The sequence below is a fragment of the Pseudomonas sp. SLBN-26 genome, assembly GCF_006715895.1.
Classification (GTDB): domain Bacteria; phylum Pseudomonadota; class Gammaproteobacteria; order Pseudomonadales; family Pseudomonadaceae; genus Metapseudomonas; species Metapseudomonas otitidis.
In genome coordinates, this window is sequence record NZ_VFOB01000001.1 from 56,803 (window position 1) to 281,599 (window position 224,797).

Annotated in this window: 220 protein-coding genes, 3 tRNA genes and 1 pseudogene (2 of these 224 running past the window's edge); 156 read left to right on the plus strand and 68 right to left on the minus strand. The window is 66.3% G+C overall.

Annotated elements, in window-relative coordinates; all coding sequences use genetic code 11:
* Nucleotides 1-997: the 5' portion of a PLP-dependent aminotransferase family protein gene (locus tag FBY21_RS00275; protein WP_044408520.1), read on the minus strand. 428 nt of this gene lie to the left of the window's left edge; the window shows 997 of its 1,425 coding nt (coding positions 1-997); its start codon is at nt 995-997; its stop codon lies beyond the left edge, outside the window.
* A 98-nt stretch (nt 998-1,095) separates the two neighbouring features.
* Between FBY21_RS00275 and FBY21_RS00280 the strand changes: the two genes are divergently transcribed.
* From FBY21_RS00280 to FBY21_RS00300, 6 genes are read left to right on the plus strand one after another with little or no spacing between them, the layout of a single operon-like run.
* Nucleotides 1,096-2,034, plus strand: coding sequence for a DMT family transporter (locus tag FBY21_RS00280; protein WP_142016183.1), 939 nt, complete (start codon nt 1,096-1,098; stop codon nt 2,032-2,034).
* 3 nt (nt 2,035-2,037) lie between these two features.
* Nucleotides 2,038-2,490, plus strand: a complete 453-nt coding sequence (locus FBY21_RS30105) for a Mov34/MPN/PAD-1 family protein (protein ID WP_044408514.1) — start codon at nt 2,038-2,040, stop codon at nt 2,488-2,490.
* Nucleotides 2,491-2,516: 26 nt separating this feature from the next.
* Complete coding sequence (moeB, locus tag FBY21_RS00285; protein WP_409563783.1) at nt 2,517-3,932, plus strand: molybdopterin-synthase adenylyltransferase MoeB; 1,416 nt, start codon at nt 2,517-2,519, stop codon at nt 3,930-3,932.
* 9 nt (nt 3,933-3,941) lie between these two features.
* Nucleotides 3,942-4,856: a PLP-dependent cysteine synthase family protein gene (locus tag FBY21_RS00290; RefSeq protein ID WP_142007894.1), complete on the plus strand. Its 915-nt coding sequence runs from the start codon at nt 3,942-3,944 to the stop codon at nt 4,854-4,856.
* Nucleotides 4,857-4,879: 23 nt separating this feature from the next.
* Entirely contained in the window at nt 4,880-5,866 is a 987-nt protein-coding gene (locus FBY21_RS00295; RefSeq protein WP_142007895.1) for a serine O-acetyltransferase, read from the plus strand.
* 4 nt (nt 5,867-5,870) lie between these two features.
* Nucleotides 5,871-6,599, plus strand: a complete 729-nt coding sequence (locus FBY21_RS00300) for an alanyl-tRNA editing protein (RefSeq protein WP_142007896.1) — start codon at nt 5,871-5,873, stop codon at nt 6,597-6,599.
* Between the two features lie 39 nt (nt 6,600-6,638).
* Here FBY21_RS00300 and FBY21_RS00305 read toward each other — a convergent pair whose 3' ends face one another.
* Entirely contained in the window at nt 6,639-7,310 is a 672-nt protein-coding gene (locus FBY21_RS00305; protein ID WP_142007897.1) for a TIGR04211 family SH3 domain-containing protein, read from the minus strand.
* Between the two features lie 210 nt (nt 7,311-7,520).
* Nucleotides 7,521-8,042, minus strand: a complete 522-nt coding sequence (locus FBY21_RS00310; protein WP_142007898.1) for a GNAT family N-acetyltransferase — start codon at nt 8,040-8,042, stop codon at nt 7,521-7,523.
* Nucleotides 8,043-8,350: 308 nt separating this feature from the next.
* On the opposite strand from FBY21_RS00310, the gene FBY21_RS00315 reads away from it, so the two are divergent.
* Nucleotides 8,351-9,436 carry a polyamine ABC transporter substrate-binding protein gene (locus FBY21_RS00315; protein WP_044408495.1) on the plus strand — a complete coding sequence of 362 codons (1,086 nt, stop codon included), beginning with the start codon at nt 8,351-8,353 and terminating at the stop codon, nt 9,434-9,436.
* A gap of 66 nt (nt 9,437-9,502) precedes the next feature.
* On the opposite strand, the gene FBY21_RS00320 is transcribed toward FBY21_RS00315, so the two are convergent.
* Nucleotides 9,503-11,245 carry an amidohydrolase gene (locus tag FBY21_RS00320; RefSeq protein WP_142007899.1) on the minus strand — a complete coding sequence of 581 codons (1,743 nt, stop codon included), beginning with the start codon at nt 11,243-11,245 and terminating at the stop codon, nt 9,503-9,505.
* Nucleotides 11,246-11,352: 107 nt separating this feature from the next.
* Here FBY21_RS00320 and FBY21_RS00325 point away from each other — a divergent pair, with 107 nt between their 5' ends.
* Nucleotides 11,353-12,267 carry a LysR family transcriptional regulator gene (locus tag FBY21_RS00325; protein WP_074968388.1) on the plus strand — a complete coding sequence of 305 codons (915 nt, stop codon included), beginning with the start codon at nt 11,353-11,355 and terminating at the stop codon, nt 12,265-12,267.
* A 301-nt stretch (nt 12,268-12,568) separates the two neighbouring features.
* On the opposite strand, the gene FBY21_RS00330 is transcribed toward FBY21_RS00325, so the two are convergent.
* Together FBY21_RS00330 and FBY21_RS00335 are read right to left on the minus strand one after the other, a co-directional pair.
* Entirely contained in the window at nt 12,569-13,312 is a 744-nt protein-coding gene (locus tag FBY21_RS00330; RefSeq protein WP_142007900.1) for a TorF family putative porin, read from the minus strand.
* 101 nt (nt 13,313-13,413) lie between these two features.
* The gene (locus tag FBY21_RS00335) at nt 13,414-15,156 is read right to left on the minus strand and encodes an amidohydrolase (RefSeq protein ID WP_142007901.1); all 1,743 of its coding nucleotides are present in this window, start codon (nt 15,154-15,156) and stop codon (nt 13,414-13,416) included.
* 106 nt (nt 15,157-15,262) lie between these two features.
* On the opposite strand from FBY21_RS00335, the gene FBY21_RS00340 reads away from it, so the two are divergent.
* Nucleotides 15,263-16,177, plus strand: coding sequence for a LysR family transcriptional regulator (locus tag FBY21_RS00340; RefSeq protein ID WP_142007902.1), 915 nt, complete (start codon nt 15,263-15,265; stop codon nt 16,175-16,177).
* A 113-nt stretch (nt 16,178-16,290) separates the two neighbouring features.
* Nucleotides 16,291-18,021, plus strand: a complete 1,731-nt coding sequence (aceK, locus tag FBY21_RS00345) for a bifunctional isocitrate dehydrogenase kinase/phosphatase (protein ID WP_142007903.1) — start codon at nt 16,291-16,293, stop codon at nt 18,019-18,021.
* A gap of 427 nt (nt 18,022-18,448) precedes the next feature.
* Here the strand turns inward: aceK and sohB are convergent, their stop codons facing one another.
* Nucleotides 18,449-19,474, minus strand: a complete 1,026-nt coding sequence (sohB, locus tag FBY21_RS00350) for a protease SohB (RefSeq protein ID WP_074968377.1) — start codon at nt 19,472-19,474, stop codon at nt 18,449-18,451.
* A gap of 210 nt (nt 19,475-19,684) precedes the next feature.
* On the opposite strand from sohB, the gene FBY21_RS00355 reads away from it, so the two are divergent.
* The 9 genes from FBY21_RS00355 (at nt 19,685) to map (ending at nt 27,981) form a co-directional block, all read left to right on the plus strand.
* The gene (locus FBY21_RS00355; protein WP_142007904.1) at nt 19,685-20,395 is read left to right on the plus strand and encodes a histidine phosphatase family protein; all 711 of its coding nucleotides are present in this window, start codon (nt 19,685-19,687) and stop codon (nt 20,393-20,395) included.
* 56 nt (nt 20,396-20,451) lie between these two features.
* The gene (locus FBY21_RS00360) at nt 20,452-20,766 is read left to right on the plus strand and encodes an SCP2 sterol-binding domain-containing protein (protein WP_021221784.1); all 315 of its coding nucleotides are present in this window, start codon (nt 20,452-20,454) and stop codon (nt 20,764-20,766) included.
* 209 nt (nt 20,767-20,975) lie between these two features.
* Entirely contained in the window at nt 20,976-22,046 is a 1,071-nt protein-coding gene (locus tag FBY21_RS00365; protein WP_044408457.1) for a phosphotransferase family protein, read from the plus strand.
* A 24-nt stretch (nt 22,047-22,070) separates the two neighbouring features.
* Complete coding sequence (locus FBY21_RS00370) at nt 22,071-22,838, plus strand: SDR family oxidoreductase (protein ID WP_044408455.1); 768 nt, start codon at nt 22,071-22,073, stop codon at nt 22,836-22,838.
* Nucleotides 22,839-22,991: 153 nt separating this feature from the next.
* On the plus strand, nt 22,992-24,011 hold the full coding sequence (locus FBY21_RS00375; RefSeq protein ID WP_044408452.1) for an AraC family transcriptional regulator: 1,020 nt from the start codon (nt 22,992-22,994) through the stop codon (nt 24,009-24,011).
* Between the two features lie 603 nt (nt 24,012-24,614).
* The gene (locus tag FBY21_RS00380; protein WP_142016185.1) at nt 24,615-25,655 is read left to right on the plus strand and encodes a histone deacetylase family protein; all 1,041 of its coding nucleotides are present in this window, start codon (nt 24,615-24,617) and stop codon (nt 25,653-25,655) included.
* The gene (locus tag FBY21_RS00385; RefSeq protein WP_142007905.1) at nt 25,652-26,740 is read left to right on the plus strand and encodes an extracellular solute-binding protein; all 1,089 of its coding nucleotides are present in this window, start codon (nt 25,652-25,654) and stop codon (nt 26,738-26,740) included. Before FBY21_RS00380 ends, FBY21_RS00385 begins: the two co-directional genes overlap by 4 nt.
* Nucleotides 26,741-26,962: 222 nt before the next feature.
* Nucleotides 26,963-27,181, plus strand: coding sequence for a ParD-like family protein (locus FBY21_RS00390; RefSeq protein WP_107329892.1), 219 nt, complete (start codon nt 26,963-26,965; stop codon nt 27,179-27,181).
* Entirely contained in the window at nt 27,178-27,981 is an 804-nt protein-coding gene (gene map, locus FBY21_RS00395; protein ID WP_142007906.1) for a type I methionyl aminopeptidase, read from the plus strand. The genes FBY21_RS00390 and map overlap by 4 nt, the downstream gene beginning before the upstream one ends.
* Before the next feature lie 47 nt (nt 27,982-28,028).
* Here map and FBY21_RS00400 read toward each other — a convergent pair whose 3' ends face one another.
* Nucleotides 28,029-29,198, minus strand: a complete 1,170-nt coding sequence (locus tag FBY21_RS00400; RefSeq protein WP_142007907.1) for a YbfB/YjiJ family MFS transporter — start codon at nt 29,196-29,198, stop codon at nt 28,029-28,031.
* A gap of 105 nt (nt 29,199-29,303) precedes the next feature.
* Here FBY21_RS00400 and ptrR point away from each other — a divergent pair, with 105 nt between their 5' ends.
* Entirely contained in the window at nt 29,304-30,176 is an 873-nt protein-coding gene (ptrR, locus tag FBY21_RS00405; RefSeq protein ID WP_044408434.1) for a putrescine utilization regulator PtrR, read from the plus strand.
* A 39-nt stretch (nt 30,177-30,215) separates the two neighbouring features.
* Here ptrR and FBY21_RS00410 read toward each other — a convergent pair whose 3' ends face one another.
* On the minus strand, nt 30,216-31,172 hold the full coding sequence (locus FBY21_RS00410; protein ID WP_142007908.1) for a GlxA family transcriptional regulator: 957 nt from the start codon (nt 31,170-31,172) through the stop codon (nt 30,216-30,218).
* A 121-nt stretch (nt 31,173-31,293) separates the two neighbouring features.
* Between FBY21_RS00410 and FBY21_RS00415 the strand changes: the two genes are divergently transcribed.
* Both FBY21_RS00415 and FBY21_RS29505 read left to right on the plus strand, forming a co-directional pair.
* Complete coding sequence (locus tag FBY21_RS00415) at nt 31,294-31,926, plus strand: cysteine hydrolase family protein (protein WP_253543956.1); 633 nt, start codon at nt 31,294-31,296, stop codon at nt 31,924-31,926.
* A gap of 565 nt (nt 31,927-32,491) precedes the next feature.
* Nucleotides 32,492-32,632, plus strand: coding sequence for a PA1414 family protein (locus tag FBY21_RS29505; protein WP_164707369.1), 141 nt, complete (start codon nt 32,492-32,494; stop codon nt 32,630-32,632).
* 29 nt (nt 32,633-32,661) lie between these two features.
* Here FBY21_RS29505 and FBY21_RS00425 read toward each other — a convergent pair whose 3' ends face one another.
* Nucleotides 32,662-32,916, minus strand: a complete 255-nt coding sequence (locus FBY21_RS00425) for a hypothetical protein (RefSeq protein ID WP_142007910.1) — start codon at nt 32,914-32,916, stop codon at nt 32,662-32,664.
* Here FBY21_RS00425 and sfnG point away from each other — a divergent pair.
* The gene (gene sfnG / locus FBY21_RS00430) at nt 32,915-34,018 is read left to right on the plus strand and encodes a dimethylsulfone monooxygenase SfnG (protein ID WP_142007911.1); all 1,104 of its coding nucleotides are present in this window, start codon (nt 32,915-32,917) and stop codon (nt 34,016-34,018) included. The two genes, FBY21_RS00425 and sfnG, sit on opposite strands and share 2 nt — an antisense overlap.
* A 103-nt stretch (nt 34,019-34,121) precedes the next feature.
* Nucleotides 34,122-34,652, plus strand: a complete 531-nt coding sequence (locus tag FBY21_RS00435; protein ID WP_142007912.1) for a chalcone isomerase family protein — start codon at nt 34,122-34,124, stop codon at nt 34,650-34,652.
* A 30-nt stretch (nt 34,653-34,682) separates the two neighbouring features.
* On the opposite strand, the gene FBY21_RS00440 is transcribed toward FBY21_RS00435, so the two are convergent.
* The 11 genes from FBY21_RS00440 to speB form a co-directional block, all read right to left on the minus strand.
* Complete coding sequence (locus tag FBY21_RS00440) at nt 34,683-35,528, minus strand: amidohydrolase family protein (RefSeq protein ID WP_142007913.1); 846 nt, start codon at nt 35,526-35,528, stop codon at nt 34,683-34,685.
* Nucleotides 35,525-36,655: an FMNH2-dependent alkanesulfonate monooxygenase gene (gene ssuD / locus FBY21_RS00445; RefSeq protein WP_074968356.1), complete on the minus strand. Its 1,131-nt coding sequence runs from the start codon at nt 36,653-36,655 to the stop codon at nt 35,525-35,527. Before ssuD ends, FBY21_RS00440 begins: the two co-directional genes overlap by 4 nt.
* Before the next feature lie 74 nt (nt 36,656-36,729).
* Nucleotides 36,730-37,830, minus strand: a complete 1,101-nt coding sequence (locus FBY21_RS00450; protein ID WP_142007914.1) for a sigma-54 interaction domain-containing protein — start codon at nt 37,828-37,830, stop codon at nt 36,730-36,732.
* Between the two features lie 9 nt (nt 37,831-37,839).
* Complete coding sequence (locus FBY21_RS00455) at nt 37,840-39,027, minus strand: acyl-CoA dehydrogenase family protein (RefSeq protein WP_044408406.1); 1,188 nt, start codon at nt 39,025-39,027, stop codon at nt 37,840-37,842.
* A gap of 17 nt (nt 39,028-39,044) precedes the next feature.
* Nucleotides 39,045-39,617, minus strand: a complete 573-nt coding sequence (gene msuE, locus FBY21_RS00460; RefSeq protein WP_142007915.1) for an FMN reductase — start codon at nt 39,615-39,617, stop codon at nt 39,045-39,047.
* Between the two features lie 327 nt (nt 39,618-39,944).
* A complete protein-coding gene (locus FBY21_RS00465; RefSeq protein WP_142007916.1) occupies nt 39,945-40,670 on the minus strand; it encodes an MBL fold metallo-hydrolase in 726 nt (241 codons plus the stop codon).
* A gap of 179 nt (nt 40,671-40,849) precedes the next feature.
* Entirely contained in the window at nt 40,850-42,451 is a 1,602-nt protein-coding gene (locus FBY21_RS00470) for a 5-guanidino-2-oxopentanoate decarboxylase (RefSeq protein ID WP_142007917.1), read from the minus strand.
* A 98-nt stretch (nt 42,452-42,549) separates the two neighbouring features.
* Nucleotides 42,550-43,938, minus strand: coding sequence for a sodium:solute symporter (locus FBY21_RS00475; RefSeq protein ID WP_074968344.1), 1,389 nt, complete (start codon nt 43,936-43,938; stop codon nt 42,550-42,552).
* Between the two features lie 134 nt (nt 43,939-44,072).
* Nucleotides 44,073-45,584 (minus strand): purine-cytosine permease family protein, encoded by a 1,512-nt coding sequence (locus tag FBY21_RS00480; protein ID WP_044408393.1) that lies wholly within the window; start codon nt 45,582-45,584, stop codon nt 44,073-44,075.
* A 21-nt stretch (nt 45,585-45,605) separates the two neighbouring features.
* Nucleotides 45,606-46,013 carry a nuclear transport factor 2 family protein gene (locus FBY21_RS00485; RefSeq protein WP_044408390.1) on the minus strand — a complete coding sequence of 136 codons (408 nt, stop codon included), beginning with the start codon at nt 46,011-46,013 and terminating at the stop codon, nt 45,606-45,608.
* A gap of 1 nt (nt 46,014) precedes the next feature.
* On the minus strand, nt 46,015-46,974 hold the full coding sequence (speB, locus tag FBY21_RS00490) for an agmatinase (protein WP_044408387.1): 960 nt from the start codon (nt 46,972-46,974) through the stop codon (nt 46,015-46,017).
* A 288-nt stretch (nt 46,975-47,262) separates the two neighbouring features.
* Here speB and FBY21_RS00495 point away from each other — a divergent pair, with 288 nt between their 5' ends.
* From FBY21_RS00495 to FBY21_RS00505, 4 genes and pseudogenes are all read left to right on the plus strand, one after another.
* Nucleotides 47,263-48,156 carry a LysR family transcriptional regulator gene (locus tag FBY21_RS00495; protein WP_044408384.1) on the plus strand — a complete coding sequence of 298 codons (894 nt, stop codon included), beginning with the start codon at nt 47,263-47,265 and terminating at the stop codon, nt 48,154-48,156.
* 148 nt (nt 48,157-48,304) lie between these two features.
* A pseudogene (locus tag FBY21_RS30110) lies at nt 48,305-48,586 on the plus strand (PAS domain-containing protein); the annotation flags it as partial.
* A 252-nt stretch (nt 48,587-48,838) separates the two neighbouring features.
* Entirely contained in the window at nt 48,839-49,870 is a 1,032-nt protein-coding gene (locus tag FBY21_RS00500) for a methyl-accepting chemotaxis protein (RefSeq protein ID WP_371320900.1), read from the plus strand.
* A 76-nt stretch (nt 49,871-49,946) separates the two neighbouring features.
* Entirely contained in the window at nt 49,947-50,567 is a 621-nt protein-coding gene (locus FBY21_RS00505) for a tRNA-uridine aminocarboxypropyltransferase (protein ID WP_142007919.1), read from the plus strand.
* On the opposite strand, the gene FBY21_RS00510 is transcribed toward FBY21_RS00505, so the two are convergent.
* Nucleotides 50,531-50,887 carry an antibiotic biosynthesis monooxygenase family protein gene (locus tag FBY21_RS00510; protein ID WP_142007920.1) on the minus strand — a complete coding sequence of 119 codons (357 nt, stop codon included), beginning with the start codon at nt 50,885-50,887 and terminating at the stop codon, nt 50,531-50,533. The genes FBY21_RS00505 and FBY21_RS00510 overlap by 37 nt on opposite strands.
* Nucleotides 50,884-51,582 carry a CTP synthase gene (locus FBY21_RS00515; protein WP_142007921.1) on the minus strand — a complete coding sequence of 233 codons (699 nt, stop codon included), beginning with the start codon at nt 51,580-51,582 and terminating at the stop codon, nt 50,884-50,886. The genes FBY21_RS00510 and FBY21_RS00515 overlap by 4 nt, the downstream gene beginning before the upstream one ends.
* A gap of 99 nt (nt 51,583-51,681) precedes the next feature.
* Between FBY21_RS00515 and FBY21_RS00520 the strand changes: the two genes are divergently transcribed.
* Complete coding sequence (locus tag FBY21_RS00520) at nt 51,682-52,569, plus strand: LysR family transcriptional regulator (RefSeq protein WP_253543602.1); 888 nt, start codon at nt 51,682-51,684, stop codon at nt 52,567-52,569.
* On the opposite strand, the gene FBY21_RS30030 is transcribed toward FBY21_RS00520, so the two are convergent.
* Entirely contained in the window at nt 52,502-52,684 is a 183-nt protein-coding gene (locus FBY21_RS30030; RefSeq protein ID WP_082078258.1) for a PSPA7_2676 family Cys-rich small protein, read from the minus strand. The two genes, FBY21_RS00520 and FBY21_RS30030, sit on opposite strands and share 68 nt — an antisense overlap.
* A 107-nt stretch (nt 52,685-52,791) precedes the next feature.
* Nucleotides 52,792-53,712: a LysR family transcriptional regulator gene (locus FBY21_RS00530; protein WP_142007923.1), complete on the minus strand. Its 921-nt coding sequence runs from the start codon at nt 53,710-53,712 to the stop codon at nt 52,792-52,794.
* A 112-nt stretch (nt 53,713-53,824) separates the two neighbouring features.
* Here FBY21_RS00530 and FBY21_RS00535 point away from each other — a divergent pair, with 112 nt between their 5' ends.
* Nucleotides 53,825-54,583 carry an SDR family NAD(P)-dependent oxidoreductase gene (locus tag FBY21_RS00535; RefSeq protein ID WP_142007924.1) on the plus strand — a complete coding sequence of 253 codons (759 nt, stop codon included), beginning with the start codon at nt 53,825-53,827 and terminating at the stop codon, nt 54,581-54,583.
* Nucleotides 54,584-54,638: 55 nt separating this feature from the next.
* On the opposite strand, the gene FBY21_RS00540 is transcribed toward FBY21_RS00535, so the two are convergent.
* Complete coding sequence (locus tag FBY21_RS00540) at nt 54,639-55,454, minus strand: DUF4344 domain-containing metallopeptidase (protein WP_142007925.1); 816 nt, start codon at nt 55,452-55,454, stop codon at nt 54,639-54,641.
* Nucleotides 55,455-55,706: 252 nt separating this feature from the next.
* Between FBY21_RS00540 and FBY21_RS00545 the strand changes: the two genes are divergently transcribed.
* Entirely contained in the window at nt 55,707-56,051 is a 345-nt protein-coding gene (locus tag FBY21_RS00545) for a cupin domain-containing protein (protein ID WP_044408357.1), read from the plus strand.
* A 130-nt stretch (nt 56,052-56,181) separates the two neighbouring features.
* On the plus strand, nt 56,182-57,708 hold the full coding sequence (bchE, locus tag FBY21_RS00550; protein ID WP_142007926.1) for a magnesium-protoporphyrin IX monomethyl ester anaerobic oxidative cyclase: 1,527 nt from the start codon (nt 56,182-56,184) through the stop codon (nt 57,706-57,708).
* Between the two features lie 235 nt (nt 57,709-57,943).
* Here bchE and FBY21_RS00555 read toward each other — a convergent pair whose 3' ends face one another.
* From FBY21_RS00555 to folD, 4 genes are all read right to left on the minus strand, one after another.
* Nucleotides 57,944-58,486, minus strand: coding sequence for a molybdopterin-dependent oxidoreductase (locus tag FBY21_RS00555; RefSeq protein ID WP_142007927.1), 543 nt, complete (start codon nt 58,484-58,486; stop codon nt 57,944-57,946).
* Nucleotides 58,487-58,488: 2 nt separating this feature from the next.
* Nucleotides 58,489-60,465, minus strand: a complete 1,977-nt coding sequence (locus tag FBY21_RS00560; RefSeq protein WP_142007928.1) for a TonB-dependent receptor plug domain-containing protein — start codon at nt 60,463-60,465, stop codon at nt 58,489-58,491.
* 152 nt (nt 60,466-60,617) lie between these two features.
* Nucleotides 60,618-61,274, minus strand: coding sequence for a gamma-glutamylcyclotransferase (locus FBY21_RS00565; RefSeq protein ID WP_142007929.1), 657 nt, complete (start codon nt 61,272-61,274; stop codon nt 60,618-60,620).
* A 149-nt stretch (nt 61,275-61,423) separates the two neighbouring features.
* Entirely contained in the window at nt 61,424-62,278 is an 855-nt protein-coding gene (gene folD, locus FBY21_RS00570) for a bifunctional methylenetetrahydrofolate dehydrogenase/methenyltetrahydrofolate cyclohydrolase FolD (RefSeq protein WP_142007930.1), read from the minus strand.
* Nucleotides 62,279-62,551: 273 nt separating this feature from the next.
* Here folD and FBY21_RS00575 point away from each other — a divergent pair.
* The 9 genes from FBY21_RS00575 to FBY21_RS00615 all read left to right on the plus strand — a co-directional run bounded on the left by FBY21_RS00575 (nt 62,552) and on the right by FBY21_RS00615 (nt 71,710).
* A tRNA-Arg gene (locus tag FBY21_RS00575) sits at nt 62,552-62,628 on the plus strand.
* 34 nt (nt 62,629-62,662) lie between these two features.
* Nucleotides 62,663-62,738: transfer RNA gene (locus FBY21_RS00580), tRNA-His, on the plus strand.
* Nucleotides 62,739-62,793: 55 nt separating this feature from the next.
* Nucleotides 62,794-62,878: transfer RNA gene (locus FBY21_RS00585), tRNA-Leu, on the plus strand.
* Nucleotides 62,879-63,247: 369 nt separating this feature from the next.
* A complete protein-coding gene (tig, locus tag FBY21_RS00590) occupies nt 63,248-64,558 on the plus strand; it encodes a trigger factor (protein ID WP_107330599.1) in 1,311 nt (436 codons plus the stop codon).
* Nucleotides 64,559-64,652: 94 nt separating this feature from the next.
* Complete coding sequence (gene clpP / locus FBY21_RS00595; protein ID WP_069560302.1) at nt 64,653-65,297, plus strand: ATP-dependent Clp endopeptidase proteolytic subunit ClpP; 645 nt, start codon at nt 64,653-64,655, stop codon at nt 65,295-65,297.
* A gap of 109 nt (nt 65,298-65,406) precedes the next feature.
* Nucleotides 65,407-66,687 carry an ATP-dependent Clp protease ATP-binding subunit ClpX gene (gene clpX, locus FBY21_RS00600; RefSeq protein ID WP_044408338.1) on the plus strand — a complete coding sequence of 427 codons (1,281 nt, stop codon included), beginning with the start codon at nt 65,407-65,409 and terminating at the stop codon, nt 66,685-66,687.
* Between the two features lie 132 nt (nt 66,688-66,819).
* Nucleotides 66,820-69,216 carry an endopeptidase La gene (gene lon, locus FBY21_RS00605; protein ID WP_142007931.1) on the plus strand — a complete coding sequence of 799 codons (2,397 nt, stop codon included), beginning with the start codon at nt 66,820-66,822 and terminating at the stop codon, nt 69,214-69,216.
* A 136-nt stretch (nt 69,217-69,352) separates the two neighbouring features.
* The gene (locus FBY21_RS00610; protein WP_004422505.1) at nt 69,353-69,625 is read left to right on the plus strand and encodes an HU family DNA-binding protein; all 273 of its coding nucleotides are present in this window, start codon (nt 69,353-69,355) and stop codon (nt 69,623-69,625) included.
* A 210-nt stretch (nt 69,626-69,835) separates the two neighbouring features.
* A complete protein-coding gene (locus FBY21_RS00615) occupies nt 69,836-71,710 on the plus strand; it encodes a SurA N-terminal domain-containing protein (protein WP_142007932.1) in 1,875 nt (624 codons plus the stop codon).
* 99 nt (nt 71,711-71,809) lie between these two features.
* Here the strand turns inward: FBY21_RS00615 and fabI are convergent, their stop codons facing one another.
* From fabI to FBY21_RS00645, 6 genes are read right to left on the minus strand one after another with little or no spacing between them, the layout of a single operon-like run.
* Nucleotides 71,810-72,604, minus strand: coding sequence for an enoyl-ACP reductase FabI (fabI, locus tag FBY21_RS00620; protein ID WP_142007933.1), 795 nt, complete (start codon nt 72,602-72,604; stop codon nt 71,810-71,812).
* Nucleotides 72,605-72,616: 12 nt separating this feature from the next.
* Nucleotides 72,617-74,224 (minus strand): ABC transporter ATP-binding protein, encoded by a 1,608-nt coding sequence (locus tag FBY21_RS00625; protein ID WP_142007934.1) that lies wholly within the window; start codon nt 74,222-74,224, stop codon nt 72,617-72,619.
* Between the two features lies 1 nt (nt 74,225).
* A complete protein-coding gene (locus FBY21_RS00630) occupies nt 74,226-75,245 on the minus strand; it encodes an ABC transporter permease (RefSeq protein WP_044408315.1) in 1,020 nt (339 codons plus the stop codon).
* A 1-nt stretch (nt 75,246) separates the two neighbouring features.
* The gene (locus tag FBY21_RS00635) at nt 75,247-76,332 is read right to left on the minus strand and encodes a microcin C ABC transporter permease YejB (RefSeq protein WP_044408312.1); all 1,086 of its coding nucleotides are present in this window, start codon (nt 76,330-76,332) and stop codon (nt 75,247-75,249) included.
* Nucleotides 76,332-78,200: an extracellular solute-binding protein gene (locus FBY21_RS00640; RefSeq protein ID WP_142007935.1), complete on the minus strand. Its 1,869-nt coding sequence runs from the start codon at nt 78,198-78,200 to the stop codon at nt 76,332-76,334. Before FBY21_RS00640 ends, FBY21_RS00635 begins: the two co-directional genes overlap by 1 nt.
* On the minus strand, nt 78,197-80,026 hold the full coding sequence (locus FBY21_RS00645; protein WP_142007936.1) for an extracellular solute-binding protein: 1,830 nt from the start codon (nt 80,024-80,026) through the stop codon (nt 78,197-78,199). Before FBY21_RS00645 ends, FBY21_RS00640 begins: the two co-directional genes overlap by 4 nt.
* 228 nt (nt 80,027-80,254) lie before the next feature.
* Here FBY21_RS00645 and FBY21_RS00650 point away from each other — a divergent pair, with 228 nt between their 5' ends.
* The gene (locus tag FBY21_RS00650; RefSeq protein ID WP_142007937.1) at nt 80,255-81,706 is read left to right on the plus strand and encodes an HDOD domain-containing protein; all 1,452 of its coding nucleotides are present in this window, start codon (nt 80,255-80,257) and stop codon (nt 81,704-81,706) included.
* Here the strand turns inward: FBY21_RS00650 and FBY21_RS00655 are convergent.
* Nucleotides 81,694-83,277: a lytic transglycosylase domain-containing protein gene (locus FBY21_RS00655; RefSeq protein ID WP_142007938.1), complete on the minus strand. Its 1,584-nt coding sequence runs from the start codon at nt 83,275-83,277 to the stop codon at nt 81,694-81,696. The genes FBY21_RS00650 and FBY21_RS00655 overlap by 13 nt on opposite strands.
* 100 nt (nt 83,278-83,377) lie before the next feature.
* Nucleotides 83,378-84,157, minus strand: a complete 780-nt coding sequence (gloB, locus tag FBY21_RS00660) for a hydroxyacylglutathione hydrolase (RefSeq protein ID WP_142007939.1) — start codon at nt 84,155-84,157, stop codon at nt 83,378-83,380.
* 128 nt (nt 84,158-84,285) lie between these two features.
* On the opposite strand from gloB, the gene FBY21_RS00665 reads away from it, so the two are divergent.
* From FBY21_RS00665 to nudC, 8 genes are all read left to right on the plus strand, one after another.
* Nucleotides 84,286-85,050, plus strand: coding sequence for a class I SAM-dependent methyltransferase (locus tag FBY21_RS00665; RefSeq protein ID WP_044408297.1), 765 nt, complete (start codon nt 84,286-84,288; stop codon nt 85,048-85,050).
* Nucleotides 85,051-85,068: 18 nt separating this feature from the next.
* Nucleotides 85,069-85,494 (plus strand): ribonuclease HI, encoded by a 426-nt coding sequence (gene rnhA, locus FBY21_RS00670; protein ID WP_069560315.1) that lies wholly within the window; start codon nt 85,069-85,071, stop codon nt 85,492-85,494.
* Between the two features lie 58 nt (nt 85,495-85,552).
* On the plus strand, nt 85,553-86,290 hold the full coding sequence (gene dnaQ, locus FBY21_RS00675) for a DNA polymerase III subunit epsilon (protein WP_074968197.1): 738 nt from the start codon (nt 85,553-85,555) through the stop codon (nt 86,288-86,290).
* Nucleotides 86,291-86,414: 124 nt separating this feature from the next.
* The gene (locus FBY21_RS00680; RefSeq protein ID WP_142007940.1) at nt 86,415-88,670 is read left to right on the plus strand and encodes an Orn/Lys/Arg decarboxylase N-terminal domain-containing protein; all 2,256 of its coding nucleotides are present in this window, start codon (nt 86,415-86,417) and stop codon (nt 88,668-88,670) included.
* Nucleotides 88,671-88,687: 17 nt separating this feature from the next.
* On the plus strand, nt 88,688-90,046 hold the full coding sequence (locus tag FBY21_RS00685; RefSeq protein WP_107329982.1) for an amino acid permease: 1,359 nt from the start codon (nt 88,688-88,690) through the stop codon (nt 90,044-90,046).
* Between the two features lie 126 nt (nt 90,047-90,172).
* The gene (locus tag FBY21_RS00690; protein WP_142007941.1) at nt 90,173-90,985 is read left to right on the plus strand and encodes a crotonase/enoyl-CoA hydratase family protein; all 813 of its coding nucleotides are present in this window, start codon (nt 90,173-90,175) and stop codon (nt 90,983-90,985) included.
* Nucleotides 90,986-91,024: 39 nt separating this feature from the next.
* Nucleotides 91,025-92,704, plus strand: coding sequence for a hypothetical protein (locus FBY21_RS00695; RefSeq protein ID WP_044408279.1), 1,680 nt, complete (start codon nt 91,025-91,027; stop codon nt 92,702-92,704).
* A 1-nt stretch (nt 92,705) separates the two neighbouring features.
* Nucleotides 92,706-93,539 (plus strand): NAD(+) diphosphatase, encoded by an 834-nt coding sequence (gene nudC, locus FBY21_RS00700; protein WP_142007942.1) that lies wholly within the window; start codon nt 92,706-92,708, stop codon nt 93,537-93,539.
* Here nudC and FBY21_RS00705 read toward each other — a convergent pair.
* Nucleotides 93,516-94,292 carry a TSUP family transporter gene (locus FBY21_RS00705; RefSeq protein WP_044408273.1) on the minus strand — a complete coding sequence of 259 codons (777 nt, stop codon included), beginning with the start codon at nt 94,290-94,292 and terminating at the stop codon, nt 93,516-93,518. The two genes, nudC and FBY21_RS00705, sit on opposite strands and share 24 nt — an antisense overlap.
* A gap of 99 nt (nt 94,293-94,391) precedes the next feature.
* On the opposite strand from FBY21_RS00705, the gene FBY21_RS00710 reads away from it, so the two are divergent.
* From FBY21_RS00710 to FBY21_RS00720, 3 genes are all read left to right on the plus strand, one after another.
* A complete protein-coding gene (locus FBY21_RS00710; protein ID WP_074968185.1) occupies nt 94,392-95,042 on the plus strand; it encodes a hypothetical protein in 651 nt (216 codons plus the stop codon).
* 238 nt (nt 95,043-95,280) lie between these two features.
* Nucleotides 95,281-96,522, plus strand: coding sequence for a glutamine synthetase family protein (locus tag FBY21_RS00715; RefSeq protein WP_172435116.1), 1,242 nt, complete (start codon nt 95,281-95,283; stop codon nt 96,520-96,522).
* Nucleotides 96,523-96,638: 116 nt separating this feature from the next.
* Nucleotides 96,639-97,949, plus strand: a complete 1,311-nt coding sequence (locus FBY21_RS00720; protein ID WP_142007943.1) for an MFS transporter — start codon at nt 96,639-96,641, stop codon at nt 97,947-97,949.
* A 19-nt stretch (nt 97,950-97,968) separates the two neighbouring features.
* Here FBY21_RS00720 and FBY21_RS00725 read toward each other — a convergent pair whose 3' ends face one another.
* The 4 genes from FBY21_RS00725 to flgA all read right to left on the minus strand — a co-directional run bounded on the left by FBY21_RS00725 (nt 97,969) and on the right by flgA (nt 100,571).
* Complete coding sequence (locus FBY21_RS00725; RefSeq protein ID WP_142007944.1) at nt 97,969-98,760, minus strand: flagellar brake protein; 792 nt, start codon at nt 98,758-98,760, stop codon at nt 97,969-97,971.
* Nucleotides 98,761-98,800: 40 nt separating this feature from the next.
* Nucleotides 98,801-99,268, minus strand: coding sequence for a flagella synthesis protein FlgN (locus FBY21_RS00730; protein WP_142007945.1), 468 nt, complete (start codon nt 99,266-99,268; stop codon nt 98,801-98,803).
* Between the two features lie 49 nt (nt 99,269-99,317).
* On the minus strand, nt 99,318-99,653 hold the full coding sequence (gene flgM / locus FBY21_RS00735; protein WP_044408256.1) for a flagellar biosynthesis anti-sigma factor FlgM: 336 nt from the start codon (nt 99,651-99,653) through the stop codon (nt 99,318-99,320).
* A gap of 156 nt (nt 99,654-99,809) precedes the next feature.
* A complete protein-coding gene (gene flgA / locus FBY21_RS00740) occupies nt 99,810-100,571 on the minus strand; it encodes a flagellar basal body P-ring formation chaperone FlgA (protein WP_142016190.1) in 762 nt (253 codons plus the stop codon).
* Nucleotides 100,572-100,651: 80 nt separating this feature from the next.
* Here flgA and FBY21_RS00745 point away from each other — a divergent pair, with 80 nt between their 5' ends.
* The 67 genes from FBY21_RS00745 (at nt 100,652) to FBY21_RS01075 (ending at nt 168,502) form a co-directional block, all read left to right on the plus strand.
* On the plus strand, nt 100,652-101,584 hold the full coding sequence (locus tag FBY21_RS00745) for a chemotaxis protein CheV (protein WP_044408250.1): 933 nt from the start codon (nt 100,652-100,654) through the stop codon (nt 101,582-101,584).
* Nucleotides 101,585-101,628: 44 nt separating this feature from the next.
* Nucleotides 101,629-102,456 (plus strand): protein-glutamate O-methyltransferase CheR, encoded by an 828-nt coding sequence (cheR, locus tag FBY21_RS00750; protein WP_044408248.1) that lies wholly within the window; start codon nt 101,629-101,631, stop codon nt 102,454-102,456.
* Between the two features lie 266 nt (nt 102,457-102,722).
* Nucleotides 102,723-103,130 (plus strand): flagellar basal body rod protein FlgB, encoded by a 408-nt coding sequence (gene flgB / locus FBY21_RS00755; protein WP_074968174.1) that lies wholly within the window; start codon nt 102,723-102,725, stop codon nt 103,128-103,130.
* 11 nt (nt 103,131-103,141) lie between these two features.
* Nucleotides 103,142-103,594, plus strand: coding sequence for a flagellar basal body rod protein FlgC (flgC, locus tag FBY21_RS00760; protein ID WP_074968172.1), 453 nt, complete (start codon nt 103,142-103,144; stop codon nt 103,592-103,594).
* Nucleotides 103,595-103,614: 20 nt separating this feature from the next.
* The gene (gene flgD / locus FBY21_RS00765; protein ID WP_044408239.1) at nt 103,615-104,292 is read left to right on the plus strand and encodes a flagellar hook assembly protein FlgD; all 678 of its coding nucleotides are present in this window, start codon (nt 103,615-103,617) and stop codon (nt 104,290-104,292) included.
* Between the two features lie 33 nt (nt 104,293-104,325).
* Entirely contained in the window at nt 104,326-105,639 is a 1,314-nt protein-coding gene (flgE, locus tag FBY21_RS00770; protein ID WP_044408236.1) for a flagellar hook protein FlgE, read from the plus strand.
* A 217-nt stretch (nt 105,640-105,856) separates the two neighbouring features.
* Nucleotides 105,857-106,597, plus strand: coding sequence for a flagellar basal body rod protein FlgF (locus FBY21_RS00775; RefSeq protein ID WP_107329970.1), 741 nt, complete (start codon nt 105,857-105,859; stop codon nt 106,595-106,597).
* A gap of 46 nt (nt 106,598-106,643) precedes the next feature.
* Nucleotides 106,644-107,429, plus strand: a complete 786-nt coding sequence (flgG, locus tag FBY21_RS00780; RefSeq protein WP_044408230.1) for a flagellar basal-body rod protein FlgG — start codon at nt 106,644-106,646, stop codon at nt 107,427-107,429.
* Nucleotides 107,430-107,448: 19 nt separating this feature from the next.
* Nucleotides 107,449-108,162, plus strand: coding sequence for a flagellar basal body L-ring protein FlgH (flgH, locus tag FBY21_RS00785; protein WP_044408227.1), 714 nt, complete (start codon nt 107,449-107,451; stop codon nt 108,160-108,162).
* Nucleotides 108,163-108,176: 14 nt separating this feature from the next.
* A complete protein-coding gene (locus FBY21_RS00790) occupies nt 108,177-109,277 on the plus strand; it encodes a flagellar basal body P-ring protein FlgI (protein ID WP_142007946.1) in 1,101 nt (366 codons plus the stop codon).
* A 10-nt stretch (nt 109,278-109,287) separates the two neighbouring features.
* Nucleotides 109,288-110,466 (plus strand): flagellar assembly peptidoglycan hydrolase FlgJ, encoded by a 1,179-nt coding sequence (gene flgJ, locus FBY21_RS00795; protein WP_142007947.1) that lies wholly within the window; start codon nt 109,288-109,290, stop codon nt 110,464-110,466.
* A gap of 9 nt (nt 110,467-110,475) precedes the next feature.
* Complete coding sequence (gene flgK / locus FBY21_RS00800) at nt 110,476-112,500, plus strand: flagellar hook-associated protein FlgK (RefSeq protein WP_142007948.1); 2,025 nt, start codon at nt 110,476-110,478, stop codon at nt 112,498-112,500.
* 12 nt (nt 112,501-112,512) lie between these two features.
* Nucleotides 112,513-113,817 (plus strand): flagellar hook-associated protein FlgL, encoded by a 1,305-nt coding sequence (gene flgL / locus FBY21_RS00805; protein ID WP_142007949.1) that lies wholly within the window; start codon nt 112,513-112,515, stop codon nt 113,815-113,817.
* Between the two features lie 184 nt (nt 113,818-114,001).
* Nucleotides 114,002-114,997, plus strand: coding sequence for a UDP-N-acetylglucosamine 4,6-dehydratase (inverting) (gene pseB / locus FBY21_RS00810; RefSeq protein WP_069560343.1), 996 nt, complete (start codon nt 114,002-114,004; stop codon nt 114,995-114,997).
* 2 nt (nt 114,998-114,999) lie between these two features.
* Nucleotides 115,000-116,157: a UDP-4-amino-4,6-dideoxy-N-acetyl-beta-L-altrosamine transaminase gene (pseC, locus tag FBY21_RS00815; RefSeq protein ID WP_142007951.1), complete on the plus strand. Its 1,158-nt coding sequence runs from the start codon at nt 115,000-115,002 to the stop codon at nt 116,155-116,157.
* Between the two features lie 12 nt (nt 116,158-116,169).
* Nucleotides 116,170-116,790: a pseudaminic acid biosynthesis-associated methylase gene (locus FBY21_RS00820; protein WP_044408208.1), complete on the plus strand. Its 621-nt coding sequence runs from the start codon at nt 116,170-116,172 to the stop codon at nt 116,788-116,790.
* Nucleotides 116,787-117,491: a pseudaminic acid cytidylyltransferase gene (gene pseF / locus FBY21_RS00825; RefSeq protein ID WP_142007953.1), complete on the plus strand. Its 705-nt coding sequence runs from the start codon at nt 116,787-116,789 to the stop codon at nt 117,489-117,491. The genes FBY21_RS00820 and pseF overlap by 4 nt, the downstream gene beginning before the upstream one ends.
* Nucleotides 117,492-118,991, plus strand: a complete 1,500-nt coding sequence (gene pseG, locus FBY21_RS00830; RefSeq protein ID WP_142007955.1) for a UDP-2,4-diacetamido-2,4,6-trideoxy-beta-L-altropyranose hydrolase — start codon at nt 117,492-117,494, stop codon at nt 118,989-118,991. It begins immediately after the preceding gene.
* On the plus strand, nt 118,988-120,052 hold the full coding sequence (gene pseI, locus FBY21_RS00835) for a pseudaminic acid synthase (protein WP_044408199.1): 1,065 nt from the start codon (nt 118,988-118,990) through the stop codon (nt 120,050-120,052). Before pseG ends, pseI begins: the two co-directional genes overlap by 4 nt.
* Nucleotides 120,049-120,660, plus strand: a complete 612-nt coding sequence (hisH, locus tag FBY21_RS00840; RefSeq protein ID WP_142007957.1) for an imidazole glycerol phosphate synthase subunit HisH — start codon at nt 120,049-120,051, stop codon at nt 120,658-120,660. The genes pseI and hisH overlap by 4 nt, the downstream gene beginning before the upstream one ends.
* On the plus strand, nt 120,657-121,463 hold the full coding sequence (gene hisF / locus FBY21_RS00845; RefSeq protein WP_142007959.1) for an imidazole glycerol phosphate synthase subunit HisF: 807 nt from the start codon (nt 120,657-120,659) through the stop codon (nt 121,461-121,463). Before hisH ends, hisF begins: the two co-directional genes overlap by 4 nt.
* Before the next feature lie 10 nt (nt 121,464-121,473).
* The gene (locus FBY21_RS00850; protein WP_044408191.1) at nt 121,474-122,667 is read left to right on the plus strand and encodes an N-acetyl sugar amidotransferase; all 1,194 of its coding nucleotides are present in this window, start codon (nt 121,474-121,476) and stop codon (nt 122,665-122,667) included.
* 11 nt (nt 122,668-122,678) lie between these two features.
* Nucleotides 122,679-123,692 carry a class I SAM-dependent methyltransferase gene (locus FBY21_RS00855; protein WP_052807619.1) on the plus strand — a complete coding sequence of 338 codons (1,014 nt, stop codon included), beginning with the start codon at nt 122,679-122,681 and terminating at the stop codon, nt 123,690-123,692.
* Nucleotides 123,685-124,455, plus strand: coding sequence for a phytanoyl-CoA dioxygenase family protein (locus FBY21_RS00860; protein WP_107328836.1), 771 nt, complete (start codon nt 123,685-123,687; stop codon nt 124,453-124,455). Before FBY21_RS00855 ends, FBY21_RS00860 begins: the two co-directional genes overlap by 8 nt.
* Nucleotides 124,456-124,537: 82 nt before the next feature.
* On the plus strand, nt 124,538-125,092 hold the full coding sequence (locus tag FBY21_RS00865; protein WP_139233565.1) for a hypothetical protein: 555 nt from the start codon (nt 124,538-124,540) through the stop codon (nt 125,090-125,092).
* Nucleotides 125,093-125,097: 5 nt separating this feature from the next.
* Complete coding sequence (locus tag FBY21_RS00870; RefSeq protein WP_142007961.1) at nt 125,098-129,027, plus strand: glycosyltransferase; 3,930 nt, start codon at nt 125,098-125,100, stop codon at nt 129,025-129,027.
* A gap of 246 nt (nt 129,028-129,273) precedes the next feature.
* The gene (locus tag FBY21_RS00875; RefSeq protein ID WP_074968141.1) at nt 129,274-130,737 is read left to right on the plus strand and encodes a flagellin; all 1,464 of its coding nucleotides are present in this window, start codon (nt 129,274-129,276) and stop codon (nt 130,735-130,737) included.
* A gap of 80 nt (nt 130,738-130,817) precedes the next feature.
* A complete protein-coding gene (locus tag FBY21_RS00880) occupies nt 130,818-131,204 on the plus strand; it encodes a flagellar protein FlaG (RefSeq protein ID WP_142007963.1) in 387 nt (128 codons plus the stop codon).
* Nucleotides 131,205-131,283: 79 nt separating this feature from the next.
* Entirely contained in the window at nt 131,284-132,735 is a 1,452-nt protein-coding gene (fliD, locus tag FBY21_RS00885; protein WP_107328831.1) for a flagellar filament capping protein FliD, read from the plus strand.
* 121 nt (nt 132,736-132,856) lie between these two features.
* Nucleotides 132,857-133,240, plus strand: a complete 384-nt coding sequence (fliS, locus tag FBY21_RS00890) for a flagellar export chaperone FliS (protein ID WP_074968136.1) — start codon at nt 132,857-132,859, stop codon at nt 133,238-133,240.
* Between the two features lie 10 nt (nt 133,241-133,250).
* Nucleotides 133,251-133,550, plus strand: a complete 300-nt coding sequence (locus tag FBY21_RS00895) for a hypothetical protein (RefSeq protein ID WP_044408167.1) — start codon at nt 133,251-133,253, stop codon at nt 133,548-133,550.
* A 209-nt stretch (nt 133,551-133,759) separates the two neighbouring features.
* On the plus strand, nt 133,760-135,232 hold the full coding sequence (locus FBY21_RS00900; protein ID WP_044408164.1) for a sigma-54 dependent transcriptional regulator: 1,473 nt from the start codon (nt 133,760-133,762) through the stop codon (nt 135,230-135,232).
* Between the two features lie 110 nt (nt 135,233-135,342).
* Nucleotides 135,343-136,554 (plus strand): sensor histidine kinase, encoded by a 1,212-nt coding sequence (locus tag FBY21_RS00905; protein ID WP_142007965.1) that lies wholly within the window; start codon nt 135,343-135,345, stop codon nt 136,552-136,554.
* A gap of 4 nt (nt 136,555-136,558) precedes the next feature.
* Nucleotides 136,559-137,977, plus strand: coding sequence for a sigma-54-dependent transcriptional regulator (locus tag FBY21_RS00910; protein WP_142007968.1), 1,419 nt, complete (start codon nt 136,559-136,561; stop codon nt 137,975-137,977).
* 187 nt (nt 137,978-138,164) lie between these two features.
* Nucleotides 138,165-138,500, plus strand: coding sequence for a flagellar hook-basal body complex protein FliE (gene fliE / locus FBY21_RS00915; RefSeq protein WP_044408155.1), 336 nt, complete (start codon nt 138,165-138,167; stop codon nt 138,498-138,500).
* A gap of 16 nt (nt 138,501-138,516) precedes the next feature.
* Nucleotides 138,517-140,304 carry a flagellar basal-body MS-ring/collar protein FliF gene (fliF, locus tag FBY21_RS00920; protein WP_044408152.1) on the plus strand — a complete coding sequence of 596 codons (1,788 nt, stop codon included), beginning with the start codon at nt 138,517-138,519 and terminating at the stop codon, nt 140,302-140,304.
* Complete coding sequence (fliG, locus tag FBY21_RS00925) at nt 140,297-141,313, plus strand: flagellar motor switch protein FliG (RefSeq protein ID WP_044408149.1); 1,017 nt, start codon at nt 140,297-140,299, stop codon at nt 141,311-141,313. Before fliF ends, fliG begins: the two co-directional genes overlap by 8 nt.
* A 10-nt stretch (nt 141,314-141,323) precedes the next feature.
* Nucleotides 141,324-142,133, plus strand: coding sequence for a flagellar assembly protein FliH (gene fliH / locus FBY21_RS00930; protein ID WP_142007970.1), 810 nt, complete (start codon nt 141,324-141,326; stop codon nt 142,131-142,133).
* Nucleotides 142,123-143,481 (plus strand): flagellar protein export ATPase FliI, encoded by a 1,359-nt coding sequence (gene fliI / locus FBY21_RS00935; RefSeq protein ID WP_044408144.1) that lies wholly within the window; start codon nt 142,123-142,125, stop codon nt 143,479-143,481. The genes fliH and fliI overlap by 11 nt, the downstream gene beginning before the upstream one ends.
* A gap of 6 nt (nt 143,482-143,487) precedes the next feature.
* Nucleotides 143,488-143,937 carry a flagellar export protein FliJ gene (gene fliJ, locus FBY21_RS00940; RefSeq protein WP_044408141.1) on the plus strand — a complete coding sequence of 150 codons (450 nt, stop codon included), beginning with the start codon at nt 143,488-143,490 and terminating at the stop codon, nt 143,935-143,937.
* A gap of 77 nt (nt 143,938-144,014) precedes the next feature.
* Nucleotides 144,015-144,320 (plus strand): STAS domain-containing protein, encoded by a 306-nt coding sequence (locus FBY21_RS00945; protein WP_044408138.1) that lies wholly within the window; start codon nt 144,015-144,017, stop codon nt 144,318-144,320.
* Between the two features lie 7 nt (nt 144,321-144,327).
* Nucleotides 144,328-146,022, plus strand: a complete 1,695-nt coding sequence (locus tag FBY21_RS00950) for a fused response regulator/phosphatase (RefSeq protein WP_142007972.1) — start codon at nt 144,328-144,330, stop codon at nt 146,020-146,022.
* Nucleotides 146,023-146,053: 31 nt separating this feature from the next.
* The gene (locus FBY21_RS00955; protein ID WP_074968128.1) at nt 146,054-146,407 is read left to right on the plus strand and encodes an Hpt domain-containing protein; all 354 of its coding nucleotides are present in this window, start codon (nt 146,054-146,056) and stop codon (nt 146,405-146,407) included.
* A gap of 65 nt (nt 146,408-146,472) precedes the next feature.
* On the plus strand, nt 146,473-147,810 hold the full coding sequence (locus tag FBY21_RS00960) for a flagellar hook-length control protein FliK (protein WP_142007975.1): 1,338 nt from the start codon (nt 146,473-146,475) through the stop codon (nt 147,808-147,810).
* A gap of 189 nt (nt 147,811-147,999) precedes the next feature.
* Nucleotides 148,000-148,527: a flagellar basal body-associated protein FliL gene (gene fliL / locus FBY21_RS00965; protein WP_142007977.1), complete on the plus strand. Its 528-nt coding sequence runs from the start codon at nt 148,000-148,002 to the stop codon at nt 148,525-148,527.
* A 12-nt stretch (nt 148,528-148,539) separates the two neighbouring features.
* On the plus strand, nt 148,540-149,511 hold the full coding sequence (gene fliM / locus FBY21_RS00970) for a flagellar motor switch protein FliM (RefSeq protein ID WP_044408128.1): 972 nt from the start codon (nt 148,540-148,542) through the stop codon (nt 149,509-149,511).
* A gap of 35 nt (nt 149,512-149,546) precedes the next feature.
* A complete protein-coding gene (gene fliN, locus FBY21_RS00975; RefSeq protein WP_044408125.1) occupies nt 149,547-150,020 on the plus strand; it encodes a flagellar motor switch protein FliN in 474 nt (157 codons plus the stop codon).
* Nucleotides 150,021-150,022: 2 nt separating this feature from the next.
* Nucleotides 150,023-150,493 (plus strand): flagellar biosynthetic protein FliO, encoded by a 471-nt coding sequence (gene fliO, locus FBY21_RS00980; RefSeq protein ID WP_142007980.1) that lies wholly within the window; start codon nt 150,023-150,025, stop codon nt 150,491-150,493.
* Nucleotides 150,493-151,248, plus strand: a complete 756-nt coding sequence (fliP, locus tag FBY21_RS00985) for a flagellar type III secretion system pore protein FliP (protein WP_107328823.1) — start codon at nt 150,493-150,495, stop codon at nt 151,246-151,248. The genes fliO and fliP overlap by 1 nt, the downstream gene beginning before the upstream one ends.
* A gap of 2 nt (nt 151,249-151,250) precedes the next feature.
* Entirely contained in the window at nt 151,251-151,520 is a 270-nt protein-coding gene (fliQ, locus tag FBY21_RS00990; protein ID WP_044408117.1) for a flagellar biosynthesis protein FliQ, read from the plus strand.
* Nucleotide 151,521: 1 nt separating this feature from the next.
* Nucleotides 151,522-152,298: a flagellar biosynthetic protein FliR gene (gene fliR, locus FBY21_RS00995; RefSeq protein WP_044408114.1), complete on the plus strand. Its 777-nt coding sequence runs from the start codon at nt 151,522-151,524 to the stop codon at nt 152,296-152,298.
* Nucleotides 152,299-152,358: 60 nt separating this feature from the next.
* Nucleotides 152,359-153,495 carry a flagellar biosynthesis protein FlhB gene (flhB, locus tag FBY21_RS01000; RefSeq protein WP_142007982.1) on the plus strand — a complete coding sequence of 379 codons (1,137 nt, stop codon included), beginning with the start codon at nt 152,359-152,361 and terminating at the stop codon, nt 153,493-153,495.
* Between the two features lie 152 nt (nt 153,496-153,647).
* Complete coding sequence (gene flhA, locus FBY21_RS01005; RefSeq protein ID WP_044408893.1) at nt 153,648-155,771, plus strand: flagellar biosynthesis protein FlhA; 2,124 nt, start codon at nt 153,648-153,650, stop codon at nt 155,769-155,771.
* Between the two features lie 15 nt (nt 155,772-155,786).
* Nucleotides 155,787-157,133 carry a flagellar biosynthesis protein FlhF gene (gene flhF, locus FBY21_RS01010; RefSeq protein ID WP_044408111.1) on the plus strand — a complete coding sequence of 449 codons (1,347 nt, stop codon included), beginning with the start codon at nt 155,787-155,789 and terminating at the stop codon, nt 157,131-157,133.
* Nucleotides 157,134-157,208: 75 nt separating this feature from the next.
* The gene (gene fleN / locus FBY21_RS01015; protein WP_069560381.1) at nt 157,209-158,042 is read left to right on the plus strand and encodes a flagellar synthesis regulator FleN; all 834 of its coding nucleotides are present in this window, start codon (nt 157,209-157,211) and stop codon (nt 158,040-158,042) included.
* The gene (gene fliA / locus FBY21_RS01020; RefSeq protein ID WP_044408109.1) at nt 158,039-158,785 is read left to right on the plus strand and encodes an RNA polymerase sigma factor FliA; all 747 of its coding nucleotides are present in this window, start codon (nt 158,039-158,041) and stop codon (nt 158,783-158,785) included. The genes fleN and fliA overlap by 4 nt, the downstream gene beginning before the upstream one ends.
* Before the next feature lie 82 nt (nt 158,786-158,867).
* Nucleotides 158,868-159,242 (plus strand): chemotaxis response regulator CheY, encoded by a 375-nt coding sequence (locus FBY21_RS01025; RefSeq protein WP_003083073.1) that lies wholly within the window; start codon nt 158,868-158,870, stop codon nt 159,240-159,242.
* Nucleotides 159,243-159,261: 19 nt separating this feature from the next.
* Nucleotides 159,262-160,047 (plus strand): protein phosphatase CheZ, encoded by a 786-nt coding sequence (locus FBY21_RS01030; protein ID WP_142007985.1) that lies wholly within the window; start codon nt 159,262-159,264, stop codon nt 160,045-160,047.
* Between the two features lie 12 nt (nt 160,048-160,059).
* A complete protein-coding gene (locus tag FBY21_RS01035) occupies nt 160,060-162,378 on the plus strand; it encodes a chemotaxis protein CheA (RefSeq protein WP_142007987.1) in 2,319 nt (772 codons plus the stop codon).
* 42 nt (nt 162,379-162,420) lie between these two features.
* The gene (locus tag FBY21_RS01040) at nt 162,421-163,533 is read left to right on the plus strand and encodes a chemotaxis response regulator protein-glutamate methylesterase (protein WP_044408075.1); all 1,113 of its coding nucleotides are present in this window, start codon (nt 162,421-162,423) and stop codon (nt 163,531-163,533) included.
* Nucleotides 163,534-163,550: 17 nt separating this feature from the next.
* Nucleotides 163,551-164,291: a flagellar motor protein gene (locus FBY21_RS01045; protein WP_044408072.1), complete on the plus strand. Its 741-nt coding sequence runs from the start codon at nt 163,551-163,553 to the stop codon at nt 164,289-164,291.
* Between the two features lie 12 nt (nt 164,292-164,303).
* Nucleotides 164,304-165,188, plus strand: coding sequence for a flagellar motor protein MotD (gene motD, locus FBY21_RS01050; protein WP_044408069.1), 885 nt, complete (start codon nt 164,304-164,306; stop codon nt 165,186-165,188).
* Between the two features lie 40 nt (nt 165,189-165,228).
* A complete protein-coding gene (locus FBY21_RS01055) occupies nt 165,229-166,017 on the plus strand; it encodes a ParA family protein (protein ID WP_044408066.1) in 789 nt (262 codons plus the stop codon).
* A 90-nt stretch (nt 166,018-166,107) separates the two neighbouring features.
* Nucleotides 166,108-166,977 carry a CheW domain-containing protein gene (locus FBY21_RS01060; protein WP_142007990.1) on the plus strand — a complete coding sequence of 290 codons (870 nt, stop codon included), beginning with the start codon at nt 166,108-166,110 and terminating at the stop codon, nt 166,975-166,977.
* Nucleotides 166,978-167,078: 101 nt separating this feature from the next.
* Nucleotides 167,079-167,558, plus strand: coding sequence for a chemotaxis protein CheW (locus tag FBY21_RS01065; RefSeq protein WP_044408061.1), 480 nt, complete (start codon nt 167,079-167,081; stop codon nt 167,556-167,558).
* 4 nt (nt 167,559-167,562) lie between these two features.
* Complete coding sequence (locus tag FBY21_RS01070) at nt 167,563-167,970, plus strand: DUF2802 domain-containing protein (protein ID WP_082078272.1); 408 nt, start codon at nt 167,563-167,565, stop codon at nt 167,968-167,970.
* Nucleotides 167,971-168,073: 103 nt separating this feature from the next.
* Nucleotides 168,074-168,502, plus strand: coding sequence for a rhodanese-like domain-containing protein (locus tag FBY21_RS01075; RefSeq protein ID WP_142007992.1), 429 nt, complete (start codon nt 168,074-168,076; stop codon nt 168,500-168,502).
* Here the strand turns inward: FBY21_RS01075 and FBY21_RS01080 are convergent.
* Together FBY21_RS01080 and FBY21_RS01085 are read right to left on the minus strand one after the other, a co-directional pair.
* Entirely contained in the window at nt 168,492-168,824 is a 333-nt protein-coding gene (locus FBY21_RS01080) for an EscU/YscU/HrcU family type III secretion system export apparatus switch protein (protein ID WP_142007994.1), read from the minus strand. The two genes, FBY21_RS01075 and FBY21_RS01080, sit on opposite strands and share 11 nt — an antisense overlap.
* Nucleotides 168,821-170,368: a flagellar hook-length control protein FliK gene (locus FBY21_RS01085; RefSeq protein ID WP_142007996.1), complete on the minus strand. Its 1,548-nt coding sequence runs from the start codon at nt 170,366-170,368 to the stop codon at nt 168,821-168,823. The genes FBY21_RS01080 and FBY21_RS01085 overlap by 4 nt, the downstream gene beginning before the upstream one ends.
* A gap of 148 nt (nt 170,369-170,516) precedes the next feature.
* Between FBY21_RS01085 and ccmA the strand changes: the two genes are divergently transcribed.
* From ccmA to FBY21_RS01140, 11 genes are all read left to right on the plus strand, one after another.
* Nucleotides 170,517-171,152, plus strand: coding sequence for a cytochrome c biogenesis heme-transporting ATPase CcmA (ccmA, locus tag FBY21_RS01090; RefSeq protein ID WP_074968105.1), 636 nt, complete (start codon nt 170,517-170,519; stop codon nt 171,150-171,152).
* Nucleotides 171,149-171,820: a heme exporter protein CcmB gene (gene ccmB / locus FBY21_RS01095; RefSeq protein ID WP_044408044.1), complete on the plus strand. Its 672-nt coding sequence runs from the start codon at nt 171,149-171,151 to the stop codon at nt 171,818-171,820. The genes ccmA and ccmB overlap by 4 nt, the downstream gene beginning before the upstream one ends.
* Before the next feature lie 71 nt (nt 171,821-171,891).
* The gene (locus FBY21_RS01100) at nt 171,892-172,647 is read left to right on the plus strand and encodes a heme ABC transporter permease (protein ID WP_074968104.1); all 756 of its coding nucleotides are present in this window, start codon (nt 171,892-171,894) and stop codon (nt 172,645-172,647) included.
* Nucleotides 172,644-172,820, plus strand: a complete 177-nt coding sequence (ccmD, locus tag FBY21_RS01105; protein WP_044408038.1) for a heme exporter protein CcmD — start codon at nt 172,644-172,646, stop codon at nt 172,818-172,820. The genes FBY21_RS01100 and ccmD overlap by 4 nt, the downstream gene beginning before the upstream one ends.
* Nucleotides 172,817-173,266: a cytochrome c maturation protein CcmE gene (ccmE, locus tag FBY21_RS01110; protein ID WP_044408035.1), complete on the plus strand. Its 450-nt coding sequence runs from the start codon at nt 172,817-172,819 to the stop codon at nt 173,264-173,266. Before ccmD ends, ccmE begins: the two co-directional genes overlap by 4 nt.
* A gap of 3 nt (nt 173,267-173,269) precedes the next feature.
* Nucleotides 173,270-175,243: a heme lyase CcmF/NrfE family subunit gene (locus FBY21_RS01115; RefSeq protein WP_142007999.1), complete on the plus strand. Its 1,974-nt coding sequence runs from the start codon at nt 173,270-173,272 to the stop codon at nt 175,241-175,243.
* Nucleotides 175,240-175,776: a DsbE family thiol:disulfide interchange protein gene (locus tag FBY21_RS01120; protein WP_142008001.1), complete on the plus strand. Its 537-nt coding sequence runs from the start codon at nt 175,240-175,242 to the stop codon at nt 175,774-175,776. Before FBY21_RS01115 ends, FBY21_RS01120 begins: the two co-directional genes overlap by 4 nt.
* Nucleotides 175,773-176,258: a cytochrome c-type biogenesis protein gene (locus tag FBY21_RS01125; protein ID WP_044408026.1), complete on the plus strand. Its 486-nt coding sequence runs from the start codon at nt 175,773-175,775 to the stop codon at nt 176,256-176,258. Before FBY21_RS01120 ends, FBY21_RS01125 begins: the two co-directional genes overlap by 4 nt.
* Nucleotides 176,258-177,466: a c-type cytochrome biogenesis protein CcmI gene (ccmI, locus tag FBY21_RS01130; protein ID WP_074968100.1), complete on the plus strand. Its 1,209-nt coding sequence runs from the start codon at nt 176,258-176,260 to the stop codon at nt 177,464-177,466. Before FBY21_RS01125 ends, ccmI begins: the two co-directional genes overlap by 1 nt.
* Before the next feature lie 23 nt (nt 177,467-177,489).
* Entirely contained in the window at nt 177,490-177,873 is a 384-nt protein-coding gene (locus FBY21_RS30115; RefSeq protein ID WP_142008004.1) for a hypothetical protein, read from the plus strand.
* A 91-nt stretch (nt 177,874-177,964) separates the two neighbouring features.
* Entirely contained in the window at nt 177,965-178,528 is a 564-nt protein-coding gene (locus FBY21_RS01140; RefSeq protein WP_142008006.1) for a DUF4124 domain-containing protein, read from the plus strand.
* A gap of 22 nt (nt 178,529-178,550) precedes the next feature.
* Here FBY21_RS01140 and FBY21_RS01145 read toward each other — a convergent pair whose 3' ends face one another.
* On the minus strand, nt 178,551-179,354 hold the full coding sequence (locus FBY21_RS01145) for a helix-turn-helix transcriptional regulator (RefSeq protein ID WP_107331135.1): 804 nt from the start codon (nt 179,352-179,354) through the stop codon (nt 178,551-178,553).
* A gap of 198 nt (nt 179,355-179,552) precedes the next feature.
* On the opposite strand from FBY21_RS01145, the gene FBY21_RS01150 reads away from it, so the two are divergent.
* Together FBY21_RS01150 and FBY21_RS01155 are read left to right on the plus strand one after the other, a co-directional pair.
* Entirely contained in the window at nt 179,553-180,917 is a 1,365-nt protein-coding gene (locus tag FBY21_RS01150) for an APC family permease (protein ID WP_142008008.1), read from the plus strand.
* A 16-nt stretch (nt 180,918-180,933) separates the two neighbouring features.
* Nucleotides 180,934-182,028, plus strand: coding sequence for a P1 family peptidase (locus FBY21_RS01155; protein WP_142008011.1), 1,095 nt, complete (start codon nt 180,934-180,936; stop codon nt 182,026-182,028).
* 37 nt (nt 182,029-182,065) lie between these two features.
* Here FBY21_RS01155 and FBY21_RS01160 read toward each other — a convergent pair whose 3' ends face one another.
* The 8 genes from FBY21_RS01160 to gcl all read right to left on the minus strand — a co-directional run bounded on the left by FBY21_RS01160 (nt 182,066) and on the right by gcl (nt 191,338).
* Nucleotides 182,066-183,064 (minus strand): sulfate ABC transporter substrate-binding protein, encoded by a 999-nt coding sequence (locus tag FBY21_RS01160; protein WP_142008013.1) that lies wholly within the window; start codon nt 183,062-183,064, stop codon nt 182,066-182,068.
* Between the two features lie 82 nt (nt 183,065-183,146).
* Nucleotides 183,147-183,770: a hypothetical protein gene (locus FBY21_RS01165; RefSeq protein WP_142008015.1), complete on the minus strand. Its 624-nt coding sequence runs from the start codon at nt 183,768-183,770 to the stop codon at nt 183,147-183,149.
* 88 nt (nt 183,771-183,858) lie between these two features.
* Nucleotides 183,859-184,785, minus strand: a complete 927-nt coding sequence (locus FBY21_RS01170; RefSeq protein ID WP_142008018.1) for an urea transporter — start codon at nt 184,783-184,785, stop codon at nt 183,859-183,861.
* 119 nt (nt 184,786-184,904) lie between these two features.
* The gene (pyk, locus tag FBY21_RS01175) at nt 184,905-186,320 is read right to left on the minus strand and encodes a pyruvate kinase (protein ID WP_142008020.1); all 1,416 of its coding nucleotides are present in this window, start codon (nt 186,318-186,320) and stop codon (nt 184,905-184,907) included.
* The gene (locus FBY21_RS01180; protein WP_142008023.1) at nt 186,310-187,590 is read right to left on the minus strand and encodes a glycerate kinase; all 1,281 of its coding nucleotides are present in this window, start codon (nt 187,588-187,590) and stop codon (nt 186,310-186,312) included. Before FBY21_RS01180 ends, pyk begins: the two co-directional genes overlap by 11 nt.
* Nucleotides 187,591-187,812: 222 nt before the next feature.
* On the minus strand, nt 187,813-188,703 hold the full coding sequence (locus FBY21_RS01185) for a 2-hydroxy-3-oxopropionate reductase (RefSeq protein ID WP_069564510.1): 891 nt from the start codon (nt 188,701-188,703) through the stop codon (nt 187,813-187,815).
* A gap of 16 nt (nt 188,704-188,719) precedes the next feature.
* Nucleotides 188,720-189,502, minus strand: a complete 783-nt coding sequence (gene hyi / locus FBY21_RS01190; RefSeq protein ID WP_142008025.1) for a hydroxypyruvate isomerase — start codon at nt 189,500-189,502, stop codon at nt 188,720-188,722.
* Nucleotides 189,503-189,562: 60 nt separating this feature from the next.
* Entirely contained in the window at nt 189,563-191,338 is a 1,776-nt protein-coding gene (gene gcl / locus FBY21_RS01195; protein ID WP_142008027.1) for a glyoxylate carboligase, read from the minus strand.
* A gap of 337 nt (nt 191,339-191,675) precedes the next feature.
* Here gcl and FBY21_RS01200 point away from each other — a divergent pair, with 337 nt between their 5' ends.
* A complete protein-coding gene (locus tag FBY21_RS01200) occupies nt 191,676-192,116 on the plus strand; it encodes a GlcG/HbpS family heme-binding protein (RefSeq protein ID WP_044404282.1) in 441 nt (146 codons plus the stop codon).
* Between the two features lie 133 nt (nt 192,117-192,249).
* Nucleotides 192,250-193,686: an RtcB family protein gene (locus FBY21_RS01205; RefSeq protein WP_142008030.1), complete on the plus strand. Its 1,437-nt coding sequence runs from the start codon at nt 192,250-192,252 to the stop codon at nt 193,684-193,686.
* 7 nt (nt 193,687-193,693) lie between these two features.
* On the opposite strand, the gene FBY21_RS01210 is transcribed toward FBY21_RS01205, so the two are convergent.
* The gene (locus tag FBY21_RS01210; protein WP_044404288.1) at nt 193,694-194,323 is read right to left on the minus strand and encodes a TetR/AcrR family transcriptional regulator; all 630 of its coding nucleotides are present in this window, start codon (nt 194,321-194,323) and stop codon (nt 193,694-193,696) included.
* A gap of 221 nt (nt 194,324-194,544) precedes the next feature.
* Here FBY21_RS01210 and moaA point away from each other — a divergent pair, with 221 nt between their 5' ends.
* The 4 genes from moaA to FBY21_RS01230 all read left to right on the plus strand — a co-directional run bounded on the left by moaA (nt 194,545) and on the right by FBY21_RS01230 (nt 198,438).
* Nucleotides 194,545-195,540 carry a GTP 3',8-cyclase MoaA gene (gene moaA, locus FBY21_RS01215; protein ID WP_107330378.1) on the plus strand — a complete coding sequence of 332 codons (996 nt, stop codon included), beginning with the start codon at nt 194,545-194,547 and terminating at the stop codon, nt 195,538-195,540.
* A gap of 146 nt (nt 195,541-195,686) precedes the next feature.
* On the plus strand, nt 195,687-197,045 hold the full coding sequence (locus FBY21_RS01220) for an 8-oxoguanine deaminase (protein ID WP_044404294.1): 1,359 nt from the start codon (nt 195,687-195,689) through the stop codon (nt 197,043-197,045).
* A complete protein-coding gene (locus FBY21_RS01225) occupies nt 197,042-197,884 on the plus strand; it encodes a substrate-binding periplasmic protein (protein ID WP_142008033.1) in 843 nt (280 codons plus the stop codon). The genes FBY21_RS01220 and FBY21_RS01225 overlap by 4 nt, the downstream gene beginning before the upstream one ends.
* Nucleotides 197,885-197,988: 104 nt before the next feature.
* On the plus strand, nt 197,989-198,438 hold the full coding sequence (locus FBY21_RS01230) for a ferritin-like domain-containing protein (protein WP_142008036.1): 450 nt from the start codon (nt 197,989-197,991) through the stop codon (nt 198,436-198,438).
* Between the two features lie 60 nt (nt 198,439-198,498).
* On the opposite strand, the gene FBY21_RS01235 is transcribed toward FBY21_RS01230, so the two are convergent.
* From FBY21_RS01235 to puuE, 6 genes are all read right to left on the minus strand, one after another.
* Nucleotides 198,499-199,320 carry an outer membrane protein OmpK gene (locus tag FBY21_RS01235; protein WP_142008038.1) on the minus strand — a complete coding sequence of 274 codons (822 nt, stop codon included), beginning with the start codon at nt 199,318-199,320 and terminating at the stop codon, nt 198,499-198,501.
* Between the two features lie 504 nt (nt 199,321-199,824).
* Entirely contained in the window at nt 199,825-201,168 is a 1,344-nt protein-coding gene (locus FBY21_RS01240; protein WP_142008041.1) for a nucleobase:cation symporter-2 family protein, read from the minus strand.
* A 223-nt stretch (nt 201,169-201,391) separates the two neighbouring features.
* The gene (locus FBY21_RS01245) at nt 201,392-202,663 is read right to left on the minus strand and encodes a urate hydroxylase PuuD (protein WP_142008044.1); all 1,272 of its coding nucleotides are present in this window, start codon (nt 202,661-202,663) and stop codon (nt 201,392-201,394) included.
* 51 nt (nt 202,664-202,714) lie between these two features.
* Nucleotides 202,715-203,218, minus strand: coding sequence for an ureidoglycolate lyase (locus FBY21_RS01250; protein WP_044404313.1), 504 nt, complete (start codon nt 203,216-203,218; stop codon nt 202,715-202,717).
* A 375-nt stretch (nt 203,219-203,593) separates the two neighbouring features.
* Nucleotides 203,594-204,109, minus strand: a complete 516-nt coding sequence (gene uraD / locus FBY21_RS01255; protein WP_142008046.1) for a 2-oxo-4-hydroxy-4-carboxy-5-ureidoimidazoline decarboxylase — start codon at nt 204,107-204,109, stop codon at nt 203,594-203,596.
* Nucleotides 204,109-205,035 carry an allantoinase PuuE gene (puuE, locus tag FBY21_RS01260; RefSeq protein WP_044404319.1) on the minus strand — a complete coding sequence of 309 codons (927 nt, stop codon included), beginning with the start codon at nt 205,033-205,035 and terminating at the stop codon, nt 204,109-204,111. Before puuE ends, uraD begins: the two co-directional genes overlap by 1 nt.
* Before the next feature lie 398 nt (nt 205,036-205,433).
* Between puuE and uraH the strand changes: the two genes are divergently transcribed.
* Nucleotides 205,434-205,787, plus strand: coding sequence for a hydroxyisourate hydrolase (gene uraH / locus FBY21_RS01265; protein ID WP_044404322.1), 354 nt, complete (start codon nt 205,434-205,436; stop codon nt 205,785-205,787).
* Between the two features lie 140 nt (nt 205,788-205,927).
* Here uraH and FBY21_RS29305 read toward each other — a convergent pair whose 3' ends face one another.
* On the minus strand, nt 205,928-206,635 hold the full coding sequence (locus FBY21_RS29305) for a S24 family peptidase (RefSeq protein WP_160158544.1): 708 nt from the start codon (nt 206,633-206,635) through the stop codon (nt 205,928-205,930).
* A 385-nt stretch (nt 206,636-207,020) separates the two neighbouring features.
* On the opposite strand from FBY21_RS29305, the gene FBY21_RS29310 reads away from it, so the two are divergent.
* On the plus strand, nt 207,021-207,293 hold the full coding sequence (locus tag FBY21_RS29310) for a hypothetical protein (RefSeq protein WP_160158545.1): 273 nt from the start codon (nt 207,021-207,023) through the stop codon (nt 207,291-207,293).
* A 46-nt stretch (nt 207,294-207,339) separates the two neighbouring features.
* Here FBY21_RS29310 and FBY21_RS01275 read toward each other — a convergent pair whose 3' ends face one another.
* Nucleotides 207,340-208,689 (minus strand): NCS2 family permease, encoded by a 1,350-nt coding sequence (locus FBY21_RS01275; RefSeq protein ID WP_142008052.1) that lies wholly within the window; start codon nt 208,687-208,689, stop codon nt 207,340-207,342.
* A gap of 313 nt (nt 208,690-209,002) precedes the next feature.
* Between FBY21_RS01275 and FBY21_RS01280 the strand changes: the two genes are divergently transcribed.
* The 3 genes from FBY21_RS01280 (at nt 209,003) to FBY21_RS01290 (ending at nt 211,976) form a co-directional block, all read left to right on the plus strand.
* Nucleotides 209,003-210,295: a C4-dicarboxylate transporter DctA gene (locus FBY21_RS01280; protein ID WP_044404334.1), complete on the plus strand. Its 1,293-nt coding sequence runs from the start codon at nt 209,003-209,005 to the stop codon at nt 210,293-210,295.
* A 71-nt stretch (nt 210,296-210,366) separates the two neighbouring features.
* A complete protein-coding gene (locus tag FBY21_RS01285) occupies nt 210,367-211,071 on the plus strand; it encodes a FadR/GntR family transcriptional regulator (protein WP_142008054.1) in 705 nt (234 codons plus the stop codon).
* A 137-nt stretch (nt 211,072-211,208) separates the two neighbouring features.
* A complete protein-coding gene (locus FBY21_RS01290; protein WP_142008056.1) occupies nt 211,209-211,976 on the plus strand; it encodes a GntR family transcriptional regulator in 768 nt (255 codons plus the stop codon).
* Nucleotides 211,977-212,030: 54 nt separating this feature from the next.
* On the opposite strand, the gene FBY21_RS01295 is transcribed toward FBY21_RS01290, so the two are convergent.
* Nucleotides 212,031-212,210 carry a PA1571 family protein gene (locus tag FBY21_RS01295; protein ID WP_044404343.1) on the minus strand — a complete coding sequence of 60 codons (180 nt, stop codon included), beginning with the start codon at nt 212,208-212,210 and terminating at the stop codon, nt 212,031-212,033.
* Between the two features lie 180 nt (nt 212,211-212,390).
* Between FBY21_RS01295 and FBY21_RS01300 the strand changes: the two genes are divergently transcribed.
* The 6 genes from FBY21_RS01300 (at nt 212,391) to FBY21_RS01325 (ending at nt 218,234) form a co-directional block, all read left to right on the plus strand.
* Nucleotides 212,391-213,521, plus strand: coding sequence for an ATP-NAD kinase family protein (locus FBY21_RS01300; RefSeq protein ID WP_142008058.1), 1,131 nt, complete (start codon nt 212,391-212,393; stop codon nt 213,519-213,521).
* Between the two features lie 328 nt (nt 213,522-213,849).
* A complete protein-coding gene (locus FBY21_RS01305) occupies nt 213,850-214,440 on the plus strand; it encodes a DUF1287 domain-containing protein (RefSeq protein ID WP_142008061.1) in 591 nt (196 codons plus the stop codon).
* Nucleotides 214,441-214,479: 39 nt separating this feature from the next.
* Nucleotides 214,480-214,923, plus strand: a complete 444-nt coding sequence (locus FBY21_RS01310; protein WP_172435114.1) for a thiol-disulfide oxidoreductase DCC family protein — start codon at nt 214,480-214,482, stop codon at nt 214,921-214,923.
* Complete coding sequence (locus FBY21_RS01315) at nt 214,910-215,317, plus strand: DoxX-like family protein (RefSeq protein ID WP_142008064.1); 408 nt, start codon at nt 214,910-214,912, stop codon at nt 215,315-215,317. The genes FBY21_RS01310 and FBY21_RS01315 overlap by 14 nt, the downstream gene beginning before the upstream one ends.
* A gap of 12 nt (nt 215,318-215,329) precedes the next feature.
* Complete coding sequence (locus tag FBY21_RS01320) at nt 215,330-217,117, plus strand: ABC transporter transmembrane domain-containing protein (protein WP_142008066.1); 1,788 nt, start codon at nt 215,330-215,332, stop codon at nt 217,115-217,117.
* A gap of 10 nt (nt 217,118-217,127) precedes the next feature.
* A complete protein-coding gene (locus tag FBY21_RS01325; RefSeq protein ID WP_253543603.1) occupies nt 217,128-218,234 on the plus strand; it encodes a saccharopine dehydrogenase family protein in 1,107 nt (368 codons plus the stop codon).
* A 55-nt stretch (nt 218,235-218,289) separates the two neighbouring features.
* Here FBY21_RS01325 and FBY21_RS01330 read toward each other — a convergent pair whose 3' ends face one another.
* Nucleotides 218,290-218,571 (minus strand): pyrimidine/purine nucleoside phosphorylase, encoded by a 282-nt coding sequence (locus tag FBY21_RS01330; protein ID WP_044400175.1) that lies wholly within the window; start codon nt 218,569-218,571, stop codon nt 218,290-218,292.
* 67 nt (nt 218,572-218,638) lie between these two features.
* On the minus strand, nt 218,639-219,199 hold the full coding sequence (locus tag FBY21_RS01335) for an exonuclease domain-containing protein (protein ID WP_142008068.1): 561 nt from the start codon (nt 219,197-219,199) through the stop codon (nt 218,639-218,641).
* A gap of 106 nt (nt 219,200-219,305) precedes the next feature.
* Between FBY21_RS01335 and FBY21_RS01340 the strand changes: the two genes are divergently transcribed.
* Nucleotides 219,306-220,187, plus strand: a complete 882-nt coding sequence (locus tag FBY21_RS01340) for an NAD(P)-dependent oxidoreductase (protein ID WP_260845181.1) — start codon at nt 219,306-219,308, stop codon at nt 220,185-220,187.
* A 4-nt stretch (nt 220,188-220,191) separates the two neighbouring features.
* Here the strand turns inward: FBY21_RS01340 and FBY21_RS01345 are convergent, their stop codons facing one another.
* Nucleotides 220,192-220,533 (minus strand): DMT family protein, encoded by a 342-nt coding sequence (locus FBY21_RS01345; protein WP_044400183.1) that lies wholly within the window; start codon nt 220,531-220,533, stop codon nt 220,192-220,194.
* Nucleotides 220,534-220,677: 144 nt separating this feature from the next.
* On the opposite strand from FBY21_RS01345, the gene FBY21_RS01350 reads away from it, so the two are divergent.
* From FBY21_RS01350 to FBY21_RS01360, 3 genes are all read left to right on the plus strand, one after another.
* Nucleotides 220,678-221,337 (plus strand): hypothetical protein, encoded by a 660-nt coding sequence (locus FBY21_RS01350; protein WP_142008073.1) that lies wholly within the window; start codon nt 220,678-220,680, stop codon nt 221,335-221,337.
* Between the two features lie 107 nt (nt 221,338-221,444).
* Nucleotides 221,445-221,720 (plus strand): YkgJ family cysteine cluster protein, encoded by a 276-nt coding sequence (locus FBY21_RS01355; protein ID WP_074969317.1) that lies wholly within the window; start codon nt 221,445-221,447, stop codon nt 221,718-221,720.
* 49 nt (nt 221,721-221,769) lie between these two features.
* On the plus strand, nt 221,770-222,378 hold the full coding sequence (locus tag FBY21_RS01360) for an START domain-containing protein (protein WP_044400184.1): 609 nt from the start codon (nt 221,770-221,772) through the stop codon (nt 222,376-222,378).
* Nucleotides 222,379-222,436: 58 nt separating this feature from the next.
* Here the strand turns inward: FBY21_RS01360 and gltA are convergent, their stop codons facing one another.
* The gene (gene gltA / locus FBY21_RS01365) at nt 222,437-223,723 is read right to left on the minus strand and encodes a citrate synthase (RefSeq protein WP_044400187.1); all 1,287 of its coding nucleotides are present in this window, start codon (nt 223,721-223,723) and stop codon (nt 222,437-222,439) included.
* A 361-nt stretch (nt 223,724-224,084) separates the two neighbouring features.
* On the opposite strand from gltA, the gene sdhC reads away from it, so the two are divergent.
* Both sdhC and sdhD read left to right on the plus strand, forming a co-directional pair.
* On the plus strand, nt 224,085-224,459 hold the full coding sequence (sdhC, locus tag FBY21_RS01370; protein ID WP_044400192.1) for a succinate dehydrogenase, cytochrome b556 subunit: 375 nt from the start codon (nt 224,085-224,087) through the stop codon (nt 224,457-224,459).
* Nucleotides 224,453-224,797 carry the 5' portion of a succinate dehydrogenase, hydrophobic membrane anchor protein gene (gene sdhD, locus FBY21_RS01375; RefSeq protein WP_044400195.1) on the plus strand. Its footprint extends 24 nt past the window's final position, so the window shows 345 of its 369 coding nt (coding positions 1-345); the start codon lies at nt 224,453-224,455; its stop codon lies beyond the right edge, outside the window. Before sdhC ends, sdhD begins: the two co-directional genes overlap by 7 nt.

Here is a 224,797-nt window from a genome sequence, read left to right on the forward strand (position 1 = left end):
TGACCAGCGTGGTCGGTGCATGCAGGTAGCCCACCCGCAGCCCGGCCGCCACCGCCTTGCTCAGGCTGCTGATGAGGATGCAGCGTTCCGGCGCGTAGTGGGTCATCGGCGGCGGGCGGTCCTCCACCAGCACGGCGTGGGCCTCGTCCTCGATGATCAGCAGGTTGTGCTCGCGGCACAGCCGCGCAATGGTCTCCCGCCGCTGCGGTGAGAGCACCGCCGTGGTGGGGTTCTGGATGGTCGGCGTGCAGTACAGCGCCGACACCCGGTTGCTGCGGCACAGCTCGTCGAGGGATTCCGGGACCAGCCCTTCCTCGTCCATGTCCACGCCCAGCAGCTTGATGCCGAGCATGCGCGCCACGGTGATCAGTCCGGGGTAGGTGAGCTGCTCGGTGACGATGGTGTCCCCGGCCCGCACCAGTGCCATCAGGGTGCAGAGCAGGCCGTGCTGGCCGCCGTTCACGCACAGCACCTGGTCCGCCTGGGGCTGGAAGTCGCCGTGGCCGAGCCAGTGCGCGCCCGCCTGGCGGTAGCGCGGCAAGCCGGCATCCGGCGTATAGAGCGCCAGTTCCCGCAGGGTCTGCGGGTCCCGCGCCAGGTCCATCAGGCTCTGGGCGAGGAAGGCGGTTTCAGGGCCGGGGATGTGCATGTTCCGGCTCATGTCGTACAGCTCCGGCGCCTCCTCGATGAAGTTGCGGAAGCCCTCGTCGCGCTTGCGCTCCAGGCCGCGACGCCGCACGAAGGTGCCGTCTCCGACCCGCGCCACCACCAGCCCCATTCGCTCCAGCTCGGCATAGGCGCGGCTCACCGTGCCGATGGTGACCCCCAGCCGGTCCGCCAGGTTGCGGTGGGGCGGCAGCTTGGAGCCGCCTTCGATCGTCCCTTCCAGGATCCTGATCTCCATCGCTCCGGCGAGGCGCTTGTACTTGGCGCCCTGCCCGGAATTCAGTGCGTCTTTCAGGATTGACACCGTGTCAATAATTGGTTTGACAGCCATTTTTCGTCCTAATAGCCTGATTGAGCCGTGTCAATCAGTGATTGATACCTGGATTTTAGGGGTCAATTTAGCAGCTACGAAGGATTGTCATCATGCCAATGTCCGCGGTAATTGAAAACACCAGCAAATCCAGGAAGCAATGGCTGGGGGCATTGGTCACCAGCCTGCTGTTCCTGACCGTGTGCCTCAGCTGGGGCACCACCTGGCTGGGCATCAAGATCGCCGTGGAAACCGTGCCACCGCTCACCGCCTCCGGCCTGCGCTTCCTCATCGCTTTCCCGCTGTTCCTCTGCTTCGCCCTGATCCGTGGCGACTCGATCTTCTTTCCCCGGGGCAGCTTCGGCTTCTTCGTGTTCGTCACCCTGTGCTACTTCAGCGTGCCGTACTACCTGCTCAACTACGGGGAGACCCATGTCTCCTCCGGGCTCACCGCGCTGCTGTTCAGCTGCATGCCGGTGTTCATCCTGATCTTCTCCTCGCTGTTCCTGCACGAGCGCATCTACCTCTCCCAGGTGGTGGGCATCGCCATCGGTTTCGGCAGCCTGTTCATGATCCTGCGCGGGCAGGGGCTGAGCCTGGAACACTCCGAGGCCGTCGGCGTGCTGGCCATCCTCGCGGCGGCCGTGATGCATGCGCTGTGCTACGTGGTGACCAAGAAGAAGGGCGCGGAGATCAGCGTCATCACCTACAACACCCTGCCCATCGGCCTGGCCGGCCTGATGCTGTTCCTCGTGGGGCTGGGCGTGGAGCAGCCGGATTTCGGCGCCATCAGCGGCCGTTCCTGGGGGGCGCTGGCCTACCTGGGGCTGTGCGCGTCGGTGGGGGGCTTCATCGTGTACTTCTTCCTGCTCAAGCGCCTCAACCCCGTGATCCTATCCTTCGTCTTCATCATCTTCCCGGTGTTCGCGGTGATCATCGGGGCCTGGTACGAAGGCCACACCATCTCCCGTGACCTGGCGTTCTATTCCTCGCTGCTGTTGATCGGCTTCGCCATCACCAAGGTGCCCATGGAAAAGTTCCTGGCGAAGAAGGACTGACCCATGGCTGACCAGGACGTCTTCAGCGCCGAGGTCCTCGGCGCCATCTACCGCCATGCCGCCGAGACCTACCCCGAAGAGTGCTGTGGCTTCGTGTTCGCCGACGCCCGGGTGCACCGTGGCGAGAACATCCAGAACCAGCTCAACGAGCGCAGCCCCGAGGTGTACCGGCGCAGTGCCGCCAACGGCTACACCTTCGCCGTCGCCGACACGCTGCTGCTCAACCGCAGCCTGCGCGGGGACAACCCGGTGCGCGTCATCTACCACTCCCACCCGGACGTGGGGGCCTATTTCAGCCGTGAGGACGAGGACAAGGCGCTGTTCATGGGACAGCCCATCCACCCCGTGACCTACCTCGTGGTGGACGTCCGCGCCGGCGAGGCGATGGGCGCCAAGTTATTCGAATGGAACGGCGAAGGATTCGTCTGCAGCCGGGAATTCCCCGGCAACCCATAACGACCTGCAAGAAAAGGAGTTTGGCTATGAATGTGGTGATCTTCCCCGACGTACTGGCGCGGGTCGCCAAGTTGCCCGCCGCGCGGGTGGAAGGCGAGGGCCGGACGGTGCGCGAGCTGGTGGAGGGCATCTGCGAGCAGCATGCCGCCCTGCGCGAGCACCTGTTCTACGGCAACGCCCAGATCAAGGAGCACTTCCTGCTCACCGCCAACGGCGAGCTGGTGGACGTGGACAGCGAACTGGCCCCGGGCGTCGAGCTGGACATCATGCTCGCCACCTCCGGCGGGCTGGATGTCGACGAGCTGAGCAACGACGAAGTGCGGCGCTACGTGCGCCACATCACCCTGCCGGACGTCGGGCGCCAGGGTCAGCTGCGACTGAAGAAGTCCCGCGTGCTGGTGGTCGGCACCGGTGGCCTGGGCTCTCCGGTGAGCCTCTACCTCGCGGCAGCCGGCGTTGGCACCCTGGGGCTGGTGGATTTCGACCGGGTGGAAAGCAGCAACCTGCAGCGCCAGGTGGTGCATGGCACTTCCACCCTCGGGTTGCCGAAGGTGGAGTCCGCCCGGCGCCGCCTGGAGGACCTCAACCCCGGCATCCAGATCCACGCCCACGACTGCGCCATCACCCCCGACAACGCCATGCGCCTCGTCGGGGACTACGACCTGGTGGTGGATGGCACCGACAACTTCAGTACCCGCTACCTGCTCAACGATGCCTGCGTGCTGCTGCGCCGGCCGCTGGTGTACGGCGCCCTGCATCGCTTCGACGGGCAGATGAGCGTGTTCAATCACCAGGACGGCCCCTGCTACCGCTGCCTGTTTCCCAAGAGCCCGCCTGCCGAACTCGCCCCCAACTGCAATGCCGGCGGCGTCATCGGCGTGCTGCCGGGCGTGGTCGGGCTGATCCAGGCCACCGAGGCCATCAAGCTCATCCTCGGCATCGGCGAACCCCTGGTGGGCCGCCTGATGCGCTTCGACGCGCTGTCGATGAAGTTCTCCGAAATCCGCTTCAAGCGCCGCGCGGACTGCCCCACCTGCTCGCCAAGCCGCACCGACCGCGAGCTGCAGGTGGAGGAGCCGGTGGTCTGTGCCTCCAGCCAGATGAGCGAGTCGACCCTGCCCGCCGACTTCTTCGTCAGCCCGCGCGAACTGCAGCTGAGCCTGGCCCGGGGCGAGAAGCTGCAACTGCTCGATGTGCGCGAGCCGAACGAACTGGAGGTGTGCCGCCTGCCCGGCAGCCTCAACCTGCCCCTGGGCGAGCTGGAGGCTCGCCTCGCTGAACTCGATCGCGAACGCCCTCTGTGCATCGTCTGCTACGGCGGTACGCGTGCCGAGCGCGCCGCCCAGCTGCTGCTCAGTGCCGGCTTCACCGGCTTGCGGGTGCTGCAAGGCGGCATCAAGGCCTGGGCCCGGGATGTCGACCACGACATGCCGCTGTACTGAGGGACCGAGATGATCCACGAATCGCTGCTTCAGGCTATCGGTGAGACACCCGTCGTCCGCCTCGCTGCCTTCAGTGCCGAAACCGGTCTGGAGGTCTACGCCAAGCTGGAGTCCCTCAACCCGGGTGGCAGCCACAAGGCCCGCATCGCCCTGGCCATGGTCCGTGACGCCGAGGCGCGTGGCATCCTGGTGCCCGGCAGCGGGCAGACCATCATCGAACCCAGCGGCGGCAACACCGGCATCGGCCTGGCCATGGCCGGCAACCTGCTCGGCTACCGCGTGGTGCTGGTCATCCCCGACAACTACAGCCCCGAGAAGCAGAAGCTGCTGCGGTTGTACGGCGCCGAGGTGGTGCTCTCCGACAGTCGCCGTGGCAACAACTCCCACGGCGAGAAGGCCATGGAGCTGCAGCTGGAGAACCCCGGCTACGTGATGCTCAACCAGCAGCGCAACCCGGCCAACCCGGAGATCCACCGGCGCACCACCGCGCAGGAAATCCTCCGGGACTTCGACGACCGGCCGCTGGATTGCCTGGTGGCCGGCATCGGCACCGGTGGGCACATCACCGGCCTGGGGGAGACCCTCAAGGCACGCTGGTCGCACCTGCGGGTGTTCGGCGTCGAACCGGAGCAGTGCGACCTGCTCAACGACCGCCACGCCCCGCATGAGATCCAGGGCCTGTCCATCGGGCTGGTGCCGCGCATCCTCAACCTCGGCGTGCTGGACGGCATGCTCAAGGTCTCCAAGGCCGCCTGCCTGGAGCGGGTGCGCCACACCATGCGCACCGACGCCATCAGCCTCGGGTTGTCCTCGGCGGCCAACCTCGTGGCCATCGCCGAGCTGGCCCATGAGCTGCCCACCGGCACCCGGGTCCTGACCCTGGTGTACGACGGTGTCGACAGCTACCTGCCACATTTCGAATGACCAGCCAGGGGAGGGCTAACAGCATGTGGGGATATCTCGATCGGTTGAAACTCTATGACGGCTTGCTGGACCACCTGGTCCGCATTCTGTCTTCCGATGAGCTGGGTGTGCTCATGCCGCACCTCGACGGCATCATGGAGGTGGCCGTGCAGCAGGTGGCCGAGGACCTCCAGGCCTATGCCGCGCGCGACCCCGCGTCCTGCGGGCGCACCAGGCTGATCCTCGAGACCTATGCGTCGTTCAAGGCCATCCTCTTCCATCGCCTGGCCCACCAGGTGTGGCTGCATGGCGGGCTGGCCGAGCGCGAGATCATCGCCCACAAGCTCGCCAGTGTCGGCAAGCTGCAATCCGGCGCGGAGATCCACCCGGCCGCGCGTATCGGGCGGCGCTTCGTGCTGGATCATGGTTTCGGCACCGTCATCGGCGAAACCTGCGAGATCGGCGACGACTGCTACCTGCTCGCGGGCGTCACCCTCGGCGCCAGCGGCATCGCCGACAACCCCGGCGGCAAGCGCCACCCTCGGCTCGGCAATGGGGTGGAGGTCGGCGCCGGCGCGCGCATCCTCGGCGCGGTGAGCATCGGCGACAACGTGTTCATCAGCCCCGCCTGCGTCATCACCCGGGACGTGCCCGCCAACACCCGCGTGAGCATCGTCAACCAGTTGCAGATGCAGCGGGCCAGCATGTCGTCCAGCTGCGGCTTCCTCGGTGCGTTCGTCCTCGGCGAGCGCCTGCACCTGGTGGGCGAGCTGCCCGAGTCGGGCGAGGTGATGGTGCTGGACGCCGACCACCGCCGCCTCGGCTGCCTGTCCCTGGAATGCACCCTCAGCGAGCAACACCACCGCCAGTACCGCCTGCGCAACCTCGGCGCCGTGGTGCCGGCCCCGCGCTACCCCCTGAACCTGCGCATCGTCGGGCCGGTCCAGGACATCACCCTGCTGGACCCGCCGGGCCTCTGTGCCCTGGTCAGGTCCGTGCTGCAACCCCACCTCATCAGCATAGGAGGCTGACCTCATGTCGGTATTCACCCTGCATACCCATGCCCTGTTCGACGAGGCGCCTTACCAGCGCACCTTCACCGCCCGCGTCCTCGCCGTCAGCGAGCAGGGCGTGGCCCTCGACCAGACCCTGTTCTATCCCACCGGCGGCGGCCAGCCGGGTGACCAGGGGCACTTCCTGCTGCCCGATGGCTCGGTGGCCACGGTGATCGGCACCCAGCGCGACCCGCTGATCAAGTCGATCATCTGGCACCAGCTGGAAGAGGGCGCACCGGTGGTCACCACCGGCATGGAGTTGCAGGGCTGCCTCGACTGGGAGCGCCGCTACCAGCACATGCGCATGCACACCTGCCTGCACCTGCTCTGCTCGATCATCGATGCACCGGTCACCGGCTGCAGCATCGGTGCGGAGAAGGGGCGCCTGGACTTCGACCTGCCCGAGTCCACCCTCGACAAGGAGGTGATCACCCAGAGCCTCAACGAGCTGGTCAATGGCGCCCTGGACGTGCGCGTCCACATGCTGCCGTCCAGCGACTACCAGACTGTGCTGGAGATGACCCGCACCCAGGCCGTGGCGCCGCCGGTCATGCAGGGCATGGTGCGGGTGGTGGACATTCCCGGTGTCGACATCCAGCCCTGCGGCGGCACCCATGTGAAGAACACCGCCGAGGTCGGCCAGGTGGTCTGCGACAAGATCGAGAAGAAGAGCCGGCACAACCGGCGTGTCACCCTGCGTTTCGCGTGAAGCGCGAGCGGCCCGGATGGACTCGGGCCAACACCCGCCTCAGATCCACTGGTCGTTGCGCTTGCGCCTGACCCGCAGCAGCGTCGGCAGCACCAGCCCGGCCATGAGGCCGGCGCCGGCAATGCTGCCGCCGTACACCATGTAGCGCATCAGCACCTGCTTGTTCTCATCCCCCAGCTGCGCCTGGGCCTCGCGCAGGTCCGAGCGGGCCTCGCTCAGCTCGCTGTCCAGTGAGGCGCGGGCCGCCTGGAGCTCGTCGATCAGCGCCTTGCGTGAATCCAGCGTCTCCTGCATGCCTTGCACCCGCTGCTTCCAGGTGTCGTCGATGCCGGCCAACTGCGTGCTCAGCTCGGCCACCTTCTGTTCCAGCTGTGGCAGCCGCTCGGCCTGGCCGGGCACCTCCTGCAGGTCGCGGCTGGGAATCCACACGGCGCTGCCGTTCTCCCCGCGTACCTGGCTGTAGTCGCCCTGTGTCGAGAGCAGCTCCACCTTCTGCCCCGAGGTCAGCGTACCGACGATGCGGTAGCCATCGGTGGGGCCGCTGCGGACGTAGGTGGTCAGGCTGTCGCTGATCCAGCGGACGTTGCCGGCTTTCTCCTCCTCGGCCAGGGCGGCACTGCCGGCCAGCAGCAGGCCGGTGGCCAGGCTGGCGCCGAGCAGGTGCGGGGAGAGCAGGGAGCGGAAGGCGAACGGGGGACGGGGTCGGGACATGGCGCAATCTTCATAGGGTGATGGACGGGCCCGCCGGGCGGGCATGACGGAAGCCGGCTCCCTGTCGCGGGAGAGCCGCGTCCGGATGGCCCATGGCCATGCCGTCCACCCGGCGAGCCGACAGCGAACTGACAGCTCGCGACCCACCGGAGTTCACTCAGGGCCGGAAAGCGGGACGGGTGGCCCCGTCGTTCCAGCCCCGTCCGTGACTCAATGAGTGGCCTGCACCACCCGGTAGTTCAGCAGCAGCGGCTCGTCCGCCAGCTCGATCTGTTGAACCGCGCGGGGCAGGTCCTGCAGCACGGCCTGCCAGAAGGCGAGGGCGGTGGCATCGTTCTGGTAGAAGCGCACCAGCCAATCGCGCTCCCCGCTGGTCAGCACCTGGGTGACCAGTGCGCGCCCCAGGCCCTGGCGCCGGTATTTCTTGAGGATGAACAGGTCCGCCAGCTCCAGCGCGTCCATCCCCGGCAGCTCGCTGGCCTCCACCAGCAGGAACCCGGCGATGAAACCGTCCACCAGCAGCAGGTTGGCGCTCCAGTTGGGCTCCTGCCAGTAGCGCACCAGGTGCTCCTCATGGAGGTAGAAGCGGCCGTCGGCCTCCACGTCCTCCTGCTCCCAGTCCGAGGACTCATAGGCATAGAACTGGTAGAGGTTGCGGATCAGGTCGGTCTGGTCCGGGCCGGTCTGGACCAGCTCGACGACAGGGGCGGAGAAGGGCGGCAGGTCGCGCATCGGGCACTCGTGGCAGTGAAGGCGGGGTGCGTATTTTCGTCGCGGTCGGGCCGGCGGTAAACGCCCGAATCGCCGCAGGGCGCGGCGTCGGCCCGGCCGGGGTATCGCGGCCCGCGCGCCAGGCTGCCGGCAAGTACTTGTAGGCCGCCCGCGCCAGTCGCATTCTTGCCAGCGGGCCCGCAGGGAAGGATGGGCCCCGCGCAGACATTGTCTCGTCCCCATCCTGCGGATGAAGCTGGCGACACGCCGGTATCGTTCTACGCTTGCGGTGCCTCGTTCACCCTTTCTACAGCCAGGAAATAACCACAATGAGACGTTCCTTCGCGCCCATGCTCCTGACCCTCGCCGTATCCGGTGTGGCCCAGGCAGCGGATACGGTGAAGATCTACAACTGGACCGACTACATCGCCCCCGACACTGTCGCCAACTTCACCAAGGAGACCGGCATCAAGGCCGTCTACGACGTGTACGACAGCAACGAGACGCTCGACGGCAAGTTGATGACCGGCAAATCCGGCTACGACATCGTGGTGCCCTCCAACCACTTCATGGCCAAGCAGATCCAGGCCGGCGCCCTGAAGAAGCTGGACAAGTCCCAGTTGCCCAACTGGAAGAACCTCAACCCGGTGCTGATGAAGGCGCTGGAAGTGAACGACCCGGGCAACGAGCACGGCTTCCCCTACATGTGGGGCAGCACCGGCATCGGCTACAACCCCGCCAAGGTCAAGGCCGTGCTGGGCGACAACGCCCCGCTGGACTCCTGGGACCTGATCTTCAAGCCCGAGTACATGGAGAAGCTCGCCAAGTGCGGCGTTGCCATCCTCGACAACGGCCCCGAGCTGCTGCCCATCACCCTCAACTACCTCGGCCTGCCGCACCACAGCCAGAAGGCCGATGACTACAAGACCGCCCAGGCCGCGCTGCTCAAAGTGCGCCCCTACGTGCGCTACTTCCACTCCTCCAAGTACGTGGGCGACCTGGCCAACGGCGAGATCTGCGTGGCCGTCGGCTTCTCCGGCGACATCCTCCAGGCTGCTACCCGTGCCAAGGAGGCCGGCAACGGCGTCGAGGTGAAGTACTCGATTCCCAAGGAAGGCTCGCCCATGTGGTTCGACATGGTGGCCATGCCCGCCGACGCCCCGAACGAGAAGGCCGGCTACGCCTTCATGAACTACCTGCTGCGCCCCGAAGTGATCGCCGGCGTGAGCAACTACGTGAAGTACGCCAACGGCAACAGCGCCTCCGATGCCCAGGTGAACCCGGATATCAAGGCCGACCCGACCATCTACCCGCCGGAAGAGGTCATGGCCAAGCTGTTCGCCCTCGAAGCCATGCCCATGAAGCTCGACCGCATCCGCACCCGCGTGTGGAGCACGGTGAAGACCGGCAAGTAAGCCGCAACCGAACCCGAAACGCCCCGGCTTGCCGGGGCGTTTTCGTTGGGCTGGATCTTCTCGTCCCTAGAGGGCGGCCTCGAAGACTTCACGGCCGGCGAACCAGGTCTTCAGCACCTGGGTGTCGCGCAGGGCCTCGGGCTCCACCTGGAACACGTCGCGGTCCAGCAGGATCAGGTCGGCCTGCTTGCCGGGGGCCAGCGAGCCGATCTGCTGGTCCAGGCCGATGGTGCGCGCGGCGTTGAGGGTGTAGGCCTGGAACATGGTCTCCCGGTCGATTGCCTCGCCAGGGTTGAGTACGCCCTTGGGCCCCTTGCGGCTGACGGCCTGGTAGATCGCCCTCCAGGGTTGCGGCGTGCTCACCGGCCAGTCGCTGGCGCCGGCGAGGGTGGCGCCGTTCTTCAGCAGCGAGCGGGCCGGGTACTGGTACTGGAAGGCCATGGCGCTGATGTAGGGCTGCACCAGGTCGAGGGTCGCGTCATCGGCGCTGGCCCAGTAGAGCTGCATGGAGGCGATCACGTCGAGCGGCTTGAAGCGGGCGAACTCCTTGGGGTTGACCATCTGCAGGTGGGTGATGGAGTGGGGGATGCCGCTGTGCCGGTCGCGGCGTGCCTGCTCGATGCCGTTGAGGGATTCGCGCACCGCGCGGTCACCGATGGCGTGCACGTGCACCAGCCAGCCACGGGCGTCCGCCGCACTGACCAGCTCGCCGAAGTGCGCCGGGTCGATCAGCAGCTCGCCGTACTTTTTGGAATTCTTGTAGGGCTCCAACAGGGCGGCGGTCTGCGCCGGGTACTCAGGCACGCCGTCGGCGAAGATCTTGATCCCCGGCAGGCTCAGGTTGGGGATGCCCTGGAACTGCCGGCGCACCTGGTCGAGGGTGTCCAGGTCGGCCGGGCGGCTCTTCGGGTGGGCCACCAGCAGCGCGGCGACGTGGGCGGTCAGCTCACCTTTCTCGGCCATCGCCTTGTACACCGGCAGGATGCCGAGGGTCTGGGCGGTGGGCTTGAAGTCGAACAATGGCTCGCCGGGGGCGGCGTTGGCGGCCGGGTCCATCCAGGCGGTGATGCCCAGGCTGAGGTTGTAGCGCAGGGCCGCACGGCCGGCCTCCAGCAACTGCTCGGGGGTCGCCGTCGGGTATTGCGCCAGCACCGGGTCGAGGCCGGCGTCGGCGAGGAAGCCGTTGGGGCGCATGTCTTCGTGGTGGCCGACGGTGGCCAACTGTTCGCCCTTGAGGGCTTTCACCGTGTCAGCATCGATGCCGGCGCGTTTCAGCATGGCCTGGTTGACCCAGCCGGTGTGCTGGTCCCAGCCGATGAAAGCGATGGGCACGTCCTTCCATTCGCCCTGGTTGAAGCGTCGCTCGAACTCCGCCACCTGGCTCCAGTAGGCCGAGGGCAGGCCGCCGACGCTGAGGATGTCGCCCTGGCGTGCCTTGCCGTCGTCGCGCCACTGGCGCAGGCGCCGCTCCAGCTCGTCCATGGGCAGGAACTGGGTGTCGATGTTGGCCGCCGCCAGCTCCAGGCCACCCATGACCGCATGGGAGTGGGAGTCGACGAAGCCGGGCATCAGCACCTTGCCGCCCAGGTCGACGACACGGGTGCCGGCTTCCTTGAGGCGCAGCATGTCGGCGTCGCTGCCCACCGCGCGGATCTTGCCGTCCTCCACGGCCACGGCCTGCTGCAGGGGTTGGCCGGGCTCGGCGGTGTAGACCTTGGCGTTGTGCAGGATCAGGTCCACCGCCGCCATGCTTTCCATGGAGGCACAGATGAGGGCGGTGGCCAGGAGGGTAGGGGCGAGGCGTTTCATCGGCTGGGTTCCGGTTCTTGTTGGTCTGGCGCTGAGCCTAACCAAGCCGGCGCGGCGGCAGAATGCTATGTTCGCGCACAACTTCTATGCCGGATCGGAACAGGTCGATGGACAAGCTCAGTGCCCTCTCGATGTTTATCGCTACCGCCGATCACGGCAGCTTCAGCCGCGCAGCCGAGCACCTGGGCAAGACGCCCTCGGCGCTGACCAAGGCGGTGGGCCACCTGGAATCCGAGCTGGGAGTGCGCCTGTTCGAGCGCACCACCCGGCGCATGGCGCTGACCGAGGCCGGGCACATCTACCTGGAGGGCGCGCGCCAGGCACTGATGCAACTGCAACTGGCCGGCGAGGAAGTGGACCAGCTGCAGCACGCGTTGCGCGGCACCCTGCGCCTCACCGCACCGCCGTCCTTCGGCCCGGCCTTCCTCAACGAGGTCTGCTGCCGCTACATGGACGCCCACCCCCAGGTGCGCCTGGAAGTGGACCTCAACGACGCCTTCGTCGACCTGATCGACGGCGGCTACGACCTGGCCCTGCGCGACGGTCCCACCGACCTGCCGGGGCTGATCGCCAGGCCCCTGGCCGATAACCGCGTCTACCTGTGCTGCACCCCGGGCTACCTGGAACGCAAGGGCATGGGGGTGACCCTGGAGAACTTCCAGCAGCACGACTGGCTGATCTTCCAGCACCCCATGCTCAACCGGCATTTCTGGTGGCTGCGCCTGGGCGAGGAGCGTATCCGCCTGGCCCATCCGGTGGCGCACCTGGCCAGCGACAACTACGACTTCCTGCTCGCCTGCCTGCTGCGCGGCCACGGCCTGCAGCCGCTCCCACGCTGGAGCGCCAAGCCGTACCTGGCCAGCGGCCAGCTGGTGCGAGTGATGCCCGAGTACCTGCTGGAGCCCGATGTCTTCGGCCCCTGGGTGCATGTGCTCTACCTCTCCCACCGCCGCCGTACCCGCAAGGTCCGGGCGTTCATCGAGATGCTGGAGGCGTATATGCAGGAGCAGGGGATCGCTTGATGGTCGGTGTCGGGCCATCGCGAATGAGTTCGCAAACAGAGGAGCCAGGCCCAACGCAACGGCGCCGACCCATTTCGCGAATGAATTCGCTCCCACGAAGAGCCAGGCCGTGCGTAGGGCAGACGTCGCTCTTTACGTCCACCAGCGGAGTTGCGGGTGACCCCGATGGTTGACCGGTGAAGCGCGGCCCCCCCTACATCCAGCACTAGGTCCGTAGGATGCGTAGCGCGCAGCGAAACCCATGCTGTCGTCGGGCCCGCTGCGCGCACCTTGGGCGAATGAATTCGCCCCTACAGGGCTGTTAGAACGTCTTGCTGACGCTCGCCACCACCGTTGCGCTGCAGGTGTCGGTGAAGCCGTAGTTGCTGGCGCACTGGCTTTCCGAAAGGTCGGTGTCGACGTAGGCGAGGCCCCAGGTGACGCCGAGGAAGTCGCGGGTCAGCTTGGCTTCCCACTCGCGGTACGACTCGCTGCCGGTGCCGCTGCGGGACCACAGCAGCGTGTCCTTGAAGTCCATGCGCCCGTAGCGCAGCTCCAGGCTGACATCGAGAGGCAGCCGGGTTTCGTAGCCGACCCAGGTGTAGAGGGTGTTCTGGTCCTCGCCGATGGCGTTCGGGGCATCGGCCGAATAGTAGGCGGCGGCCTTGAAACCGTAGGCATCGAGCACGGCGTACACCTCGCTCTGGTTGAACTGACTTTCCTTCGGGTAGGCGTACTTGATCACGCCCAGGTCCAGGCTCACCGCGTCCGTGGCCTGCCAGTACCAGCCGGCGTAGTAGTCCACCTCCTGGCGGGTCTTGAGGCCGAAGCCGTAGTCGACGTTGGAGGTCCAGGCGCCGGCGTAGAGGCCGCTGGAGTGCAGCAGCGTGACGCCGGCCTGGGCGGCCGGGTCGCCCTGGGTCTGCGAGATGCCTCGGGTGCGGTAGTCGCTGGTCAGCTTGAGGTCGATCTCGACGGCCAGGTCCTCGTTGATCGGCAAGGCGGCCTGGCTGCACAGCGGGGCCAGCGCGAGGCCGGCGAGGAGGAGGGTGGTGGAACGCTTCATGGTGGATTCCCGATCTTGTGGTTGTTATGGGCAGATGAAGGGCAAGGCTTCGCCCGACCCCCGTGCAGCGGGAGCCAGGCATCAGCGGTGGAGCGGTGTTGTTATCGGGCGGCGGTGTAGACCTCGCGGCCGCCGAACCAGGTCTTCAGCACCCGGGTTTCGGCCAGGGCCTTGGCGTCCACGGTGAACACGTCGCGGTCGAGGAGGATGAAGTCGGCCTGTTTGCCGACTGCCAGCGAGCCGATGCGCTGCTCCTGGCCGATGGCTCGGGCGGCGTTAAGGGTGTAGGCGTAGAACATCGTCTCCCGGTCCAGGCGCTCATCGGCATTGAGCACGCCTTTCTCGCCCTCGCGGGTCACGGCCTGGGCCATGGCGGCCCAGGGATTGGGCGAGGACACGGGCCAGTCGCTGGCACCGGCGAGGGTCGCCCCCTTCTGCAGCAGCGAGTGCGCCGGGTACTGGTAGCGGAAGGCGAAGGCGCTGACGTAGGGCTTGACCATGTCCAGCGTGTAGTCGTCCCCGGCGGCCCAGAGCAACTGCATGGAGGCGATCACATCGAGCGGCTTGAAGCGCGCGAACTCCCTGGGGTTCACCAGTTGCAGGTGGGTGATCGAGTGGGTGATGCCGCTCTGCCGGTCTCGGCGTGCCTGCTCGATGCCGTTGAGCGCCTCGCGCACCGCACGGTCGCCGATGGCGTGGATGTGTACGAGCCAGCCGCGTGCATCCGCCGCGCTGACCAGTTCGCCGAAATGCGCCGGGTCGATCAGCAGTTCGCCCTGCTTGTGGCTGTTGCTGTACGGGTCGATCAGCGCCGCGCTCTGCGCCGGGTACTCCAGCACGCCGTCGGCGAAGACCTTGATCCCCGGCAGGCTCAGGTTGTCGATGCCCTGGAACTGTTGGCGCACCTTGTCCAGGGTGTCCAGGTCGGCGGGGCGGCTCTTCGGGTGGGCCACCAGCAGCGCGGCGACGTGGGCGGTCAGCTCGCCCTTGTCCGCCAGGGCCTTGTACACCGGCAGCACGCCGATGGATTTCTCCGTGGGCTTCAGGGCGAACAGCGGCTCGCCCGGGGCACCGTTGGCGGCCGGGTCCATCCAGGCTGTCACGCCCAGGCTGTTGAAGGTGTTCACGGCATTCTCGCCCGCCCGCAGCAGGGTCGCGGCCTCCAGCGGTGGCAGTACGGCGGCCACGCGGTCCCAGCCGGCATCCACCAGGAAGCCGTTGGGCGCGCCGTCCTTGCCCAGGCCGATGGTGCCGCGCTCGGCCTCGGGCAGGCTGGCCAGCAGCTTGGCGTCGATGCCGGCGCGCTGGCGCATGGCGGCGTTGGCCCAGGCGGTGTGGTGGTCGCTGCCGACGAAGACGATGGGCACCCCGGCCCACTCACCCCGGTCGAAGCGCTGGCCCAACGCTTCGGACTGGGCCCAGTAGGCCGAGGTCATCCCGCCCACGTAGAGCGCATCGCCCCGGCGCGCAGTGCCATCGTCACGCCAGGCCCGCAGGCGTTTCTCCAGCTCGTCCAGGCTCACCTGCTCATCGCCCATGTTGGCGGTGGACATCTCCAGGCCGCCGAAGATGGCGTGGGCGTGGGTGTCGATCAGCCCCGGCATCAGTGCCTTGCCGCCCAGGTCGATGCGCTGGGTGCCGGCGTCCGCCAGGGCGCTGATTTCCGCATCGCTGCCCACCGCCAGCACCTTGCCGTTCTCCACGGCGATGGCCTGCACCATCGGTCGGGCCTTGTCGGCGGTGAAGACCTTGCCGTTGAGCAGCACCATGTCGGCGCCGGCCATGGCTTCCCACGAGGCAAAAGCCAGTGCCGTGGCCAGGAGTCGAGGAACGAAGATTTTCACGGGAGCCCCCTTGTTTTTGTAGGTGTGGCGGCGAGACTAGCGGCTCGTTCCGCCGTGGATAACGGCGAGGTCACGCAAAACGCTTTTGCCCCGTTGGAAAAGTCCCATGGATAAGCTCGGTGCCATCACGATGTTCGTCGCCACCGCCGACCACGGCAGTTTCAGCCGGGCGGCCGAGCACCTGGGCAAGACCCCCTCGGCCCTGACCAAGGCCGTCAGCCACCTGGAAGCGGAACTGAGCGCGCGCCTGTTCGAGCGCAGCACCCGGCGCATCGTGCTCACCGAGGCCGGGCGGCTCTACCTGGAAACGGCGCGGCAGCTGCTGCAGCGCCTGCACGATGTCGGCGAAGAGATCGGCCAGCTGCAACACGGGCTCAAGGGCAGCCTGCGGATGACCGCGCCGCTGGCCTTCAGCCGCGCCTTCCTCGACGAAGTGTGCGCCGGCTTCCTCGCCAGCTACCCGCAGATCACCCTGCGGGTGGACCTGACCGACACCTTCGTCGACCTGGTAGAGGCCGGTTACGATCTGGCCCTGCGCGAAGGCCCCTGCGACCTGCCGGGGCTCATCGCCCGCCCGGTCGGGCGCAACCGCATCGCCCTCTGCGCCAGCCCCGACTACGTGGCGCGGCGCGGCCCCTTCAGCCTGGACGCCATCGACGCCCACGACTGGCTCAGCTACCGCCACCCGGCCCTTAGCCGGCAGTTCTGGTGGGTCGAGCGTGATGGCCAGCGCACCCGCCTGCTGCACCCGAGCGTGTCGCGGCTGGAGAGCGACAACTACGACCTGCTGCTGGCCAACGCCCTGGCAGGCATGGGGGTGATCCACGCGCCGCTGTGGAGCGCCGCTCCCTACCTGGCCGACGGGCGCCTGGTGAACCTGCTGCCGGATCATGAGATCGACCCGGATGCCTTCGGCGACCGCATCCTCGCCGTCTACCCCAGTCACCGCCGGGCCACCGGCAAGGTGCTGGCCTTCATCGACTACCTGGCGGCCTACCTGCGCGACCGCGGGCTGGCCTGAGCCCCCTTCGCCGGGCTGCAACGCGACCCGCGAGTCAGTCCGGGGCGGCGCTTTTTTTCGGCCCGGCCTGTGGCTAAGCTCGCTGTTCCGACACCACAGCCGAGTGTGAGTCCATGACGCAGCAATGGCCGGCCGCCGACATCGCGCGCCTGATCCTCGAAGGGTTCGACGACTACCGGGAGCATTTCCGCCAGATCACCGACGGCGCGCGCAGCCGCTTCGAGCAGGCCCAGTGGCAGGAGATCCAGGGCGCCGCCGCGGCACGCATCGCCCTCTACGAAGACAAGGTCAGCGAAGTCAGCGAACGCCTGCGCGGCACCTTCGACGACGAGGTGCTGCTGGACGTGCAGCTCTGGCCGCTGGTCAAGAGCGCCTACATCAAGCAGATCGACCTGCGCCTGGACGACGAACTGGCCGAGACCTGGTTCAACTCCATCTTCTGCAGCCTCTTCAGCCACGACCTGATCAGCGACGGCTGCATGTTCATCCACACCACGCGGCCCTCCCTGCGCAGCCAGGAGCGTGCTCCGCAGACCCGCAGCTACCACCCGCGTGGCGATCTGCGCGACGTGCTGCGCGAGGTGTTCGCCGACTACTGCTTCGACGTGCCCTTCGAGGACATGGAGCGCGACCTCGACCGCCTGGTGGAGCAGTTGCGCGAGAGTCTGCCCGACTGGGTCATCAAGGACCCGGAGCTGTGCATCGAGCTGTTCTCCTCCACCCTCTACCGCAACAAGGGCGCCTACCTGGTGGGCCGCATCTACAACCGTGACGAGCAGTGGCCGCTGGTGGTGGCGCTGCTGCACCGCGAGGGGAGGGGCATCCAGGCCGACGCGCTGATCACCGACGAGGCGGAGGTGTCGATCATCTTCTCCTTCACCCGCTCCTACTTCATGGTGGACGTGGCCGTGCCGGCGGAGTTCGTCGGCTTCCTCAAGCGCATCCTGCCGGGCAAGCACATCGCCGAGCTGTACACCTCCATCGGCTTCTACAAGCACGGCAAGTCGGAGTTCTACCGGGCGCTGATCAACCACCTGGCCAACACCGACGACCGCTTCGTGATGGCGCCGGGTGTGCGCGGCATGGTGATGAGCGTGTTCACGCTGCCGGGCTTCAACACGGTGTTCAAGATCATCAAGGACCGTTTCGCCCACGCCAAGACGGTGGACCGCAACACCGTGATCGAGAAGTACCGGCTGGTGAAGAACGTCGACCGCGTCGGGCGCATGGCCGACACCCAGGAGTTCGCCGACTTCCGCTTCCCCCGCGCCAAGTTCGACCCGGACTGCCTTGCCGAACTGCTGGAGGTGGCGCCCTCCACCGTGGCGCTGGAAGGCGACACCGTGCTCATCCGCCACTGCTGGACCGAGCGCCGCATGACCCCGCTGAACATCTACCTGGAGAACGCCAGCGAACCCCAGGTGCTGGAAGCGCTCGACGACTACGGCCTGGCCATCAAGCAGCTGGCCGCGGCCAACATCTTCCCCGGCGACATGCTGCTGAAGAACTTCGGCGTCACCCGCCATGGTCGGGTGGTGTTCTACGACTACGACGAGATCGGCTACCTGACGGAGATGAACTTCCGCGTCATCCCGCCGCCGCGCTACCCCGAGGACGAGATGGCCGCCGAGCCCTGGTACTCGGTGGCGCCGAACGACGTCTTCCCCGAGGAGTTCCCGCGCTTCCTGTTCGCCGACATCGGCCAGCGGCGGCTGTTCAACAAGCTGCATGGCGAGCTGTATGACGCGGCGTACTGGAAGTCCCTGCAGGAGGCTATCCGGGCGGGCAAGGTGATCGACGTGTTCCCGTACCGGCGCAAGGGGCGGGATGACACGATCCAGTGATCTGCTGGGCGGCGGCAGTCGCTTAGCCAAGTTGATTGCCGCGTTTTGCTGACAGCCTTTGTTTCGCCTTGCCCGGCGAGTTTCTTTTTTCAGTCGCCAAAAAAGAAACCAAAAAGGCTCGCCCCTGCATGCGGGTTTGGCTGTGCCAAACTTCCCTCGCTTCATCATCGCGCCGGGGAGCGTCGCGACAGGCCATCCATGGCCTGGCGCTCCTTTCGCGGCATCCATGCCGCTCAATCCCCTTTGCAATGACTCCGCTCGGCCTCCTGAAGGGGCCATTTTCCCCGCCCCACCCAATGTGAGCACCCAACGCAATGCTATGCGCAGCCACCACGGTGAAGGAGGTGTGGCACTTAGATGATGCAGGCGCTCATAAAAAACGCCGCGATCAACGCGGCGTTCTTCATTCAGGCGGGGAGGGCAGGGTTCACTGCCAGAAGCGCTGCTGCTGCAGGCGGCCCCACCAGTTCATCAGCAGGCGATCCACGCTGGCGCTGGCAGCGATGCCGAAACGCTCCGGCAGGCTCTTCTTCTCCACGTAGCTGAGCAGGAACAGCTCCGACTCGCGGGCGCGCTCGGCCAGGTACTCGTCGCTAGTGCGCAGGTCGTCCACCAGCGCCTTCTCGCGGGCGGCGGTGCCCAGCCAGACCTCGCCGGTCGCCACGTCCTCGATGGCCAGCTGCGGGCGGTACTGCGCCACGTAGTCCTTGAAGCGGTCGTGGATGCTCTCCAGGTCTTCCTGGAACTTCTCCCGACCCTTCTCGGTGTTCTCGCCGAACACGGTGAGGGTGCGCTTGTACTCGCCGGCGGTGAGCACTTCGTAGTCCACGTCGTGCTTCTTCAGCAGGCGGTGCACGTTGGGCAACTGGGCCACCACGCCGATGGAGCCGATCAGCGCGAAGGGCGCCGCCAGGATGCGGTCCCCCACGCAGGCCATCATGTAGCCGCCGCTGGCCGCCACCTTGTCCACGCACACCGTCAGCGGCACGCCGGCCTGGCGGATGCGCGCCAGCTGCGAGGCGGCCAGGCCGTAGCTGTGCACCATGCCGCCGCCGCTTTCCAGGCGCAGCACCACCTCGTCCTTGGGCGTGGCCAGGGTCAGCAGGGCGGTGATCTCGTGGCGCAGCTGGTCGGCGGCGGAGGCCTTGATGTCGCCGTCGAAGTCCAGCACGAACACTCGGGGCTTGGCCTGGGGATTCTTGCGCGCGGCCTTCTCCGCCTTGGCTTCGGCCTTGCGTTGGGCCTTGAGCGCGTCCTTGTCCAGCAGGCTCTGCTCCAGGCGCTCGCGCAGGCCTTTATAGAAGTCGTTGAGCTTGGTCACTTCCAGGTGGCCACCGCCACCACGACGGCCCCGGCCACGCAGTGCGGCAAGCATCACCAGAACGATCAGGATGGCCACCACCACGGTGACCGTCTTGGCGAGAAAGCCCGCGTAATCGGCTAGGAACTCCACATAACCCCCTTCAGGAATCGACACGCGCCCCGTCTGCGGGCGCGAAAACCGGCCAAGCATACCCGCCCCGCGCAGGGCTCCACCAGCAACTGAAAAACGGCGTCATAAACAGCGGGAATGCATTCAAACAAGCGTATGTTTTTTCGTTGACAGCCCCTGTGCTTCCCCATAACCTCGCGAAACTTTCAACGTCCCGGGACGGCAGCGTACGTGGGCAGCATCTACCTGATCCGACATGGCCAGGCCTCTTTCGGCGCCGATAACTACGACGTGCTTTCCAGCGTCGGAGTTCGCCAGGCCGAAGTCCTCGGCGAGCACTTCGCCCGCCTCGGCGTGCGCCTGGATCGATGCGTCGCCGGCAGCCTCCAGCGCCAGCGCCACACCGCCGAATCCGCCCTGGAGCGCCTGCGGGCCGCCGGCCTGGCCGCACCCGAGGTGGACGTCGACCCCGCCTTCAATGAGTTCGATGCCGATGCGGTGATCCGCGCCCTGCTGCCCAGCGTGCTGGAGCAGGAGCCCGAGGCGCTGCACATCATGCGCAACGCCGCGCAGAACCGTGCCGAGTTCCAGCGGCTATTCTCCAGCCTGGTATTGCGCTGGGTGGCCGGCGACTACGACGCCCCGCAGCTGCAGAGCTGGGTCGATTTCGTCGACCAGGTGCGCGGCGGTCTGGAGCGGGTGCTGGAGCGGGCGGACAGCAAGCAGAACATCGCCGTGTTCACCTCCGGCGGCACCATCACCGCGTTGCTCCACCTGGTGGCCGGCGTGCCTGCCGACCGGGCGTTCGAGCTCAACTGGCAGATCGTCAATACTTCCCTCTCGCGCCTGAAGTTCCGGGGGCGGGATGTGGCGCTGGCTTCCTTCAACAGTCATGTGCATCTGGAGCTGTTGAGGGCGCCGGAACTCATCACCTACCGATGAGCCCGGCCCACCGGCCGCAAGGCCGTTATAAAACCTGAAAAACAAAGGATCGAACCATGACCACCGTTGCTGACATCGTCAAAAACATGCAGTCCAAGTTCAACGCCGGTGCTGCCGCTGGCCTGGACCTGGTATTCCAGTTCAACATCGAAGACGGCGACAACCACTACCTGGTCGTCAAGGACGGCACCTGCGACGTACAGCAGGGCGATGCCCCGAACCCCAACGTCACCCTGATCATGAGCACCGAGACCCTGGTCGGCATCATGACCGGTGAAACCGACGGCATGCAGGCCTTCATGGGCGGCAAGCTGCGCGCCGAAGGCGACATGATGCTCGCCATGAAGCTCGGCGAGCTGTTCCCGGTCTGATCGGCGAGGCCGAACCGGAAACACCCGAAACCGGAGTCCCTGGGCTCCGGTTTTTTTTCGCCCGGAAGGCTCTGCACCGGGCCAATCAGGCAGCCTGATCGAGTGGCAACACGCCTGCCTATAACGGTTGTTCGTGCTTGAGGCGCCCCTTCGGCGGCATTAGGCTTGCGAATAATCATGGGTCCTAATCATAAGTAGAAGGGATAAGCATGACGCTTACAGATCAGTCCACCCGCATCCGCGACGGCGAAGAGCTCGATGCCGCGGCCATCGACCCGTATCTCAAGGCGCACATCCCCGGGCTCAGCGGCACCCCGCGCATCAGCCAGTTCCCCGGCGGCGCCTCGAACCTGACCTACCTGCTGGAATACCCAGAACAGGAGTTCGTCCTGCGTCGTCCGCCGTTCGGGCACAAGGCCAAGTCCGCCCATGACATGGGCCGCGAATTCCGCATCCTCAACCAGCTCAATGCCGGCTTCCCGTACTGCCCGAAGGCCTACGTGCACTGCACCGACGACTCGGTCATCGGCGCCGAGTTCTACGTGATGGAGCGGGTCAAAGGCGTGATCCTGCGGGCTGATGCGCCGGCCGAGCTGGGCCTGGACGAAACCCGTGCCCGCGCCCTGTGCAAGACCTTCATCGACCGCTTCGTCGAACTGCACAACGTCGACTACAACGCCTGCGGCCTGGGCGACCTCGGCAAGCCCGACGGCTACGTGCGTCGCCAGATCGAAGGCTGGAGCGACCGTTACGAGAAGGCCATGACGCCCGACGCCCCGACCTGGGAAGCGGTTCGCGCCTGGCTCAAGGACAAGATGCCCGCCGACCACGGCAAGCCCGGCATCGTCCACAACGACTACCGCTTCGACAACGTCATCCTCGACCCCAGCGACCCGCTGAAGATCATCGGCGTGCTGGACTGGGAGCTGACCACCATCGGCGACCCGCTGATGGACCTGGGCAACACCCTGGCCTACTGGATCGAAGCCAAGGACCCGGCCCCGGTGCAGCTCATGCGCCGTCAGCCCAGCCACCTGCCGGGCATGCTCACCCGCCGCGAGTTCGCCGACTACTACGCCGAGCGCGCCGGCCTGCCGCCCATCGACAACCTGGACTTCTACTACACCTATGGCCTGTTCCGCCTGGCCGGTATCGTCCAGCAGATCTACTACCGCTTCTTCCACGGCCAGACCCAGGACAAGCGCTTCGCCCAGTTCATCCACATGAACAAGCTGCTGGAGCAGATGAGCCTCCAGGTGATCGGCCAATCCCGGCTGTAACCGGACCACTACAAGGGGAACCCCATGTCCAAGACCCAACTGTTCGACCTCGACGGCAAGATCGCCTTCGTTTCCGGCGCCAGCCGCGGCATCGGCGAAGCCATCGCCAAGCTGCTGGCCCAGCAGGGCGCCCACGTGATCGTCTCCAGCCGCAAGATCGACGGCTGCCAGGCCGTGGCCGATGCCATCGTCGCCGAAGGTGGCAAGGCCACCGCCATCGCCTGCCACATCGGCGAAATGGAGCAGATCCAGAACGTCTTCGCGCAGATCCGCGAGCAGTTCGGTCGCCTGGACATCCTCGTCAACAACGCCGCCACCAACCCGCAGTTCTGCAACGTCCTGGACACCGACCTGTCGGCCTTCCAGAAGACCGTCGACGTCAACATCCGCGGCTACTACTTCATGTCCATCGAAGGCGGCAAGCTGATGAAGCAGAACGGCGGCGGCAGCATCATCAACGTTGCCTCCATCAACGGTGTATCCCCCGGCGAGTTCCAGGGCATCTACTCCGTCACCAAGGCCGCGGTTATCAGCATGACCAAGGTGTTCGCCAAGGAGTGCGCCCAGTACGGCATCCGCTGCAACGCCCTGCTGCCGGGCCTGACCGACACCAAGTTCGCCTCGGCGCTGACCAAGAACGACGCCATCCTCAACGTCGCCCTGCAGCGCATCCCGCTCAAGCGCGTGGCCGACCCGAGCGAAATGGCCGGCGCCGTGCTCTACCTCGCCAGCGCAGCCTCCAGCTACACCACCGGCGTGGCCCTGAACGTGGACGGCGGCTTCCTGTCCTGATCCCCGCCCGGTCCGCCAGAAGAGGGAGCCGCCAGGCTCCCTTTTTCGTGGCCGGCCCTTTGACTTGCCCGACGAAAACGCATACAGAACAGCGCCAGCCCACCTGGAATGCCTGCATGCCGTACGCCCACCCGCCCCGCGAAACCTGATGCCATGGCCGAGACCCTCTTCTCCCGCGCCAGCTGGCTCAACTCCCTGCACATGTCCACCCTCACCGTCGCCTGCATGGCCGAGCGCGGCGTGGCGGCCGATGCCGTGCTGGAGGGCAGCGGCATCACTGTCGACGACCTGCGCGACCTGCGTCGGCTGATCAACCCCGGGCAGGAGCAGCAGGTGTTCGCCAACGCCGTTCGCCTGGCCGGCTCGCCCGCCCTCGGACTGGAGCTGGGGCAGCGCACCCGCATCTCCGCCTATGGCCTGCTGGGCTATGCACTGCTCTCCGCCCCGACCCTCGGCGACGCGCTGCGCATCGGCCTCGGCTACCCCGTGCTGCTCGGCACCTACTTCCACCTGCGCCTGGAGCGCGAAGGCGAGCTGGCCTGGCTGCTGGCCAGCGGCTACGGCGAGGACGAAGCCTTGCGCCCGTTCAACACCGAGCTGTGCCTGGGCTCGTTGCGGGTCATCTGCGCCGACCTGCTCGGTCAGCCGCTGCCTGTGTCCGCCCTGGAGCTGGACTACCCCGAACCCGCTGGAGCCGCGCCCTATTACCGCCGCGTATTCGAGCGCGCCCCGCGCTTTGCCCGTGGCCGCAGCGGGTTCGGCTTCCCCGCCGCCTGGCTCGACCGGCCGCTGCCCCTGGCCGACCCGGTCACCCACAGCGAAATGCTCGAACAGTGCCGCCGGCAGAACGCCGAATTCGCCGCCCGCCGCGCCTGGCTGGAGCGGGTGCGCGACCTCCTGGCCCAGCGCCTCGCCACCCCGCCCGGGCTCGATGAGCTTGCCCGCGCCATGAACACCTCTACCCGCAGCCTGCGCCGCCACCTCGCCCAGCAGCAGACCAGCTACCAGCAACTGCTCGACGAATTGCGCTTCGAACGGGCCAAGGCCCTGTTGCGCGAAGGCGACCTGCCCATCTACCGCATCGCCGAAATCCTCGGCTTCAGCGAAACCGCCAGCCTCCGCCACGCCTTCCAGCGCTGGAGCGGCCAGCCACCCAGCCACTTCCGAGGCTGACGATTCATGACCCGGCCGGCGGTGGGGCTACGGCGGCAACCGAAGGATGGGCTGAGCTGTACGAAGCCCATCGCTGTCCGGGCGACATGGGTTCGATGCGGTTCGCCGAGCTCACCGCATCCTACGGGCGGTGCCCAGGGGGGCTGCGGTGATGGCGGTTTACATCCTCCCAGCCCCGATATGGGTATCACGACGGCAACCGTAGGATGGGCTGAGCTGTGCGAAGCCCATCGTTGGCCGCGCGACTTGGGTTCGATGCGGTTCGCCGAGCTCACCGCATCCTACGGACGGTGCTCAGGGGGCGGATGTGATGGCGGCTTACAGCCTCCCAGCCCCGAGACGGGTATTACGACGGCAACCGTAGGATGGGCTGAGCTGTGCGAAGCCCATCGTTGTCCGTGCGACGTGGGCTCGATGCGGTTCGCCGAGCTCACCGCGTCCTACGGGCGGTAGCCGGTCCGTAGGCGGGGTATAAGACCTGACGTGGCCAGCCATGTTGGCCATTTCGATCCCCTATTGGCCGTTACCCCCACTGCTCAAAGCGGGGGCGGCGGCCGAGAATCGGGCTCACCAACAACAAGAACCCCGATGAGGTACGCCCCCATGCTGACCGTGTACAGCGACGATCATCGCCTCCACTTCGGCCAGTCCGAACTGGTCGACGGCAAGCTCCAGCCCTGTTTCGAAATGCCCAGCCGCGCCGACACCGTGCTTGCCCGCGTGCGCCAGCAGGTGCTGGGCGAGGTGATCGAGCCGCGCGACTTCGGCCTCGACCCCATCCTCCGTGTGCATGACGCCGGCTACGTGAAGTTCCTCCAGGGCGCCTGGGCCCGCTGGGAGGCCGAAGGCCACAGCGGCGACCTGGTCTCCACCACCTTCCCGGCCCGTCGCCTGCGTCGCGACGGCCCCATCCCCACCGCACTGATGGGCGAGCTGGGCCACTACAGCTTCGACACCGAAGCGCCCATCACCCCCGGCACCTGGCAGGCCGTGTACAGCTCCGCCCAGGTGGCGCTGACCGCCCAGGACCACATGCGCCAGGGCGCCCGCACCGCCTTCGCCCTGTGCCGTCCGCCGGGCCACCACGCCGGCAGCGACTTCATGGGGGGCTACTGCTTCTTCAACAACGCCGCCATCGTCACCCAGGCCTTCCTCGACCAGGGCGCCAAGCGGGTCGCCATCCTCGACGTGGACTACCACCACGGCAACGGCACCCAGGAGCTGTTCTACACCCGCAACGACGTGCTGTTCGCCTCCATCCACGGCGACCCGCTGGTGGAGTACCCCTACTTCCTCGGCCATGCCGACGAGCGCGGCGAGGGCGCGGGGGAGGGCTTCAACGTCAACTACCCGCTGCCCCATGGCACCGCCTGGGACGGGTGGTCCGCCGCGCTGGAGGATGCCTGCCAGCGCATCGCCGCCTACGCCCCGGACGCACTGGTAATCTCCCTCGGCGTGGACACCTACAAGGACGACCCCATCTCCCAGTTCAAGCTGGATTCGCCGGACTACCTGCGCATGGGCCAGCGCATCGCCGCCCTCGGCCTGCCGACGCTGTTCATTATGGAAGGCGGCTACGCCGTCGAGGCCATCGGCGTCAACGCGGTGAACGTGCTGCAGGGCTACGAAGGGGCTGCCCGATGAGTGCCCGCCTGCTGCTCGCCGGCGCCCTCCTGGGCGCCTCGCTGAATGCCGTTGCCGCCGAGCCGGTGGTGCGCATCTACAACTGGTTCGACTACATCGCCCCCGACACCCTGGAGAACTTCCACAAGGCCAGTGGCATCCAGCCCAAGTACGACGTCTACGACAGCAACGAGGTGCTGGAGGCCAAGCTGCTGTCCGGCCACTCCGGCTATGACCTGGTGGTACCCAGCGACGGCTTCCTGCCCAACTACATGAAGGCCGGCGTGTTCCAGCCGCTGGACAAGAGCAAGCTGCCCAACTGGAAGAACCTCAATCCGGCGTTGCTCAAGGTGCTGGCCGCCAAGGACCCGGGCAACCAGTACGTGATGCCCTACATGTGGGGCACCAACGGCATCGCCTACAACGTCGACAAGGTGAAGGCGGTGCTCGGCGACAACGCCCCGGTGGACTCCTGGGACCTGATCTTCAACCCCGACAACCTGGCCAAGCTCAAGCAGTGCGGCGTGGCCTTCCTCGACTCGCCCACCGAGGTGATTCCCGAGGTGCTGCACTACCTCGGCCTGCCGCCCAACAGCCGCAACCCGGAGGACTACAAGAAGGCCGAAGCGCTGCTGGAGAAGCTGCGCCCGAGCGTGCGCTACTTCAGCTCCTCCAAGTTCGTCAGCGACCTGGCCAACGGCGAGGTGTGCGTGGCCCTGGCCTGGTCCGGCGGCGCCATGCAGGCCGCCGCCCGCGCCCGCGAGGCCGGCAACGGGGTGAAGGTGGAGTACCGCATTCCCAAGGAAGGCACCGCCGCCTGGTTCGACGTCCTGGCCATCCCCAAGGACGCGCAGAACGTCGAGGAGGCCCACGCCTTCCTCAACTACCTGCTGCAGCCGGAGGTGGTGGCGCCGATCTCCGACCACGTGGCCTACGCCAACCCCAACCAGGCTGCCGACGCGCTCACGTCGGCCGAGCTGCGGGACAACCCCAACGTTTACCCGCCGGCCGAGGTGCAGGCCAAGCTGTTCTCCGTGGAGATGCTGCCGCCGAAGATGGAGCGCATCCGCACGCGGACCTGGACCAAGATCAAGACCGGGACCTGAGCAGGGCAGTGCAAAAGGGCCGCTATGCGGCCCTTTCATTCCGTGAGTGGTTGATTCGCGGGTTCAGCCGAGGCCGCCTGGTTCGCCTGGCCTGGCGAGTTTCGGAGCCAGAAGGTGGCGGGTCTGGCTGCGCCAGACTGCCCTCGCTTCATCGTTGCACGTACCCCATGAGCCAATTCGGAGTGCTATGTTATGTAGCATTTCGTATATGGAGTATTTGCCATGGGCATCGTCAAGATCTCGGATTCCCTGCACGAGGAGGCCCGCGTCGCCTGCCGGGCCATGTCCCGTTCCATCAACGCCCAGGCCGAGCACTGGATGCGCATCGGCATGCTCGCCGAGGCGCATCCCGAGTTGACCTACGCCGACATCATCCGCCGGCTGATGAGCGAGGCCCGCGAGCTGGAAAGCGCCGGTGCAGCGGAAGAGGCGGTGCAATGAGCAAGGTGACGATCAAGACCGCCGACGAGATCGCGCGCATGGCCGTGGCCGGGCGGCTCGCCGCGCGGGTGCTGGAGGCGCTGGAGGCGTTCATCGTGCCCGGCATCACCACGATGGACATCGACGCCTTCTGCGAGCGCTACATCGTCGAGACCCTCGACGCCATCCCCGGCAGCAAGGGCCAGTACGGCTACCCGTACACGGTCAACACCTCGGTGAACCACGTGGTCTGCCACGGCTGGCCGTCGGCCAGCGAGGTGCTGAAGGAGGGCGACATCGTCAACGTGGACGTCACCGTCATCAAGAACGGCTACTACGGCGACACCAGCCGGATGTACGCCGTCGGCTGCATCAGCGAGGACGCCAAGCGGCTGGTGCGGGTGACCCGCGAGTGCCTGTACGACGCCATCCGCGTGGTGCGCCCGGGCGCGACCCTGGGGGACGTCGGCCATGCCATCCAGACCCACGCCGAGCGCATGGGCTACTCGGTGGTGCTGGAGTTCTGCGGCCATGGCATCGGCCGGCAGATGCACGAAAGCCCCCAGGTGCTGCATGTCGGCCGGCCCGGCCAGGGGCTGCGCCTGGAGCCGGGCATGACCTTCACCATCGAACCGATGATCAACCAGGGCCGCCGCCAGGTGCGCACCCTGGCCGACGGCTGGACGGTGATCACCCGAGACGGCAGCCTCTCCGCCCAGTTCGAGCACACCGTGCTGGTCACCGAGACCGGCTTCCGCGTGCTGACCCTGCGTGAGGAAGAGCGCGAGGCCTTCCCGGCTGATCCTGTGCTCCCCTCGTAGCCCGGGCTTCAGCCCGGGACCGTCAGGTGGCACCCGGACCCTGCGGCTCAACCCCGGCACGTCGCAACGCTGTTCACCTTCACGGCTTCCCGCGCCCTCAGCATCAGCCCGCCCGCCAGCAGCAAGGCGCCGGCGGCCAGCAGCAGGGCCGGGCGCAGGCCGCCGCTGAAGTGGCTGCTCAGGGCCGCCAGCAGCGGGCCACTGAGCTGGCCGAGGGCGAAGCCGGCAGTCAGCAGGCCGACGTTGCGGGCGTGGCCCTGGGGGTCGATTTCCCGCGCCCGCTGCATCACCAGCAACATGCTGGCGAGGAAGGGCGCTCCGCACAGCACCACGCCCAGGGCCAGCCCGGTCATGCCCGGGAACAGGCAGGCCAGCACGCCAAGCGCCTGCAGCCACAGCGCCCCCACCAGCCAGCGACCGGTGCTGCCCATGCCGGGGCGGCGCAGGCTCACCAGCAGCACCCCCAGGGTCGCCACCAGGCCGAAGGCCGGCCAGAACAGGTCTGCCTGCCAGTGCCCGTGGAACTGGCTGGCGGCCATCTGCGAAAGGAAGGTGGCCGGCAGGATGTAGCCCATCCCCACCAGGCTGTAGGCCACCAGCAGCGGGTAGAAGGCCGCCGGACGCGGCCCGGCCTGCATCGCGCCGGTCGCCGAGGCGGTACGCGGACGCGGCAGCAACGGGTGGGCGATGGCCGCCAGCACCAGCGCCACGCTGCCGAAGGCCAGCCAGGCCTGGGCCGAACCCGCTCCTTGCAGGTTCAGGCCGAGGGCGATGAGGCCAGTGAGGATCACCCCCAGGCTGGGCCCGGTGAAGATCAGCCCGCCCAGGCGCGGCCGTCCGGCGTCTGCCGCCACCTGGGCGGCCAGGCCGGTCACCACCACCAGCACCCAGGCGCTGGTGACGCCAGCGGCGAAGCGCAACAGGGCATGGGCCCAGAAGCCTTCGGCCCAGGCCGAGGCCAGGGTGATCGCCACGCCCACCCAGAGCCCGCCGAACAGGCGTCGGCGGGCACGCTGGGCGGTGGTGGCGCGCAGGGCGTCCAGCGCACCCACCAGGTAGCCGAGGTAGTTGGCGGCGGCCACCAGGCCGGCGGCGGTGAGGTCCACCTGGCCTTCGGCGATCAGGTGCGGCAGCTGCGGGGTCAGGGCGAAGCGGCCGATCCCCATGGCGGCGATGAGGGCCAGGAGGCTGGCGAGGATGCGGATCGAGGGGGCCATGGCAGGGCTCCATGCAGGACATCGGAAGACCATGCTAGGGCGTTGCGGTGTTCATAAAAAACGAATAATAAAGAACAACTCATTCAGCAAAAGAGAATGCATGCCATGGAATTCAGCCAGTTGCGCATCTTCCAGGCGGTGGCCGAATCCGGCTCCATCGCCCGCGCGGCGGAGCGCCTCAACCGGGTGCCATCGAACCTCTCCACGCGGCTGCGGCAATTGGAGGAGCAGTTGGGCGTGGACCTGTTCCTGCGGGAGCGCCAGCGCCTGCAGCTGTCGGCCTCGGGCAAGGTGCTGCTGGGCTATGCCGAGCGGCTGTTCGCCCTGCAGGCCGAGGCGGAGGCGGCGATCAAGGTCGGCGAGCCGGCGGGGGACTTCCTCATCGGCTCGATGTACAGCACGGCGGCCATCCACCTGCCGCCGATGCTGGCGCGCTACCACCGGGCCTGGCCGGCAGTGAACCTGCAGGTGCAGACGCAGCCCAGCGGCGAACTGGTGGAGGGGCTGGTGGCCGGGCGACTGGACGCGGCGCTGGTGGACGGCCCGTTGGAATACGCTGACCTGGACGGCATCCCGCTGTTCGACGAGGCGCTGGTGCTGATCACCGCCCTCGGCCATGGGCCGGTGGCCAGCGCGGCGGACGTGGCAGGGGCGGCGGTCTACACCTTTCGCTCGCGCTGTTCCTACCGCAAGCGCCTGGAGCGCTGGTTCGCCGAGTCGCGGGTGGCCATGGGCCGGGTGATGGAGATCGAGTCCTACCACAGCATGCTGGCCTGTGTGGTGGCCGGTGGCGGGGTGGCGCTGATGCCGCGCTCCATGCTGCAGAGCATGCCGGGGCGCGAGGCGGTGACGATTCACCCGCTGGCCGAACCCTTCGCCACCGCCACCACCTGGCTGATGTGGCGCAAGGGGATGCTGGGGGCGAACCTGAAGGCCTGGATCGAGCTGATGGACCTGCAGCCCAAACCCCAGGCGTGACCGTAGCCCGGGCTTCAGCCCGGGATGCCGGCCGCGCTGCTACGAAGCGCTCCCCTGGAAGCTCTGTCGCCAGGCCGACGGCGAGACGCCGAAGTGACGACCGAAGTGGTGCCGCAGGGAGGCGGGCGAGCCGAAGCCGGCGAGGGTGGCGATCTGCTCCACGCTCTGGTCGGTGTTCTCCAGCAGGCGCTGGGTCAGGGCCAGGCGCTCGGCCAGCAGCCAGTCGCCCAGGGTGGCGCCGGTGAGTTGGCGGAAGTGCCGGGTGAAGCTGCGCCGGCTCATCAGCGCGCGCTCGGCCAGGCTGTCCAGGCTGTGGGGTTCGCGCAGGTTGGTGCGCACCCAGTCGAGCAGCCCGGCGAGGCGGTCATCGCGGGCGCTGGCGGGCAGCGGCTGTTCGATGAACTGCGCCTGGCCACCCTGGCGGTGGGGCGCCACCACCAGCAACCGGGCCACGCGGTTGGCCCGTTCGGCGCCGCAGTGCTGACGCAGCAGGTGCAGGCAGCAGTCGAGCCCGGCGGCGGTGCCGGCGGAGGTGAGCAGGTTGCCTGCTTCCAGGTAGAGCACGTCCGGGTCCACGTCGACGGCCGGGTAGCGGGCGCTGAAGTCCCGCGCCCAGGCCCAGTGGGTGGTGGCGCGCTGGCCGTTGAGCAGCCCGGTTTCGGCCAGCACGTAAGCCCCCAGGCACAGCCCCACCAGGCGGGCGCCGCGCTGGTGGGCGGCGAGCAGCGCATCCAGCAGGGGCTGCGGCGGGCGTTCGTCGGGGTCGCGCCAACTGGGGACGATCACCGTGTGGGCGTCCTCCAGGGCCTCCAGGCCGTGGCTGACGCTGATCTGGAAACCGGCGCTGGTGCGCAGCGGGCCGTCTTCCGCCGCGCAGACGCGCAGCTCGAAGGGCGGCGCATCGGGCTGCATCTCGCCGAATACCAGGCAGGGCACGGACAGGTGGAAGGGGCTGATGTGGTCGAAGGCGACCACGGCGATAACGGGGGCTGGCATGGAGGGGCTCCGGTTGGCTTGGCCCGATCTTAGCGGAACTTGGCAACTGGGCCACTCGTGCGTCGCAGGGGGCTGGCCAACAATCCTCGCCACCTTCACTGCCTGAGCTTGCGAGGAAACCCTGATGTCCCAGTCCCCGAAACGCGCCCTGATCGTCATCGACGTGCAGAACGAGTACTTCAACGGCAGCCTGCTGATCGAGTACCCGCCGGTGAGCCAGTCGCTGCCCAACATCACCCGCGCCATGGATGCGGCCCACGCTGCCGGCATCCCGGTGGTGGTGGTGCGGCACCTGACCCCGGAAGGCACACCCATCTTCGCCCGTGGCAGCGCCACCGCCGAACTGCACCCGGAGATCGCCCGTCGCCCCCATGACCTGCTGGTGGACAAGGAGGAGGCCAGCGCCCTGTACGGCACCGGCCTGGGTGTCTGGCTGCGTGCCCGTGGCGTGGACACCCTCACGGTGGTCGGCTACATGACCCACCACTGCGACGACTCCACGGTGCGCCAGGCTGCCCACGAGGGCTGGACGGTGGAGCTGCTGAACGACGCCACCGGCTCGCTGCCCTACGCCAACGCCGCCGGTTCGGTCACCGCCGAGGAGATCCATCGGGTGGTCACCGTGGTGCTGCATGCCGGCTTCGGCGCCGTGGCCAGCACCCAGGACTGGCTGGCGGCGGTGGAGGCGGGCCGGGCGCTGGAGCCGGACAACATCCTGGCGTCCAACCAGCGCGCGGTGGCGGCGCGCGCCTGACCCTGCGGTGGCGACCGCCCGTCAGGTCGGTGGCCGTTCAGCGTCGGTGAAAAATGCTTGAACCCTTGCCCGTGGTGCCGGTCGATCCTGTGTTGCTCCCTGACCTCGAAGGACCGGCCCGTGGGCGAGCCCAACCCCCTCAAGGGCACCCCAAAAAACTACCTGCGTTGTCATCGCTGCGTTAAAAACAGGCTAAAAATGCTCATTTACTGCACGTAAACTGCGCTTTTTTCGCCTGTTTTTGCCTTGCGCTGACGGCCTCGCCTACGTTTTTAGAGGCGCCCTCATGTGCTGTTCAGCGCGGTGGCCGTGCTGTTCCTGGCCATCATCATGGCCGGCTATGCGCGCGGCGAACCGTTCCCTGGCCCGTTTCCCGCCGCGTGCTGTGGCGCCGAGGCGGTTCCGTCCGGCAGGCTCCGTTAGTCGGCTTCCTACGCTGGCCGCTCCTGGCGTCTGACCGGCTCCTGTAAATTTTGATTCAGCGCAGTTCGCCCTTTCCGGGGCAGGTCTACGCTGTAATTGGCAGCGGAATCCTTCCGCCGCCTGTCCTGATGAGGAGGGGACCATGAAAGCTTGGCTGAGCCGTTTCGCCTGGCAGTTGTCCGTGACCCTTGGGCTGATCGAGCGCCCGCGCCTGCAACCCATCCCTGTCCGCAGTGACGAGCAGCGTCGCCTGGCCGAGGCCCGGCGCCAGCGCCGTCCGTGAACCTGGCGCGGGGCGTTCTGCCCGCGCCGTCATGACCTGACCCAGCCACCCCCGGCGCCTTCGCGCCGGGCGGCTGCCTGCGTGTGGCTGACGGCCGAAAGGCTGTTGGTCGGGCAACAGTGCATCAGCAGGTTGTCCTCGTCCGGGCAGCCGCCCGTTGTCTGCTGATTGATGCAAATCATTGTTCGTAAAGGCTTTTTTATCCTGGCATGGTTGCTGCTGAAGACCTTGTGCAACTGGCCGCCGGTGCGGCCATCCGTCCGTTCGCACAGGAGAGAAGCCATGAGCCAGCAACCGATCAAGTTCGCCTACTGGGTCCCCAACGTCAGCGGCGGCCTCGTCGTCAGCACCATCGAGCAGCGCACCCGCTGGGACATCGACTACAACCGCACCCTGGCCCGCACGGCCGAGGCGGCCGGCTTCGAGTACGCGCTGTCGCAGATCCGCTTCACCGCCGGCTACGGCGCCGAGTACCAGCATGAGTCGGTGGCCATCAGTCATGCACTGCTGGCGGCGACCGAAAAGCTCAAGGTGATCGCGGCCATCCTGCCGGGGCCCTGGAACCCGACCCTGGCAGCCAAGCAGTTGGCGACCATCGACCAGCTCACCGGCGGGCGCATCGCCATCAACGTGGTGTCCGGCTGGTTCCGGGGCGAATTCCACGCCATCGGCGAGCCCTGGCTGGACCACGACGAACGCTACCGCCGCTCCGAGGAGTTCATCCGCGCGCTGAAGGGTATCTGGACCGAGGACAGCTTCACCTTCAACGGCGATTTCTACCGCTTCCGCGACTACAGCCTGAAGCCCAAGCCGCTGCAGCAACCGCACCCGGAAATCTTCCAGGGCGGCAGTTCGCGAGCTGCGCGGGACATGGCGGCCCGGGTGTCGGACTGGTACTTCACCAACGGCAACACGGTGGAGGGGATCAAGGCCCAGGTGGACGACATCCGCGCCAAGGCCGCCGCCAACGGGCACAGCGTGAAGATCGGGGTGAACGCCTTCATCATCGCCCGCGATACCGAGGAGGAGGCCCGCGCAGTGCTGCAGGAGATCATCGACAAGGCCAACCCCGAGGCAGTCAACGCCTTCGGTGCCGAGGTGAAGCACGCCGGCGCGGCCAGCCCGGAGCGTGAAGGCAACTGGGCCAAGTCCACCTTCGAGGACCTGGTGCAGTACAACGACGGCTTCAAGACCAACCTGATCGGGACGCCCCGGCAGATCGCCGAGCGCATCCTCGCCCTCAAGGCCGTGGGGGTGGACCTGATCCTCTCCGGCTTCCTGCACTTCCAGGAGGAGGTGGAGTACTTCGGCCAGCACGTGCTGCCACTGGTTCGCGAGCTGGAGGCCGAGGCCGCCGCCGAGCGCGAGTCCAGGGCCGTGGCCTGATCACAGGGCGGCGGCGCCGGGAGGCGCTGCCGCGTTGATCGGTTGTTCTTGTACAAATAGTCGGTTTGTACAATATTGGCCGTCACCTAACCGGAGTGACGCCATGCATCCTTTCTTTCGCCGGGCCGTGCTGGCCTGCTGCCTGTTGACTGCCACCGGCCTGGCCCAGGCCGACTGGCGCCAAGCCCTGCCCGAGGCGCGCCTGGTGGGCAGTGCGGACTACAGCTTCTTCGGCTTCCGCCTCTACAGCGCCCGCCTGTGGTCGCCAACGGCGCCGCTGGCGGCGGACGCGCCGTTCGCCCTGGAGCTCACCTACCACCGCACTATCGAGCGCGATGACCTGGTGGCCGCCAGCCTCAAGGAAATCCGCCGGACGGCGGGGGATCGGGTCAGCGAGGCGCAGTTGCAGGCCTGGGCCGAGCAGATGCGCCAGGCCTTCGTCGACGTGGAGCCGGGGCAGCGCATCACCGGGGTATTCCTGCCGGGGCAGGGCGCGCGCTTCTACTTCGGCGACCGGCTCACCCACGCCGTCGACGACCGCGCCTTCGCCCGGGCATTCTTCGACATCTGGCTCTCGCCCCGCACCCGCGAGCCGGAGCGCCGCGAAGAACTGCTGGGGCTGGCCAGCAACTAGGTATGGGCCGCCAACGGCGGCCCGGGGTCATCAGAGCTTGAACAGGCGCGCGGCGTTGCCGTGGAAGAACTTCTCCAGCACCTCGTCCCGCAGGCCCAGGCGCTGGGCATCCTCGATGCTCTGGCGGATCGGCCGGAAGGTGTAGGAGGAGCCGAACAGCAGCTGGTCGGCGAGGAAGCCGTTGGCCGCCTGCACGTAGCCTTCGCTGCCGGGCAGGAACAGGTACATGTCCGGCACCAGGTGGATGTTCGGGTAGCGGAAGGCCACGCCCAGGGCCTGCTGCACGTTGGGCCAGTAGCCGTGGTAGACCACGATGGGCAATTGCGGGAAGGCCCGGGCCACGGCCGCCAGGCGGCCGGGGTCGTTGTAGGCCGGGTCCGGCGTGGTCGGCCCGCTCATCAGGAACAGCGGGATGCCGCGCGCTTGCAGGTGCTCGTAGAGCGGCCAGTACAGCGGATCGTCCGGGTGCCGGGCGGGGTCGCCGAACCCCGGCTCCAGGTCGATGCCGGCCAGGCCCAGCTTGTCTACCGCGCGGTCCACTTCCGCCAGCGCCGCGTCGATGCCCTGCAGGGCCGGCTCCACCGAACCGATGCCGATCAGCGCTTCGTGCCCCTGGACAATGGCCTGGATGCGTTCGTTGGGCAGATGCTGGGAGGGGGTATGCCGGCCCACCACCACGGCGCGGTACAACCCGGCGTCGCGCACTTCGGTGAGGAAGCCCTCGGGCGTGAGCGAGCGCTCGAAGTGGTTGTCCGGGCCCCGCGTGCCCACGCGGCGGTTCAGCCAGCGGGCCGTGTCATGTTCCGGCGTGCCCGGCGCCCCGCCGAAGAATGGGTGCAGGTAGGCCGGGCGGCAGCGCATGTCGATGATCTTCACGCGACGTTCTCCTTGCCGGCGCGAATGTCGAAGGCGCCGCCGGTGAAGGCACCGTCCACCGTGACCTTGCCCTTGCCGGGCAGCAGCGGGAACACCAGCTCGGCGAAGCGGTAGGCCTCTTCCAGGTGCGGGTAGCCGGACAGCACGAAGCTGTCCACGCCCAGCTGCGCATACTCCAGCAGGCGCGCGGCCACCGTCTCGGGGTCGCCCACCAGGGCGGTGCCGGCGCCGCCGCGCACCAGGCCGACGCCGGCCCAGAGGTTGGGCGCCACTTCCAGCTTGTTGCGGTCGCCGCCGTGCAGCGCGGCCATGCGTCGCTGGCCTTCGGAGTCCATCCGCGCGTAGTTGGCCTGGGCGGCCGCGATGGTGGCGTCGTCCAGGTGGCTGATCAGCTCGTCGGCGGCAGCCCAGGCGGCGGCGTTGGTCTCCCGCACGATCACGTGCAGGCGCACGCCGAAGCGCACGCTGCGGCCATGGCGAGCGGCGCGGGCGCGCACGTCGGCGATCTTCTCGGCGACGGCCGCCGGTGGCTCGCCCCAGGTCAGGTAGGCATCCACGTGCTTGGCCGCCAGCTCGTGGGCGGCGGGGGAGGAGCCACCGAAGTACAGCGGCGGGTAGGGCTGCTGCACCGGCGGGAAGAAGTTCTGGGCGCCCTTGACCTTGAGGTGCTGGCCGTCGAAGTCCACCGTTTCGCCCTGCAGCAGGCGTCGCCAGATGCTGAGGAACTCGTCGGAGGCGGCGTAGCGCTCGTCGTGGGCGAGGAACACGCCGTCGGCTTCCAGCTCGGTGGCGTCGCCGCCGGGCACCACGTTGAGCAGCAGGCGCCCGCCGCTGGCCTGGTCCAGGGTGGCGGCCTGGCGGGCCGAGGCGGTGGGGTTGCCGAGGGAGGTGCGCAGGGCCACCAGCAGCTTGATGCGCTGGGTCACCGGCACCAGGCTGGCGGCGGTCACCCAGGGGTCCAGGCAGCTGGCGCCGGTGGGGATCAGCAGGCCGTCGTAGCCCAGCTGGTCCGCCGCCACGGCGATCTGCCGCATGTAGGCGTTGGTGGCCGGGCGGCCGCTGGCGGAGTGGCCCAGGTAGCGGGTGTCGCCGGAAGTCGGCAGGAACCAGAAGATATCCAGACTCATGGTGTTGTCCTCGTTGCCATCGTCGTTGCCCGTCAGGGCGTTGGGTGCACGCGTGGCGTCGTTGTCGTTGGAATTCAGATCGACAGGTTGATGACCCGTCCGCCCTGGGCGCTCTGGGCCGGTCGGCGCTTGTTCACCACCAGCTCGCCGATGCGGATGAGGTGCGCGCGGGTGATGTTGCGCGACAGCCCCAGCAGGCTGGCGGTGTGCACCTGGTTGTGGTGGCAGAAGCGGTAGGCGGCGCGGAGCAGGGCGTCTTCGACCTTCTCGTGGAGGGCGCCGCTCTGCTCCTCGAACAGGCGCTCGAAGGCCCGCAGCAGCAGGTCGTCGGCGCTTTCCTCGCGGGGCCGGCTGTCGTCCTGGCGCTCGATGCGCAGGTTGGACAGGTGCAGGTCCTCGGCGCGGATCAGCTTGTCGCGGCAGATCAGCAGGGTGTGGTGGATGACGTTTTCCAGCTCGCGGATGTTGCCCGGCCAGTCGTAGCTGGCCAGCCGGCGGGCGGCGTCCTCGCTGAGGGTGACGTCGCTGTAGCCCAGGCGCCGGCTGTACTCGGCGACGAAGTGACGGGCCAGCGGCAGGATGTCGCCGGGCCGCTCGCGCAGCGGGTGCAGCTGCAGGCTGACCACGTTCAGCCGGTAGTAGAGGTCCTCGCGGAAGTGCCCGGCGTTGATGGCCTTCTCCAGGTGCACGTTGGTGGCCGCCAGCACCCGCACGTTGATGGGGATGCTCTTGCGCGAGCCGAGGCGGACCACTTCGCGCTCCTGCAGCACGCGCAGCAGCTTGACCTGGATGGGCATCGGCAGGTCGCCGATCTCGTCGAGGAACAGGGTGCCGCCGTTAGCCTCCTCGAACCACCCGGCCTTGGCGGCCAGGGCGCCGGTGAAGGCACCTTTCTCGTGGCCGAACAGCTCGGCCTCCACCAGGGATTCGGAGAAGGCGCCGCAGTTCACCGCGACGAAGGGGCCGTTGCGCCGGCCGCTGAGGTTGTGCACGTGGCGCGCGACCAGCTCCTTGCCCGTTCCGGTCTCGCCGATGATCAGCACGCTCGCCTCGCTGGGGGCGACCTGTTGCAGGTGGGCGAGCAGGGCCTGGGAGCGCGGGTCTTCGAAGACCTGTGCGGTCGCCCGGATCGAGGTGGCCAGTGTCGGGGACGGGGGGAGGGTCAGCAGGTGCATGGGCTTGCCTTACGAGTAGAAGGACGGAGTGGGGCGCGTGCCGTTGAGCGCCCAGTCGCCCAGCTCGTGGATGCGGTAGTCCACGGGGTCGTGCAGCGTCTGGGTGCGCAGGTTGCGCCAGTGCCGGTCGAAGCGCAGGGAGGCGTGGGTGGCCCGGGCGCCGGTGACTTCGAACAGGCGGTTGCAGATGTCGAGGCCGTTGCGGGTCGCCGCGACCTTGGCGGTGCCGATGGCCAGGGCCAGGCGCGCGCGCTCCTCGGCGCTCAGGGCGTGTTCCTTGGCCCAGGCCGCGTCCAGCTGCTCGGCGGCGCGCTCCACCAGCAGGCGGGTGCTCTCCAGGCCGACCCAGAATTCGCCGTAGTGGCGCAGGACGTACGGGTCCTCGCCGCTGTGGCGGGCGCTGGAACGGAACCAGGGGCGGCTCTCGTGCAGGGTGTACTGGCGGGCCTCGTCGAAGGCGCCTTCGGCAATGCCGAGGAACAGGTTGGCGAAGTGCAGCTGGGCGATCAGCGGGCGCAGGCAGGCGAACGGCGTGCTCAGCGGGCCCGGGTCGAGCAGCAGTTCGTGCTGCTCCACGCGCACCCGCTCGAAGGTGGCGCTGCCGCTGTCGGTCTGGCGCTGGCCGATGTTGTCCCAGTCGCCGTGCAGGGTGATGCCGGTGCGCCCGCTGGGGATGGCGGCGATCAGCAGCTTGCCGCCGTTGCCTTCGTCGACGGCGGAGGCGATCAGCATCTCGGAGTCGCTGGCGCCGGAGCAGAAGCTCTTCTTGCCGGAGAACTCGCACCAGCCGTCGAAGCGCTTGACCAGGGTGCGGGTGTCCAGGGGGTTGAGGGCATTGCCCCAGAACCAGTTCTTGCGGGCAGTCTGTTCGAACCAGGGTTGCCATTGCTCGGGCCGCGAGAACAGCCGCACGGTGGCGAGCATCAGGTGCTGGAAGCCGAACACGTGGGCGATGGAACTGTCGACCCGGGCGAATTCGCGGGTGACGGCCAGGGTTTCGCTCCAGCTGGCGCCGAGGCCGCCGTACTGGCGGGGAATGGCCAGGCCCAGCAGGCCGCTGGCACGCAGCGCGTCGCGTTCGGCCTTGGGCGTGCCGCCTTGGGCGTCGCGCTCGACGGCGCTTTCGGCGAACTGCGCGGCGAGCTGGCGGGCGCTCAGCAGCGGGTCGAGGACGGTGGTTTGCGGATGGGCGCTCATGGTGTCGTCCCGCTGGCTCAGGCGATCTTGCGCAGCGGGCGGCTGCCGGCGGCGGTGCTGTGCAGCAGGTCGGCGGCACGTTCGGCGGCCAGCTCGATGCGGGCCTGCAGCGGGGCGCTGGTGATGCGGTAGTCCTGGAAGTCGGCCTCGCTGGCGTAGACGCCGATGGGCAGGGTCAGGGCCTGGAAGAAGCTGAACAGCGGGCGCAGCTGGTGATCCAGCACCAGGGCGTGGCGTTCGCTGCCGCCGGTGGCGGCCAGCAGCACCGGGGTGTCGATCAGGGCGTTCAGGTCGATGAGGTCGAACAGGTGCTTGAACTGGCCGGGGTAGGAGCCGCGGTACACCGGTGCGGCCACCACCAGCAGGTCGGCCTGCTCGATGGCGCGCAGTTGCGCTTCCACGTCGTCCGGCAGTTCCTTGCGGGACAGGGCGCCGCCGACGGGGCGGGCGATGTCGCCCAGTTCGATGATGCGGGCGTTGAACTCCAGGCGTTCGCCCAGGGCGGCGACCAGGGCTTCGGTGAGCACCAGGGTGCGGGACGGGCGGTAGGCTCCACCGGAGACGGCGACGACGTTGAGGGCAGTGCTCATGGTTGGTGTTCCTTTGGCGTGCTGTGGGAGCCAGGGGTTCAGCAAGTCCCGTTCCAGTTCGGTAAAGCGTTGTTTATCAATGAGTTGGCAGGCCATGGCGCTGGGCGGTGCTGCTGCCAGGCCAGCGAACTGTTGATGCGCTGTTGCCTGGCGGGCAGTGGAACGGCTGTTGCCCGGCGGACAGTGACGGCCTGCTGGAGCCGTTTTAGGTGCTGCGTCTTATTCTGTGAAGGAATTTGAATAAATATTCTTATTCAAATAAGGGATAAGTCAGGCGTGGCGGGCCGCCGAGGGCGGGTCGGGCACCAGGACGGCGCCCGGGCAGGATCAATCGTGTTGCGCGAACCAGTCGTCGATCAGCGTATTCAGGCGCTCGCCGGAGAAGCTGGAGAAGTGGCCGCCGTGCACGGTACGCACCGGCAGCTCGCGCAGACGCGCCAGGCTGCGGGCGTAGTCGTCGAGGTTGGAGTGGTAGGCGTCCTCGATCAGCGGGCCGTCGTAGATGATGTCGCCGCTGAACAGGGTGCCGGTGCGGGCCTCCCAGAGGCTGATGCCGCCGGGGGAATGACCGGGGGTGTGCAGCACCTCCAGCACGCGGTCGCCCAGGTCGAGGACGTCGCCTTCCTCGATCAGCCGGGTGGCCGGCGCCGCCTTGACCCGGTACTCGGCGTAGCACAGCGGGCAGTCGGGGTGGGCCTCGAACATGGCGTCGTCGACGAAGGCGCGGGCCAGGGTGTTGTCGCCGTCGGGGCGGGCGAGGATGTCGGCCTCGGCGGGGTGCACCAGGCGTTCGTCGAACTCGTGGTGGCCGGCGATGTGGTCGAAATGGGTGTGGCTGGCCACGGCCAGCAGCGGGCGCTGGGTGAGCCAGGGCAGCTGTTCGCGCAGGCTGACCAGGCCGGAGCCGGAGTCCACCAGCACGTCGCGGTCGCGCCCCTGGATGTGCCAGAGGTTGCAGCGGTAGAAGGGCCGCACGTAGGGCTCGCTGATGAGGCTGACGCCGTCGTAGAGGTGCTCCACCTCGAACCAGCGGTCTCGGCTGACGATTTTCATCGGAGGCTCCTTTGTTGTGGTTGTGGGCGCAGCATACCTGGCGGCGCCCCGCCGCACCTGCAGGGGCGACTTCAGATGCGTAGCCCGGGCTTCAGCCCGGGGGTTGCGGGTTGAAGCGTCCCGGACTGAAGTCCGGGCTACGGTCTGGCAGGGCGCTGGCCCGGGCTACGGGGTTGGGTTCACGGGGCGAAGGGCGGGGCTTCGGCCACTTCGATGATCAGCGGGCGGTCCCCCGGGGCGTTGCGCAGCAGCTCCTGCAGGTGGGCGTGGTCGCGGGCTTTCTCGGCCTGGCAGCCGAAGCCGCGGGCGATGGCGATGAAGTCCGGGGTGTGGATGTCCACGCCGAGCGGGGTGATGTCGCGACGCTCCATGTAGCGCTTGATCTCGCCGTAGCCCTGGTTGTTCCACAGCAGGACGATGACCCCGACCCGCGCTTCGACGGCGCTGGCCAGTTCCGGCAGGGTGAACTGGATGCCGCCGTCGCCCATCAGGCTGATCACCGGGCGTCCCGGTTCGGCCAGCTTGGCGCCGATGGCCGCCGGCAGGCCGTAGCCGAGGGTGCCGTAGCCGGTGGAGGCGTTGAACCAGCGGCGGGCGCCGTCCAGCTCCACCAGGTGGTTGCCGCTGTAGACGGTCTGGGTCGAGTCACCGACGAAGCGCGCGTCGGGCAGCACCTCGAGGATGCAGTCGAACAACCGACGGTAGTGCTCCCAGCCGGCGAAGCCTTCGGCCAGTTGTGCGCGGGCTTCGGCGGCGCGACGGGCGCCGGGGCTGTTGGCGTCGGCCTGGCGCGGCGGCAGCTCGGCCAGCAGCACGCGCATGGCCTGGCGGGCATCGCAGTGGATGGCCATGGCCGGGGCGTGGTTGCGCACCAGTTGCTGGGCGTCGATGTCGATGCGGATCAGCTCGCCGCCGATGCGGAAGCCGCCGTCGAACACCACGTCGTAGTCGGTCTCGCTCAGCTCGGTGCCGATGGCCAGCACCAGGTCGGCGTCGGCGGCCAGCTGGCGCACCGGCACCAGGGACTGGTTGCTGCCCAGCAGCAGCGGGTGGTCGCCGGGGAGCAGGCCCTTGGCGTTGATGGTCTGCGCGGTGGGGGCGTCGAGGGCGGTGGCCAGGGCGCGGGCCTCTACCTGGGCTTCGACGCAACCGCCGCCCAGCAGCAGGAGCGGGCGTTGGGCGGCGCGCAGGCGCTGGGCGGCCTCGCGCAGCTGCGCCAGGGGCGCGGCGGGACGCGGCAGGCGCACGCGGGGGCGCAGCTCCAGGTGGTCGGCGGGGGCGGTGATGATGTCCAGCGGCAGCTCGATGTGCACCGGGCGCGGACGCTGGCCGTCGAACACGGCGAAGGCGCGGGCCAGCACGGCGGGCAGTTCGTCGACGCTCATGAGGGTGTGGCTGAAGGCGGCGACGCCGGCCACCAGGCCGCGCTGGTCCGGCAGTTCGTGCAGGTAGCCGTTGCCGAGGCCGAGGCGATGGCGCTCGTTGACGCTGGAGATCACCAGCATGGGGATGGAGTCGGCGTAGGCCTGACCCATGGCGGTGAGGATGTTGGTCATGCCCGGGCCGGTGATGATGAAGCACACGCCGGGCTTGCCGGTGACGCGGGCGTAGCCGTCGGCCATGAAGCCGGCGCCCTGTTCGTGGCGCGGGGTGACGTGGCGGATGCGACTGCCGGGCAGGCCACGGTAGAGCTCGACGGTGTGCACGCCGGGGATGCCGAACACGGTGTCGACGCCCCAGGCTTCCAGTTGCTTGACGAGGAATTCACCGCAGGTGGTCATGGCAGGTTCCTTGTTGGGCTGGGTGTAAAACGAGCCCGGCAGGGTTGCCTGCCGGGCTCAGAAGGGTCACGGGAGTGGGCCGCGACCAGTCGGGAAGATCAGGCCAGGCTGGCGTGGCTGGCCGGGCGACGGGTCACCAGGCTGATGACCACGAAGCTCACCAGGCCGACCGCCAGGCTGTAGTAGATCGGGGTGTTGGCGTCCAGGCCGTCCTTGAACATGAAGCCCAGCACGGTGAGGAAGCCCAGGGTCATGCTGGCGATGGCGCCGGCGGTGGTGGCGCGCTTCCAGTAGATGGCGCCGATCAGCGGAACCAGCATGCCGCCCACCAGCAGGTTGTAGGCCACGGTCAGGGCGCTGATCACGTCGCTCACCACCAGGGCGATGCCGAGCATGACCACGCCCAGCAGCAGGGTGGCGATGCGGTTTTCATGCACGTCGCCGTTGCCGCTGGTGCGGCCACCGCGCAGCAGCGGCAGCAGGTCCTGGGTGATGGTGGTGGAGGCGGCCAGCAGGCCGGCGCTGGCGGTGGACATCAGCGCGGCCAGGGCGGCGGCGATCACCAGGCCACGGATGCCGTTGGGCAGGCTGTGCTCGACGACGCTGGCGAAGGCGTTGTTGACGTTCTCCAGGTCCGGCAGCAGCACCTTGGCGGCCATGCCGATGAGCGCACCGGCCAGGCCGTAGAGCACGCAGTAGAGGCCGGCGGCGGTGCCGGCCACCTTGGCCACGCCCTCGCTGCGGGCGGTGAACACGCGCTGCCAGATGTCCTGGCCGATGAAGATGCCGAAGAAGTAGATCAGGAAGTAGGTGACGATGGTGTCCCAGCCGATGGCGGTGAAATCGAAGTAGCGCGCCGGCAGCTTCTCCACCAGGGCGTTCCAGCCGCCGGCGTCGGCGATGGACATGGGCATCAGCAGGAACACCAGGCCGACGGTCATGATCAGGAACTGCACGATGTCGGTGAGGGTCAGCGACCACATGCCGCCAATGGTGGAGTAGAGCACCACCACACCGCCGCCGACGAGGATGGCGACCCAGAACGGCAGGCCGAACAGCACCTGCATGACGGTGCCGATGGCGATGGTGGAGGTGGCGCCGATCATCAGCGCGTACACCAGCATGATCACCGCGCTGGACTGGCGGGCGGCCGGGTTGTAGCGGCGCTCCAGTACCTGGGTGACGGTGTAGATCTTCAGCTTCAGCAGCGGTTTGGCGAGGAACAGGCTGAGCCCGACGATGCCCAGGCCGATGGCGCCGCAGAGCCAGAAGCCGGAGATGCCGTGGACATAGCCCAGGCGCACGGTGCCGATGGTGGAGGCGCCACCGAGCACGGTGGCAGCCATGGTGCCGAGGTAGAAACCCGGGCCGAGGTTGCGCCCGGCGACCAGGTAGTCGTCACGGGTCTTGGCGCGACGCATGCCATACCAGCCGAGGGCCAGCATGCCGGCGGCGTAGAGCAGTACGACGAAGATATCCAGGGCCATAAGATCAGCTCTCTCTTTCTCATTGTTGTAGTCCGGATGGGCATCCGGGGACGTGCGTAGCCGCGCGGCGCTGCCGCGTTGCCGGTCCATTCATCGCAAGGATCGGGGCCGTCCGGGCCCCGGTGGGTTCAGGGTCAGGCGGCCTCGGCCCGCAGGGGCGCAACGCTACGTTTCAGGCGCACCCAGCGCGGGCCGCGCGGACCGTACACCTCGGCCGGCTCGGGGAACAGGTTGAGCAGCGCCAGGTAGAGCAGGGCGGCCATGCCGAGGGTGACCGGCAGGCTGACGTCGATGCCGCCGGCCAGTTCGCCCAGCGGGCCGACGAACTGCCCCGGCAGGTTGACGAAGCACAGGCCCACCAGCGCGCTGGGGATCCAGGCGCCCATGCCGCGCCAGTTCCAGCCGTTGTGGAACCAGTAGCGGCCGCCGGTCTCGCCACGGGTGAAGACCTGCAGGTCGTCCGGGCAGTAGAAGCCGCGGCGGATCACCAGGCCGAGGATCATGATCACCATCCAGGGGCTGGTGCAGGTGATGATCAGCACGGCGAAGGTGGACACGCTCTGCACCAGGTTGAAGGCGAAGCGGCCGATGAAGATGAAGGCGATGGACATCAGCCCGATCATCACCGTGGCCTGCACGCGGTTGAGCAGGCGCGGGAACACCGAGGACATGTCCAGGCCGGTGCCGTACAGCGAGGTGGTGCCGGTGGACATGCCGCCGATCACCGCGATCAGGCACACCGGCAGGAAGAACCAGGTCGGCGAGACGGCCAGCAGGCCGCCGACGTAGTTGTTCTGGGCGATGTAGTCCGGCGCCTGGACGGCGACGATGGTGGCGGTGACCAGGCCGAAGAAGAACGGGATCAGCGTGGCCAGCTGGGCACCGATCACCGCCGCCATGATGCGGCCCTTGCTCGCCTCGCGGGGGATGTAGCGCGCCCAGTCGCCGAGGAAGGCGCCGAAGGACACCGGGTTGCTCATGGCCAGCAGGGCGGCGCCGATGAAGGCGGCCCAGAAGCCCGGGCTGCCCAGTTGTACGGAGCCGGCGTAGCTGGCGTCGAAGGGGCCGGCGAAGGCGAAGATGCCCAGCAGGAACAGCGCGCTGGCGCTCCACACCGCGACCTTGTTGACCCACAGCAGGAAGCGGAAGCCGTAGATGCACACCGTCAGCACCAGCACGGCGAACAGGCCGTAGGCCAGGCCCAGGGTCAGGTCGGTTTCCGGCAGGCCCATCAGGCGCTTGGCGCCGCCGATGAGCGCATCCCCCGAGCTCCACACCGAGAGGGAGAAGAAGGCGATGGCGGTGAGCAGCGAGAGGAACGAGCCGACGATCCGCCCGTGGACGCCGAAGTGGGCGCCGGAGGAGACCGCGTTGTTGGTGCCGTTGAGCGGGCCGAACAGGCCCATCGGCGCGAGGATCAGCGAGCCGACCACGACGCCCAGCAGGATGGCCCACACGCCGGCCTGGAAGGACAGGCCGAAGAGTACGGGGAAGCTGCCGAGCACGGCGGTGGCGAAGGTGTTGGCGCCGCCGAAGATCATGCGGAACAGATCGATCGGTCCGGCGTTGCGCTCGTGGTCCGGGATCTGTTCGACCCCGAATGTCTCGATGCGCGTCAGGCTGTGTTCATTGTTGTTGTTATGCATGTTCATCTCCCGGGGAACGCGTCAGGTTGGGGGCAGATGGTCCGGCATGGCCGACAGGTGTTCATGGCAGGCGAGCCATGGGGCGTTTTCTTGTTCTTGGCGGAAGACGATGGTCTCCCGTTCCAGGCTGTCCACGGTCTCGCCGCCCAGCAGCAGGCGGGTGGCGACGTCGTGGGTGAAGATGGCCACCGGGCCCAGCAGGCTCAGGTGGCGGTTGCTGGAGCGGCATTCGAGCACCCGCAGCCCGTCGCGCTGCCAGCCGTCCCAGACCGCGCGGTAGGCCGCGCGGCTCTCCAGCACACCGGGGGTGGTGTGGAAGATGAAGGTGGCGTCTTCGCTGAAGGCGGCGAAGTAGGCCTCGGTGTCGTTGCGGGCGAAGGCCGCCACCAGGGCATCGGCGGCCTCCAGGACCTGGCGGCGGGCGTCCATGTCAGCGACGCTCCACGCCGGGCAGGATGCAGAGCATCTCGTACAGCAGGTTGGCCGCCAGCAGCGAGGTGTTGCCGGTGGTGTCGTAGGGCGGGGAGACCTCCACCAGGTCGCAGCCGATGATGTCCAGGCCCTGGCAGCCACGGATGATCTCCATCGCCTGGATGGTGGTCAGGCCGCCGATCTCCGGGGTGCCGGTGCCGGGCGCCCAGGCCGGGTCGATGCCGTCGATGTCGAAGGACAGGTACACCGGGCCGCCGCCGACCTTCTCGCGCACCTCGGCCATCAGCGGTTCGAGGGACTTGTGCCAGCACTCTTCGGCCTGCACCACGCGGAAGCCCTGCTTGCGGCTCCAGTTGAAGTCCTCGGCGGTGTAGCCCTGGGCGCGCAGGCCGATCTGCACCACGCGGTCGCAATCGAGCAGGTCCTCTTCCACCGCGCGGCGGAAGGTGGTGCCGTGGGCGATCTTCTCGCCGAACATGTGGTCGTTGACGTCGGCGTGGGCGTCGATGTGCACCAGGCCCACCTTGCCGTGCTTCTTCTTGATGGCCCGCAGGATCGGCAGGGTGATGGTGTGGTCGCCGCCCAGGGTCAGCGGCAGGATGCCGTGGCCGAGGATGCGGTCGTATTCCTGCTCGATGATGCGCACGGCGTCCAGCAGGTTGAAGGTGTTGATGGCGACGTCGCCGATGTCGGCCACGTTCAGCGAGTCGAACGGGGCGGCGCCGGTGGCCATGTTGTAGGGGCGGATCATCACCGACTCGGCGCGGATCTCGCGGGGGCCGAAGCGGGTGCCGGAGCGCAGCGAGGTGCCGATGTCCAGCGGCACGCCGACGAAAGCGGCGTCGAGGGCGTCGAGCTCGGCGGGGGTCTGGATGTGGGGAAGGCGAAGCATGGTGGCGATGCCGCCGAAACGGGGCATTTCATTGCCGCCCAGGGGCTGGTGGAGTTTTTTGTCCACGGGGTGGCCTCACGGTTGTTGTGGTTGTCGTGGGGCGATTCTGGTGAGTGGGCAGCGGGGGAAGAATCCCCACGGGCAAATAATCACTTCAAGGATTTCTAAACTATCCGCAACGGGTAGACTGCGCCGATCTGTCGCATCTGGCGGGCTCCTGTAGGGGCGAATTCATTCGCCAAGGGGCGCGAAGCGCCCCCAACCGGGGCTTGCAGAGAGCAGGCCGTTGGCCTGCATGGCGAATGAATTCGCCCCTACAGATTTGTGCAGCCTTTCGAAACCCATGGAGTTTCCATGTCCAACACCCTTCCCGACCTCAAGCTGCTGCGTGTGTTCGCTGCCGTGGTGCGCCACCAGGGCTTCGCCGCCGCGCAGCAGGAGCTGAACCTGTCCACTTCGGCCATCAGCACCTACATGAGCCAGTTGGAAGCGCACCTGGGCATCACCCTGTGCCACCGGGGGCGGGGCGGTTTCAGCCTGACCAGCAAGGGCGAGCTGTTCCACCAGGAGGCGTTGCGCCTGCTGGGCGAGCTGGAGAGCTTCGAGCGCTACTCGGCCTCGCTGAAGGGGGAGCTGCGGGGGACGCTCAACCTGGGGGTGCTGGACTCCACCGTCAGCGACCCGGCGTTGCCCCTGGCGGAGGTGATCGGCGCCTACAGCCGCGAACACCCCGGCGTGCACCTGCACCTGTCGGTGATGAGCCCCTACGACCTGCAGCTGGGGGTGCTGGACAACCGCCTGGACCTGGCCATCGGCGCGTTTTCCACGCGCATGAACGGCCTGGCCTACCAGCCGCTGTACCGCGAGCAGCACTGGCTCTACTGCAGCGACCGGCATTCGCTGTTCAGCGACCGGCGCATCCCGGCGGAGGTCATCACCCAGCAGCGCATGGTCGGCCGGGGCTACTGGAGCCAGGCGGAGCTGGCGCGGCATGGCTTCAAGCACAGCGCGGCGACGGTGGAGTCGATGGAGGCGCAGCTGATCCTGGTGCTCTCCGGCGCCTACATCGGCTACCTGCCGGAGCACTACGCCCAGCCCTGGGTGGACCAGCAGCGCCTGCGTGCGCTGTCGCCGGCGACCTTCGGCTACCAGGCACCGTTCTCGATGATCCTGCGTCGCGGGCGGGCGCGGGAGCCCCTGATCGTCACCTTCCGTGACCTGCTGCGGGCCCAGTTGAACCTGCGCTGACCGTTCGTTCGTTTTTCGCCTGGAGGGTGTTGAGCCACGTCAAAAGATTCGTACGTTGGTTCTGGCGGCGCGCCATCACTGTGCTAGACCCTTATTCATGGGTGGCCCAATCTGCCCGCCGCGTTCCAACCACCAGAGACGTCAACCGATGCGCCAGAACCTCCCCGTGACGCAACGAGAACGCACTTTTTCTCCTAGCGAGCGCCTGATTTCCACCACTGATCTCAGCAGCAAGATCACCTATTGCAACGACGCCTTCGTGGAAATCAGTGGATTTTCCCGCGAGGAGCTGGTCGGCCAACCCCACAACCTTGTGCGCCATCCGGACATGCCGCCGGCGGTGTTCGCGCACATGTGGGACACCCTCAAGCAGGGCAAGCCGTGGATGGGGCTGGTGAAGAACCGTTCCAAGAACGGTGATTTCTATTGGGTCAGTGCCTACGTCACCCCGGTCTACGAGGCGGGCAAGGTGGTGGGCTACGAGTCGGTGCGCTCGGTGCCCACCCGTGACCAGGTGCGCCGTGCCGATGCTCTCTATGCGCGGCTGCGGGCGGGCAAGTCGCCGGTGCCCTGGTACGACTACTGGGCCTACGACACGCTGCATTCCTGGCCGCTGATCCTGGCCACGGCGATTGTCCTGGGTGGGCACTACATCGTCACCGGCCCGTGGCTGCTGGTGTTGATGGCCGTGACCATGTTTGCCCTTGCCGCTTACCAGCGCTACGACAAGCGCCAGACCATCCGCCGCACCCTGGCGGAACACCCGAGGGCCTTCACCAGTGGCCTGGTGGCGTTGACCTACTCCACCAACAAGGGTGAGCAGGCGCTGCTGGACATGGCGATGATCAGCGAGGAGGCGCGCCTGCAGACGGCGCTCACCCGGCTGGAGGATGCCGCCAGCGGCGTGCGCACGCGGGCGATGGATTCGTCGCGCCTGGCCAGCTCCAGTGCCGACCTGCTGGAGCAGCAGCGCAGCGAGACGGACCAGTCCGCCACGGCCATCAACGAGATGGCGGCCACCATCCAGGAGGTCTCCACCAACGTGCAGAACACCGCCCACGCCGCCGAAGAGGCCGACCGTCTGGCTCAGCAGGGCCGCAGCCTGGCCGGCGAGAGTTTGGAGGCGATGGAGCACATGGCCAACGCGGTCAGCGAGATCGGCAAGGCGGTGAACGAGCTGGCGGAGTCGACCCAGTCCATCGGCAGCGTGGCCGACGTGATCACCTCCATCGCCGAGCAGACCAACCTGCTGGCGCTGAACGCCGCCATCGAGGCGGCCCGGGCCGGCGAGCAGGGCCGGGGCTTCGCGGTGGTGGCGGACGAGGTGCGTTCTCTGGCCTCGCGCACCCGCCAGTCCACCGAGCAGATCCACCAGATCATTGCCTCCCTGCGTTCCGGTGCGGACCGTGCGGTGGTCACCGCCAGCCGTGGCCAGGAAATCTCCCGGGACAGCGTCGGCAGCGTCGAGGCCGTGCGCGAGGCGCTGGAGGGGATCAGCAGTGCGGTGACACGCATCACCGGCATGAGCCAGCAGATGGCCGCCGCTGCCGAGGAGCAGACCCAGGTGGCGGACGACATCAGCCGGCAGATCACCCGCATCGCCCAGCTCTCCGACAACAGCACCAACCAGGCCCTGGAAGGGGCCCAGATCAGCCAGGACCTGGAGCACATGGCCGAGTACCTGCACAGCCTGGCCGAACGCTTCAACCGCTGATTCCACACGCAGGGTGCCAGTGGACGGCACTCACCGGGCTCGGAGCCCGCCTGCGGCTGTGGCAGAATCCGCGCCCATGTCACGCCCCCAATGCCCCCGTTGCCAACGCCCCGAACGCCTGTGCCTGTGCCCGCTGATCCCCCGGCTGGACAGCCGCACCCGTGTGCTCGTGTTGCAGCACCCGAGCGAGGCCGGGCATGCCCTGAATACCGCGCGCTTCGCTGCCCTCGGGCTGCAGCAGGCGGAGCTGTGGGTGGGCGAGGTGTTCGCGGAGCTGCCGGCGCGCCTGGCCGACCCCGAGGTGGACGCGCGGCTGCTGTTCCCCGGCGAGGACGCCCAGGTGCTGCCGGCCGGCCTGGTGGACGCGCCCCGCCCGCTGCTGCTGGTGGTGCCTGACGGTACCTGGCGCAAGGCGCGCAAGCTGCTGCACCTCAACCCGGCGCTGGCCACGTTGCCCCGGGTGACGCTGCCCGAGGGCGAGCCCTCCCGCTATCGTCTGCGCAAGGCGCCGGGTCCCGGTGCGTTGTCCACCCTGGAGGCCATCACCCGCGCGCTAGAGCTGCTGGAGCCCGCCACCTGCTTCGAGGCGCTGCTGCGCCCGTTCGAGGCGCTGATCGAGGGGCAGATCTCCGCCATGGGGGCGGAGACCTACCAGCGCAATCACGCCGGGGCCGGGCCTTCCGCCGCGAAGCCGTAGCTGCGCTCCACCCGCGCGACGCGCACCTCGAACCAGCTGTACCACTGTGCGCGCCCCTTGGCCTGGGCGTCGCGGTGAGGCGCGTCCTGCTTCCAGGCGAGGATGTCCGCCTCGCTGCGCCAATAGGACAGGGTGATGCCAAGGCCCTGGGCATCCCGCACCGACTCCACCCCGAGGAAACCCGGCTGCCGCCGTGCGCGCTCCACCATGTGATCGGCCATGGCGGCGTAGCCGGCGTCGCCCTCGGTGCGTTGCGAGATGAACATCACCACGTAGTAGGGCGGTTCCGGCAGCTGTGCTTGTGGCGTGGCGGCGCTCATGCCGCGCAGCTCCGCAGGAAGGCCTGCACCAGGGGCGCCGGCCGCTCGGCCAGGGCGGCGCGCTCGGGCTGGAAGAGGGTGGCGACGAAGAACGGGTGGCTATCCAGTTCCACCGCGCGCAGGGCGCCGTCACTGCCGTGTGCGGAGGCGCTGAGCCCGGCGCTCAGCAAGGCCGGTTGAAGGTCCGGGTTGACGCCATAGCGGCAGTGGTAGCCCTCGAAGGCCATGGCGCTGCCGTAGGCGCGGGCGAGCCGCGAGCCGGGTGTCAGGTGGATGGCCTCGATGCATTCCACCAGGGCGCAACTGAGCGGCGAGACCACCGCCAGGCCGGCCTCTGGGTCGGTCTCGGCATGGGCCGCTTCCACCCAGCCGAGCACGTTGCGGGCGTGTTCCAGCACCGCGTGCTGGAAGCCGCCGCAGGTGCCGAGGAATGGCAGCCCGCTGACCCGCGCATGGCGGATGCCGCGCAGGGCGCCCTCGGTGTCGGCGTAGGGGCTGCCGGGCACGCACCAGAGCCCGTGATGGCCGGCGAGGTGGCGGGGTTCCAGGCCCTGGGTGCCGATCCACTCGGCGCGCACGCGGATGCCGAGGCGCTCCGCGGCGTCCTCCAGGGCCAGGGGGATGGCGCGGTGGGCGGTGATGGCGGGGTCGTGTTCGCCCAGCAGGGCGATGTGCAGGGGGGCGGTGCCGATCATGTCCGATCCTTGTCGAGAGGCCTTGTGTCAGGCACGACGGACTATATGCTTGCGTTTCAGCACGCAGAATGGGCGTTCGTACCGATGAAGATTGCACCGATGCAATACAAGCTGGCCCAGGACGACCTGGCACTGGTGCTCGCGCTGGTGCGTGGCGGCAGCCTGGCGCGGGCCGCCGAGCTGCTGCGGGTGGACGTCTCCACGGTGTTCCGATCCATCCGCCGGCTGGAGCAGGCCCTGGGCAGCGAACTGTTCCAGAAGGGGCGTGGCGGCTATGTGCCCGGCGCGGCGGCGCGGCTGCTGGCGGAACAGGCCGAGCAGGCGGAACAGGCCCTGGAGGCGGCACAGCTGGCCCTGGAGCAGGGACGCGAGGTGCTCAGCGGGACGGTGCGGCTGACCTGCACGGACACGGTGCTGCAGGGGTTGGTGCTGCCGGTGCTGGCGCGCTTCATACCGGCCTACCCGGCGTTGCGCCTGGAGCTGGCCACCTCCAACGACTTCGCCAACCTCAGCCGGCGCGACGCCGACATTGCCGTGCGCCTGACCCGCTCGCCGCCGCAGCACTTGGTGGGCCGCTGCCTGGGTGAGGTGCCCTACGTGGTCTGTGCCAGCCCGGCCTACCTGGCGAGCCAGGCCGGCAGTGACCCGGAACAGATGGCCTGGATCGCCCCGGACGATTTCCTGCCCGACCACGCCAGCGTGGCCTGGCGCCGCCAGCGCTTCCCGGCGCTGGTGCCGGCCTACCGCTGCAACAGCATGCTCTCGGTGGCGGAGCTGGCCCGCGCTGGGCTGGGGGTGGCGGTGCTGCCGCGCTTCCTGCTGGATGCGCGCCTGCAACCGCTGGACTTGCCGGCCGAGGGCTGCGGCAGTGCCCTGTGGCTGCTGACACGGCCCGACTGCCGGGGGCTGCGGGCGGTGGTCACGTTGTTCGACGAGCTGGCTCGGCACCTGCGGCTGTCGCCAGATGAGGCGGATCGGCCCGTTTGACGTAGCGGTGGCTGCCGCAGCGTTGGCAACGCTGGCAGAGCATCGGCTCGGCGCCGACTTCGGTTTCGTAGCCGTCCGTCCAGACGCAGCCGAGCAGGAAACAGTGCAGTCGCATGGAACCTCCCGGGGCAGGGCCCCCGTCGATGATCAGGCGTGACGCGGCGTTGTTGGGGTTGTGTGCCGTGCCCGGGAGACTCACGGAGGCGCTCTAGAATCGACAACCTAAACCGGTGAACGGTGTGCGCGGCCCTCGATGTGGGGAGCCAGCAGGTCGTCCAGCCAGTCCATGAAGGCGCGCACCCGCCGGGGTTGCAGGCGGTGGGCGTAGAGCAGGTTCAGGGGCAGTGGTGGGGCGCTCAGCTGGGGCAGCACCTCCACCAGTTCGCCGCTGGCCAGCAGCTCGGCCAGGCCCAGGCGCGGGGCCTGGATGATGCCGAGGCCGCCCAGGCAGGCGCCTTCGTAGGCGTCGGTGCTGTTCACCGTGAGGCAGCCGCCCATGGGCAGGCGCACCAGGCGCCCGTCCTGCTGGTATTCGAAGCCGACCGGCCGCGCGCCCAGTACCGGCTGGTAGTGCACCAGGTGGTGCCGGGCCAGGTCTTCCACTGTCTGCGGCGTGCCGTGGCGGGCGAGGTAGGCGGGGCTGGCGCAGTTCACCAGGGGCAACTGGCCGAGGGTGCGTGCGATCAGGCTCGGGTCCATCAGCTCGCCGACCCGCAGCACGCAGTCGAAGCCTTCCCGCACCAGGTCGACACGGCGATCGGTGCAGCTCAGCTCCAGTTCGAGGGTCGGGTGGCCGTGGAGGAACTCGGCCAGGCGCGGCATCACCCACTGGCGGGCGATGCGGTTGGGCAGGTCCACCCGCAGGCGGCCGACCAGGGCGCCGTGGCCTTCACGGAACATGCCTTCGAGGTCGTCCACCTGGGCCAGCAGGGTCTGGCTGCGTTCATAGAGGGCGAGGCCGTCCTGGGTGGCGCGGACCTGGCGGGTGGTTCGCTGCAGCAGGCGCACGCCCAGCCGCTGCTCCAGTGCCTGTACCTGTTCGGAGACGCTGGAGCGGGGCAGGCCGAGGCTGGCGCTGGCCTGGGTGAAGCTCGACAGTTCGGTGACGCGCATGAAGGTGCGCAGCAGGTCGAGGGTGTCCATGGCGGTGTTCTCTGTTCGTGGATGGCGATCAGTATGTGCGGTTTTTCGGCGTTTATCTGATCAATCACGAACAATAGCCTGGAGTCCTTTCCATCCAACCGAGGACTTCGCCATGACCCGCAAGATCGTACTCATCACCGGTGCCAGCCGCGGCCTGGGCCGCAACGCCGCCCTGCAACTGGCCGCCCGGGGCTTCGACCTGATCGGCACCTACCATTCGCGCCAGGACGAGGCCCGGACCGTGGCGGATGAAGTGGCGCGCCTGGGCGGGCGGGCCGAGATGCTGCAACTGGATGTGGGGGCCGTGTCCGGCTTCCCCGCCTTCGCCCGCCAGGTGGCCGAATGCCTGGAACAGCGCTTTGGCGGGGCGCGACTCTATGCCCTGGTGAACAACGCCGGCATCGGCATCCATGCCCCCTGTGCGGAGACCACCGAGGCGCAATTCGATCAGTTGCTGGGCATCCAGCTGAAGGGGCCGTTCTTCCTCACCCAGCACCTGCTGCCGCTGCTTGCCGACGGTGGGCGCATCCTCAACCTGTCCACCGGCCTGGCCCGCTTCAGCCTGCCGGGGTATGGCGCCTACGCGGCGATGAAGGGCGGTGTGGAGGTCTGGACTCGCTACCTGGCCCGGGAGCTGGGGCCGCGCGGCATCCGGGTGAACGTGCTGGCGCCGGGCGCCATCGAGACGGATTTCGGCGGCGGGGCGGTGCGGGACAACGCTGAGGTGAATGCCTTCGTGGCTGCCAACACCGCACTGGGGCGGGTCGGCCTGCCGGACGACATCGGCCAGGCGGTCGCCTTGCTGCTGGCGGAAGAGGCGGGCTGGATCACCGGCCAGCGGATCGAGGCCTCGGGCGGCATGTTCCTCTGACGGCGGAGCCAGGGCCGGTTGCGGTGACCGGCCCCTGTGCCACGCGGTGTGGGCGCTATTTCAACTTGCCTTCGAGCAGGGCATCCCAGGCGTCCACCATCTGGTGGTACTCGCCCTCGCAGCCGGCGGCGCGGTCTTCGTGCAGCAGTTCGTCGTCGACGAAGTACTGGAACTTGTCCGGATTGGAACCGTAGATGTAGCAGAGGAAGTTGACGGCCCGCTGGGCGTCCAGCGAGTGGGCGTCGTAGAAGGGCAGGTCGTCCAGGGAGCTGGCCTGCTCGGCGGACAGGCTGTAGGCGTAGGAGACGGTCATCAGGTAGTCCTCGCCCACCTCATCGTTGGTCAGCATGTAGGCCACGAGCTGGTCGGCGACGTCTTCTTCCTTGCCGGTGATCTTCAGCTCCAGGACGTCGATGAAGGCATGGCCGGCTTCGTGGAACAGGGTGCCCATGAGGCTCTTGTAGAGCTCGTCGTTGACTTCGTCGGAGTCGTTGTCGGCCTGGGTGAACATCTCGCGTTCGCTGACGCCAAGCTCGTAGCACAGGGAAATGACGTTGGCTTGGTAGAAGGCATTCGGCTCCTCGCACTCTTCGGCGACCACCTGGATGTCGTCGGGAATCCGGATGTAGTCGTTCATGGCCTCGCTGAAGTCTTCGAGGATCTTCCATTCGCGCCACTGCCGCGCTTCCGCCTTGTTGTCGTCCTGCTTGGCGGCCTTGTAGACCGGGATGAAGCGGCCGGCGGAGGCGCTGTCCGGCTGGGCGGCGCGAGCCGGTTCCCGGGTGCTTGCAGCCGAATGGCCACCGGGGCCCGGGAGCCCCGCGAGACTGAGCATGAGGACGGCGAGGGCGTTTCTACACAGGGCGCGCATTGCGTGGTGGCTCCGCAGGCGATGAGGTTCGGAAGGGGCGCCAGCCGGTGGCTCCCGGGGGCGTGGCGAATTCTAGTGGGAGGAGGTGGTGGGCTGTCTATCGCAGGCTGCGCCCGGCCGGAAGGCCGTCACGGTTGATGTGTGGGCGCCCGGTGGCTGCGCTTCTGGGCAGGCAAGGGGCGGTATCAGACAAGCCGGCAGGGAGCGGGGGCTCTAGGGTGGGCGTTCGATTCCCCACTGCCTGGAGTGCTCATGTCCGATTTCATCACTGTCCTGCGTGAAACCTGCCCGACGCCCGTGCTCGACGCCACCAAGTGGAAGCGCATCGGCGGCGACCCGCACACCGTGAACCTGAACGCCTACACCTCGGCCGATGGCAGCAAGATCATGGGCACCTGGATCTGCACCCCCGGCAAGTTCGAGGTGAACTACGAGAAGTGGGAGTACTGCCACTTCCTCGATGGCTACTGCATCATCACGCCGGAAGGCGAGGCGCCGGTGCACCTGCGGGCCGGTGATGTGTTCGTCATCGAGCCCGGCCTGAAGGGCACCTGGGAGGTGGTGGAGACGGTGCGCAAGTACTTCGTCTTCGCCTGATCCACCGGGCCGGACGTGCCCTGCGTCCGGCCTGCCACACAATCGCCACGCAATGCCCACACCCTCTCCCTGCGCCGTTCACAGGCGCGCGCGATAACACCCGCATCTTCTTCCGACGCTGGGTGTTCCCATGGATGTACTGCTGCTCAACCCGCCCCATACCGCCATCGGCAGCCGCATGCCCCGCGAGCACCTGCCGCCCCTCGGCCTGCTCAGCGTGGGCGGCCCGTTGCTGGATGCGGGCTTTGCCGTGCGCCTGCTGGATGCCGACCGGGAGGGGCTGTCGCTACCGGCCATCGTGGCACGGGTGGTGGACCTGGCGCCGGCGGTGGTGATGCTGGGGCACTCCGGTTCCAGTTCGGCCCATGTGACGGTGGTGGAAATCTGCCAAGCGCTGAAGGCGCTGCTGCCGGGGCTGCGCATCGTCTATGGCGGGGTGCACCCGACCTATCACTGGGATGAGATCCTCCGGGAGGTGGAGGCGATCGACCTGATCGTGCGCGGCGAGGGCGAGCAGACGGCGCTGTCGCTGATGCAGGCCCTGGCGGCTGGGCTGCCTCTGGAGGCGGTGCCGGGCATCGCCCTGCGGGTGGCCGGGGTGCCGCAGGCCACGGCGGATGCGCCGATGCTGCGCAACCTGGACGACTACCGGGTGGGCTGGGAGTTGATCGACCACGCGGACTACAGCTACTGGGGTGGCAAGCGGGCGGTGGTGGTGCAGTTCTCCCGGGGGTGTCCACACCTGTGCAATTACTGCGGGCAGCGGGGCTTCTGGACGCGCTGGCGCCATCGCGATCCGGTGCGGCTGGCCCGCGAGCTGGCCTGGCTGCACCGGGAGAAGGGGGTGGAGCTGGTGAACTTCGCCGACGAGCTGCCCACCGGCTCACGCAAGGCCTGGCGGGCCTTTCTTGAAGCGCTGATCGCCGAGGAGGTGCCGTTGCTGCTGGTGGGATCCACCCGTGCCGGGGACATCGTGCGCGATGCGGACATCCTCCACCTGTATCGCCAGGCGGGGGTGATCCGCTTTCTGCTGGGGATCGAGAGCTACGACGAGGCGACCCTGAAGGCCATCCGCAAGGGGGCGACGCCCAGGGAGGACCAGCAGGCGATCCGCCTGTTGCGCCAGCACGGCATCGTGTCGATGGCCACCTATGTGGTGGGGTTCCAGGAGGAGCGGGATGGCGACTACTGGCGCTCGTTCCGCCATCTGTTGCGCTACGACCCGGACCAGATCCAGCTGCTGTACGTCACGCCGCACCGCTGGACGCCGTTCTACACGCTGGCCGAAACGCGGGAGGTGATCCAGACCGACACCCGCCGCTGGGACTACAAGCATCAGGTGCTGGCGGTGCGGCAGGTGCCGGCGTGGCGGGTGTTCCTCTGGTTCAAGCTGATCGAGCTGGGGATGCAGGCGCGGCCCAAGGCGCTGTGGCGGGTGCTGTTCCACCGGGATGCCGAGGTGCGCCACGCGATGCGCTGGTACACGCGCATCGGCCGGCGGGTGTGGTTCCACGAGGTGGCGGAGTTCTTCCTGGGGCCGCGCTTGCTGCGGCGCGGGCCGACGCTCAAGGCGTTTCTCGGGGCGTCGCTGGCCGAGCGGGAGTACGTGCTGGATGTGCGCAAGCGTGCGCGGGCGGAGCCGGTGGAGGTGCGCTGACGGGGGAGGCAAAAAGAGGCCGTCACGAGGACGGCCTGAAAAGGGATGGAGGCGTGGCTGTGGTGTGGGCCTCCATCGAGCCCTTCTGGGCGCCTCTAAAAACTACCTACGTTGTCATCGCGACGTTAAAAACAGGCTCAAAATGCTCATTTACCGCACGTAAACTGCGCTTTTTCGCCTGTTTTTGCCTTGCGCTGACGGCCTCGCCCACGTTTTTAGAGGCGCCCTTCGGGGATCAGAGCGGGACAGTCTTCAGTTCGATGGCCTTGAGCCATTTGACGTGGCGCGGGCCGGGGTGGCGGTCGCAGCCGGAGACCAGGGCGATGTGGCCGACCTCGGGCGGCAGGGGCTGGCCGTGCTGGGCGTACACCACCAGGACACCGTCGCCGACTGAGGTGTTGAGCAGCTCGTTCCAGCTGAACAGGGCGATGTAGGCGTCGCTGGCGTGGGCGACGAGGTAGGCGCGTTTCCAGGCCTTGGGGTCATCGCCGGCGAGGGCGGCCCGTTGCACCACGTCGCGCAGCAGGGCGCCTCGGTAGCCTTTGTATTCGGCGTTGGCGACATCACCGCCACAGGCCTTGGCGACGTCGACGTAGTCGTGGGCGGGGAGCGTGCGCAGGGCGTCGACGTCGAGGGTGAGGGCGTGCTGCACCTCGCCGGTGACCTGCAGGGTGTCGGTGACGTAGGTGGACGGGTCGTCCGGGACGAACGCGGCAGCGTGCAGGGCTGGGTTGAGCAGCAGGCCGAGGGCGAGGGGCAGGAGCGGTCGGTGGGTCATGGTCAGAACTCGTAGCGCAGGTTGGTGAAGTACTGCCGGCCGGGCTCGGGGTAGCCGTCGGACAGTTCGTAGTCCTCGTTGCTGAGGTTGTTGACGCCCGCTTCGACGCTGACGCCGTGGGTGAGGTCGAGGCTGGCCTTGAGGTCGATGCGGGTGAAGGGCGAGACCTGGGCGGTGTCGGAGGACCAGCGCTGGTCGGCGTGCTCGATGAAGGCGATGAGGTGCAGGCGCTCGATGGGGGCGTAGTCGACCCAGGTGTTGAGCTTGTTGCGCGGGGTGTCGGTGAGGCGGGTGCGGGAGCTGAGGTTGCGCCGTTCGAGGTAGGTGTAGGCGAAGCCGGTCTCCAGGCCTTCACCGACTCGCTGCTTGAGGCTCAGTTCGGCGCCGCGGTGGCGGGCTTCGTTGATGTTCTGCATCTGGTCGCGGCCGGGCTGGACGTTGCGGACGCGCTGGATGAGGTCGTCGATGTCGCTGCGGAAGACGGCGGCCTCCAGGTGCGCGCCGGCCCAGGGCTGGCCCTGGTAGCCGAGCTCGTAGTGGGTGGCGTGCTCGGGGGCGAGGCCGGGGTTTTCGATGAAGGTGCCGAAGCGCAGGGAGTAGCGGTCCTTGAGGGTGGGCAGGCGGCTCTTGCGGGCGATGCTGGCGTAGAGGCGGTGGTCCGGCGTGGGGTCGAAGTACAGGGCGGTCTGCCAGTTGTTGGCGTGCTGGGTGTCGGGCCGGGCGTAGGTGTCGGCGTCCACCGGGGTGAGGGTGTCGCGGCTGGCGCCGAGGGCCAGGTGCCAGCGTTCTTCGAGGCGGATGTAGTCCTCGACGGCGACGGAGGTGAGCCGGTCTTCCAGGCGCTTGGTGGTGCGCTGGCCGTCGTCCTCTTCGTGGCGGTCCTGCTTGTAGGCGTATTGCAGTTTGATCTGGTGGGCGTCGAGGCGGTCGGTCTGCAGTTGCAGGGAGCCGCCCATGACGTGGTCGTCGTAGTTGCTGCTGCCGGTGCTGGAGAGTGACTGGGGGTTGTTGCCGCTGGTGGCGAGGCGGCTGTAGGTGGCGTTGGTGTAGCCGTCGAGGCCGTTGGTGTAGTGGTCGGCGTAGGCGCGCAGGCGCAGGGTCTCGTAGTCGCTGAGGGCGTGGTTGCCGATGAAGTAGTAGCTCTCCTTGTCCCAGTAGGGCCAGCGCCAGTAACGCTGGGTGGCGCTGGGGTCGGTGCTGGGGGGCTGGCCTTTCTGGCCGTCCTGGCGGACGTAGCCGAGTGCGTATTCGTCGGTTTCGTTGGGGGTGAGGCCGATCTTCAGGGACTGCTTGCGGTCGTCGTAATCGCTGTTCTCGCGGTGGTGGCCGTTCTCCCGGACGGTGCTGCGGAAGTCGTCGGAGAGCCGGTAGTAGTCGGCTTCGTGCTGGGAGGCGGAGGCCTGGAGGTACCAGCTGCCCTGGTTGGTGCCGAGGTTGATGCTCTTGCGCTGCAGGCCGCCGGTGCCGGCACCGAGGCTGACGTCGCCTTCGAAGGCGCTGTCGGGGCGGCGGGTGATGAGGTTGATGGCGCCGCCAAGGGTGTTCGGGCCGTAGAGGGTGGAGCTCATGCCCTTGGCGACCTGGATGGCGGCGAGGTCGCTGGTGGTGAAGCGGTCGAGGTCGACGTAGCCGTCGTAGGGGACGTACACGGGGATGCCGTCGACGAAGATCGGCACCTGGCGGGCGTCGAAGCCACGCAGGCTGATGGTGCCTTCGTTGCGGGCGTTGGTGCTGGTGCTGATGCCGCTCAGCAGGTTGAGGGCGTCGGTGACGGTGTGGCGCTCGAAGCGCTGCATGTCGCGGGCGTCGACCGAGGAGGCGACTTGGTCGCCGAAGTCGCTGGCCTGGCTGGAGGGGGCGCTGATCAGCAGTTCGCCCAGGCTGAAGACCTGGCTGGCGGCGTTGGCCGGCTGCGGAGGGAGGACAGCGCCAAGGGCACCCAGGGCCAGGAGGGGGATGCGTGTGGTGAGAAGGTTCATGGTTGCTCGCTGTGTATTTTTTTATATAGCGATGGGCGTGACGGGACGCATCGGGCATTCGCCTGGGCGTCTCTTGCCGGCGTTGGCGTCCGGCTGGCGCAGGTTATCCGAGCGCTTTGCCAATCGCTATATATTTTTGTGTATAGCGATAGTCAGTCGAGATCGAGGTGAGGTTGCTTGCTGCAGCGCAGGAGGGCGGACTCCAGGCGGCGGTCGGGCATGGCGTGGGCGCGCAGGCTGTTGACGGTCTGCTCGACGTAGTCGCGCGTGGTGCCGTAATGGCCACAGGCACGGGCGAAGACGTGGGTGAGGACGTGATCCGGCAGGGCGCCGGCGTAGCAGGCGAAGTTGCGCCGCAGGACGAAGCCGAGGGCCTGGACGCGCCGGCCGTCTTCGAGGCGGCAGTCCAGCCAGCGCGGCTGGTAGGCGGCGTCGGGCATCTCCCGCTGCCAGAGTGCGAGCAGGTGGCGCTTGAGGTGTTCGTCGGGCAGGCGGTAGGCGAAGCCGGAGCAGGAACCGCCACGGTCGAGTCCGAGTACGAGGCCGGGGGCGTCGGGGGTGCCCCGGTGGATCTGCGACCACAGGTAGAGGCCGCGGTGGTAGCCGTGGATGCGGGCGCGGCTGCGTTCGACGGCAGGGCATTCCGGACGCCAGATGAGCGAGCCGTAGGCGAACAGCCAGACAGGGCCGCCCTTGTGCTGGGCCATGGTGGCGTCGAGGGAGGCCTGGAGTTCGCCGGCGGTGAGGTGGACCGGCTGTTCAAGCTGGGGCGGGTAGGGGGCTGGCGGGGCGTCGGGGCGGCCGGGCATGGCGTGGATGGCCTCGGTGGTGCGGTGGAGCGGTACGGGTTCCGTTTTAGCAGGCTGGGAGGGGGTTGGGGAATGACGTTCGTCAGCTTTCTGCATGGCCAAACGAAGAACGGCACCATTGGGGTGCCGTTCGGTGCCTTGCGCTCGCGTCAGTCGTGCAGGTGCTCGGCGGCGTGCAGGGTGTTCTCCAGCAGGCAGGCTCGGGTCATGGGGCCTACGCCGCCGGGGACCGGGGTGATCCAGCTGGCGCGCTGCAGGGCGGGCTTGTACTCGACGTCGCCGACCAGCTTGCCGTCTTCCTGGCGGTTGATGCCGACGTCGATGACGATGGCGCCTTCCTTGATCCATTCACCTTTCACCAGGCCGGGCTTGCCGGCGGCGACCACCACCAGGTCGGCACGGCCAACGTGGCCGGCGAGGTCCTTGGTGAAGCGGTGGGTGACGGTGACGGTGCAACCGGCGAGCAGCAGTTCGAGGGCCATGGGGCGGCCGACGATGTTGGAGGCGCCGACGACCACCGCGTCCATGCCATAGAGGTCTGCGCCGGTGCTTTCCAGGAGGGTCATGATGCCCTTCGGAGTGCAGGGGCGCAGCAGCGGGATGCGCTGGGCGAGGCGGCCGATGTTGTAGGGGTGGAAGCCGTCCACGTCCTTGTCCGGGCTGATGCGCTCCAGCAGCAGGGAGGCGTCGAGGTGCGCGGGCAGGGGCAGCTGGACCAGGATGCCGTCGATGGCCGGGTCCTGGTTCAGGCGGTCGATCAGGGCGAGCAGTTCGTCCTGGCGGGTGCTGGCGGGCAGGTCATGGGCCTGGGAAATGAAACCGACTTCCTCGCAGTCCTTGCGCTTGTGCGCGACATAGACTTGCGAGGCGGGATCGCTGCCCACCAGGATCACGGCCAGGCCGGGAATGCGCAGTCCTTGCTGGCGGCGTTCAGCTACTCGCTGGGCTATCTGCTGGCGGAGGCGGGCGGCGATCGTTTTGCCGTCGATCAGTTGTGCGGTCATGACGCGTGATTAACCATTAGGAAGGAGCGAAAAAGGGCGCGTATTCTCGCATGGCGTGCCTGCGGGGCAAAGGCGGCTGCCGGGCATTTTCCCGTAACCCCTTTATCTTTCTAAATTTTTTTCATTTTTTTGTTGACGGGTAGTGGGGGCAGCTATAACATGCGCCCCGCTTGTCGAGCACAGCCACTAGCTGGGTAAGACGGCAAACGTAGAAGTCTCAAGGCTTCTGCTGAAGCCGAAAGCTTCGAAGAGTCTGCTCCGGTAGATGATCGAGCGCCCGTAGCTCAGCTGGATAGAGCATCCGCCTTCTAAGCGGATGGTCGCAGGTTCGAGTCCTGCCGGGCGTGCCATTTGGCAGTCTTGGCACAAGCAAAGTGAAATATGGTGGGCGTAGCTCAGTTGGTAGAGCACAGGATTGTGGCTCCTGGTGTCGTGGGTTCGATTCCCATCGTCCACCCCATATTCTGCAAAGACGCCAGGCCAAGTGCCTGGCGTTTTTGTTTCCAGCGTCGAAAGCGGACGTGGTGAAATTGGTAGACACACCAGATTTAGGTTCTGGCGCCGCAAGGTGTGAGAGTTCGAGTCTCTCCGTCCGCACCATTATTCGATGACCCTTGAACCTGGGTTTGCTTGCAAGAGCCAGGTAGGGAATGAAAAGGCAGCCTTCGGGCTGCCTTTCGTCGTTCCGGGGGCTGCATTTGCGGCATCCGGCCGCAGTGCCGTCCGGCCTTGGGCGTGCTGTACTGCCGGAGCGCTGCCCGCCCGGCCGTAGGCATCGGGCAGGGATGTTGGCCGGGTAGGGCGGTCCTTCCTTATATAAGGTGCGAATCCATTGGTGTCGGCTCTTGTAGGCAGGGGCGCGAAGAGCGATGGGTTGGCGGGGTGACTTCTGCATTTTCCTCTAATAGAATGCCGACCCTTGATTATGGGGCCGGTCCGGCCGGCAAATGTCTGCAACGAGGAATATCCATGCAAGTTTCTGTTGAAAGCACCTCCGCTCTCGAGCGCCGTATGACCGTTGGTGTGCCGGCCGAGCGGATCGAGACTGAAGTCAACAAGCGTCTTCAGCAGACTGCTCGCCGCGCCAAGGTCGCTGGCTTCCGTCCGGGCAAGGTGCCCATGAGCGTCATCCGTCAGCGTTACGAAGACGCTGCTCGCCAGGAAGTCCTGGGCGATCTGATCCAGTCTTCCTTCTATGAGGCTGTGGTTGAGCAGAAGCTGAACCCGGCTGGCCAGCCTTCCGTCGAGCCGAAAGTGTTCGAGAAGGGCAAGGACCTCGAGTTCATCGCCACCTTCGAAGTGTTCCCGGAGTTCCAGGTCGCTGGTCTCGAGTCCATTGCGGTCGAGCGCCTGCAGGCTGAAGTCGGCGACGCTGACGTGGACAACATGCTGGAGATCCTGCGCAAGCAGAACACCCGCTTCGAAGCTGTGGATCGTGCTGCCGAGAATGGCGATCAGCTGAACATCGATTTCGTCGGCAAGATCGACGGCGAAGCCTTCGCGGGCGGTTCTGCCAAGGGCACCAGCCTGGTGCTGGGCTCCGGTCGCATGATCCCAGGCTTCGAAGATGCCCTGGTTGGTGTCAAGGCGGGCGAAGAGCGCGTCATCAACCCGACTTTCCCCGAGGACTACCAGAACCTGGATCTGGCCGGTAAGACTGCCGAGTTCACCGTGACCGTGAACAGCGTCTCCGCCCCCATCCTGCCGGAGCTGAACGACGAGTTCTTCGCGCTGTTCGGCATCAAGGAAGGCGGTCTGGAAGGCTTCCGCGCCGAAGTTCGCAAGAACATGGAGCGTGAGCTGCGTCAGGCCATCAAGTCCAAGGTCAAGAATCAGGTAATGGACGGCCTGCTGGCTGCCAACCCGATCGAAGTGCCGAAGGCGCTGATCGGCAACGAGGTGAACCGTCTGCGCGTTCAGGCTGTTCAGCAGTTCGGCGGCAACATCAACCCTGATCAACTGCCGGCCGAGCTGTTCGAAGAGCAAGCCAAGCGCCGCGTGGTTCTGGGTCTGATCGTGGCTGAAGTGGTCAAGCAGTTCGAGCTGAAGCCGGACGATGCCCGCGTTCGCGAACTGATCGAGGAAATGGCCTCCGCTTACCAGGAGCCTGAGCAGGTCGTGGCCTGGTACTACAAGAACGACCAGCAGCTGAACGAAGTCCGTTCTGTTGTGCTGGAAGAACAAGTTGTAGATACTGTCCTGCAGAAGGCCAACGTGACTGACAAAGCGGTCTCCTACGAAGATGCAGTCAAGCCGGTAGAAGCTCCGCAAGCCGCCTGATCGTTTCGCCTCGTTCGAGCACACCATAAGCCAGCCTCCGAGCTGGCTTATGCGTCTTTGAGACATGACATTAGTTAGGGAGCGATCGCTGGACATGTCCCGCAATTCTTATATGCAGCAACAAGTCCCTGATATCCAGGCTGCTGGCGGCCTCGTGCCGATGGTGGTGGAGCAGTCTGCCCGTGGCGAGCGCGCCTACGACATCTATTCCCGCCTGCTGAAGGAGCGGGTGATCTTCCTGGTGGGTCAGGTCGAGGACTATATGGCTAACCTGGTGGTTGCCCAACTGCTGTTCCTCGAAGCCGAGAACCCCGACAAGGACATTCACCTCTACATCAATTCTCCGGGTGGTTCGGTGACTGCCGGGATGTCGATCTACGACACCATGCAGTTCATCAAGCCTGACGTATCCACCATCTGCATCGGCCAGGCCTGCAGCATGGGGGCGTTGCTCCTGGCGGGTGGTGCAGCTGGCAAGCGTTACTGCCTGCCGCACTCGCGCATGATGATCCACCAGCCTCTGGGTGGTTTCCAGGGGCAGGCTTCGGACATCGAGATTCACGCGCGTGAGATCCTCACGATTCGTGAGCGCCTGAACAAGATCCTGGCCGATCACACCGGACAGCCGATCGATGTGATCGCTCGTGATACTGATCGCGACAACTTCATGAGTGGCGATGAGGCTGTCAAATACGGACTGATCGATCAGGTCCTCAGCAAGCGTCAGATCGCCAGCTAACACCATCCGCAGCACCGTGGCCGGCTCCCGCCGGCCACTCCGCGGGCTTGAAAATGCCCGCATTTGCCTTCATCTTGTGTTTCATGCCTATCCCGACTGGATTGATCGAATGACTGACACCCGCAATGGCGAGGACAACGGCAAACTGCTTTATTGCTCCTTCTGCGGCAAAAGCCAGCACGAAGTGCGCAAGTTGATTGCTGGCCCTTCCGTCTTTATCTGCGACGAGTGCGTCGACCTGTGCAACGACATCATCCGTGAGGAGGTGCAGGAAGCCCAGGCCGAGAGCAATGCGCACAAGCTGCCGGCGCCCAAGGAAATCCGCACCATCCTGGATCAGTATGTGATTGGTCAGGAGCGCGCGAAGAAGGTCCTCGCGGTCGCCGTCTATAACCACTACAAGCGTCTCAATCAGCGCGACAAGAAGGATGACATCGAGCTCGGCAAGAGCAACATCCTCCTGATCGGCCCTACGGGTTCCGGCAAGACGCTGCTGGCCGAAACGCTCGCTCGCCTGCTGAATGTTCCCTTCACCATCGCCGACGCAACCACGCTCACCGAGGCGGGTTATGTGGGGGAGGATGTCGAGAACATCATTCAGAAGCTGCTGCAGAAGTGCGATTACGACGTGGAAAAGGCCCAGATGGGCATTGTCTACATCGATGAGATCGACAAGATTTCCCGTAAGTCCGATAACCCCTCCATCACCCGTGATGTGTCGGGGGAGGGCGTCCAGCAAGCGTTGCTGAAGCTGATCGAGGGCACCGTTGCGTCCGTGCCGCCGCAAGGTGGTCGCAAGCATCCCCAGCAGGAATTCCTGCAGGTGGATACACGTAACATTCTCTTCATTTGCGGCGGTGCGTTCGCCGGGCTGGAGAAGGTCATCCAGAACCGCTCTGCTCGTGGCGGCATTGGCTTCAATGCCGAGGTCCGCAGTGTTGATCTGGGCAAGAAGGTGGGTGAAACCCTGCGCGATGCGGAGCCGGAGGACCTGGTCAAATTCGGCCTGATCCCCGAGTTCGTAGGTCGTCTGCCGGTGATCGCCACCCTGGACGAACTCGATGAGGCTGCATTGATCCAGATCCTCACCGAGCCGAAGAACGCCCTGACCAAGCAGTACGGCAAGCTCTTCGAAATGGAAGGGGTGGATCTGGAGTTCCGTCCGGACGCACTCAAGGCTGTTGCTCGCCGTGCGCTCGAGCGCAAAACCGGTGCCCGGGGACTGCGCTCGATCCTCGAAGGCGTGCTGCTCGACACGATGTACGAAATCCCCTCGCAGAACGAGGTCAGCAAGGTGGTCATCGATGAAAGTGTCATCGAAGGAGCCTCCAAGCCGCTGCTGATCTACGAGAACAGCGAACAGCCGGCGAAAGCTGCGCCCGACGCGTGATCACCAAAGGGGCCCTCGGGCCCCTTTGTCTTTCCCACTACAGCGCTTGTTTTTTCCCAGACGTGCCCCCATCTTAGGCCCTCAGGGTCCCCCTATCTGTTAACGGCCCATGGCCGCTGTAGAGCTGAAATCATGAAGACAACCGTAGAATTGCCTCTCCTGCCATTGCGTGATGTCGTGGTCTATCCGCACATGGTCATCCCGCTGTTCGTGGGGCGTGAGAAATCCATCGAGGCCCTGGAGGCCGCGATGACCGGGGACAAGCAAATTCTTCTGTTGGCGCAGAGGAACCCGGCGGACGACGATCCGGGCGAAGACGCCCTGTACCGTGTCGGTACGGTCGCAACCGTCCTCCAATTGCTCAAGCTGCCTGACGGCACCGTGAAGGTGTTGGTCGAGGGCGAGCAGCGTGGCGCCATCGAGCGCTTCTTCGAAGTGGAAGGTCATTGCCGGGCCGAGGTTGCCCTGATCGATGAGGCTGACGCGGGTGAGCGTGAGTCCGAAGTGCTCGTTCGCAGCCTGCTCAGCCAGTTCGAACAGTACGTTCAACTGGGCAAGAAGGTGCCTGCCGAGGTGCTCTCCTCGCTGAACAGCATCGATGAGCCGGGTCGCTTGGTGGATACCATGGCGGCGCACATGGCGCTCAAGATCGAGCAGAAGCAGGAGATCCTCGAGATCACCGATCTGTCCGAGCGCGTCGAGCACGTACTGGCTCTCCTGGATGCCGAGATTGACCTGTTGCAGGTCGAGAAGCGTATCCGTGGGCGCGTCAAGAAGCAGATGGAGCGCAGCCAGCGCGAGTACTACCTGAATGAGCAGATGAAGGCCATTCAGAAAGAGCTCGGTGACATCGATGAGGGCCACAACGAGATCGAGGAGCTGAAGAAGCGCATCGACAATGCGGGGCTCACCAAGGAAGCCCTCACCAAGGCCAATGCCGAGCTGAACAAGCTCAAGCAGATGTCGCCCATGTCGGCGGAAGCTACGGTCGTCCGCTCCTACATCGACTGGCTGGTGAACGTGCCGTGGAAGGCCGAGAGCAAGGTCCGTCTGGACCTGGCGAAGGCAGAAGACATCCTGGATGCCGATCACTACGGTCTCGAAGAGGTCAAGGAGCGGATCCTCGAGTACCTCGCTGTGCAAAAGCGCGTCAAGAAGGTGAAAGGCCCTGTCCTTTGCCTGGTCGGGCCGCCCGGCGTGGGCAAGACCTCGCTGGCCGAGTCCATCGCCCGTGCCACCAACCGCAAGTTCATCCGCATGGCCTTGGGTGGCGTGCGTGACGAGGCCGAAATCCGTGGTCACCGCCGTACCTACATCGGTTCCATGCCGGGTCGTCTCATTCAGAAGATGACCAAGGTCGGGGTTCGCAACCCGCTCTTCCTGCTCGACGAGATCGACAAGATGGGCAGCGACATGCGCGGCGACCCGGCTTCTGCGCTGCTTGAGGTCCTTGACCCGGAGCAGAACCACAATTTCAACGACCATTACCTTGAGGTCGACTACGACCTCTCGGATGTGATGTTCCTCTGCACCGCGAACTCCATGAACATTCCGGCACCCCTGCTGGATCGTATGGAGGTTATTCGTCTGCCTGGTTACACCGAGGACGAGAAGGTCAATATCGCGACCAAGTACCTGGCTCCGAAGCAGACCCAGGCCAATGGTCTGAAGAAAGGGGAGCTGGCGTTCGAAGAAGCAGCGATCCGCGATATCATCCGCTACTACACCCGGGAAGCCGGCGTGCGCAGCCTGGAGCGCCAGATCGCCAAGGTGTGCCGCAAGGCCGTCAAGGAACACGCCCGCGAGAAGCGTTTCAGTGTGGTCGTGACGGCTGACTCGCTGGAGCACTTCCTGGGCGTGCGCAAGTTCCGTTACGGGCTGGCTGAACTGCAGGACCAGATTGGTCAGGTAACAGGCCTGGCATGGACCCAGGTCGGTGGTGAGCTACTGACCATCGAGGCCGCTGTCGTGCCGGGCAAGGGGCAACTGACCAAGACCGGCTCGCTCGGTGATGTGATGGTGGAATCCATCACGGCTGCACTCACCGTGGTGCGCAGTCGCGCCAAGAGCCTCGGCATTCCGGCCGATTTCCACGAGAAGCGCGACATCCATATCCACATGCCCGAAGGGGCTACGCCGAAGGATGGGCCCAGCGCGGGCATCGGCATGTGCACAGCCCTCGTGTCGGCCATGACGCAAATCCCTGTGCGCGCTGATGTCGCCATGACCGGGGAAATCACCTTGCGTGGCCAAGTGCTCGCAATCGGTGGTTTGAAAGAGAAATTGCTGGCGGCTCATCGGGGCGGTATCAAAACTGTGATCATTCCCGAAGAAAACGTCCGTGATTTGAAAGAAATCCCTGAAAACATCAAGCAGGATCTGAATATTAAACCCGTTAAATGGATTGACGAGGTCCTGCAAATTGCGCTGCAATACGCGCCGGAGCCCTTGCCCGATGCGGCTCCCGAGATGGTTGCAAAGGATGAAAAGCGCGAGCCTGATTCCAAGGAGCGAATCAGCACGCATTAGCCGGGGGGCTTTCTTGACACATTTTTCGAGCCCTTGTTATAAAGCGGCTCCTATGTGTCAGCAGGCCATCCAGCACCCGCTTTGCTTACACCGAAGAACTAAGAAACAAACTCAACAGATATAAGGGGACTTAAGAGTGAACAAGTCGGAACTGATTGATGCCATCGCCGCATCCGCTGATATCCCGAAAGCTGTCGCTGGCCGTGCGCTGGACGCAGTGATCGAATCCGTCACTGGCGCTCTGAAGGCTGGTGATTCCGTGGTGCTGGTAGGTTTCGGTACCTTCGCTGTCAAAGAGCGCGCTGCTCGCACTGGCCGCAACCCGCAGACTGGCAAGCCGATCAAGATCGACGCTGCCAAGATCCCCGGTTTCAAGGCTGGTAAAGCTCTGAAAGACGCCGTCAACTAAGCGTCCCTCTGGCTTTGCCCATCCGCCTCCGGACTAGCTCGGAGGCGGCTCGGGGAAGCAAGGCAGTCAGCCTGCCGAGGGGCAACCCTCCGGCTACCCCGACAGTTAAGAGAAGGCGCATCCTCGGATGCGCCTTTCTTTTATCCGGACCCAATCTTCTACCCGCTCTGCACGGCTGTTTGAGTCAGTACAGTCGTTTCTGGGGGACCCATGCTGCAGAACATCAGGGACAATTCACAGGGGTGGATTGCCAAGACCATCATCGGCGTCATCATCGCTCTGCTGGCGCTGACCGGTTTCGATGCCATTTTCAATGCCACCAGCCATCGTCAGACGGCGGCCGAGGTGAATGGTGAGGAAATCTCCCAGAACCAGCTGTCGCAAGCCGTGGACATGCAGCGTCGCCAGTTGATGCAGCAGCTCGGCAAGGATTTCGATGCCTCCATGCTGGATGACAAGCTGCTGCGTGAAGCTGCGCTCAAGGGCCTGATCGACCGCAGCCTGCTGCTGCAGGGCACCAAGAGCGCGCATTTTGCGTTCTCCCAGCAGGCCATCGACCAACTGATCGTCCAGACGCCCGAGTTCCAGGACAACGGCAAGTTCAGTGCCGATCGCTTCGACATGGTCCTGCGCCAGATGGGTTACACCCGCCTGCAGTATCGCCAGGAGCTGGAGCGCGAGATGCTCATCGGTCAACTGCGTGCCGGTCTTGCCGGTAGCGGCTTCGTGACCGATGACGAGGTTCGTGCCTTTGCCCGTCTGGAGAAGCAGACCCGCGATTTCGCCACCCTGACCTTCAAGGCCGATCCCAAGGCCACCCAGGTCAGCGACGACGAGGTCAAGGCCTACTACGACGATCACAAGGCCCAGTTCATGAGCCCCGAGCAGGTCGTGCTGGAGTACGTCGAGCTGAAGAAGGATGCATTCTTCAGCCAGGTCTCCGTGAGCGACGACGAGCTCAAGGCCCAGTACGAGAAGGAAATCTCCAACCTGTCCGAGCAGCGTGATGCTGCTCATATCCTGGTGGAGGTCAACGACAAGCAGACCGAGGAACAGGCCAAGGCGAAGATCGACGAGATCAAGCAGCGCCTGGACAAGGGTGAAGACTTCGCCGCCCTGGCCAAAGAGTTCTCCCAGGACCCCGGTTCGGCCACCAACGGCGGTGATCTCGGCTTTGCCGGCCGTGGTGTCTACGAGCCCGCCTTCGAGGACGCCCTCTACGCCCTCAAGCAAGGTGAAGTCTCCGCTCCGGTGCGCACGCCCTACGGCCTCCACCTGATCAAGCTGCTGGCCGTGCAGGCGCCCGAGGTGCCCAGCTTCGCCAGCCTGAAGGACAAGATGGAGCGCGATCTCAAGGCGCAACGCGTCGAGCAGCGTTTCGTCGAGGCGACCAAGCAGTTGGAAGACTCCGCCTTCGAAGCGTCCGACCTGAGCCAGCCGGCCCAGGAACTGGGGCTCGAGGTGAAGACCAGCGCCCCGTTCGGTCGTGAAGGTGGCGAAGGCCTCGCGGCCAACCGTCAGGTGCTTCAGGCTGCTTTCAGCACCGAAGTGCTGGAAGACGGCGCCAACAGCTCGGCCATCGAGCTGGACCCGGAAACCGTCGTCGCCCTGCGCGTGAAGGAGCACAAGAAGCCCGAGCAGCTTGAGCTGGCTTCCGTGCAGGACAGCATTCGCCAGCACCTGCAGCAGGAGAAAGCCACCGAGGCCGTCAAGGCCAAGGGTGATGCCCTGCTGGCCAGCCTGCGTGAAGGCAAGACCCCGGTCGACCAGGCTCAGGACGGCCAGACCTGGAACGTGGTGGAAGCCGCGACCCGTGGCCAGGAGGGTGTCGATCCTTCCCTGCTGCAGGCCGTGTTCCGCATGCCCAAGCCGGCTGCCGCCGACAAGCCCAGCTTCACCTCCGTGGCGCTGAAGAACGGTGACTACGTGCTGGTACGCCTGAATGGTGTCAGCCAGCCCGACGAGACCCTATCCGAGCAGGACAAGGCCATGTACAGCCGCTTCCTGGCGTCCCGCAGTGGCCAGCAGGACTTCGCGGCATACCGTCGCCAGCTGGAAGCCGACGCGAAGATCGAGCGTTACTGATCCGCGTGGGCTGATGAAGAAACCGCCTTCGGGCGGTTTTTTCTTGCCCGCAGGAAATGAAAAGCCCGCACAAGGCGGGCTCGTTCGGGCAGTGAGGAGTCAGTCCTCCAGCGGCCCCATGGCGGTGGTGTTGAAGCCGCCGTCCACGTAGAGGGTCTCGCCGCTGATGCCTGAGGCCAGGTCCGAACAGAGGAAGGCCGCTGCATTGCCCACTTCCTCGATGGTCACGTTGCGTCGCAGGGGCGTCCGGCGCTCGCTTTCTGCCAGCATCTTGCGGAAATGCTTGATCCCCGAAGCCGCCAGGGTGCGAATCGGGCCGGCGGAGATGGCGTTCACCCGGGTGCCTTCAGGGCCCAGGCTGCCGGCCAGGTAGCGTACGCCGGCCTCAAGGCTCGCCTTGGCCATGCCCATCACGTTGTAGTTGGGCAGGGTGCGCTCGGCGCCGAGGTAGGAGAGGGTGAGCAGGCTGCCGTGGCGGCCTTTCATCAGCGTGCGGCCAGCCTTGGCCAGGGCAATGAAGCTGTAGGCGCTGATGTCGTGGGCGATGCGGAAGCCGTCGCGGGTGGTGACCTCGGTGAAGTCGCCATCCAGTTGGTCGCCGGGGGCGAAGCCCACGGAGTGAACGATCACATCGAGCCCATCCCAGCGTTGGCCCAGTGCCTCGAACACGGCGGCGATCTCCTCGTCGCGGGCGACGTCGCACGGGAAGCACAGATCCGGGCCGGAGCCCCACTCCTGGGCGAATTCCTCGACCCGGCTGCGCAGCTTGTCGTTCTGGTAGGTGAAGGCCAGCTCGGCGCCTTCCCGGTGCATGGCGGCGGCGATGCCCGAGGCGATGGACAGTTTGCTGGCCACCCCGACGATAAGGACGCGCTTGCCGGTGAGGAATCCCATGTGGCGGTTCTCCTAGTGAGCGGTAGACGGCGCCAGGAAGGCGGCTTCCAGCAGTTGCTGGGTGTAGCTGTGCTGGGGGGCGGAGAAGATGGCCTCTGCCGGCCCTTGCTCCACCACCTGGCCGTGTTTGACCACCATCAGGTGGTGGCTGAGGGCGCGCACCACGGCCAGGTCGTGGCTGATGAACAGGTAGGTCAGGTTGTACTTGGCCTGCAGGTTGCGCAGCAGGTCGACCACCTGGCGCTGCACGGTGCGGTCCAGCGCCGAGGTGGGTTCGTCCAGCAGGATCAGTGCGGGCTTGAGCACCAGGGCGCGGGCGATGGCGATGCGCTGGCGCTGGCCGCCGGAGAATTCATGGGGATAGCGGTGCCGGGTCTCGGGGTCGAGGCCCACCTCGCGCAGGGCTTCGATGATCGCTGCCTCCTGCTCCGCCTCACTGCCGATGCCGTGGATGCGCAGTCCCTCACCGACGATCTGGCCCACGCACATGCGCGGGCTGAGGCTGCCGAAGGGGTCCTGGAACACCACCTGCATCTGCCGGCGCAGTGGCCGCACCTCCTTCTGCGAGAGCCCTTCGAGCGCCTGCCCCTGGAAGCGGATCGCGCCCTGGCTGCCCAGCAGGCGGAGGATGGCCAGGCCCAGGGTCGACTTGCCGGAGCCGCTCTCGCCGACGATGCCCAGGGTCTGCCCCTGGCGCAGGGTGAAGCCGATGCCGTCCACCGCCTTCACATGGTCCACGGTCCGGCGCAACAGGCCCTTGCGGATCGGGAACCACACCTTGAGGTCGTCCACCTCCAGCATGGCCGGTCCTTCGCTGGCCGGCACGGGGCCGCCGCTGGGTTCGGCTGCCAGCAGCTCGCAGGTGTAGGGGTGCTGGGGGGCCTTGAACAGCGCCTGGCAGTCGGCCTGCTCGACGATGCGCCCGCGCTGCATCACGCACACCCGGTGGGCCACGCGGCGCACCAGGTTGAGGTCGTGACTGATGATCAGCATTGCCATGCCCAGGCGCGCCTGAAGGTCCTTGAGCAGGTCGAGGATCTTCAATTGCACGGTCACGTCGAGGGCGGTGGTGGGTTCGTCGGCAATCAGCAGTTCCGGCTCGTTGGCCAGGGCCATGGCGATCATCACCCGCTGGCGCTGCCCGCCTGACAGCTCGTGGGGGAGGGCACGCAGGCGCTTCGCCGGCTCGGGAATGCCCACCAGCTCCAGCAGCTCCAGGGTCCGTCGGGTGGCCGCCTTGCCGGTCAGGCCCTTGTGCAGGGCCAGCACCTCGTTGATCTGCTTCTCGATGCAGTGCAGCGGGTTCAGTGAGGTCATCGGCTCCTGGAACACCATGGCGATGCGGTTGCCACGGATGCCGCGCAGGCGCGCCTCCGGGAGCCGGAGCAGGTCGTCGCCGCCATAGCGGATATGCCCGCTCGGGTGGCTGGCCAGCGGGTAGGGGAGCAGGCGCAGGATGGAGTGCGCGGTCACCGACTTGCCGGAGCCACTCTCGCCCACCAGGGCCAGGGTTTCGCCCTTGCGGATGTCGAAGCTCACCCCTTCCACCACCGTCTGGGTCGTGTTGCCGGCACTGAAGGCGACGGAGAGGTCGCGGATTTCGATCAGGTTCTCGCTCATCTCACTTCCTCGGGTCGAAGGCATCGCGGGCGGCTTCGCCGATGAACACCAGCAGCGTCAGCATCAGGCCCAGCACGGCGAAGGCGCTGATGCCCAGCCAGGGCGCCTGCAGGTTGGACTTGCCCTGGGACACCAGCTCACCCAGGGACGGTGCGCCGGGGGGCAGGCCGAAGCCGAGGAAGTCCAGTGCCGTCAGGGTGCCGATGGCGCCGGTGAGGATGAAGGGCAGGAAGGTCATGGTGGAGACCATGGCGTTGGGCAGGATGTGGCGGAACATGATCGCGCCGTTCTGCATGCCCAGCGCCCGCGCAGCGCGCACGTATTCCAGGTTGCGGCCGCGCAGGAACTCGGCACGCACCACGTCCACCAGGCTCATCCAGGAGAACAGCAGCATGATGCCCAGCAGCCACCAGAAGTTCGGCTGCACGAAGCTGGCCAGGATGATCAGCAGGTAGAGCACCGGCAGCCCGGACCAGATCTCCAGGAAGCGCTGCCCGGCCAGGTCCACCCAGCCGCCGTAGAAGCCCTGCAGGGCGCCCGCGGTGACGCCGATCACCGCGCTCAGCAGGGTCAGGGTCAGGGCGAACAGCACCGAAACGCGGAAGCCGTAGATGACCCGGGCGAGCACGTCGCGGGCCTGGTCATCGGTGCCCAGCAGGTTGTCGGCGGACGGCGGCGCGGGAGCGGGAACCTTCAGGTCGTAGTTGATGGTGTCGTAGCTGAAGGGGATCGGCGGCCAGTACATCTCGCCGTCGCGCGCGGCGATCAGTTCCTTCATGTACGGGCTGCGGTAGTTGGCTTCCAGCGGGAATTCGCCGCCGAAGGTGGTTTCCGGGTAGCGCTTGAAGGCGGGGAAGTACCACTCCCCGTCGTAGCGGATGGCCAGGGGCTTGTCGTTGGCGATCAGCTCCGCGCCCAGGCTGAGGACGAACAGCGTGAGGAACAGCCAGAGGGACCACCAGCCACGTTTGTTGGCCTTGAAGCGCTCGAAGCGACGGCGGTTGATGGGCGATAGGCGCATGTCAGCCCTCCCGGCTTTCGAAGTCGATGCGCGGATCGACCAGGGTGTAGGTGACGTCGCCAATGAGCTTCACCAGGAGGCCCAGCAACGTGAAGATGAACAGCGTGCCGAACACCACCGGGTAGTCGCGGTTGACCGCCGACTCGAAGCTCAGCAGGCCCAGGCCGTCGAGGGAGAAGATCACCTCGATCAGCAGCGAGCCGGTGAAGAACATGCCGATGAAGGCCGCCGGGAAGCCGGCGATGATCAGCAGCATGGCGTTGCGGAACACATGGCCGTAGAGCACGCGGTTCTCCGAGAGGCCCTTGGCGCGCGCGGTGATCACGTACTGCTTGTTGATCTCGTCGAGGAAGCTGTTCTTGGTGAGGAAGGTGAGGGTGGCGAAGTTGCCGATCACCAGCGCCGTCACCGGTAAGGCCAGGTGCCAGAAGTAGTCGAGCACCTTGCCGCCCAGGCTCAGTTCGTCGAAGTGGTTGGAGGTCAGCCCGCGCAACGGGAACCAGTCGTAGTAGCTGCCACCGGCGAACAGCACGATCAGCAGGATGGCGAACAGGAAGGCGGGAATCGCGTAGCCGACGATGATCGCAGTGCTGGTCCAGACGTCGAACACGCTGCCGTGCCGCACAGCCTTGGCGATGCCCAGAGGCACCGAGACCAGGTACATGATCAGGGTGCTCCAGAGCCCGAGGGAGATGGACACCGGCATCTTCTCCAGGATCAGGTCGGTGACCTTGGCATCACGGAAGAAGCTGTTGCCGAAATCGAAATGCAGGTAGTTCTTCACCATCAGCCAGAAACGTTCCGGTGCCGGCTTGTCGAAGCCGTACATCTTCTCGATTTCCTTGATCAGCTCCGGGTCCAGGCCCTGGGCACCGCGGTAGTTGGAGCCGGCCACGGAGACCTCGCCGCCGCCTCCGGAGATGCGCCCGGTGGCGCCACCGGAGGCCGCGTCGAAGCCTTCCAGCTTGGCGATCATCTGCTCCACCGGTCCGCCGGGGGCGGCCTGGATGATGATGAAGTTGATCAGCAGGATGCCGAACAGGGTGGGGATGATCAGCAGCAGGCGCCGCAGGATGTAGGCGAGCATCAGCGGGCGTCCTGTTGCGGTTCGGTGGCCTGGGCTTCGGGCGTGTCCGTTGCCTCAGCGGCGGACGTGGCACCGGGCTTCTGCCACCAGGTGAACAGGCCGAGGTCGTACTGCGGCGTTGCGGCGGGGCGCTGGAGCTGGTCCCAGTAGGCGACGCGCCAGGTGTCGACGTAATAGTTGGGAATGGCGTAGTGCCCCCACAGCAGGACGCGGTCCAGCGCCCGCGCATGGTCGATCAGGCTTTGCCGGGAGTCGGCGCGGATCAGGCCTTCCACCAGGGTGTCCACGGCCGGGTCGCGCAGGCCGATGAAGTTGCGACTGCCCGGGCTCTCGGCGCTGCGGGAGTGCCAGAACTCCATCTGTTCGTTGCCCGGCGAGTTCGACTGGCCCCAGGTGGCGGGAATCATGTCGTAGTCCCGCGAGCGCAGGCGGGTCATGTACTGGGAGACATCGACACGGCGGATCACCAGTTCGATACCCAGCTCGGCCAGGTTGCGCTTGAACGGCAGGATCACCCGCTCCAGGTTGGCCTGGGCAATCATGATTTCGAAGCTCAGCGGCTTGCCGTCCGGCCCCACCATGCGGTCGTTCTCGATGCGGTAGCCGGCCTCGGTGAGCAGCTTGTAGGCGTGGCGCTTCTGGTCGCGGATGATGCCGCTGCCGTCGCTGACCGGTAGCTGGAAGGGCTGGGTGAAGACCTCGTCGGGGATCTTGCCGCGCAAGGGTTCGAGGATCTTCAGCTCGGCTTCGGTCGGCAGGCCGCTGGAGGCCATCTCGGAGTTTTCGAAATAGCTGCGGGTGCGCTTGTAGGCGCCGAAGAACAGCTGGCGGTTGGTCCACTCGAAGTCGAACAGCGAGGCGATGGCCTCGCGCACACGGCGATCCTGGAACACCGGCCGGCGGATGTTGAAGGCGAAGGCCTGCATGCCCACCGGGTTGTGGTTGGGGATGGCCGTCTGGGTGATGTGCCCCTTGCGCAAGGCCGGGCAGTCGTAGCCGGTGGCCCAGTCCTTGGCGGAGTACTCCAGGTTGAAGTCGAACTGCCCGGCCTTGAAGGCTTCCAGGGCGACGGACATGTCGCGGTAGTAGTCGACGCTGATGACGTCGAAGTTGTAATAGCCACGGACCACCGGCAGGTCCTTGCCCCACCAGTCCTTGACCCGCTCGAAACGGATCGAGCGCCCGGCTTCCACCTGGGCGATGCGGTAGGGGCCACTGCCCAGGGGCGGCTCCAGGGAGGCCTTGGCGAAGTCGCGGGTGCTCCACCAGTGCTTGGGCAGGACCTGGATCTGCCCGAGGATCAGCGGCAGCTCGCGGTTGCCCGGGTGCTTGAAGTCGAAGCGCACGCGCTGGGCGTCTTCGGCCACCACCTTGTCCACGTCGGAATAGTAGTGGCGGTACATCGGGTCGCCGTGCTGCAGCAGGGTCTGGAAGGTGAAGACCACGTCCTCACTGGTCACAGGAGTGCCGTCGTTGAAGCGGGCCTTGGGGTTGAGGTAGAAGCGCACGAAGCTGTTGGCCGGCGCTTTCTCGATCTTCTCCGCCAGCAGGCCGTACTCGGTGAATGGCTCGTCCGGGGAGTGGAAGGTCAGGGAGTCGTAGATCAGGCCCAACTGGCTGGCCGACGTGCCCTTGGGGATGAAGTCGTTGAGGCTGTCGAAGCCACCGTAGCTGGCCAGGCGCAGGGTGCCGCCCTTGGGGGCGTCCGGGTTGACCCACTCGAAGTGCTTGAAGCCCGCCGGGTACTTGGGGGCTTCGTCATACAGCGTGATGGCGTGCCGAGGCTCGCACTGGGCCAGGCCGGCGAGGCCGAGCAGCAGGGCGCCGCAGCCGGCCAGGCACCAGGTGCGCAGGGGGTTCGTGCTCATCGGGTGTTCTCCGTGGGCTTCTGCCACCACGCACGCAGGCCCAGGGTGTAGGGCGGCGTGGTGACGAAGGCGAACCGGTTGCGGTACGCCAGGCGATGGTAGTTGAGGTACCAGTTGGGAATGCTGTAGTGCTGCCACAGCAGCGTGCGGTCCAGTGCGCGGCCGGCGGCCACCTGCTCGTCGCGGGTGCGGGCGCCCAGCAGGCGCTCCAGCAGGGCGTCCACCACCGGATCGGCGACGCCGGCGTAGTTCTTGCTGCCCTTCACGCCGACCTGGCTGGAATGGAAGTACAGCGACTGTTCCAGTCCGGGGCTGAGGCTCTGGGGCAGGGTCATGAGGATCATGTCGTAGTCGAAGTGGTCCAGGCGCTGCTTGTACTGGGCGCGGTCGACGGTTCGCAGGGTGACGTCGATGCCGATGCCCGCCAGGTTCTCGGCATAGGGCTGGAGGATGCGCTCGAGGTTGGGGTTGACCAGCAGGATCTCGAAGCGCAGCGGCTCGCCGCGTGTGTTCAACAGGCGCTGGCCGGAGAGCTTCCAGCCGGCATCGCCCAGTAGACCCAGCGCCCGGCGCAGGGTTTCACGCGGGATGCCGCGCCCGTCGGTTGTCGGCACCTTGAACGGCTCGGTGAACAATTGGGCCGGCAGCTGCCCCCGATACGGCGAGAGCAGCAGCCATTCCTGTCCCTCGGGCTTGCCGGTGGCGGTGAATTCGCTGTTGGGGTAGTAGCTGGCGGCCCGCAGGTAGGCGTTGTTGAACAGGGCGCGGTTGGTCCATTCGAAGTCGAACATCAGCCCCATGGCCTCGCGCACGCGGCGGTCCTGGAACACCTTGTGGCGGGTGTTCATGAACAGGGCCTGGGTCTGGGTGGGGATCTGGTGCGGAATCTCGGCGCGGATCACATCGCCTCGGGCCACGGCCGGGAAGCGGTAGCTGTTGGCCCAGTTCTTCGCCTGGTGCTCGATGTAGAAGTCGAACTCGCCGGCCTTGAAGGCTTCGAAGGCGACGTTGGCGTCGCGGTAGAACTCCACTTCGACCCGGTCGAAGTTGTACTTGCCCCGGTTCACCGGCAGGTCCTTGCCCCACCAGTCCTTGACCCGTTCGAACACCAGTCCGCGTCCGGGGCGGACCTGGGTGATGCGGTAGGGGCCGCTGCCCAGCGGGGGCTCGAAGGTGGTGGCTTTGAAATCACGATCCTCCCAGTAGTGCTGCGGCAGTACCGGCAGCTCGCCGAGGCGCAGGATCAGCAGCGGGTTGCCGGCGCGCTTGAGGACGAAGCGGATGCGGTGGCGGTTGAGGATGTCGACCCGCTCCACCTCTTGCAGGCTGTTGCGGTACTGGGGGTGGCCGCTGCCGAGCAGCGTGCGGTAGGAGAAGGCCACGTCGTAGGCCGTGATCGGCTTGCCGTCGTGAAAGCGTGCTTCCGGGCGCAGGTTGAAGACCACCCAGCTGCGGTCCTCGCTGTACTCGACGCTGGAGGCGATCAGGCCATAGCTGGAGGCGGGCTCGTCCCCCGAAGGGTCATAGATGCCGGTGCCGACCATCAGCGGCTCGTTCAGCTCGGAGATGCCGTACTGCAGGAAGTTCGGCGTGGCCACCGGGCTGGTGCCCTTGAAGGTGTAGGGGTTGAGGGTGTCGAAGGTGCCGAATGCCATCAGCCGAAGGGTTCCGCCCTTGGGGGCGTCGGGGTTCACCCAGTCGAAATGGCTGAAATTGGCGGGGTATTTGAGGCCGCCGAACTGGGCATAGCCATGGCTCTCGCTGATTGTCGCGCTCGCGGCGGCGCTGGCGAACAGGCCGATCAGCAGGAGTATGAGGTGACGCATCAGGTGGGAATCCGGTCCGTGGTGCGCTGGGAAGGGGGCGTGTCGTGAGCCGTGCGGGGCATGAAAACCTCGGGCGGTATCAGCCGTCTCGCATCGCCGAAAGGGCTGCAGGACGGGCGTTCTGGCCGGTACAGTAACAGCTTGTATCCACTGGAAAAAGGTCCGTCCCGAGTGGGGCTGGCCAGCACTTTGACTACACTTTTCCAAAACGTGCGGGGGTTCCTCATCTTGGGTTTACGCAGCCATGGTTTGCAGTCATGGATCGACAGGCTCACTCAGGCGGATCTGCCTGCTCTCGCGGCGGTCGTGTTCGACCTCCACAGCCTCGCCCAGCGCGATCACGCGTCCGTCCAGCAACTGGCCGACGTGCTGTTGCGCGATGCCGCGCTGACCTCCAAGGTCCTTCGGGTTGGTAACAGTGCCTACTACAACCCCTCCCAGGAGCCGATTCGTACGATCTCCCGCGCCATCGTGCTGGTGGGATTCGAGAACGTTCGCCTCATCGGCCTGTCCCTCAGCCTGATCGACGGCCTGTTGACCCGTGCTCCTCGTGAGCAGTTGCAGGAGCTGCTGGCGCGCTCCTTCCATGCCGCCGTGCAGGCGCGCAACATCGCCGGCTACGTGATCAGCCGTGACCAGGAAGAGGTGTTCATCGCCGCGCTGCTCTATCGCCTTGGGGAGCTTGCGTTCTGGGGCTGCGCCGGAGACCAAGCCGACGAGCTGGCCCAGGCCCTTGCTCAGCCCGGTGCGGATGAGGAACAGACGGTGCGCGAGGTACTGGGTACCAGCTTCCGGCACCTCACTACCGGGCTGATCAAGAGCTGGAACCTGGGCGAGGTGGCTGCCTTGGCCCGCGGTGGCGGTGCCCAGGCCGATCCGGCCGTCAGGGCCGTAACGCTTGGGGTGCAGGTCAGCGAGGCGGCGCTGGAGGGCTGGGACTCGCCGCAGATGGCGACGCTGGTCCAGCAGATGGCGCAGTTCATCGGTGTGTCCCCGGAGGAGGCCATGCAGCAGGTGCTGGCCAGTGCCGACGAGTCGGTGAAGGTGGCGGCGACCTTCGGTGCCAGCCGCCTGTGCGCGCTCATCCCGCCCACCGACCCCGAGCAACTGCTGGTGCAGCAGGCCCAGCGCAAGGCACGCCAGCTCCAGCCCGACCTGCTGCTGATGCAACAGGCCCTGCAGGACCTGGGCATGATGGTGTCACGCCAGGCGGATGTCGGCCTGATTCTCGACACGCTGACGCGCGGCCTGCACCTTGGCGTGGGGTTGGAGCGTGTGATGGTGGCGGTGCTGGCCGACCGCCAGACCTGCTTCCGCGTCAAGCGGGTGGCCGGCGAGGGGACGGCGGACTGGCAGCAGGGCTTCGAGCTACCGGTCGAGCAGCCCGAGCAGCCCCACCTGTTCAGCTATGTACTGCGCAGCCGTGAGCCGTTGTGGATGGGCATTCCTGCCACGTGCACCCTGAACGACCTGATGACCCAGCCCATGCGCCGCTGGTTCGGCCAGGGAATGTTCTTCATCGCCCCGTTGTTCGCGGGGACACGCCCGATCGGGGTGATCTACGCCGATTGCCGGCCCTCGGGGCGTGCGCTGAAGCACGAGCAGTTCGTCGCCTTCCAGCGCTTCGCCCAGTTGTCCGGGCGATGCCTGGCGGCGATCGGCAAGCCTCAGGGGAGGTAGAGGGTCAGGGTCTGGCCCGGCTTGAGTGCGTGGCCGCTGCGGGGATTCCAGCGCTGGATATGCTTCATCTCCACATTGAAGCGCTTGGCGATGACGTACAGCGAATCCCCTTCCTTCACCTTGTAGTAGGTCACCGCATCGCGGCCGGCCTTGTCGGCCATCGCCACGGTGCGGGTGGTGGTGCGGGTGCTGCTGGCGCCCTGCAGGGCGAGGGTCTGGCCGACCTTCAGGTGGGTACCGTTCAGGCGGTTCCAGCGCTTGAGGTCATTCACATCGACGCCGGTCTGCTTGGCGATCTGCCAGAGGTTGTCGCCGCTGCGGACCTTGTAGGTACGCGCCTTGGCGGTCGGCTCGTTACGTGCCAGGTTCTGGAACACCGGCTGGGTCGGGGCGCGGCCGGCTTCCACCGGGATGCTGAGGCTCTGGCCCACCCGCAGGCGGTTCCCTGACAGGCCATTGATTTCCTTGATGCTGGCGACGCTCACCTGGTAGCGGTTGGCGATGGCCTGCAGGTTATCGCCGTTGCGCACCCGGTACTCCTGCCACTCCACCAGGTCCTGGGGGGCGAGGCTGGACAGGCTGGCTACCAGTTGCTCGGCCTTCTGGGTCGGCACCAGCAGTTGCTGCGGGCCGTCCATGGTGATGCGGCGCTTGAAGGCGGGGTTGAGCTGGTAGAGCTCGTCCGCGTCCAGGTCGGCCATCGCCGCCACGCGGGACAGGTCCATGCGCTGCTTGAGTTCCACCACCTCGAAATAGGGCTCGTTGGCCACGGGACTCAGGGCGATGCCGTAGGCGTCGGGGGCCAGGACCACTTGCGAGAGGGCCAGCAGCTTGGGCACGTAGTCGCGGGTTTCCTGGGGCAGCGGCAGGTTCCAGTAGTCGGTGGGCAGGCCCACTTTCTGGTTGCGCTCGATGGCGCGGCTCACCGTGCCTTCGCCAGCGTTGTAGGCGGCCAGGGCCAGCAGCCAGTCGCCGTTGAACATCTCGTGCAGGCGCCCGAGGTAATCGAGGGCGGCGTTGGTCGAGGCGGTGATGTCGCGACGGCCGTCGTACCAGTTGGTCTGGCGCAGGTTGAAGTGACGACCGGTGGAGGGAATGAACTGCCACAGGCCCACCGCGTCCGCACGGGAGTAGGCGAAGGGGTTGTAGGCGCTCTCGATGACCGGCAGCAGCGCCAACTCCAGCGGCATCTCGCGTTCTTCGAGGCGCTCGACGATGTAGTGGATGTAGGGGTTGCTGCGTTGCGAGGCCTTCTCGACGAAGGACGAGTTGCTGACGAACCAGAGGCGCTGCTGTTCGATTCGCGGGTTGACGCCGATCTCGTCCTGCAGGGCGAAGCCTTTGCGCATGCGCTCCCAGATGTCCTGCGGTTCCTGCTCGACCTGCACCTCTTCCTGCCACTGGGTCTGCTGGTGCAGCTTGGCCGCCAGCGCCTTCTCCTGGCTGTCGTCCTCGGGGCGATGACCCATGCTCTGGCAGCCGGTGAGGGCGGCGGCGGAGACCAGCAATACAGCCCTTATGGCTCTTGCCAATGCGTCTAGATCAAGGGTTTTCGGCGGCGTAGACGGCATTGGTCGCTGGGCTTTTCCGGGAAAAAAGGTCGGGCGATTCTAGGAACCGACCCGGGGGTGGTCAAGTTTTCACCAGCTCGAATGTGACCTGAAGGGCGTTTCAGAACGTGTCCTTCCAGCTCCTCAGGGTGGCGAACACCGCTGCCGGGGCGGTGTGGCGGCTGCCGCTCCGTTTGTCGGCTGCGGCGATCACCGAGGCTTCCCTGACCCGCAGGAACGGATTGGTCTCGCGTTCCAGCGCAATGCTGGAGGGCAGGCTGACGCCGTCTCCTTCGCGCAGGCGGCTTACCGCCTCGAAGCGTTGTTCGATCGCCGGATTGCCCGGCTCGACGGCGCAGGCGAAACGCAGGTTGCCGAGGGTGTATTCGTGGGTGCAGTAGACGCGGGTCGGGGCGGGGAGGGCGGCGAGGCGAGACAGGGCCGTGTGCATCTGTTCGGCGGTGCCCTCGAAGAGCCGACCGCAACCGGCAGCGAACAGGGTGTCGCCGCTGAACAGCACCGGTGCGGTGGCATCGTCGTGGAAGTAGGCGATATGGCCCAGGGTGTGGCCGGGGACGTGGAACACCTCGAACGTCAGGCCGAGCACCTCGATGCGCTCGCCGTCTTCCAGCGCCCGGTCCCGCGCCGGGATGGTCTCGTGGGCCGGCCCGTACACCGTGGCACCGGTGCGAGCCTTCAGCTCGGCCACCCCACCCACGTGGTCGCCGTGGTGGTGGGTGATCAGGATGTCGCTGAGGGTCCAGCCGGGGTGTGCCTCCAGCCAGGCCAGCACGGGGGCGGCGTCACCAGGGTCGACCACTGCACAGCGTCGTTCGGTCGCATCCTGCAACAGCCAGATATAGTTGTCGGAGAAGGCACGGATGGGGTCGATCTGTATCATGGGCCGCTCGCCTGTCTGTCAGCAAAAGCGCATCTTAGGGGCCGTGCCCCGGGGCGTCGAGCCGGTGTGGGCAGTGCCCGTCGTGCTGCCCGGATCGGCGGCCCCGTGTCCATCACCAGGAGGTTTCCGTGAACAGGCCACCCATCGCCCAGGCCGATCCCGCCTGGCTCGAGTTGATCGAGGACGCCCGCACCTGGTTCTCCGGCCCGCTGGGTGGGCTGATGCTGTTCGAGGAGCAGCGCCTGCTTGAGGACGAACTGGGGCGTTATTTCGGCGGCTACCTGGTTCACTACGGCCCCCGTGCCGAACTGCCGCCGGGTGCGCGGCAGATCCAGCGCAGCGTCCATCTCGGCGCACCGTTGCCGGGGGTGGAGATCGCCTGCGACGAGAACGCCTGGCCCCTCTCCGAACATGCCGCCGATGTCGTGGTGCTGCAGCATGGGCTGGATTTCAGCCTCTCGCCCCATGGCCTGCTGCGTGAGGCTGCGCGCAGTGTGCGCCCTGGCGGTCACCTGCTGATCGTCGGGGTCAACCCCTGGAGCGCCTGGGGCGTGCGTCATTACTTCGCCGGGGACGCCCTGGGCAAGGCCCGTTGCATCGCGCCGAGCCGGGTCGCCGACTGGCTCAACCTGCTGGGTTTCGCGCTGGAGAAACGCCGCTTCGGGTGCTATCGTCCGCCGCTCGCTTCACCGGCCTGGCAGTCGCGCCTGGCCTGGCTGGAGCGCTGGGGTGGCGCCGGGCAGTGGTTCGGTGCCGGCTTCTATCTGCTGGTGGCGCGCAAGCTGGTGGTCGGCCTGCGCCCGTTGCGCCAGAGTCGACGCGAGCCCATGGGCAAGCTGATTCCCATGCCGGTGGCGAAGGTCAGCCGGCGCGATTCGAAACACGAGGCATAAGTGACAGAACGGGTCGAGATGTACACCGACGGGGCCTGCAAGGGTAACCCCGGTCCCGGTGGCTGGGGCGTATTGCTCGTCTACAAGGGCGCCGAGAAGGAGCTCTGGGGAGGCGAGCACGACACCACCAACAACCGCATGGAGCTGATGGCCGCGATTGCCGGCCTGGTAGCGCTCAAGCGGCCGTGCCAGGTGCGTCTGGTCACCGACTCCGAATACGTGATGCGCGGCATCCAGGAGTGGCTTCCCAACTGGAAGAAGCGCGGCTGGAAGACCGCCGCCAAGCAACCGGTGAAGAACGCCGACCTGTGGCAGTTGCTGGACGAGCAGGTCAGCCGCCACCAGGTGGAATGGCAGTGGGTGCGCGGGCACACCGGCCATCCGGGCAACGAGCGCGCCGACCAGTTGGCGAACCGGGGTGTCAGCGAGCTGGGCCCCCGTTAGAATGCGCCATCGCAATACTGCCTCCTGATCCAGACCCTCCACCCCACGGGCATCGAACATGCGTTACGTAGTACTGGATACCGAAACCACCGGCATGCCGGTGACCGATGGCCACCGCATCATCGAGATCGGTTGCGTCGAGCTTGAAGGGCGCCGTCTCACCGGTCGCCACTTCCACCAATACCTGCAGCCCGACCGCGAAGTGGACGAAGGCGCTATCGCCGTCCACGGCATCACCAACGAGTTCCTGGTGGGCAAGCCGCGCTTCAAGGACGTCGCCGACGAATTCTTCGAATTCATCAAGGGCGCCGAGCTGATCATCCACAACGCGGCGTTCGACATCGGCTTCATCAACAACGAGTTCGCCCTGCTGGGGCAGAGCGACCGTTCCGACATCGCCGAGCATTGCGGCGTGATCGACACCCTGATGATGGCGCGCGAGCGCCATCCGGGTCAGCGCAACAACCTCGACGCCCTGTGCAAGCGCTACGACGTCGACAACTCCGGCCGTGACCTCCACGGCGCACTGCTCGACGCCGAGATCCTCGCCGACGTCTACCTGGCGATGACCGGCGGCCAGACCAACCTGTCCCTGGCGGGCGAGGGCGGTGACGAGGGTGGCCGGCCCCAGGCCTCGCCCATCCGCCGCATCCAGGGCCGTGTGCCCGGCCGCGTGCTGCGGGCCAGCGAAGCGGAACTGGCGGCCCATCTGGAACGGCTGGCAGTGATCGAGAAGGCCTCCGGCGGCCCGGCCCTGTGGGCCAAGCTGGAGGCACCGGCCACGCCCGAGGCGTGACCCGCGCCGATTTCACCGGCGCGACCTTTTCTTACAGGTGCTAGCGCCGGGGGTTACGCGACTCCCGGCGAGCTTCTACCCTGGCGTCCTGGGCGGGATGGACCCGCCGTACCGGGACGTCCTCATGTACAAAGACCTGAAGTTCCCCATCCTCATCGTCCACCGCGATATCAAGGCCGATACCGTCGCGGGGGAGCGCGTGCGCGGCATCGCCCACGAACTGGAGCGGGACGGTTTCGTCATCCTCTCCACCGCCAGTTCCGCCGAGGGGCGCATCGTCGCCTCCACCCACCATGGGCTGGCCTGCATCCTGGTGGCCGCGGAGGGCGCCGGGGAGAACCAGCGCCTGCTGCATGACGTGGTCGAACTGATCCGCGTCGCCCGGGTGCGAGCGCCGCAATTGCCGATCTTCGCCCTGGGTGAACAGGTCACCATCGAGAACGCCCCCGCCGAGGCGATGGCCGACCTCAACCAGCTGCGCGGCTTGCTGTACCTGTTCGAAGACACCGTGCCGTTCCTCGCGCGCCAGGTGGCACGGGCTGCGCGCACCTACCTGGAGGGGTTGCTGCCGCCGTTCTTCCGCGCGCTGGTGGAGCACACCGCACAGTCCAACTATTCCTGGCATACGCCCGGCCACGGCGGTGGCGTGGCCTACCGCAAGAGCCCGGTGGGGCAGGCCTTCCACCAGTTCTTCGGCGAGAACACCCTGCGTTCCGACCTCTCGGTGTCGGTGCCCGAGCTGGGCTCGCTGCTGGATCACACTGGGCCGCTGGCCGAGGCAGAGGCGCGGGCGGCGCGGAACTTCGGCGCGGACCACACCTTCTTCGTCATCAACGGCACCTCCACCGCCAACAAGATCGTCTGGCACTCCATGGTCGGCCGCGATGACCTGGTGCTGGTGGACCGCAACTGCCACAAGTCGATCCTCCACTCGATCATCATGACCGGCGCGATCCCGCTGTACCTGATGCCGGAGCGCAACGAGCTGGGCATCATCGGCCCGATCCCCCTGAGCGAATTCAGCCGCGAATCGATCCAGGCGAAGATCGACGCCAGTCCGCTGGCCCGCGGACGCGAGCCGAAGGTGCGCCTGGCGGTGGTGACCAACTCCACCTACGACGGGCTCTGCTACAACGCCGAGCTGATCAAGCAGACCCTGGGCGACAGCGTCGAGGTGCTGCACTTCGACGAGGCCTGGTACGCCTACGCGGCCTTCCACGAGTTCTACGCCGGCCGCTACGGCATGGGCACCGCGCGAGGGGCGGGCGGCCCGCTGGTGTTCACCACCCACTCCACCCACAAGCTGCTGGCGGCGTTCAGCCAGGCCTCGATGATCCACGTGCAGGACGGCGAGACCCGCCAGCTGGACCGTGATCGCTTCAACGAGGCGTTCATGATGCACATCTCCACCTCGCCCCAGTACGGGATCATCGCCTCGCTGGACGTGGCCTCCGCCATGATGGAAGGCCCCGCCGGGCGCTCGCTGATCCAGGAAACCTTCGACGAGGCCCTGAGCTTCCGCCGTGCCTTGGCCAACGTCGGGCAGAACCTGGCCGAGGACGACTGGTGGTTCAGCATCTGGCAGCCACCGAAGGTGGAAGGGCGCGACCAGGTCAGCACCCCCGATTGGCTGTTGCAGCCCCAGGCCGATTGGCACGGCTTCGGCGAGGTAGCCGACGACTACGTGTTGCTCGACCCGATCAAGGTCACCCTGGCGATGCCGGGCCTGACTGCCGACGGACGTTTGGGCGAACGCGGCATTCCGGCGGCGGTGGTCGGCAAGTTCCTCTGGGAGCGCGGGCTGGTGGTGGAGAAGACCGGCCTGTATTCCTTCCTGGTGCTGTTCTCCATGGGCATCACCAAGGGCAAGTGGAGCACGTTGCTCACCGAGTTGCTGGAGTTCAAGCGGCTCTACGACGCCAACGCGCCGCTGATCACCGCCTTGCCGTCCATCGCCCGTGCCGGCGGTGCCCGCTACCAGGGGCTCGGCCTGCGTGACCTGTGCGACGAACTCCACGGCTGCTACCGCGACAACGGCACCGCGCGGGCGATGCGGCGCATGTACACCACCCTGCCGGTGGCCGCCATGAAACCGGCGGACGCCTACGACAAGCTGGTGCGCGGCGACGTGGAGGCGGTGCCGCTGGATGCGCTGCAAGGGCGCATCGCGGCGGTGATGCTGGTGCCTTATCCGCCGGGCATCCCGCTGATCATGCCGGGGGAGCGCTTCACCGAAGAGACCCGCTCGATCATCGATTACCTGGCCTTCGCTCGGACATTCGACGAGTCCTTCCCCGGTTTCGACTCCGATGTGCACGGCCTGCAGCAGCAGGACACCCCGCAGGGCCGCTGCTATACCGTTGATTGCATCAAGGAGTGACTCGGCCTGGGGGCGCGATGAGCGACGAGCGAGCGGCGGTGCGCCGGGGCGGTGGCATGGGGTTCTGGACCTGCACCGCCCTGGTGGTGGGGAACATGATCGGGTCGGGCGTTTTCCTGCTGCCCTCCAGCCTGGCGGCCTATGGCGGGCTCAGCCTGTTCGGCTGGCTGATCTCCAGCACCGGCGCGGTCATCCTCGCGCTCACCTTCGCCCGGCTGGCGCGGCTCGCGCCCGGGGCGGGCGGCCCCTACGCCTACACCCGTGATGGCTTCGGTCCGTTCGCCGGCTACCTCTGCGCCTGGACCTACTGGAAGGCGGCCTGGATCGGCAACGCGGCCATCGCTGTGACGTTGGTGGGCTACCTGCAGGTGTTCTTCCCGGCCTTGCGCGACCCAGTGCTCACTGTGCTGGTGGCCATCGGTGCCATCTGGTTGTGCACCCTGATCAACCTGCGGGGCATCGGCGCCTTCGGCGTGGCGCAGAACATCCTCACCGCGCTGAAGCTGATCCCGCTGCTGCTGGTGGGCATTCTCGGCTGGTTCTCGTTCCACCCCGAGTATCTGCGCATCCCCGCACCCGAGGAGCTGCCGCCGGGAACCGGCGGCTACGCCAAGGCCATTGCCACCACGGCGGCGCTGACGCTGTGGTCCTTCATCGGCCTGGAGTCGGCCACCGTTCCGGCGGACGACGTCCGCGACCCGCGCCGCACCATTCCCCGTGCCACGGTGTTCGGCACCCTGGTGGCGGCGGCTGTGTACATCCTCTCCATCACCGCCGTGCAGGGCGTGTTGCCGCCCGAGGAGCTGGCACGCTCCAGTGCGCCTTTCGCCGATGCGGCGCGGGTGCTGGTGGGGGAGTGGGGGTACCACCTGGTCGCGGCCGGGGCGGTGATCGCCTGCCTGGGGGCGCTCAATGGCTGGGTGCTGTTGCAGGGGCAGATCCCCATGGCCACCGCCCGCGACGGGCTGCTGCCCCATTCGCTCGGGCAGACCAACCGCTGGGGCGCGCCGGCCAATGGGCTGCTGGTCTCGGCGGTGCTGGTGACCGCCCTGGTGTTCGTCGATGGCCAGGGCGAGCTGGTGGATGTGTTCAACGTGATCATCCTGCTCGGCACCATGACCGGCGTCGTGCCCTACGCCTTCTGCACCGCTGCGCTGCTGCAGTGGCTGGCAGTCAAGCCCGAGGCGTTCACCGAACGTGAGCGGGGCTGGGCGCTGCTGCTCGGCTCGCTGGGGTTCGTGTACGCCATCTGGGCGCTGTACGGCACCGGCGAGCAGGCGATCTTCTGGGGCTTCCTGGTGCTGATGGCGGGGATTCCGCTGTACAGCTGGCGGCAGTGGCGAAACCGCGTGGAAGGCGCGCGGGCGAGCGGTTGAAGGCCGATGGCGTGGCCTGCATCACAGTGGTCGTCTTCGACTTTCGGTGGCCGCTTGTTATAGTTGCCGGGTTTGGAATTCCGCACTTTTCATAGGCCAGCAGCAGAACTGGCGAGGATAATTTTCGTGCCCGACTACAAAGCCTTTCGCGTTGAGCTGACGGACAAGATCGCCCACGTGGAGATCAACCGCCCCGAGAAGATCAACGCGATGAACGCCGATTTCTGGGCCGAGATCGTCGAGATCTTCCGCTGGATCGATGAAACGGACGAGGTCCGGGTCGTCGTCCTCAGCGGTGCCGGCAAGCACTTCTCCTCCGGCATCGACCTGATGCTGCTGGCATCCGTCGGCGCCCAGCTGGGCAAGGACGTGGGCCGCAATGCCCTGGTGCTGCGGCGCAAGATCCTCGAACTGCAAGCCTCCTTCAATGCCGTCGACCTCTGCAGCAAGCCGGTGATCGCTGCGATCCAGGGCTATTGCCTGGGCGGGGCGATCGACCTGGTGTCCGCCTGCGACATGCGCTATTCCACCGTCGATGCCCAGTTCTCCATCAAGGAGATCGACATCGGCATGGCCGCCGATGTCGGCACCCTGCAGCGCCTGCCGCGCATCATCGGCGACGGCATGATGCGCGAACTGGCCTACACCGGCCGCACCGTAGACGGTGAGGAAGCGCGCAACATCGGCCTGGTCAATCGCACCTACGCCGACCGCGACGCACTGATGGAAGGCGTCTTCGCCCTGGCGCGGGACATCGCCGCCAAGTCGCCGGTGGCGATCCGCGGCACCAAGGAAATGATCCGCTACATGCGTGACCACCGCGTGGACGATGGCCTTGAGTACATCGCCACCTGGAACGCCGCCATGCTCCAGTCCAACGACCTGCGTGTGGCCATGGCCGCCCACATGAACAAACAGAAACCGGAATTCGCCGACTGATGCCGTACCAGTATTTCGCGCGGGAGGCGCGCTAGACCCATGGTCACCGGAGCCACTTCCCTCAGCCTGGTGCGCGACGAGCTGTTCGCCACGATCGAGCAGGCCGAACAGAGCCTCGAACAGTTCATTGTCGACCGCCACAACGGCAGCCTGCTGCAACAGGCGGTTGAAAGCCTGCAGCAGGTGCGCGGCACCCTCAACCTCATCGAACTGACCGGCGCCGAGCTGCTGGCGCAGGAGATCCTCCAGCAGGCTACCGACATCCCGGCCGGCGTGGGGGAGGAGCGTGACAACCAGTTGGCCGCCCTGAGCAATGCGCTCTACGTGCTGCGCCGCTACCTGGAAAACGTCGATGCCCACCGGCAGGAAATGCCCGAGCTGCTGCTGCCGGCGATCAACGAGTTGCGCCAGTCCGCCGGGCAACAGCCGCTGCCGGAGAGCTTCTTCTTCAGCGTGCGCCTGGACCAGGCTCGCGTGCCGTCCGCCTCCAGCCTGCCTGAGGTCAGCGCCCAGTACCTGATGGCGCGGCGTTTGCGGCAGATGTACCAGGTGGGCCTGCTGGGCTTCATCCGCGAGCAGAGCCCCCAGCCCAGCCTGAAGCTCATGGGCCGTGCATTGGCGCGCCTGGACAGCCTCTATGCCATCGACCCGCGTGCGCGCCTGTGCTGGATCGGCGCTGCGGCGCTGGAGGCGATGGTGGACGGGCAGTTGATCGCGCGTAAGTCGCGCAAGCAGCTGTTCGCCCGCATCGACCGTGAACTCAAGCAGCTGCTGGCCAACGAGCACTACGAAGCGCCGCGCAGCCTGCAGAAGGAGCTGCTCTACCTGGTGGCCCTGGCGGATAGCCAGGGCCCGCGTGCCACCGAGGTCCGCAGCGTGTTCGGGATGACGGCGATGCCGTTCACCGACCACCTGCTGGAAGAGGAATACCAGCGCCTGGCCGGCCCCGGCCAGGCCGTCATGCGCTCGCTGTCCTCGGCGATCCGCGAGGAGCTGGCCAGCGTGAAGGACGTGCTCGACCTGATCGAGCGTGGCACCGCCCAGCCCGAAAGCCTCGGCAGCCTGCACGCCCTGCTGGGCAAGCTGGCCAAGACCCTCGGCATGGTCGGCCTGACTTCTGCAGCCAATGCGCTGCATGCGCAGCTGCCTGCCGTTGGCAGCTGGGCCGAAGGCGAAGCGGTATCGCCGGAGTCGCTCAACCGGCTCGCCGACGCCGTGCTGTATGTCGAGAGCATGGTGGCGGACCTGGAACGCGGCGAGCGCCGTGATACCCGCCAAGCGGCCACCCCGGTGATGACCGAGGCGGAGTCCTTCGCCCAGCACCAACTGACCGAGGCGCGCATCGTGGTCATCGACGAGGCCCAGGGCGGCCTGGCGATGGCCAAACGGGCCATTACCGCCTACCTCGAGTCCAACGGCGACAAGCTGCACCTGGCCAACGTGCCCAGCACCTTGCAGGCCGTGCGCGGCGGCCTGTGGTTCCTCGGGCAGGAGCGTGCCGGCAACCTGGTGGGCGCTTGTGGTGAGTTCATCCAGAAGCAGATGCTGGAGGCCGCGCAGATGCCCTCCGAGCAGATGCTGGAGACCCTGGCCGACGCCCTGACCAGCCTCGAGTACTACCTCGAAGGCGGTGCGGTGCTGCGCCCGGATGCCCAGCCCGATGTGCTCGACCTGGCTGCTGACAGCGTGCGGGCCCTGGGCCTGCAGGTGGCGGCCTGAGATGGCCGATCCGCGCTGGCGTTCGAGCTTCCTGGATGCGGCCCGGCCGGGTGGCTGGGCGCTGGCGCACTGCCGTCAGTCTTTCCTGGCGGACGGCAATGGTGTGCTGTTCCCTCGTGACTGGCTGAAGCGCCAGGACCTGCCCATCCTCGCCGAGCATGGCATCGGTCACTTCGGTGATGACGAAGTCTTTCTCCTCGAACTGGCGCGCCCCGCCGACGTACCCGGCGCAGCCTGGGTCGGCCTGCGCCAACTGATGATGCAAGGTGATGCCGAGACCTTCCGCATGCTGGGTTTTGCCACCCAGATCGGGACCTGGGCCGACCACCACCGCTTCTGTGGCAGCTGCGGCGCACGCATGGTCCAGGTGGCCAGCGAGCGAGCGATGCACTGCGAAAGCTGCGGTGTGCACCACTACCCGCGCCTGTCCCCCAGCATGATCGTGTTGGTGACCCGTGGTGATGAGTTGCTGCTGGCGCGCTCGCCGCGCTTTGTCAGCGGCGTCTACAGCACGCTGGCGGGCTTCGTCGAACCTGGCGAGACGGTGGAGGAGTGCGTGGCCCGCGAAGTGCGCGAGGAGGTCGGGGTCGAGATCGGCGAGCCTCGCTACATTGCCAGCCAGAACTGGCCGTTCCCGCACTCGTTGATGCTGGGCTACCACGCCGAATACCGCTCCGGTGAGATCGTCCCTCAACCGGGCGAAATCGAGGATGCGCGCTGGTTCTCCATCCATGCGCTGCCGCCACTGCCGGCCAGCAAGTCCATTGCCCGCTACCTCATCGACCTCTACGTGGCGCGCCGCCTGGGCTTGTCAGAACCAGTGCTGCCAGGCTAGTCGCGCAGTCAGCGCCAGCACCACGCAGATGAACACCGGGCGGATCAGCTTCGCCCCGCCGCTGATGGCGGTGCGGGCGCCGAAGAAGGCGCCGGCCATCAGCGCCAGCCCCATGCAGATACCCAGTACCCATGCCACCTGGCCGCCGATGATGAACACCGCCAGCGCCACGCCGTTGCTGACGAAATTCATGGTGCGCGCCACGCCGCTGGCCCGCACCAGGTCGAGCGGGTAGAGCAGCAGGCTGCTCACGGTCCAGAAGGCCCCTGTGCCGGGGCCGGCAACACCGTCGTAGAAGCCCAGGCCCAGCCCCTGGGGCCATTGCCGGCCACGGGGAATGGCCGCGTCGGCAGCGTGCTGCACGTCGGGGGTACGACCGAACAACAGGTACAGGCCACAACCGAACACCACGGCCGGCAGCATCTGGTTGAGCCAATGCGCCGGCAGCCAGTGGGCGATGATCGCGCCAAGGGCGGCACCCACCGCAGTGGCCAGCAGGGCATTCTTCCAGCGGCTCGGCTCGAACAGCTTGCGTCGGTAGAAGGTGTAGCTGGCGGTAGCGGAGCCGAAGGTGGCGCAGAGCTTGTTGGTGCCCAGCACCAGGTGTGGCGGCAGGCCGGCCGTGAGCAGCGCCGGAATGGTCAAAAGGCCGCCACCGCCCGCAATGGCGTCGATGAAACCGGCCAGGAACGCGACGCCGGCGAGCACCAGCAGAGTGGCCGGATCAACCGCGAGTTCGATGGGGAAGGGCATAAATGCTCGATCTGTGGCGGACTGCGCAGCGCGGCAACTGGTCGCTGCGTCGTGAGGTGCGCATAATGCCGGCTCTTTTGTGGAGAAGGAAAGGGTTCCATGCAGTATGACGGCCTGGCCTGGGGCATTGCCCTGCTGGCCCTGCTCGCGGTCGTGGTGGCCGCACGCATCCTCTTCGACCGCAGCTGGTTCCTCGGCTGGCTACGCGGCACCGTGGGCCTTGCCTTCGTCGCCTTGGCCGCCCTGGTGGGGACGGTTGCCTGGGACCTGACCCGCTACGACCATCTGGACGCCAGCAAGCCCATCGTGACGCTCAGCTTCAAGGCGCTCGGACCCCAGCGCTACGAGGTGATGCTGCTGGAGGGCGGTCGCGAGCGCAGCGTGCTGCTGGATGGCGACCTGTGGCAACTGGATGCCCGGCTGCTGCACCTGAAGGGGTTGGCGCGCCTGATCGGCCTGCAGTCCGGCTACCGCCTGGAGAAGCTGTCGGGCCGCTTCCTCGCCATCGAGGACCAGCAGCTGGCGCAACACCCCGAGGCGACACTGGCCAGCAGCCCGTACGGCATCGACCTGTGGCGCTGGCTGCGGGTTGGGCAGCATGACCTCTTCCTGTTCGACGCCCAGGCGCAGCGCGTCACCTTTCTGCCGATGGCGGATGGGGCGGTCTACGCGGTCAACCTATCCCCTACGGGGCTTCTGGCACAGCCGATGAACCAGGCAGCCACCCAGGCGCTTAAGGACTGGCGCTGACCTCGCCGCAGCCTCCGTGCATCACCGAGCCCCCGCATCTGCGGGGGTTTTCATATGTGCTTGAAATATTGAACAGGTGATGAGTATTTTGTTCGCGCCGCTATTCGCAGCGGTCCATGTCTACAAGGAAAACAACATGAACACGGGAATCCCGGCCGAGCTGGCAGAGCGCCTGGCTGGAGTCGATGAGATCGAGTGCGTGACGCCTGACCTGAATGGCGTGATGCGGGGCAAGGTGATGACCGGCGAGGGCTTCCTCTCCGGGCGGCGTCTGCAGCTGGCGCGTGGCGTGCTGCTGCAGTGCATCATGGGCGGCTATCCGCCGGCACGCTTCTATGGCAGTGACGATGGTGACCTGGCCCTGGTGCCCGACCCTGGGCAGGTCCATCGCCTGCCGTGGAGTGACAGCCCGCGTGCCCTGGCGATCTGCGATGCCCAGGAGCTGGATGGCCGCGCGTCGGGCCTGTCTACCCGTGGCTTGCTGCGCCGTGTGCTGGATCGCTATGCCGAGCGCGGCTGGTCGCCGGTGGTGGCCACCGAGTTGGAGTTCTTCGTGTTCGCGCCTAATCCCGATCCCCACCAGCCGTTCCAGCCACCGGTTGGGCTGGATGGTCGCCGCGAGGACGGTTGTTCGGCGTTCAGCGTGAGCTCCAACAGCGGCCTGCGCCCCTTCTTCGAGGAGGTCTACCGCTGCATGGCGCTGCTGGGGATGCCGCGTGACACCTTCATGCACGAGATGGGAGTCAGCCAGTTCGAGATCAATCTCCTGCATGGCGATGCAATGCTGCTGGCCGACCAGACCTTCCTGTTCAAGCACCTGCTGAAGGAGGTCGCCCTGAAACATGGGTTGACCGTGGTGTGCATGGCCAAGCCGCTGGCGCATACGCCGGGCAGCTCGATGCACATCCACCAGAGCGTGGTGTCCAGTGCGGATGGGCGGAACATCTTTTCCGAGGCGAATGGCGATCCGTCGCCGGCGTTCTATCACTTCATCGGGGGGCAGCAGGCGGCGATGGCGGAGTTCACCGCCCTGTTCGCGCCCAACGTGAACTCCTACCAGCGCTTGTGCCACCCCTACGCGTCGCCGAACAATGCGTGCTGGTCCCACGACAACCGTGCCGCCGGGCTGCGTATCCCGGCCAGTGCGCCCGTTGCGCGGCGGGTGGAGAATCGCTTGCCGGGTGCGGACACCAACCCCTACCTGGCGATTGCCGCCAGCCTGGCGGCGGGGCTTCATGGACTGGAGCAGGGGATCGAGCCGAGCCCGCCGATCCAGGGAGAGTTCGAGGTGGCGGATTCTCTTTCGTTGCCCTGTACCTTGCATGCGGCCCTGGAGCGTCTGAAGCGCAGCGACCTGGCACGGGAACTGTTCGGAGAGGAGTTCATCGAAGGCTACATCGCCACCAAGACGATGGAGCTTGCGAGCTTCTTCGATCAGATCACACCCTGGGAGCGTCGTGTTCTGGCAGCCCAGGCATGATTCGGCAATGTAGAGTTCCAGCGTTCGACGGCCTTTCTGCCAGGCCCTAGCATTACCCCTCATCGCGGGCCGCACTCAAGCGGCCCGCCCTTGCTCAAGGAGCGCATGGAAAGCCGATGGGTCGAGTCCTGAAGTCCTTCCGGGCCCTGTATTTCGCAACGTTGCTCATGCTGATCGGCTCCGGCCTGCTCAGTACCTACCTCGGCCTGCGCCTGGCGGCGGACAAGGTCGACGGCCTGTGGGTCGGTGCGCTGATGGCGGCCAACTACCTGGGCCTCATCATCGGCGGCAAGCTGGGACACCGGCTGATCGCCCGTGTCGGGCACATCCGTGCGTATGTCGCCTGCGCCGGGCTGGTGACGGCCGCCGTGCTGGGGCACGGCCTGCTGAGCTGGGTGCCTGGCTGGCTGTTCCTGCGGATGCTGGTCGGCCTGGGGATGATGTGCCAGTACATGGTGATCGAGAGCTGGTTGACCGAGCAGGCGGAGCCTGGTCAGCGCGGCAAGGTGTTCGCCGGCTACATGGTGGCCTCCTACCTCGGCCTGGTGCTGGGGCAACTGGTGCTTGTGCTGCACCCCGGCCTTGGCCCGGAGCTGCTGATGCTGGTGGCGATGTGCTTTGCGCTGTGCCTGGTGCCGGTGGCGGTGACCCGCAAGATCCACCCGGCGCCTCTGCATCCGGCACCGCTGGAGCCACGCTTCTTCATCCGGCGGGTGCCGCAGTCGATGACCACGGTGCTGGTGTCGGGCCTGATGCTGGGTTCGTTCTATGGTCTGGCGCCCCTCTACGCCACGCGGCAGGGATTGACCACCGAGCAGGTCGGTCTCTTCATGGGTTGCTGCATCCTTGCGGGCTTGCTCGTGCAATGGCCTTTGGGCTGGCTGTCGGACCGTAACGACCGCGCCATGCTGATCCGCAGTGCGTCGGTGCTGCTGGTGCTGGCGGCCCTGCCGCTGGCGCTGATGCCCAGCGTGCCGATGGAGATGCTGTTCCCCATGGGCTTCCTGGTCTGCATGCTGCAGTTCACGCTCTACCCGCTGGCGGTGGCGTTCTCCAATGACCACATCGAGGCGGAGCGTCGGGTGTCTCTGACGGCGATGTTGCTGATCACGTTCGGCGTGGGGGCGAGTATCGGCCCGCTGCTGACCGGCGCGTTGATGAAGCTGCTGGGGCCGAACATGTTCTATGCGTTCGTCAGTGTCTGCGCACTGATCCTGGTTGTGCGTGTACGTCCGGACAAGGTCACCGGCCTGCACCGGGTGGACGAGGCTCCGTTGCAGCACGTGGCAACACCGGAAGTCAGCTCGCCGCTGGTGGCCGCGCTTGATCCTCGCGTGGATGAGCAGGTGGTGCAGGAGCAGATGACTGGGGAGGCCTTCACGCCGCCCCCAGTTCCCGAGGAGCCGGAAGCGCCCCGCCCGAGCTGAAGGCTCGGGCGGAGAGCGGCTAGAAGAGATCGTCCTTGTCGAAGCGCCGGGCTTCGCGTTGGAGCTGGTAGACGAAACGCTCCACGAGGCGTTGCTCGGGGCCGTTCATGCGGTAGAAGCGAACGCCCGCCAGGGTGATGTTCAGCTTGTCGTTGTAGCTGAGGTGGCGTAGCTCAACGGGGGTGAGCAAGGTGCCGAATGGCAGGCGAGCGCTGAAGCGCTCGTAGACCTGGCCTGTCTGCAGCTGTTGGGTGGCGTCACCGGCGAAGCGCAACTTGCAGCCGGTGGCGGAAATATCCAGCATCTCGCCGTTGATCCCAGTGGGCAGTCGGTCTCCGGCCAGCTCGATGGGGACGGGCTGCCCTTTCAGCAAGGGCGCGCGGAAGGCGTTGCGACGTTGGTGATAGGTGACTTCTTCCGGCAGGGGGCACCAGTAGCAGGGGGCTCCCTGATGCTCGCCTACCTGCACGGGCTGGCGGCATTCCCAGGCGATTCTGACGCCATCATGGAAGCCTTCCACGCGGAAGTACTCCCCCGCGCGAATGAATCGTTCGCCGTCGTTGGGAACCATCTCGTCAAGGGCGATGCGTTTGCGATCCTTGTCGACTTCCACCAGGAAGCTCTGGAAGCGCTGGCTGCGCTCATGGAAGGTGACGACCAGGGGGTCATGGCTTTGCAGCAGGAGGCGAAGATTGGCCTGGATCTCCACAGGTGCCTTCAACACCTTGGGGGGTTGTGGGCCATCATCTTCGTTGAATGCGTTGGACACGGTCCAGGTCTCTCCAAACACATGGGCTCGGGGCGCCAGCATACTGGCAATGTGCCCCGATGTCCTGGCGCTTCTTATTGTTTCAGGCCTGGCTGAGCGGGCGCTGTCGCGGGATTTTAGCGGCGCCCCCCCGGCTGTCATAGAGGCTGGGGGTTTCCTGGCCGCGGAGGATGGCCAGGGTGTTGTCGACGCTGGTCTGGCTGGCGCGAATCAGGCGGCCGTTGCGCAGGTTGCCCGCCTGGCACTGTTCAAGTACATCGCTCAGCGTTGCACTGCGTGCCAGCAGGTCGGGTCCCACCGGGGAGCGTTCGGCAAGGGCAGCCAGTCCGGCGCGATCGACACTCAGTCCGAGCGCATGCAACGCGTCGGCGCGAAGGCGGCCGTGCTGGTCGAGGAGGGCGAGCAGGGGTTGCTTGTCCGAAAGGATCTGCTCGAGTTGCGGCAGGTCACGTTCGGTCAGTGCCTTGAATTCGTTATCGATCAGCTCAAGCAGGCGCTGTGCGTGGTCGATATCGTGGTTGAGCAGGTCGAGCAGTTCGGTGTCGTGCATTTCGGGCTCTGGGGATCGGGCGTCCAACATCCCCAGCGCTGCCCTTGGACTAGCGCTGGGATTCGAAGTCGAGCAACTTGCTCGCCACGCGCTGGCTGTCTACCTGGTAGGTGCCGTTGGCGATGGCTTGCTTGATCTTGTCGACCCGCTCCCGGTCGACGGTGGGCAGGTCGCGCAGCTTGTCGGTGACCTTCTGCAGTTGCTGGGCATCGCTGCTCAGTTGCACGTTTTCACCGCTACGGGGGGACGTGGCAGCCGGCTCGCTGGTGGTCTGGCTGGCGCTGGTCTGGTTGGCGGTAACGCCTTCGTTCTTGCCGGCGTTGCCGGTACGTCCCGCGCTGGCGGGCGTGTTGGCATTATTGAGCCGGTTGAAGTCGATGACCATGATGCAGAACCTCTGGGTGTTATGGACGCTTACCGACCTTATCGACCAGGCCCAAACTAACTTTAGGGCAACTTCCGAAAAAATTCCCGGGTGCGGTGTGGCGCTGGAAAAACGGCACTCTACACGAATTGCCTCCGTGCCATACAAGAGTCGTGCCTACATGGAGACTTCCACTTGCCCAGGGCCGGTTACGCGGGCTTTGACCACGCGTTTGGAGTTGAGGTTGCGTACGCGAATCTGTTCCCCCACCGCGCCCGCCGAAAGGGCTTCGCCCGGCATCTTGACCTGGACGGTGGAACTTCCGGCACTGATTACCACTTGATCACCCTTGTGGACTACCTCGGCCATTTCTACGTGGGTCGGCGTCAGGATCTGATCGACCAGGACAGGGCGCGTGAGCTTGTAGCCTTCCGCTTGGGAGGGCGCCGTAAGGTAGCCCTGGGAGAGCAGCCCCACATCACGTTCGACCAGATTGTAATCACGGGAGGACAGTTCTTCCCCTTTGCGCATCGGTCGCGCTGCGACTATTACATTGCGGAACAGCCGAACCTGGGCAGGGACGAAGACCGACCAAGGAGTGCTGCCTTCGCAGCGAACCTTGACCGTCACCCGTCCGACCGGCTGTGCCGGGCTCTCCAGGCTGACCGTCAAATCCCTGTCGCAAGTGGCGAGGCGCAGGCGTGGGTCCAATCGGCTCACCTGGATCTCGTAGCGTCCCTCGATGCCGCTATTCTGGAGATATTCCTCTACCTTGAACTCAAGAAACCCTTCGGTGGAGCCGATAAGGACTTCGGGCGGCGTGAGTCCTTCTGCCTGTGCGCCGTTGTGGCTCAGGCAGAACAAAACGGGTAAAAAGGCCCATGACCGGTGGCGGCGATGTGCTATCAAGTGTCGGAAAAGCGTCGTTATCGGATTCATGCAATTCAAAAAAGCAAGGCTCGTGCCGCCTGCTAATCTATGGCGAAGCGTCCTGAAGCTCAAAAGGGGAGAGTCCTGGCATGGCCGGTGTATTGGATTCGGTTAACCAGCGTACGCAACTGGTAGGGCAGAACCGCCTGGAGTTGCTGTTGTTCCGGCTGGATGGACCCCAGCTCTACGGGATCAACGTGTTCAAGGTGAAGGAGGTGCTCCAGTGCCCCAAGCTCACCATCATGCCCAAGTCCAGCCCGGTGGTTCGGGGTGTGGCGAATATCCGCGGGGGGACCATCCCTATCCTCGACCTGTCCATGGCGACGGGGCGCAGGCCGCTGAGTGATCTCAAGAACAGCTTCGTGATCATCACGGAGTACAACAGCAAGGTTCAGGGGTTCCTGGTGCGCTCGGTGGAGCGAATCATCAACATGAACTGGGAAGAAATCCATCCGCCACCCAAGGGCACCGGGCGTGAGCACTACCTGACCGCGGTCACGCGCGTCGACAAGAACCTGGTCGAGATCATCGACGTGGAGAAAATCCTCGCCGAAGTCGCGCCGACCTCGGAGGTCATTTCCGAAGGCGTGATCGATCACGAGACCCAGGCCAGCGCCGTTACCAAGCGCGTGCTGATCGTCGATGACTCGTCCGTGGCGCGCAAGCAGCTGGTCCGCTGCCTGGAGACGGTCGGGGTGGAGGTGGTCTCGTTGAACGATGGCCGCCAGGCGTACAACTACCTGCATGACCTGGTCGAGCAGGGCAAGGCGCCGGAGAAAGAACTCCTGATGATCATTTCCGACATCGAGATGCCGGAGATGGACGGCTACACCCTGACGGCGGAGATCCGTGGCGATCCGAGAATGCAGAAGCTGCACATCCTCCTGCATACTTCGCTCTCCGGCGTATTCAACCAGGCGATGGTGAAGAAAGTTGGCGCGGATGACTTCCTCGCCAAGTTCCGACCTGACGAGCTGGCTTCGAGGGTGATCGAGCGGATCAGGATTGCGGACGGGGCGTGAGGGGGATTCCTTCCCCAGGTACAGATATGAATGAGGCGGCCCTAGTGTCTTCAGGTAACTTGGATTTCGAGCAGTTCCGGACTTTCCTGGAAAAAACCTGCGGCATATTGCTGGGAAGCAATAAGCAGTACCTGGTTTCCAGCCGTCTGAACAAGCTGATGGAACAGAACGGCATCAAGACGCTGAGCGAGCTGGTTCAGAAGATCCAGAACGCCCCGCGCAGCGGCCTGCGAGAGCAGGTCGTGGATGCGATGACCACCAACGAAACGCTCTGGTTCCGGGATACCTACCCCTTCGAAGTGCTCAAGGGCCGCATCCTGCCCGAGCTGATCAAGGCCAACCCGAACCAGCCCCTGCGGATCTGGTCGGCGGCGAGCTCCTCCGGGCAGGAGCCGTTCTCCATCTCCATGGCCATCGACGAGTTCGAGCGGACCAACCTGGGCCAGCTCAAGGCTGGTGTGCGCATCGTCGCCACCGACCTGTCCACGGCGATGCTCGCGGCCTGCCGTGCTGGCGAATACGACAGTCTGGCGATGGGGCGTGGCTTGTCCCAGGAGCGGCTCACCCGCTTCTTCGACCCGAAAGGGCCGGGACGCTGGGTGGTCAAGCCGGCGATTCGCAATCGCGTGGAATTCCGTGCCCTGAACCTGCTGGACAGCTACGCCTCCCTCGGCAAGTTCGACATCGTGTTCTGCCGCAACGTGCTGATCTACTTCTCCGCCGATGTGAAGAAGGACATCCTCACCCGTATCCACGCGACCCTGAAACCCGGTGGCTACCTGTTCCTCGGGGCCTCCGAGGCGCTGAACGGCCTGCCGGACCTCTACCAGATGGTCCAGTGCAACCCGGGCATCATCTACAAAGTGAAGTGACCGGTGGTGATCCTGAAAGGAGGCGCAAGCCTCCTTTTTTGTGCCTGCCATTCGGTCGTGCCGCCTTTTGCCGCTGGGCGGCAATCGCCTCTGCCGCCTTGCCACCCTGACCTTGGCAAAGCGGCAAGCCCTTACCGCTGATCTCCGTTCTGTCGTCCTGAATTCATCTCAACCCTTTGTTTTAAAAGGATTTTAAAAATTGGCACAGCCCTTGCTGAATGTCCGGCAGACAAACCGTCATTGCCGCACGGCAAAGGTTGGAAGAGATGAGCATCAGTTTCGAAAGCGCCCTTGGCATCCACGAGTCGGCCCTGCGGTTCCGCACCCAGCGTGCCGAAGTGCTGGCCAACAACATCGCCAACGCCGACACGCCCAACTACAAGGCGCGTGACCTGGACTTCTCCTCCGTGCTCGCCGAGCAGGCGGAGAAGGCTTCCAAGGGCACCTTCCAGGCCACGCTGACCAACGCGCGCCATATCGCGGCCGAAGGCACCGGCATGCTGGATGAGTCCCTCAAGTACCGCACCCCGTTCCAGCCTTCGATCGACCAGAACACCGTCGACCTGCAGCAGGAACAGTCCAGCTACACCGAGAACTCCGTGCAGTTCCAGGCCAGCTTCACCCTGCTCAACAGCAAGTTCAAAGGGCTCGTCAGCGCACTGCGCGGCGAGTAAGGAGAACGACCATGTCCCTGTCCAGCGTCTTCAACATTGCCGGCACCGGCATGAGTGCCCAGAGCACCCGGCTGAACACCGTCTCCAGCAACATCGCCAACGCCGAGACCGTGTCCTCCAGCATCGACAAGACCTACCGCGCCCGCCACCCGGTGTTCGCCACCATGTACCAGAGCCAGCTCAACGGCCAGGGCAACGACCAGGGCTCTCTGTTCGCTCCCGAAGACGAGTCCGGTCGCGGCGTCCAGGTGCTGGGCGTGGTCGAAGACCAGAGCGCGCTGGTGCCGCGCTACGAGCCGAACCATCCCGCTGCCAACGCGGACGGCTACGTTTACTACCCCAACGTCAACGTGGTCGAGGAAATGGCGGACATGATCTCCGCCAGCCGAGCCTTCCAGACCAACGTCGAAATGATGAACACCGCCAAGCAGATGATGCAGCGCGTGCTGACCCTGGGTCAGTGAGTGCGTGAGGGAGCGACAAGATGAGCGTTGACGTAGGCGCCACCACCAGTTCTTCGGTACTGGATCAATACAAGCTCAAGGAAACCACCAAGTCGAAGGAGCTGGGCAAGGACCAGTTCCTCCAGTTGCTGGTGGCACAGATGAACAACCAGAACCCGCTGGACCCGCAGACCAACAGCGAGTTCGTGGCGCAGCTTGCCCAGTTCAGTACCGTCGAAGGCCTGGACAACCTGAACAAGAGCGTCAACACCATCCTCTCCAGCACCCAGTCTTCCCAGGCGCTGCAGGCGTCCTCCCTGGTCGGGCGCAAGGTCATGGTCCCCTCCAGCAAGGCCGTGGTCGATCCTGCCGAAGGGCTCACCGGCACCGTCAGCCTCACCAGTTCCACGTCCAACCTCTACGTCAACGTGCTGGACGAGAAGGGCAACACCGTCAACCGCGTCAACCTGGGTGCACAGAAGGCCGGTGCGGTCAGCTTCACCTGGGATGGCAAGGACTCCAGCGGCAACGCCGTTGCCAAGGGCACCTACACCTTCAAGGCCGAGGCCGGGGTCGATGGCAAGACAGTCGCCATGGGCACCGTCCTCCCGGCCAACGTCGACAGCGTCACCCTGGGCCAGAACGGCGGGGAAATGACGCTCAACCTCGCAGGGCTCGGCAGCATCGCGCTTTCCAAGGTCCAGGTCATCGGTAAGTAATCGTCGACGCTGTCGGCGCAACAGGAGCATCCCATGTCGTTCAACATCGGCCTCAGCGGCATCCGCGCCGCCTCCAGTGACCTCAACATCACTGGCAACAACATCGCCAACGCCGGGACCGTGGGCTTCAAGCAGTCCCGTGGTGAATTCCAGGACCTGTACTCGGCGTCTGTGCTGGGCTCCGGCAGCAAGACCATCGGCAGCGGCGTGCTGCTGGCCAACGTCGCCCAGCTCTACAACCAGGGCACCATCGACTACACCGAAAACGCCCTCGACCTGGCCATCAACGGCAACGGTTTCTTCGTCACCAGCAACAACGGCGCCGTCAGCTACACCCGTGCCGGCTACTTCGGTACCGACAAGAACGGCTTCATCGTCGACAACAACGGCTACCGTCTCCAGGGTTACACGGTAGATGCCAGTGGTGCGCTGCAAAGCGGTGTGGTGGGTGATCTCACCATCAAGACCAACAACCAGCAGCCCAAGGCCACCGCCACCATCACCCAGCCGTTCAACCTGAACTCCAGCAACACCCCGCCGACGGTGTCGCCGTTCAACCCGGCCGACCCGAAGAGCTACAACTCTTCGACCTCGGTCAACATCTATGACTCCCAGGGCAACCCCCACGTCATGACCCAGTACTTCGTCAAATCGGCCACACCGGCGAACACCTGGACCATGAACGTGCTGATCGATGGCCGTAACCCCACCAACCCGGCCTCCACCACGCCCATGAGCACGCCGGTGGGCTTCACCACCTCCGGCCAGCTGGACACCTCCACCTTCGCCAACACCGGCGGCTTCGCCGTCAACGCCGACGGCACCCTGGGCATCAACGGCTGGGTGCCGGCCGTGTCCAACGGCGCCACCCCGCCGGTGTGGAGTGCCAACGGTGCCGCTGCCGCCCCGAGCATCACCTTCGATATCCGCGGCTCCACCCAGTTCTCCAGCGCCTTCGCTGTCGCCAGCGTGGCCCAGGATGGCTACACCACCGGCCAACTGGCCGGTCTGCAGATCGATGACAAGGGCATGATCTACGCCCGCTACACCAACGGTCAGACCCAGCTCCAGGGCCAGGTCGTCCTGGCGAATTTCGCCAACGTCCAGGGCCTGACCCCGGTGGGCAAGACCTCCTGGGTCGAATCCTCCGAATCCGGTGCGCCGGTGATCGGCACCCCGCGTGCCGGCACCCTGGGGGCTCTCCAGTCCGGTGCCCTGGAGTCTTCCAACGTGGACATCTCCACCGAGCTGGTCGACCTGATCGTGGCGCAGCGCAACTACCAGGCCAACGCCAAGACCATCGAGACCGAGAACGCGGTGACCCAGACCATCATCAACCTGCGTTGAGTGAGTGGCCGCCGCCCGTCAAAAGGGTGGCGGCGACCTTGCCGCTGGCGGCATCCCCTCGCCGCCACGGCATTCCAAGGCCTCCATGTGAGGCCTTTTTCTTTTTGCTTTTTCCTTATTCGTCAATGAGTTGTCTCTATTTTGCGGGCCTGGCACAGCAATTGCTGTAGACCCTGCAAAGCAATGCGGGCGTCAAAAGCCCACCTTGGAGACCTCCATGGACAAGATGCTCTACATCTCCATGACCGGTGCCAGCCAGAACACCCTGGCCCAGCGCGCTCATGCCAACAACCTGGCGAACGTGTCCACCACCGGGTTCCGTCGCGACTTCGAACAGGCGCGTTCCATGCCCGTGTTCGGCGACACCTTCCCGGCGCGCGTGTTCGCCATGAGCGAACGTCCCGGGACCGACTTCACCCCCGGTGCCCTGCAGGAGACCGGGCGCGACATGGACATCGCCATCGGCGGGGAGGGCTGGATCGCCGTGCAGGCGCCGGACGGCAGCGAAGGCTACGTGCGCACCGCCAGCCTCCAGGTGGACGCCAACGGCCAGCTGCGAGCCGGCAATGGGTTGCCGGTTATCGGCAACGCTGGGCCGATCGCCATCCCGCCGGAGCAGAAGGTGGAGATCGGTGCCGACGGCACCATCAGCATCCGCGCCCTGGGCGAGGCCCCCAACGTGATGGCCGAGGTGGACCGCATCAAGCTGGTCAACCCCGATCCCAAGCAACTGGAGAAGGGCCTCGATGGCCTGATCCACACCAAGAACAAACAGCCGGCGGACGTGGATGGCACGGTCAAGCTCACCTCGGGCTTCCTCGAGGCGAGCAACGTCAATGCCGTCGAGGAGATGACTGCGATCCTCTCCCTGTCCCGTCAATTCGAACTGCACGTAAAGATGATGCGCACCGCCGAGGACGACGCCGCGGCGATGGCACGGGTCATGCAGCTCAGCTAACAACCAGTACGCGGCGCCATGACTTCGGCGCCCGAGGAGAATGACGATGATTCCGGCACTTTGGGTCAGCAAGACGGGTTTGGCGGCTCAGGACATGAACCTGACCACCATCTCCAACAACCTGGCCAACGTCTCCACCACCGGCTTCAAGCGCGACCGCGCCGAATTCCAGGACCTGCTCTACCAGATCCGCCGCCAGCCCGGCGCCCAGAGCACCCAGGACAGCCAACTGCCCAGCGGCCTGCAGTTGGGTACCGGTGTGCGCATCGCCGGCACCCAGAAGATCTTCACCCAGGGCAGCCTGCAGACCACCGAGCAGCCGCTGGACCTGGCCATCAATGGGCGCGGCTTCTTTCAGATCCTCATGCCGGACGGCACCGTCTCCTACACCCGCGACGGCAGCTTCCACCTGAACTCCGACGGGCAGATCGTCACCAGCCAGGGCTACCCCCTGGAGCCGGCCATCGTCCTGCCCGCCCAGGTCCAGACCTTCACCGTCGGCGAGGACGGCACCGCCTCGGTGACCACCTTCGGCAACCCCACGCCCCAGGTGATCGGCAACATCCAGACCGCCGACTTCGTCAACTACGGCGGCCTGCAGGCCATCGGCAACAACCTGTTCCTGGAGACCGCCGCCAGCGGTGCGCCGCAGGTCGGCACCCCGGGCCTCACCGGCCTCGGCAACGTCCTGCAGAACACCCTGGAGAACTCCAACGTCAGCGTGGTGGAGGAGCTGGTGGACATGATTACCACCCAGCGTGCCTACGAGATGAACTCCAAGGTCATCTCCACCGCCGACTCCATGCTCGGCTACATCTCGCAGAACCTGTAACGCCCCGAGGTAAGTTGTCATGAACCGGCTGCTCATCATCGCCCCGTTGCTCGCCACCCAGCTCCTCGCTGGGTGCGTCGCGCCGCCGCCCAAGCCGAACGACCCGTACTACGCGCCGGTGCTGCCCCGCACCCCAATGCCGGCCGCGCAGAACAACGGCGCCATCTACCAGCCCGGGTTCGAGACCAACCTCTACAACGACCGCAAGGCCTACCGCGTGGGTGACATCATCACCATCACCCTCAACGAGCGGACCCAGGCCAGCAAGAACGCCAACTCGCAGATCCAGAAGAACAGCAAGGCCAACATCGGCCTGACCTCCCTGTTCGGCGGCGGCGTCTCGATCAGCAACCCCAGCACCAAGCTGAACCCCCTGGAAGCCGAAGACCTCACGCTGTCCGCCGGCTACAACGGCACCCGTGACGCCAACGGCACCTCCAAGGTAGGGCAGAGCAACAGCCTGACCGGTTCCATCACCGTCACCGTCTCCGAGGTGATGCCCAACGGCATCCTCGCCGTACGCGGCGAGAAGTGGCTGACCCTGAACACCGGCGACGAACTGGTACGCATCGCCGGCCTGGTGCGTGCGGACGACATCGGCACCGACAACACCGTGTCTTCCACCCGCGTGGCCGACGCCCGCATCACCTACTCGGGCACCGGCGCCTTTGCCGACGCCAGCCAGCCGGGCTGGTTCGACCGCTTCTTCATGAGCCCGCTGTGGCCGTTCTGAGCAGGTAGCGCGACATGAAACGATTCACCGCAGCCCTTTGCCTGTTGCTTGCCAGCACCCTCGCTCATGCCGAGCGGCTGAAGGACCTGGCCAGTATTCAGGGCGTGCGTAACAACCAGCTGATCGGCTACGGCCTGGTGGTGGGCCTCAACGGCACCGGCGACCAGACCACCCAGACGCCCTTCACCCTGCAGACCTTCAACAACATGCTGGCGCAGTTCGGCATCAAGGTGCCGGCGGGTTCGGGCAACGTGCAGCTGAAGAACGTCGCTGCCGTCTCCATCCATGCCGACCTGCCGCCCTTCGCCAAGCCCGGCCAGACCCTGGACGTGACCATCTCCTCCATCGGCAACGCCAAAAGCCTGCGCGGCGGCAGCCTGCTGATGACCCCGCTGAAGGGCATCGACGGCAACGTCTACGCCATCGCCCAAGGCAACCTGGTGGTGGGTGGCTTCGACGCCCAGGGCAGCGACGGCTCCAAGATCACCGTCAACGTCCCGTCGTCCGGCCGGATTCCCGCCGGTGCCACCGTCGAGCGCCCGGTGCCGAGCGGCTTCGACCAGGGCAACACCCTGACCCTGAACCTCAACCGCCCGGACTTCACCACCGCCAAGAACATCGTCGACAAGCTCAACGAACTGCTCGGCCCAGGCGTTGCCCAGGCCCTCGACGGCGGTTCGGTACGGGTCAGCGCCCCGCTGGATCCGAACCAGCGCGTGGACTACCTCTCGGTGATCGAGAACCTGGAAATCGAATCCGGCAAGGCCGTGGCCAAGGTCATCATCAACTCGCGCACCGGCACCATCGTCATCGGCCAGGACGTGCGCGTGCAGCCGGCCGCCGTCACCCACGGCAGCCTCACCGTCACCATCACCGAAGACCCCATCGTCAGCCAGCCGGGCGCTTTGTCCGGCGGGCAGACGGCCGTCGTACCGCGTTCCAAGGTCAAGGCCGACCAGGAGGCGAAGCCGATGTTCAAGTTCGCTCCCGGTACCTCGCTGGACGAGATCGTCCGCGCGGTCAACCAGGTGGGGGCGTCTCCTTCCGACCTGATGGCCATCCTCGAGGCGCTCAAGCAAGCCGGCGCCCTCCAGGCTGACCTGATCGTGATCTGAGGTAGCGATCATGGACTCCAGGCTCACTACGGGCCTCGCCACGCGCGGGGCCATCGACTCCGGTGCCTTCACCGACCTGAACCGCATGGCCCAGTTCAAGGTGGGCAAGGGGCGCGACGGCGAGGAAAACGTCAAGAAGGTCGCCCAGGAGTTCGAGTCGCTGTTCGTCAACGAGATGCTGAAGTCCATGCGTGCCGCCGGCGACGTCTTCGCCGAAGGCAACTTCCTCAACAGCAACGAGAGCAAGACCTACCGCGACATGTACGACCAGCAGCTTGCGGTCACCATCTCCAAGGGCCACGGCATCGGCCTGGCCGATGTGCTGACCCGCCAGCTGAGCAAGACCAAGTCCACCGGCAAGGCCAACCCCTTCGCCCAGGTGGCCGAGACCGCCGGAGCCCAGTGGCCGCAGAAGGGCAGCAGCCCGGTGGCTGCGCCGGAGGCGGGCCGGGACGACTCCAAACTGCTGGCCCAGCGCCGTATCAGCCTGCCCAGCCGCTTCACCGACCGCCTGTTGGCCGGCATCGTCCCGCCCGCGGGTGCTGCAGACGGCAAGCAGGCCCTGGCCGGTTCCGACTGGTTGCCGGCTAAGTCCTATGGCGCGCCCGAGCGCGGCGTGGCCTCGGTGGACGGCGACAACGCGGTGATTGGCCGGCGCATCGCCCAGCCGCCGCTGGCGCCGGGCAAACCCGCGTTCAGCTCGCCGCAGGAATTCATCGACACCATGATGCCCATGGCCCAGGAGGCGGCGAAGAGCATCGGCGTCGATCCGCGCTTCCTGGTGGCTCAGGCTGCACTGGAGACCGGCTGGGGCAAATCCATCATCCGCCAGCAGGACGGCAGCAGCAGCCACAACCTGTTCGGCATCAAGTCCCACGGTTGGGACGGCCAGTCGGCCCGCGCCGTGACCACCGAATACAAGGACGGCGAAGCCGTCAAGGAAGCGGCCTCGTTCCGCGCCTACGACTCGTACCGGCAGAGCTTCCGTGACTACGTGAGCTTCCTGCAGGGAAATGACCGTTACCAGGACGCACTGGCCGTGACCGACAAACCCGAGCGCTTCGTGCGCGAACTGCAGCAGGCCGGCTACGCCACTGACCCGCAGTACGCCCGCAAGGTCACGCAGATCGCGCGCCAGATGCAGACCTACCAGGCCGTCGCATCGGTCGGTTCGGTGCCCAACTCATGAGGATGAGCAATGGCTGACCTTCTCTACATCGGCCTGTCCGGCCTGCGCAGCACGCAGACCTCGCTGACCACCACCGGGCACAACATCAGCAACGTCAATACGCCCGGCTATTCGCGCCAGCAGACGGTGCAGCAGACCAACGTCCCGCAGTTCACCGGCGGCGGCTACATCGGTTCCGGCAGCCAGGTGACGGATGTGCGCCGCCTGGCCAGCGAGTTCCTCACCTCGCAGCTGCGCACAGCCACCAGCCAGAACAGCGAGCTGCAGGCATTCAAGAGCCAGATCGAACAGCTCGACTCGCTGCTGTCCAGCACCACCACCGGCATCAGCCCGGCGCTGAAGAGCTTCTTCACCTCGCTGCAGACCGCCTCCCAGGACCCGGCGTCCCTGGCCGGGCGCGAGGCCGTGCTGTCCCAGGCCAAGAGCCTCTCGGACACCTTCAACACGCTCTACAGCCAGTTCGACAAACAGAACGAACAGATCAACAGCCAGCTCGGTGCGCTGACCACCCAGATCAACTCTCTGGCCGCCAACGTCGCCTCCTACAACGACGCCATCGCCAAGGCGCGTGCCAACGGCGCCGAGCCCAACGACCTGCTGGACGCTCGCGAAGAGGCGATCCGGCAGATCTCCGAGATGGTCGGCGTGAAGACCCTTGAGCAGAAGGACGGCACCCTCAGCCTGTTCATCGGCACCGGCCAGCCGCTGGTGGTGGGCAACTCCGCCTCCACCCTGAAAGCCTCGCCGGGCGTCAACGATCCGTCGCGCTACCAGATCGAGCTCATCACCGGCGGCGTCTCGCAGATCGTCACCGACCAGGTGACCGGCGGCGAGATGGGCGGGCTGATTGCCTACCGTGATACGGCGCTGGACCAGTCCTACAACGCCCTGGGCCAGCTCGCCATCACCATCAGCGACACGGTCAACAAGCAACTGGGCCAGGGCCTGGACCTGGTTGGTCGGGCCGGCAGCCCGCTCTTCGCCAATATCAACTCGGCCCAGGCGGCATCCCTGCGTGTACTGGCGGCCACCACCAACACCGGTACGGCCAGTGGTGTCCTCAACATCACCAACACCAGCCAGATGACCTCCAGCGATTACCGGCTGGACTTCGACGGCACCAACTTCACCGCGCTGCGCCTGTCCGACAGCGCCAGCATGACCGTCACGGTCACCGGCACCGGCCCCTACACCCTGAGCTTCGCCGACGCCTCGGGCGTCAACCAGGGTTTCCAGGTGCAGTTGAACGCACTGCCGGCCGCCGGTGACCGTTTCACCCTGCAGCCGACCCGTCGCGGCGCTGCCGACTTCGGCGCGACGCTGCAGTCCGCCGACCAGTTGGCGTTCGCCGGTTCGGCCCGCGCCGAAGCCACCACCAACAACCGGGGTACCGGCGCCATCGGGCAGCCGGCGCTGATCAACGGTCCGTCGCCCATCGACCTCACCGACCTGCAGGACCTGTTCGGCACCACCGGTCGCAAGCTGACGTTCGATTCGACCACCAACACCCTGACCGGCACCTTGCCGCCCGGCGCGACCCTGAGCTACGTCTCGCCGTCCACCACGGCGCTGACCCCCGGGCAGAACAACACCCTGCGGCTGAACTACACCGACCCGTCCACCAACAACAGCTACACCTACGAGTTCACCGTCTCGGGCATTCCCCAGGGCGGCGACAGCTTCACCCTGGCCTTCAACACCAAGGGCACCGCAGACAACCGCAACGGCCTCGCCCTGGTGGGGCTGCAGACCAAGCAGACGGTCAACATCGGTGCCACCAGCGCCACCTACAACGACTCCTACAGCGCCCTGGTGGAGAAGGTCGGTGCGCTCACGTCCCAGGTGCGGGTCAACGCGGCCTCTTCCGAGGCGGTACAGAAGCAGGCCCAGGACAGCCGTGACTCCCTGTCGGGCGTGAGCCTGGACGAAGAGGCCGCCAGCCTCATCCGGTTCCAGCAGTACTACAATGCCAATGCCCAGGTCATTCAAGTTGCGCGGGCGCTGTTCGATACCCTGATCGGCGCCTTCAACTGAGGCTGATGCGATATGAGAATCTCCACCATCCAGGCCTTCAACAACCAGGTTGCCGGCCTGCAGCGAAACTACTCCAACGTCACCCGCACCCAGGAACAGATCAGCACCGGCAAGCGCCTCCTCACGCCGGCTGACGACCCGGTGGCGTCCGTGCGCCTCCTGCAGCTCAGCCAGGAGGAGTCGCTGAACGGCCAGTACAAGTCGAACATCACCGCCGCCAAGAACAGCCTCAATGCCGAAGAGGCCGTCCTGACCTCGGTGGGCAACGTGCTGCAGCGCATCCGCGAGATTGCCGTACAGGCGGGCGACGGTGGCCAGGACTCCACCGACAAGGCAGCTCTGGGCACCGAGCTGCAACAGCGCGAGGACGAGTTGCTCAGCCTGCTCAACAGCCGTGACTCCAGCGGCAAGTACCTGTTTGGCGGCTCCCAGGCCGACACCGCGCCGTTCGTCCGCAATGCCGACGGCACCTACAGCTACCTGGGTGACGAGGGGCGGCGCGAAGTGCAGGTGGCCAGCAGCACCTTCCTCGCCCTGGGTGACAACGGCAAGGCGCTGTTCGAGGACGTGTTCAACGCCAACCGCGTGACCACCTCCCAGGGGACCGTCGGTACCGGCAGTACCGCGCGTATCGCCCAGGGTCTGGTGGTGGACAAGGTCGATTACGACACCCTCTTCCCCGCCAGCAACCCGCCAGCGGCCACCGATGCCATCGGCATCCATTTCCTCGATTCCCAGAACTACGTGGTCTACAACCCGGCCACCCTGCCGCCGGCTTACGACTGGACCACCTACAACCCCGCCACGCCGCCGACTGGGCAGTTGGCTACCGGGGCGTTCGATACCAACAGCGCCACCCCTAACTTCGTCACCTACGGCGGCGTCAAGGTGCAGATCGACGGCAAGCCCGCCACTGGCGACGACTTCAGCATCAACCGCAACCCTTCCCAGGAGAAGCGTGGGCTGCTGAACGTGGTCTCCGACCTGCGCAAGGCCCTTCAATCCTCCTCTGATGGCCCGGTTGGGAACCTGCAGATTCGTGATTCGGTGGCGGTGGCACTGTCCAACCTCGAAGCGGTTAACACCAAGGTGCTTGCCGTGCAGGGCTCCATCGGTGCGCGCCTGAACACCCTGGAGACCACCGAAGGGTTCGTCGACGACGTCAGCCTGGTGAACAAGGCCGTGCAATCCGAGCTGGAGGACCTGGACTATGCCGAGGCCATCTCGCGCCTCACCATGCAGTCCACCATCCTGCAGGCGGCCCAGCAGAGCTTCGTCAAGATCAACGGCCTGAGCCTGTTCAACTTCCTCAACTGACCGACCTTTTGTGCACTGCTGGCGGCGCCCTGTCCCTGGGACACGGCGCCGCCTTGCATTCCGGTGGGTTGGCACCATGCTTGCTTCGTGACCTGAAAACCGAATAGAACGCCATAATTCCGTCAGCACGACAGGCGCAGGGCCGTCGGCGAAGCCGGTGGCGGCAGGGCAGGGGAGAACACGCATGTTCGATGGCAAGTCCGTATTCGTATCCGGAGGCACCGGCTCGTTCGGTCGCTCCTTCATCCGCAGCCTGCTCCAGCGCTACCAGCCCAAGCGCGTGGTGGTGTTCTCGCGGGATGAACTCAAGCAGTACGAGATGCAGCAGGAGTTCAATGCCCCCTGCATGCGCTACTTCCTGGGCGACGTGCGCGACGCCGACCGCGTTCAGCAGGCCCTGCGCGGCATCGACCTGGTGGTCCACGCCGCAGCCCTCAAGCAGGTACCGGCGGCTGAATACAACCCCACCGAATGCATCCGCACCAACGTCGGCGGCGCCGAGAACATCATCAACGGCGCCATCGCCAACGGCGTGCAGAAAGTGGTGGCACTCTCCACCGACAAGGCCTCCAGCCCCATCAACCTCTACGGCGCCACCAAGCTGCTGAGCGACAAGCTGTTCGTCGCTGCCAACAACATCACCGGCGATCACCAGACCCGCTTCGCCGTCGTCCGCTACGGCAACGTGGTCGGCTCGCGGGGCTCGGTGCTGCCGTTCTTCCGCAAGCTGCTGGCCGACGGCGCCCGCGAGCTGCCGATCACCGATGCGCGCATGACCCGCTTCTGGATCACCCTCGACCAGGGCGTCGACTTCGTCATGCGCAGCTTCGAGCGCATGCAGGGCGGCGAGCTGTTCGTGCCGAAGATCCCCTCCGCACGCATCACCGACCTGGCCGAGGCCCTCGCACCGGGCCTGCCCCATCGCCTGGTGGGCATCCGCCCTGGCGAGAAGCTGCACGAGATGATGATTTCCCGCGATGACAGCTCCCACACCTGGGAATTCGACAGCCACTTCGTCATCGCCCCCTCCATCAACTTCAACATGCAGTACGACTACGCCTGTGACGGCCTGGGAGGGATCGGGCGGGCCGTGGAGGAGGGCTTCGAGTACGTCTCCGACAGCAATCCCCACTACCTCAGCGTCGCCGAGCTGCGCGAGCTGGCCGAGGCCTGGTCCTGAGCATGATTCCCTACGGACGCCAGAGCATTTCCCAGGCGGACATCGACGCCGTCGTCGAGACCCTCAACTCCGACTGGCTGACCCAGGGGCCGGCCATCGAGCGTTTCGAGGACGCCTTCGCCGCCCGCTGCGAGGCCGCCCACGGCATCGCCGTCAGCAACGCCACGGCAGCCCTGCACATCGCCTGCCTGGCCCTCGACTTGGGCCCGGGGGATTGGCTCTGGACCAGCCCCAACACCTTCGTCGCCAGTGCCAATTGCGCGCTCTACTGCGGCGCCCAGGTGGACTTCGTCGACATCGAACCGTGCACCCTCAACCTCGACGTGGACTTGCTGGAGGTTCGCCTCGCCCAGGCCGAGCAGCGCGGCCGGTTGCCCAAGGTGCTGGTGCCGGTGGCCTTCGCCGGGCAGAGCTGCGACATGGCGCGCATCGCCGCACTGGCCCGGCGCTACGGCTTCCGCGTGATCGAGGACGCCTCCCACGCCGTCGGCGCCGCCTACCGCGGGCGCCCGGTGGGCTGCGGCGCCCATGCCGACATCAGCGTGTTCAGCTTCCACCCGGTGAAGATCATCACCACCGGCGAGGGCGGCATGCTCACCACCCAGGACCCGCACCTGGCGGAGCGCCTGCGGCGCCTGCGCAGCCACGGCATCACCCGCGATCCGGCTGCCATGACCGAAGCCAGCCACGGCCCCTGGTACTACCAGCAGCTGGAGCTGGGCTTCAACTACCGCATGACCGACCTGCAGGCCGCCCTCGGCTTCTCCCAGCTGCAGCGCCTGGAGGCCTTCGTCGCCCGTCGCCGGGCCCTGGCCGAGCGCTACGACGAGCTGCTCGCCGACCTGCCGCTGCGTCTGCCGGGGCGCCAGGAGGGGGCCGACTCGGCCTGGCACCTCTACCCGGTGCGCCTGCGGCTGGACGCCATCCGCCGCAGCCACCGCGAAGTGTTCGAGGGGCTGCGGGCCGCGGGCATCGGCGTCAACCTGCACTACATCCCGGTGCACCTGCAGCCTCATTACCAGCGGCTGGGCTTCGCCCCGGGCGACTTCCCCGAGGCCGAGCGCTACTACGCAGAGGCCCTGAGCCTGCCGCTCTTCCACGGCATGACCGATGACCAGCAGGAGCGGGTGGTGCAGGCATTGACCACCCTCCTGCGCTGAAGGAGACGCGCCATGCGCGAACTGACCGAGCAGGAACGTTTCTGGCAGGGCGAGTTCGGTGACGACTACGTCGACCGCAACGACGGCGAGCGCCACGTGGCCAGCGCCACCGCCTTCTTCGCCCAGGCCCTGCGCCGTGCCGGGCGGCTCGACAGCCTGCTGGAGCTGGGCACCAACCGCGGGCTCAACCTCCAGGCGCTGCACCGGCTGCTGCCGGATGCTGCCCTGCATGGCGTCGAGCTGAATGCCAAGGCCCACGCCATCGCCCAGGGGCTGGGCATCGCCGAGGTCTGGCACGGCTCGCTGTTCGATTACCCGGTGCACCAGCCGGTGGACCTGGCGTTCACCCGTGGCGTGCTCATCCACTTGCCGCCCGAGCTGTTGCCCAAGGCCTACGCCAAGCTGTACGAGGCCAGCCGGCGCTACGTACTCGTCGCCGAGTACTACAACCCCTCACCGGTGGAGGTGAGCTACCGGGGGCACGCGGGCAAGCTGTTCAAGCGCGACTTCGCCGGCGAACTGCTCGACCGCTACGAGGACCTGCGCCTGGTGGACTACGGCTTCGTCTACCGCCGTGACCCGAGCTTCCCCACCGACGACATCACCTGGTTCCTGCTGGAGAAGCGCCCATGAGCCGCGTCGCCATCATCCCCGCCCGAGGCGGCAGCAAGCGCATCCCGCGCAAGAACATCAAGCTCTTCCAGGGCCAGCCGATGATCGCCTACCCGATCCGCGCGGCCCTGCTGTCCGGGCTGTTCGACCGGGTGATCGTCAGCACCGACGACGAGGAGATCGCCAGCGTGGCCCGCGAACTGGGTGCCGAGGTGCCCTTCATGCGCCCGGCGGCCCTGGCCGACGACCATGCCGGCACGGTCGCGGTCATCCAGCATGCCGTTGCCGAGCTGGCGGCCGCCGGCCAACAGCCGGAGCTGGTCTGCTGCCTTTACGCCACCGCGCCCTTCGTCCAGGCCGATAGCCTGCAGGCCGGGCTGGATCTGCTGCTGCAACACCCCGATGCGCACTACGCCTTCACCGTCACCGATTTCGCTTCGCCGGTGCAGCGCGCCCTGCGCCTCACCGCCGAGGGCGGCGTGGAGTCGCTCTACCCGCAGTTCCGCGAAACCCGCTCCCAGGACCTGGAGCCGGCCTACCACGATGCCGGCCAGTTCTACTGGGGGCGTACCGAGGCCTGGACCCGTGGCGAGCCGATCCACGCCGCGCATTCGCGGTCGTTGGTACTGCCGCGCTTCCTGGTGCAGGACATCGATACCCCCGACGATTGGCACCGGGCCGAGCTGATGTACACCGCGCTGCTGCTGGAAGGGGACATCTGAATGCGGGTGCTGGTGCGGGCGGATGCGTCCCTGCGCATCGGCTCCGGCCATGTGATGCGCTGCCTGACCCTGGCCGAGGCGCTGCGCCAGGCCGGCTGCGACGTGCAGTTCGCCTGCCGGCCAGGTCCAGGTGACGGGCTGGCGCTGATCGCCGCCCGGGGGTTTCCGGTGCACCGCCTGGAAGGCGTCGAGGATGAGCGCGCCTGCGTGGAGTCCCCCTTGCCCTGGGCAGAGGACCTGGCCGCCTTGTGGCAGGCGCTGCCCGCCGGCACGTCGTTCGACTGGTGCGTGGTGGACCACTACGGCCTCGGCGCCGAGTGGGAGCGGGGCGTTCGCCTGCGTGCCCGCTGGGTCATGGCCATCGACGACCTGCTGCACCGCTCCCATGAGGTCGACCTGCTGCTGGACCAGAACGCCACCGCACGCCAACGCCTGGACGGCGACTCGCTGGCGACTGTCCGGCAACCGTTGCTCGGGCCTCACTTCGCGCTCCTGCGCGAGGCTTTCCAGGGCGCGCCGATCGCTGTTGCCGAGCGGGTCGAGCGGGTACTGGTGAGCTTCGGCGGCGTGGACATCGGCGGCGAGACCCTGAAGGCCCTGGCCGCGCTGGAAACCTTTCCCGACGTGGCGGTCGACGTGGTCGCCGGCGCTGCCAACCCGGCGTGGAGCGAACTGGAGCAGCGGGTAAGCCAGCACCCCCACTGGACCCTGCACCGCCACGTCGACGACTTTGCCGAGCTGATGCGCCAGGCCGACCTGTGCATCGGCGCCGGCGGCGGCACTACCTGGGAGCGCGCTGCGCTGGGCCTGCCGACGCTCTGCGTGGCCCTGGCGCCCAACCAGCGCCCCAATGCCGAGCGGCTGGCCGAGGCGGGCCTGCACCTGTACCTGGGAGAAGCTGCCGACCTGGCGGTCGATGATTACCGTGCGGCGCTGCGGATTCTGCTCGGCAACCCGGGCCTGCGCCGCAGCCTGGCGGCGCGGGGGCGGGAGACTGTGGACGGGCGTGGCGTCCGACGCGTGGTCGCGGCCCTGCTGGCCCGTGACCTGCGCATGCGCGCGGCAACCCTGGACGACGCCCGGCTGCTGTTCGAAGGGCGCAACGCCGAGCTGGTGCGGCGGGCGTCGCTCAACACCGAGCCGGTGGAGTGGTCGTCCCATGTGCGCTGGCTGGAGCGTGTGCTCGCCAGCCCGGACCAGCACCTGCTGTGGCTGGCCGAGGCGGCGGACGGCCCGGTTGGCGTGCTGCGCTACGACCGCATCGAGGCGGCGCGGGTCGAGGTCTCGCTCTACCTGCTGCCCGGTCGCGATTCGGCCGGCTGGGGCCTGTACATGCTGCAGGCCGGCGAGGCGGCCCTGGCCCTTCACTGGCCGGAGGTGAGTGGGGTGGAGGCACGGGTACGCCCTGACAACCTCGCCTCGCTGTTACTCTTCGAGCGCGCCGGTTTCACCCAGCGTCACTGTGTGTTTCAACGAACCCTGCAGGGAGAGAGCCGATGAGCACCTTTCGGATCGGCGCCAGAGCCATCGGGCGTGATGCGGCGCCCTTCGTCATCGCCGAGATGAGCGGCAACCACAACCAGTCCCTGGAGCGTGCCCTGGCGCTGGTGGATGCCGCCGCCGATGCCGGCGCCCACGCGCTGAAGCTGCAGACCTACACCCCGGACACCATGACCCTCGACCTGGACGAGGGCGAGTTCCACATCGGCGACCCCGACAGCCTGTGGAGCGGCACCTCGCTCTATCGCCTGTACGGTGAGGCCTACACCCCCTGGGAATGGCACGAGCCGATCTTCCGCCGCGCCCGCGAGCGCGGGCTGGAGGCCTTCTCCACGCCGTTCGACGCCACATCGGTGGACTTCCTCGAATCCCTCGGCGTGCCCGCCTACAAGATCGCCAGTTTCGAGAACGTCGACCTGCCGCTGATCCGCCGCGTGGCCGCCACCGGCAAGCCGCTGATCATCTCCACCGGCATGGCCAGCGTCGGCGAGATCCAGGACTGCGTCGACGCGGCACGCGGCGCCGGTTGCCGTGACCTGGTGCTGCTCAAGTGCACCAGCACCTACCCGGCCAGCCCGGCCAACACCCACCTGCGCAGCATCCCCCACATGCGCGAGCTGTTCGGCTGCGAGGTAGGGCTGAGCGACCACACCCTCGGCGTCGGCGCCTCGGTGGCGGCCGTCGCCCTGGGCGCCAGCGTGATCGAAAAGCACTTCACCCTGTCCCGTGCCGAGGGCGGGGTGGACTCCGCCTTCTCCCTGGAACCGGCCGAGCTGGCGGCCCTGGTGAGCGAAACCGAGCGGGCCTGGCAGGCCCTCGGGCAGGTCCACTACGGGCCCACGCCGGCCGAGCGCAAGTCCCTGGTGTTTCGTCGTTCCCTCTACGTGGTGCGTGACATCGCCGCCGGCGAGCCCTTCACGGCCGACAACGTGCGCGCCATCCGTCCGGGCCTCGGCCTGCCGCCCAAGCACCTGGACGAGGTGCTGCGCTGCGTTGCCAGCGAGCCGCTCAAGCGCGGCCAGGCGCTGGCCTGGCGGCACCTGTCGGGAGGCGGTCGATGAGCCGGGTGTGCATCCTCGACTACGGCTCCGGCAACGTCCGCTCGGTGGCGAACCTGTTCGCCACCCTGGGGGAAACCCGGGTTTCCAACGATCCCCAGGTGATCGCCGATGCCACCCACCTGGTGTTGCCCGGGGTGGGGGCCTATGGCGCGGCAATGGCGCGAATCGCCCAGCAATTGCCGCTGGACGGTGTGCGTCGCGCGGTCTTCGAACAGGGCAAGCCTTTCCTCGGCATCTGCGTAGGCATGCAGGTGCTCAGCGACGAGGGTCATGAATTCGGCCAGCATGCCGGGCTCGGCTGGATACCCGGTCGCGTGCTGGCGCTGGACAGTGCCGGCCTGCCGCTGCCCCACGTGGGCTGGAACGACATCCGGGGCGAGCGACCCCACCCCCTGTTGCTGGGGCTGGAAGCCACGCCGGACTTCTACTTCGTGCACAGCTACGCCTTCGCCACGGCCTCGGCCGATGACGTCATCGCCACCGTCGAGTACGGCAGCCGCTTCCCGGCGGTGGTCGGGCGGGAGAACGTGCTGGGCGTGCAGTTCCACCCCGAGAAGAGCCAGCGGGCTGGCGCCCAGCTGCTGAAGAACTTCCTGGAGCTGGCATGAAGAAGAAACGCATCATCCCGGTCCTGCTGCTGAAGAACGGCCAACTGGTGCAGAGCAAGCGCTTTTCCCGCCACCAGGTGCTGGGCAATCCCTCCGCTGCCGTCCGCCGGCTCAGCGACTGGGCCGCCGACGAGCTGGTCTACCTGGATATCAGCCGCGACGACCACTACGACCTGGGCCGTGACGACCTGGGCAGCCGCAACCTGCAGGACATCGACGCCATCGTCGCCGAAGTCGCCCGGGCGTCCTTCATGCCGATCACCCTGGGCGGGCGCATCCGCTCGCTGGACGATATCGCCCGGCGCCTGGCCACGGGGGCGGACAAGGTCACGCTGAACACCGCCGCCCTGGACGACCCAAGCCTGATCGAGGCGGCCAGCCGCGAATACGGCTCGCAGTGCATCGTGCTCTCGGTGGATGTCCTGCAGCAGGGTGACGACTACCGCGTGTTCGCCGAAGGCGGGCGTCGCGACACCGGCCGCCGTGTCGAGGACTGGGTGCGCGAGGCCCAGGAGCGGGGCGCCGGCGAGGTGATGGTGAATGCCATCGACCGGGACGGCGCGCGCCAGGGCTACGACCTGGCTCTGCTGGACCGGGTCTGCGCCAGCGTGCACATCCCGGTGATCGCCCTCGGGGGCGTGGGGGAGTGGTCGCACATGGCCCAGGCCCTGGAGCTGACCGGCGTCGACGCGGTGGCGGCGGCCAACATCTTTCATTACACCGACCAGAGCGTCTACCTGGCGCGCAAGTACCTGTTCGAGCAGGGGCTGAACGTTCGCAGCCCCCAGCTACTCAGTCTCTAGGAGCCTCTTCATGGAATATTGCAGCCGCTGCGTGTACCCCCGGGCCAGCGTCAACCTGATGCTGGACGAGCACGGTGTCTGCTCGGCCTGCCAGGTCGCCGAGCAGTTCGCCCAGCTGCCGCCCACCTTCTGGGACGAGCGCCGCAAGCGCTTCGAGCGGGTGCTGGAGGAGACCGGTGCCGGCAAGCGCAACGACAACTACGACTGCATCATCCCGGTCAGCGGTGGCAAGGACAGCTACTACCAGGCCCACGTGATCGCCGCCCAGTACGGCCTCAAGCCGCTGCTGGTGACCTACCACGGCAACAACTACCTGCCCGAGGGGGACTACAACCGCGACCGCATGCGCCATGTGTTCGATGCCGACCACATGGTCTTCGGCCCCAGCGTGGAGGTGCTCAAGCGGCTCAACCGCCTGTGCTTCCGCAAGATGGGCGACATGAACTGGCACGCCCACTGCGGGATCATGACCTACCCGATCCAGGTGGCGGTGAAGTTCGACATTCCGCTGATCATCTGGGGCGAGACCGCCTGGGACATCTCCGGGATGTTCGACCCGGACGACTACGTGGAATTCAGCGCGCGAGTCCGTCACGAGCACGCCCTGCGCGGCTTCGAGTGGAGCGACATGCTGGACGACCCCGAGGAGCCGCTGCGCGAGAAGGACCTGCTGTGGGCGCGCTACCCCAGCGATGCCGACATCCTCAAGACGGGGGTGCGGGGCATCTACATCGGCAACTTCTTCCCCTGGGACCCGAACCAGCACACCCGCCTGGTGCAGGAACGCTACGGCTGGAAGATGGCCGACAAGCCCTTCGAGCGCACCTACCGGCAGATGTCCAACCTGGACGACCGCTACGAGAACGGCGTGCACGACCTGCTCAAGTTCATCAAGTTCGGCTACGGCCGCGCCTCCGACCATGCCTCCAAGGACATCCGCGCCGGCTACCTGACCCGGGAGGAGGGCATCGAGATCGTCCGCCGCATGGACTCTGTGGTGTCCAGCGACCTGCAGCACTGGCTGGACTACGTGGGCATGACCGAGCAGGCCTTCTGGGAAACGGCCGACACCTTCCGTTCGCCGCGTGTCTGGTGGATCGAGGATGGCCAGTGGTGGAAGGACAACATCTGGGGTGAGCCGAGCGCCTACGGGCCGGTGCACCTGCCCGAGGCGCAGCAGCAGAAATACCGGCGTGCCGGTTGAGGAGTGCGACGGTGAAAGAAGACGACATCCGCCCTTCGCGCCTGCAGGCCGGTCAGCGTGTGGCCCTGCTGCATGACATCGCCTTCCTGCTGGCCCGCAATGAAGAGTTCGTCCAGTGCGCGTGCCCGGCCTGCGGCAGCGAGCGCGCCCGGCCACGCTTCGAGAAGAACGGCTTCCGCTACGTGGACTGCCTGGATTGCACCAGCTTCTACGTCAATCCCCGGCCCGGCGAGCGCCTGCTGGCGGACTTCTACCGCCAGAGCGAGAACTACGCCTACTGGGCGCGGCACATCTACCCGGCTTCGGCCGAGGCGCGCCATCAGTCGGTGATCGTGCCGCGGGTGGAGCGGGTGCTGGAGCTGTGCCAGCGCATCGGCCTGCCCTGTGGCGACCTGCTGGAGGTAGGCGCGGGCTATGGCTCCTTCTGCCGCGAGATGCAGCAGCGCGGGCTGTGGCAGCGCATCGTCGGCATCGAGCCGACGCCGGACCTGGCGGCGATCTGCCGCGAGCAGGGTTTCGAGGTGGTGGAGCAACCGGTGGAGGTCTATGCCGCCGCGACCGCCCAGCGCTTCGACCTGATCGCAGCCTTCGAGGTGATCGAGCACCTGTTCGACCCCGGCCAGGTGGTGGCCAGCCTGTCGGCGCTGCTGCGTCCGGGGGGCGCGCTGATCCTCACGTGTCCGAACGGTGCCGGGTTCGATGTCCAGCAACTGGGGCCGGAGAGCCCCTGTGTGGACCATGAGCACCTGAACTACTTCAACACCCGCTCGCTGCCGCTGCTGCTGCAGCGCCACGGGCTGGAGACCCTGGCCTGCTTCACCCCCGGCAAGCTCGATGCCGAGCTGGTGCGCAAGGGCGTCCAGGCACAAGGCCGCGAGGCGGAGCTGGACCCCTTCCTGCAGGACGTGCTGTTCAACCGCTGGGACGAGCTGGGCCCGGCCTTCCAGCGCTTCCTGGCGGAGTCGGGGATGTCGTCCCACATGTGGGTGATGGCCCGCAAGCCGGAGGAGGGCGCCCGTGTCTGAGTACGAAGCCTTCGCCAAGGCGCTGCGCCAGAGCTACCAGGACAACGGCTTCGCCCTGGTCAAGCAGTTGCTCGCCCCCGAGACCACCCGCCATCTGCGCGAGGAACTGGTGAAGGCCTTCGCCAGCGAGACCCGCTACCCCGGCGACATCTACGACAACCCCAGCCTGGGCAGCATCCGCATCGACGTGTTCAACCGCTACCCGGCGGTGTGGAAAGCCATCTTCGACTCCGAGTTCCTGACGGTGCTGCAGATGCTGCTGGGCGAGGATTTCGTCCTGCTGCCCGAGTCCGCCCTGCATCACCGCGGCTACGGCACCTGGCACAAGGACACCGATTCGCAGCAGAAGGCCGGGCATCGTTTTCACTGGGAGCCGGATTGCGACATCGTGCAGATCGCGTTCTACCTCCAGGCCAATACGCCGGAATACGGCGGCGGGCTGGAGGTGATCCCCGGTTCCCACCGCGTGGACATGCGCTGGTACGAGGAGAGCCAGAAGGGCTACCGCGTCCCCAGCGAGGCCGGCGACCTGGTGATCTTCAACACCCGCCTGGACCACAAGGCCTGCTGGCCCACCGGGCCGGTGCCGGTGGAGCAGGAGAAGTACGCTGTGTTCTTCATGGCCTCGCGCAACAACGCCCATGCCCGCCAGTACATCGACTTCATCCGCGGGCGCAGCGGTTACCTGTTCATGGATGGATTCAGCTTCCCCGAGCCCGTGCAGCGGCTGACCCAACCGCGTGGAATCCAGTTGCTGGTGTGAATCTTGCTCCACGGGCTGCAACGTCAATTTTCCGTACAAGGCCCGCCCGGATGGTCGGGCCTGCGATAAGGCAGGTAGCGCTATGGTCGGACTCGTTCTTCCTTCTTCGATGCAGGGCCGGCCGGCCTGGCGGCAGCTGCTGCCGGCGGGCTTCAACGGCTTCGACCCCGAGCAACCCTGCGGCTACTGGCCATCGCTTTGGCGACGTTGGCTGGGCTATCGCGACAGCGACCCGGCGTTCGCGGCCTTCCTGGCCTTCCTGGAGTCGCTGCCCGGCCAGCCGGAGCTGAGCCGCGAAGCCCTCGCCGAACAGTTGGCCGCGCACCTGGCACGTCCGCGCAATCGCTTCTTTCTCTTCGTGGTCTGGTTCTTCCGTGAAGGCGCGCAGCCCACACCGCTGGCCAGCCTGCCGGACCTGTCGGCCCTGCTGGGCGAGCAGCACTGGGCGACCTTCCGCCGCTGGCATCGCAAGTACCACACCGACTTCGTGGCCCTGCAGTGCCTGCAGGCCTGGGAGCGTCAGCCGGAAGTGAAGGCCGCTTACCAGTACCGGGGCGTGGACCTCAGCGGCGCCCTGGACTACCAGGCCTTCCCGCGCATGCTCGATTCGCTGTTCAACGCTTTCTCGGCCGAGTGATCCCCATGTCCCAACCTGTACGTGCCCTCATCACCCAGCTCTGGCCGAAGAACATTCCACTGCTGGAGCGCTACCTGAGCGAGAACGAGCCGCGGACGCTGATCACCTTCCAGGGCTGCCTGACCCCGGAGCTGGAGGCCATGGTCCAGCGCCATGGCGGCGAGCTGGTGGTGATCGACCCCTTGCTGGACCAGGCGATGCCCTCGGCCCAGGCGGAATTCGACCAGCGCCAGGCGCTGGCCTTCAGCGACACCGTGCGCCAGGACCTGCGCCCCGACCTGGAGGCCGCCGGCCTGGAGTGGGACGGCTGGGAGACCACCCTGAAGGATGTGGCCGCACGAACCCTGCCGGTGTCCTTTGCCCTGGTGGATGCGCTGGACCGGATGGCGGCGACCTACGAGGTGGAGCTGGTCGCCGTCAACGAGGACTGGATGTTCGGTTCCAAGACCCTGGTGGCCTGGGCCAAGGCGCGGGGCATCCCCTCCCTGCACATCGAGCACAACCCGACGCTCTGCTACCCCTATACCGTGCACGACCAGCAGAACTCCGACCTGATGGTGGTGTGGAGCGAGGACAGCCGCCGCCTCTACGGCGACGCCGGCTTCGATCCGGAGCGTCTGCATGTGCTGGGTCTGCCGCAGTTCGACTCGCTGTTCGAAGCCCGCGAAGAACGGGCCAGTGCCCGCGCGGCCTTGTGCCAGGAACTGGGGCTGGATGCCGCGCGGCCCATTGTGGTGCTGGGCACTACGCTGCTGGCCGAGCACAGCCTGCCGCCGGAGCTGGCCATCGACGAGCAGGTGCTGCGGGCCTACCTGGAGGCTGTGCGGGCCCTGGGTGGTGAAGCCCAGGTGATCATCAAGGGCCGGCGTCCGCAGGGGCGCTTCGGGCCTGAGCAGGTCCAGTTGCTGGCGGCCCAGTACGGCCTGGGTGCCAATGACTACCGCTACGCCGACGGCGCACCGTTGCCCTTCCTGCTCAGCGCCGATGTGCTGGTGGCCGTGGATTCGGGCCTGCAGGTGGAGGCCATGCTGGTCGGCACACCGGCCCTCAACCTGATGACCGAGACCGGATTCTTCTATGGGCCCGGCCTTGTGCCGGCTCAGGGTGTCGCCACCGTGGGGGCGGACGAACTGGCCGACGCCATCCGCCGGCTGCTGACGGATGACGTTCACCGCGAAACGATGCGGGCGCGCGCGAAGGCCTGCGTAGAGGCTCTGCCGCGCAACTCGACGGCGGCCATTGCCGCGTTCATGGGCCGCATGGCGCTGCCGGAACCCCGTCGCCTGCTGGCCAGCGACCAGCTGCAGGACTGGCTGGATTCCGGTACGCCGAAAGGGCTGGCGCTGGCGCGCATCCTCGACAGCCTGGCGACCCAGCAGCCGCGGCCGCCCCGCTTGGCAGTGGTGGTGCTGGATCGCCACGGCGATGCCGATGCGGTCTCCGCCACGCTGGACAGCCTGGCAGCCAATCTCTACCCCCATGTCGTCCCGGTGCTGCTGAGCACGGCTGGGCTGTCGGCTCCGCCCGGCGTCATGGGCCTGGGCGTGGCCGAGGGTGAGCAATTGCAGGCGATCAACGCCTGGGCCGCCGAGGCCGATGTGGACTGGTTGCAGGTTGTGGAGGCGGGCGTGACGTTCACTGCGGGCGGCCTGCTGGCGATGGTGCGACGCCTGGAGCGGCTGGAAGGGTGCCGGGCGGTGTATGGCGACGAATTCCAGCGTGCGCCCTCTGGTGCCCGCGGGGCGTGCTTCAAGCCGGACTTCAACCTCGACCTGCTGCTCAGCTTCCCCCTGAGCCTGGCGCCGCGCTGGTTCTTCCGGCGGGAAGTGTTCCTGGCCGAGGGCGGGTTCGACCCGATCTTCGTCGAGGCGCCCGAGCTGGAGTTGCTGTTGCGCCTGGTGGAACGCGATGGCCTGCAAGGGCTGGAGCATGTCGACGAGGTGCTGCTGAGCGCTCCCGTTCCGGTATTGCAGGCCAACCCCTACGAGCAGGTGGCCATCGAACGACACCTGGAGAAGCGCGGCTTCCAGGCGCGGGTCGAGAGCCCGATGCCGAGGCGCTACCACATCCACTATGGGCACCCGCAGCAGCCGCGGGTCTCCATCGTGGTGGCGGTACGCGATCACCTTCCCTTGCTGCAGCGCTGCGTGGAAACCCTGCTGGAGCACACCCGCTACCCGAATTACGAGTTGCTGTTGGTGGATTGCGAAAGCCAGGACGCGGCGACCCTCAGTTGGCTGGAGGGGGTCGAGGGCTTGCAGAGCGAGCAGGTGAAGGTGTGGCGGTTTGCCGGCCCCTTCAACTTCTCGGCCATGGTCAACGCGGTAGCGATGACGGTGGAGAGCGAGTACCTGCTGCTGCTGGGCCACGACGTGGAAATCGTCCAGCCCGAATGGCTGGATGAGCTGGTCAACCAGGCCCAGCGCCCGGAAGTGGGGGTGGTAGGGGCCAAGGTGCTGGATGCGATGAACAGCGTCGAGCAGGCCGGCATCGTGCTGGGGCTCCATGACGTCGCGGGGCGTGCCTTTGTGGGTGAACCTTTCGAGGCTCCGGGCTACCTCAATCGCCTGCAGGTGACGCAGAACTACAGCGCCGTTGGCAGCGCCTGCCTGATGGTGCGTCGCGAAGCCTATGTGGCCGTTGGCGGGATGGACGAGGCGAAGCTGTCGGCCTTCTATGGCGACGTGGACCTGTGCCTGCGTATCCGCGCTTCGGGTCTGCTGAATGTGTGGACGCCTCACAGCGTGGTCCGGCGCGATGGCATCGACCTGCCGATTCTTGCCATTGAAGGCGCGCTGCCAAGGCAGGCGGCACTGAAGGCCGAGCGCGAGGAGATGCTGCAGCGCTGGCTACCTGTGCTGGCGAACGATCCGTCCTATAACCGCAACCTGTCGCTGGCCGGGTCGGGCTTCAGCTTCGAGTACGGCGAGCGCCGCGTGCGCGATCCGCTGCTGCCGCAGGTGCTGTGCTACCCGGCGGACATCACCGGCTGCGGACATTACCGTGTGCGCCAGCCGCTCGCGGCACTGAAGGCGGCCGGTTGGGCGGAGGGCATGGCCAGTGGGGTGCACCTGTCCCCGGTGGAACTGGAACGCTTCCAGGCCACCAGCATCGTCTTCCAGCGGCAGATCATGGAGCCGCAGATCGAGGGCATGCGCGAGGTGAAGGCGTTGTCTTCGGTATTCAAGGTCTACGAGCTGGACGACTACCTGCCCAACCTGCCGCTGAAGAGCGTGCACCGCGACACCATGCCGAAGGACATCCTGCGTTCGCTCAGGCAGGCGGTGGCGCTGACCGATCGCTTCGTGGTGTCCACCGAGCCGCTGGCCGAGGCTTTGCGCGACCTCCATGGGGACATCCGGGTAGTGCCCAACTTCCTCCCCGAACACTGGTGGGGCAACCTGCGCAGCCAGCGCCGTCGAGGCCGCAAACCGCGTGTCGGCTGGGCGGGGGGGAGCAGCCACCTGGGCGACCTGGAGTTGATCACCGACCTGGTCAAGGCCCTGAAGGACGAGGTGGAGTGGGTCTTCTTCGGTATGTGCCCGGAGCGTATCCGTCCCTATATCCACGAATTCCACGGCGGCGTGCCCATCGAGCAGTACCCGGCGCTGCTGGCGAGCCTGGACCTGGACCTGGCGTTGGCGCCGCTGGAGCCGAACCTGTTCAACGAGTGCAAGAGCAACCTGCGGCTGCTGGAGTACGGTGCCTGCGGCTTCCCGGTGATCTGCACCGACGCCGTCTGCTACCGCGGCGACCTGCCGGTGACCCGGGTTAAGAACCGCTTCAAGGACTGGCTGGATGCAGTGCGCATGCACCTGGCCGATCTGGACGCCACTGCCCGGCAGGGCGATGCGCTGCGTGAGCGTGTGCTCGGCGAGTGGATGCTGAAGGGCGAGAATCTGCAGCGCTGGCGCTCGGCGTGGCTGCCGGACTGAGTTTTTCAGGAGCCGACGAACGGTATGGCGAAATCCTAAAGCTTCGTCATACCCGCCGATAACCCTGGTACGGACACAGTTCGTGCTTGTTGAGCAAGCCCCGGGAGAAAAAATTTCGAATCTCCCCTAAAGGTCCTCCGACAAGCGCCGATAAACAGTTCGAATGCGAATTCTAGGGGCACCTGAGCAGCAGGTCCTGAAGGTCGCAGGCTCAGGCAAATACTAGGTACTTCGGGAGACGCCACCATGGCACTTACAGTCAACACAAACATCGCTTCGCTCAACACTCAGCGTAACCTGAACGCATCGTCCAACTCGCTGAACACCTCGCTGCAACGTCTCTCCACCGGTGCCCGCATCAACAGCGCCAAGGACGATGCCGCCGGCCTGCAGATCTCGAACCGTCTGACCAACCAGATCAGCGGCCTGAACCAGGCAACTCGTAACGCCAACGACGGCATCTCCCTGGCGCAAACCGCTGAAGGTGCCCTGCAGCAGTCCACCGCGATCCTCCAGCGTATCCGCGACCTGTCCATCCAGGCCGCCACTGGCTCCAACAGCGCCGACGACCGTGCCGCCCTGCAGAAAGAAGTGACCGCCCAGCAGGCCGAACTGTCCCGTATCGCCGAAACCACTACCTTCGGTGGTCGCAAGCTGCTGGATGGCTCCTTCGGTACCACCAGCTTCCAGGTCGGCTCCAAAGCCTACGAGACCATCGACGTGACCCTGCGCGATGCTTCCTCCAGCAAGCTGGGCTCCTACCAGGTCGGCGGTGGTGCCTCCACCAACTCGGCCGGTGCTTCCGCTGCAGCCACCACCAAGACCGGTACCCTGATCACCGGTAGCGGCGGCGCCTTCAGCTCCGGCACTGTGACCGTGGTTGGCAACGGCCAGACCAAAGACATCGACATCACTGCAACTGACAGCGCGAAGAGCATCGCCCAGAAGTTCGACGGCTCCATCTCTGGTCTGTCCGCCACTGCCCGTACCGTGGTTCAGGCAGACGTGAACTTCACCTCCGGTGCCGCCACCTTCAACATCACCGTGGGCAGCAACACCGTGCAGATGGTGGGTGTGACCTCCAACGAGGACCTGACCAACCAGATCAACTCCAACGCCGGTAAGTTGGGCCTGACTGCCAACTACGACAAGCAGAGCGACAAGATCACCATCACCTCGTCTACTGGTGAAACGATTGAGTTCGGCACTGCGACCGGTTCTTCGGCGGGTACGATTGATGTGGCTGTCCAAGGTAACGATGGAACCTTCGGGGCAGCGGCAGACGTCAAGGCTGCCGGCGGTAAGGCCTTCGGTTACGTGCAGCTGGACTCCCCGACTTCCTTCGCGGTAACCGGCTCTACCACCGAGGTGTTCTCGCAGAGTTCCTCGACTCTGAACACGGTGGCCAACGTGGACATCTCCACCGCCGATGGTGCCCAGCGCGCGATTGCGGTAATCGATAGCGCCCTGGCGGCGATCGACTCCCAGCGTGCCGACCTCGGTGCTGTGCAGAACCGCTTCGACAACACCATCTCCAACCTGCAGAACATCTCCGAGAACGCATCTGCCGCTCGGAGCCGGATCAAGGACACTGACTTCGCGGCCGAAACCGCTACGCTGTCCAAGAACCAAGTTCTGCAACAGGCTGGTACGGCGATCCTGGCCCAGGCCAACCAGTTGCCGCAGTCGGTCCTCAGCCTGCTGAGGTAAGTGAGGCGGAGCGCCTAGTCACTGATGGGAGGAAGGGACTTACCCTTCCTCCCATTTGGCCATTGTGAGGTATGTAAAACATGGATATCTCAAGCATAACGTCGGTCAACGCCATCCCTCGGTTGGTGAAGGACACCAGCGGTACGACGCCTTCCCAAAACGGCGTCACCCCGAATACGCCCACTGCGGTTCCGGTAGCCAGCGGCACGGCCGCCCAGGACGACAAGGATGTCCGTAAAGGCCAGGGCGCCGATCTGGAGTCGGCGGTGTCCGACATTCAGTCCTTCGTGCAGGCCGTCAAGCGCGGGCTGGAGTTCAGCGTGGATGACTCCACTGGCGATGTGGTGGTGAAGGTTATCGACACCGACTCGGGCAAGCTGATTCGCCAGATTCCATCGGAGGAGCTTCTCAAGCTTGCTGAACGGCTTGACGACATCCGCAGTCTGATGTTCGAAGCAAAGGCTTGAGTTGGCGCGATTCTTGTTTGCTGCTCTGCCAATCCTTCCAGGAAGGGGATTCGGGACGTTTTTTTGACGGAGGTGTGAAATGGCCACAACGATTGGCACAGTGGGTTCGGGACTGCTCGACATCGACGCGACGGTCAAGGCACTGGTGAACAACGCCAGGGCGCCGAAACAGAACCAGCTGGATTCGCTTGAGTCCAAGACCACTACCAAGCTCACCGCCCTGGGTAGCCTCAAGAGCGCCGTCAGCGACTTCCAGACTGCGATGGCCTTGCTCAACAGTCCGAGCAGCTTCCTGTCCCGTAGTGTCGTCTCTTCCAATACGGCTGCACTTAACGCTACCGCTACTGCAAGCGCTGTGGCAGGCACCTACAGCATCAACGTCACCCAGCTCGCTCAAGGCAGCAAGATCGCCTCGGCAGCTTTCGCCGATGGCGCAACGACCACATTCAACTCCGGAACGCTTGATATCAAGATCGGCGGTGAGGATGCCCTCAACATTTCCGTCGACAGCACCAACAACACGCTGACCGGCATCCGAGATGCGATCAACAAGCAGGGTGCCGCCAAGGGGCTCAGCGCGACTATCGTGACCGACAGCCAGGGTTCGCGCCTTGTCTTGAGCAGCAGCAAGATGGGTGATGGCAAGGACATCACCATGACCGGTACCAGTACCTCGGGCAGCGCCACTGACCTGGGCAAGCTGACCTTTCCTGGCGCAGCCCTCAACGCCTCCGACTTCGCCACGCCTGCTGAGTACAATGCTGCCGTTGCAGCCGCCGGAAAGACCCTCAACACCGCACAAAGCGCCAAGTTGACCGTTGATGGCCTGAATGTGGTCAGCGACTCCAACAGCGTGTCCACCGCGATCGAAGGGCTGACCCTGAATCTCACCGCCGCGACCGAGGTCGGCAAGCCGTTGACGCTCACGGTGTCACAGAACACCAGCGCAGTGAAAACCAACGTCCAGAACTTCGTTACGGCCTATAACAAGATGGTTTCCACCATCAACAGTCTGACCAAAGTGACTGCAGTAGAAGGCAGCAAGCCTGTTGTGGCGGCTCTTGCTGGTGACTCCACTGCTCGTGGTCTGCTGGCGAACTTGCGCACGGAGCTGGTCACCCAGAGTAGTGATGGCGGTACCGTCAAGGCGCTTGCAAGCCTGGGGATCGCGACCAAGACAGACGGCACCCTCGAGCTGGACAACACCAAGCTCGACAAAGCGATTGCGAAGGATGTGCAGGGTATTTCTGACTTCTTCACTGGTGACAACGGATTGGCCAATCGCTTGACCAATCGAGCCAAGCCGTTCACGGCTTCAGGTGGGGTGCTTGAACAGCGCAGTACGGTCTTGCGCGACACCATCAAGAGTGTCGACAAGCAGAAGGCTGCACTGGATGTGCGCATGACCGTGTTGCAAACCCGTCTCTACAAGCAGTTCACGACCCTGGACAGCTTGCTGAGCCAGATGCAGAGCACCAGCACGAACCTGACCGAGCAACTCAAGAAACTTCCCGGCACGTCCAGCAGCTGATCTTGAGTTTGACGCGCGAGCCTCCTGATCGCGAAAAAAGATGGATGGAGGCTTAAGCTCTGGTAGGACCGGCCGATAAGATGAACATCGACGAAACACCGGTTCACGAGGAGTTGCGCAAATGAACGCGATGATGGCCATGCAGCAGTATCAGCGGGTCAATGTCCAGGCCCAGGTTGCCGAAGCCAGCCCCCACCGCCTTATCCAGATGCTCATGGAAGGTGGTCTGGAGCGCATGGCACAGGCCCAGGGCGCGATGATGCGCGACCAGGCGCCGCTCAAGGGCGAGCTGATCAGCAAATCCATCGCCATCATCGGCGGGTTGCGCGAAGCGCTCGATCCCACCCAGGGTGGCGAGATCGCCATGAATCTCGATCGCCTCTACGAATACATGATCGCTCGCCTGATCGAGGCCAATAAGGTCAACGACCCTGCGCTCGTCAACGAAGTGGCAGGGCTGCTGCGCGAAGTGAAATCCGGCTGGGACGCCATCGCGCCCGTTTGAGGAAAGCACCATGAGCCAGACCATGCTCAAGCAGATCGAAGAGACCCGGGAGGCGCTCGTCTCCGCCTTCGAAAGCCAGGACTGGGAGGCCGTTGGGCGCCTGGACCTCCAGTGCCGTGAACAGGTGAATGTGGCGATGCTGGACTGCGGCGACATCGAAGAAGGGCTGCGTGCCCAGCTCGAAGCGCTGATCGAGGTCTATCGCCAACTGACTGAATCCTGCGCGCGACAGCGTGACGAGGTAGCGGCTGAGCTCAGCCAGATCGTTCGTGCCAGCCAGGGCGCCAAGGTCTACCAGCTCTTCGGTTGAGTGGAATCCAGGCTGCACCGATGCCCCTCGGTGCAGCTTTCATGGCCTTTCGCGAGGTCATCGGGGCTTCTGAAAAATACACGCCATAAATTTGACTCAGTCGGTGTTTTTGACTTTACTACTGGCCAATTGCCGGCGGAACTCCTTGAGGTACGTCGGTTTTTCTTGCCGCGTTCCAGTGGCGCCCGCTTTCGAGTAAGAACAGACCGATGTGGCGTGAAACCAAGATTCTGCTGATCGATGACAACGCTGATCGGCGTCGAGACCTGACAGTCATTCTGAACTTCCTCGGTGAAGACCACCTGGCCTGCGGCAGCGCCGACTGGCGTGCCATGGCGGATGCCAGCAGCGCCAGCCGCGACGTGCTCTGTGTGCTGTTGGGTGAGGTCCAGTCCAAGGGCGGTGTGCTGGAGCTGCTCAAGCAGGTCGGCAACTGGGACGAATTCCTGCCGGTGTTGCTGATCGACCAGGTGGCTCCAGTCGAGTGGTCGGAAGACATCCGTCGTCGCGTGCTGGCTTCTCTGGAGATGCCGCCCAGCTACAACAAACTCCTCGACTCCCTGCACCGTGCCCAGGTCTACCGCGAGATGTACGACCAGGCCCGCGAGCGTGGTCGCCAGCGCGAGCCCAACCTGTTCCGCAGTCTGGTGGGCACCAGCCGTGCGATCCAGCAGGTGCGGCAGATGATGCAGCAGGTGGCCGATACCGATGCCAGCGTGCTGATCCTCGGCGAGTCCGGCACCGGCAAGGAAGTGGTGGCGCGCAACCTTCACTACCATTCCAAGCGCCGCGAAGCGCCCTTCGTACCGGTCAACTGCGGCGCAATCCCCGCCGAGTTGCTCGAGAGCGAGCTCTTCGGCCATGAGAAGGGCGCCTTCACCGGCGCCATCACCAGCCGTGCCGGCCGCTTCGAGCTGGCCAACGGCGGTACGTTGTTCCTCGACGAGATCGGCGACATGCCGCTGCCCATGCAGGTCAAGCTGCTGCGTGTGCTGCAGGAGCGCACCTTCGAGCGGGTTGGCAGCAACAAAACCCAGAACGTCGACGTGCGCATCATTGCCGCGACCCACAAGAACCTCGAGCAGATGATCGAGATCGGCAGCTTCCGTGAAGACCTCTATTACCGCCTGAACGTCTTCCCCATCGAGATGGCCCCGCTGCGTGAGCGCGTGGAGGACATCCCACTGCTGATGAACGAGCTCATCTCCCGCATGGAGCACGAAAAGCGCGGCTCCATCCGCTTCAACTCCGCCGCCATCATGTCGCTGTGCAACCACGATTGGCCGGGCAACGTCCGTGAGCTGGCCAACCTGGTGGAGCGCATGGCGATCATGCACCCCTACGGCGTCATCGGCGTCAGCGAACTGCCGAAGAAGTTCCGCCACGTGGACGACGAGGACGAGCAACTCGCCGCCAGCCTGCGCGAAGAGCTGGAGGAGCGTTCCGCCATTGGCGCCGGCCTGCCCGGCGTCAGTGCTCCGGCGATGCTGCCGCCCGAAGGCCTGGACCTGAAGGATTACCTGGGCAACCTCGAGCAGGAGCTGATCCAGCAGGCGCTGGACGATGCGGCCGGTGTGGTGGCCCGTGCCGCCGAACGCCTGCGCATCCGCCGCACCACCCTGGTGGAGAAGATGCGCAAGTACGGCATGAGCCGCCGCGACGAAGATATGGCGGAAGATTGACGTCCTTTTGCTAACTAGCTGATTTAAATGGATTAATTTTTAGGCACGGGTATTGCTAAGTCTCTTGTGAAACGACCGTTGGATGACGGTTTGCCGAGCGAGAGACTGAAATGACCGCAAGAGCCAACCCCGCACAGCAAGACGACGAGAACACCCAGGTGAATGTCGAAGAGGCCGGCCGTGCCAGCCTCGAAAAGACCTTCGCCATGTTCAGCCAGATGTCGTCTCAGCTCAGTGAGTCGTACAACGTGCTCGAAGCGCGTGTCACCGAGCTCAAGGGGCAACTGGCTCTGGTCAGTGCTCAGCGCATGCAGGAGCTGGCTGAAAAGGAGCGCCTGGCCCAGCGCCTGCAGAGCCTGTTGGATTTGCTGCCTGGTGGCGTCATCGTCCTCGATGGGCAGGGTGTCGTCCGCGAGGCCAACCCGGTGGCCTGCAGCCTGCTCGGGCGCCCCCTGGTCGGCATGCTCTGGCGCGAGGTCATCGCGCGCAATTTCGCTCCCCGCAAGGACGACGGCCATGAGATATCCCTCAAGGATGGCCGTCGCGTCTCCATCGCCACCCGGTCCCTCGACGGTGAGCCTGGTCAACTGGTGCTGCTGGCCGACCTGACGGAAACCCGCCGCTTGCAGGACGAATTGGCCCGTCATGAGCGCCTGTCCTCGCTGGGGCGCATGGTCGCCTCCCTGGCTCATCAGATCCGCACCCCGCTTTCCGCCGCCTTGCTCTATGCCAGCCACCTGGCCGAGCAGGTGCTGCCGACCGAGCAGCAGCAGCGCTTTGCCAGTCGCCTCAAGGAACGCCTCCATGAACTGGAGCACCAGGTGCGCGACATGCTGGTGTTTGCCCGGGGCGACCTGCCGCTGCCGGATCGCCTTGCGCCGGTGATGCTGTTCGCCGCGTTGCGCTCGGCCGCTGAGCCTCACCTCGCCGGCGCCCAGGTGCGTTGGCAGTGCGACATCAGTGGGGGAGAGGTGCTGTGCAACCGCGACACCCTCGTCGGTGCACTGTTGAACCTGATCGAAAACGCCACCCAGGCCGCCGGTCCTCGGCTGCGCCTGAAGGTGCACCTCTTTGCCCGTGGCAACGCCCTGCACCTGTCCGTCAGCGATAACGGTCCTGGCATCGAGCCCGCCACCCTGGCGCGCCTGGGCGAGCCTTTCTTCACCACCAAGACCACCGGAACCGGCCTCGGCCTGGCCGTGGTCAAGGCCGTGGCACGTGCCCACCAGGGCGAGCTGACGTTGCGCTCGCGCGTGGGGCTGGGCACCTGCGCCACCCTGGTTCTGCCGCTGCTGGCGGCACAGCCGGCTAAACAGGAGTGATTCCATGACCGTCAAGATCCTGCTGGTCGAAGACGACCGCGCCCTGCGCGAAGCCCTGGCCGATACCTTGGCCCTCGGCGGCTACGCCTACCGTGAGGCCGATTGCGCCGAGGCCGCCCTGGTGGCCCTGGGCGAGGAGCCCTTCGGCATGGTCATCAGCGACGTGAACATGCCGGGCATGGATGGGCACCAGTTGCTGGCCCTGATCCGCACGCGCTATCCGCAGCTCCCCGTCCTGCTGATGACCGCCTACGGCGCCGTCGAGCGTGCCGTGGATGCGATTCGCCAGGGCGCGGCGGATTACCTGGTCAAGCCCTTCGAGCCCCGTGTGCTGCTGGACCTGGTCGGGCGCCATGCCCTGGGCCATGTCCCCCGTGGCGAAGCCGAAGGCCCCATCGCCGAGGACCCGGCCAGCCGCCAGCTGCTGGAGCTGGCGGCCCGGGTCGCCCGCAGCGATTCCACCGTGCTGATCTCCGGCGAGTCCGGCACCGGCAAGGAAGTCCTGGCGCGCTACATCCATCTGCAGTCATCCCGTGCGGACAAGCCCTTCATCGCCATCAACTGCGCGGCCATCCCGGACAACATGCTGGAAGCCACGCTCTTCGGTCACGAGAAAGGGGCATTCACCGGCGCCATCGCTGCCCAGCCCGGCAAGTTCGAGCTGGCCAATGGCGGCACCATCCTGTTGGACGAGATTTCCGAAATGCCACTGGCGCTGCAGGCCAAGCTCCTGCGGGTGCTGCAGGAGCGTGAGGTGGAGCGCGTCGGTGCGCGCAAGCCCATCGAACTGGATATTCGCGTGCTCGCCACCACCAACCGCGACCTGGTGGGAGAGGTGGCGGCCGGACGTTTCCGTGAAGACCTCTACTACCGGCTCTCGGTCTTCCCCCTGGCCTGGCGCGCCTTGCGCGAGCGCCCGGCGGACATCCTGCCCCTGGCCGAGCGCCTGCTGGCCAAGCACGTCCGCAAGATGAACCACGCCCCTGTCAGCCTCTCCCGCGAGGCACGCGATGCGCTGTTGCGCCACCCCTGGCCGGGCAACGTGCGGGAGCTGGACAACGCCATCCAGCGGGCGCTGATTCTCCAGCAGGGCGGCATTGTCCAGCCCCACGACCTGTGCCTGGACGTGCCCATCGGTATGAGTGTCGGTTCTTTGGCGCCGCAGCCGATTGTGTCGTCCGTACCGGTCTCCGCTGCGCCGCCAGTCGATACTCCGCCGGTTACGGTCGACGCTGCCAGCGCGCTGGGTGAGGACCTGCGCCGCCATGAGTTCCAGATGATCATCGAGACGCTGCGCCTGGAGCGGGGGCGTCGCAAGGAGGCGGCCGAGCGGCTCGGCATCAGCCCCCGGACCCTGCGCTACAAGCTGGCGCAGATGCGCGATGCCGGCATGGACGTCGAGGCCTACCTCTACGCCAGCTGACACGGGCTCCGCGTCTGCCTGAGCATTGATCACCGGGTTGGCCAGCCTGACAGGGCAGCGCCAACCCTCTGTTTTGCCTGCGTTTCAGTCCCTTCCCAAGCACCTTCGCCATTTCTGGCACCCTTGTTGCAAATCCCCTTTCAAAGGCCGCTCCTGCGTCAAAAATCTGCGGCCGCGGAGGAATGTGATGAGCCAGGGTGTCGAATTCAATCGCCTGATGCTGGAAATGCGCTCCATGCAGATGGAGGCGATGGCACGACCCAAACCCACCACCCAAGCTGCGCCCGAGGCTGCGGCGGTGCCGAGCTTTTCCGACATGCTCGGCCAGGCTGTGAACAAGGTGAACGAGGTCCAGCAGGCGTCCAGTCAGTTGGCCACCGCCTTCGAGGTGGGCAAGAGCGGCGTCGACATCACCGACGTGATGATCGCTTCGCAGAAGGCCAGCGTTTCCTTCCAGGCTTTGACCCAGGTGCGCAACAAGCTGGTCCAGGCCTACCAAGACATCATGCAGATGCCGGTTTAAGGGGGGGAGGTGAGAAATGGCAGACGCAGCAACCGCCAACGTACCGGCACCCTCCACCGAGCCGGGTGAGAAGAAGCCCCTGTTCGGACTGGCCTTCCTGGAAAACCTGTCGCAGATGACCATGCTGCGCCAGATCGGCCTCATGGTCGGACTGGCCGCCAGTGTCGCCATCGGCTTCGCCGTGGTGCTCTGGTCCCAGCAGCCGGACTACCGCCCGCTGTACGGCAGCCTCACCGGCATGGACGCGAACCAGGTGATGGAGACGCTGAACGGCGCCGACATTCCCTACAAGATCGAGCCCAACTCCGGCGCGCTGCTGGTCAAGGCGGACGATGTGGCGCGCGCGCGCATCAAGCTCGCTGGCGCCGGCCTCGCCCCCAGCGACGGCAACGTCGGTTTCGAAATCCTCGACAAGGACCAGGGCCTGGGCACCAGCCAGTTCATGGAGGCCACCCGCTACCGCCGGGGCCTGGAAGGCGAGCTGGCTCGCACCATCTCCAGCCTGAACAACGTCAAGGGCGCGCGCGTCCACCTGGCCATCCCGAAAAGCTCGGTATTCGTCCGTGATGAGCGCAAGCCCAGCGCCTCCGTACTGGTTGAGCTGTACCCGGGCCGCAATCTCGAGCCGAGCCAGGTGATGGCCATCGTCAACCTGGTGGCCACCAGTGTTCCCGAACTTGAGAAAGGCCAGGTCACCGTGGTCGACCAGAAGGGCACCCTGCTGTCCGACCAGCAGGAGCTGTCTGAGCTGACCATGGCGGGCAAGCAGTACGACTACACCCGCCGGATGGAGAGCCTGTTCACCCAGCGCGTGCACAGCATCCTGCAGCCGGTGCTGGGCAGCGGCCGCTACAAGGCCGAGGTGTCGGCAGACGTCGACTTCAGCGCCGTCGAGTCCACCTCCGAAATGTTCAACCCCGACCAGCCGGCCCTGCGCAGCGAGCAGAAGCTCGCCGAGGAGCGCCAGGCGGGTTCCGGGCCCCAGGGCGTGCCCGGTGCGCTGTCCAACCAGCCTCCCGGCCCGGCCAATGCCCCGCAACAGGCCACCGCAGCTGCGGCTCCCGGCGTGCAGCCCGGCCAGCCGATCCTCGACGACAACGGCCAGCAGATCATCGACCAGGCCACCGGCAAGCCGCTGCTGGCGCCGTACCCGACCGACAAGCGCGACCAGAGCACCCGCAACTACGAGCTGGACCGTTCGGTGAGCTACACCAAGCAGCAGCAAGGCCGCCTGCGCCGTCTGTCCGTGGCCGTGGTGCTGGACGACCAGGTCAAGGTCAACGCCCAGGGCGAGACCACCCACGTACCCTGGACCGCTGACGAGCTGGCCCGCTTCACCCGCCTGGTGCAGGACGCGGTGGGCTTCGATGCCAGCCGTGGCGACAGCGTCAGCGTGATCAACACGCCGTTCCTCGGCGGCCAGGACGATGTGATCGAACTGCCGTGGTACGAGCAGGTCTGGTTCCAGATGCTGACGTCCGCGCTGAAGCAGCTGTTCCCGGCGCTGCTGATCCTGATCCTGGTGTGGTTCGTGCTGCGTCCGGTGCTGAACAACATCTCCGGCGCCAAGGACAAGGAACGCGAGGCAGCCCTGGCGGCCGAGCGCGAGCTGGGCGAACTGGGTGGTGGGCTGTCCGGTGAGCTGGCCGATGATCGGGTCAGCCTCGGCGGACCGCAGAGCATCCTCCTGCCCAGCCCGAGCGAGGGGTATGATGCGCAACTGAACGCGATCAAGAGCCTGGTGGCTGAAGACCCGGGTCGCGTGGCCCTGGTAGTCAAAGAGTGGATCAACTCCGATGAGTGACAATCGCCCCCCAGCCAAGCTGACCAAGGTGGACAAGGCAGCCATCCTGCTCCTGTCCCTTGGCGAGACCGATGCCGCACAAGTGCTGCGCCACATGGGCCCGAAGGAGGTCCAGAAGGTCGGCGTGGCCATGGCGCAGATGCGCAACGTCCACCGCGAGCAGGTGGAGCAGGTGATGGGCGAGTTCGTCGAGATCGTCGGCGACCAGACCAGCCTGGGCGTCGGTGCCGACGGCTACATCCGCAAGATGCTCACCCAGGCCCTGGGCGAGGACAAGGCGAACAACCTCATCGACCGTATCCTGCTGGGCGGCAGCACCAGCGGCCTGGACAGCCTGAAGTGGATGGAGCCGCGCGCCGTGGCCGACGTGATCCGCTACGAGCACCCGCAGATCCAGGCCATCGTCGTCGCCTACCTCGACCCCGACCAGGCCGGTGAGGTGCTCAGTCACTTCGACCACAAGGTCCGCCTCGACATCATCCTGCGGGTGTCGTCCCTCAACACCGTGCAGCCGTCCGCGTTGAAGGAACTGAACCTGATCCTCGAGAAGCAGTTCGCCGGCAACGCCAGTTCGACCCGCACCACCATGGGCGGCGTCAAGCGTGCGGCGGACATCATGAACTACCTCGACAGCTCGGTCGAAGGCGCGCTGATGGACTCCATCCGCGAAGTGGACGCCGACCTGTCCGGACAGATCGAAGACCTCATGTTCGTCTTCGACAACCTGGCCGACGTGGACGACCGGGGTATCCAGGCGCTCATGCGCGAAGTGTCCTCCGAGGTGCTGGTGGTGGCGCTCAAGGGCGCCGACGACGCGATCAAGGAAAAGGTCTTCAAGAACATGTCCAAGCGTGCCGCCGAACTGCTGCGCGACGACCTCGAGGCCAAGGGCCCGGTGCGCGTCAGCGACGTGGAAGCGGCACAGAAGGAAATCCTCACCATCGCCCGCCGGATGGCCGAAGCCGGGGAGATCGTCCTCGGTGGCAAGGGCGGCGAAGAAATGATCTGAGGCGCATTCCATGGCCAACAAGGATGCGCAGAGCGAGCTGATCCGCGCCAAGGACATCAATGCCTTCGACCGCTGGTCGCTGCCCAGCTTCGACCCGGAAGTGCCGGCACCTGCGGTCGAGCCGGAGCCGGTGCCGAGCGAGGAGCCTGCTGCGCCCGTCGACGAGGCGCAGCCGGAGCCGGGGCTGGAGACGATCGAAGAGGTCCCGCCGGAAGACGTCAAGCCGCTGACGCTGGAAGAGCTGGAGGCCATCCGACAGGACGCCTACAACGAAGGCTTCGCCACCGGTGAGAAGGACGGCTTCCACGCCGGCCAGCTCAAGGCCAAGCAGGAGGCGGAGGTCGTGCTCAATGCCCGCCTCGACGCGCTGGAGCAATTGATGGGGCAACTGATGGACCCCATCGCCGAGCAGGACCAGCAGCTGGAAGAGGCCGTCATCCACCTGGTGGGGCACATGGCCCGGCAGGTGGTGCAGCGCGAGCTGTCCACCGACTCCTCCCAGCTGCGCCACATCCTGCGGGAAGCCCTCAAGCTGCTGCCCATGGGCGCGAGCAACGTGCGCATCCACGTCAACCCGCAGGACTTCGAGCTGGTGAAGGCCCTGCGCGAGCGCCATGAGGAATCCTGGCGCATCCTCGAAGACGATGGCCTGCTGCCCGGCGGTTGCCGGATCGAGACCGAGCACAGCCGCATCGATGCTAGCGTGGAAACCCGCCTGGCCCAGGCTCTCAAGCAGCTCTTCGACCAGCAGCGGGACCAGAAGGTGCACCCGCCGGCTGCCGACCTGTCCATCGACCTCGAGGACGGCCATGCGTCTTGATCGGGTCAGCTTTGCCCGCCGCCTGGCCGGGTATGCCGACGCGGTCAGCCTGCCCAACCAGCCCGTGGTGGAGGGGCGCCTGCTGCGCATGGTCGGCCTGACCCTGGAGGCCGAGGGCCTGCGCGCGGCCATCGGCAGCCGCTGCCTGGTGATCAACGACGACAGCTACCACCCCGTGCAGGTCGAGGCCGAAGTCATGGGCTTCGCCAGCGGCAAGCTGTACCTGATGCCGGTGGGCAGCCTGGCCGGCATCGCGCCCGGTGCGCGGGTCGTGCCCCTGCCGGATACCGGTCGCCTGCCCATGGGCATGTCCATGCTCGGTCGGGTGCTGGATGGCGCCGGCCGTGCGCTGGACGGCAAGGGTGGGATGAAGGCCGAGGACTGGGTGGCGATGGACGGCCCGGTGATCAACCCGCTTAACCGCGACCCCATTTCCGTTCCTCTGGATGTCGGCATCCGCTCCATCAACGGGCTGCTCACCGTCGGTCGCGGCCAGCGTCTGGGCCTGTTCGCCGGCACCGGCGTCGGCAAGTCGGTGCTGCTGGGAATGATGACCCGCTTCACCGAGGCGGAGATCATCGTGGTCGGCCTGATCGGCGAACGGGGCCGCGAGGTGAAGGAATTCATCGAGCACATCCTCGGCGAGGAGGGGCTCAAACGCTCGGTAGTGGTGGCATCACCCGCCGACGATGCGCCGCTGATGCGTCTTCGCGCCGCCATGTATTGCACCCGCATCGCCGAGTACTTCCGCGACAAGGGCAAGAACGTCCTGCTGCTGATGGATTCCCTGACCCGCTTCGCCCAGGCCCAGCGGGAGATCGCCCTGGCCATTGGTGAACCGCCGGCGACCAAGGGCTATCCGCCGTCGGTCTTCGCCAAGCTGCCCAAGCTGGTGGAGCGCGCCGGCAATGGCGAGAAGGGCGGCGGCTCCATCACCGCCTTCTACACCGTGCTCTCCGAGGGCGACGACCAGCAGGACCCCATCGCCGACTCCGCGCGGGGCGTGCTCGACGGGCACTTCGTGCTCTCACGCCGGCTGGCGGAGGAGGGGCACTACCCGGCCATCGACATCGAGGCGTCCATCAGCCGGGTCATGCCCCAGGTGGTCAGCCCCGAGCACCTGAAGATGGCCCAGCGCTTCAAGCAGTTGTGGTCGCGCTACCAGCAGAGCCGCGACCTCATCAGCGTCGGCGCCTACGTCGCCGGTGGCGACCCGGACACCGACCTGGCCATCGCCCGCCAGCCCGCCATGGCGGCCTTCCTCCAGCAGGGCCTGGACGAGAGCGAGCCGCTGGCCAGCAGCGTCATGCGCCTGGGGGGCGTACTGGCCAACGGCAACGCGGGTTGATGAACGATGGCCAATGACCGGGCGGCGCGCCTTGCGCCGGTGGTGGAGATGGCCCAGAAGGCCGAGCGCGAAGCCGCGCGGCTGATGGGCCAGTGCCAGGCCCAGCTGGCCCAGGCCGAAGGCAAGCTAGGCGACCTCGAGCGCTACCGGGGCGACTACCAGCAGCAGTGGATCACCCAGGGCAGCCAGGGCGTCAGCGGCCAATGGCTGACCAACTACCAGCGCTTCCTTTCGCAATTGGAGGCGGCGGTGAGCCAGCAGAACCAGAGCGTGGCCTGGCACCGGGAGAACCTGAACCGTGCGCGGGACACCTGGCAGCAACGCTACGCGCGGCTGGAGGGCCTGAAAAAGCTGGTGCAGCGCTACCGTGACGAGGCCCGGCTGGCGGAGGACAAGCGTGAGCAACGCCTGCTGGATGAGCTCTCCCAGCGTCTGAATCGTCCCGGACAGGAGTAAGACGCAGGTTGCCGAGGTCCCTGGCGGGTGCTAAATCTTCTCAGCACGCGCCTTTTCATCTGACCAAGGAGTCTTGCATGGCCATCACCTCGCTGCCTTCGAGCGACGGGCAAGAGTTGACCATCGTCATTCAGGGACGTTTCGATTTCGGGGCCCACCAGGAATTTCGCGACGCCTACGAGCGCGTCAACATTTCCCCCAAGCGCTATGTCGTCGACCTGAAGGGCACCACCTACCTCGACAGCTCTGCCCTCGGCATGCTCCTGCTGCTGCGTGACCATGCGGGGGGCGACAGCGCCCAGATCCGCCTGGCCAACTGCAACCCGGACGTCCGCAAGATCCTCGCCATCTCCAACTTCGAGCAGCTGTTCCAGATTGCCTGAGGTGCCCGTGCCCGGCCGTCTGTCGATCCTCATCGCCGAGGACAACGCGGCCGACCGCATGCTGCTGTCCACCATCGTCAGTCGCCAGGGGCACCGCGCCCTGACTGCCGGCAACGGCGTGGAGGCGGTGGCGCTGTTCCAGCAGGAGCGGCCGAACCTGGTGCTGATGGACGCGCTGATGCCGGAGATGGACGGCTTCGAAGCTGCACGGCGCATCAAGGAAATGGCAGGGGAGGAACTGGTCCCGATCATCTTCCTCACCTCCCTGACCGAGAACGAAGCCCTCGTACGCTGCCTGGAGGCCGGCGGTGACGACTTCCTCGCCAAGCCCTACAACCGGGTCATCCTCGAAGCCAAGATCAACGCCATGGACCGCCTGCGCCGCCTGCAGGAGACGGTGCTGCACCAGCGCGACCTGATCGCTCGGCACCATGAGCACCTGCTCACCGAGCAGCGGGTGGCCAAGGCGGTGTTCGACAAGGTGGCCCACTCCGGCTGCCTCAAGGCCTCCAACATCCGCTACCTGCAGTCGCCCTATGCGCTGTTCAACGGTGACCTGTTGCTGGCCGCCTTCAAACCCTCCGGCGGCATGCATGTGCTGCTGGGGGACTTCACCGGCCATGGGCTGCCGGCGGCCATCGGGGCGATGCCCCTGGCCGAGGTGTTCTACGGCATGACGGCCAAGGGCTATGCCATGTCCGACATCCTCCGGGAGATGAACGCCAAGCTGAAGCGCATCCTGCCGGTTGGCGTGTTCTGCTGCGCCACGCTGCTCAACCTCAATTTCCAGCAGCGGCTGCTGGAGGTGTGGAATGGCGGCCTGCCGGAGGGTTACCTGCGTCGCGGCGCCGATGGCAGCGTGGTGCCGCTGGTATCCCGGCACCTGCCGCTGGGTGTGCTGGACCCGGCGGTGTTCGATGCCACCTACGAGGTCTACCCGGTGGAGCTGGGGGATCGCATCTTCCTCTGGTCCGATGGGGTGCTGGAAACGCGCAACGAAGCCGGAGAGCTTTACGGCGACGAGCGGCTGAAGGAGGTGTTCGCCCGCTGTGGGCGTTCCGAGCACCTGTTCGATGCCATCCAGCAATCCCTCACGGCGTTCCGTGGCGAAGCCCAGGACGACGTCAGCATGATCGAAGTGGGCGTGGTGGATGGCCTGGAGCAATGGCCGCAGCTGGACTTCACCGACAGCGGCCAGCTCAGCCCTCTGGACTGGTCGGCCAGCTTCGAGTTCCGCGCCCAGACGCTCAAACGCTTCAATCCGCTGCCGTTCCTGTTGCAGTTGCTGCTGGAAGTCCAGGGGTTGAGGGAGCAGGGTGGTGCGCTCTACACGGTGCTGGCTGAGCTGTATTCCAATGCCCTGGAGCACGGCGTGCTGGGGCTGGACTCCGCCCTCAAGCGAGATGCCAGGGGGTTCGCCGAGTACTACCGCGAGCGCAGCGCCCGCCTGGAGCGACTGGAGGAGGGGCATGTACGCATCCACCTCGCGCTGATGCCTGAGGGGGAGGGAGGGCGCCTGCGTATCCAGGTGGAGGACAGCGGCAAGGGATTCGACGCACGGCAACTGCCTGCCGTCCAGGACGGCAAGGTGCTGCTCAGCGGGCGCGGCCTGAATCTCGTCAGGCAGCTTGCCGCACGCTGCGACTTGCCGGAGGATGGCAAGGGCATTCGCGTGGAGTTCGTCTGGCCGCGCCCATCCTGATGTTCATTGTGTTCTGCCGGGGGTAACCGGGTTGTCCGATCTGCATATCGATACCACTGTGCTCGCTGCCTTGCAGGAGGTGATGGAGGACGAGTATCCCGTCCTGCTGGACACCTTCCTGGTGGACTCCGAGGAGCGCCTGCGCCTGCTGCACCAGGCCTGCGACCAGGGCGATGCCCAGGGGCTGCGCCTGGCTGCCCACAGCTTCAAGGGCAGCTGCAGCAACATGGGGGCACCTCTGCTGTCGTCGCTGTGCAAGCAACTGGAAGAAGCCGGGCGTCGTGAGCAACTCGACGAGGCGCCCTCGCTGGTGGAGCAGATCGAGCGTGAATTCGCCATCGTGCGCATCCTCATGCGCTCCGAGCGGCAGCGTTATCGCCTCTGACGGCGGACTTGGCCCGTCACTTGCAATCTCCCAGGCACGAATCCAACCCCCAGCGGAGAGTGCCCATGCCCGTTGCCCCCGATATGCTTCTGCAGGCCAAGCCTGAGGTGAAGCCGAACTTTCAGGCGGCAAAGTCCCAGGTGCGGACGCCCGAGCCCAGCAACAGCGGGGCTCCCAGCTTCGCCCAGATGTATGCGAAGGAACGGCAAGCCAAGCCTGCAGAACGAAGTGAACCCGCGCCCAAGCAGGCCCGGGACAAGCCTGCCGACAACCGCAAGAGTGACGAGCCGGCCGACAAACCGGCTGCCGCACCGGCAGACAAGCCGACCACCGTTGCCGATAGCGGCAACGCCTTGCCGTCGGATGCAGCCGCCACCACCACCAGCGACGATTCGACGGATACCACGTCCAGCGACGGCAGTTCGACGCTCGATCCGCTGCTGCTGATGGCCATGAACGGCCAGACGCCGCCGGTGCCCACCGAGCCGCAGGTACAGCCGGCGGAGGTGCAGCCCGAGGTGCCGGCGCTGGTGGTCACCACGCCACTGGCCACGACGCCCCAGACCCAGGCAACCCAGCCCACGGCAGAGGAAACCGACCCGCTCCAGGGTGTCGTCGGTCTGCCCCAGACACTGCAGGCCAGCAATGAGGGCGACCCGGTCCAGACGGCCACCACTACCACGGTGAACAGCCAGAATTCCGCCAGCGGCAGTCATAACTTCGCCAGCGCCATGGCAGCCTTCTCCGAGAAGAACGCCGACGTGAGCGAGACGCCGCCCGAGGTCGAGTTGCCGGCCGGCGAGTTCTCCGAACAACTGGCCCAGGGGCTGGGCGAGAACAAGGCGGAGATCCGCAGCGAGGTGCTGGACAGCCGCCTGAATGCCCTCAATCAGGCCGTGACCCAGCAATCGGCCATGGCCCAGCGTGCCCCGGCCGTGGTGCCCGGCCAGCCGGTGGCCATCAACCAGAACGGCTGGAGCGAGGCGGTGGTGGACCGGGTGATGTGGTTGTCCAGCCAGAACCTGAAGTCTGCCGAGATCCAGCTCGACCCGCAGGAGCTGGGGCGGCTGGAGGTTCGCATCCACATGAACCAGGACCAGACCCAGGTCACCTTCGCCAGCCCCAACGCCGGCGTGCGGGATGCGCTGGAAGGGCAGATGCACCGCCTGCGCGACATGTTCAACCAGCAGGGCATGACCCAGCTCGACGTCAACGTCTCCGACCAGTCCCTGGCGCGCAGCTGGCAAGGCCAGCAGGGCGGCGAGGGTGAGCGTCGTGGCGGCGGCAATGGCAATGGCGGCTTGCTGGGCGGTTCCGGCGATGACGAGACGCTGGCAGGCGTCAGTGAGCTGCGACCTGCTGCGGCCGGCGTCGCCCGGGGGCTGGTGGACTACTACGCCTGATCCGTCGAGCCGACGCCGTCCTGTTCTAGACTTAGAGCGCCCGGTACGAGAACGTACCGGGCGCTTTTTCTTGGATGACAGGCGCGGGCGACACTGGTATACCCAGCGCGATTGTTGAGAGCCTGGCATAGCACTTGCTCACAACCCATTGAATGCGGACGGAAAGCCGCTCAGCGACGGAATATTGGCATGGCGAAGAAAGAAGCAGCGGCCGGGGAAGAGAAACCGGCGGGCAAGAGCAAGCTCAAACTGATCATCCTGATCGTGGTGGCGCTGTTGCTGGCGATCGGGCTTTCCGTCGGGGCCACCTGGTTCTTCCTCAGCAAGGGCGGGGACAAGAAGGACGAGGGCAAGAAGGAGGAGGCAGCCGCCGCCGAGCACGCCGCTCCGGTCAAGCAGCCGGCCATCTACGAGCCGTTGGCTCCTGCCTTCGTGGTCAACTTCAACCAGAACGGGCGGCAGCGCTACATGCAGGTCAGCGTGGCGCTGATGGCCCGTGACAAGGGCGAGATGGATGCCCTGAAAGTCCACATGCCGGTGCTGCGCAACAAGCTCGTCATGCTCTTCTCCGGCCAGAACTTCGACAACCTCGTGACTGCCGTGGGCAAGGAGATGCTGCGCCAGCAGGCCACGGCGACCGTCCAGGAACTGGCCAAGCAGGAAACCGGCAAGGTCGTGATCGAGCAGGTCCTGTTCACCAACTTCGTATTGCAGTAGGCGGGTTCAACCATGGCCGTACAAGACCTCCTTTCCCAGGACGAGATCGATGCCCTGCTGCACGGCGTCGACGATGGCCTCGTTGAGACCGAAAGCGACGTCGAGCCTGGCAGTGTCAAAAGTTATGACCTGACCAGCCAGGACCGGATCGTCCGTGGGCGCATGCCCACCCTCGAGATGATCAACGAGCGCTTCGCCCGCTACACCCGCATCAGCATGTTCAACCTGTTGCGCCGCTCCGCGGACGTCGCGGTGGGCGGTGTGCAGGTGATGAAGTTCGGCGAGTACGTGCACTCCCTCTACGTCCCTACCAGCCTCAACCTGGTGAAGATGAAGCCGCTGCGCGGCACCGGGCTGTTCATCCTCGACGCCAAGCTGGTGTTCAAGCTGGTGGACAACTTCTTCGGGGGCGATGGGCGCCACGCCAAGATCGAAGGCCGCGAATTCACCCCCACCGAGCTGCGGGTGGTGCGCATGGTCCTCGACCAGGCCTTCATCGACCTGAAGGAGGCCTGGCACGCGGTGATGGACGTGCACTTCGAGTACATCAACTCGGAGGTGAACCCGGCACTCGCCAACATTGTCAGCCCCAGTGAAGTGGTGGTGGTTTCCACCTTCCACATCGAGCTGGACGGCGGTGGCGGCGACCTGCACATCACCATGCCCTATTCGATGATCGAGCCGATCCGCGAGATGCTCGATGCCGGCTTCCAGTCCGATGTCGACGATCAGGACGAGCGCTGGATCAAGGCCCTGCGCGAGGACATCCTCGACGTCAGCGTGCCGGTGGGCGCCACCGTGGTGCGCCGCCAGCTGCGCCTGCGGGACATCCTGCACATGCAGCCCGGGGACGTGATCCCGGTGGACATGCCCGAATACATGATCATGCGCGCCAACGGCGTGCCGGCCTTCAAGGTCAAGCTGGGGGCCCACAAGGGCAACCTGTCGCTGCAGATACTGGATCCCATCGACCGTCCCCGCTGACGGTCGCTCTCATTACGTAAGCCGACGAGGTCGAGATGGCAGACGAAGAAAACACCACGCCCGAGGAACAGGCGCTCGCCGACGAGTGGGCTGCCGCGCTGGCGGAGGCCGGCGAGAGCCCCGGCCAGGACGATATCGACGCGCTGATGAACCAGGGCGCGGCCCCCGAGGCCCCTGCCGCCAACCCCCGTGCGCCCATGGAAGAGTTCGGTAGCGTGCCGCGCTCCAACGCGCCGGTGAGCCTGGATGGCCCGAACCTGGATGTGATCCTCGACATTCCGGTGTCCATCTCCATGGAAGTGGGTAATACCGACATCACCATCCGCAACCTGTTGCAGTTGAACCAGGGCTCGGTGATCGAGCTGGACCGCCTGGCCGGCGAGCCGCTGGACGTGCTGGTCAACGGCACCCTGATCGCCCACGGGGAAGTGGTGGTGGTGAACGAGAAGTTCGGCATCCGCCTGACCGACGTGATCAGCCCCAGCGAACGCATCAAGAAGCTGCGCTGACCATGAGCCGCCTCCTGTTCGCCCTCATCTTCGCCCCGCTGGCGGCCACGGCTGCCGAGCCGGCAGCGGTCGCCCCGGCGCCTGCTGCGGCCAGCGCCACGGCCGCGTCTGCGACTGCGGTGACCAGCGGCAGCGGTGTGGCCGCCCAGCTCGGTCAGCTCACCCTGGGCTTGCTGCTGGTGGTGGGGGTGATCTTCCTGCTCGCCTGGCTGCTGCGCCGGGTGCAGCAGATGGGGCCGCGCGGCAGTGACCGTGCGATCCGCCTGATCGCCAGCCAGGCCCTCAGCCCGCGGGACCGGCTGGTGCTGGTCCAGGTGGGTAACGAGCAGGTCCTGCTCGGGCTCACGCCGGGCCGCATCACCCCGCTGCACGTGCTCAAGGAGCCGGTGCACCTGCCCGATTCGCAACCCGCCCAACCCGAATTCGCCCAGCGCCTGATGGAGTTGCTGGGCAAGGACAAGGACAAGCACTGATGGCCTTCTGGCGCATCCTGATCGCCCTGCTGCTGGCGGTGGCGGCCCCCCTGGCGCTGGGCGCCGACGACCCGTTGTCGGTCTCCGCCATCACCCTGACCACCGACGCACAGGGTCAGCAGGAGTATTCGGTCAGCCTGCAGATCCTGCTGATCATGACGGCGCTGAGCTTCATCCCGGCGTTCGTCATGCTGATGACCAGCTTCACCCGGATCATCATCGTCTTTTCCATCCTCCGCCAGGCGCTGGGCCTGCAGCAGACCCCGTCGAACCAGATCCTCACCGGGATGGCGCTGTTCCTGACGATGTTCATCATGGCGCCGGTGTTCGACCAGGTGAACCGCGATGCCCTGCAGCCCTACCTGAACGGGCAGTTGCCGGCCCAGGAGGCGATCAAGCGGGCCGAGGGACCGGTCAAGAACTTCATGCTGGCGCAGACCCGCTCCAGTGACCTGGAGCTGTTCGTGCGGTTGTCCAAGCGCACCGACATTCCCAGTGCCGACGCCACGCCCTTGACCATCCTGGTGCCGGCTTTCGTCACGTCCGAGCTGAAGACCGCCTTCCAGATCGGCTTCATGATCTTCATCCCGTTCCTGATCATCGACCTGGTGGTGGCGAGCGTACTGATGGCGATGGGCATGATGATGCTCTCGCCGCTGATCATTTCGTTGCCGTTCAAGATCATGCTGTTCGTGCTGGTGGATGGCTGGGCGCTGATCATCGGCACCCTGGCCGGAAGCTTCGGAGGCGTCTAGCGATGACACCCGAGATTGCCGTCGACCTGTTCCGTGAGGCGTTGTGGCTGACCTGCGTCATCGTCGGGATCCTGGTGGTGCCTAGCCTGGTGGTGGGCCTGATCGTGGCGATGTTCCAGGCTGCGACCCAGATCAACGAGCAGACCCTGAGCTTCCTGCCGCGCCTGCTGGTGATGCTGATGACGCTGATGGTGGCCGGCCCCTGGCTGACCCGCCAGCTGATGGAGTACATCACCACGCTCTACCACAACATTCCCATGCTGATCGGCTGAGATGCTGGAGCTGACCTCCTCGCAGATCGGTGGCTGGATCGCCAGCCTGGTGCTGCCGCTGTTCCGTATCGCTTCCTTGCTGATGACCATGCCGCTGTTCGGGACCCAGCTGGTGCCGAATCGCGTGCGGCTTTACCTCGCTCTCGCCATCACTGTGGTGCTGGCGCCCAATCTGCCACCCATGCCTGAAGTGGACGCCGTGAGCTTGCGGGCCTTCCTGCTGGTGCTGGAGCAGGTGCTGATCGGCGCGGTGATGGGGTTTGCGCTGCAGTTGTTCTTCCACGCCTTCGTGGTGGCCGGCCAGATCCTGGCGGTGCAGATGGGCCTGGGCTTCGCGTCCATGGTGGACCCCACCAACGGGGTATCGGTGCCGGTGATCGGCCAGTTCTTCACCATGCTGGTGACGCTGCTGTTCCTGGCCATGAACGGCCACCTGGTGGTGTTCGAGGTGCTGGCCGAGAGTTTCGTGACGCTGCCGGTGGGCGGGGGGCTGATGGCCGCTCACTTCTGGGAACTGGCCACCCGCCTGGGCTGGGTGCTGGGGGCCGGCCTTTTGCTGGCGTTACCGGCGATCACGGCGTTGCTGGTGGTGAACATCGCCTTTGGCGTGATGACCCGTGCCGCGCCGCAGCTGAACATCTTCTCCATCGGTTTCCCGCTCACCGTGGCCATGGGCCTGGTGATCATCTGGATCGGCATGGCCGACATCCTGTCCCAGTACCAGGTGCTGGCCACCGACGCGCTGCAGCTGCTGCGCGAGTTGGTGAGGGCGCGCTGATGGTCCTTCAACCCCTTACCCGTCCCGGTCGGTCAACCGGGCCTGCTGCCGAGGTGCGCCATGGCAGAGAGTGAGAGCGGGGCGGACAAGAGCGAAGAACCCACAGCGAAACGCCAGCAGGAGGCGCGCGAGAAGGGGCAGATCGCTCGATCCCGGGAGCTGAACACCCTGGCCATCACCCTGGGTGGGGCAGGGGGGCTGCTGGCCACCGGCGGGGGGCTGGCGGACATGATGATGAAGATGATGCGCACCAGCTTCGACTTTTCCCGCGAGGTGTTGCTGGACGAGCGCAGCATGGGGCTGTTCCTGCTGCATGCCGGGCAGATGGCGCTGTCGGCGGTCATGCCGCTGCTGGTGACCTTGCTGATCATCTCCCTGGCGGCGCCGGTGGCGCTGGGCGGCTGGCTGTTTTCTCCGGAAGCGATGGGGCCGAAGTTCAGCCGGATGAACCCGCTTTCCGGCCTCAAACGCATGTTTTCCGCTCACGCGCTGGTGGAGCTGCTCAAGGCCCTGGGCAAGTTCGCGCTGGTGCTGATGGTGGCGGTGATGGTGCTCTCCTCGGATGCCGATGACCTGCTGGCCATCGCCCACGAGCCGCTGGACCGGGCCATCCTGCACAGTGTCCAGGTGGTGGGCTGGAGTGCGGTCTGGCTGGCCTGCGGGCTGATCCTCATCGCCGGGATCGACGTGCCCTACCAGCTCTGGGACAACAAGCAGAAGCTGATGATGACCAAGCAGGAAGTGCGCGACGAGTACAAGGACTCCGAGGGCAAGCCCGAGGTCAAGGCGCGCATCCGCCGCATGCAGCGGGAGATGGCCGAGCGCCGCATGATGGCGGCGGTGCCTCAGGCCGACGTGGTCATCACCAACCCGACCCACTTCGCCGTGGCGCTCAAGTACGACCCGGCCAAGGGCACTGCACCGGTGCTGCTGGCCAAGGGCAACGACTTCACCGCGCTGAAGATTCGCGAGATCGCCCAGGAGCACAAGGTCACCGTGCTGGAGTCGCCGGCGCTGGCGCGGGCGGTGTTCTATTCCACCGAGCTGGACCACGAGATTCCGGCCGGCCTCTACCTGGCGGTGGCCCAGGTGCTGGCGTACGTCTACCAGCTCAAGCAGTTCCGTGCCGGCAAGGCCAAGCGACCGCCGCCGCTTTCCGAGCCGCCCATCCCCGCCGATCTGCGGCGCGACGAGTAGGGCGCGGGCCCGTCCGGGTCGACATAACGCGCTGTTCTGCCAAGGTTTCACGAAGTTGGAAGGGTTCTTGCACCAGAGCTTGTGCGCGGTTTTGCGCGTCAAGATTTTGAATGGTTGGGCAGGCTTGCCCGCCAGTGCTTGAGGACCTCGATGTGGATCGCACGCAACTGATGGGCAACCTGCGCGGCAACTTCGCCAGCCTCTCCCGGGGCAACCTGGGGGTGCCGCTGCTGGTGCTGGTGATGCTGGGGATGATGACCCTGCCGGTGCCGCCCTTCCTGCTGGACGTGTTCTTCACGTTTAACATCGCGCTGTCCATCGTCGTCCTGCTGGTCAGCGTCTATGCGCTGCGCCCGCTGGATTTCGCGGTGTTCCCCACCATCCTGCTGGTCTCCACCTTGCTGCGCCTGGCGCTGAACGTGGCCTCCAGCCGCGTGGTACTGCTGCACGGCCAGGATGGGCATGACGCGGCGGGCAAGGTGATCCAGGCCTTCGGCGAGGTGGTGATCGGTGGCAACTACGTAGTCGGTGCGGTGATCTTCGCGATCTTGATGATCATCAACTTCGTGGTGGTCACCAAGGGTGCCGGGCGTATTTCCGAAGTGAGTGCGCGTTTCACCCTGGACGCGATGCCCGGCAAGCAGATGGCCATCGACGCCGACCTCAACGCCGGCCTGATCGACCAGAACGAGGCCAAGAAGCGCCGTGCCGAGGTGTCCCAGGAGGCGGACTTCTACGGCTCCATGGACGGTGCCAGCAAGTTCGTGCGCGGTGACGCCATCGCCGGCCTGTTGATCCTGTTCATCAACCTCATTGGTGGCATGGCCATCGGTATCGTCCAGCACGGCCTGACCTTCGGCGATGCCGGGCGCATCTACTCGCTGCTGACCATCGGTGACGGCCTGGTGGCACAGATTCCTTCGCTGCTGCTGTCGACCGCTGCCGCGATCATGGTGACCCGCGTGTCCAGCTCCGAGGACATGGGCCAGCAGGTCAACCGCCAGATGTTCACCTCGCCCAAGGCGCTGGCCGTTTCCGCTGCCATCCTGGTCGCCATGGGCCTGGTGCCGGGCATGCCGCATGTCTCCTTCATCGGTCTGGGTGCGATTTCCGCCGGCGGCGCCTGGTGGATCTGGCACAAGTCGAAGAAGGCCCAGGAAGCGGCCGCCCAGGAAGTCCAGCGCCAGCAGGAGCTGCTGCCGGCCCAGCGTCCCCAGGAAACCAAGGAGCTGGGCTGGGATGACGTCACACCGGTGGACATGGTGGGCCTGGAGGTGGGCTACCGGCTGATCCCGCTGGTGGACCGCAACCAGGGTGGCCAGTTGCTGGCGCGGATCAAGGGGGTGCGCAAGAAGCTCTCCCAGGAGATGGGCTTCCTCATGCCGTCCGTGCACATCCGCGACAACCTCGACCTGCTGCCCAACGCCTATCGGCTGACGCTGATGGGGGTGAGCGTGGCGGAGGCGGAGGTGTATCCGGATCGCGAGTTGGCGATCAATCCTGGCCAGGTGTTCGGCACCCTCAACGGCATTGCCGCCAAGGATCCGGCGTTTGGCCTGGAGGCCGTCTGGATCGATGCCAGTCAGCGCGACCAGGCGCAGTCCCTGGGCTACACGGTGGTGGATGCGAGCACGGTGGTGGCCACCCACCTCAACCAGATCCTGCACAAGCATGCCCACGAGCTGTTGGGGCACGAGGAGGTGCAGCAACTGATGCAGTTGCTGGCCAAGAGCTCGCCGAAGCTGGCCGAGGAGCTGGTGCCGGGGCTGGTGTCGCTGTCGACGCTGCTCAAGGTGCTGCAGAACCTGTTGCAGGAACAGGTGCCGGTACGCGACATCCGCACCATTGCCGAAGCCATCGCGAACGTGGCGCCGAAGAGTCAAGATCCCGCCGCGATGGTGGCGGCGGTCCGCGTCGCACTTTCCCGCGCAATCGTCCAAGGCATTGTGGGACTAGAGCCGGAGCTGCCTGTGATCACCCTGGAACCCAGGTTGGAACAGATTTTGCTGAACAGTATGCAGAAGGCCGGTCAGGGCGCGGAGGACGGCATCCTCCTCGAACCGGGCATGGCCGAGAAGCTGCAACGTTCCCTGGTGGACGCGGCGCAGCGCCAGGAGATGCTCGGCAAGCCGGCGATCCTCCTGGTGGCAGGCCCGATCCGATCCATGATGTCGCGCTTCGCCCGGTTGGCCGTACCCACCATGAACGTACTGGCCTACCAGGAAATACCGGACAACAAGCAGGTCACCATAGTTGCGACTGTGGGGCAGAACTAACCGAGGTCACAGGCCATGCAGGTCAAACGCTTCTTCGCTGCGGATATGCGCCAGGCCATGAAACTGGTGCGGGACGAACTGGGCGCCGATGCTTCCATCATCGGTACCCGGCGCGTGGCCGGTGGTGTCGAGATCACGGCGGCACTCGACTACCCCATGCCTGCTCCGGCCCCCAGCAAGCCGAACCCGGCCCTGGAAGCGGAGCTGCGCCGCACCCAGGCACGCATCGCCGAGGCCCATGCCGAGCTGTCCAACCGCGCCGCTCGCGCGGATGCCGGACGCAACCGGCAACTGGTTCCGGATCGCTCCGAGCCTTCGCCGGAGGCCCTTGAGGCCGCCATGCGCCCGACCCGTCCCGCCGTGGCGCCGGCAGCCGTCGCGGCCGTTCCGGTCACTCCGGCCGCTGCGCCCGTGGCCGACCAGCGTGCGCTGGATGCCATGCGTTTCGAGCTCAACGGGCTGCGTGAGCTGATCGAAGTCCAGCTTGGTTCCATCGCCTGGAGCCAGATGCAGAATCGTCGCCCGCAGCAGGCCAATTTGTGGCGTCGCCTGCAGCGGATGGGGCTGCCGGTGGAGCTGTCCCGTGTGTTGCTGGAGCGTGTCAGCAGCGTCAAGGATCCGCGCCAGGCCTGGCGCATGGTGCTGGCCCACCTGGCCCACGCCATCCGTACCCCTGCCGAGGAGCCTCTGGAAGAGGGGGGCGTGATCGCCCTGGTCGGTCCCGCCGGCATGGGCAAGACCACCACCCTGGCCAAGCTGGCCGCCCGCTATGTGCTTAAGTACGGCGCCCAGCAGATCGCCCTGGTGAGCATGGACAGCTACCGGATCGGTGCCCAGGAACAGCTGAAGACCCTGGGCCGCATCCTCGGTGTGTCCGTCACCCACGTCGATCCGGGCCAGTCGCTGACCCAGGCTCTCGCCCCCCTCGCACGCAAGCGTGTGGTGCTGATTGATACGGCGGGGCTGCCGGCGAACGATCCGGCGCTTAAAATGCAGCTCGAGACACTGGCCAGCCGCAGCGTGAAAGCGCGCAATTTCCTCGTTTTGGCTGCAACCAGTCAAAGCCAGGTGCTGAAAGCGGCCTACCATAGTTACAAGCGGTGTGGCCTTTCGGGCTGCATCCTGACCAAGCTCGATGAAGCCGCGAGCCTGGGCGAAGTGTTGGGACTGGCTATCGGCCAGCATCTGCCGGTAGCCTATCTCGCTGATGGGCCTCGGATTCCGGATGATCTCCAGGTTCCGCGCAGTCACCAACTGGTGAGTCGTGCGGTGAGCCTTCAGGCGCCGGAGGACCCCAGCGAGGAAGCCATGGCCGACCTGTTCGCAGGCCTGTACCAGGCGCCCACTCGCCAGGTTGGATAGAAACCCAGAGCCGCCCGGGATGGGTGGCGTGAATGCGCCAAGTGGCCCAGTCGACGTGAACAAGGTGTGTGATAAATGGGTAGTTTGCATCCCGTACAGGTGATTGCTGTAACCGGTGGCAAGGGCGGTGTCGGCAAGACCAACGTATCCGTGAACCTCTCGCTGGCGCTGGCCGACCTGGGGCGCCGCGTGATGCTGCTCGACGCCGACCTCGGCCTGGCCAACGTCGACGTGCTGCTCGGGCTGACGCCCAAGCGGACCCTGGCGGACGTGATCGCAGGCGAGTGCGACCTGCGTGACGTGCTGCTGCAAGGGCCGGGCGGCGTCCGCATCGTGCCGGCCGCTTCCGGCACGCAGAGCATGGTCCAGCTCTCGCCGATGCAGCATGCCGGTCTGATCCAGGCGTTCAGCGAGATCAGCGACAACCTGGACGTGCTGGTGATCGACACCGCCGCCGGCATCGGCGATGCGGTGGTCAGCTTCGTCCGTGCGGCGCAGGAAGTGATTGTGGTCGTCTGCGACGAGCCTACGTCCATCACCGACGCCTATGCGCTGATCAAGCTGCTCAACCGCGACTTCGGCATGAGCCGTTTCCGGGTCCTGGCCAATATGGCCCACAGCCCGCAGGAAGGTCGCAACCTCTTTGCTAAGCTGACCAAGGTGACTGATCGCTTCCTCGATGTGGCCTTGCAGTACGTCGGCGCCGTCCCCTATGACGAGTCCGTGCGCAAGGCGGTACAGAAGCAGCGAGCGGTCTACGAAGCGTTCCCGCGTTCTAAATGTGCCCTGGCGTTCAAGGCGATTGCTCAGAAGGTCGACAGCTGGCCGTTACCGGCCAACCCCCGCGGCCACCTTGAGTTCTTCGTCGAGCGACTGGTGCAGCAACCCATCGCGGATTCGACCGTATGACACCACCCGCAAGTGGACTTCGCATGTACAACAAGGCTCAGGCCGGGGATTCCCAGCACCAGCTGATCGAGCGCTACGCGCCCCTGGTCAAGCGGATCGCCTACCACCTGCTGGCACGCTTGCCGGCGAACGTGCAGGTTGAAGACCTCATGCAGGCGGGGATGATCGGCCTGCTGGAAGCATCGAAGAAGTACGACTCCAGCAAGGGCGCAAGTTTCGAGACCTACGCCGGGATCCGCATCCGCGGGGCGATGCTCGACGAGGTCCGCAAGGGCGACTGGGCACCGCGCTCGGTCCACCGCAATACCCGGATGGTCAGCGACGCCATCCGCAAAGTCGAGGCAAGAACCGGACGTGACGCTAAAGATCAGGAGGTTGCGGCCGAACTTGGATTGAGTCTCGAAGATTACTACGGCATCCTGAGCGACACTTTGGGCAGCCGGCTGTTCAGCTTCGACGACCTTCTGGAAGGCGGGGAGCATGGCACGGCGCACGAAGACACCGGAGTCACCCATCTCGAACCTTCGAATGACTTGGAAGACGAGCGCTTCCAGGCGGCGCTGGCCGATGCCATCGCCAATCTGCCGGAACGAGAGCGCCTGGTGCTGGCGCTGTATTACGACGAAGAGCTGAATTTGAAGGAAATCGGTGAAGTGCTGGGAGTCAGTGAATCCCGAGTCAGCCAGTTGCACAGCCAGTGCGCCGCGCGTTTGCGGGCCCGGCTGGGTGAGTGGCGTGCCTGAAGCACACCGGTTTTTCGATTGAACGACGCCCCCATGACCCGGGGGCGTTCAGGACTGTACGGAGGTCGATTTGGACAAGAACATGAAAATCCTCATCGTGGACGATTTCTCTACGATGAGACGCATCATCAAGAACCTCCTGCGTGATTTGGGCTTCACCAACACCGCAGAGGCCGACGACGGCACGACCGCCTTGCCGATGCTGCACAGCGGCAATTTCGATTTCCTGGTCACCGACTGGAACATGCCTGGCATGACCGGCATCGACCTGCTGCGTGCCGTGCGCGCCGACGAGCGCCTGAAACACCTGCCGGTGCTGATGGTGACTGCTGAAGCCAAGCGCGATCAGATCATCGAAGCCGCCCAGGCCGGCGTGAACGGGTACGTGGTCAAGCCGTTCACGGCCCAGGTTCTCAAAGAGAAGATTGAAAAGATCTTCGAGCGGGTCAACGGCTGATGCCAGTCGCGAGGACGCCATGGATAAAGATTCCCAGTCGGGAGACCTCGAGTCGACCCTGAAAAATCATGCACGCGAGCTGGTGGAAACCCTTGAAAAGGGCAACTTCGGCGATGCGGTGCAACTGATCCACGAACTGAACAAGGTTCGCGACCGCGGCCTCTATCAGGAAGTCGGCAAGCTCACCCGCGAGTTGCACAATGCGATCGTCAACTTCCAGATCGATCCGCATTTGCCGCACGCCAAGGAAATGTCCCAGATCGCCGATGCGACGGATCGTCTCTCCTACGTCGTGCAGATGACGGAGAAGGCAGCCAACCGCACCATGGATCTGGTGGAGGAGAGCGCACCGCTGCTCAATGGCCTGGGCGATGAAGCCCAGAGCCTTTCCGAGGAGTGGGGGCGCTTCATGCGGCGCGAGATCGGCGCGGATGCGTTCCGGGAGCTGGCCAAGCGCATCGAATCGTTCCTGGCGCGCAGTCAGCGCGACACCGAGCAGCTATCCTCCCATATGAACGACATCCTGCTGGCACAGGACTATCAGGACCTGACCGGGCAAGTGATCAAACGCGTCACCCAGTTGGTGACCGAAGTTGAGCACAACCTGGTGAAACTGGTGCTGATGGCCAGTGACGTAGACCGTTTCGCAGGCATCCAGCATGACCGCGAAGCGATGGTTGTCGAGAAAGAAAAACTAAAAGATCCATCTAGGGGTGAAGGTCCGCAGATCAATGCCGATAAGCGTGATGACGTCGTGGCCGATCAGGTCGACGTCGATGATCTGTTATCCAGCCTTGGTTTCTAGGGGAGCCGCCTAATGAGCTTCGACGCCGATGAAGAAATCCTCCAGGACTTCCTGGTAGAGGCCGGCGAAATACTGGAGCAATTGTCCGAGCAGCTCGTTGAGCTGGAGAGCCGTCCGGACGATATGGATCTGCTCAATGCCATTTTCCGGGGTTTCCACACGGTCAAGGGCGGAGCTGGTTTCCTCCAGCTAAACGCCCTTGTGGAATGCTGCCACATCGCCGAAAACGTGTTCGACATCCTCCGCAAGGGTGCGCGTCGAGTCGATGCAGAGCTGATGGACGTGGTGCTCCAGGCGCTGGATACCGTCAACGAGATGTTCAGCCAGGTACGCGAGCGCTCCGAGCCGACGCCCGCCACGCCCGAGCTGCTGGCCGCATTATCGCGCCTGGCAGAGCCTGCGGGTGCGTCCGAGCCTGAGCCTGTTGCTGAGGCTTTTGAACCTGAGCCCGAGCCCGAGCCGGAGGCCGAAGAGCCTGCCGCGCCGGCATCGGGCGACATCACCGACAGCGAGTTCGAGCAACTGCTGACGGCCCTGGACGAGCCCTCTGGTTCCAATGCCGAACCCGCAGCCGGCAACGAAGCGGCCGCGTCGGATGAAATTACCGATGACGAGTTCGAAGCGCTGCTGGACCAGCTCCATGGCAAGGGCAAGTTCGTCGGCGATGCGGCGCCAGCTTCCAGTGCGCCCAAGGCGCCCGAGCCGGTTGCTGCCCCTTCTGCCTCGCCGGGCGGCGATGACATCACCGATGATGAGTTTGAAGCCCTGCTTGACCAGCTTCACGGCAAGGGCAAGTTCGTCGCCCCTGCTGTGGATGACACCGCACCGGCTGCTGTCGCGTCCGTGCCCGATACCGCAGCACCGGCTGCGCCGGGCGGCGACAACATCACCGATGACGAGTTCGAAGCCCTGCTGGACCAGCTTCATGGCAAGGGCAAGTTCGTCGCGGAGGCTCCTGCCTCGTCAGCCCCGGCCAAGCCGGCGGCACCTGCGAAGCCCGCTGCGGCACCCGCCAAGCCTGCGGCCACACCCGCCGCGAAAGCGACCGAGCCGGCGAAGCCTGCTGCCGCCAAGCCCGAACCTGCCAAGCCTGCGCCGGCAGCTGCCCGTCCGGCTGCGCCGACGGCTAACGGAGACAAGGCTGCTCCTGCGGCAGCCAGCGAAACGGAAACCACCGTACGGGTGGACACCGCTCGCCTGGACGAGATCATGAACATGGTGGGCGAGCTGGTACTGGTGCGTAACCGTCTGGTGCGTCTCGGTGCCAACAGCGGTGACGAGGCCATGGCCAAGGCCGTGTCGAACCTCGATGTGGTGACCGCCGACCTGCAGACCGCGGTGATGAAGACCCGCATGCAGCCCATCAAGAAGGTCTTCGGCCGCTTCCCGCGCCTCGTGCGCGACCTGGCCCGCAACCTGAAGAAAGAGATCAACCTCGAGCTGGTGGGGGAGGAGACCGACCTCGACAAGAACCTCGTCGAGGCCCTTGCTGACCCGCTGGTCCACCTGGTGCGCAACGCCGTGGACCACGGCATCGAGACGCCCGAGGAGCGCGAGGCCGCCGGCAAGGCGCGTACCGGTCGCGTCGTGCTGTCCGCCGAGCAGGAGGGTGACCACATCCTTCTGATGATCACCGACGACGGCAAGGGCATGGACGCGAACATCCTCCGCGCCAAGGCCGTCGAGAAAGGGCTGCTGGACAAGGATGCCGCCGACCGCCTGACCGAGCTGGAGTGCTACAACCTGATTTTCGCCCCGGGCTTCTCGACCAAGACCGAGATCTCGGACGTATCCGGTCGTGGCGTCGGGATGGACGTGGTGAAGACCAAGATCTCCCAGCTCAACGGCACGGTGAACGTGTTCTCGCAGAAAGGGCAAGGTTCCAAGATCGTCATCAAGGTGCCGCTGACCCTGGCGATCATGCCGACGCTCATGGTGATGCTGGGCAACCAGGCCTTCGCTTTCCCGCTGGTCAACGTCAACGAGATCTTCCACCTCGACCTGTCCCGCACCAACGTCGTGGATGGCCAGGAAGTGGTGATCGTCCGCGACAAGGCCCTGCCGCTGTTCTACCTCAAGCGCTGGCTGGTTCGTGACGCCTCATACGAGGAGCAGGGTGAAGGGCACGTGGTGATCCTCTCCGTGGGTACCCAGCGCATCGGCTTCGTGGTGGATCAACTGGTCGGTCAGGAAGAAGTGGTGATCAAGCCGCTTGGCAAGATGCTGCAGGGGACGCCCGGCATGTCCGGTGCCACCATTACCGGCGATGGACGAATCGCCCTCATCCTCGACGTGCCGAGCATGCTCAAGCGCTACGCGCGCCGCGGTTGATCGTTTAGGCGGCCCGTTGGGGGCCGCCTGTTAGGAGTGTTTATGGCAGTCAAGGTTCTGGTGGTTGATGACTCCGGCTTCTTCCGTCGTCGCGTTTCGGAGATTCTGTCCGCCGACACCAATATCCAGGTGGTAGGGACCGCCACGAATGGCCGGGAGGCCATCGACCAGGCGCTGGCGCTCAAGCCTGACGTCATCACCATGGATTACGAAATGCCCATGATGGACGGCATCACCGCCGTCCGGCACATCATGCAGCGCTGCCCGACTCCGGTCCTGATGTTCTCCTCCCTGACTCACGAAGGCGCCCGGGTAACCCTCGATGCGCTGGATGCCGGTGCGGTCGACTTCCTGCCGAAGAACTTTGAGGACATCTCCCGCAATCCGGAGAAGGTCAAGCAACTGCTCTGCGAGAAGGTGCACAGCATCGCGCGGAGCAACCGTCGCTACAGCAGCTACACCCCGCCGCCTGCCGCGCCGACGCCCAGCAGTTCCGGCCCGTCGAGCCTGTCTCGCCCTGCGGCTGCACCTGCCCCAGCACCGGCTTCCTCATCCAGTGGTAGTTCCAGCAGCGGGCCTGCGCCCAAGCGCAAGTCCTACCGGCTGGTGGCCATCGGCACCTCGACGGGTGGTCCTGTTGCGCTTCAGCGTGTGCTGACCCAGCTGCCCGCCAATTTCCCGGCGCCGCTGGTGCTGATCCAGCACATGCCGGCGGCGTTCACCAAGGCATTCGCCGAGCGCCTGGACAAGCTCTGCCGTATCTCCGTCAAGGAGGCCGAGGATGGCGACCAGCTCAGGCCTGGCCTCGCCCTGCTGGCACCGGGCGGCAAGCAGATGATGGTGGACCCGCGCGGGACCGTGCGCATCCTCCCCGGCGATGAGCGCCTCAACTACAAGCCCTGTGTCGACATCACCTTCGGCTCCGCTGCCAAGGCCTTCAATGATAAGGTCCTGGCCGTGGTGCTGACCGGCATGGGCGCGGACGGCCGCGAGGGTGCACGCCTGCTCAAGCAGAGCGGCAGCCAGGTGTGGGCGCAGGATGAAGCCAGTTGCGTGATCTATGGCATGCCGATGGCAATCGTGAAGGCCAACCTGGCAGACGCGGTCTACGGCCTCGACGACATTGGCAGGCACATCGCCGAAGCATGCCTGTGATGGGAGTAGTGCGGTAAATGGATGCGTTGAGCATCGTAGGGATCATCCTTGCACTGGTCGCCATCGTTGGGGGCAACTACCTCGAAGGAGGGCACGCCGGTGCCCTTCTGAACGGCCCGGCTGCGCTGATCGTGATTGGCGGTACCGTGGGTGCCGCTTTGCTCCAGACACCCATGAGCGTGCTCAAGCGGGCTCTGGCGATCCTTCGCTGGATCATCTTCCCGCCCAGGATCGACCTCACCGGCGGCATCAACAGCGTGGTGGGCTGGAGCATGGCGGCGCGCAAGGAAGGGCTCCTGGGCCTGGAGCCCATTGCCGACGCCGAGCCGGACCCCTATGCCCGCAAGGGTTTGCAGCTCCTGGTCGACGGCGCCGAGCCCGAGTCCATCCGCAGCATTCTCGAAGTGGACCTTTATACCCAGGAGGCCCGCGATCTGCAGGCCGCCAAGGTGTTCGAGAGCATGGGCGGCTACGCCCCTACCATCGGCATCATTGGTGCGGTGATGGGGCTGATCCACGTCATGGGCAACCTGGCCGACCCGAGTCAGCTTGGAGGTGGCATTGCGGTAGCGTTCGTCGCCACCATCTACGGCGTGAGTTTCGCCAACCTGCTCCTGTTGCCGGTGAGCAGCAAGCTGAAGGCTATCGCCATGCGCCAGTCGCGCTACCGGGAAATGCTGCTGGAGGGCATCCTCTCCATCGGCGAGGGTGAGAACCCCCGCTCCATCGAACTGAAGCTGCAAGGCTTCGTGGATTGATGGAGGCATGGCATGGCTCGCAGGCGTCAGCACGAAGAGCATGAGAACCACGAGCGCTGGCTCGTTTCATACGCCGATTTCATTACGCTGCTGTTCGCGTTCTTCGTGGTCATGTACTCCATCTCCTCGATCAACGAGGGCAAGTACAAGATCCTCTCGGACACCCTGACCGGCGTCTTCAACCAGCCGGATCGCTCGATCAAGCCGATCCCGATCGGCGAAGAGCGCCCTCGTACCACCGAGGCAGAGCAGACGTCTGCAGAGCAGGGCGGGCCTGGCGATGCCCAGGCCGATCCCTTGCAGAGCATCACCGAGAGCATGCAGGCAGCGTTTGGCGACCTGATTTCCAACGAGCAGATGACGGTTCGGGGCAACGAGCTCTGGGTGGAGATCGAGCTGAATTCCAGCCTGCTGTTCCCCAGTGGCGATGCCATCCCCACCAACGAGGCGTTCACCATCATCGAGAAGGTGGCGAAGATCCTCGCCCCCTACGAAAACCCCGTGCACGTCGAAGGCTTCACCGATAACCTGCCCATCAGCACAGCCGCCTATCCTTCCAACTGGGAGCTTTCCGCCTCCCGTGCATCCAGTATCGTGAGGATGCTTTCCATGGACGGGGTCAATCCGGCGCGCCTCGCGGCGGTCGGGTACGGCGAATTCCAGCCGGTGGCGGACAACTCGACGGCGGAAGGGCGCGCACGCAACCGCCGTGTGGTATTGGTGGTTTCGCGAAACCTCGACGTGCGGCGAGCGGTGAGTGGGGTAGGGGCGGGCAAAGCCAAGCCGGATGACGCGTTGCGGCGTGCTGGCACGCAAACTGCACCAGCGCCTGCACCGGGGCCCTCCGCAGCGGGGGCCGTCAATTCCCCGTCGCCCGCGCCAGCGGGTGGACAATGATCCTCGGCAAGGCTGTGGTTTCGCCGGGAGGACGAAGAGCATGAGAGTTTGGGCGGTAGCCAATCAGAAGGGTGGTGTCGGCAAGACCACCACCTCCATCGCACTGGCAGGCTTGCTGGCCGACGCCGGCAAGCGCGTCGTGGTCGTGGATCTCGACCCCCACGGTTCCATGACCAGCTATTTCGGCCATGACCCCGATACCCTGGAGCACAGCTGCTTCGACCTGTTCCTCCACCAGGGCGGCGTACCGGAAGGGCTGCCCCGGCAACTGCTGCTGCAGACCAGCCACGAGCGCATGTCGCTGCTGCCTTCCAGCACCGCCCTGGCCACCCTCGAGCGCCAGTCACCTGGGCAGAACGGGCTGGGCCTGGTGATCGCCAAGAGCCTGGCGCAGCTTTGGCAGGAGTTCGACCACGCCATCATCGACAGCCCGCCGCTTCTCGGCGTGTTGATGGTCAATGCGCTGGCTGCCAGCCAACAACTGGTGATCCCCGTGCAGACCGAATTCCTGGCAGTGAAGGGCCTGGAACGCATGGTCAGCACCCTCAACATGGTCAATCGCTCGCGCAAGCAGGCACTGCCCTACACCATCGTGCCGACTCTTTTCGACCGTCGGACCCAGGCGTCCCTGAATACTCTGCGTGTGCTGCGCAACACCTATCCCGAGCACCTCTGGCCGGCCTACATCCCGGTGGACACCCGCCTGCGGGATGCCAGCCGTGCCGGCGTGACCCCGTCGCAGTACGACGGCAACAGCCGTGGTGTGATCGCCTATCGCGCGCTGCTCAAGCACCTGCTGAGCCAGCAGCTCGCCGCGCAGGTCGCTTGATATGAGCGTCTATGCTGAGCTACAGGTGCTCTCAAGTCCGGCATGCCCTGTGCCGATAGACTGTCGAGCCCAACGTCGCAGGTCCCACCCATGAGCCGTACCCTCGCCACCACCACACGACCGCAACTGGCGTTGCAGTCCTACCTGGACTCCCTGCTGCAGGAAGCAGCCATCGAACTCGCCGACAGCGTAAGCCTGGAGGAATTCGAGGCTGCCGTGCTCGAGGAGCAGGTGCGTGATGCCCGGCTGAACCAGGCGCGCCCAGTACTGGCCGCCGCGCCGGAGGCGGCTCCTCGCGTGGTGCGTGCCGCTCCCGTAGCGGTCCAGCTGGAGGATCGCCCGGTGCGTCAGCTTGCGCCGGTCATCGCCGAGCCCGTGCTGGTGCCGGCAATCCCGGAGCCAGAGCCGGAGCCTGCGCTGGTGGAACCGGTTGCCGAACTGCAGGTTGCCAGCGTCGAGCCCCGCGAGCCTTTGCCACCCAGTTTCGAGGGTCGCCCTCAATGGGCGGAAGAGCCATTCGAATGCCTGCTGTTCGACGTTGCCGGGCTGACCCTGGCCGTGCCTCTGGTCTGCCTGGGCTCCATCTACCCCCTTGCCGGCCAGGAACTCACGCCATTGTTCGGCCAGCCGGACTGGTTCCTCGGTATCCTGCCGTGCCAGGCAGGCAACCTGAAGGTGCTGGACACGGCTCGCTGGGTGATGCCGGACCGTTACCGCGATGATTTCCGCGAGGGGCTGCAGTACGTTATTTCCGTCCAGGGCTACGAATGGGGTCTCGCCGTGCACCAGGTGAGCCGCTCCATCCGCCTGGACCCGAACGAGATCAAGTGGCGCAGTCAGCGCAGCCAGCGACCCTGGCTGGCCGGCACGGTGATCGAGCACATGTGTGCGTTGCTGGACGTCGCCGCGCTGGCCGAATTGATTGCCAGTGGCGCCGTCAAGAACATGTCGCTTAACTGAACAATGAAGAGGCAGGCTCCGCACGCCGGGGCGCCGGATTCGCAACAAGGCGGTCAACCCGCATTCGCCGCCCCGTGCGGTACAAGAAGAGGCTAGGGAACATGAAGAAATCGTCAGGGCAAGGTTCCGAAGATCCCATCCTGCAGTGGGTGACTTTCCGCCTGGACAATGAAACCTACGGCATCAACGTGATGCAGGTGCAGGAAGTCCTGCGCTACACCGAGATCGCGCCGGTGCCGGGGGCTCCCAGCTACGTCCTGGGCATCATCAACCTGCGTGGCAACGTGGTGACGGTGATCGATACCCGCCAGCGCTTTGGCCTGGATTCCGCGCCGGTCACCGACAACACCCGCATCGTCATCATCGAGGCGGACAAGCAGGTGGTGGGCATCCTCGTCGACAGCGTCGCCGAAGTGGTCTACCTGCGTCAGTCCGAGGTCGAGACCGCGCCCAACGTGGGCAACGAGGAGTCGGCCAAGTTCATCCAGGGCGTCTGCAACAAGAACGGCGAGCTGCTGATCCTGGTCGAGCTGGACAAGATGATGAGCGAAGAAGAGTGGTCGGAGCTGGAGAGCATCTGACGTGCTGATCGAGATCGCGCTGCTGGTCCTGGCGGTCGCCTGTGCGGCGCTCGCCTTCGCCTGCGTGCGATTGCGCCGGCAGCAGCTGGAGCTCGCCCAGGAACAGGCCAAGCGCGAAGCGGCTCGAGACCAGCGGCTGAAGGAACTGGCCCGCCGTCTCGATGCCTACCTCAGCGGCAGCATCCGCATGGGGGAGGAGTTGCACGAGCTGCGCCGGGTGGTGGCGCCGCTGCCCGACAAGGTCAGTCAGATCGAGCAGCGCGACCCCAGCAGCATCTCCTTCACCCAAGCCGCACGCCTGGCGGGCATGGGGGCGAGCGTCGACGACCTCACTCATTCCTGTGGGCTCAGCAAGGCCGAGGCGGAACTGGTCAGCAAGCTCCAGCTCGCGCGCAAGCAGGCCCAGAGCTGATGCGCGCCCGGTTCTAAGCCCCGCCTGCCATCTAACCAATCACTCCAAGTCGGCACTTCTGCCCGGACTAGGCTCTAACCAGGCCCACCGAGCGGAGTTGCCCATGCGCCTGGCTCCCCTGTTGCTCTTGCTCCTCTTGCCGCTGGCCCAGGCGGAGGAGGCACCCTTGCATGTTGCGGGAGCGACGACTGTCAATGTGCTGCAGGCCAAGCGGCTGTTCGACTACGGCGCCCTGTTCATCGACGTCCGGCCGGACCGGGAGTGGAGCTGGGGCCACGTTCACGGTGCCGTGCACCTGGACCTGACCGACCGCTTCGCCGGCTTGGCCATGCCCCAGTGGCCGCGGCATGTGCCGCTGGTGATCTACTGCGACAGCGACGTCTGTCCGCGCGGGGCGCTGGCGGCGCAACTGGCAGTGGGGTGGGGGTATCGCCAGGTCTTCTATTTCCGTGACGGCTACTTCGCCTGGCAATTGCTGGACTTCCCCCAAGGCAAGGGTATGGAGGGTGAAGTGCTGGCGCTCAGCCCCTAGGGCCCTCCAGCAGCGGCAGGCCGGGCGTCACGTCCCGGGTGGCGTCGGGGTCGAAGCCCGCCGGGCATTTGCCCTTCAGGTACCAGGCAAAGGCGATGATCTCGGCCAGCGTGCGGTACAGCGCCTCGGGGATGGCTTCGCCCAGTTCCATCCGCGCCAGCAGGCGGACCAGCTCAGCGTTCTCGTAGATCGGCACCTCGTACTCGCGGGCGATGGCGAGGATCGCCTCGGCCAGCTCGTCGTCACCCTTGGCGGTCAGGTTCGGTGCACTGACCCCGTCATAGGACAGGGCAATCGCTTGGCGGCGTTCGGTCTGTTTCATGCCGTCTCATCCACCCAGCGTTGCTGCAGGGTCGTGCGTGGACCTTGGGGCGGCGTGCCTTGCTGGCAGGCCAGTTCACCCACTTCCAGGCCGGCGGCCACCAGCCGCTCCCGCAGATTGCCCAGTTCGCTGTCGATGAAGCGCGCCGTGGCGGCTCGCTCCGCCCACAGTTGGCTGGAGATCGAACCGCGCAGCAACTGCGCCTGGACCTGCAAAGGGCCCAAGGGGGCGATGTCGAACGCCAGTTCGATACGCCAGAGGTTTTCCTTCTGTTCGTCCTTGCGCCGCTGTTGTTGGGCTTGACGCTCTTCCTGCTGGATCTTGATCTGCAGCGGGACGATTTCCTGCTGGTTGCGCATCGGCAGCTCCAGCTGCCAGGTGGTGACCAGGTTGCCCTCCGGGGTCATCTGCGACTGCGCCAGGCTGGAGAGCTGGTGGGTCTGCAGGCGCGAGACGGCTGCCGCCGCCAGCTTCAGCAGGGTTTCCAGATCGCCTTCCTCCTGTGCGGCCTGGGCCAGGCGGGAGGGGAGGGGGAAGCTCAGTGCCTGCTGGCGCGAGCTGGCCTGGCCGAGGGAGCCCAGTGCGTTGCGGATGAAGGCCGGCAGGGCCTGGGCCATGGCGTTGCTGGCGCCAGCGGTGGGCAGCGCCGCCGGTGCGTTGGGCAGCTCAGGCAGCAATTGGGCGATCAGGCGCAGCAGGTTGCCCTTCAGGTCCTGCCCGGTGGCGGCGCCATGACCGGCCAGCAGGCGCGCCTCCAGCAGCGCACCGCTGTTCTCCATGGCCTTGGCCAGTTGCTTGGCGTCGCTCAGCTGGCCGGGGCCGGGCAGTGAGCCCAGCAGGCGCTCCACGGCGTTGCGCAGGTTCGGTGGCAGGTCCGGGTCGAGTTCGGCAAGGGCGCCGAACAGGCCCTCCAGGGAACCCTGGCGCGACACCTGGCTGTTCAACTGCTGGCTGAGGGCCAACTGGTCCAGGCGATTGCTCAGCGGGATGAAGCGCAGGGACTGGTCGCCCTGGACCTGGGCGCTGAGCAGGCTGCCGACCGGTAGCGGTTGCGGGCTGTCGACAGCCAGCTGGCGGCCTGCCAGCGGCGTGTTGATCAGGTTGATCAGGGTGCGATAGACGGTCGCCTTCGCCTCGGCGAGCTGTTCGCTGGCGACCACCTTGCCCTGGATCAGCGTGCCGACCGGCACCTGCTCCAGGTCCAGGCTGTCCAGCGGCAGGGCACCGGCCGACTGCAGGGCCACCATCAGGCGGCTGTCCGAAAGGGCCGTGACGTTCACCAGCGAGCCCTGGCTCAGGGGGCGCGTGCTGGTGGCTTCCAGCGTTGCCTGCTGGCCGCTGCCCAGGCTCAGGCGCAGCATCACCTGGAAGCTGTTCTGTGCGGTTTCCTTGACGCTGACCACCTCGGCTTCGGCGCTGTCGCCGGCCGCCAGCAGGCCATTGGATGGTTGCAGCAGCTTCAGCGCGGCATCTGCCACAGCCTGCGCCGCCCGGCTGGCGGTGGGCACGGAAGCGACGGGGCGCGAAGTGCTGATCTCGGTCATCAAAGGGTTACAACCTGTTGAAAAAGCCCCCTTCGGGGCTGGGGATGACATGTATAATGCCGCCCCGTCCGGGCTGGCGGTGGAGCGCGATTCCAGTATAGCGGCCGGCGACCCCATCACTTGAGTTCCCCGCAGGGTATCCGCTGACGTGACCAGTCCCTACCTCCAGACCCTCGACCTCGCCTGCGAGCGTGATTGGCGGATGCTCTTCGAAGGGCTGGACCTGGCGCTCGAACCCGGGGAAATGTTGCAGATCAGCGGGCCGAACGGCAGTGGCAAGACCAGCCTGCTGCGCCTGCTCTGCGGTCTGATGCAACCCACCTCCGGCGAGATCCTGCTGAAAGGCGTCGCCCTCGGTCGGCAGCGTGCCGAACTGGCCCGCGAGCTGCTGTGGATCGGCCATGCCGCCGGCATCAAGGGCCTGCTCACCCCGGAAGAGAACCTGACCTGGCTCTGCGCCCTGCACCAGAGCGCCGAGCGCGAGGCGATCTGGGAGGCACTGGCCGCCGTCGGGCTGCGTGGATTCGAGGACGTTCCCAGCCACACCCTCTCCGCCGGCCAGCAGCGCCGCGTCGCCCTGGCGCGGCTCTACCTCGATCCGCCGCCGCTGTGGATCCTCGACGAACCCTACACCGCACTCGACAAGCAGGGCGTCGCCCAGCTCGAGGCGCATCTGGCCGGGCACTGCGAGCGTGGCGGCCTGGTGGTGTTCACCACCCACCACAGCCCCGCCCACCTGCCGGCGGGCTACCGTGAACTGGACCTGGGACGACGTGCGGCATGAGATCGGTCTTCACCCTGGTCATGGCCCGCGAAGCGCGCCTGCTGTTCCGTCGCCCTGCCGAGCTGGCCAACCCCCTGGTGTTCTTCGCCATCGTCATCGCCCTGTTCCCCCTGGCGGTCGGTCCCGAGAGCCAATTGTTGCAAACCCTTTCGCCGGGGCTGGTCTGGGTAGCGGCCCTGTTGGCCGTCCTGCTCTCGCTGGACGGGCTTTTCCGCAGTGATTTCGAGGACGGCTCGCTGGAACAGTGGGTCGTTTCGCCGCACCCCCTGCCGCTTCTGGTCCTGGCCAAGGTGCTGGCACACTGGCTCTTCTCCGGACTGGCGCTGGTCCTGCTGGCGCCGCTGCTGGCGCTGATGCTGGGCCTGCCCGCCCGCTGCCTGCCGGTGCTGCTCGGCTCCCTGCTGCTGGGCACGCCGGTGTTGAGCCTGCTGGGTGCGGTGGGTGCCGCGCTGACCGTTGGTCTCAAGCGCGGCGGCCTGCTTCTCGCGCTGCTGATACTGCCGCTGTACATCCCCGTGCTGATTCTCGGCAGCGGGGCCCTGCAAGCGGCCCTGCAAGGATTGCCGGCTGTCGGCCACCTGTTGTGGCTGGGCTGCCTCACCGCCCTGGCGGTGACCCTGACTCCCTTTGCCATAGCCGCTGGCCTGACCATCAGCGTCGGCGAATAACGAACAAGAGTTGCCTTGATGAGAGAACTGCCGATGTCCGCACAGGCCTCCGTGCCCAGCAGGTGGGCCCGATGAACTGGACCTGGTTCCACAAGCTGGGTTCGCCGAAATGGTTCTACGAGATCAGTGGCCGCTGGCTCCCCTGGTTCGCCGTCGGCGCCGCCCTGCTGATCACCGTCGGTACCGTCTGGGGCCTGGCTTTCGCGCCGCCGGACTACCAGCAGGGCAACAGCTTCCGGATCATCTACATCCACGTCCCGGCCGCCTTCCTGGCCCAGTCCTGCTACGTCATGCTCGCCGTCTGCGGCGTGGTCGGGCTGGTCTGGAAGATGAAGCTGGCCGATGTCGCCCTGCAGGCCGCCGCGCCGGTAGGCGCCTGGATGACCTTCATCGCCCTGGTGACCGGTGCCGTGTGGGGCAAGCCCACCTGGGGTGCCTGGTGGGTGTGGGATGCCCGACTGACGTCGATGCTCATCCTCCTGTTCCTGTACTTCGGTGTGATTGCACTGGGCCAGGCCATCAGCAATCGTGACAGCGCCGCCAAGGCCTGCGCGGTGCTGGCCATCGTCGGGGTCATCAACATTCCGATCATCAAGTACTCGGTGGAGTGGTGGAACACCCTGCATCAGCCGGCCACCTTCACCGTCACCGAGAAGCCGGCCATGCCCGCCGAGATGTGGGTGCCGCTGCTGCTGATGGTGCTGGGCTTCTACTGCTTCTTCGGCGCCGTGGTGCTGATGCGCATGCGCCTCGAAGTCCTGCGTCGCGAGGCCCGCGCCGCCTGGGTGCGCAACGAGGTGAAGGCCCTGGTGGAGAAGGCATCGTGAGTTTTGCATCGTTCGGCGAGTTCCTCGCCATGGGCCACCACGGCCTGTATGTCTGGAGCGCCTACGGCATCAGCCTGCTGGTCCTGGCGCTCAACGTCGCGCTGCCGGTCGCAGCCCGGCGTCGCTACCTGAAAGAAGAGGCGCGCCGTCTGCGCCGGGAGGAAGGCAAGTGAATCCGATCCGCAAGAAGCGCCTGTTCATCATCCTGGCCATCCTCGCCGGGGTGGGGATCGCCGTGGCGCTGGCGTTGTCGGCGCTGCAGCAGAACATCAACCTGTTCTACACCCCCACCCAGATCGCCAACGGCGAAGCCCCCCAGGACACCCGCATCCGCGCCGGCGGCATGGTGGCCGAAGGCTCGGTCAAGCGCACCGGTGACTCCCTCGACGTCGAGTTCGTGGTCACCGACTTCGCCAAGAGCGTCACCATCCGCTACCACGGCATCCTCCCCGACCTGTTCCGCGAAGGGCAGGGCATCGTCGCCCTGGGCAAGCTGGACGGGCAGGGCGTGCTGGTGGCTGACGAGGTGCTGGCCAAGCACGACGAGAAATACATGCCGCCGGAGGTCACCAAGGCCCTCAAGGAAAGCGGCAACCTGCCTGAGAAGAAAGAGGGCTGATCGATGATTCCCGAACTCGGCCACCTGGCCCTGATCCTCGCCCTGTGCATGGCTGCCGTGCAGGCCACCCTGCCGATGATCGGCGCCTGGCGCGGCGACCGGCAGTGGATGAGCCTGGCGCAACCGGCCGCCTGGGGGCAGTTCGCCTTCCTGGCGTTCTCCTTCGGCTGCCTCACCTGGGCCTTCATGAGCGACGATTTCTCGGTCGCCTACGTCGCCAGCAACTCCAACAGCGCGCTGCCCTGGTACTACAAGTTCAGTGCCGTATGGGGCGCCCACGAGGGCTCGCTGCTGCTCTGGGCGCTGATCCTCGGCGGCTGGACCTTCGCCGTCTCGGTGTTCTCCCGGCAACTGCCCGAGGTGATGCTGGCCCGCGTCCTGGGTGTCATGGGCATGATCAGTATCGGCTTCCTGTCGTTCCTGATCATCACCTCCAACCCCTTCAAGCGCCTGCTGCCGAACATGCCGGCCGACGGCAACGACCTGAACCCGCTGCTGCAGGACTTCGGCCTGATCGTCCACCCGCCGATGCTCTACATGGGCTACGTCGGTTTCTCGGTGGCCTTCGCCTTCGCCATCGCCGCGCTGCTCGGCGGTCGCCTGGACGCCGCCTGGGCGCGCTGGTCGCGTCCGTGGACCATCATCGCCTGGGCCTTCCTCAGCGTCGGCATCGTGCTCGGCTCCTGGTGGGCCTACTACGAACTCGGCTGGGGTGGCTGGTGGTTCTGGGACCCGGTGGAGAACGCCTCCTTCATGCCCTGGCTGGTGGGCACCGCGCTGATCCACTCCCTGGCCGTCACCGAGAAGCGTGGCGTATTCAAGAGCTGGACCGTGCTGCTGGCCATCGCCGCCTTCTCCCTCAGCCTGCTGGGTACCTTCCTGGTCCGTTCCGGCGTGCTGACTTCGGTGCACGCCTTTGCCGCCGACCCGGAGCGGGGCGTGTTCATCCTCGGCTTCCTGCTGGCCGTGGTGGGCTGCTCGCTGACCCTGTTCGCCATCCGCGCGCCGGTGGTCAAGAGCCAGGTGGGCTTCGCCCTCTGGTCCCGCGAGACGCTGCTGCTGGTCAACAACCTGGTGCTGGTGGTGACCGCCGCCATGATCCTGCTCGGCACCCTCTACCCGCTGGTGCTGGACGCGCTGTCCGGCGCCAAGCTCTCCGTTGGCCCGCCGTACTTCAACGCCCTGTTCCTGCCGCTGATGGCCCTGCTGATGGTGGTGATCGCCGTGGGCGTGCTGGTGCGCTGGAAGGACACCCCGGTGAAGTGGCTGGTGGGCATGCTCGGCCCGGTGCTGGTGGGCAGCCTGGTGCTGGGCGTGCTCGCAGCGTTCGTCCTGGGGGATTTCCACTGGGCGGTGCTGGCGGTTGGCTGCCTGTCCGCCTGGGTGCTGCTGGCCGGCGTCCGCGACCTGCTCGACAAGACCCGCCACAAGGGCCTGCTCAAGGGCGCCCGCAGCCTGACCCGCAGCTACTGGGGCATGCAGCTGGCCCACGCCGGCATCGCCGTGTGTGCCCTCGGCGTCGTGCTCTCCAGCCAGTACAGCGCCGAGCGTGACCTGCGCCTGTCCCCCGGCGAGTCGGTGGAACTGGGCGGCTACCGCTTCGTGTTCGAGGGCGCAGCCCACCACGAAGGCCCCAACTTCACCTCCGACAAGGGCACCGTCCGCGTCCTCGACGGTGATCGGCAGATCGCCGTGCTGCACCCGGAGAAGCGCCTGTACACCGTGCAGCAGTCGATGATGACCGAGGCCGGCATCGACGCCGGCTTCACCCGCGACCTCTACGTCGCCCTCGGCGAGCCCCTGGGTGATGGCGCCTGGGCCGTGCGCGTGCACGTCAAACCGTTCGTCCGCTGGATCTGGCTCGGCGGCCTGCTGATGGGCCTGGGCGGCGTCCTGGCGGCATTCGACCCGCGCTACCGGGTCAAGGTGAAGACCCGGGTGCGTGACGCCCTGGGCCTGGCTGGAGCTCAAGCATGAAGCGCCTGATCCTGTTGCTGCCGCTGGCGATCTTCCTCGGCGTGGCGGTGTTCCTCTATCGCGGGTTGTTCCTCGACCCCGCCGAGCTGCCGTCGGCGCTGATCGGCAAACCCTTCCCCGCGTTCAGCCTGCCGGCCGTGGACGGCGCGCGCACGCTGACCGAAGCCGACCTCAAGGGCAAGCCCGCGCTGATCAACGTCTGGGGCACCTGGTGCATTTCCTGCCGGGTCGAGCACCCGGTGCTGAACAAGCTGTCGCAGATGGGCGTGACCATCTACGGCGTCAACTACAAGGACGACAACGCCGCTGCCCTCAAGTGGCTGAAGGAGTTCCACAACCCCTATCAGCTGGACATCCGCGACGAGCAGGGCAGCCTCGGCCTGGACCTGGGCGTCTACGGCGCCCCCGAGACCTTCCTGATCGACAAGGACGGCGTCATCCGCCACAAGTTCGTCGGTGTGATCGACGAGGTCGTCTGGCGTGAGCAACTGGCGCCGCTGTACCAGTCCCTGGTCGACGAGGCCGGCCAATGAAGCGCCTGCTCGCCACCCTGGCCCTCGGCCTTGCCCTCACCGGCGTCGCTCGCGCGGCCATCGACACCTACGAGTTCCGTGACGAGGCCGAGCGCGAGCGCTTCCGCGTGCTCACCGAAGAACTGCGCTGCCCCAAGTGCCAGAACCAGAACATCGCCGACTCCAACGCCCCCATCGCCACCGACCTGCGCCGCGAGATCTACCGCATGCTCGAAGCGGGCAAGAGCAATGACGAGATCGTCGACTTCCTGGTGGCCCGCTACGGCGACTTCGTGCGCTACAAGCCCCCGGTGAACGGCCGCACGCTGCTGCTCTGGTACGGCCCGGCGGGCCTGCTGGCCGGTGGCCTGCTGGTGCTCGGGGTGATCGTGCTGCGCCGTCGCCGCGTCGAGAACGCGCCGGGTGATGCACTGCTTTCCAGCGATGAGCGCGCCCGTCTGGATGCGCTGCTCAATCAAGAGACTCAGGACAAGAACCGCTGATGATCGATTTCTGGCTCGCCGCCGGCCTGCTGCTGCTGGTCGCCCTGGCATTCCTGCTGATTCCCGTGCTGCGCGGCCGCAAGGCCCAGGCCGAGGAAGACCGAACCGCCCTCAACGTCGCCCTGTACCAGGAGCGCCTGGCCGAACTGCAGGCCCAGCACGAGGCCGGCACCCTTACCGAGGCCCAGCTGGAGGCCGGTCGCGCCGAAGCGGCCCGTGAACTGCTGGCCGATACCGAGGGCGCCGCCGCTGACCGCAGCGCTCGGCTGGGGCGTGCGCTGCCGCTGCTCGCCGCACTGCTGGTGCCGGCCCTCGGCCTTGGCCTGTATGCCCACTGGGGTTCCAGCGACAAGGTCCAGCTGGCCCGCGAAATGCGCGAACAGCCGCGCACCATCGAGGAAATGACCGCGCGCCTGGAAAAGGCCGTGCAGGCCCAGCCGGATTCGGCCGAAGGCTGGTACTTCCTCGGCCGTACCTACATGGCCCAGGAGCGCCCGGTCGATGCCGCCAAGGCCTACGAGCGCGCGGTGCAGATCGCCGGCCGTCAGCCCGAGCTGCTCGGCCAGTGGGCCCAGGCGCTGTACTTCGCCAGCCAGAAGCGTTTCACCCCTGAAGTCCAGGCGCTGACCGAGGACGCCCTCAAGGCGGACCCCAACGAGGTCACCAGCCTGGGCCTGCTGGGCATCGCCGGTTTCGAGGAAGGCCGCTTCAAGGACGCCATCGGCTACTGGGAACGCCTGATCGCCGTGCTGCCCCAGGACGACCCGTCCCGCGCCGCCCTGCAAGGCGGGATCGACCGGGCCCGCGAGCGGCTGGCCGAGAACGGCGAAACCCTGCCCGAGCGCGAGACGCTCACCAAGTCCATGCCGCAGCTGAAGGTCCGCGTCGACCTGGCCGCCGCACTGAAGGACAAGGTGCAGCCGGGCGACACGGTGTTCATCTTCGCCCGCGCCGCCGAAGGTCCGCCCATGCCGCTGGCCGTCAAGCGCCTGACGGTGAAGGACCTGCCGGCCGAGGTGGTGCTCAGCGACGCCGACGCGATGATGCCGCAGCTGAAGATCTCCAACTTCCCGCAGGTGCAGCTGGTCGCCCGTGTATCCCGCGAAGGCAATGCCAAGAGCGGTGAATGGATCGGACGCGGCCCGGCGTTGTCTAGTGCTACCGAGGATCCGCAGCAGTTGACCATCGACAGCCCGGATCAGCCCTGACAACCCCATCGGAGCCGGCGGCCATGCACGCGACCCTTCGACTGTCCTTGGCCTGCCTGCTCGTAACCCTGGCCGGCTGTACCCTCCGCCCTCCCGCGCCGGCAGGCCAGCCGCCTGCCCAGGGGCCCGCGGCAACACCGCCGCGCGTCACCCCGGCCCCTGCGCCAACCCCGCGGGTGACCCGCATGAAGACCCACCCCCGCTATGCCCCGCCACCCGGCGCGGCCTGCTACTGGGACAACACCCTCGGGGTGTATGTGCTGGAAGGGCGGGGCGAGCTCTACTACCGCGAACGCACCTACTACCGCTGGGATGGTGGCTGGAGCTGGTCCAATGGTGCAGACGGCCCCTGGCAGTCCACCGACGCTTCCGGCGTGCCCGCCGGGCTGGGTCGTCGCCATCCGTGACCTGCGTCACAAAGGGCGGCTCGCAGGGCCATGGACAGCATCCGGGCGCTTAGGTAAGTTGCTGGCGTTTTGATATCTCCGGAGCACATGGATGTTCGCTCGCGCCTGCCTGGCCACCTTGGCCATCGTCCTTTCCCTGCCTGCCTGCGCTCAGGTCTACCAATGGCGAGACGAGCAGGGCCGTGTGCATTTCACCGACACCCCGCCGCCGGAAAGCCGCAACGTCCATGAAGAGAAGCTGCAGGTGAACACCATGCAGGGCCTCGACGACACCGAGGTGAAGGCACGCCCGGCCTCCCTGCGTGGGCTGGACCTGGACGATGAGGACGACCTCAACCCCGGCCAGCTCCAGCAGAAAGGCGTGGTGCAGTGCGCGGCCGCCATCTCGCGCATGCCTTCGCTGATCCGTGAGGCCCAGCAGCTCGGGCGTGAGCGTGTACGCCAGAAGCGCATCACCCAGGCCCAGCTGGACGAGGCCATGTACAAGTTCGACACCGCCTACAAGCTGCTCAAGCGCAACGAGCGGGCCTGTGTGTCCGACTACGTCAAGGGCGGTACGCCGCGCATGGCGGTCAACTGCATGGCCGACACCCGTGACGTGACCAGCTTCGGCCTGTGCATGCAGTTCGCCCAGTGGGCCGACGCCTTCGACTGAGGGGCGGAACTCACGGCTTGCCTCATGGGTTCTCCGGGTCGTGCCCCAGGGCCTGGATGAACAGCGAGAACAGCTCCGGCTGGGAGGAGATGTCCAGCTTGGCGTAGAGATGCCGGCGGTGGACCTTCACCGTGTCCGGCGAGATGGCCAGCCGCTCCGCCATCGCCTTGCTCGAATAGCCCCGCAGGATCAGCCGGGCGATCTCCAGCTCCCGCTCCGACAACACCCCCGCGCCGAATTGGCTGAGGGCATCGCGCACCTGCGAGGCCACCTGGTCCTGGCTGGCCGGGCCGCGAGCCTGCAGGCGCTGGCGCCAGTGCTGCTGCATCAGCGCCAGCACCCAGGGCGCCACCAGGGCCGCGAGGCCGCATTCCGCCGCATCGAACCGCTTTCGCATGCCCAGTGACAGGGACAGGCTGCCCGCGCCGGGGAGCTGTGCGATGAACTGCACCTCGTCCTCCAGCACGTTGTCGTGGAAGTAGCTGAGGTAGTACTCGCTCTGGCGGAAGTGGTCCGGCGCCACTTCCTCCAGGCGGTAGAAGCCGCTGGGCAGCCCTTCCCGGCACGCCTGGTAGAAGGGGTCGAGCAGGTAGGGCCCGCTGAGGTAGGCCGGCATGGCGGTGGGCGTGCCTTCCGGCTCGGCGTCGTACTCCTCCAGGGGCTGCGGCGCACCCTGGGCGGGGTAGTAGGCTGCCAGTGCGTTGTCGAACGGTAGCCACTGGTGCAGCAGCAAGATCAGCTGCTTCCAGAACCGCTCGCCGCCGAGGTGCTCGACGGTGCGGCCCAGGCCGGCATGCAGGCCGACCTCCCTGAACAGGCTGTCCATGCGGTGCTCCAGATCAAAAAGGGGGAGGCCAGCTTGTCCGATCCGCTCCCCCGGCCTCAAGGGGGCGTACGCCAATAGGGTGATTGGCGCACGGCCGGGCCCCGCCCAGAATCGGCCCACCAACCGGCGCCACCAGAAGCGCCACTGCGTACTGCTTGATGTCTGCCTCAATCCCAATAACAACCAGAGGATCAGGATATGAGCGCTTCCACGCCTGCGGGCGGCCGTCTCAAACCCAGTCTCGGCACCGCCGATGTCGTCGCCATCACCGTCTCCGGGGTCACCCCCGCCAGTTCCATCTTCGTGATCGCCCCCTTCGCCATCCAGCAGGCCGGCAGCGGCGCCTTCATGGCCTTCGCCCTGGCCGGCGTGCTGGCCCTGATGTTCGCCTGCTGCTACGCCGAGCTGGGCCGTGCGCACCGCTCGGCCGGCGGCGAGTACGTCTACGCCAAGCGCATCTTCGGTGGGCTGGCCGGCTACGCCACCTTCCTCACGGTGCTGGCCATGCTGCTGTTCATCCCGCCGGTGCTGGCCACCGGCGCCGCCACCTACCTCAACCGCGCGCTGGGCACGGCGTTCGACAGCCAGACGGTGGCGCTGACCATCGTCGTCGCCAGCTACGCGCTGGGCATTCTCAACATCAAGGTCAACGCCTGGGTCACCGGCCTCTGCCTGTTGCTGGAGGTGGCCGCCCTGCTGGTGATCGTCGGCCTGGGCTTCGGCAACCCCAGTCAGCCGGCCAGCGTGCTGCTGCACCCGCAGGTCCTCGATGGCGGCGTGCTCCAGGCGGCGCCCATGGCGCTGGTGCTGGGCGCGGTGGGCACGGCGCTGTTCTCCTACAACGGCTACGGCAGCGCGGTGCTGATGGCCGAGGACATGAAATGCGGCGGCCGGGGCGTGCACAAGGCCGTGCTGTGGTCCCTGGTGCTGGTGGTGGTGATCGAGCTGGTGCCGCTCACCGCGTTGATCATCGGCGCGCCCTCGCTGGAGACCCTGATCGCCAGCCCCGACCCCATCGGCTACCTGCTCGCCAGCCTGGGCAACGAGACGCTGTCGCGCTGGGTCAGCGCCGGTATCTTCCTCTCGGTGTTCAACGCCATCGTCGCCATCGTCATCCAGATCGGCCGGGTCATCTTCAGCAGCGGCCGCGACGAGCTGTGGATGCCGACCCTGAACCGCACCTTCACCCGTATTCATCCGCGCTGGGATTCGCCCTGGCTGGCCACGCTGTTCCTTGCTGTGCCCTCGGCGCTGCTCAGCTTCAGCTCCAACCTGGCCGAACTGACTTCGTTCACGGTGCTGCTGATCGTCCTGGTCTACCTGGTGGTGGGGCTGTGCGGCCTGTTCAGCCGGGTGCTGCGGCGTGACCTGGAACACAGCTACCGCATGCCGTTCTGGCCGCTGCCGGCCCTGTTGGCTGCCGGTGGTGCTGCGGCGCTGCTGGTCAACCTGGGCCTGGCGGCCTCCAGCCGGGACCTGCTCATCATCCTCGGGCTGCTGGCCGTCTCGGTGATCTTCTACTGCACCTATGGCAAGTTCAGCCCGGCCTTCCAGAAGCTTTGAACCACAAGGAGTCGCCATGCGCGCGCGTCAATTGGGAATCCGCATCGGCCTGGGCACGCCCGGCCCGCTCAATGCCATCACCGATGTGCCCGGGGTCCGGGTCGGCCATAGCACACTGGACGAGGTGCGCGACGGCAAGCCGGTGCGCACCGGGGTGACCCTGGTGCAGCCCCGCGAGGGCTCGGCCCGCCAGCAACCCTGCTTCGCCGGCTGCCATGTGCTCAATGGCAACGGTGACGCCACCGGCCTGGAGTGGATCCGCGAGGCGGGCCTGCTGACCACGCCGCTGGCCATCACCAACACCCACAGTGTCGGCGTGGTACGCGATGCCCTGGTGGCGGCCGAGCGCGAGCAGGCCGGGCAGGCGGTGTACTGGTGCATGCCGGTGGTGATGGAGACCTACGACGGTTTGCTCAACGACATCTGGGGCCAGCACGTCGGCCCCGAGCAGGTCCGCCAGGCCCTGGCCGAGGCGCGCAGCGGTGCCGTGGAGGAGGGCGCCGTGGGTGGTGGCACCGGGATGATCTGTCACGAATTCAAGGGCGGGATCGGCACCGCCTCCCGGCAGCTGCCGGCGGAGCAGGGTGGCTGGGCGGTGGGGGCGCTGGTGCAGGCCAACCACGGCGTGCGCCGTGAGCTGCGGGTGGACGGCTACCCGGTGGGGCGCGTGCTGACCGAGATCGAGTCGCCCTTCGCCGAGCGAGACACCCCCGGCATGGGCTCGATCGTGGTGATCATCGCCACCGACGCGCCGCTGCTGCCGCACCAGTGCCAGCGCCTGGCCCAGCGCGCCTCCATCGGCATCGCCCGGACCGGCGGCGGCACCGAGGACTCTAGCGGCGACATCTTCCTGGCCTTCGCCACCGGCAACCGCAACCTGCCGCCGGCGGACTACGCGCGCAAGGACCTGCCGTTCAGCACGCCGCTGGCAATGGTCAACAACGACCACATCTCCCCGCTGTTCTCGGCGGCGGCAGAGGCGGTGGAGGAGGCCATCGTCAATGCATTGCTGGCCGGGCGGGCGATGGTCACGGCGGATGGGCGCCGGGTTCCGGCGCTGGAAGGGGATGTGTTGCTGGAGGCGCTGCGCGCCCAGGGCTGGCGCGGCTGAAACGACAGGGCCCGGCGCTGGCCGGGCCCTGTTGGGGTCACTGGGCGGTATAGACCTGGTCGAACACGCCGCCGTCCTGGAAGTGGGTCTTCTGCACGTCACGCCAGCTGCCGAAGGTCTTCTCCACGGAGAAGAAGTCCACCTTCGGGAAGCGGTCGGAGAACTTGGCGAGGATCTCCGGGTTGCGCGGGCGCAGGTAGTTGTTGGCGGCGATGGTCTGGCCCTCGTCGCTCCACAGGTACTTCAGGTAGGCCTCGGCGGTTTCGCGGGTGCCTTTCTTGTCCACCACCTTGTCGACCACGGCCACCGGCGGCTCGGCCTCGGCGGAAACGCTGGGGTAGACCACCTCGAAGCCACCGCGGCCGAATTCACGGGCGATCATCTCGGCTTCGTTCTCGAAGGTCACCAGCACGTCGCCGATCTGGTTCTGCATGAAGGTGGTGGTGGCGGCACGGCCACCCGTGTCCAGCACCGGCACGTGCTTGAACAGCTGGCCGACGAAGGCCTTGGCCTTCTCTTCATCGCCCCCGTTCTTCAGCACGTAGCCCCAGGCGGAAAGGTAGGTGTAGCGGCCGTTGCCGGAGGTCTTGGGGTTGGGCACCACCACCTGCACGCCGTCCTTCACCAGGTCCGGCCAGTCCTTCAGGCCCTTGGGGTTGCCCTTGCGCACGATGAACACGGTGGCGGAGGTGAACGGTGCGCTGTTGTTCGGCAGGCGCTCGGCCCAGTTCTTCGGCACCAGGCCGCCGTTGTCGGCGAGGGCGTCGATGTCGGTGGCCTGGTTCATGGTGATGATGTCGGCCGGCAGGCCGTCGATTACGGCACGGGCCTGCTTGCTGGAGCCGCCGTGGGACATCTGCAGGGTGACGTTCTCGCCCTTTTCCGCTTTCCAGTGCTTCTGGAAGGCGGCGTTGTAGTCCTTGTAGAAGTCGCGCATCACGTCGTAGGAGACGTTGAGCAGCGGCGGTGCGGCATGGGCGGCACCGGCCAGGGCGAGACCTGCGGCGAGGAGCGAGGCGGAGAACAGTCGTTTCACTGTGCGTTCCTTCTTGGCGGAGTGAGGAGCGGGACTATAGCGGCTGGCTGCATATGCTTTAAAGAACTGAAAAGTAATTTGCTTATTCTGCGCCGAGGGCAAGCAGGGCCCGCTGCAGGTTCTGCCGGGCCGGCTGCTCCCAGCGCTCGGCCAGCGGGGCGTTGTGGTAGAGCGCCGGGTGCGCCAGGAGCTGCTTCAGGAGTTTGCTGCGCCCGGCCCGGAACAACGGCTCCGGCACCCAGTGGTACTCCTGGCGGATGGCGGTTTCGTAGGCGTCGTACACCGGCGGCGGGGCCGCGAGGATGGACAGGTCGAGGTCGACCACCAGCCCGGCGTCGGCACCTTGCGGCGGTGCCTGGTGGCAGGTGGCGAGAATGAGCGCGCGAACGGCCTCGCCGTGGTGCCCGAGCCCGGCGGCCTCCAGCCAGGCCACTGCCTGCTCGGCGCTGGCGGCTTCGTTGTCCTGGCGGCGGGTGTCGTAGACCAGGTCGTGGGTCCAGAGCGCCAGTTCGACGAGGTGTGGGTGCCCGGCCAGGTGTTGCCAGGTGTCGAAGTGCGCCAGGCAGGCCGCAATGTGGGCGTCGCTGTGGTAGGCGCGGTCCGGTGCGGAATAGGCCGCCAGCAGGTGCTCGAAGCTATCGGCAGGGGTTGTGGCACCCAGCTGCTGCCAGAGGCGGTTCCAGCGGGTCGGATCGAGTCGGCTCATGGTGGGCCCGGTTGCGGTGGCAGGGAGGCTCACGATGCCCGGCCGGCGGCCGTCGTGCAATGTTCTGAGCCTCTCTTGAAATGGTCTTTCAAAGGCGGCGGGCACGGCGCAGCGCATGGGCGTTGCCGGCAGTGCGCCGGGCGCTGTCCCGCAGCAGGCGCCCGCCGGCCAGCACCAGCCAGCAAGCGAGGATGAAGGGGGCGGTCATGGCCGGCAGCCCCAGGGCGGCGAAGCCGGGTTGCAGCAGTAGGCCCAGCCCCACCCCCAGCAGCACGCGGGGCAGGCTGCGCAACCCCTGGCCGAGGGCGATGGCGATGAGCACGCCATTGAGGCCGAACAGCCCACCCATCACGGCCGTGTGCGGCAGCGCCAGGGCCATGCCCAGCAGCAGCGCCGAGCCGGCGCCCAGCAGGGCCCAGGCCGCCACGCGCCAGCTGGCGAGGGCCAGGGCGGCGAGGACGCAGGCGCCCGCAGCGGGGCTGTCGAGGAAGATCACCTGGCCGAAGCTGCGCAACAGGGCGAGGCCACCGTCTGCCAGGGACACCTGGGGCCAGGGCGTGTCGTCCGGCTGGGGCGGGGGCAGCAGGCCGGCCAGCCACAGGCTGATCCAGCCCAGCGCCACGAAGGGGCTGGTGTACACCGGCAGGCCGTCGTGGCGGCGCGAGGCGCGCAGCAGAGGGCGCATCACCAGGCTCGACAGCCCGGCTGCGGCGATGACGAACAGCGGCAGCAGCGCCTCGCCCTCCAGGCGCAACCCGAGCAGCAGGCCCAGCAGGCAGCCGTTGTAGCCATAGAGGCCGGCGTCGAGATCGTCAGGGGCTGCGCCCAGGCAACGGGCGATGAACCAGGCACTCCAGGTACCCAGCACGACGTAGGGCAGCAGGCTGGGTGCCCCGAGGAAGATGGCGAGCAGCAGCAGGGCGCCGCAGCCCGGATGACGTTGCAGGAATACCTGGCTCACCCCGTTGAGGGGGCCGATGAACCAGCCCCGGAGGGTTGGGTGTGGGCTTCGCATGGTGGCAGTCGAAAGAACGCGTGGGACGGCTCGTGGGCTCGTCAGGCGCGGCTCGCTGCATGGGCGGGCCGCGCCGGGGCTGGGAGGCGGTGGGCCGATACGTGCCGGCCCGCTTCACCTCAGGACAGTTGTTCGATACGCAGCAGGTTGGTGGAGCCGGGCGTGCCGAGGGGGACGCCGGCGGTGATCACCAGGGTGTCTCCCGTGCGGGCCATGTTCTGGCCACGGGCGATCTCCAGGGCGGTGCCGGTGATCTCCTCGACGCGGTGCAGGCGGGCGTTGACCACCGAGTAGACGCCCCAGGCCAGGGTCAGGCGCCGCGCCGTGGCCAGGTTCGGCGTCAGGCTGAGGATCGGCGCCTTGGGCCGCTCGCGGGAGGCGCGCAGGCTGGAGGCGCCGGACTCGGTGTAGTTCACCAGCACGGCCACGGGGAGGATGCTGCTGATGCGGCGGATGGCGCAGCTGATGGCGTCGGAGGCCGTGGCCTCGGCCTGGGGGCGGGCCACGTCGAGCTGGCTCTGGAAGTCCGGGCCGTTCTCCACCTGGCGGATGATCTTGCTCATCATCTGCACCGTTTCCAGCGGGTAGTCCCCGGAGGCGGTCTCGGCCGACAGCATCACGGTGTCGGCGCCTTCGGCCACGGCGTGGGCCACGTCGGTGACTTCGGCGCGGGTCGGCGCCGGGGAGAAGCGCATGGACTCGAGCATCTGGGTCGCCACCACCACCGGCCGGCCGAGCTGGCGGCAGGTGCGGATGATGTCCTTCTGGATGCGCGGCACGTTCTCGGCCGGCACTTCGACCCCCAGGTCGCCACGGGCCACCATGATGGCGTCGCACAGGCGGGCGATGGCCTCCAGGTGCTGCACGGCGGAGGGCTTCTCGATCTTGGCCATCAGCGCGGCGCGGCCCTGGATCAGCTCGCGGGCTTCGACGATGTCCTCGGGGCGCTGGACGAACGACAGCGCCACCCAGTCCACGCCCAGCTCCAGGCCGAAGTCCAGGTCACGGCGGTCCTTGGCGGTCAGGGGGGAGAGCTGCAGCACCGCCTCGGGCACGTTCACACCCTTGCGGTCGGACAGCTCGCCGCCAGCGATCACGCGGGTTTCCACTGCGTCGGCATGCTTGGCGGTCACTTGCAGGCGCAGCCGGCCGTCGTCCAGCAGCAGGCTCATGCCCGGCTCCAGGGCCTGGATGATCTCCGGGTGGGGCAGGTTGACCCGCTGGTTGTCGCCGGGACGGGCGTCGAGGTCGAGGCGGAAGGCCTGGTCGCGCTCCAGCTGGACCTTGCCTTCGGCGAAGCGGCCGACCCGCAGCTTGGGCCCTTGCAGGTCCATGAGGATGCCGATGGGGTGGCCCAGCTCGCGCTCCACCTCGCGCACCCACTGGTAGCGCTGGGCGTGGTCGGCGTGCTCGCCGTGGCTGAAGTTCAGGCGGAACAGGTTGACGCCGGCCTTCACCAGGTCGCGGATGTCGTCGATACCTTTGATCGCCGGCCCGAGGGTGGCGAGGATCTTCACTTTCTTGTCAGGCGTCATGTGCAGGGCTCTCAAGAATCAGGATGGCGCGGAAGTCGTTGACGTTGGTGCGGGTCGGGCCGGTCACGATCAGCCCGTCGAGGGCGGCGAAATAGCCGTAGCCGTCGTTGTCGTCCAGGGCGTCGCGGGAGGACAGGCCGAGCGCCTGGGCGCGGGCGTGGCTCTCCGGGGTCATCAGGGCGCCGGCATTGTCCTCGGAACCGTCGATGCCGTCAGTGTCGCCGGCCAGGGCGTAGATGCCCGGGTGGCCCTTGAGGTCGTGAGCCAGGCTGAGGAGGAACTCGGCGTTGCGCCCGCCACGGCCGTTGCCGCGTACGGTGACGGTGGTCTCGCCGCCGGAGAGGATCACGCACGGCGGCTTGATCGGCTGGCCGTGGCGTGAGATCTGCCGGGCGATGCCGGCGTGGACCTTGGCCACCTCGCGGGATTCGCCCTCCAGATCGCCGAGGATCAGCGGTGTCAGGCCGGCGGCGCGGACCTTGTCGGCGGCGGCGTCGAGGGATTGCTGGGGCGTGGCAATGAGCTGGAAGTGGCTGCGGGACAGGCACGGGTCACCGGGCTTGACCGTCTCCGAGCGCGGGTCCTGCAGCCAGGCGCGGACGTGAGCGGGCACCTCGATCTGGTAGCGGGCGAGGATGGCCAGGGCGTCGGCGGAGGTGGTCGGGTCGGCCACGGTGGGGCCGGAGGCGATCACCGTGGCTTCGTCGCCGGGCACGTCGGAGATGGCGTAGGTGTAGACGGTGGCCGGCCAGCAGGCCTTGGCCAGGCGGCCGCCCTTGATGGCCGAGAGGTGCTTGCGCACGCAGTTCATTTCGGAGATGGAGGCGCCGGACCGGAGCAGGGCCTTGTTGACCTGCTGCTTGTCCTGGAGGGTGAGCCCTTCGGCCGGCAGGGCCAGCAGGGAGGAGCCGCCGCCGGAGAGCAGGAAGATCACCCGGTCCGCTTCGCTGAGGCCGCTGACCAGTTCCAGTACGCGCCGGGCCGTTTCCAGGCCGGCGGCGTCCGGCACCGGGTGGGCGGCTTCGACCACTTCGATGCGGCGGCAGTCGGCGCCGTGGCCGTAGCGGGTCACCACCAGGCCGGCGATCTCGCCCTGCCATTCGCGCTCGATCACCTCGGCCATGGCGGCGGCGGCCTTGCCGGCACCGATGACGATGACGCGGCCGGAACGGTCGGTGGGCAGGTGGTCGGCGAGAACCTGGCGGGGATGGGCGGCGGCGATGGCGGTGGCGAACAGATCGCGCAGCAGGGCTTCGGGATTGAGCGGCATGAGGGGGCTCCAGGGCAGGGCAGTGGTTCGGGGGCTACCGTCGGCCTGGGGCGTCGGGCGGGCCGATCCCAGTCCCCAGCGGCCGGTGTGCGGGGCCGCTCGGGACTGGGATCGACCACCCTGGCCTCTGGCGCCGTGTCACCTCGGGCCAGGGCAGTCGATTGGGGTTCGCCGAGGATAAACCGATCCGTGGACCGGCTTATGCACCCGGCGGCAAACGCCTTACTCCTTGCGGATGGAGAAGTTGGCCATGTGCTCCAGGCCCTTGATCAGCGCGGAGTGGTCCCAGCCGCTGCCGCCCAGGGCGGCGCAGGTGCTGAACACCTGCTGGGCGTTGGCGGTGTTGGGCAGGTTGAGGCCCAGTTCGCGGGCGCCGGAGAGGGCCAGGTTGAGGTCCTTCTGGTGCAGGTTGATGCGGAAGCCCGGATCGAAGGTGCCCTTGATCATGCGCTCGCCGTGCACTTCGAGGATCTTCGAGCCGGCGAAGCCGCCCATCAGCGCCTCACGCACCTTGGCCGGGTCGGCACCGTTGCGGGCGGCGAACAGCAGGGCCTCGGCAACGGCCTGGATGTTCAGCGCGACGATGATCTGGTTGGCCACCTTGGCGGTCTGGCCGTCACCGCTGCCGCCGACGCGGGTGATGTTCTTGCCCATGGCCTGGAACAGCGGCAGGGCGCGTTCGAAGGCGTTCGGGCAGCCGCCGACCATGATGCTCAGGGTCGCGGCCTTGGCGCCGACTTCACCGCCGGAGACGGGGGCGTCGAGGTAGGTGGCGCCGGTGGCCTTGATCTTCTCGGCGAAGGCCTTGGTGGCGGTGGGGGAGATGGAGCTCATGTCGATCACCACCTTGTTCGGGCCCACGCCTTCGGCGATGCCGTCCTTGCGGAACAGCACGTCTTCGACCTGCGGGGTGTCCGGCACCATGACGATGATGAACTCGGCTTCCTGGGCTACTTCGCGGGGGTTGGCCAGGGCGATGGCGCCGGCCTCGACGAGCGCGGCAGGGGCCTTGTCATGGTGGTTGGAGAGGAACAGCTGGTGGCCGGCTTTCTGCAGGTTCTGCGCCATGGGCAGGCCCATGATGCCGGTGCCGATGAATCCGATCTTGGCCATGTGGAATACCTCGTTATTAGATGGCGTTGTGGGTTTTCAGCCAGCCCAGGCCGGCGGCGGTCGTGGTGGCGGGCTTGTACTCGCAGCCGATCCAGCCCTGGTAGCCGATGCGGTCGAGGTGCTGGAAGAGGAAGCGGTAGTTGATCTCGCCGGTGCCCGGTTCGTGGCGGCCGGGGTTGTCGGCCAGCTGCACGTGGTGGATGGCGGGGAGGTTGCGTTCCAGGGTACGGGCCAGGTCTCCCTCCATGATTTGCATGTGGTAGATGTCGTACTGCAGGAACAGGTTGGGGCTGCCCACCTTCTCGCGGACATCCAGCGCCTGGCGGGTGCTCTGCAGGTAGAAGCCGGGGATGTCGAGGGTGTTGATCATCTCCATCACCAGCGTGATGCCGGCGGCTTCGAGGCGCTCGGCGGCGTATTCGAGGTTGTTGAGGAAGGTGTTCTCGATCACCTCGCAGCTATGGCCCTGCGGGCGGATGCCGGCCAGGCAGTTGACCTGCTTGTTGCCCAGGACCTTGGCGTAGGCGATGGCCTTGTCGACGCCGGCGCGGAATTCCTCGATGCGATCGGGGTGGCAGGCGATGCCGCGCTCACCCTTGGCCCAGTCGCCGGCGGGCAGGTTGAACAGCACCTGCTCCAGGCCGTTGGCGTCCAGGCGGGCCTTGATCTCCTCGGCCGGGTAGTCATAGGGGAAGAGGTACTCGACGCCGCTGAAGCCGGCTTCGGCGGCGGCGGCGAAACGGTCCAGGAAGTCCACCTCGGTGAACAGCATGGACAGGTTGGCAGCGAAACGGGGCATGAAGATTCTCCTCGGTAGACGCCCCTCTCCCGCCACGAACGGGAGAGGGGAGGTGGCTCGTCAGTCCAGCAGCGAGATGGCGGTGGGGGCGTCGGCGCCGGTCAGGGCCAGCTCTTCGAACTCGTTGACGGCATTGATCTCGGTGCCCATGGAGATGTTGGTGACACGCTCCAGGATGACCTCCACCACCACCGGTACGCGGAACTCCGTCATCAGCTTGCGGGCCTGGGCGAAGGCGGCCTGCAGGTCGTTGGCGTCGAACACGCGGATGGCCTTGCAACCCAGGCCCTCGACCACGGCGACGTGGTCCACGCCGTAGCCGTTCAGCTCCGGTGCGTTGACGTTCTCGAAGGACAGCTGCACGCAGTAGTCGATCTCGAAGCCGCGCTGCGCCTGGCGGATCAGCCCCAGGTAGGAGTTGTTCACCAGCACGTGGATGTAGGGCAGGTTGAACTGCGCGCCGGCGGCCAGTTCCTCGATCATGAACTGGAAGTCGTAGTCGCCGGAGAGGGCGACCACCTGGCGCTGCGGATCGGCCTTGACCACGCCGAGGGCGGCGGGGATGGTCCAGCCCAGCGGGCCGGCCTGGCCGCAGTTGATCCAGTGGCGCGGCTTGTAGACGTGCAGGAACTGGGCACCGGCGATCTGCGACAGGCCGATGGTGCTGACGTAGCAGGTGTCCTTGCCGAAGAACTCGTTCATCTCTTCGTACACGCGCTGGGGCTTCACCGGCACGTTGTCGAAGTGGGTCTTGCGCAGCAGGGTGCGCTTGCGCTCGCGGCAGGATTCGACCCAGGCGCTGCGGTCCTTCAGCTTGCCGGCGGCCTTCCACTCGCGGGCGACTTCGAGGAAGGCGTCCAGGGCGGCGGCGGCGTCGGAGACGATGCCCAGGTCGGGGGTGAACACGCGGCCGATCTGGGTCGGTTCGATGTCCACGTGGATGAAGCGGCGGCCCTGGGTGTAGACGTCCACGGAGCCGGTGTGGCGGTTGGCCCAGCGGTTGCCGATGCCGAACACCAGGTCGGACTCCAGCAGGGTGGCGTTGCCGTAGCGGTGGGAGGTCTGCAGGCCGCACATGCCGGCCATCAGCGGGTGGTCGTCGGGGATGGTGCCCCAGCCCATCAGGGTCGGGATGACCGGCACGCCGGTCAGCTCGGCGAACTCCACCAGGCGCTCGGAGGCGTCGGCGTTGATGATGCCGCCACCGGCCACCAGCACCGGGCGCTCGGCGTCGTTGAGCATCGCCAGGGCCTTCTCGGCCTGGATGCGGCTGGCGCTGGGCTTGTTCACGGCCAGTGGCTGGTAGGCCTCGATGTCGAATTCGATCTCGGCCATCTGCACGTCGAACGGCAGGTCGATCAGCACCGGGCCGGGGCGGCCGCTGCGCATTTCGAAGAAGGCCTTCTGGAAGGCGTAGGGCACCTGGCCCGGCTCGAGGACGGTGGTCGCCCACTTGGTCACCGGCTTGACGATGTTGGTGATGTCGACGGCCTGGAAGTCCTCCTTGTGCAGGCGGGCGCGAGGTGCCTGGCCGGTGATGCAGAGGATCGGGATGGAGTCGGCGGAGGCGGAGTACAGGCCGGTGACCATGTCGGTGCCCGCCGGGCCGGAGGTGCCGATGCACACGCCGATGTTGCCCGGGTTGGTGCGGGTGTAGCCCTCGGCCATGTGGGAGGCGCCTTCGACGTGGCGGGCCAGTACATGGTCAACACCGCCGATCTTGTTCAGGGCGGCGTACAGCGGGTTGATCGCGGCGCCGGGTACGCCGAACGCAGTGTCGACGCCTTCGCGGCGCATCACCAGAACGGCAGCCTCGATTGCTCTCATTTTGGCCATGTTTTGTGCCTCGTTTATTGTGAAAATTGTATACAAGTCGTGTTGGCGGATTCTATTCAGGCGTTCGAGAACGGGTCAAGAAGATTTCCAGGGGAGATGGACGAAGGGCGCGCTTTCTTTAAAACGCCCGTTTGACGCGGGGTTGAGGCTAGCTATCGGCTACCGCTCATCTTGTTTGTATACAAAAAATACGATCATTGTATTTTTGTGTTGATTTTTTTGTATTGCCTGATTTACTCCGGCGAATGCCTCCAGCAGCGCCTGACGAGCAGGGCCTGATGCCCCTTGGGTGCGCTTAGGAGCGACCGGACCATCATCTGATCGAGGAAGCCTCGCCATGAGCACCCTGTCCCTGGAAACCGCCATGAGCATCACCCACCGCGCGCTGGAGGCCGGGCGCGCCCTGCGTGCCGCGCCGCTGACCATTGCCGTGCTCGACGCCGGCGGGCACCTGATCGCTCTGCAGCGCGAGGACGGCGCCAGCATGCTTCGACCGCAGATCGCCATCGGCAAGGCCTGGGGCGCGGTGGCGCTGGGCAAGGGCTCCCGGCTGATTGCGGCGGACGCCCAGCAGCGCCCGGCCTTCATCGGTGCCGTCAACCACCTGGCCGACGGCAACCTGGTGCCGGCTCCGGGGGGCGTGCTGATCCGCGACCCGGCGGGGGAGGTGATCGGGGCGGTGGGCATCAGCGGCGACACCTCCGACATCGACGAGCAGTGCGCCGTCTCGGGCGTGGAGGCGGTCGGGCTGAGGGCCGACGCCGGCCTGCCGGCCTGACTTCCGGCGCGCCTAGGCTTGCGGCGAAGCCGTCGCAAGCCTAGGATGCGCGCCGTCCCTTCTGCTGCTGACGGACATGCTGCATCGCCCTGATCGGGCGGTGCCTGTTTTCGTCCATCGAAAAAGCAGCGTCATGAACAAGACCCCTTTCAAGCGGATCCAGCAGAAGCTGGCCCGCAGCGGCGTGGCCATCAGCCGCGTCAACGGCAATACCCTTTCGATCGCTTCCCTGAACCGCGCCGGCCTCGACGCGCGCATCCTGCTGCCCGAATCCCTGCCCATCGAGGAAAAGGCGGTGCAGCAACTGCTCGACTTCGCAGGCGTCCGCCATCCGTTTGGTGGCGAAGTGCGCTGTGCCTGTGCGACGCCGGACTTCCATGCCGGCACCAGCATCCCGGTCGGTGCGGTGATCGTCACCAGCCCGGACATGGTGATCCCGCAGAGCATCGGAACCGACATCAACTGCGGCATGCGCCTGCACCGGCTGGGCCTCGACTACGAGCGCTTCCTGTCACGCAAGGCCGATTGGGTGGAGCGCGTCCGCGGCGACCTGCTGGACGGCACCCGCAACATTCCCACGGCGCCGGGCGACATGACGGCGCTGTTCGCCGGCGGGCTGGGCGACTTCTGGGCGTCGCTGCGCCAACGGGGCGAGCGCGAGGGGCTGTTCGGGCACCTCGACTACGCCCAGGTGATGGCGGAGCTGGCGCAGTTGCATCCGTCGTCGTTCGAGCGCGGCGAAGCCCGCCATGCGCCCGCAGCCCTGCAGGACCCGGCCCGCCCGCGCCTGCGCGATCCGGGCCTGGGCACGGTGGGTGGCGGCAACCACTTCGTCGAGGTGCAGGTGGTGACCGAGCTGGTGGACCGCCGTGCCTGCTTCGAGCGCGGCCTGTCGGTGGGGCAGGTGGTGCTGATGATCCACACCGGCTCCCGCGACGTGGGCTTCCATGTCGGGCGGCGCTGGATGGACAAGGCCCGCGAGCTGTGGCCGAAGGGCATCCGCCACCCCGAGTCGCGAGTGTTCGCCCTGCTCGGACCCATGGCCGATGAGTACCTGGCGGCGATGCATGCGGCCGCCCATTACGCCGATGCCAATCGCGCGCTGATCGCCGAGATGGTGCGCCAGCGCACCCGCGAGGTGTTCGGCGCGGACATCGAGGCGCCGCTGCTGGTGGATGTGCCGCACAACATCGTGCTGCGGGAGTCGGTGGGTAACGTCCATCGCAAGGGCGCGACGCCAGCCTATGCCGGGCAGGACCTGCTGATTCCCGGCAGCATGGGGCATGACTCCTACCTGCTCAGGGGGCTGGGCAACGCGCAGTGGCTGCGCTCGGCCAGCCACGGGGCGGGGCGTTCGATGTCCCGCAGCGAGGTCCGCTTGCAGGCGCGTCGCGCACCGGATGGACTGGGGCTGGACCGGGTGCAGTGCATCACCCGTCGCGAGGAGCGGCTGATCGAGGAGGCGCCCGGCGCCTACAAGGAGATCGGCGAGGTGGTGCGTGCCCAGGTGGAAGAGGAGACGGTCGCGGTGATCGCCCGCTTCAGCCCGATCCTCACCTTCAAGGCTTGAGGGGTGGTCAGGCGCTCTGCCGTTCGGGCGCCGGCTTCACCTCGCAGCCATTGAGCACCAGGCGGATGATGGTGTCGGCGGCGGCGTCGTAGTCGGCGTCGCTGAGGCTGGCCTTGCCGGTGACGACGGAAATCTGCCAGTCGAAGTCGGCATAGGTCTGGGTCGCGGCCCAGATGCTGAACATCAGGTGGTTGGGATCGACGGGGGCCATCAGGCCCTGGTCGATCCAGCCCTGGATGCAGGCGATGTTGTGGCGGGCCTGTTCGTTGAGTTGCGCGGTGCGCTCGGCGGACAGGTGCGGCGCGCCGTGCATGATCTCGCTGGCGAACACCTTGGAGGCGTGGGGCAGGTCGCGGGAGATGCGGATCTTGGAGCGGATGTAGGCCCGCAGGACCTGGTCCGGGTGGCCGCCTTCGTTGAACGGGTGGGAGGCTGCCAGCAGGGGCTCGACGATGCTCTCGAGCACTTCCCGGTAGAGGTTTTCCTTGGACTTGAAGTAGTAGTAGACGTTGGGCTTGGGCAAGCCTGCCTTGGCGGCGATGTCACTGGTCTTGGTCGCGGCGAATCCCTTGTCGGCGAACTCCTCGCTGGCCGCGCTCAGGATCAGCTCTCTATTGCGCTCGCGAATACTGCTCACATCTGCTCCTTGGTTCACTCGCCGAGGGCCCTCACGGTCGGCTGGCGAGCGGGCGGGCATGGTAGCACCGGCTTTCCCGCGCTCTCAAGCAAGCTACGGGCAGCCTTTTGGCGGGTTCCGGCCCCGCATTCCTGTATACAAAAAGTGTTTTTTCTGCTCTTATCTGCCGATCCGTCCATGCCGCCGGGTCCCGACCGGCGCGTGCTGCGGCAGGCTTCAAGATGCCAGACCACACCTTGCGCGACCCCTTCGGTCGCTCCATCACCTACCTGCGTCTTTCGGTCACCGACCGGTGCGATTTCCGTTGCACCTACTGCATGAGCGAAGACATGGTCTTCGCGCCGCGCGCCCAGATCCTCAGCCTTGAAGAGCTGTACACCGTCGCCGATGCCTTCATCGGCCTGGGCGTGAAGCGCATCCGCGTCACTGGCGGCGAGCCGCTGGTGCGCAAGGGCCTCACCGGGTTGCTTGGCCGCCTGGGACAGCGTCGCGAGCTCGACGACCTGGCCATCACCACCAACGGTTCGCAGCTGGCACACATGGCTGCCGACCTGCGCGGTGCCGGCGTCACCCGGCTGAACGTGAGCCTCGATTCCCTGCAGCGCGAACGCTTTGCCGCCTTTACCCGGCGTGATCGGCTCGACCAGGTGCTGGCGGGCATCGATGCGGCGCGTGGGGCCGGCTTCCGGCGCATCAAGCTCAACAGCGTGGTGCAGAAGGGCCGCAACGATGACGAGGTGGAGGACCTGGTGGCCTTCGCCGTCGAGCGCGGCCTGGACATCAGCTTCATCGAGGAGATGCCCCTGGGCAGCATCTCCAGCCATGAGCGCAAGGTCACCCTGTGCACCTCGGACGAGGTGCGCGAGCGGGTGGCGCAACGTTTCGAGCTGCTGCCCAGCAGCCACCGCACCGGCGGCCCGTCGCGCTACTACCAGGTGGTCGGCAGCGACACCCACGTCGGCTTCATCTCACCCCACAGCCGCAACTTCTGTGGTGATTGCAACCGGGTGCGGGTCACCGCCGAGGGCAAGCTGGTGCTGTGCCTGGGCAGTGACGGCGCGCTCGACCTGAAGGCATTGATCCGTCGCCATCCCGGCGATTCGGACAGGCTGCGCTCGGCCCTGGTGGAGGCGCTCCGGCTCAAGCCGGAACGGCACCACTTCGAAGCCGACCAGCAAGTGCAGGTGGTCCGCTTCATGAGCGCCACCGGCGGCTGATCGAGACGCCGGACCGCTTCCCGCATTCCCCCTGAACCGCTGAGTGCCCTGTCGGGCGCTGGGTTGGGCTGCGGCCGGCCTTTCGATTCGCCGACTGACCATTCCCTGAACAACAAGATCGCCCACGAGGGCGGAGGAGAGTACGCATGGGCAAGACATTGCTGGTGAAGAACGCTGACCTGCTGGTCACCATGGACGGCGAACGCCGCGAGATCCGGCAGGGCGGCCTGTTCATCGAGGACAACGTCATCCGCCAGGTGGGGCCGAGCGCCGAACTGCCCCAGAGCGCCGACGAGGTGCTGGACATGACCGGCAAGGTGGTGATCCCCGGCCTGGTCAACACCCACCACCACATGTACCAGAGCCTCACCCGTGTGGTGCCGGCCGCCCAGGACGGCGAGCTGTTCAACTGGCTGACCAACCTCTACCCCATCTGGGCACGGCTGACGCCGGAGATGATCGGGGTGTCCACCCAGACGGCCATGGCCGAGCTGATCCTCTCCGGCTGCACCACCTCCAGCGACCACCTCTACATCTACCCCAATGGCTGCAAGCTGGACGACAGCATCCACGCCGCCCGCGAGATCGGCATGCGCTTCCACGCCGCCCGCGGCAGCATGAGCGTCGGTCGCAGCCAGGGCGGCCTGCCGCCGGATTCGGTGGTGGAGAAGGAGGCGGACATCCTCAAGGAGTCCCAGCGCCTGATCGAGGACTACCACGACGCTTCCCACGGTTCGATGCTGCGGGTCGTGGTGGCGCCGTGCTCGCCCTTCTCGGTGAGCCGCGACCTGATGCGCGAGGCCGCCGTGCTGGCCCGCCAGTACGGTGTCTCCCTGCACACCCATCTGGCGGAGAACGTCAACGACATCGCCTACAGCCGCGAGAAGTTCGGCATGACGCCCGCCGAGTACGCCGAGGACCTGGGCTGGGTCGGCCATGACGTGTGGCACGCCCACTGCGTGCAGCTGGACCAGCACGGCATCGACCTGTTCGCCCGCACCGGTACCGGCGTCGCCCATTGCCCGTGCTCGAACATGCGCCTGGCCTCGGGCATCGCGCCGATCCGCCGCATGCGCGATGCGGGCGTGCCGGTGGGCCTCGGTGTGGACGGCTCGGCCTCCAACGACGGCGCCAGCATGATCGGAGAGGTGCGCCAGGCGCTGCTGCTGCAGCGGGTCGGCTTCGGTCCGGACGCCATGACTGCCCGCGAGGCGCTGGAAATCGCCACCCTGGGCGGCGCCAAGGTGCTCAACCGCGACGACATCGGCGCCCTGGCGCCGGGCATGGCGGCGGACTTCGTGGCCTTCGACCTGGGGCACGTGGCCTATGCCGGGGCTCATCACGACCCGCTGGCTGCGCTGGTTTTCTGCACGCCGACCCAGGTCTCCACCAGCGTGATCAACGGGCGGGTGGTGGTGCGGGATGGCCAGTTGCTGACGGTCGACCTGCCCGTGGTGCTCGAGCGCCACAACCGCCTGGCCCGCCAACTGGTGACCGGTGAATGAGGCGCCGCAGGTCGATTCCCGGCAGGCTCGCCTGTGCGGGCTTGCTGGTGGGCGTGCTGCCGCTGGCGGCGCAGGCCCAGGGCTATGTGGTAGGTGTCGAGAACCTGGCGTTCCAGCCTCACTACCAGCTCGATGAGAGCGGGCAGTACCGCGGCTTCGGCCGCGACCTGCTGGACCTGTTCGCCCGCAGCGAGGGCCTGCAGCTGGAGTACCGGCCATTACCGGTCAACGAGCTGGCGCAGCGGGCGGCGGCGGGGGAGGTGGACCTGCGCTACCCGGACAACCCCGAGTGGGCCGGTGCGGCGGCGCCCGGGTATGCGCCCACCTACAGTGCGCCGGTGGCGGCCTACGTGGATGGCGTGCTGGTGGACCCGCGACATGCAGGCCAGGGGCTCGACGGCATCCGTCGGCTGGCCCTGGTGAAGGGCTGGACGCCCCGGGGCTACCAGTCGCGTATCGAAGCGGGGCAGGTCCAGCCGGTGGAGGCCCGTGACCTGCGGCAGATGATCAACCAGACCCTGCGGCGGGACACGGATGGCGCCTACTTCAATGTGGTGGTCGCCACCTATTACCTGGACAACGTCCGGGCCCGCCCGGGTGCGCTGGTGTTCGACCCTTCGCTGCCCCACACCCGCAGCCATTTCCACCTTTCGTCCTTGCGCCACCCCGAACTGGTGCAGCGCTTCGATCGCTTCCTGGGCGAACACGCACAGGAGGTGGCGGCATTGAAGGCCCGCTATCGCGTGGAGGCCAACCTGGACTCGGCCTACATGGGCATGGAGCAGTGGAAGGTGGACTTCCTCGAACGGCAGAAGCGCAAGGAGGCGCAAGGGCAGTAACGCCGGTGGGCGAAAAGCTTGAACCGTCCCTTGGGTCGCCCGGTCCACCAATACGAAGGCCGGGCGACCGCCGGCCGCCCGTCAACCGGAGAGAGGACTGCACGATGAACAACGAGCACGCCATTGATGCGTTGAACGAACTGATCGAGACCAGCAAGGACGGTGAGAAGGGCTTCCTCGAATGCGCCGAGCACGTGAAGACCCCGCAGCTCAAGGCCACCCTGACCGAGCGCTCGCGGGAGTGCGGCCGTGCCGCCGCCGAGCTGCAGCAGATGGTACGCAGCCTGGGGGGTGAGCCCGAGTCGTCTTCCAGCGTGGCGGGTGCCCTGCATCGCCGCTGGGTGGACCTCAAGGCGCTGGTGACCGGCAAGAGCGAGGAGGCCATCCTCAACGAGTGCGAGCGTGGCGAGGATGTGGCGCTCAAGCATTACCGCGAGGCGCTGGGCAAGGAGCTGCCGACCGAGGCACGCACTTTGGTCGAGCGGCAGCTGCTGGGCGTCCAGCGCAACCATGACCAGATCAAAGCGCTGCGCAACCTGGCTCGCGCCAGCTGATCGAAGCGGTTTCAAGCGAGGGGACGGCGCGCAGGCGCCGTCCCCTTTTTCATGGCGCGATCAGAAGTGCACCTTGACCAGCAGGCTGGCGGTGTTCTGGTCGGTGCCGCCGAGGATCGTGTCACCCAGGTAGCTGTTGTCGTCGATGCCGTACTTGTTGCTCCAGTAGTCGTACTCGACACCGACGTAGAGCTGCTTGGCGCCCAGGTCCAGAGCCTTGCCCAGGTCGTACTTGATCTGCGGGTTGAAGTGCAGGTTGGCGTGCAGATCGTTGGGGCGGTTGGTGGTAGCGTCCTTGTTGTTCCAGACCCAGTCCATGAAGCCGTCGATGAGGATGTCGGACTTGCCCACCGGCACGGTGTAGGACCACACCGGAGTGACCTGCCACTGGCCGGACGGGTTCTTGGTGATGCCGTCGGGCTTGCGGTAGTAGAAGTTCAGCTGGAAGTAGTCGAAGCCGGGCAGGGCCAGGTCGAAGCCCGGGCCGAGCAGGTAGTTCTGGTTGCGGTTCTCGCCACGCTCGTAGGTGGCGGCCAGCAGCACGTCGGTCACCGGGCCGAAGGCGATCTTCTGGTCGAACAGCTTGCCGAAGGACAGGCGCGGGGAAATCTCGCCGTAGTAGGTGTTGTTGCCGGCGTTGGCGTCGGCCTTGCCGTTGTAGTTGATCTGGTCGACGAAGAGGAACAGGTCGCCCCAGGTCCAGCCGCTGGCGTGCTCGAAGGTGAAGGTCTGCTGGATCTCGGGGTTGATCTTGAAGTCTTGCCCGTAGAGGTAGGTGACGCTGTTGTTCTGCCACAGCAGGGGGCCATCGGCCAGGGCCTGGTTGCAGGCCAGCAGGCCGGTTGCGAGTGCCAGGCTGGCAGGCAGGAGCTTGGTGCGCATCGTGTTTTCCTTGTTTTTCAGGGCTTCGGTTGGAAATCCCCGCACGCGTCGCCGCACCTCGTGGGGCACGAGGTGGCTAGGAGGGGGAAGGTGCTTGACCCGGTCAGGCCGAGTCGGGGAGGACGCCGGGCGGGCTGTTTCCGTCCGGGTGGAACCTGGGCGCTGGAGCGCGGGCGTGGAGCGAGAAGGGTGTCGTTTGCATGATCGAGAGGCCTGCCTGTTGTTGTTGTCGGTCTGGGCGTCTATCGGGTGGGTGCGACCGGGATGCGGTTCGATAAGTTGAACGCAGGGTCAGGTTTCGAACTATAGCAGTGACACCTGTTTTTGGTAACAGGAATCAAAGGTTTTGTGTACAAAAATGGCGAGTGGTCGTGCGGACCTGAGCGTGCGTGCGTGAGGTGACCGCTGCGGTGCGAGCCGACAGAAAAAGACCCGCCGGATGGGCGGGTCGGGCAGCCCCGACGGCACCGGATAGGCGCGCTGCGGGTGGGAGCAATGGGGGATTCAGTGGGTCGCGTGGCAGTGGTGGGATCGGTCTTTCTCGCCCAGCACGTTGAACAGGATGTTCAGCAGCAGGGCGCTGAGGGTGGTCATGGCGATGCCGCTGTGGGTGATCGGCTCCATCCAGTGGGGCAGGTGGGCGAAGAGGTCCGGCCTGACCACCGGCGCCATGCCCAGGCCAATGCTGACGGCCACCAGCAACTGGTTGCGGCGGTCGGTGATGTCGGCTTCATGGAGGATCTTGATGCCGGTGGCGGCCACCATGCCGAACATGGCGATGCCCGCGCCGCCGAGTACGGCCGGCGGGATGGAGGCCACCAGGAAGGCGGCCTTCGGCACCAGGCTCAGGGCCAGCAGGAACAGGCCGGCGGCCACCGTCACGTAGCGGCTGCGCACGCCGGTCATCTGCACCAGGCCGATGTTCTGGGCGAAGGACGAATGGGTGAAGGTGTTGAAGAAGCCGGCCACGAAGGAGGCGCCCGCGTCGCAGAGCAGGCCGCGGCGCAGGGCATTGGGGCAGATCTCGCGCCCGGTGATCTTGCCCAGGGCGAGGAACATGCCGGTGGACTCGACGAAGATGATCACCGTCACCAGGCACATGGACAGCACCGGTGCCAGCTCGAAGGTGGGCATGCCGAAATGCAGCGGCGTCACCACCTGCAGCCAGGGCGCCTGTCCCAGGCCATTGAGGTCGACCATGCCCAGGCAACCGGCCAGCACATAGCCGATGCCCATGCCGATCAACACCGAGACGTTGACCCAGAAGCCCCGCAGGAAGCGGTTCACCACCAGGATGATGGCCAGCACCAGTGCAGCCACGGCGAGGTACTGGAGGCCGCCGAACTCGGTGACCTTGCTGCCGCCCCCGGCCCAGTTCACCGCCACCGGGAACAGGCTGAGCCCGATGGAGGTGATGACCGTGCCGGTGACCAGCGGGGGGAAGAAGCGGACGATGCGGCTCATGAACGGTGCCAGGACCAAGCCGAACAGCCCGGCGGCGATGGTGGCGCCGAAGATGCCCTGGAGTCCCACGCCGGGCATGCCGGCCATCACCACCATGCTGCCCACGGCAGCGAAGCTGGCGCCCATCATCACCGGCATGCGGATGCCCACCGGGCCGATGCCGATGGATTGCACGAGGGTGGCGATGCCCGCCACCAGCAGGTCGGCATTGATCAGGAAGGCGATCTCTTCCCGGGAGAGGCCGGCGGCCTGGCCGACGATGAGGGGAACGGCCACGGCGCCGCCGTACATCAGCAGCACATGCTGGAGGCCGACCAGCAGCAGCTGCATCAGGGGTAGACGCTGGTCGGCCGGAGCCACAGCGGGGGCTGTCAGTTGGGTCATGCAACACCTCGGGCGCTTTTGTTCTTGTTGAGCCGTCGGGCCCATCGCCTCAGGTCGATGGGCCGGGGTATCGATGCAGCAGCCGGCACAGGCGTGCCGGGTAGGAGGGATAAAGGCGGGGGAGGGAGACGAGCCCGCCCCGCCGCGACGCGATAAAAAAGCCTACCCGGAGGTAGGCGAATCGCGGGCCGCAGAGCTTGGGGGAATGCGGCCCGCCGTGGGATCACTCGGTGCGGGCCCCCTGGGCGATCCAGGAGCCGATCAGCTCCCGCTCCTCGGGGGTCATCTGGGTGATGTTGCCCAGGGGCATGATCTGGCTGGCTACGGCCTGGGCCTGGATCTTGGGCGCCAGGGCCTGGATCTGCTGGGGCGTGTCGAGCATCACGCCAGCCGGTGCCGCCGTGAACAGCGGGCTGGTGGGCTTGGCGGAGTGGCAGACGGTGCAGCGTTCCTGGATCACGCTGTGCACCTTGTTGAACTGCGGCGAGCCGTTGCTGGCGCTGGCCTGGGGCGCCTGGCCGGCGGGCTGTTCGGCAGCCTGCGCGGGTGCGCTGGCCGGAGCCTGGGGTGCGCTGACGACCGGGGCCGGGGTCGCTGCCTTGTAGTTCGGCGAGGTGACGAAGGCCAGGCAGATCATGCCGAGGGCACCGGCCGGCAGGGTCCAGGCAAAGCGGTTGCTCTCGTGGCGGGTGTTGAAGTAGTGGCGCACGAGGACTGCGATCACCGCGATGCCGGCCAGGATCAGCCAGTTGTACTGGCTGCCGTAGGTGCTCGGGAAATGGTTGCTGATCATGATGAACAGCACCGGCAGGGTGAAGTAGTTGTTGTGGCGCGAGCGCAGCAGGCCCTTGGCCGGCAGGGCCGGGTCCGGGGTGCGGTTCTCTTCGATCGCCTTAACCAGTGCACGCTGTGCCGGCATGATGATGCGGAATACGTTGCCGACCATGATGGTGCCGATCAGGGCGCCGACGTGGATGTAGGCGCCACGGCCGCTGAATACCTGGGTGAAGCCCCAGGCCGCGCCGATCACCAGCACGAAGAGGATCAGGCCGAGCAGGGCGGGTTGCTTGCCCAGGGGCGAGTCGCAGAGCAGGTCGTAGATGAACCAGCCGGCGACCAGTGAGCCGATGCCGATACCGATGGCCGCTGCGGGCGAGAGGTCGACGCCGGGTGCGATCAGGTAGAGCGTGGGGTTGAGGTAGAAGACCACCGTCAGCAGGGCGATGCCCGACATCCAGGTGAAGTAGGCCTCCCATTTGAACCAGTGCAGGTTGTCCGGCATTTTCGGCGGTGCCAGCTTGTATTTCTCCAGGTGGTAGATCCCGCCGCCGTGGATGGCCCAAAGGTCACCCGAGAGCCCGTCGCGCGGGTTCTTCCGGTTCAGGTTGTTCTCCAGCCAGACGAAATAGAAGGATGCGCCGATCCAGGCGATGCCGGTGATCATGTGTACCCAGCGAATGCTCAGGTTCAGCCATTCGGTCAGATGTGCTTCCACAGTACGTACCTCTTCCCCGGGATCGACACGCCGAACACCGGGCTTCTCTTATTAGTGGTGGGGGTCGAGGACCAGGTGCTCGTCCTCGGTGAAGTAATGCTCGTCGCAGTTGTTGCCTGAACCACTGCGATCAACCACCAGGAAGTCATCCCGCTTTTCGATCGTCAGCACCGGGTGGTGCCAGACGCCGCGATGGTAATTAACGCCCTGCCTGCCATTGGTGAGGAAGGCACGGACCAAGCCCGGTACAGGTGCATCGCCAAGTGGCGCGACCACGACCAGAAAGGGGTTGCCGAGCAGCGGGATGAAAGCCTGGCTGCCCAGCGGATGGCGCTCCAGCATGCGGATTCTCAGGGGCATTTCCAGGGCCTGGGCACTGAAGATGCTGATGATCGCCCGGTCCTCCGGCTGGGCGGTCTCGACCGTGGCCAGCTTGTGATAACGGCGGGTGGAGCCGTTGTTGATCATGAAGTAATCGCTGCCTTCGGTTTCGATCACGTCACCGAACGGGGCGAAGGCTTCCTTGGTCAGGGGCTCGATCTTGAGGATTCGCATGGCTGCTCTACTGATTCGTTTCAGGTGCCCGCGCCGGTAGGCGCGGGAGGAATGGGGCGCCCAGGTGCAGGCGCCCCTTGCCCAGTGGCCGTGACAGCACCTGCGCGGAGCGCGTGGCTGCCCGGCGATGGGCGTGCGAGGGGGAGGCAGGGCCTGGGGCGGAGTGGCGCCCAGGTTGTGGCAGGTGGCTCAGGGCCGGATGGTGCCCTGAGTCGCTGCGGCACCCGCCCCACGCTGCAACCGCGCAGGCCGCAGGGCTGCACGCCAGACCCGGGCGGGTCGGGGTGTGCAGTCGCGACGAGGCGGCGTGACGGCTGGGGAGGGTGCGTGGATGCATTGTTGTTCTTCTGTGGTTACGCAAGGTCGGGTGGTCGGCTACATCACTTGCAGGCGGAACAGGGCGATCTTGTTGATTTCCGCCAGGGCCCGCTGGAACTCCGCCTCGGCGCTGTTGTGGATGCGCTCTTCGAAGGCCGCGAGGATCTGGTGCCGGTTGCTGCCCTTCACCGCCATGATGAACGGGAAGCCGAACTTGGCCTTGTAGGCATCGTTCAGTTCGGTGAAGCGGGCGAACTCATCGGGCGTGCACTCATGGATGCCGGCCCCGGCCTGTTCGTTGGTGCTGGCTTCGGTCAGCTCGCCGCGCACGGCGGCCTTGCCGGCCAGGTCCGGGTGGGCGTTGATCAAGGCCAGTTGCTGGTCATGGCTGGCGCTGAGGAGGATGTCGGCCATGCGCTGGTGCAGCGTTTCGATCTCGTCGAGGCTGGCATCCACGCCCAGGTCGTAGGCGCGTTCGGCCACCCAGGGCGAGTGTTCGTAGATGTCGGCGAAGGCGCTGACGAAGGCGTCCCGGGACAGGCCCGAGGGGGTGATGTGCTGGAAGCGGCTCATCAGGCGTTTCCTTTGAACGGGTGGTGGGTGTGCCAGTGGCGGGCGATGTCGACGCGGCGGGCGAACCAGACCTTGTCGTGCTGCTTCACGTAGTCGATGAAGCGTGCCAGCGAGGCCAGGCGTGCCGGGCGACCCAGCAGGCGGCAGTGCATGCCGATGGAGAGCATCTTCGGCGCGCCGGCGCTGCCTTCGGCATAGAGCACGTCGAAGGCGTCCTTGAGGTATTCGAAGAAGTCGTCGCCCTTGTTGAAGCCCTGCACCTGGGTGAAGCGCATGTCGTTGGTGTCCAGGGTGTAGGGGATGACCAGGTGGGGCTTCTCCGGCGTGCTGGCCGGGTCCCAGTAGGGCAGGTCGTCGTCGTAGGTGTCCGAGTCGTAGAGGAAGCCACCTTCTTCGCGCACCAGGCGGCGGGTGTTGGGACCGGTGCGGCCGGTATACCAGCCCAGCGGACGCTGGCCGGTCAGCTCGGTGAGGATGCGGATGGCCTCCAGCAGGTGCTCGCGTTCCTGCTCTTCGCTCATGTACTGGTAGTCGATCCAGCGGTAGCCGTGGCTGCAGATCTCGTGACCGGCCTCGACCATGGCGCGAATCACGTCCGGATGGCGCTGGGCGGCCATGGCCACGGCGAAGATGGTGAGCGGGATGCCCTGCTGTTCGAAGAGGCGCAGCAGGCGCCAGACACCTGCACGGCTGCCGTACTCGTAGAGGGATTCCATGCTCATGTTGCGGGCGCCCTGCAGGGGCTGCGCGGCGACCATCTCCGAGAGGAAGGCTTCCGACTCCTTGTCCCCATGGAGGATGTTGCGCTCGCCGCCTTCCTCGTAGTTGAGGACGAAGGACAGGGCGATACGGGCCTCACCCGGCCAGTGCGGGTGGGGAGGGTTGGCGCCATAGCCGATCAGGTCGCGTGGGTAGTCGGAGCTCACTGCTGTGTTCCTTCTTCTGGTGCGTTCACAGGGGCAGGTGAACGTGATGCGTGATTGTATACAAACAAGCCTCGTACTTGTAAATCGATTATTTGCTCAGGGGCTGCCCGTGGTGCTTGCAAGAAATCTGCCCGGTCGGTCAGTTATTGATCGGAAAGCCCCTGTCAGGTGATGTTTGCAGGGTTCTGGCACGGTCGGCGAGTTGCGCATCGGCCGAGCGATCAGCTTGCACATTATTTTGTATACAGTTTTATTTTTGCTGAGGTATATTCGGACTCGTTTCGCGCCATGCGCTGCCCCGTGACGGGGCGTCCGGTGGCGCTCCGCATCATTGGAACGCATCAGAGGAGGCAAGGCCCTTGCAGGGCGCCGGACAGGCGCTGGGGGCTGGAGACGCAATGGGACGACTGACTACTCACGTACTGGATGCAGCCCACGGCTGCCCGGGCCATGACATCCGCATCGAGCTCTACCGTGTCGAAGACGGCGGACTGGAGCTGATCACACGCACCGCCACCAATGACGATGGACGTTGCGATGCGCCCCTGCTGCAGGGCGAGGACTATGCGACCGGGGTCTACCAGCTGCATTTCCATGCCGGCGACTACTACCGCAAGCGCGGCGTGCAACTGGCCGACCAGGCATTTCTCGATGTGGTGGTGCTGCGCTTCGGTATCGATGCGAAGCAGGACCACTACCACGTCCCGCTGCTGATTTCCCCCTACAGCTACTCCACCTACCGGGGCAGCTAGAGAACCGACACCATCCTCGTGACTCTTCAACGAGTCCCTTTTCCCAGCCCGTTCACACTGCGGGCTTTTTTTTGCCTGGAATTTGGTGGGGCGGGCCGCTCAGGCGCGAGCAGCCCGGATCGGCTGGCGGTTGCGGGGCGCTACCAGAGCACCGAGGACCAGAAGACCTGGCCGACGATCTCCAACTCGGCCAGCGCCCGCTCTTCATCCGGGTACTCGTCCCGCTGGTAGCTGCGCAGGCGCACCTGGCCGGCAGGCAGGCGATGGAGGATCTTCACCCGGAGCATGCCGGCATCGAGCAGGGCGTAGGTCTTGCCGTCGATGACTTCGCGGCGGCCACGGTCGATGCCGAGGATGGCGCCGTCCGGAAACAGGGGCGCCATGCTGTCGCCACAGACGATGACGCAGGCGGCGAGGGCCGGGTCGATCTGGCGCGCCTGAAGTGCATGTCGGCTGAAGCGGATGCCTGAGTAGTCCAGCTCCTCCAGGGAGGTGCTGTTTTCCTCCAGAGATGTGGCTTCCTTCAGAAGTGGCAGCTCGATTTCGTACTCGTAGCGGGGTGCTTCGGATTCCCTGATGGTCATGGGGATGATTCCGTCCGGGATCTCGCGCGCCTCTTCATTGCCATCGGGGTCATGAGCCGATTGCACGAGCTGTCCCCCAATGCTGAGGGTCGGCATCTGCAGGCAGGCGAGTATCCGGTTGATTCTCGTCAGCCCGGGCTCGCGGCGACCGTTCAGCCAGTGCGCGACCGCGCCCTGGGTCACGCCGATCCGTTCGGCCAACTGCTCCTGGGTGACACCCAGTTCTTTCATCCTGGCTTTGGCCAGCAGGTTCCATTTTTTCATGGAGGGCGACATTACGCGCCGTATTGCCATTCGCCAGTGACCTTGTGTATTACAGGGTTGTGTCATCGAATACGATACGTATTCTATCTTTGGGATGTTTCCGCAGGCGGGCGTTGTGATCCTCCTCCCGGTCAATCCGCCTTCTGGTGCTGGCGGTTGGGAGGAAAGGTGATGACGTCGGTTGCGGAGGTTTCGCCCTCCAACCGTCGCGTGGTTGCCCGCTCCTGGTATCCCGCGCGCTCCTGGGTTGGATGGGGTGCCAGGAAGGTGCCCTGTCCCACTCGGGCGGTCGCGTGGCCCCCGTCCAGGGCGGTGCAGCGACGGCTGGAGGGCTTTCTTACTGCGGGGACTGGCTGCCCCGGTGTTTCGCGAAAGGAGACGCGACGTGCAATTTGAGCTGACGGTTCTGTGCCTGGGCATCCACCGTGTCGAGACGAGTGGACGCGTGTGGTGCTTCGCTTCCATCGCGCGGGAACCTGCGACCCGGGAGGAGCGCCGCTGCAACCGGGGCTACCTGGTGCAGCAGGTGACTGCCGAAGTACGGGTGTTCGAGGAGGTGGGGTGGTTGTCCGGCCCGACGCGGCTGAGCTTCAGGTGTTCGATCAGTGAGGAGCCGGGTGGCTCTTATCGGCCGCACCTGCTGGCGTTGTGTCACTGAGTGCCGGGGCGGAGCCTCGCGGTCGGCGCGCGAGGCTCCGGGGTGGTCAGAGGAAGATGAACTTGGCGATGAAGATGGCGCAGAGCACGTAGAGGCTGAGGGACACCTCGCGGTAGCGGCCGGTGAAGGCCTTCATGGCGACGTAGCTGACGAAGCCCAGGGCGATGCCGTCGGCGACCGAGAAGGTCAGCGGCATCATGATCACGGTGACGATCGCGGGGATGGTCTCGGTGTGTTCGTCCCAGTCGATGTGGGCCATGCCGCCCATCATCAGCATCGCGACATAGATGAGGGCGCCAGCGGTGGCGTAGGCGGGGATCATCCCGGCCAGCGGGGCGAAGAACATCGCCGCGACGAACAGCACGCCCACGGTGACTGCGGTCAGGCCGGTCCTTCCGCCCGCGGCCACACCGGCCGCGCTTTCCACGTAGCTGGTCACCGGCGGTACGCCGAGCACGCCGCCGAACACGCTGGAGGCGCTGTCGGCCTTCATGGCCCTGGACAGGTTCTCGATGCGGCCGTCCTCCTTCACCAGGTTGGCGCGCTGGGCCACGCCCATCAGCGTCCCGGCGGTGTCGAACATGTGCACGAAGAGGAAGGCGAGGATGACGCTGACCATGGTCACGTTGAACGCGCCGGCAATGTCCATCGCCATGAAGGTGGGCGCCAGGCTCGGGGGCATGGAGAACACGCCGCCGAACTTGACGATGCCCAGGCCGACGCCGATCAGGGTGACGGTGAGGATGCTGATGAGGATGCCGCCGAATACGCGGCGGTATTCCAGCACCGCGATCATCAGGAAGCAGATGGCGGCGAGCAGCGGACCGGGGGAGGTCAGGTCGCCGATGTGCACCAGGGTCGAGGGGTGGGCGACCACGATGCCGGCCGTCTTCAGGCCGATCAGCCCGAGGAACAGGCCCACCCCGGCACCCATGGCGAAGCGCAGGCTGCTGGGGATGCTGTTGAGCAGCCATTCGCGGATGCGCGAGAAGGTCAGCACCATGAACAGCACGCCGGAGAGGAAGACCGCGCCGAGGGCGATCTGCCAGCTGTAGCCCATGGTGTTGACCACGGTGTAGGTGAAGAAGGCGTTGAGTCCCATCCCCGGCGCCAGGCCGACCGGCCAGTTGGCGTAGAGCCCCATGAGGAAGCAACCGAACGCGGCAGCCAGGCAGGTGGCGACGAAGGCGGCGCCGTGGTCGATGCCGGCGTCCGCCATGATGTTCGGGTTGACGAAGATGATGTAGGCCATGGTGATGAAGGTGGTGAGACCGGCGGCCAGTTCGGTCTTCACGGTGGTGCGGTGCTGGGTGAGCTTGAAGAGGCGGTCGAGCAGGCCCTGGGCAGGAGGGCTTTCGGCGTACAGGTTTTGTTCTTGTTGTCTGGTGCGTTCCACAGCAGGTACCTCTCATTCGTTGTTGTGAGCTTCTTCCCGGCTGGTTACCTGGGTCCCTTGCACTGAGGGAGAAGCCTTGAGGTGTTTGCCCGGCGGGCTGACGCATTTTTCTGACTTTTGGGTCAGAAAGTATGCAGTCGGATTATGTGTTTGTGTACAAAAAAGTCAATTGGAGTTTGCGGGGCCTTGTGTACGGATTTTCACGGCCCTAGACTGCGACAGCTGGACTGACCGGTAAGACCACAACAACAAAGCCTCCGGTATCCGTGGCTCCCTGCTGCGCGCCGCGAAGGCAACCCAGGAGATCACTCCAATGCTCAAGTGGTGTTCGCGCTCGATTTTCCTTCAGGTCGTCATCGGCCTGGTCATCGGCATCCTCTGTGGCGTCGGCTTCCCCGAGTTCTCGGCGCAGCTCAAGCCCCTGGGGGATGGCTTCATCAAGCTGATCAAGATGCTCATCGCGCTGATCGTGTTCTGCGTGGTGGTCAGTGGCATCTCCGGTGCCGGCGACCTGAAGAAGGTGGGCCGCATCGGCTTCAAGTCGGTGGTGTACTTCGAGGTGCTGACGACCCTGGCGTTGCTGATCGGCCTGCTGGTGGCCTACGGCTCCGGGCTGGGGGAGGGTGCCAACATCAACCTCAGCGAGCTGCCGGCAGGTGATGCGGCCGCCTACACCTCGCGCACCGGTGACCTGCATGGGCCGGTGGCGTTCCTGATGGGGTTGATCCCCAACTCGGTACTGGGTGCCTTCGCCGATAACGACATCCTCCAGGTGCTGGTGTTCTCGGTGCTGTTCGGGTGCGCACTGAACATGGCCGGTGAGTCGGCGGCCGGCATTGCCCGGCTGATCGGTGAGCTGAGCCACGTGATCTTCCGGATCATGGGGATGATCGTGCGCCTGGCGCCGATCGGGGTGTTCGGCGCCATCGCTTTCACCACCAGCAAGTACGGCGTCGACTCCCTGCGCCACCTCGGCGGTCTGGTGCTGGTGTTCTACCTGACCTGCACGGCCTTCGTGCTGCTGGTGCTGGGGACGGTGCTGCGGGTGTCGGGGCTGCGCCTGTTGCCGTTCCTCGGCTACCTGCGGGAGGAGTTGCTGATCGTGCTGGGCACTGCCTCCTCCGATGCGGTGCTGCCTCAGGTCATGCGCAAGCTGGAGCACCTGGGCATCCGCAGTTCCACCGTGGGGCTGGTGATCCCTACCGGCTACTCGTTCAACCTGGATGGCTTCTCCATCTACCTGACCCTGGCCATCGTCTTCATTGCCCATGCCACCGGCACGCCCCTGGCGATGAATGACCTGCTCACCATCCTGCTGGTCTCCCTGGTGACCTCCAAGGGCGCCCACGGCATCCCGGGCTCGGCGCTGGTGATCCTCGCGGCAACCCTGGCGGCGGTGCCGGCGATCCCCGTGGTCGGGCTGGTGCTGGTGCTTTCGGTGGACTGGTTCATGGGCATCGGCCGTGCGCTGACCAACCTCATCGGCAACTGCGTGGCCACCGTCGCGATTGCCCGCTGGGAGCAGGACATCGACCTGCAGCGGGCCCGTGGCGTGCTGGCCGGCGAGCAGGGGCTGGCCTTCAAGGCGCGGGCCTCTGCCGATTGAGTGCAGACCGACCGGGCAGGCATGATGCTGCCCGGCGTCGGGCCTGAATGGGTCGAGGAGGAAGCGAATCCATGTCTACCACCCTGGTGGGGTCGGTTGTGCAGTCGTTGCGTGAAGCCATCGAGCAGGGCCGCTGGCCTGCCGGGGAGATGCTCCCGGGGCAGCGGGAGCTGGCCGACCAGCTCGGGGTCAGCCGGCCCTGCCTGCGGGAAGCCGTCACCGTGCTGGAGACCCTCGGCATGGTGCGCTCGCTGCCCGGCAAGGGGGTTCAGGTGCTGGCGCGGGAAGCCGTCGACGTGGCGGAGCCACGCGTGGCGGCCGGGCATCGCATGGCCGATATCCTCGAGCTGCGCTATGCGCTGGAGCCCTTCATCGTGGGGTTGGTGGCGCAGTCCATCGCCAGTGCCGACCTCGATCGCCTGCGCCTGCGCCTGCTGGACCTGCGCGATGCTGCCGAGGACGGCGCGCTGGATGCCTTCGTCGAGGCTTACCTGGGGTTTCACCGGCTGCTGGGCAGCCTCACCAGCAATCCCATCTTCCAGCATCTGGTCGGCCAGGCTGGTGACGCGCTGGCCCGCAGCGATGTGTTGCTGCGCCAGGGCGCCGACCAGCTTGAGGCCCGGGTGTGCGAGCACGAGGCGCTGGTCCAGGCCATTCGCCGCCGCGACAGCGTCCTGGCCGCTGACCTGATGCGCCAGCACCTGGCCAATGAGGCTCGCCGGCTCGACCTGCCGCTGCAGTTGCCGGAGTCGCTGATGAGTGCCTCCAAAGCGTGATGTTCTGTGAGCTACGAGCGGTTTGTGTACAATGCGCCACACTTTCATGCGGCTGATGGCTCGGGTGCTGGCGTAACGGCATCCCGCCGGCATAGTGTCAGCCCATTCCCGCTTTTGAACTTCACTGTGTGGTCCTCATGAACGACGTCGAGCAAAGTCTGAAGAAACCGCCGCGCGCCACCAAAGGCACGCGAAGTGGCACCCAGGACGAGGTGGTCTACGCGCACATCTTCGAAGCCATCCTCGAGCAGCGCCTGGCACCGGCCACCAAGCTCAGCGAGGAGGCCCTCGGCGAGATCTTCGGCGTGAGCCGCACCATCATCCGTCGTGCCTTGTCCCGCCTCGCCCACGAGGGCGTGGTGCTGCTGCGGCCGAACCGTGGGGCCGTGGTGGCCAGCCCGGGTGCCGAGGAAGCGCGGCAGATCTTTTACGCACGCCGGATGATCGAGCGGGCCATTACCGAACTGGCCTGCAAGAACGCCACCCCCGAGCAGATCGCCGGGTTGCGCCAGATGGTGCTGGAGGAGCGCGCCTGCTTCGCCCGGGGCGATCGCGGGATGGGTATCCGCCTGTCCGGTGAGTTCCACCTCAAGCTGGCCGAGGCAGCTGGCAACTTCACGCTGCTCGGCTTCCTGCGCAGCCTGATCTCGCAGACATCGCTGATCATCGCGCTCTACGAAAGCAGCAGTCGCACCCATTGTTCCGACGAGGAGCATGACCGGGTGATCGACGCGATCGAGGCGGGTGACGAGGACACCGCCGTGGAGCTGATGATGCGCCACATGGACAGCGTCGACGCCAAGCTGAACCTCGATGGCGAGACGGCTTCCGACGATCTGCACGCGGTGTTCTCGCACATCCTGCAGAACAAGAAGAAGGGCACCCGCGCGTCCCGCGGCGCCTGATTCACGTGGACATGAAAAAGCCCCGTTTCCGGGGCTTTTTCATGTCTGGCCATCCTAGCCCTGGCGAGCGGAGCCGGAGTGCGATTGCCGGTCCAGCTCACGGCAGGCGCGCTGGATCATGCCCTCGGTAATGGGGATCTCGCGTCCCTGGGCATCGATGATGGCGCCGCCCACCGGTTGCTCGGGCTTGAGCGGAACGACGCGACGGTTTTCGGTGCGGGTCTGCAGGCTCATGGGGAGGTCTCCTCATCAGGTGGTGTGCGCAGTCTAGGTCCCTCAGATGAAGGCAAGATGAAGGCGATAGCGCCGGGAAAACGTCACATCTTCGGGATCGGAAGCCCGAAGCAGTTGCCGTGCCAGCGCAGCCGCAGCGGTTGACCCGGGCGCGGCAGGAAACGTTCAGACGAGGTGTGCATGTCGATATTCCGAATGGGCCTGATCATCAATCCCCTGGCCGGCGTCGGTGGCTCCGCGGCATTGCGGGGCAGCGACGGTGTGGCCGGGCTCGCACTGGAGCGCGGCGCCGTGCCTCAGGCCCAGCAACGTACGCGCTTGGCTCTGGAGCCTCTGTTGGGGCTGGCGGAGCGCATCGAGTTCCTTTGCCTGCCCGGCGCCATGGGCGGTGAGTTACTGGCGCAGATGGGCTTTCGTTATCGCCTGCTGGGCACGCTGGACGGGCCGAGCGGCGCCGACGATACCCGCCGTGCGGTGCAGGCGATGCAGGAGGCGGGTGTCTCGCTGATCCTCTTCGCCGGTGGCGACGGTACGGCCCGGGATGTGGGGGACGTGGCGCGGGAAGGCCAGCCGGTGCTGGGCATCCCTGCCGGGGTGAAGATCCAGTCCGGCGTCTACGCCATCAGCCCCCGCGCCGCTGGGGAGCTGGCTCGGCGCCTGGTAGAGGGCGGCCTGGTGCGCCTGGCCAGTGGCGAAGTGCGTGACCTGGACGAAGCGGCGCTGCGTGACGGGCGTGTGGCCTCGCGCTGGTACGGGGAGCTGACGGTGCCGGTGGAGGGCCACTTCATGCAGCAGGTGAAGCAGGGTGGTGTGGAATCGGAGGAGTTGGTGCTGCTGGAACTGGCCGACTGGCTGGCGGAGGAGTGGCAGCCCGGCGTGCGCTACGTCTTCGGCCCGGGGTCGACCCTGCACGGGCTGGCCGCCAACCTGGGGCTGGATGGCACGCTGCTGGGCGTGGACGTGGTGGAGAACGGGCAGGTGATCGCCCGCGACGTGACGGAGGCCGAGTTGCTGGCGCTGGTATCGGACCACCCGGCGTTCATCCTGGTGACCGCCATTGGCGGCCAGGGCCACATCATCGGGCGCGGCAACCAGCAGATCAGCCCCCGCGTGCTGCGCGCCGTCGGGCTCGACCGCTTGAGGGTGGTGGCGACCAAGCGCAAGCTCGCGACCCTGGAAGGGCGGCCCTTGCTGGTGGACAGCGGTGATCCGGCGCTGGATGTCGCATTCCCGGATGCGATACGGGTCTGGTCGGGTTATCGCGAGGAGCTGCTGTATCCCGTCGGTTGGGCAGCGGAAGAGGGTGAGTAGGCCGATGGCTACAGCCTGATCGGCCAGGCCGACGGCTTTGAGTCGACTCCCCGCCCTGGCTTGGCGGGCAGGCGGTGGGTAGGGTGTGCAGGCCTGCTGTCCCGGCTCCCATGCCCGGCGCAATCTCCTCAGGGCTTATGGTTGGGGCGTCGAGCATGGGGACCGGGGCGGCAGGTTCCTTTTCCGGCTTCATCTCCCCTTTCGATCTCCCTCTTCTCTCGCCTCCTTCCCACACTGTGCGCCAGCGCCATGACGTCCTGGATGTTTCCAGCTAGGGTGGCGCCTGGATCCGTGCCCGTTCGCCAGGGCGCCAGCAAGGGAGGCCGGCATGTGCAGCAAGGCATTCAGGTTCGTACTGGGCATTGGCCTGTGGTGGTTCGGCCTGGCCGGGTGGGCGGCCGTCGATGGCGGGCGCCTGGTGGAGGCGGCCCGTACCCAGGTGGGGGTGACCCTCGGCTATGACCCCGTCTACCGGCGCATTGCCTACCCCGGCGGGGATGTGCCACTTGCGACCGGTGTCTGCACCGACGTGGTCATCCGCGCGCTCCGCGCCCAGGGCCTGGACCTCCAGCAGCGCGTCCACGAGGACATGCGCCGGCACTTCTCTGCCTATCCCCGGCATTGGGGGCTGAAACGCCCCGATCCCAACATCGATCATCGCCGGGTGCCCAACCTGATGACCTGGTTCGATCGCCAGGGCCTGTCCCTCAAGGTCGGGCAGGCTGCCGCCGACTACCAACCTGGCGACATCGTCACCTGGGACCTGGGGCGCGGCCTGCAGCACATCGGCATCATTTCCGACCGGCGCAGCCGCGAGGGCACGCCGTTGGCGCTGCACAACATCGGCCAGGGCACGCGGGAGGAGGACATCCTGTTCCGCTGGCCGATCCTGGGTCATTACCGTTTCGCAGCGCACTGAAGCGCGCCTATCATCTCCCCACATTTGCTCCGGAGCTGGATCATGCCCAGTGAGACCCAACCGCCCTTCATCGGTCCGGACGACCGCGTGGTGCTGTTCGACGGCGTCTGCAAGCTCTGCAATGGCTGGGCACGCTTCCTGATCCGGCATGACCGTCGCGAGCGCCTCAAGCTGGCGTCGGTGCAGTCTCCCGAGGGGCAGGCGTTACTCGCCTGGTACGGCCTGCCCACCGACCACTTCGAGACCCTGGCCTACATCGAGGGCCAGCGCCTGCATGTGCGCACCGATGCGGTGTTGCGGGTGCTCGGGCAATTGCCGGCGCCCTGGCACTGGCTGAGGCTCTTTCGCGTGGTGCCCGCGCCCGTGCGGGACTGGCTCTACGACCGCGTTGCCCTGAACCGCTACCGGCTCTTTGGCCGGCACCCGGTGTGCATGCTGCCCCATCCCGATCATGAGAGGCGCTTCCTGCATGGCGAGCGCTGATCCCAGGCTATACGCCAGCCTGGCCCGCTGGGGGCTTGCGCTGTTGTTCCTCTACCACGGCATCGTGCCCAAGCTGCTCTGGCTGAGCCCGGGTGAGCTGGAGATGATCCGTGCCCACGGCTTCGAGCAGGTGCGGCTCCTAGCGGCCCTGGCCGGTGTGGCCGAGGTGGTGCTGGCCCTGGCGTTGCTGGTGGTGCGCAGGCGCCGCTGGCCGCTGGCGCTGAGTGCGCTGGCCTTGGTCGGCTTGCTGGTGGACGTGGCGGTGGTGGCGCCGGGCTTCCTGGTGCAGGCCTTCAACCCGGTGTCCACCAACCTGACGGCGTTGTTCCTCTGTGCCATCGGCTGGCTGGCGGAGCGCCCGGAAAACCCGCAGAGTGTCGCCTCTTCCCGTTGATCGAGTCCTAGCATGGGTCTGCTTTCCTCTCGCCGGCGCGGTGCCCTGCGCATGGCGGCGCAATTCGTCGCGCCCTACCGCGGCCGGGTGATCGGTGCCCTGCTGGCGCTGCTGTTCACCGCCGGCATCACCCTGTCCATGGGGCAGGGTATTCGCCTGTTGGTGGACCGTGGCCTGGCGACCCAGTCGCCAGAGGCGCTGAACCATTCGATCCTGTTCTTCTTCGCGCTGGTGGTGGCCCTGGCTGTGGGCACCTTCACCCGCTTCTACCTGGTGTCGTGGGTGGGCGAGCGCTTCGTGGCGGACATCCGCATGCGGGTGTTCAACCACCTCATCGAGCTGCACCCCGGCTTCTTCGAGAGCAACCGGGCCTCGGAAATCCAGTCACGGCTGACGGCCGACACGACCCTGCTGCAGTCGGTGATCGGCTCCTCGCTGTCCCTGGCGCTGCGCAACGGCATCATGCTGGTGGGCGGCATCGTGCTGCTCTTCATCACCAACCCCAAGCTGACCGGCATCGTGGTGGTGGCGTTGCCGCTGGTGGTAGCGCCGATCCTCCTGTTTGGTCGGCGGGTGCGCAGCCTGTCGCGGCAGAGCCAGGACCGCATCGCCGACGTGGGCAGCTACGTCGGCGAGACCCTGGGCCAGATCAAGACCGTGCAGGCCTACAACCACCAGGCCCAGGACCGGCTTCGCTTCGGCCACACCGTGGAAGGCGCCTTCGACACGGCACGCAAGCGCATCGCCCAGCGCGCCTGGCTGATCACCGTGGTGATCGTGCTGGTGCTGGGGGCGGTGGGAGTGATGCTCTGGGTGGGCGGGATGGACGTGATCGCCGGGCGTATCTCCGGCGGTGACCTGGCGGCGTTCGTCTTCTACAGCCTGATCGTCGGCTCGGCTTTCGGGGCCATCAGCGAGGTGATCGGCGAATTGCAGAGCGCAGCCGGTGCCGCCGAGCGCATCGCCGAACTCTTGGCGACGCGCAGCCTGATCCAGGCCCCGCCCGCTGACCAGCTTCAGCACCTGCCGCCCCGGCCGGTCGGCGCGCTCAGCCTTGAGGCGGTGCGCTTCGCCTACCCCTTGCGCCCGGGTGTGCCGGCCATCGACGGCATCGACCTGGAGATTCGACCCGGCGAGACGCTGGCGTTGGTAGGGCCATCCGGTGCGGGCAAGTCGACCCTGTTCGACCTGCTGCTGCGCTTCTCCGATACGGATTCCGGCGAGATCCGGGTCGATGGGGTGCCGCTCCGGTCGCTGGACCCGGCCGACCTGCGCCGTTGCTTTGCCCTGGTGTCGCAGTCGCCGGCGCTGTTCTTCGGCAGCGTGGAGGAGAACATTCGTTATGGCTGCCCGGCTGCCACCGCCGAGCAGGTGGAGGCGGCGGCACGTGCCGCCCACGCCCACGAGTTCATTGCGCGCATGCCCGATGGCTATCGCACCCACCTCGGCGATGCCGGAGCCGGGCTGTCCGGCGGTCAGCGCCAGCGCCTGGCCATTGCCCGCGCGCTGCTGGTGGATGCGCCCATCCTGCTGCTGGACGAGGCGACCAGTGCACTGGACGCCGAGAGCGAATACCAGATCCAGCAGGCGCTGCCAGCGTTGATGCAGGGGCGTACGACCCTGGTGATCGCTCACCGCCTGGCGACGGTGCAGCGGGCGGACCGCATCGCCGTGATCGACCAGGGCCGCCTGGTGGCGATCGGTACCCACGCCGAGCTGGTGCGCAGCAGCCCGCTGTATGCGCGCCTGGCCGAGCTGCAGTTTTCAACCCATGGGGACGCGGCGGGTGACCGCGCCTGAGGAGCTGTTGGTGTCAACGGAACTGAACGTGCTGGTGCTGGGTGGCTATGGCAATTTCGGCCGCCTGATCGTCCGGCGCCTGGCCAGTGTGCCCGGTGTGCGGGTGCTGGTGGCGGGGCGCAACCTGGAGAAGGCCCAGGCGGTGGCCGAGGCGCAAGGTGCCCGGGCGGTGCGGCTGGACATCGATGAGCCGGGGCTGGCGGAGGCGTTCTCGCGGCTCGACGTGCAGGTGGTGATCTCCACCGTGGGGCCGTTCCAGGGTCAGGACTACCGCGTCGCCGAGGCCGCCCTGGCGGCGGGCTCGCATTACATCGACCTGGCGGATGCGCGGGGCTTCGTGTGCGGCATCACCCGGCTGGACGAGGTGGCCCGCCAGCGTGGCGTATTGCTCTGCGCGGGGGCGAGCTCCGTGCCCGGCCTGAGCGCGGCGGTGGTGGATGAGCTGCTCCCCCGTTTCGGTCGCCTGGAGCGGATCGAGCACGGCATCAGCTCTTCGGAAAAGACGCCGGGCGTCTCCACCCTGGCGGCGGTGCTCAACTATTGCGGGCGGCCGATCCGTTGCTGGCGGGATGGGCAGTGGCGCTCGGTATGCGGTTGGCAGGACCAGCGGCTGCAGCGCTTCCGCGCGCCCATGGGGGCCCGTTGGATCGGCGCCTGCGATGTACCGGACCTGGAGCTTTTCCCCGCGCGTTACCCCGGGGTGCGGGAGGTGAGTTTCCGCGCCGGGGTCGGCCTGCGTCTGACCCAGTTCGGTACCTGGGCGCTGTCCTGGCTGGTGCGTGCCGGCCTGGTGCGTGACGCCGTTCGGCTTGCGCCGCTGCTGCGACGCGGGGCGGTGATGCTGGAGCCGCTGGGGGACGGGCTGAGTGGCATGTTCGTGCGGCTGTCCGGCCAGGACCCGAGCGGGCTGCCGCTGACGCTCACCTGGGAGTTGCTTGCCCATGACAACGACGGCCCCAACATTCCCTGCATGGCGGCCGTGGCGCTGGTGCGCAAGTTGGCGAATGGCAGCCTTGTGGCGCGTGGGGCAATGCCCTGCATCGGCCTGTTCAGTACCCAGGAGTACCTGGCGGAGCTGGAGGGCATGCGGATCGAGACCCAGGTGCGCGAGGGGTGATCGCCAGGCATGAAAAAACCGGCCACCAGGGCCGGTTTTTTCAGGGGGCCGTCACTCAGCGGTATTCGCAGAGGTAGGCGGTGTCCTGGGCGACCTTGAGCTGGAACTTGCTGTTGGCCGGTACGGTGAACTGGGTGCCGGCGGCGAAGGTTTCCCATTGCTCGCTGCCCGGCAGCTTGACGGTCAGGGCGCCGGCGATGACGTGCATCACTTCCAGCTGGTTGGTGCCGAATTCGTAGTCACCAGCGGCCATGACGCCGATGGTGGCGGGGCCTTCGCTCATGCCGAAGGCGATGGATTTTACGGTGCCGTCGAAGTACTCGTTGACCTTGAACATGGGGCGGGCTCCTTGGAAAGGGGTCTAAAAAGGCTCGCCAGTATGCCGAAGGCGTCTGACAGCGTCACTAGTCCCTTTGGCCCGGCGCTGCGGGCAGGAGGAGGGGCAGCAGCCGGGCGGTATTGCGGGCGTCTTCCAGGGCGCGGTGCTGTTGCCCCTGGAAGCTGAGCCCGGCCAGTTGCAGGGCGGCATTGAGGCCGACCGGGCGCTTGAGCTGGCGGGCTTTCGCGAAGTGCTGCTTGAGGTTCAGGTGGGGGAGGCTGGCCAGCAGGCTGGTGAGCTGGTTCTGCCGCCACTCCTGCTCCAGCTGGCGGCGGTCGTAGTCGCCCCAGCTGCCCCAGCCCACCAGGCGGGCGCTGTGGTTGTCGAGCCAGCGTTCGAAGCCCGTCCAGACGCTGGGCAGGGGCTGCGCGGCATCGACATTGGCCTGGGTGATGTGGGTCAGTTCGCGGCAGAAGGTCGTCAGGCAGGGGCGGCGTTGCGGACGCACGAAGCGCTGGAAGTGGTCCAGTTCTCGCCCTTCTGTGCTGACCAGGGTGGCGCCGATCTCGATGATTTCCATTTCTTCCATGGGCCAGCCGCCTTCGTCGGTGGTGGCTTCCAGGTCTATCACCAGCCAGTGCGGCATGGGGCTCTCCTTGGCGCCTGCAGGGTGTCTGCAATGGGCTGCGAGCGAGTATGGGGGCGCTTTCGCGGCACCGCAAACCGCGTGATAGGCTTCTTTGGACAGTCGAATGCGGAGGTGTGAGATGGCGAAGGTGAGCTTTATCGGGTTGGGCGTGATGGGGTTCCACATGGCCGGCCACCTGGCCTGCGAAGGGCACGAGGTGCGGGTCTACAACCGTACGCCGGAGAAGGCCCGGCTCTGGTGCGACGAGTTCGCCGGCGAGTGCTTCGCCACGCCACGCGAGGCGGCTGAGGGGTCCGAGTTCGTCATGACCTGCGTGGGCAATGACGATGACCTGCGTGCGGTGCTGCTCGGCGATCAGGGTACCTTTGCCGGCATGGCGCCGGGCAGCCTGCTGGTTGATCACACCACGGCATCGGCATCCGTGGCCCGTGAGCTGGCGGTACTGGCAGCGGAGCGGGAGCTGGGCTTCCTCGATGCGCCGGTGTCCGGCGGCCAGTCCGGTGCTGAGAGCGGCATGCTGACCATCATGGTCGGTGGCGAGCGTGAGCTGTACGAGCGGGCGGCTCCGGTCATCGAGGCTTACGCGCGGATGAGCCGCCTGATGGGCCCCACCGGCAGCGGGCAGCTGACCAAGATGGTGAACCAGATCTGCGTGGGCGGCCTGCTGCAGGCGCTGTCCGAGGGGCTGCACTTCGCCCGCTGCGCCGGGCTGGATGCGGCGGCGGCGATGGAGGTGATCGGCAAGGGGGCGGCGCAGTCCTGGCAGCTCGACCACCGTCACCAGAGCATGCTGGAAGGCAAGTTCGACTTCGGCTTCGCGGTCGATCTGATGCGCAAGGACTACGCGATCGTCTTCGAGGAGGCGCAGCGCAACGGCATTGCGTTGCCGGTGACCGAGCTGGTGGATCGCTTCTATGCGGAAATCCAGCAGCAGGGCGGCGGTCGTTGGGATACCTCCAGCCTGATCACACGGTTAACCCGCTGACGCTTCAGGCGCGGAAGATGAAGTACACCGCGCCGAGCAGGCACAGCCCTGCCCAGAGGTAGTCCAGCTTCAGCGGCTGTTGCATGAAGTAGACACTGAAGGGGACGAATACGGCGAGGGTAATGACCTCCTGCATGATCTTCAGCTGGGCGACCGACAGCGCGGTGTAGCCGATCCGGTTGGCAGGCACCTGCAGCAGGTATTCGAACAGGGCGATGCCCCAGCTGATCAGTGCGGCGATGATCCACGGCTTGGTGTTCAGGGTCTTCAGGTGGCCGTACCAGGCGAAGGTCATGAAGACGTTGGAGAAGGTCAGGAGGATGGCGGTCTGCATCCAGATGGGCATGGCAGGGCTCCGGGCGTTGGGCGGGATGCCAGCCTAATGGGCGTGATGGTGGGATGAGAAGGGGGCGGGATGCGGGGTGTGTGGGGTTGGGCGACAGCTGCGGCGCTGGCGCTTCTGGTGGCTGGTTTGGCGTGGTGGGGCTGGATGCTTCGCGCACCTGCGTCGTCGGCACCGAGCCTGATGGTTCCACCGGCCTTTGCCCTGGCCAGGGAGTTCGGCTTTGGCGCCTATCGCCTGGCCTGGAGCGGGCGTGACCTGGACCTGCTCGACGGTGCGGGGCGCTCGTTGTGGCGCACGAAGGGGGGATTCCTCTCGGCCGGCAGGGCTGATCCTGTGGTGCGTTGCGACGAGCAGAGCCTGGAGGGGTTCCAGAGTGCCGGTCGTCGGCTGCAGGTCTTTGGTCATCTGCGCTGCACGGATGGCCGTATCAGCCCCTATCGCCTGGAGATGCAGGACGAGGGCGCGCTCGGCGTGCTTCTGTCCGTGACCCTGGGGGATCCGGCGCTCGACCGGATTGTGCTGCGTTGGCAGCGCGAGCCCGACGAGCGATTCCAAGGCGTTGCCGATGCCGGAAATGGCAGCGCGGTCGGTGTGGGTGAGGGGAGGGGGCCGATACCCGAAGTGAAGGGGCGCTGGACGGTGGGGCCTTCCGAGTCGTTGCTGCTGGTTTCGTCGAGCCGTGGGTTCTACAGCGGACCGGGTGTGACGCGGGCATTCGATGCGGAATCCGCCGGAGTCGTTTCCCTTGCCGTGGAAGCGGGCAGCCTTGAGTTGCGGGTTGCCAGGCCAGCGCTATCGCCATGACCTCCCGCTGGCTCCGATGCGCGGCGGGTGCGTTCAGGCCTCTCCACAGCGAGCTGCGCCGCGAGTAGAATCCGCGCTCCCATCAGCCCTGTCATTACTCAGCGATCATGATCTGCCGAGCAGGTTGCGGTGCCTGCTGCATAGCACCGTCCATTTCTTCCCCCATCCCCGGCATGCCCGATGGCAAGGCTGCGGGAGAGCGTTGTCTGCACCTGTCCCCCGAGCATCTATGCCGATTGTTTGGCAGGCCCGAGCGTCCGCAGGTCTGTTCGGCCTTCGATGCCGATCCTTTTGTCTGTGGCGAAACCCGTGAGGACGCTATACGTTTGCTGGGCTGGCTGGAACAAGAGACCGCTGTCGCGGTCAGTCACTCTGTCCGGTAGGCGTCCAAGAGGGACGAGGACTGGTCATCGAATAACAAGGAGAAGAAGGATGGTTTCGCTGCAACGTATCGCCGTGGCCTGCGGGCTGGGTGTCCTGCTGGCGTCGGCTGCCCACGCCGAGGACTGGAAGCTGGCCAAGGACGAGGATGGCATCAAGGTCTATCTCAGCGAGGTGTCCGGGTCCAAGTACAAGGCCTATCGCGGGGTCGTCACCATCAAGTCGGACGTCGCCACCCTGCGCAAGCTGCAGGAGGATGTGTCCGGCTCCTGCAAGTGGATCCACGAGTGCGAGCAGCAGAAGCTGCTGAAGCGAGAGGGTGCGGATAGCTGGACCTACACGCGCTTCAATACGCCCTGGCCGGTCACCCCTCGTGATTCGATCATTCATGCGGTGACCAGCGAAGGCGCTGATGGCAGCCTGACCCGTGTCCTCAAGGGTGAGCCGACCTACCTGCCGGAGGAGAAGGGCTACGTTCGCGTGGCGTCGGTAGAAGGGGAGTGGAAGTTCGTGCCGAAAGGGGCCGATGCGGTGGAGGTGACCTACCAGGTCCACACCGAGCCGGGTGGCAGCGTGCCGTCCTGGCTGGCCAACAGCTTCGTGGTCGATGCGCCGTTCAATACCCTGGACCACCTGCGCAAGCTGGCCGAGAAGAAATGACCCATCGCTGAAATGAAAAAAGGCTGCCAATTGGCAGCCTTTTTCGTGGAGTTCGCGCTTACTTGCGAGCGTTGAGCTCGACGTAGTCGCGCTGCTCCGGGCCGGTGTACAGCTGGCGCGGGCGGCCAATCTTGTACGGGCCGGAAAGCATTTCCTTCCAGTGGGAGATCCAGCCGACGGTGCGCGCCAGGGCGAAGATCACGGTGAACATGCTGGTGGGAATGCCGATGGCCTTCAGGATGATGCCGGAGTAGAAGTCCACGTTCGGGTAGAGGTTGCGCTCCTTGAAGTAAGGATCGTTGCGCGCGATCTCTTCCAGCTTCATGGCCAGTTCGAGTTGCGGGTCGTTGATGCCCAGTTCGGCCAGTACTTCATCGCAGGTCTGCTTCATGACCTTGGCGCGGGGGTCGAAGTTCTTGTAGACGCGGTGACCGAAGCCCATCAGCTTGAACGGATCGTTCTTGTCCTTGGCCTTGGCGACGTACTTCTCGATGTTGGACACATCACCGATCTCGTCCAGCATGGTCAGTACTGCTTCGTTGGCGCCGCCGTGTGCTGGGCCCCAAAGGGCGGCGATGCCGGCAGCGATGCAGGCGAACGGGTTGGCGCCGGAGGAGCCGGCCAGGCGAACAGTGGAGGTGGAGGCGTTCTGCTCGTGGTCCGCATGCAGGATGAAGATGCGATCCATGGCCTTGGCCAGTACCGGGCTGATCGGTTTGATCTCGCACGGGGTGTTGAACATCATGTGCAGGAAATTTTCCGCGTAGTTCAGGTCGTTACGCGGATACATCATGGGCTGGCCCATGGAGTACTTGTAGACCATGGCGGCGATGGTCGGCATCTTGGCGACCAGGCGGATCGCGGAGATCTCGCGGTGGTGCGGGTCGTTGATGTCCAGGGAGTCGTGGTAGAAGGCGGAGAGGGCGCCGACTACGCCGCACATGATGGCCATCGGGTGGGCATCACGGCGGAAGCCGTTGAAGAAGCTCTTGAGCTGCTCGTGCACCATGGTGTGATTCTTCACGGTGCTGACGAACTTGGCCTTTTCCTCTGCGCTGGGGAGTTCGCCGTTCAGCAGGAGGTAGCAGGTCTCCAGGTAATCGGAGTTCTCGGCCAGTTGCTCGATGGGGTAGCCGCGGTGAAGCAGAATGCCCTTGTCGCCGTCGATGTAGGTGATCTTCGACTCACAAGAGGCGGTAGACATAAAGCCAGGATCAAACGTGAAGCGCCCCGTGGAGGTCAGGCCCCGCACATCGATTACATCGGGACCTACGGTTCCGGACAGAACGGGCAGCTCGACGGGGGCTACGCCCTCGATGATCAACTGCGCTTTTTTGTCAGCCATAACGGCCTCCTATTTATGCTTGAAATCATCAGACAGCCCCCCACGCAGGGCCCGCACCACTATAGAGGTATAAATCCGAATGTCAATTTGGAGAAACCCATGTGGCAGGCGGGTTTGCGGGCATTTTTCAAGTAAAAAGGCGGCCTATTTACGCCTTTTATTTAGGGCGTGCAATCCGCTATTGGGTGGGGGGGATTGCGTTGTCATTAGTCAGCTAACTGTCTATACTCACGGCCCGACCTCAGGGGGCTTTGAAGGCCTGTAATCCGGAGGTTGGCACTCCCTTGGTGAGGGGTACCTGACCAGTGCACTTCCCGACAACTTGCCCTGATTGTTAGGGGCCTCAGTGTGAAAAAAAGCCGTGAATAGCCAACGACCTGTAAACCTAGATCTCAGGACCATCAAACTCCCGATCACAGCTTATACGTCCATTCTTCACCGCATCTCCGGCGTCATCCTCTTCATCGGCATTGCTGTGCTGCTTTATGCGCTCGGCAAGTCGCTTGAATCCGAGGCTGGCTTCGAGAGCGTGAAGGCGTGCCTGACCAGTCCGCTGGCCAAGCTTGTGATTTGGGGCCTGCTGTCCGCACTGCTCTATCACCTGGTAGCCGGCGTGCGCCACCTGGTAATGGACGCGGGTGTCGGTGAGACGCTCGAGGGCGGCAAGCGGGGCTCGAAAATCGTCATCGCAGTTTCGGCTGTGCTGATCATTCTCGCGGGGGTATGGGTATGGTAACCAACGTCACGAACTTCTCGCGTTCGGGTCTCTATGACTGGATGGCTCAGCGCGTTTCTGCAGTCGTTCTCGCGGCTTATTTCCTTTTCCTGCTGGGGTACCTCGTTGCTCACCCCGGACTGACCTTTGCCGATTGGCATGGTCTGTTCTCACAGAGCTGGATGCGCATTTTCAGTCTGCTCGGACTGGTCGCCCTGGGTGTTCATGCCTGGGTCGGCATGTGGACCATTTCCACTGACTACCTGACGCCGATGGCGCTGGGTCGTTGGGCGGTGGTTGTGCGTTTCCTGTTCCAGGCCGTTTGCGGTATGGCGATGTTCGCCTACTTCGTCTGGGGC

Bases quoted from the DNA above. Each gene is read 5' to 3' on its own strand.
- FBY21_RS00280 (WP_142016183.1), top strand. From the start codon at position 1,096: ATGTCCGCGGTAATTGAAAACACCAGCAAATCCAGGAAGCAATGGCTG.
- FBY21_RS30105 (WP_044408514.1), top strand. From the start codon at position 2,038: ATGGCTGACCAGGACGTCTTCAGCGCCGAGGTCCTCGGCGCCATCTAC.
- moeB (WP_409563783.1), top strand. From the start codon at position 2,517: ATGAATGTGGTGATCTTCCCCGACGTACTGGCGCGGGTCGCCAAGTTG.
- FBY21_RS00290 (WP_142007894.1), top strand. From the start codon at position 3,942: ATGATCCACGAATCGCTGCTTCAGGCTATCGGTGAGACACCCGTCGTC.
- FBY21_RS00295 (WP_142007895.1), top strand. From the start codon at position 4,880: ATGTGGGGATATCTCGATCGGTTGAAACTCTATGACGGCTTGCTGGAC.
- FBY21_RS00300 (WP_142007896.1), top strand. From the start codon at position 5,871: ATGTCGGTATTCACCCTGCATACCCATGCCCTGTTCGACGAGGCGCCT.
- FBY21_RS00305 (WP_142007897.1), bottom strand. From the start codon at position 7,310: ATGTCCCGACCCCGTCCCCCGTTCGCCTTCCGCTCCCTGCTCTCCCCG.
- FBY21_RS00310 (WP_142007898.1), bottom strand. From the start codon at position 8,042: ATGCGCGACCTGCCGCCCTTCTCCGCCCCTGTCGTCGAGCTGGTCCAG.
- FBY21_RS00315 (WP_044408495.1), top strand. From the start codon at position 8,351: ATGAGACGTTCCTTCGCGCCCATGCTCCTGACCCTCGCCGTATCCGGT.
- FBY21_RS00320 (WP_142007899.1), bottom strand. From the start codon at position 11,245: ATGAAACGCCTCGCCCCTACCCTCCTGGCCACCGCCCTCATCTGTGCC.
- FBY21_RS00325 (WP_074968388.1), top strand. From the start codon at position 11,353: ATGGACAAGCTCAGTGCCCTCTCGATGTTTATCGCTACCGCCGATCAC.
- FBY21_RS00330 (WP_142007900.1), bottom strand. From the start codon at position 13,312: ATGAAGCGTTCCACCACCCTCCTCCTCGCCGGCCTCGCGCTGGCCCCG.
- FBY21_RS00340 (WP_142007902.1), top strand. From the start codon at position 15,263: ATGGATAAGCTCGGTGCCATCACGATGTTCGTCGCCACCGCCGACCAC.
- aceK (WP_142007903.1), top strand. From the start codon at position 16,291: ATGACGCAGCAATGGCCGGCCGCCGACATCGCGCGCCTGATCCTCGAA.
- FBY21_RS00360 (WP_021221784.1), top strand. From the start codon at position 20,452: ATGACCACCGTTGCTGACATCGTCAAAAACATGCAGTCCAAGTTCAAC.
- FBY21_RS00365 (WP_044408457.1), top strand. From the start codon at position 20,976: ATGACGCTTACAGATCAGTCCACCCGCATCCGCGACGGCGAAGAGCTC.
- FBY21_RS00370 (WP_044408455.1), top strand. From the start codon at position 22,071: ATGTCCAAGACCCAACTGTTCGACCTCGACGGCAAGATCGCCTTCGTT.
- FBY21_RS00375 (WP_044408452.1), top strand. From the start codon at position 22,992: ATGGCCGAGACCCTCTTCTCCCGCGCCAGCTGGCTCAACTCCCTGCAC.
- FBY21_RS00380 (WP_142016185.1), top strand. From the start codon at position 24,615: ATGCTGACCGTGTACAGCGACGATCATCGCCTCCACTTCGGCCAGTCC.
- FBY21_RS00385 (WP_142007905.1), top strand. From the start codon at position 25,652: ATGAGTGCCCGCCTGCTGCTCGCCGGCGCCCTCCTGGGCGCCTCGCTG.
- FBY21_RS00390 (WP_107329892.1), top strand. From the start codon at position 26,963: ATGGGCATCGTCAAGATCTCGGATTCCCTGCACGAGGAGGCCCGCGTC.
- map (WP_142007906.1), top strand. From the start codon at position 27,178: ATGAGCAAGGTGACGATCAAGACCGCCGACGAGATCGCGCGCATGGCC.
- FBY21_RS00400 (WP_142007907.1), bottom strand. From the start codon at position 29,198: ATGGCCCCCTCGATCCGCATCCTCGCCAGCCTCCTGGCCCTCATCGCC.
- ptrR (WP_044408434.1), top strand. From the start codon at position 29,304: ATGGAATTCAGCCAGTTGCGCATCTTCCAGGCGGTGGCCGAATCCGGC.
- FBY21_RS00410 (WP_142007908.1), bottom strand. From the start codon at position 31,172: ATGCCAGCCCCCGTTATCGCCGTGGTCGCCTTCGACCACATCAGCCCC.
- FBY21_RS29505 (WP_164707369.1), top strand. From the start codon at position 32,492: ATGAAAGCTTGGCTGAGCCGTTTCGCCTGGCAGTTGTCCGTGACCCTT.
- sfnG (WP_142007911.1), top strand. From the start codon at position 32,915: ATGAGCCAGCAACCGATCAAGTTCGCCTACTGGGTCCCCAACGTCAGC.
- FBY21_RS00425 (WP_142007910.1), bottom strand. From the start codon at position 32,916: ATGGCTTCTCTCCTGTGCGAACGGACGGATGGCCGCACCGGCGGCCAG.
- FBY21_RS00435 (WP_142007912.1), top strand. From the start codon at position 34,122: ATGCATCCTTTCTTTCGCCGGGCCGTGCTGGCCTGCTGCCTGTTGACT.
- ssuD (WP_074968356.1), bottom strand. From the start codon at position 36,655: ATGAGTCTGGATATCTTCTGGTTCCTGCCGACTTCCGGCGACACCCGC.
- FBY21_RS00450 (WP_142007914.1), bottom strand. From the start codon at position 37,830: ATGCACCTGCTGACCCTCCCCCCGTCCCCGACACTGGCCACCTCGATC.
- FBY21_RS00455 (WP_044408406.1), bottom strand. From the start codon at position 39,027: ATGAGCGCCCATCCGCAAACCACCGTCCTCGACCCGCTGCTGAGCGCC.
- msuE (WP_142007915.1), bottom strand. From the start codon at position 39,617: ATGAGCACTGCCCTCAACGTCGTCGCCGTCTCCGGTGGAGCCTACCGC.
- FBY21_RS00465 (WP_142007916.1), bottom strand. From the start codon at position 40,670: ATGAAAATCGTCAGCCGAGACCGCTGGTTCGAGGTGGAGCACCTCTAC.
- FBY21_RS00470 (WP_142007917.1), bottom strand. From the start codon at position 42,451: ATGACCACCTGCGGTGAATTCCTCGTCAAGCAACTGGAAGCCTGGGGC.
- FBY21_RS00475 (WP_074968344.1), bottom strand. From the start codon at position 43,938: ATGGCCCTGGATATCTTCGTCGTACTGCTCTACGCCGCCGGCATGCTG.
- FBY21_RS00480 (WP_044408393.1), bottom strand. From the start codon at position 45,584: ATGCATAACAACAACAATGAACACAGCCTGACGCGCATCGAGACATTC.
- FBY21_RS00485 (WP_044408390.1), bottom strand. From the start codon at position 46,013: ATGGACGCCCGCCGCCAGGTCCTGGAGGCCGCCGATGCCCTGGTGGCG.
- FBY21_RS00495 (WP_044408384.1), top strand. From the start codon at position 47,263: ATGTCCAACACCCTTCCCGACCTCAAGCTGCTGCGTGTGTTCGCTGCC.
- FBY21_RS00500 (WP_371320900.1), top strand. From the start codon at position 48,839: ATGGCCGTGACCATGTTTGCCCTTGCCGCTTACCAGCGCTACGACAAG.
- FBY21_RS00505 (WP_142007919.1), top strand. From the start codon at position 49,947: ATGTCACGCCCCCAATGCCCCCGTTGCCAACGCCCCGAACGCCTGTGC.
- FBY21_RS00510 (WP_142007920.1), bottom strand. From the start codon at position 50,887: ATGAGCGCCGCCACGCCACAAGCACAGCTGCCGGAACCGCCCTACTAC.
- FBY21_RS00515 (WP_142007921.1), bottom strand. From the start codon at position 51,582: ATGATCGGCACCGCCCCCCTGCACATCGCCCTGCTGGGCGAACACGAC.
- FBY21_RS00520 (WP_253543602.1), top strand. From the start codon at position 51,682: ATGCAATACAAGCTGGCCCAGGACGACCTGGCACTGGTGCTCGCGCTG.
- FBY21_RS30030 (WP_082078258.1), bottom strand. From the start codon at position 52,684: ATGCGACTGCACTGTTTCCTGCTCGGCTGCGTCTGGACGGACGGCTAC.
- FBY21_RS00530 (WP_142007923.1), bottom strand. From the start codon at position 53,712: ATGGACACCCTCGACCTGCTGCGCACCTTCATGCGCGTCACCGAACTG.
- FBY21_RS00535 (WP_142007924.1), top strand. From the start codon at position 53,825: ATGACCCGCAAGATCGTACTCATCACCGGTGCCAGCCGCGGCCTGGGC.
- FBY21_RS00540 (WP_142007925.1), bottom strand. From the start codon at position 55,454: ATGCGCGCCCTGTGTAGAAACGCCCTCGCCGTCCTCATGCTCAGTCTC.
- FBY21_RS00545 (WP_044408357.1), top strand. From the start codon at position 55,707: ATGTCCGATTTCATCACTGTCCTGCGTGAAACCTGCCCGACGCCCGTG.
- bchE (WP_142007926.1), top strand. From the start codon at position 56,182: ATGGATGTACTGCTGCTCAACCCGCCCCATACCGCCATCGGCAGCCGC.
- FBY21_RS00555 (WP_142007927.1), bottom strand. From the start codon at position 58,486: ATGACCCACCGACCGCTCCTGCCCCTCGCCCTCGGCCTGCTGCTCAAC.
- FBY21_RS00560 (WP_142007928.1), bottom strand. From the start codon at position 60,465: ATGAACCTTCTCACCACACGCATCCCCCTCCTGGCCCTGGGTGCCCTT.
- FBY21_RS00565 (WP_142007929.1), bottom strand. From the start codon at position 61,274: ATGCCCGGCCGCCCCGACGCCCCGCCAGCCCCCTACCCGCCCCAGCTT.
- folD (WP_142007930.1), bottom strand. From the start codon at position 62,278: ATGACCGCACAACTGATCGACGGCAAAACGATCGCCGCCCGCCTCCGC.
- tig (WP_107330599.1), top strand. From the start codon at position 63,248: ATGCAAGTTTCTGTTGAAAGCACCTCCGCTCTCGAGCGCCGTATGACC.
- clpP (WP_069560302.1), top strand. From the start codon at position 64,653: ATGTCCCGCAATTCTTATATGCAGCAACAAGTCCCTGATATCCAGGCT.
- clpX (WP_044408338.1), top strand. From the start codon at position 65,407: ATGACTGACACCCGCAATGGCGAGGACAACGGCAAACTGCTTTATTGC.
- lon (WP_142007931.1), top strand. From the start codon at position 66,820: ATGAAGACAACCGTAGAATTGCCTCTCCTGCCATTGCGTGATGTCGTG.
- FBY21_RS00615 (WP_142007932.1), top strand. From the start codon at position 69,836: ATGCTGCAGAACATCAGGGACAATTCACAGGGGTGGATTGCCAAGACC.
- fabI (WP_142007933.1), bottom strand. From the start codon at position 72,604: ATGGGATTCCTCACCGGCAAGCGCGTCCTTATCGTCGGGGTGGCCAGC.
- FBY21_RS00625 (WP_142007934.1), bottom strand. From the start codon at position 74,224: ATGAGCGAGAACCTGATCGAAATCCGCGACCTCTCCGTCGCCTTCAGT.
- FBY21_RS00630 (WP_044408315.1), bottom strand. From the start codon at position 75,245: ATGCGCCTATCGCCCATCAACCGCCGTCGCTTCGAGCGCTTCAAGGCC.
- FBY21_RS00635 (WP_044408312.1), bottom strand. From the start codon at position 76,332: ATGCTCGCCTACATCCTGCGGCGCCTGCTGCTGATCATCCCCACCCTG.
- FBY21_RS00640 (WP_142007935.1), bottom strand. From the start codon at position 78,200: ATGAGCACGAACCCCCTGCGCACCTGGTGCCTGGCCGGCTGCGGCGCC.
- FBY21_RS00645 (WP_142007936.1), bottom strand. From the start codon at position 80,026: ATGCGTCACCTCATACTCCTGCTGATCGGCCTGTTCGCCAGCGCCGCC.
- FBY21_RS00655 (WP_142007938.1), bottom strand. From the start codon at position 83,277: ATGCCGTCTACGCCGCCGAAAACCCTTGATCTAGACGCATTGGCAAGA.
- gloB (WP_142007939.1), bottom strand. From the start codon at position 84,157: ATGATACAGATCGACCCCATCCGTGCCTTCTCCGACAACTATATCTGG.
- rnhA (WP_069560315.1), top strand. From the start codon at position 85,069: ATGTACACCGACGGGGCCTGCAAGGGTAACCCCGGTCCCGGTGGCTGG.
- dnaQ (WP_074968197.1), top strand. From the start codon at position 85,553: ATGCGTTACGTAGTACTGGATACCGAAACCACCGGCATGCCGGTGACC.
- FBY21_RS00680 (WP_142007940.1), top strand. From the start codon at position 86,415: ATGTACAAAGACCTGAAGTTCCCCATCCTCATCGTCCACCGCGATATC.
- FBY21_RS00685 (WP_107329982.1), top strand. From the start codon at position 88,688: ATGAGCGACGAGCGAGCGGCGGTGCGCCGGGGCGGTGGCATGGGGTTC.
- FBY21_RS00695 (WP_044408279.1), top strand. From the start codon at position 91,025: ATGGTCACCGGAGCCACTTCCCTCAGCCTGGTGCGCGACGAGCTGTTC.
- nudC (WP_142007942.1), top strand. From the start codon at position 92,706: ATGGCCGATCCGCGCTGGCGTTCGAGCTTCCTGGATGCGGCCCGGCCG.
- FBY21_RS00705 (WP_044408273.1), bottom strand. From the start codon at position 94,292: ATGCCCTTCCCCATCGAACTCGCGGTTGATCCGGCCACTCTGCTGGTG.
- FBY21_RS00710 (WP_074968185.1), top strand. From the start codon at position 94,392: ATGCAGTATGACGGCCTGGCCTGGGGCATTGCCCTGCTGGCCCTGCTC.
- FBY21_RS00715 (WP_172435116.1), top strand. From the start codon at position 95,281: ATGACCGGCGAGGGCTTCCTCTCCGGGCGGCGTCTGCAGCTGGCGCGT.
- FBY21_RS00720 (WP_142007943.1), top strand. From the start codon at position 96,639: ATGGGTCGAGTCCTGAAGTCCTTCCGGGCCCTGTATTTCGCAACGTTG.
- FBY21_RS00725 (WP_142007944.1), bottom strand. From the start codon at position 98,760: ATGCTGGCGCCCCGAGCCCATGTGTTTGGAGAGACCTGGACCGTGTCC.
- FBY21_RS00730 (WP_142007945.1), bottom strand. From the start codon at position 99,268: ATGCACGACACCGAACTGCTCGACCTGCTCAACCACGATATCGACCAC.
- flgM (WP_044408256.1), bottom strand. From the start codon at position 99,653: ATGGTCATCGACTTCAACCGGCTCAATAATGCCAACACGCCCGCCAGC.
- flgA (WP_142016190.1), bottom strand. From the start codon at position 100,571: ATGAATCCGATAACGACGCTTTTCCGACACTTGATAGCACATCGCCGC.
- FBY21_RS00745 (WP_044408250.1), top strand. From the start codon at position 100,652: ATGGCCGGTGTATTGGATTCGGTTAACCAGCGTACGCAACTGGTAGGG.
- flgB (WP_074968174.1), top strand. From the start codon at position 102,723: ATGAGCATCAGTTTCGAAAGCGCCCTTGGCATCCACGAGTCGGCCCTG.
- flgC (WP_074968172.1), top strand. From the start codon at position 103,142: ATGTCCCTGTCCAGCGTCTTCAACATTGCCGGCACCGGCATGAGTGCC.
- flgD (WP_044408239.1), top strand. From the start codon at position 103,615: ATGAGCGTTGACGTAGGCGCCACCACCAGTTCTTCGGTACTGGATCAA.
- flgE (WP_044408236.1), top strand. From the start codon at position 104,326: ATGTCGTTCAACATCGGCCTCAGCGGCATCCGCGCCGCCTCCAGTGAC.
- FBY21_RS00775 (WP_107329970.1), top strand. From the start codon at position 105,857: ATGGACAAGATGCTCTACATCTCCATGACCGGTGCCAGCCAGAACACC.
- flgG (WP_044408230.1), top strand. From the start codon at position 106,644: ATGATTCCGGCACTTTGGGTCAGCAAGACGGGTTTGGCGGCTCAGGAC.
- flgH (WP_044408227.1), top strand. From the start codon at position 107,449: ATGAACCGGCTGCTCATCATCGCCCCGTTGCTCGCCACCCAGCTCCTC.
- FBY21_RS00790 (WP_142007946.1), top strand. From the start codon at position 108,177: ATGAAACGATTCACCGCAGCCCTTTGCCTGTTGCTTGCCAGCACCCTC.
- flgJ (WP_142007947.1), top strand. From the start codon at position 109,288: ATGGACTCCAGGCTCACTACGGGCCTCGCCACGCGCGGGGCCATCGAC.
- flgK (WP_142007948.1), top strand. From the start codon at position 110,476: ATGGCTGACCTTCTCTACATCGGCCTGTCCGGCCTGCGCAGCACGCAG.
- flgL (WP_142007949.1), top strand. From the start codon at position 112,513: ATGAGAATCTCCACCATCCAGGCCTTCAACAACCAGGTTGCCGGCCTG.
- pseB (WP_069560343.1), top strand. From the start codon at position 114,002: ATGTTCGATGGCAAGTCCGTATTCGTATCCGGAGGCACCGGCTCGTTC.
- pseC (WP_142007951.1), top strand. From the start codon at position 115,000: ATGATTCCCTACGGACGCCAGAGCATTTCCCAGGCGGACATCGACGCC.
- FBY21_RS00820 (WP_044408208.1), top strand. From the start codon at position 116,170: ATGCGCGAACTGACCGAGCAGGAACGTTTCTGGCAGGGCGAGTTCGGT.
- pseF (WP_142007953.1), top strand. From the start codon at position 116,787: ATGAGCCGCGTCGCCATCATCCCCGCCCGAGGCGGCAGCAAGCGCATC.
- pseG (WP_142007955.1), top strand. From the start codon at position 117,492: ATGCGGGTGCTGGTGCGGGCGGATGCGTCCCTGCGCATCGGCTCCGGC.
- pseI (WP_044408199.1), top strand. From the start codon at position 118,988: ATGAGCACCTTTCGGATCGGCGCCAGAGCCATCGGGCGTGATGCGGCG.
- hisH (WP_142007957.1), top strand. From the start codon at position 120,049: ATGAGCCGGGTGTGCATCCTCGACTACGGCTCCGGCAACGTCCGCTCG.
- hisF (WP_142007959.1), top strand. From the start codon at position 120,657: ATGAAGAAGAAACGCATCATCCCGGTCCTGCTGCTGAAGAACGGCCAA.
- FBY21_RS00850 (WP_044408191.1), top strand. From the start codon at position 121,474: ATGGAATATTGCAGCCGCTGCGTGTACCCCCGGGCCAGCGTCAACCTG.
- FBY21_RS00865 (WP_139233565.1), top strand. From the start codon at position 124,538: ATGGTCGGACTCGTTCTTCCTTCTTCGATGCAGGGCCGGCCGGCCTGG.
- FBY21_RS00870 (WP_142007961.1), top strand. From the start codon at position 125,098: ATGTCCCAACCTGTACGTGCCCTCATCACCCAGCTCTGGCCGAAGAAC.
- FBY21_RS00875 (WP_074968141.1), top strand. From the start codon at position 129,274: ATGGCACTTACAGTCAACACAAACATCGCTTCGCTCAACACTCAGCGT.
- FBY21_RS00880 (WP_142007963.1), top strand. From the start codon at position 130,818: ATGGATATCTCAAGCATAACGTCGGTCAACGCCATCCCTCGGTTGGTG.
- fliD (WP_107328831.1), top strand. From the start codon at position 131,284: ATGGCCACAACGATTGGCACAGTGGGTTCGGGACTGCTCGACATCGAC.
- fliS (WP_074968136.1), top strand. From the start codon at position 132,857: ATGAACGCGATGATGGCCATGCAGCAGTATCAGCGGGTCAATGTCCAG.
- FBY21_RS00895 (WP_044408167.1), top strand. From the start codon at position 133,251: ATGAGCCAGACCATGCTCAAGCAGATCGAAGAGACCCGGGAGGCGCTC.
- FBY21_RS00900 (WP_044408164.1), top strand. From the start codon at position 133,760: ATGTGGCGTGAAACCAAGATTCTGCTGATCGATGACAACGCTGATCGG.
- FBY21_RS00905 (WP_142007965.1), top strand. From the start codon at position 135,343: ATGACCGCAAGAGCCAACCCCGCACAGCAAGACGACGAGAACACCCAG.
- FBY21_RS00910 (WP_142007968.1), top strand. From the start codon at position 136,559: ATGACCGTCAAGATCCTGCTGGTCGAAGACGACCGCGCCCTGCGCGAA.
- fliE (WP_044408155.1), top strand. From the start codon at position 138,165: ATGAGCCAGGGTGTCGAATTCAATCGCCTGATGCTGGAAATGCGCTCC.
- fliF (WP_044408152.1), top strand. From the start codon at position 138,517: ATGGCAGACGCAGCAACCGCCAACGTACCGGCACCCTCCACCGAGCCG.
- fliG (WP_044408149.1), top strand. From the start codon at position 140,297: ATGAGTGACAATCGCCCCCCAGCCAAGCTGACCAAGGTGGACAAGGCA.
- fliH (WP_142007970.1), top strand. From the start codon at position 141,324: ATGGCCAACAAGGATGCGCAGAGCGAGCTGATCCGCGCCAAGGACATC.
- fliI (WP_044408144.1), top strand. From the start codon at position 142,123: ATGCGTCTTGATCGGGTCAGCTTTGCCCGCCGCCTGGCCGGGTATGCC.
- fliJ (WP_044408141.1), top strand. From the start codon at position 143,488: ATGGCCAATGACCGGGCGGCGCGCCTTGCGCCGGTGGTGGAGATGGCC.
- FBY21_RS00945 (WP_044408138.1), top strand. From the start codon at position 144,015: ATGGCCATCACCTCGCTGCCTTCGAGCGACGGGCAAGAGTTGACCATC.
- FBY21_RS00960 (WP_142007975.1), top strand. From the start codon at position 146,473: ATGCCCGTTGCCCCCGATATGCTTCTGCAGGCCAAGCCTGAGGTGAAG.
- fliL (WP_142007977.1), top strand. From the start codon at position 148,000: ATGGCGAAGAAAGAAGCAGCGGCCGGGGAAGAGAAACCGGCGGGCAAG.
- fliM (WP_044408128.1), top strand. From the start codon at position 148,540: ATGGCCGTACAAGACCTCCTTTCCCAGGACGAGATCGATGCCCTGCTG.
- fliN (WP_044408125.1), top strand. From the start codon at position 149,547: ATGGCAGACGAAGAAAACACCACGCCCGAGGAACAGGCGCTCGCCGAC.
- fliO (WP_142007980.1), top strand. From the start codon at position 150,023: ATGAGCCGCCTCCTGTTCGCCCTCATCTTCGCCCCGCTGGCGGCCACG.
- fliP (WP_107328823.1), top strand. From the start codon at position 150,493: ATGGCCTTCTGGCGCATCCTGATCGCCCTGCTGCTGGCGGTGGCGGCC.
- fliQ (WP_044408117.1), top strand. From the start codon at position 151,251: ATGACACCCGAGATTGCCGTCGACCTGTTCCGTGAGGCGTTGTGGCTG.
- fliR (WP_044408114.1), top strand. From the start codon at position 151,522: ATGCTGGAGCTGACCTCCTCGCAGATCGGTGGCTGGATCGCCAGCCTG.
- flhB (WP_142007982.1), top strand. From the start codon at position 152,359: ATGGCAGAGAGTGAGAGCGGGGCGGACAAGAGCGAAGAACCCACAGCG.
- flhF (WP_044408111.1), top strand. From the start codon at position 155,787: ATGCAGGTCAAACGCTTCTTCGCTGCGGATATGCGCCAGGCCATGAAA.
- fleN (WP_069560381.1), top strand. From the start codon at position 157,209: ATGGGTAGTTTGCATCCCGTACAGGTGATTGCTGTAACCGGTGGCAAG.
- fliA (WP_044408109.1), top strand. From the start codon at position 158,039: ATGACACCACCCGCAAGTGGACTTCGCATGTACAACAAGGCTCAGGCC.
- FBY21_RS01025 (WP_003083073.1), top strand. From the start codon at position 158,868: ATGAAAATCCTCATCGTGGACGATTTCTCTACGATGAGACGCATCATC.
- FBY21_RS01030 (WP_142007985.1), top strand. From the start codon at position 159,262: ATGGATAAAGATTCCCAGTCGGGAGACCTCGAGTCGACCCTGAAAAAT.
- FBY21_RS01035 (WP_142007987.1), top strand. From the start codon at position 160,060: ATGAGCTTCGACGCCGATGAAGAAATCCTCCAGGACTTCCTGGTAGAG.
- FBY21_RS01040 (WP_044408075.1), top strand. From the start codon at position 162,421: ATGGCAGTCAAGGTTCTGGTGGTTGATGACTCCGGCTTCTTCCGTCGT.
- FBY21_RS01045 (WP_044408072.1), top strand. From the start codon at position 163,551: ATGGATGCGTTGAGCATCGTAGGGATCATCCTTGCACTGGTCGCCATC.
- motD (WP_044408069.1), top strand. From the start codon at position 164,304: ATGGCTCGCAGGCGTCAGCACGAAGAGCATGAGAACCACGAGCGCTGG.
- FBY21_RS01055 (WP_044408066.1), top strand. From the start codon at position 165,229: ATGAGAGTTTGGGCGGTAGCCAATCAGAAGGGTGGTGTCGGCAAGACC.
- FBY21_RS01060 (WP_142007990.1), top strand. From the start codon at position 166,108: ATGAGCCGTACCCTCGCCACCACCACACGACCGCAACTGGCGTTGCAG.
- FBY21_RS01065 (WP_044408061.1), top strand. From the start codon at position 167,079: ATGAAGAAATCGTCAGGGCAAGGTTCCGAAGATCCCATCCTGCAGTGG.
- FBY21_RS01075 (WP_142007992.1), top strand. From the start codon at position 168,074: ATGCGCCTGGCTCCCCTGTTGCTCTTGCTCCTCTTGCCGCTGGCCCAG.
- FBY21_RS01080 (WP_142007994.1), bottom strand. From the start codon at position 168,824: ATGAAACAGACCGAACGCCGCCAAGCGATTGCCCTGTCCTATGACGGG.
- FBY21_RS01085 (WP_142007996.1), bottom strand. From the start codon at position 170,368: ATGACCGAGATCAGCACTTCGCGCCCCGTCGCTTCCGTGCCCACCGCC.
- ccmB (WP_044408044.1), top strand. From the start codon at position 171,149: ATGAGATCGGTCTTCACCCTGGTCATGGCCCGCGAAGCGCGCCTGCTG.
- FBY21_RS01100 (WP_074968104.1), top strand. From the start codon at position 171,892: ATGAACTGGACCTGGTTCCACAAGCTGGGTTCGCCGAAATGGTTCTAC.
- FBY21_RS01115 (WP_142007999.1), top strand. From the start codon at position 173,270: ATGATTCCCGAACTCGGCCACCTGGCCCTGATCCTCGCCCTGTGCATG.
- FBY21_RS01120 (WP_142008001.1), top strand. From the start codon at position 175,240: ATGAAGCGCCTGATCCTGTTGCTGCCGCTGGCGATCTTCCTCGGCGTG.
- FBY21_RS01125 (WP_044408026.1), top strand. From the start codon at position 175,773: ATGAAGCGCCTGCTCGCCACCCTGGCCCTCGGCCTTGCCCTCACCGGC.
- ccmI (WP_074968100.1), top strand. From the start codon at position 176,258: ATGATCGATTTCTGGCTCGCCGCCGGCCTGCTGCTGCTGGTCGCCCTG.
- FBY21_RS30115 (WP_142008004.1), top strand. From the start codon at position 177,490: ATGCACGCGACCCTTCGACTGTCCTTGGCCTGCCTGCTCGTAACCCTG.
- FBY21_RS01140 (WP_142008006.1), top strand. From the start codon at position 177,965: ATGTTCGCTCGCGCCTGCCTGGCCACCTTGGCCATCGTCCTTTCCCTG.
- FBY21_RS01145 (WP_107331135.1), bottom strand. From the start codon at position 179,354: ATGGACAGCCTGTTCAGGGAGGTCGGCCTGCATGCCGGCCTGGGCCGC.
- FBY21_RS01150 (WP_142008008.1), top strand. From the start codon at position 179,553: ATGAGCGCTTCCACGCCTGCGGGCGGCCGTCTCAAACCCAGTCTCGGC.
- FBY21_RS01155 (WP_142008011.1), top strand. From the start codon at position 180,934: ATGCGCGCGCGTCAATTGGGAATCCGCATCGGCCTGGGCACGCCCGGC.
- FBY21_RS01165 (WP_142008015.1), bottom strand. From the start codon at position 183,770: ATGAGCCGACTCGATCCGACCCGCTGGAACCGCCTCTGGCAGCAGCTG.
- FBY21_RS01170 (WP_142008018.1), bottom strand. From the start codon at position 184,785: ATGCGAAGCCCACACCCAACCCTCCGGGGCTGGTTCATCGGCCCCCTC.
- pyk (WP_142008020.1), bottom strand. From the start codon at position 186,320: ATGACGCCTGACAAGAAAGTGAAGATCCTCGCCACCCTCGGGCCGGCG.
- FBY21_RS01180 (WP_142008023.1), bottom strand. From the start codon at position 187,590: ATGCCGCTCAATCCCGAAGCCCTGCTGCGCGATCTGTTCGCCACCGCC.
- FBY21_RS01185 (WP_069564510.1), bottom strand. From the start codon at position 188,703: ATGGCCAAGATCGGATTCATCGGCACCGGCATCATGGGCCTGCCCATG.
- hyi (WP_142008025.1), bottom strand. From the start codon at position 189,502: ATGCCCCGTTTCGCTGCCAACCTGTCCATGCTGTTCACCGAGGTGGAC.
- gcl (WP_142008027.1), bottom strand. From the start codon at position 191,338: ATGGCCAAAATGAGAGCAATCGAGGCTGCCGTTCTGGTGATGCGCCGC.
- FBY21_RS01200 (WP_044404282.1), top strand. From the start codon at position 191,676: ATGAGCACCCTGTCCCTGGAAACCGCCATGAGCATCACCCACCGCGCG.
- FBY21_RS01205 (WP_142008030.1), top strand. From the start codon at position 192,250: ATGAACAAGACCCCTTTCAAGCGGATCCAGCAGAAGCTGGCCCGCAGC.
- moaA (WP_107330378.1), top strand. From the start codon at position 194,545: ATGCCAGACCACACCTTGCGCGACCCCTTCGGTCGCTCCATCACCTAC.
- FBY21_RS01220 (WP_044404294.1), top strand. From the start codon at position 195,687: ATGGGCAAGACATTGCTGGTGAAGAACGCTGACCTGCTGGTCACCATG.
- FBY21_RS01225 (WP_142008033.1), top strand. From the start codon at position 197,042: ATGAGGCGCCGCAGGTCGATTCCCGGCAGGCTCGCCTGTGCGGGCTTG.
- FBY21_RS01230 (WP_142008036.1), top strand. From the start codon at position 197,989: ATGAACAACGAGCACGCCATTGATGCGTTGAACGAACTGATCGAGACC.
- FBY21_RS01235 (WP_142008038.1), bottom strand. From the start codon at position 199,320: ATGCGCACCAAGCTCCTGCCTGCCAGCCTGGCACTCGCAACCGGCCTG.
- FBY21_RS01240 (WP_142008041.1), bottom strand. From the start codon at position 201,168: ATGACCCAACTGACAGCCCCCGCTGTGGCTCCGGCCGACCAGCGTCTA.
- FBY21_RS01250 (WP_044404313.1), bottom strand. From the start codon at position 203,218: ATGCGAATCCTCAAGATCGAGCCCCTGACCAAGGAAGCCTTCGCCCCG.
- uraD (WP_142008046.1), bottom strand. From the start codon at position 204,109: ATGAGCCGCTTCCAGCACATCACCCCCTCGGGCCTGTCCCGGGACGCC.
- uraH (WP_044404322.1), top strand. From the start codon at position 205,434: ATGGGACGACTGACTACTCACGTACTGGATGCAGCCCACGGCTGCCCG.
- FBY21_RS29305 (WP_160158544.1), bottom strand. From the start codon at position 206,635: ATGAAAAAATGGAACCTGCTGGCCAAAGCCAGGATGAAAGAACTGGGT.
- FBY21_RS01280 (WP_044404334.1), top strand. From the start codon at position 209,003: ATGCTCAAGTGGTGTTCGCGCTCGATTTTCCTTCAGGTCGTCATCGGC.
- FBY21_RS01285 (WP_142008054.1), top strand. From the start codon at position 210,367: ATGTCTACCACCCTGGTGGGGTCGGTTGTGCAGTCGTTGCGTGAAGCC.
- FBY21_RS01290 (WP_142008056.1), top strand. From the start codon at position 211,209: ATGAACGACGTCGAGCAAAGTCTGAAGAAACCGCCGCGCGCCACCAAA.
- FBY21_RS01295 (WP_044404343.1), bottom strand. From the start codon at position 212,210: ATGAGCCTGCAGACCCGCACCGAAAACCGTCGCGTCGTTCCGCTCAAG.
- FBY21_RS01300 (WP_142008058.1), top strand. From the start codon at position 212,391: ATGTCGATATTCCGAATGGGCCTGATCATCAATCCCCTGGCCGGCGTC.
- FBY21_RS01305 (WP_142008061.1), top strand. From the start codon at position 213,850: ATGTGCAGCAAGGCATTCAGGTTCGTACTGGGCATTGGCCTGTGGTGG.
- FBY21_RS01315 (WP_142008064.1), top strand. From the start codon at position 214,910: ATGGCGAGCGCTGATCCCAGGCTATACGCCAGCCTGGCCCGCTGGGGG.
- FBY21_RS01320 (WP_142008066.1), top strand. From the start codon at position 215,330: ATGGGTCTGCTTTCCTCTCGCCGGCGCGGTGCCCTGCGCATGGCGGCG.
- FBY21_RS01330 (WP_044400175.1), bottom strand. From the start codon at position 218,571: ATGTTCAAGGTCAACGAGTACTTCGACGGCACCGTAAAATCCATCGCC.
- FBY21_RS01335 (WP_142008068.1), bottom strand. From the start codon at position 219,199: ATGCCGCACTGGCTGGTGATAGACCTGGAAGCCACCACCGACGAAGGC.
- FBY21_RS01340 (WP_260845181.1), top strand. From the start codon at position 219,306: ATGCGGAGGTGTGAGATGGCGAAGGTGAGCTTTATCGGGTTGGGCGTG.
- FBY21_RS01345 (WP_044400183.1), bottom strand. From the start codon at position 220,533: ATGCCCATCTGGATGCAGACCGCCATCCTCCTGACCTTCTCCAACGTC.
- FBY21_RS01350 (WP_142008073.1), top strand. From the start codon at position 220,678: ATGCTTCGCGCACCTGCGTCGTCGGCACCGAGCCTGATGGTTCCACCG.
- FBY21_RS01355 (WP_074969317.1), top strand. From the start codon at position 221,445: ATGATCTGCCGAGCAGGTTGCGGTGCCTGCTGCATAGCACCGTCCATT.
- FBY21_RS01360 (WP_044400184.1), top strand. From the start codon at position 221,770: ATGGTTTCGCTGCAACGTATCGCCGTGGCCTGCGGGCTGGGTGTCCTG.
- gltA (WP_044400187.1), bottom strand. From the start codon at position 223,723: ATGGCTGACAAAAAAGCGCAGTTGATCATCGAGGGCGTAGCCCCCGTC.